The sequence below is a fragment of the Halobacillus sp. A1 genome (assembly GCF_024189295.1).
In the GTDB taxonomy this organism is placed as follows: domain Bacteria; phylum Bacillota; class Bacilli; order Bacillales; family Halobacillaceae; genus Halobacillus_A.
This window is the reverse complement of record NZ_JAIZEN010000004.1, coordinates 1-230,686: the sequence shown is the minus strand read 5'-3', so window position 1 is coordinate 230,686 and position 230,686 is coordinate 1. Positions and strand designations below refer to the sequence as shown.

202 protein-coding genes, 2 pseudogenes and 4 riboswitches (1 of these 208 cut by a window edge) are annotated in these 230,686 nt (G+C 42.1%); of the genes and pseudogenes, 76 read left to right on the top strand and 128 right to left on the bottom strand.

Going from position 1 to position 230,686, the window contains the following annotated elements:
- Positions 1–1,248, bottom strand: partial view of an EAL and HDOD domain-containing protein gene (locus tag LF817_RS20385; protein WP_253935009.1) — the 5' portion only. 3 nt of this gene lie to the left of the window's left edge; the window shows 1,248 of its 1,251 coding nt (coding positions 1–1,248); the start codon lies at positions 1,246–1,248; its stop codon lies off the left edge, out of view.
- Positions 1,249–2,214: 966 nt separating this feature from the next.
- On the opposite strand from LF817_RS20385, the gene LF817_RS06700 reads away from it, so the two are divergent.
- Together LF817_RS06700 and rarD are read left to right on the top strand one after the other, a co-directional pair.
- Positions 2,215–3,807, top strand: coding sequence for an FAD-dependent oxidoreductase (locus LF817_RS06700; protein ID WP_253935008.1), 1,593 nt, complete (start codon positions 2,215–2,217; stop codon positions 3,805–3,807).
- Between the two features lie 106 nt (positions 3,808–3,913).
- Positions 3,914–4,816 (top strand): EamA family transporter RarD, encoded by a 903-nt coding sequence (gene rarD, locus LF817_RS06695; protein WP_253935007.1) that lies wholly within the window; start codon positions 3,914–3,916, stop codon positions 4,814–4,816.
- A gap of 127 nt (positions 4,817–4,943) precedes the next feature.
- Here the strand turns inward: rarD and LF817_RS06690 are convergent, their stop codons facing one another.
- The gene (locus LF817_RS06690) at positions 4,944–5,888 is read right to left on the bottom strand and encodes an NAD(P)/FAD-dependent oxidoreductase (RefSeq protein ID WP_253935006.1); all 945 of its coding nucleotides are present in this window, start codon (positions 5,886–5,888) and stop codon (positions 4,944–4,946) included.
- A gap of 418 nt (positions 5,889–6,306) precedes the next feature.
- Between LF817_RS06690 and LF817_RS06685 the strand changes: the two genes are divergently transcribed.
- Positions 6,307–7,152: a TetR/AcrR family transcriptional regulator gene (locus LF817_RS06685; RefSeq protein ID WP_253935005.1), complete on the top strand. Its 846-nt coding sequence runs from the start codon at positions 6,307–6,309 to the stop codon at positions 7,150–7,152.
- Positions 7,153–8,085: 933 nt separating this feature from the next.
- Here LF817_RS06685 and LF817_RS06680 read toward each other — a convergent pair.
- The 3 genes from LF817_RS06680 to LF817_RS06670 form a co-directional block, all read right to left on the bottom strand.
- The gene (locus tag LF817_RS06680) at positions 8,086–8,544 is read right to left on the bottom strand and encodes a hypothetical protein (RefSeq protein WP_253935004.1); all 459 of its coding nucleotides are present in this window, start codon (positions 8,542–8,544) and stop codon (positions 8,086–8,088) included.
- Positions 8,545–8,559: 15 nt separating this feature from the next.
- The gene (locus LF817_RS06675; protein ID WP_253935003.1) at positions 8,560–9,777 is read right to left on the bottom strand and encodes an NAD(P)/FAD-dependent oxidoreductase; all 1,218 of its coding nucleotides are present in this window, start codon (positions 9,775–9,777) and stop codon (positions 8,560–8,562) included.
- 139 nt (positions 9,778–9,916) lie between these two features.
- The gene (locus LF817_RS06670) at positions 9,917–10,114 is read right to left on the bottom strand and encodes a DUF2188 domain-containing protein (RefSeq protein ID WP_253935002.1); all 198 of its coding nucleotides are present in this window, start codon (positions 10,112–10,114) and stop codon (positions 9,917–9,919) included.
- A 154-nt stretch (positions 10,115–10,268) separates the two neighbouring features.
- A riboswitch (SAM riboswitch) is annotated at positions 10,269–10,380 on the top strand.
- A gap of 99 nt (positions 10,381–10,479) precedes the next feature.
- Here LF817_RS06670 and metX point away from each other — a divergent pair.
- A complete protein-coding gene (gene metX, locus LF817_RS06665) occupies positions 10,480–11,553 on the top strand; it encodes a homoserine O-acetyltransferase MetX (RefSeq protein WP_253935001.1) in 1,074 nt (357 codons plus the stop codon).
- The gene (locus LF817_RS06660; RefSeq protein ID WP_256558207.1) at positions 11,543–12,517 is read left to right on the top strand and encodes a homoserine dehydrogenase; all 975 of its coding nucleotides are present in this window, start codon (positions 11,543–11,545) and stop codon (positions 12,515–12,517) included. The genes metX and LF817_RS06660 overlap by 11 nt, the downstream gene beginning before the upstream one ends.
- 48 nt (positions 12,518–12,565) lie before the next feature.
- On the opposite strand, the gene LF817_RS06655 is transcribed toward LF817_RS06660, so the two are convergent.
- The 11 genes from LF817_RS06655 to LF817_RS06605 form a co-directional block, all read right to left on the bottom strand.
- Entirely contained in the window at positions 12,566–13,276 is a 711-nt protein-coding gene (locus LF817_RS06655) for a hypothetical protein (protein WP_253935000.1), read from the bottom strand.
- A gap of 92 nt (positions 13,277–13,368) precedes the next feature.
- On the bottom strand, positions 13,369–14,205 hold the full coding sequence (kynA, locus tag LF817_RS06650; protein ID WP_256558206.1) for a tryptophan 2,3-dioxygenase: 837 nt from the start codon (positions 14,203–14,205) through the stop codon (positions 13,369–13,371).
- Between the two features lie 16 nt (positions 14,206–14,221).
- A complete protein-coding gene (locus LF817_RS06645; RefSeq protein WP_253934999.1) occupies positions 14,222–14,866 on the bottom strand; it encodes a DUF4166 domain-containing protein in 645 nt (214 codons plus the stop codon).
- A gap of 73 nt (positions 14,867–14,939) precedes the next feature.
- On the bottom strand, positions 14,940–16,466 hold the full coding sequence (locus LF817_RS06640) for an RQC-minor-2 family DNA-binding protein (protein WP_253934998.1): 1,527 nt from the start codon (positions 16,464–16,466) through the stop codon (positions 14,940–14,942).
- Between the two features lie 84 nt (positions 16,467–16,550).
- Positions 16,551–17,252 (bottom strand): ribose 5-phosphate isomerase A, encoded by a 702-nt coding sequence (gene rpiA / locus LF817_RS06635; protein ID WP_253934997.1) that lies wholly within the window; start codon positions 17,250–17,252, stop codon positions 16,551–16,553.
- A 221-nt stretch (positions 17,253–17,473) separates the two neighbouring features.
- Complete coding sequence (locus tag LF817_RS06630; RefSeq protein WP_253934996.1) at positions 17,474–18,106, bottom strand: response regulator transcription factor; 633 nt, start codon at positions 18,104–18,106, stop codon at positions 17,474–17,476.
- Positions 18,099–19,145 carry a sensor histidine kinase gene (locus tag LF817_RS06625; protein ID WP_253934995.1) on the bottom strand — a complete coding sequence of 349 codons (1,047 nt, stop codon included), beginning with the start codon at positions 19,143–19,145 and terminating at the stop codon, positions 18,099–18,101. Before LF817_RS06625 ends, LF817_RS06630 begins: the two co-directional genes overlap by 8 nt.
- Positions 19,142–19,858, bottom strand: coding sequence for a cell wall-active antibiotics response protein LiaF (gene liaF / locus LF817_RS06620; RefSeq protein ID WP_253934994.1), 717 nt, complete (start codon positions 19,856–19,858; stop codon positions 19,142–19,144). Before liaF ends, LF817_RS06625 begins: the two co-directional genes overlap by 4 nt.
- Before the next feature lie 199 nt (positions 19,859–20,057).
- Entirely contained in the window at positions 20,058–20,699 is a 642-nt protein-coding gene (locus tag LF817_RS06615) for a PspA/IM30 family protein (RefSeq protein ID WP_253934993.1), read from the bottom strand.
- 16 nt (positions 20,700–20,715) lie between these two features.
- Positions 20,716–21,063, bottom strand: a complete 348-nt coding sequence (locus tag LF817_RS06610; RefSeq protein WP_253934992.1) for a lmo0954 family membrane protein — start codon at positions 21,061–21,063, stop codon at positions 20,716–20,718.
- A gap of 184 nt (positions 21,064–21,247) precedes the next feature.
- Positions 21,248–22,348: a M24 family metallopeptidase gene (locus tag LF817_RS06605; RefSeq protein WP_253934991.1), complete on the bottom strand. Its 1,101-nt coding sequence runs from the start codon at positions 22,346–22,348 to the stop codon at positions 21,248–21,250.
- Positions 22,349–22,499: 151 nt separating this feature from the next.
- On the opposite strand from LF817_RS06605, the gene LF817_RS06600 reads away from it, so the two are divergent.
- Entirely contained in the window at positions 22,500–22,898 is a 399-nt protein-coding gene (locus LF817_RS06600) for a hypothetical protein (RefSeq protein WP_253934990.1), read from the top strand.
- A gap of 34 nt (positions 22,899–22,932) precedes the next feature.
- Here the strand turns inward: LF817_RS06600 and LF817_RS06595 are convergent, their stop codons facing one another.
- The 3 genes and pseudogenes from LF817_RS06595 to LF817_RS06585 form a co-directional block, all read right to left on the bottom strand.
- Complete coding sequence (locus LF817_RS06595; protein WP_253934989.1) at positions 22,933–23,973, bottom strand: PQQ-dependent sugar dehydrogenase; 1,041 nt, start codon at positions 23,971–23,973, stop codon at positions 22,933–22,935.
- 167 nt (positions 23,974–24,140) lie between these two features.
- Positions 24,141–25,396, bottom strand: a pseudogene (locus tag LF817_RS06590) (L-lactate MFS transporter).
- A 216-nt stretch (positions 25,397–25,612) separates the two neighbouring features.
- The gene (locus LF817_RS06585; RefSeq protein ID WP_253934988.1) at positions 25,613–27,886 is read right to left on the bottom strand and encodes an ATP-dependent DNA helicase; all 2,274 of its coding nucleotides are present in this window, start codon (positions 27,884–27,886) and stop codon (positions 25,613–25,615) included.
- 214 nt (positions 27,887–28,100) lie between these two features.
- On the opposite strand from LF817_RS06585, the gene LF817_RS06580 reads away from it, so the two are divergent.
- From LF817_RS06580 to cysK, 3 genes are all read left to right on the top strand, one after another.
- Positions 28,101–29,030, top strand: coding sequence for a GDSL-type esterase/lipase family protein (locus LF817_RS06580; RefSeq protein WP_253934987.1), 930 nt, complete (start codon positions 28,101–28,103; stop codon positions 29,028–29,030).
- 17 nt (positions 29,031–29,047) lie between these two features.
- A complete protein-coding gene (locus LF817_RS06575; RefSeq protein ID WP_253934986.1) occupies positions 29,048–29,704 on the top strand; it encodes a YpmS family protein in 657 nt (218 codons plus the stop codon).
- A gap of 212 nt (positions 29,705–29,916) precedes the next feature.
- Positions 29,917–30,846, top strand: a complete 930-nt coding sequence (cysK, locus tag LF817_RS06570; RefSeq protein ID WP_253934985.1) for a cysteine synthase A — start codon at positions 29,917–29,919, stop codon at positions 30,844–30,846.
- Positions 30,847–30,888: 42 nt separating this feature from the next.
- On the opposite strand, the gene LF817_RS06565 is transcribed toward cysK, so the two are convergent.
- Positions 30,889–31,500, bottom strand: coding sequence for a trimeric intracellular cation channel family protein (locus LF817_RS06565; protein ID WP_253934984.1), 612 nt, complete (start codon positions 31,498–31,500; stop codon positions 30,889–30,891).
- A gap of 275 nt (positions 31,501–31,775) precedes the next feature.
- Between LF817_RS06565 and LF817_RS06560 the strand changes: the two genes are divergently transcribed.
- From LF817_RS06560 to LF817_RS06550, 3 genes are all read left to right on the top strand, one after another.
- The gene (locus LF817_RS06560; protein WP_253934983.1) at positions 31,776–32,303 is read left to right on the top strand and encodes a helix-turn-helix domain-containing protein; all 528 of its coding nucleotides are present in this window, start codon (positions 31,776–31,778) and stop codon (positions 32,301–32,303) included.
- An 18-nt stretch (positions 32,304–32,321) separates the two neighbouring features.
- Positions 32,322–32,477, top strand: coding sequence for a sporulation histidine kinase inhibitor Sda (gene sda, locus LF817_RS06555; protein WP_253934982.1), 156 nt, complete (start codon positions 32,322–32,324; stop codon positions 32,475–32,477).
- Positions 32,478–32,583: 106 nt separating this feature from the next.
- Positions 32,584–33,531 (top strand): ring-cleaving dioxygenase, encoded by a 948-nt coding sequence (locus tag LF817_RS06550; RefSeq protein WP_253934981.1) that lies wholly within the window; start codon positions 32,584–32,586, stop codon positions 33,529–33,531.
- 50 nt (positions 33,532–33,581) lie between these two features.
- Here LF817_RS06550 and LF817_RS06545 read toward each other — a convergent pair whose 3' ends face one another.
- A complete protein-coding gene (locus tag LF817_RS06545) occupies positions 33,582–35,531 on the bottom strand; it encodes an aconitate hydratase (RefSeq protein WP_253934980.1) in 1,950 nt (649 codons plus the stop codon).
- 343 nt (positions 35,532–35,874) lie between these two features.
- Here LF817_RS06545 and LF817_RS06540 point away from each other — a divergent pair, with 343 nt between their 5' ends.
- Complete coding sequence (locus tag LF817_RS06540; protein WP_253934979.1) at positions 35,875–37,158, top strand: helix-turn-helix domain-containing protein; 1,284 nt, start codon at positions 35,875–35,877, stop codon at positions 37,156–37,158.
- Positions 37,159–37,576: 418 nt separating this feature from the next.
- Here LF817_RS06540 and LF817_RS06535 read toward each other — a convergent pair whose 3' ends face one another.
- From LF817_RS06535 to LF817_RS06510, 6 genes are all read right to left on the bottom strand, one after another.
- The gene (locus LF817_RS06535) at positions 37,577–38,974 is read right to left on the bottom strand and encodes an MBL fold metallo-hydrolase (protein ID WP_253934978.1); all 1,398 of its coding nucleotides are present in this window, start codon (positions 38,972–38,974) and stop codon (positions 37,577–37,579) included.
- 114 nt (positions 38,975–39,088) lie between these two features.
- The gene (locus tag LF817_RS06530; protein ID WP_253934977.1) at positions 39,089–39,592 is read right to left on the bottom strand and encodes a DUF6933 domain-containing protein; all 504 of its coding nucleotides are present in this window, start codon (positions 39,590–39,592) and stop codon (positions 39,089–39,091) included.
- A gap of 198 nt (positions 39,593–39,790) precedes the next feature.
- A complete protein-coding gene (gene treR / locus LF817_RS06525) occupies positions 39,791–40,504 on the bottom strand; it encodes a trehalose operon repressor (RefSeq protein WP_253934976.1) in 714 nt (237 codons plus the stop codon).
- Between the two features lie 24 nt (positions 40,505–40,528).
- Positions 40,529–42,214: an alpha,alpha-phosphotrehalase gene (treC, locus tag LF817_RS06520; RefSeq protein ID WP_253934975.1), complete on the bottom strand. Its 1,686-nt coding sequence runs from the start codon at positions 42,212–42,214 to the stop codon at positions 40,529–40,531.
- A gap of 33 nt (positions 42,215–42,247) precedes the next feature.
- On the bottom strand, positions 42,248–43,657 hold the full coding sequence (gene treP / locus LF817_RS06515) for a PTS system trehalose-specific EIIBC component (protein ID WP_253934974.1): 1,410 nt from the start codon (positions 43,655–43,657) through the stop codon (positions 42,248–42,250).
- Between the two features lie 19 nt (positions 43,658–43,676).
- Positions 43,677–44,165 (bottom strand): PTS sugar transporter subunit IIA, encoded by a 489-nt coding sequence (locus LF817_RS06510; protein WP_253934973.1) that lies wholly within the window; start codon positions 44,163–44,165, stop codon positions 43,677–43,679.
- A 213-nt stretch (positions 44,166–44,378) separates the two neighbouring features.
- Here LF817_RS06510 and LF817_RS06505 point away from each other — a divergent pair.
- From LF817_RS06505 to trhO, 3 genes and pseudogenes are all read left to right on the top strand, one after another.
- Positions 44,379–45,617, top strand: a pseudogene (locus tag LF817_RS06505) (MFS transporter); the annotation flags it as partial.
- 55 nt (positions 45,618–45,672) lie between these two features.
- Entirely contained in the window at positions 45,673–46,221 is a 549-nt protein-coding gene (locus LF817_RS06500) for a cysteine hydrolase family protein (RefSeq protein ID WP_253934972.1), read from the top strand.
- A gap of 670 nt (positions 46,222–46,891) precedes the next feature.
- Complete coding sequence (trhO, locus tag LF817_RS06495) at positions 46,892–47,833, top strand: oxygen-dependent tRNA uridine(34) hydroxylase TrhO (protein ID WP_253934971.1); 942 nt, start codon at positions 46,892–46,894, stop codon at positions 47,831–47,833.
- Between the two features lie 25 nt (positions 47,834–47,858).
- On the opposite strand, the gene LF817_RS06490 is transcribed toward trhO, so the two are convergent.
- From LF817_RS06490 to thiD (LF817_RS06480), 3 genes are read right to left on the bottom strand one after another with little or no spacing between them, the layout of a single operon-like run.
- Positions 47,859–48,314, bottom strand: coding sequence for a regulatory YrvL family protein (locus LF817_RS06490; RefSeq protein WP_253934970.1), 456 nt, complete (start codon positions 48,312–48,314; stop codon positions 47,859–47,861).
- A 28-nt stretch (positions 48,315–48,342) separates the two neighbouring features.
- Positions 48,343–48,993 (bottom strand): Type 1 glutamine amidotransferase-like domain-containing protein, encoded by a 651-nt coding sequence (locus LF817_RS06485; protein WP_253934969.1) that lies wholly within the window; start codon positions 48,991–48,993, stop codon positions 48,343–48,345.
- 2 nt (positions 48,994–48,995) lie between these two features.
- Complete coding sequence (gene thiD / locus LF817_RS06480; protein ID WP_253934968.1) at positions 48,996–49,808, bottom strand: bifunctional hydroxymethylpyrimidine kinase/phosphomethylpyrimidine kinase; 813 nt, start codon at positions 49,806–49,808, stop codon at positions 48,996–48,998.
- 89 nt (positions 49,809–49,897) lie between these two features.
- Here thiD (LF817_RS06480) and LF817_RS06475 point away from each other — a divergent pair, with 89 nt between their 5' ends.
- The 4 genes from LF817_RS06475 to LF817_RS06460 all read left to right on the top strand — a co-directional run bounded on the left by LF817_RS06475 (position 49,898) and on the right by LF817_RS06460 (position 53,286).
- Entirely contained in the window at positions 49,898–50,224 is a 327-nt protein-coding gene (locus LF817_RS06475) for an MGMT family protein (protein WP_253934967.1), read from the top strand.
- Positions 50,217–51,161 (top strand): PD-(D/E)XK nuclease family protein, encoded by a 945-nt coding sequence (locus LF817_RS06470; RefSeq protein WP_253934966.1) that lies wholly within the window; start codon positions 50,217–50,219, stop codon positions 51,159–51,161. Before LF817_RS06475 ends, LF817_RS06470 begins: the two co-directional genes overlap by 8 nt.
- A 70-nt stretch (positions 51,162–51,231) precedes the next feature.
- Positions 51,232–51,864 carry an SDR family oxidoreductase gene (locus LF817_RS06465; RefSeq protein WP_253934965.1) on the top strand — a complete coding sequence of 211 codons (633 nt, stop codon included), beginning with the start codon at positions 51,232–51,234 and terminating at the stop codon, positions 51,862–51,864.
- Positions 51,865–52,023: 159 nt separating this feature from the next.
- Positions 52,024–53,286: a helix-turn-helix domain-containing protein gene (locus tag LF817_RS06460; protein ID WP_253934964.1), complete on the top strand. Its 1,263-nt coding sequence runs from the start codon at positions 52,024–52,026 to the stop codon at positions 53,284–53,286.
- A gap of 807 nt (positions 53,287–54,093) precedes the next feature.
- On the opposite strand, the gene LF817_RS06455 is transcribed toward LF817_RS06460, so the two are convergent.
- The gene (locus LF817_RS06455; RefSeq protein WP_253934963.1) at positions 54,094–54,969 is read right to left on the bottom strand and encodes a 5'-3' exonuclease; all 876 of its coding nucleotides are present in this window, start codon (positions 54,967–54,969) and stop codon (positions 54,094–54,096) included.
- A gap of 234 nt (positions 54,970–55,203) precedes the next feature.
- Here LF817_RS06455 and exaC point away from each other — a divergent pair, with 234 nt between their 5' ends.
- Both exaC and LF817_RS06445 read left to right on the top strand, forming a co-directional pair.
- Positions 55,204–56,724: an acetaldehyde dehydrogenase ExaC gene (exaC, locus tag LF817_RS06450; RefSeq protein ID WP_253934962.1), complete on the top strand. Its 1,521-nt coding sequence runs from the start codon at positions 55,204–55,206 to the stop codon at positions 56,722–56,724.
- A 333-nt stretch (positions 56,725–57,057) separates the two neighbouring features.
- The gene (locus LF817_RS06445; RefSeq protein WP_253934961.1) at positions 57,058–57,429 is read left to right on the top strand and encodes a DUF779 domain-containing protein; all 372 of its coding nucleotides are present in this window, start codon (positions 57,058–57,060) and stop codon (positions 57,427–57,429) included.
- Between the two features lie 48 nt (positions 57,430–57,477).
- On the opposite strand, the gene LF817_RS06440 is transcribed toward LF817_RS06445, so the two are convergent.
- Positions 57,478–58,257, bottom strand: a complete 780-nt coding sequence (locus tag LF817_RS06440) for a DUF4037 domain-containing protein (protein WP_253934960.1) — start codon at positions 58,255–58,257, stop codon at positions 57,478–57,480.
- Between the two features lie 110 nt (positions 58,258–58,367).
- Complete coding sequence (locus LF817_RS06435; protein ID WP_253934959.1) at positions 58,368–59,072, bottom strand: GNAT family N-acetyltransferase; 705 nt, start codon at positions 59,070–59,072, stop codon at positions 58,368–58,370.
- 107 nt (positions 59,073–59,179) lie between these two features.
- Between LF817_RS06435 and LF817_RS06430 the strand changes: the two genes are divergently transcribed.
- A complete protein-coding gene (locus LF817_RS06430) occupies positions 59,180–60,181 on the top strand; it encodes an NADP-dependent oxidoreductase (protein ID WP_253934958.1) in 1,002 nt (333 codons plus the stop codon).
- A 568-nt stretch (positions 60,182–60,749) separates the two neighbouring features.
- Here LF817_RS06430 and LF817_RS06425 read toward each other — a convergent pair.
- The 4 genes from LF817_RS06425 to LF817_RS06410 all read right to left on the bottom strand — a co-directional run bounded on the left by LF817_RS06425 (position 60,750) and on the right by LF817_RS06410 (position 64,365).
- On the bottom strand, positions 60,750–61,586 hold the full coding sequence (locus LF817_RS06425; protein WP_253934957.1) for an STAS domain-containing protein: 837 nt from the start codon (positions 61,584–61,586) through the stop codon (positions 60,750–60,752).
- 69 nt (positions 61,587–61,655) lie between these two features.
- A complete protein-coding gene (locus LF817_RS06420) occupies positions 61,656–62,021 on the bottom strand; it encodes a thiol-disulfide oxidoreductase DCC family protein (RefSeq protein WP_253934956.1) in 366 nt (121 codons plus the stop codon).
- 14 nt (positions 62,022–62,035) lie between these two features.
- On the bottom strand, positions 62,036–63,763 hold the full coding sequence (gene pabB, locus LF817_RS06415; protein WP_253934955.1) for an aminodeoxychorismate synthase component I: 1,728 nt from the start codon (positions 63,761–63,763) through the stop codon (positions 62,036–62,038).
- Complete coding sequence (locus LF817_RS06410) at positions 63,760–64,365, bottom strand: anthranilate synthase component II (RefSeq protein WP_253934954.1); 606 nt, start codon at positions 64,363–64,365, stop codon at positions 63,760–63,762. Before LF817_RS06410 ends, pabB begins: the two co-directional genes overlap by 4 nt.
- A 242-nt stretch (positions 64,366–64,607) precedes the next feature.
- Here LF817_RS06410 and LF817_RS06405 point away from each other — a divergent pair, with 242 nt between their 5' ends.
- From LF817_RS06405 to LF817_RS06375, 7 genes are all read left to right on the top strand, one after another.
- Positions 64,608–66,344 (top strand): carbon starvation CstA family protein, encoded by a 1,737-nt coding sequence (locus LF817_RS06405; RefSeq protein ID WP_253934953.1) that lies wholly within the window; start codon positions 64,608–64,610, stop codon positions 66,342–66,344.
- 65 nt (positions 66,345–66,409) lie between these two features.
- Positions 66,410–66,781, top strand: a complete 372-nt coding sequence (locus LF817_RS06400; protein WP_253934952.1) for a hypothetical protein — start codon at positions 66,410–66,412, stop codon at positions 66,779–66,781.
- Between the two features lie 30 nt (positions 66,782–66,811).
- On the top strand, positions 66,812–67,078 hold the full coding sequence (locus LF817_RS06395) for a cory-CC-star protein (protein WP_253934951.1): 267 nt from the start codon (positions 66,812–66,814) through the stop codon (positions 67,076–67,078).
- A gap of 16 nt (positions 67,079–67,094) precedes the next feature.
- A complete protein-coding gene (locus tag LF817_RS06390) occupies positions 67,095–68,051 on the top strand; it encodes an ArsA family ATPase (RefSeq protein WP_253934950.1) in 957 nt (318 codons plus the stop codon).
- Positions 68,048–69,037 (top strand): zinc-binding dehydrogenase, encoded by a 990-nt coding sequence (locus LF817_RS06385; RefSeq protein WP_253934949.1) that lies wholly within the window; start codon positions 68,048–68,050, stop codon positions 69,035–69,037. The genes LF817_RS06390 and LF817_RS06385 overlap by 4 nt, the downstream gene beginning before the upstream one ends.
- Positions 69,038–69,209: 172 nt before the next feature.
- A complete protein-coding gene (locus LF817_RS06380; RefSeq protein WP_253934948.1) occupies positions 69,210–69,830 on the top strand; it encodes a response regulator in 621 nt (206 codons plus the stop codon).
- Positions 69,831–70,983: 1,153 nt separating this feature from the next.
- On the top strand, positions 70,984–71,742 hold the full coding sequence (locus tag LF817_RS06375; RefSeq protein ID WP_253934947.1) for a class I SAM-dependent methyltransferase: 759 nt from the start codon (positions 70,984–70,986) through the stop codon (positions 71,740–71,742).
- A gap of 182 nt (positions 71,743–71,924) precedes the next feature.
- Here LF817_RS06375 and LF817_RS06370 read toward each other — a convergent pair whose 3' ends face one another.
- The 5 genes from LF817_RS06370 to LF817_RS06350 form a co-directional block, all read right to left on the bottom strand.
- Complete coding sequence (locus LF817_RS06370) at positions 71,925–72,068, bottom strand: hypothetical protein (RefSeq protein ID WP_253934946.1); 144 nt, start codon at positions 72,066–72,068, stop codon at positions 71,925–71,927.
- 96 nt (positions 72,069–72,164) lie between these two features.
- Positions 72,165–73,571, bottom strand: coding sequence for an amidase (locus tag LF817_RS06365; RefSeq protein WP_253934945.1), 1,407 nt, complete (start codon positions 73,569–73,571; stop codon positions 72,165–72,167).
- Positions 73,572–73,599: 28 nt separating this feature from the next.
- Positions 73,600–74,568: a Gfo/Idh/MocA family protein gene (locus tag LF817_RS06360; protein ID WP_253934944.1), complete on the bottom strand. Its 969-nt coding sequence runs from the start codon at positions 74,566–74,568 to the stop codon at positions 73,600–73,602.
- 264 nt (positions 74,569–74,832) lie between these two features.
- A complete protein-coding gene (locus LF817_RS06355) occupies positions 74,833–75,885 on the bottom strand; it encodes a methyl-accepting chemotaxis protein (RefSeq protein WP_253934943.1) in 1,053 nt (350 codons plus the stop codon).
- The gene (locus tag LF817_RS06350; RefSeq protein WP_253934942.1) at positions 75,882–76,145 is read right to left on the bottom strand and encodes a hypothetical protein; all 264 of its coding nucleotides are present in this window, start codon (positions 76,143–76,145) and stop codon (positions 75,882–75,884) included. Before LF817_RS06350 ends, LF817_RS06355 begins: the two co-directional genes overlap by 4 nt.
- 881 nt (positions 76,146–77,026) lie before the next feature.
- Between LF817_RS06350 and LF817_RS06345 the strand changes: the two genes are divergently transcribed.
- A complete protein-coding gene (locus tag LF817_RS06345; RefSeq protein WP_253934941.1) occupies positions 77,027–77,641 on the top strand; it encodes a hypothetical protein in 615 nt (204 codons plus the stop codon).
- Between the two features lie 36 nt (positions 77,642–77,677).
- Here the strand turns inward: LF817_RS06345 and LF817_RS20380 are convergent, their stop codons facing one another.
- The 3 genes from LF817_RS20380 to LF817_RS06330 all read right to left on the bottom strand — a co-directional run bounded on the left by LF817_RS20380 (position 77,678) and on the right by LF817_RS06330 (position 81,188).
- A complete protein-coding gene (locus tag LF817_RS20380; RefSeq protein WP_371925005.1) occupies positions 77,678–78,481 on the bottom strand; it encodes a CAP domain-containing protein in 804 nt (267 codons plus the stop codon).
- A 179-nt stretch (positions 78,482–78,660) separates the two neighbouring features.
- Positions 78,661–79,800: a DEAD/DEAH box helicase gene (locus LF817_RS06335; protein ID WP_253934940.1), complete on the bottom strand. Its 1,140-nt coding sequence runs from the start codon at positions 79,798–79,800 to the stop codon at positions 78,661–78,663.
- A gap of 950 nt (positions 79,801–80,750) precedes the next feature.
- A complete protein-coding gene (locus LF817_RS06330) occupies positions 80,751–81,188 on the bottom strand; it encodes an SRPBCC family protein (protein WP_253934939.1) in 438 nt (145 codons plus the stop codon).
- 235 nt (positions 81,189–81,423) lie between these two features.
- Between LF817_RS06330 and LF817_RS06325 the strand changes: the two genes are divergently transcribed.
- On the top strand, positions 81,424–81,846 hold the full coding sequence (locus LF817_RS06325; protein WP_253934938.1) for a VOC family protein: 423 nt from the start codon (positions 81,424–81,426) through the stop codon (positions 81,844–81,846).
- 93 nt (positions 81,847–81,939) lie between these two features.
- On the top strand, positions 81,940–83,352 hold the full coding sequence (locus LF817_RS06320; protein WP_253934937.1) for a Na+/H+ antiporter NhaC family protein: 1,413 nt from the start codon (positions 81,940–81,942) through the stop codon (positions 83,350–83,352).
- 726 nt (positions 83,353–84,078) lie between these two features.
- Here the strand turns inward: LF817_RS06320 and argF are convergent.
- From argF to LF817_RS06275, 9 genes are all read right to left on the bottom strand, one after another.
- Positions 84,079–85,041, bottom strand: a complete 963-nt coding sequence (argF, locus tag LF817_RS06315; RefSeq protein ID WP_253934936.1) for an ornithine carbamoyltransferase — start codon at positions 85,039–85,041, stop codon at positions 84,079–84,081.
- A gap of 1 nt (position 85,042) precedes the next feature.
- Entirely contained in the window at positions 85,043–88,066 is a 3,024-nt protein-coding gene (gene carB / locus LF817_RS06310; RefSeq protein ID WP_253934935.1) for a carbamoyl-phosphate synthase (glutamine-hydrolyzing) large subunit, read from the bottom strand.
- A complete protein-coding gene (locus LF817_RS06305) occupies positions 88,059–89,123 on the bottom strand; it encodes a carbamoyl phosphate synthase small subunit (RefSeq protein WP_253934934.1) in 1,065 nt (354 codons plus the stop codon). Before LF817_RS06305 ends, carB begins: the two co-directional genes overlap by 8 nt.
- 106 nt (positions 89,124–89,229) lie before the next feature.
- Positions 89,230–90,387, bottom strand: a complete 1,158-nt coding sequence (locus tag LF817_RS06300; RefSeq protein ID WP_253934933.1) for an acetylornithine transaminase — start codon at positions 90,385–90,387, stop codon at positions 89,230–89,232.
- Positions 90,384–91,202, bottom strand: coding sequence for an acetylglutamate kinase (gene argB, locus LF817_RS06295; protein WP_253934932.1), 819 nt, complete (start codon positions 91,200–91,202; stop codon positions 90,384–90,386). The genes LF817_RS06300 and argB overlap by 4 nt, the downstream gene beginning before the upstream one ends.
- Positions 91,165–92,391 (bottom strand): bifunctional ornithine acetyltransferase/N-acetylglutamate synthase, encoded by a 1,227-nt coding sequence (gene argJ, locus LF817_RS06290; protein WP_253934931.1) that lies wholly within the window; start codon positions 92,389–92,391, stop codon positions 91,165–91,167. The genes argB and argJ overlap by 38 nt, the downstream gene beginning before the upstream one ends.
- A 22-nt stretch (positions 92,392–92,413) precedes the next feature.
- Entirely contained in the window at positions 92,414–93,448 is a 1,035-nt protein-coding gene (argC, locus tag LF817_RS06285) for an N-acetyl-gamma-glutamyl-phosphate reductase (RefSeq protein ID WP_253934930.1), read from the bottom strand.
- 326 nt (positions 93,449–93,774) lie between these two features.
- Positions 93,775–95,085 carry a lysine N(6)-hydroxylase/L-ornithine N(5)-oxygenase family protein gene (locus tag LF817_RS06280; RefSeq protein ID WP_253934929.1) on the bottom strand — a complete coding sequence of 437 codons (1,311 nt, stop codon included), beginning with the start codon at positions 95,083–95,085 and terminating at the stop codon, positions 93,775–93,777.
- A 1,016-nt stretch (positions 95,086–96,101) separates the two neighbouring features.
- Entirely contained in the window at positions 96,102–96,548 is a 447-nt protein-coding gene (locus tag LF817_RS06275) for a hypothetical protein (RefSeq protein WP_253934928.1), read from the bottom strand.
- A 144-nt stretch (positions 96,549–96,692) separates the two neighbouring features.
- A riboswitch (SAM riboswitch) is annotated at positions 96,693–96,797 on the top strand.
- Positions 96,798–96,899: 102 nt separating this feature from the next.
- On the opposite strand from LF817_RS06275, the gene LF817_RS20175 reads away from it, so the two are divergent.
- Both LF817_RS20175 and LF817_RS06265 read left to right on the top strand, forming a co-directional pair.
- Entirely contained in the window at positions 96,900–97,043 is a 144-nt protein-coding gene (locus tag LF817_RS20175; RefSeq protein ID WP_256558214.1) for a YezD family protein, read from the top strand.
- A 234-nt stretch (positions 97,044–97,277) separates the two neighbouring features.
- Positions 97,278–98,780: a sodium:solute symporter family protein gene (locus LF817_RS06265; RefSeq protein WP_253934926.1), complete on the top strand. Its 1,503-nt coding sequence runs from the start codon at positions 97,278–97,280 to the stop codon at positions 98,778–98,780.
- Positions 98,781–98,885: 105 nt separating this feature from the next.
- Here LF817_RS06265 and LF817_RS06260 read toward each other — a convergent pair whose 3' ends face one another.
- Positions 98,886–99,056, bottom strand: coding sequence for a hypothetical protein (locus tag LF817_RS06260; RefSeq protein ID WP_253934925.1), 171 nt, complete (start codon positions 99,054–99,056; stop codon positions 98,886–98,888).
- Positions 99,057–99,169: 113 nt separating this feature from the next.
- Between LF817_RS06260 and LF817_RS06255 the strand changes: the two genes are divergently transcribed.
- A complete protein-coding gene (locus LF817_RS06255) occupies positions 99,170–99,622 on the top strand; it encodes a GNAT family N-acetyltransferase (RefSeq protein WP_253934924.1) in 453 nt (150 codons plus the stop codon).
- Between the two features lie 14 nt (positions 99,623–99,636).
- On the top strand, positions 99,637–99,846 hold the full coding sequence (locus LF817_RS06250) for a PspC domain-containing protein (protein ID WP_371925004.1): 210 nt from the start codon (positions 99,637–99,639) through the stop codon (positions 99,844–99,846).
- A gap of 544 nt (positions 99,847–100,390) precedes the next feature.
- Here the strand turns inward: LF817_RS06250 and LF817_RS06245 are convergent.
- The 3 genes from LF817_RS06245 to LF817_RS06235 are packed head-to-tail and all read right to left on the bottom strand — an operon-like array spanning position 100,391 to position 103,932.
- On the bottom strand, positions 100,391–101,791 hold the full coding sequence (locus LF817_RS06245) for a PTS transporter subunit EIIC (RefSeq protein WP_253934923.1): 1,401 nt from the start codon (positions 101,789–101,791) through the stop codon (positions 100,391–100,393).
- A gap of 29 nt (positions 101,792–101,820) precedes the next feature.
- A complete protein-coding gene (gene chbG / locus LF817_RS06240) occupies positions 101,821–102,567 on the bottom strand; it encodes a chitin disaccharide deacetylase (RefSeq protein ID WP_253934922.1) in 747 nt (248 codons plus the stop codon).
- Between the two features lie 39 nt (positions 102,568–102,606).
- Positions 102,607–103,932, bottom strand: coding sequence for a 6-phospho-alpha-glucosidase (locus LF817_RS06235; RefSeq protein ID WP_253934921.1), 1,326 nt, complete (start codon positions 103,930–103,932; stop codon positions 102,607–102,609).
- Between the two features lie 236 nt (positions 103,933–104,168).
- Here LF817_RS06235 and LF817_RS06230 point away from each other — a divergent pair, with 236 nt between their 5' ends.
- A complete protein-coding gene (locus LF817_RS06230; protein ID WP_253934920.1) occupies positions 104,169–104,882 on the top strand; it encodes a GntR family transcriptional regulator in 714 nt (237 codons plus the stop codon).
- Between the two features lie 14 nt (positions 104,883–104,896).
- Entirely contained in the window at positions 104,897–105,628 is a 732-nt protein-coding gene (gene nagB / locus LF817_RS06225) for a glucosamine-6-phosphate deaminase (RefSeq protein WP_253934919.1), read from the top strand.
- A 272-nt stretch (positions 105,629–105,900) separates the two neighbouring features.
- Here the strand turns inward: nagB and LF817_RS06220 are convergent, their stop codons facing one another.
- Complete coding sequence (locus LF817_RS06220; RefSeq protein ID WP_253934918.1) at positions 105,901–106,611, bottom strand: GntR family transcriptional regulator; 711 nt, start codon at positions 106,609–106,611, stop codon at positions 105,901–105,903.
- Between the two features lie 147 nt (positions 106,612–106,758).
- On the opposite strand from LF817_RS06220, the gene LF817_RS06215 reads away from it, so the two are divergent.
- Both LF817_RS06215 and LF817_RS06210 read left to right on the top strand, forming a co-directional pair.
- A complete protein-coding gene (locus LF817_RS06215; protein ID WP_253934917.1) occupies positions 106,759–108,108 on the top strand; it encodes a 6-phospho-alpha-glucosidase in 1,350 nt (449 codons plus the stop codon).
- 84 nt (positions 108,109–108,192) lie between these two features.
- Entirely contained in the window at positions 108,193–109,749 is a 1,557-nt protein-coding gene (locus LF817_RS06210; RefSeq protein ID WP_253934916.1) for a PTS transporter subunit EIIC, read from the top strand.
- A 99-nt stretch (positions 109,750–109,848) separates the two neighbouring features.
- Here the strand turns inward: LF817_RS06210 and LF817_RS06205 are convergent, their stop codons facing one another.
- The 13 genes from LF817_RS06205 to LF817_RS06145 form a co-directional block, all read right to left on the bottom strand.
- Positions 109,849–110,307, bottom strand: coding sequence for a cupredoxin domain-containing protein (locus tag LF817_RS06205; protein ID WP_253934915.1), 459 nt, complete (start codon positions 110,305–110,307; stop codon positions 109,849–109,851).
- 85 nt (positions 110,308–110,392) lie between these two features.
- Positions 110,393–111,268 (bottom strand): RluA family pseudouridine synthase, encoded by an 876-nt coding sequence (locus tag LF817_RS06200; RefSeq protein ID WP_253934914.1) that lies wholly within the window; start codon positions 111,266–111,268, stop codon positions 110,393–110,395.
- A gap of 48 nt (positions 111,269–111,316) precedes the next feature.
- Positions 111,317–113,137: an ABC transporter ATP-binding protein gene (locus LF817_RS06195; protein WP_253934913.1), complete on the bottom strand. Its 1,821-nt coding sequence runs from the start codon at positions 113,135–113,137 to the stop codon at positions 111,317–111,319.
- Positions 113,137–114,843 (bottom strand): ABC transporter ATP-binding protein, encoded by a 1,707-nt coding sequence (locus LF817_RS06190; RefSeq protein WP_253934912.1) that lies wholly within the window; start codon positions 114,841–114,843, stop codon positions 113,137–113,139. Before LF817_RS06190 ends, LF817_RS06195 begins: the two co-directional genes overlap by 1 nt.
- A gap of 153 nt (positions 114,844–114,996) precedes the next feature.
- Positions 114,997–115,983 carry a Gfo/Idh/MocA family protein gene (locus LF817_RS06185; RefSeq protein WP_253934911.1) on the bottom strand — a complete coding sequence of 329 codons (987 nt, stop codon included), beginning with the start codon at positions 115,981–115,983 and terminating at the stop codon, positions 114,997–114,999.
- A gap of 91 nt (positions 115,984–116,074) precedes the next feature.
- Positions 116,075–116,782: a GDSL-type esterase/lipase family protein gene (locus tag LF817_RS06180; protein ID WP_253934910.1), complete on the bottom strand. Its 708-nt coding sequence runs from the start codon at positions 116,780–116,782 to the stop codon at positions 116,075–116,077.
- Between the two features lie 1,299 nt (positions 116,783–118,081).
- Positions 118,082–118,738 (bottom strand): CAP domain-containing protein, encoded by a 657-nt coding sequence (locus LF817_RS06175; RefSeq protein WP_253934909.1) that lies wholly within the window; start codon positions 118,736–118,738, stop codon positions 118,082–118,084.
- 127 nt (positions 118,739–118,865) lie between these two features.
- Positions 118,866–120,314, bottom strand: coding sequence for an aldehyde dehydrogenase family protein (locus tag LF817_RS06170; RefSeq protein ID WP_253935038.1), 1,449 nt, complete (start codon positions 120,312–120,314; stop codon positions 118,866–118,868).
- Positions 120,315–120,329: 15 nt separating this feature from the next.
- Entirely contained in the window at positions 120,330–121,382 is a 1,053-nt protein-coding gene (locus LF817_RS06165; protein WP_253934908.1) for a homoserine dehydrogenase, read from the bottom strand.
- Entirely contained in the window at positions 121,379–122,563 is a 1,185-nt protein-coding gene (locus LF817_RS06160) for a M20 metallopeptidase family protein (RefSeq protein WP_253934907.1), read from the bottom strand. The genes LF817_RS06165 and LF817_RS06160 overlap by 4 nt, the downstream gene beginning before the upstream one ends.
- A 15-nt stretch (positions 122,564–122,578) precedes the next feature.
- Complete coding sequence (locus tag LF817_RS06155; protein ID WP_253934906.1) at positions 122,579–123,778, bottom strand: cystathionine gamma-synthase family protein; 1,200 nt, start codon at positions 123,776–123,778, stop codon at positions 122,579–122,581.
- The gene (locus LF817_RS06150; protein ID WP_371925003.1) at positions 123,765–124,748 is read right to left on the bottom strand and encodes a cyclodeaminase; all 984 of its coding nucleotides are present in this window, start codon (positions 124,746–124,748) and stop codon (positions 123,765–123,767) included. Before LF817_RS06150 ends, LF817_RS06155 begins: the two co-directional genes overlap by 14 nt.
- A 3-nt stretch (positions 124,749–124,751) precedes the next feature.
- A complete protein-coding gene (locus tag LF817_RS06145) occupies positions 124,752–125,966 on the bottom strand; it encodes a M24 family metallopeptidase (protein WP_256558204.1) in 1,215 nt (404 codons plus the stop codon).
- A gap of 215 nt (positions 125,967–126,181) precedes the next feature.
- Between LF817_RS06145 and LF817_RS06140 the strand changes: the two genes are divergently transcribed.
- Both LF817_RS06140 and LF817_RS06135 read left to right on the top strand, forming a co-directional pair.
- Positions 126,182–127,084, top strand: coding sequence for an aldo/keto reductase (locus LF817_RS06140; RefSeq protein ID WP_253934905.1), 903 nt, complete (start codon positions 126,182–126,184; stop codon positions 127,082–127,084).
- A 161-nt stretch (positions 127,085–127,245) separates the two neighbouring features.
- Positions 127,246–128,955, top strand: coding sequence for an ABC transporter ATP-binding protein (locus tag LF817_RS06135; protein WP_253934904.1), 1,710 nt, complete (start codon positions 127,246–127,248; stop codon positions 128,953–128,955).
- Positions 128,956–129,123: 168 nt separating this feature from the next.
- Here the strand turns inward: LF817_RS06135 and LF817_RS06130 are convergent, their stop codons facing one another.
- Positions 129,124–130,281 (bottom strand): FtsW/RodA/SpoVE family cell cycle protein, encoded by a 1,158-nt coding sequence (locus LF817_RS06130; protein ID WP_253934903.1) that lies wholly within the window; start codon positions 130,279–130,281, stop codon positions 129,124–129,126.
- 204 nt (positions 130,282–130,485) lie between these two features.
- Between LF817_RS06130 and LF817_RS06125 the strand changes: the two genes are divergently transcribed.
- The 5 genes from LF817_RS06125 (at position 130,486) to LF817_RS06105 (ending at position 133,373) form a co-directional block, all read left to right on the top strand.
- The gene (locus LF817_RS06125) at positions 130,486–131,505 is read left to right on the top strand and encodes a DUF2332 domain-containing protein (protein WP_253934902.1); all 1,020 of its coding nucleotides are present in this window, start codon (positions 130,486–130,488) and stop codon (positions 131,503–131,505) included.
- Between the two features lie 135 nt (positions 131,506–131,640).
- A complete protein-coding gene (locus LF817_RS06120) occupies positions 131,641–132,099 on the top strand; it encodes a DinB family protein (RefSeq protein WP_253934901.1) in 459 nt (152 codons plus the stop codon).
- A gap of 78 nt (positions 132,100–132,177) precedes the next feature.
- Entirely contained in the window at positions 132,178–132,369 is a 192-nt protein-coding gene (locus tag LF817_RS06115; RefSeq protein ID WP_253934900.1) for a hypothetical protein, read from the top strand.
- Between the two features lie 453 nt (positions 132,370–132,822).
- Complete coding sequence (locus tag LF817_RS06110; protein WP_253934899.1) at positions 132,823–133,023, top strand: hypothetical protein; 201 nt, start codon at positions 132,823–132,825, stop codon at positions 133,021–133,023.
- Between the two features lie 26 nt (positions 133,024–133,049).
- A complete protein-coding gene (locus LF817_RS06105) occupies positions 133,050–133,373 on the top strand; it encodes a CHY zinc finger protein (RefSeq protein ID WP_253934898.1) in 324 nt (107 codons plus the stop codon).
- A 37-nt stretch (positions 133,374–133,410) separates the two neighbouring features.
- On the opposite strand, the gene thiE is transcribed toward LF817_RS06105, so the two are convergent.
- The 5 genes from thiE to thiW all read right to left on the bottom strand — a co-directional run bounded on the left by thiE (position 133,411) and on the right by thiW (position 137,335).
- The gene (gene thiE / locus LF817_RS06100; protein WP_253934897.1) at positions 133,411–134,028 is read right to left on the bottom strand and encodes a thiamine phosphate synthase; all 618 of its coding nucleotides are present in this window, start codon (positions 134,026–134,028) and stop codon (positions 133,411–133,413) included.
- Positions 134,029–134,034: 6 nt separating this feature from the next.
- Complete coding sequence (gene thiM, locus LF817_RS06095; RefSeq protein WP_253934896.1) at positions 134,035–134,802, bottom strand: hydroxyethylthiazole kinase; 768 nt, start codon at positions 134,800–134,802, stop codon at positions 134,035–134,037.
- Positions 134,793–135,605 (bottom strand): bifunctional hydroxymethylpyrimidine kinase/phosphomethylpyrimidine kinase, encoded by an 813-nt coding sequence (gene thiD / locus LF817_RS06090; RefSeq protein ID WP_253934895.1) that lies wholly within the window; start codon positions 135,603–135,605, stop codon positions 134,793–134,795. The genes thiM and thiD (LF817_RS06090) overlap by 10 nt, the downstream gene beginning before the upstream one ends.
- Positions 135,602–136,291 carry a thiaminase II gene (gene tenA / locus LF817_RS06085; RefSeq protein WP_253934894.1) on the bottom strand — a complete coding sequence of 230 codons (690 nt, stop codon included), beginning with the start codon at positions 136,289–136,291 and terminating at the stop codon, positions 135,602–135,604. The genes thiD (LF817_RS06090) and tenA overlap by 4 nt, the downstream gene beginning before the upstream one ends.
- Before the next feature lie 552 nt (positions 136,292–136,843).
- Complete coding sequence (gene thiW, locus LF817_RS06080) at positions 136,844–137,335, bottom strand: energy coupling factor transporter S component ThiW (RefSeq protein WP_253934893.1); 492 nt, start codon at positions 137,333–137,335, stop codon at positions 136,844–136,846.
- An 85-nt stretch (positions 137,336–137,420) separates the two neighbouring features.
- Positions 137,421–137,529, bottom strand: a riboswitch (TPP riboswitch).
- A 123-nt stretch (positions 137,530–137,652) separates the two neighbouring features.
- On the opposite strand from thiW, the gene LF817_RS06075 reads away from it, so the two are divergent.
- Positions 137,653–138,177, top strand: a complete 525-nt coding sequence (locus LF817_RS06075) for a DUF3221 domain-containing protein (RefSeq protein ID WP_253934892.1) — start codon at positions 137,653–137,655, stop codon at positions 138,175–138,177.
- Positions 138,178–138,271: 94 nt separating this feature from the next.
- On the opposite strand, the gene LF817_RS06070 is transcribed toward LF817_RS06075, so the two are convergent.
- The 5 genes from LF817_RS06070 to ku form a co-directional block, all read right to left on the bottom strand.
- Complete coding sequence (locus tag LF817_RS06070; RefSeq protein ID WP_253934891.1) at positions 138,272–139,957, bottom strand: PucR family transcriptional regulator; 1,686 nt, start codon at positions 139,955–139,957, stop codon at positions 138,272–138,274.
- 24 nt (positions 139,958–139,981) lie between these two features.
- Positions 139,982–140,941, bottom strand: coding sequence for a threonine/serine dehydratase (locus LF817_RS06065; protein WP_253934890.1), 960 nt, complete (start codon positions 140,939–140,941; stop codon positions 139,982–139,984).
- Between the two features lie 82 nt (positions 140,942–141,023).
- Positions 141,024–141,617: a Fic/DOC family protein gene (locus LF817_RS06060; protein WP_253934889.1), complete on the bottom strand. Its 594-nt coding sequence runs from the start codon at positions 141,615–141,617 to the stop codon at positions 141,024–141,026.
- The gene (locus LF817_RS06055) at positions 141,610–141,789 is read right to left on the bottom strand and encodes a hypothetical protein (RefSeq protein WP_253934888.1); all 180 of its coding nucleotides are present in this window, start codon (positions 141,787–141,789) and stop codon (positions 141,610–141,612) included. The genes LF817_RS06060 and LF817_RS06055 overlap by 8 nt, the downstream gene beginning before the upstream one ends.
- A gap of 98 nt (positions 141,790–141,887) precedes the next feature.
- Entirely contained in the window at positions 141,888–142,733 is an 846-nt protein-coding gene (gene ku, locus LF817_RS06050; protein ID WP_253934887.1) for a non-homologous end joining protein Ku, read from the bottom strand.
- A gap of 101 nt (positions 142,734–142,834) precedes the next feature.
- Between ku and ligD the strand changes: the two genes are divergently transcribed.
- Complete coding sequence (gene ligD, locus LF817_RS06045) at positions 142,835–144,601, top strand: DNA ligase D (RefSeq protein WP_253934886.1); 1,767 nt, start codon at positions 142,835–142,837, stop codon at positions 144,599–144,601.
- Between the two features lie 46 nt (positions 144,602–144,647).
- On the opposite strand, the gene LF817_RS06040 is transcribed toward ligD, so the two are convergent.
- From LF817_RS06040 to LF817_RS06020, 5 genes are all read right to left on the bottom strand, one after another.
- A complete protein-coding gene (locus LF817_RS06040) occupies positions 144,648–146,177 on the bottom strand; it encodes a fatty acid--CoA ligase (protein ID WP_256558212.1) in 1,530 nt (509 codons plus the stop codon).
- A 57-nt stretch (positions 146,178–146,234) separates the two neighbouring features.
- Complete coding sequence (locus tag LF817_RS06035) at positions 146,235–147,002, bottom strand: 3-hydroxyacyl-CoA dehydrogenase (protein WP_253934884.1); 768 nt, start codon at positions 147,000–147,002, stop codon at positions 146,235–146,237.
- Between the two features lie 3 nt (positions 147,003–147,005).
- On the bottom strand, positions 147,006–148,160 hold the full coding sequence (locus tag LF817_RS06030; RefSeq protein WP_253934883.1) for a thiolase family protein: 1,155 nt from the start codon (positions 148,158–148,160) through the stop codon (positions 147,006–147,008).
- 25 nt (positions 148,161–148,185) lie between these two features.
- Positions 148,186–149,334, bottom strand: coding sequence for an acyl-CoA dehydrogenase family protein (locus tag LF817_RS06025; RefSeq protein ID WP_253934882.1), 1,149 nt, complete (start codon positions 149,332–149,334; stop codon positions 148,186–148,188).
- Between the two features lie 246 nt (positions 149,335–149,580).
- On the bottom strand, positions 149,581–150,318 hold the full coding sequence (locus LF817_RS06020) for a Cof-type HAD-IIB family hydrolase (RefSeq protein ID WP_253934881.1): 738 nt from the start codon (positions 150,316–150,318) through the stop codon (positions 149,581–149,583).
- A 253-nt stretch (positions 150,319–150,571) separates the two neighbouring features.
- On the opposite strand from LF817_RS06020, the gene LF817_RS06015 reads away from it, so the two are divergent.
- Positions 150,572–150,955 carry a DUF302 domain-containing protein gene (locus LF817_RS06015; RefSeq protein WP_253934880.1) on the top strand — a complete coding sequence of 128 codons (384 nt, stop codon included), beginning with the start codon at positions 150,572–150,574 and terminating at the stop codon, positions 150,953–150,955.
- 45 nt (positions 150,956–151,000) lie between these two features.
- Here the strand turns inward: LF817_RS06015 and LF817_RS06010 are convergent, their stop codons facing one another.
- Entirely contained in the window at positions 151,001–151,723 is a 723-nt protein-coding gene (locus tag LF817_RS06010; protein ID WP_253934879.1) for a DUF421 domain-containing protein, read from the bottom strand.
- 134 nt (positions 151,724–151,857) lie between these two features.
- Between LF817_RS06010 and LF817_RS06005 the strand changes: the two genes are divergently transcribed.
- Genes LF817_RS06005 through LF817_RS05975 form a run of 7 tightly spaced genes read left to right on the top strand, consistent with a single transcriptional unit; the run spans position 151,858 to position 155,784 of the window.
- The gene (locus LF817_RS06005) at positions 151,858–152,115 is read left to right on the top strand and encodes a metal-sensitive transcriptional regulator (RefSeq protein WP_253934878.1); all 258 of its coding nucleotides are present in this window, start codon (positions 151,858–151,860) and stop codon (positions 152,113–152,115) included.
- Between the two features lie 55 nt (positions 152,116–152,170).
- Complete coding sequence (locus tag LF817_RS06000) at positions 152,171–152,650, top strand: DsrE/DsrF/DrsH-like family protein (RefSeq protein WP_253934877.1); 480 nt, start codon at positions 152,171–152,173, stop codon at positions 152,648–152,650.
- A gap of 15 nt (positions 152,651–152,665) precedes the next feature.
- On the top strand, positions 152,666–152,953 hold the full coding sequence (locus tag LF817_RS05995) for a rhodanese-like domain-containing protein (RefSeq protein ID WP_253934876.1): 288 nt from the start codon (positions 152,666–152,668) through the stop codon (positions 152,951–152,953).
- 16 nt (positions 152,954–152,969) lie between these two features.
- Positions 152,970–153,530 (top strand): sulfurtransferase TusA family protein, encoded by a 561-nt coding sequence (locus LF817_RS05990; RefSeq protein WP_253934875.1) that lies wholly within the window; start codon positions 152,970–152,972, stop codon positions 153,528–153,530.
- A gap of 41 nt (positions 153,531–153,571) precedes the next feature.
- Positions 153,572–154,699, top strand: coding sequence for an MBL fold metallo-hydrolase (locus tag LF817_RS05985; RefSeq protein ID WP_253934874.1), 1,128 nt, complete (start codon positions 153,572–153,574; stop codon positions 154,697–154,699).
- Positions 154,700–154,727: 28 nt separating this feature from the next.
- The gene (locus LF817_RS05980) at positions 154,728–154,955 is read left to right on the top strand and encodes a sulfurtransferase TusA family protein (RefSeq protein ID WP_253934873.1); all 228 of its coding nucleotides are present in this window, start codon (positions 154,728–154,730) and stop codon (positions 154,953–154,955) included.
- 52 nt (positions 154,956–155,007) lie between these two features.
- Positions 155,008–155,784: a sulfite exporter TauE/SafE family protein gene (locus LF817_RS05975; RefSeq protein ID WP_253934872.1), complete on the top strand. Its 777-nt coding sequence runs from the start codon at positions 155,008–155,010 to the stop codon at positions 155,782–155,784.
- 49 nt (positions 155,785–155,833) lie between these two features.
- Here the strand turns inward: LF817_RS05975 and LF817_RS05970 are convergent, their stop codons facing one another.
- Entirely contained in the window at positions 155,834–157,747 is a 1,914-nt protein-coding gene (locus tag LF817_RS05970; protein ID WP_253934871.1) for an LTA synthase family protein, read from the bottom strand.
- A 262-nt stretch (positions 157,748–158,009) separates the two neighbouring features.
- On the opposite strand from LF817_RS05970, the gene LF817_RS05965 reads away from it, so the two are divergent.
- The 4 genes from LF817_RS05965 to LF817_RS05950 all read left to right on the top strand — a co-directional run bounded on the left by LF817_RS05965 (position 158,010) and on the right by LF817_RS05950 (position 161,422).
- A complete protein-coding gene (locus LF817_RS05965) occupies positions 158,010–158,465 on the top strand; it encodes a DinB family protein (protein ID WP_253934870.1) in 456 nt (151 codons plus the stop codon).
- 148 nt (positions 158,466–158,613) lie between these two features.
- Positions 158,614–159,756, top strand: coding sequence for a CapA family protein (locus LF817_RS05960; protein WP_253934869.1), 1,143 nt, complete (start codon positions 158,614–158,616; stop codon positions 159,754–159,756).
- A gap of 931 nt (positions 159,757–160,687) precedes the next feature.
- A complete protein-coding gene (locus tag LF817_RS05955; protein ID WP_253934868.1) occupies positions 160,688–161,017 on the top strand; it encodes a winged helix-turn-helix transcriptional regulator in 330 nt (109 codons plus the stop codon).
- A gap of 207 nt (positions 161,018–161,224) precedes the next feature.
- A complete protein-coding gene (locus LF817_RS05950) occupies positions 161,225–161,422 on the top strand; it encodes a DNA alkylation repair protein (RefSeq protein ID WP_371925002.1) in 198 nt (65 codons plus the stop codon).
- A gap of 66 nt (positions 161,423–161,488) precedes the next feature.
- Here the strand turns inward: LF817_RS05950 and LF817_RS05945 are convergent, their stop codons facing one another.
- From LF817_RS05945 to LF817_RS05935, 3 genes are all read right to left on the bottom strand, one after another.
- Positions 161,489–162,076, bottom strand: coding sequence for a hypothetical protein (locus tag LF817_RS05945; protein WP_253934866.1), 588 nt, complete (start codon positions 162,074–162,076; stop codon positions 161,489–161,491).
- A 9-nt stretch (positions 162,077–162,085) separates the two neighbouring features.
- Positions 162,086–163,270: a ParM/StbA family protein gene (locus LF817_RS05940; RefSeq protein ID WP_253934865.1), complete on the bottom strand. Its 1,185-nt coding sequence runs from the start codon at positions 163,268–163,270 to the stop codon at positions 162,086–162,088.
- A 570-nt stretch (positions 163,271–163,840) separates the two neighbouring features.
- Positions 163,841–165,034: a class I SAM-dependent rRNA methyltransferase gene (locus LF817_RS05935; RefSeq protein WP_253934864.1), complete on the bottom strand. Its 1,194-nt coding sequence runs from the start codon at positions 165,032–165,034 to the stop codon at positions 163,841–163,843.
- 389 nt (positions 165,035–165,423) lie between these two features.
- Between LF817_RS05935 and LF817_RS05930 the strand changes: the two genes are divergently transcribed.
- Both LF817_RS05930 and LF817_RS05925 read left to right on the top strand, forming a co-directional pair.
- The gene (locus LF817_RS05930) at positions 165,424–166,437 is read left to right on the top strand and encodes an LLM class flavin-dependent oxidoreductase (RefSeq protein ID WP_253934863.1); all 1,014 of its coding nucleotides are present in this window, start codon (positions 165,424–165,426) and stop codon (positions 166,435–166,437) included.
- A 97-nt stretch (positions 166,438–166,534) separates the two neighbouring features.
- Positions 166,535–166,672 (top strand): hypothetical protein, encoded by a 138-nt coding sequence (locus LF817_RS05925; protein ID WP_253934862.1) that lies wholly within the window; start codon positions 166,535–166,537, stop codon positions 166,670–166,672.
- On the opposite strand, the gene LF817_RS05920 is transcribed toward LF817_RS05925, so the two are convergent.
- The 4 genes from LF817_RS05920 to gltB all read right to left on the bottom strand — a co-directional run bounded on the left by LF817_RS05920 (position 166,673) and on the right by gltB (position 176,470).
- Positions 166,673–168,022, bottom strand: coding sequence for a dipeptidase (locus LF817_RS05920; RefSeq protein WP_253934861.1), 1,350 nt, complete (start codon positions 168,020–168,022; stop codon positions 166,673–166,675). It abuts the gene before it with no gap.
- Positions 168,023–168,487: 465 nt separating this feature from the next.
- Positions 168,488–170,017 (bottom strand): BCCT family transporter, encoded by a 1,530-nt coding sequence (locus tag LF817_RS05915; protein WP_253934860.1) that lies wholly within the window; start codon positions 170,015–170,017, stop codon positions 168,488–168,490.
- Between the two features lie 357 nt (positions 170,018–170,374).
- Positions 170,375–171,862 (bottom strand): glutamate synthase subunit beta, encoded by a 1,488-nt coding sequence (locus LF817_RS05910; RefSeq protein WP_253934859.1) that lies wholly within the window; start codon positions 171,860–171,862, stop codon positions 170,375–170,377.
- A 24-nt stretch (positions 171,863–171,886) separates the two neighbouring features.
- Positions 171,887–176,470, bottom strand: coding sequence for a glutamate synthase large subunit (gene gltB / locus LF817_RS05905; protein ID WP_253934858.1), 4,584 nt, complete (start codon positions 176,468–176,470; stop codon positions 171,887–171,889).
- Between the two features lie 377 nt (positions 176,471–176,847).
- Between gltB and LF817_RS05900 the strand changes: the two genes are divergently transcribed.
- Positions 176,848–177,915 (top strand): DmpA family aminopeptidase, encoded by a 1,068-nt coding sequence (locus LF817_RS05900; protein ID WP_253934857.1) that lies wholly within the window; start codon positions 176,848–176,850, stop codon positions 177,913–177,915.
- 76 nt (positions 177,916–177,991) lie between these two features.
- Here the strand turns inward: LF817_RS05900 and LF817_RS05895 are convergent, their stop codons facing one another.
- Positions 177,992–179,542, bottom strand: coding sequence for a high affinity choline transporter 1 (locus tag LF817_RS05895; protein ID WP_253935035.1), 1,551 nt, complete (start codon positions 179,540–179,542; stop codon positions 177,992–177,994).
- 183 nt (positions 179,543–179,725) lie between these two features.
- A complete protein-coding gene (gene cudC, locus LF817_RS05890; RefSeq protein WP_253934856.1) occupies positions 179,726–180,286 on the bottom strand; it encodes a choline uptake/conversion transcriptional regulator CudC in 561 nt (186 codons plus the stop codon).
- 401 nt (positions 180,287–180,687) lie between these two features.
- On the opposite strand from cudC, the gene LF817_RS05885 reads away from it, so the two are divergent.
- Positions 180,688–180,888: a hypothetical protein gene (locus LF817_RS05885; protein ID WP_253934855.1), complete on the top strand. Its 201-nt coding sequence runs from the start codon at positions 180,688–180,690 to the stop codon at positions 180,886–180,888.
- Between the two features lie 798 nt (positions 180,889–181,686).
- Here LF817_RS05885 and LF817_RS05880 read toward each other — a convergent pair.
- From LF817_RS05880 to rpoN, 3 genes are all read right to left on the bottom strand, one after another.
- A complete protein-coding gene (locus LF817_RS05880) occupies positions 181,687–182,559 on the bottom strand; it encodes an EamA family transporter (RefSeq protein WP_253934854.1) in 873 nt (290 codons plus the stop codon).
- Positions 182,560–182,592: 33 nt separating this feature from the next.
- Complete coding sequence (purU, locus tag LF817_RS05875) at positions 182,593–183,492, bottom strand: formyltetrahydrofolate deformylase (protein WP_253934853.1); 900 nt, start codon at positions 183,490–183,492, stop codon at positions 182,593–182,595.
- 64 nt (positions 183,493–183,556) lie between these two features.
- Positions 183,557–184,819, bottom strand: a complete 1,263-nt coding sequence (gene rpoN, locus LF817_RS05870; RefSeq protein ID WP_253934852.1) for an RNA polymerase factor sigma-54 — start codon at positions 184,817–184,819, stop codon at positions 183,557–183,559.
- A gap of 245 nt (positions 184,820–185,064) precedes the next feature.
- On the opposite strand from rpoN, the gene LF817_RS05865 reads away from it, so the two are divergent.
- Positions 185,065–186,279, top strand: coding sequence for an NAD(P)/FAD-dependent oxidoreductase (locus LF817_RS05865; RefSeq protein ID WP_289215440.1), 1,215 nt, complete (start codon positions 185,065–185,067; stop codon positions 186,277–186,279).
- 996 nt (positions 186,280–187,275) lie between these two features.
- Here the strand turns inward: LF817_RS05865 and LF817_RS05860 are convergent.
- Complete coding sequence (locus LF817_RS05860; protein WP_253934851.1) at positions 187,276–189,285, bottom strand: sigma 54-interacting transcriptional regulator; 2,010 nt, start codon at positions 189,283–189,285, stop codon at positions 187,276–187,278.
- Between the two features lie 147 nt (positions 189,286–189,432).
- Between LF817_RS05860 and yfcC the strand changes: the two genes are divergently transcribed.
- Together yfcC and iadA are read left to right on the top strand one after the other, a co-directional pair.
- Positions 189,433–190,923 (top strand): putative basic amino acid antiporter YfcC, encoded by a 1,491-nt coding sequence (yfcC, locus tag LF817_RS05855; RefSeq protein WP_253934850.1) that lies wholly within the window; start codon positions 189,433–189,435, stop codon positions 190,921–190,923.
- A gap of 18 nt (positions 190,924–190,941) precedes the next feature.
- The gene (gene iadA / locus LF817_RS05850) at positions 190,942–192,114 is read left to right on the top strand and encodes a beta-aspartyl-peptidase (protein ID WP_253934849.1); all 1,173 of its coding nucleotides are present in this window, start codon (positions 190,942–190,944) and stop codon (positions 192,112–192,114) included.
- Positions 192,115–192,156: 42 nt separating this feature from the next.
- On the opposite strand, the gene LF817_RS05845 is transcribed toward iadA, so the two are convergent.
- From LF817_RS05845 to LF817_RS05775, 15 genes are all read right to left on the bottom strand, one after another.
- Positions 192,157–194,076 carry a glycoside hydrolase family 13 protein gene (locus LF817_RS05845; protein ID WP_253934848.1) on the bottom strand — a complete coding sequence of 640 codons (1,920 nt, stop codon included), beginning with the start codon at positions 194,074–194,076 and terminating at the stop codon, positions 192,157–192,159.
- 21 nt (positions 194,077–194,097) lie between these two features.
- Entirely contained in the window at positions 194,098–196,536 is a 2,439-nt protein-coding gene (locus tag LF817_RS05840; protein ID WP_253934847.1) for a glycogen/starch/alpha-glucan phosphorylase, read from the bottom strand.
- A 21-nt stretch (positions 196,537–196,557) separates the two neighbouring features.
- Positions 196,558–197,988, bottom strand: coding sequence for a glycogen synthase GlgA (gene glgA, locus LF817_RS05835; protein WP_253934846.1), 1,431 nt, complete (start codon positions 197,986–197,988; stop codon positions 196,558–196,560).
- A 224-nt stretch (positions 197,989–198,212) separates the two neighbouring features.
- Complete coding sequence (glgD, locus tag LF817_RS05830) at positions 198,213–199,319, bottom strand: glucose-1-phosphate adenylyltransferase subunit GlgD (protein ID WP_253934845.1); 1,107 nt, start codon at positions 199,317–199,319, stop codon at positions 198,213–198,215.
- An 11-nt stretch (positions 199,320–199,330) separates the two neighbouring features.
- A complete protein-coding gene (locus LF817_RS05825; protein WP_253934844.1) occupies positions 199,331–200,494 on the bottom strand; it encodes a glucose-1-phosphate adenylyltransferase in 1,164 nt (387 codons plus the stop codon).
- Positions 200,491–202,404, bottom strand: a complete 1,914-nt coding sequence (gene glgB, locus LF817_RS05820) for a 1,4-alpha-glucan branching protein GlgB (RefSeq protein WP_253934843.1) — start codon at positions 202,402–202,404, stop codon at positions 200,491–200,493. The genes LF817_RS05825 and glgB overlap by 4 nt, the downstream gene beginning before the upstream one ends.
- Positions 202,405–203,102: 698 nt before the next feature.
- Positions 203,103–203,951 carry a carbohydrate ABC transporter permease gene (locus tag LF817_RS05815; protein ID WP_253934842.1) on the bottom strand — a complete coding sequence of 283 codons (849 nt, stop codon included), beginning with the start codon at positions 203,949–203,951 and terminating at the stop codon, positions 203,103–203,105.
- A gap of 41 nt (positions 203,952–203,992) precedes the next feature.
- Positions 203,993–204,886, bottom strand: coding sequence for a carbohydrate ABC transporter permease (locus tag LF817_RS05810; protein WP_253934841.1), 894 nt, complete (start codon positions 204,884–204,886; stop codon positions 203,993–203,995).
- 192 nt (positions 204,887–205,078) lie between these two features.
- The gene (locus tag LF817_RS05805; protein WP_253935033.1) at positions 205,079–206,371 is read right to left on the bottom strand and encodes an ABC transporter substrate-binding protein; all 1,293 of its coding nucleotides are present in this window, start codon (positions 206,369–206,371) and stop codon (positions 205,079–205,081) included.
- A gap of 87 nt (positions 206,372–206,458) precedes the next feature.
- Complete coding sequence (gene murQ, locus LF817_RS05800) at positions 206,459–207,397, bottom strand: N-acetylmuramic acid 6-phosphate etherase (protein ID WP_253934840.1); 939 nt, start codon at positions 207,395–207,397, stop codon at positions 206,459–206,461.
- Between the two features lie 219 nt (positions 207,398–207,616).
- Positions 207,617–209,443: a gamma-glutamyltransferase family protein gene (locus LF817_RS05795; RefSeq protein ID WP_253934839.1), complete on the bottom strand. Its 1,827-nt coding sequence runs from the start codon at positions 209,441–209,443 to the stop codon at positions 207,617–207,619.
- Complete coding sequence (locus LF817_RS05790) at positions 209,440–210,693, bottom strand: CapA family protein (protein WP_253934838.1); 1,254 nt, start codon at positions 210,691–210,693, stop codon at positions 209,440–209,442. The genes LF817_RS05795 and LF817_RS05790 overlap by 4 nt, the downstream gene beginning before the upstream one ends.
- A 12-nt stretch (positions 210,694–210,705) precedes the next feature.
- On the bottom strand, positions 210,706–211,155 hold the full coding sequence (gene pgsC, locus LF817_RS05785) for a poly-gamma-glutamate biosynthesis protein PgsC (protein WP_253934837.1): 450 nt from the start codon (positions 211,153–211,155) through the stop codon (positions 210,706–210,708).
- A gap of 32 nt (positions 211,156–211,187) precedes the next feature.
- A complete protein-coding gene (gene pgsB / locus LF817_RS05780) occupies positions 211,188–212,477 on the bottom strand; it encodes a poly-gamma-glutamate synthase PgsB (RefSeq protein ID WP_253934836.1) in 1,290 nt (429 codons plus the stop codon).
- 660 nt (positions 212,478–213,137) lie between these two features.
- Entirely contained in the window at positions 213,138–213,632 is a 495-nt protein-coding gene (locus tag LF817_RS05775; protein ID WP_253934835.1) for a hypothetical protein, read from the bottom strand.
- 142 nt (positions 213,633–213,774) lie between these two features.
- Between LF817_RS05775 and LF817_RS05770 the strand changes: the two genes are divergently transcribed.
- Both LF817_RS05770 and LF817_RS05765 read left to right on the top strand, forming a co-directional pair.
- Positions 213,775–214,104: a hypothetical protein gene (locus LF817_RS05770; protein ID WP_253934834.1), complete on the top strand. Its 330-nt coding sequence runs from the start codon at positions 213,775–213,777 to the stop codon at positions 214,102–214,104.
- A gap of 53 nt (positions 214,105–214,157) precedes the next feature.
- A complete protein-coding gene (locus tag LF817_RS05765; RefSeq protein ID WP_253934833.1) occupies positions 214,158–214,694 on the top strand; it encodes a flavodoxin family protein in 537 nt (178 codons plus the stop codon).
- Positions 214,695–214,754: 60 nt separating this feature from the next.
- Here LF817_RS05765 and LF817_RS05760 read toward each other — a convergent pair whose 3' ends face one another.
- The 3 genes from LF817_RS05760 to LF817_RS05750 all read right to left on the bottom strand — a co-directional run bounded on the left by LF817_RS05760 (position 214,755) and on the right by LF817_RS05750 (position 218,238).
- Positions 214,755–215,759, bottom strand: a complete 1,005-nt coding sequence (locus tag LF817_RS05760; RefSeq protein ID WP_253934832.1) for a phosphotransferase enzyme family protein — start codon at positions 215,757–215,759, stop codon at positions 214,755–214,757.
- Between the two features lie 224 nt (positions 215,760–215,983).
- Complete coding sequence (locus tag LF817_RS05755) at positions 215,984–216,847, bottom strand: ribokinase (protein ID WP_253934831.1); 864 nt, start codon at positions 216,845–216,847, stop codon at positions 215,984–215,986.
- A 221-nt stretch (positions 216,848–217,068) separates the two neighbouring features.
- A complete protein-coding gene (locus LF817_RS05750; protein ID WP_253934830.1) occupies positions 217,069–218,238 on the bottom strand; it encodes a lactate 2-monooxygenase in 1,170 nt (389 codons plus the stop codon).
- A gap of 195 nt (positions 218,239–218,433) precedes the next feature.
- Between LF817_RS05750 and desA the strand changes: the two genes are divergently transcribed.
- The 3 genes from desA to LF817_RS05735 all read left to right on the top strand — a co-directional run bounded on the left by desA (position 218,434) and on the right by LF817_RS05735 (position 221,289).
- A complete protein-coding gene (gene desA / locus LF817_RS05745) occupies positions 218,434–219,456 on the top strand; it encodes a Delta(5) desaturase DesA (RefSeq protein WP_253934829.1) in 1,023 nt (340 codons plus the stop codon).
- A 100-nt stretch (positions 219,457–219,556) separates the two neighbouring features.
- The gene (locus tag LF817_RS05740) at positions 219,557–220,693 is read left to right on the top strand and encodes a sensor histidine kinase (protein WP_253934828.1); all 1,137 of its coding nucleotides are present in this window, start codon (positions 219,557–219,559) and stop codon (positions 220,691–220,693) included.
- Positions 220,690–221,289 (top strand): response regulator, encoded by a 600-nt coding sequence (locus LF817_RS05735; RefSeq protein ID WP_253934827.1) that lies wholly within the window; start codon positions 220,690–220,692, stop codon positions 221,287–221,289. Before LF817_RS05740 ends, LF817_RS05735 begins: the two co-directional genes overlap by 4 nt.
- 695 nt (positions 221,290–221,984) lie before the next feature.
- Here the strand turns inward: LF817_RS05735 and LF817_RS05730 are convergent.
- Both LF817_RS05730 and LF817_RS05725 read right to left on the bottom strand, forming a co-directional pair.
- Positions 221,985–223,235: a M48 family metallopeptidase gene (locus LF817_RS05730; RefSeq protein ID WP_253934826.1), complete on the bottom strand. Its 1,251-nt coding sequence runs from the start codon at positions 223,233–223,235 to the stop codon at positions 221,985–221,987.
- Between the two features lie 204 nt (positions 223,236–223,439).
- Entirely contained in the window at positions 223,440–224,276 is an 837-nt protein-coding gene (locus LF817_RS05725) for a YihY/virulence factor BrkB family protein (protein WP_253934825.1), read from the bottom strand.
- Between the two features lie 146 nt (positions 224,277–224,422).
- Between LF817_RS05725 and LF817_RS05720 the strand changes: the two genes are divergently transcribed.
- Positions 224,423–224,830 carry a DUF4395 domain-containing protein gene (locus LF817_RS05720; protein WP_253934824.1) on the top strand — a complete coding sequence of 136 codons (408 nt, stop codon included), beginning with the start codon at positions 224,423–224,425 and terminating at the stop codon, positions 224,828–224,830.
- 45 nt (positions 224,831–224,875) lie between these two features.
- Here the strand turns inward: LF817_RS05720 and LF817_RS05715 are convergent, their stop codons facing one another.
- From LF817_RS05715 to LF817_RS05705, 3 genes are all read right to left on the bottom strand, one after another.
- Entirely contained in the window at positions 224,876–225,139 is a 264-nt protein-coding gene (locus LF817_RS05715) for a DUF3006 domain-containing protein (protein ID WP_253934823.1), read from the bottom strand.
- Between the two features lie 3 nt (positions 225,140–225,142).
- On the bottom strand, positions 225,143–226,489 hold the full coding sequence (locus tag LF817_RS05710) for an MBL fold metallo-hydrolase (protein ID WP_253934822.1): 1,347 nt from the start codon (positions 226,487–226,489) through the stop codon (positions 225,143–225,145).
- A 492-nt stretch (positions 226,490–226,981) separates the two neighbouring features.
- Positions 226,982–228,031, bottom strand: a complete 1,050-nt coding sequence (locus LF817_RS05705; protein ID WP_253934821.1) for a homocysteine S-methyltransferase family protein — start codon at positions 228,029–228,031, stop codon at positions 226,982–226,984.
- Between the two features lie 151 nt (positions 228,032–228,182).
- A riboswitch (SAM riboswitch) is annotated at positions 228,183–228,294 on the bottom strand.
- A gap of 113 nt (positions 228,295–228,407) precedes the next feature.
- Between LF817_RS05705 and LF817_RS05700 the strand changes: the two genes are divergently transcribed.
- Complete coding sequence (locus LF817_RS05700; protein ID WP_253934820.1) at positions 228,408–228,791, top strand: DoxX family protein; 384 nt, start codon at positions 228,408–228,410, stop codon at positions 228,789–228,791.
- A 30-nt stretch (positions 228,792–228,821) separates the two neighbouring features.
- On the opposite strand, the gene LF817_RS05695 is transcribed toward LF817_RS05700, so the two are convergent.
- Both LF817_RS05695 and LF817_RS05690 read right to left on the bottom strand, forming a co-directional pair.
- Positions 228,822–229,994 (bottom strand): TraB/GumN family protein, encoded by a 1,173-nt coding sequence (locus LF817_RS05695; protein WP_253934819.1) that lies wholly within the window; start codon positions 229,992–229,994, stop codon positions 228,822–228,824.
- A 583-nt stretch (positions 229,995–230,577) separates the two neighbouring features.
- Positions 230,578–230,686 (bottom strand): IS3 family transposase (locus LF817_RS05690; protein ID WP_253935032.1); only part of this gene is annotated, 109 nt, incomplete at its 5' end.

Genomic DNA, 230,686 nt, shown 5'->3' with positions numbered 1-230,686 from the left:
GGAACTTAGCTCTTCTAACGTCAAATGATTGTTATACAATTGTTCTGTCCAGGCAATGGCTTGACCAAAAATTTCAAGCAGTTCACTCAGCGTAATCTCTATTCCTTGCAGTTTATGCTCTAATTCATCAAAATCAGCTTTCTCTATTGCAATGACAAGATCAAGAATAAAACGATGGCTGTTTTCCTCTCCGCTCAGTGCTTGTTTAATGTTTGAATCCAGCGGCAAATTGGAGATAACTTCTTCAGTCGGTCGTTTCACCATAGCATCTACAGCGGACATTAATCCTGTCAGGAAATATTCTTCTATCAGGTGACTCTTTCCGATACTGACTCCGATTTGTTCACACATTTTAGCGCGCTGCAGGCTTGACTTCATCATTTCCTTTGATGCAGGAGCTGGTCCGCCCTCTTCGACAGTAAAAACGTACAGCCATTTTTTTAACGGGTCCACACCTAAAATAGTGACCGCCTGCCTTATGGACTGAATAGGCTCTGATAATTCTGCTGAAAAATTAATGATCCTGAGCAGTTTATATGTAAGTGTCAGATCTCCTTCAAATATTTCAATTACTTTTTCTAAGTCAATCCCATCTTTGTCTGCCGACAGCTCTTTCAAAACTTGAAAGTAGGATGATCCATATAAAGGGAGATCCTCAGCAGATAAAACAACTGGCTTGCTGTAATAATAGCCCTGAAACAGATGGAAACCTTCCTTCACACATTGAAGATGCTCTTCCTTTGTTTCAACTTTCTCTGCTAACAAAGTGATTTTTGCTGCTTTCGCTGTCTGAACAAGCTTCACTCGCATCTCCGGGCACGTCTGCCTTATATCAACCTTAATGATATCTACATAAGATAAAAGCCCTTCGATATCTGTCTGAGCGATACTCATCACATCATCAAGCGCAATTGAAAAGCCTTTTCTCTTCAACTCCCGGCATACTTTAAGCAAATCGCCTGTCCATGACACATCCTCGAGTATTTCTACAACTAACGTACGGGGATCGAAGTATTCGGGGATTTTTTTCATTAAAAGATCCTCCGTAAAGTTGATGAAACAAGGGCGATTATGAGACAGCCTTTCAAGACCGATCGTAACGAAGCTGTTGATCAATACTTCTTTCGTTGCCTTATTTCCATCTGTGGGAGGGAAGTTATTTTCTTTACTGTTACGATAAAGCAGTTCAAAACCGTAGATTTGATCGTCTACATCCAAAATCGGCTGCCTTGCTACGAACACTTCCACTATCCTTTTCCCCTCCTCTTGCACTCTTTATGTAAGGCTTTATTAAAGTTCCGTGTTGATATTCATATAAGCTCCCTATTCTTGAAGACTCATTTTCGAGATACCGGACTATTTCCGTTATTATGGACAGCGTTTAGAGCTCTGGGAAATCACTCGCTTTCCGTGGGAGCGCGGTGAGTCTCCTCGAGCTAACGCTCTGCGGGGCCTCACCAAGCACTTTGTTCCCACAGGAGTCTCGCAATTTCCCAGAGCTCTTTGCGATCATTAGTAGAAACGGAAACTCTTATGACAGGACTTCAGCACCTAAGAACACTGAAAAAATTAATTATGTAGTTTTTCACTCAGAACATGGTTACTGGTAGTGAGACACATCACCTCCATCCATCTAGTGTGTCATAACCCAACGTAAGTGGTTTTTCTCTCCTTAATTAATCGATAGAGATGAGTACCACGCATGTTCCAATTGTTTACGGCAATGCCCCTTCAAGTAAAACGAAATTTGATAGTAGCATACTGATTGTCTTAATATAGGTCTCTTATTAATAAACTTGAGGCAGAATACAATATTTTCATTGGGCAGAAATAGGGAAGTCACACTTTTTTAACAAGAGGGTTCGTTTCTCACTTCTATCGTATGGGGTTGTTGGGAAGCTGCGAGACTCCCGTGGGAGAAGGATGTAGGCGAGATCCCACAGGGCTGTAAGCCCGAGGAAGCTCGCCACTTCCCCCACAGGAAAGCGAGTAGCTTCCCAACAACCCCTGACTCTCAATACGGCAACGAACCCAGCTTATCTCAAAATCAAGTCTCCGCAATCCTGCCATATTGCTGAATAACTCTCTATCAACAAACACCTTTAACATCGCCTTATGTAAAAGTATACTCCATACAATGTCATCAACAAATCCCTTACATGAATTTCCTTCTATTGGACAAACTGAAAAAAAGTGACCCTTAGGAGGTTGTTTATGGATAACAAATTAGATTGGACACACCCCGAACCACTCTGGAACAAAAATAGCAAACTGCCTTCTTTTGAGCCCTTAAGTCAATCCATCCGAACAGATGTCGTCGTTGTAGGGGCCGGAATTACAGGAATCACCACCGCCTATTTACTGGCAAAAGAAGGAAAGAACGTCACTTTAATTGAATCAAGTTCCATTCTAAATGGAACAACTGGTCATACCACGGCAAAAGTGACAGCGCAGCACGGACTGATTTACGACGAGCTCATCAACCACTTCGGAGAAGAACATGCCGCGCTGTACCTGCAGGCGCAAACTGATGCGATCTCTTCTATGGAAAAAGATATACAGGAGCTTAATATATCCTGCCAATGGGAAAGACAACCTTCAATATTGTATGCAACGACTGCAGAAGGAGCCCAGAAGCTAGAAAAAGAACGGGAAGCTTATAGAAGACTAGGAGTCGCAGAAGAATCTATTACTGACCTCTCATTTTCAGTTGATGAGACGGGTGTACTGCCGATGGGCAATCAGGCACAATTTCACCCTCTTCTCTATTTATCGTCTATTCTCGAAGAGTTCTTAAATTTGGGTGGCCAGGTGTATGAACAGACTACAGCTGTGAAAGTTATTGAAGGAGAGAACGTCCTTGTAAAAACCGACCAGGAAGCAGACGTAACGTGTGACCAACTCGTTATTTGTACGCACTTCCCTTTTCATGATGGTAAAGGATTCTACTTCAGCCGCATGCATGCTGACCGCTCCTATGTGATTGCTATTGAGCCTGAGAATGAGTGGAAAGGCGGTATGTACTTATCCGTTGATGAACCTAAGCGATCCATCCGCTCCATCGAATTTGAAGGGAAGACCGTTTTATTGATTGGCGGAGAAAGCCATCGGACGGGAGAGGGTGGAGACAACTCCTTCCACTACCGGGCACTGGAAGAATTCGCGAATCGTACCTTTGGGATTAAAACCAAACTTTTCCAATGGTCTTCGCAGGACTTGACGACATTGGACAAGATTCCATACATTGGGCCTATACGTAAAAACAACAAACAAGTGTACCTGGCAACCGGCTTCAGAAAATGGGGAATGACGAACAGCCGGGTCGCTGGTGAATTGCTCACTGACTATATTATGGGCAGGGAATCTCTCTATCACGGAGTATTTGCACCGTCCAGATTCAAAGCAGATCCGAGCATTAAAGAGTTCATGAAAAGCAATATAGATGTCGCTTCTCATCTAGTCGAAGGAAAGTTAGAGCTCGTCGGAACTAGACCCGAAGCTCTGCTTAAAGGTGAAGGAGCCGTTATTCAGTGGAAAGGCGAACGAGCGGGTGCCTATAAAGATGAGAACGGAGAACTTTATGTGCTGGACACTACCTGTACGCACATGGGGTGTGAAGTCGAGTGGAACAGTGCAGAACATAGCTGGGACTGCCCATGTCACGGTTCACGCTTTTCCTATGACGGTCATGTTATGGAAGGGCCTGCTAAGCAGCCGCTGAAGAAGATTGCTTACAGCGATACCAATGAAGTGCGGCACATTCCTGAGTCTGATGAAGTAAATGAAGAACAAACCGATCAACAGTAAAGACGCTGACTCCAGCGTCTTTTTTTCCATTCTAATACATAATCCTTTCCTTCACTTCTTTAGATGGCTAAACTAACATTAAGAAGTGAAGAAAGGATTTTGACTTATGCGAGATGAAAATAAACTGGGCGTTCTCTATACTACAGGGGCATATATCTTATGGGGATTCCTCCCTATTTACTGGAAACTGTTGCAGCACATTTCCCCTTTCGAAATTCTTGCCCACAGAATTGTTTGGTCGGCCGCATTTATGATGATCGTTATTCTTTTTTTAAATAAAAGACGCCATTTTATTGAAGAAGCGAAACAGGTCTGGCAGACGAAACGGAGTTTGATCGGAATCACTCTTGCTGCCATCATGATCAGTATCAACTGGCTGACGTACATATGGGGTGTCAATAATAATCATGTTATCGAAGCCAGCTTAGGCTATTATATTAATCCGCTCGTCAGTATTCTTCTCGGCATGCTTGTGCTGAAAGAAACATTTACACGCCCCCAATGGATCGCTTTTTTACTGGCAGGAAGCGGCGTGGTTTACATGACTGTACATTTCGGCTCTGTTCCATGGATTGCCTTATTGCTGGCGTTCAGTTTCGGCATGTACGGTCTACTGAAAAAGTTAGTACCTCTTAATGCTATGTTCGGTTTAATGATTGAAACTTTGATCGTCTCACCAATAGCGATCATATACTTGTTAGGTTTTAAAGAAGCCTATGAACAAGTGGAGTGGTTATCGTGGTCGACTCTCCTCGTTTTCGGGGCAGGTGTCGCTACTGCTATTCCTTTGCTGTTATTTGCTGCAGGAGCAAAGCGGATACCTTTATCAATGGTCGGATTTTTACAATATGTCGCACCTACGATCATGCTCGTCCTCGGTGTATTTTTGTATGATGAGCCGTTTACTGCCGTGCACGCCGTGTCATTTACTTTAATCTGGTCAGGGTTAGCGGTCTACACGTTCTCGCGCATGAAACGATTAAGGAAATATGAAGCAAGAGCGAGTTGATGGGTTTACATAAAAGGAGTGCATCTCAACCAGCTTGTTGAGATGCACTCCTTTTTTTCTTAGGCTATATTGAAGCTTACATTTGATGAATTAGAAAATTGATATTCTGGTTGTATTTTCAGTCTCCCTAAGAGCCAAGGAAAGCACCAGCTGAGTCCCACCCAGATAAATAAGCACTTTCAAATCGAGTACGCCCGGAAGTATCATCTTGTCTAAGAAAAGCATCTCCTGCAGTGAGCAGCCTTTCTCTTACGTGATGATACGAATGCGGAAAAGTCTGAGCAGCTTGAGCATAGCGCCACTTCTTCAATTGTTCAGAAACTAAATCTTCCATTTGAAAAAACCCGCCCGCCTGCTCTTTGATTTTATCCAACACTTCTTCCTCGCCATAGTGTTCGCTGGACCAAGCTGCCGTCATATATACACTGACAATGACTTCATCTGAAATCCCTTTTTTATAATGGTCTACTATTCTCTCCACACCTTCCGGGAGGTTTTTGTCTACATGTCCGGAAGAAGGCAGTATAGTAAAATTTCTAAACTGAAAGATCCCTACATAAGTAGGCTGGAAGTCGATACTCTGTAAGTCATCCAGAGAAAAGCCGCTTCTTTCCAACAGTTCTACGGTCTGCGGTACCGGAATTGTGATTAACACCCCTTCACATTCCCACTCCTCCTTATCTTCCGTAACTACTGTATATTTCGCCCCCTCATTCACAATGTGAGAGACCATGCTTTCGAGCTTTACATTCAGTCCTTGAGCAAGCTTTTTAGCCAGTCCATTCATTCCATTCACAGAGGTGTACCTCGGATAATCCTCCCCGAACCAATGCTTGATCCAGCCTTTATTCAGCCAATCGGCTGCTTCCTTTTTCAGTTCATTTGACCTCACAGTAAAAAATTGCGCTCCATGATCAGCTTTTCCTTTGGCTACACGCCTCGTAGCCAACCTTCCTCCCACGCTTTTACTTTTATCAACCATCAAAACGCGTTTGCCTTCTGATTCCAGTCTTCTTGCGGCAGTAATTCCTGTTAACCCCGCACCGATAATTATGATATCGTGACGTTCCATTAAATGGCCTCCCTTCCAACTCTTACAAAAGCTTTCCCTTTCCACAAAAAAAGAACACCTTATAAGATCAACGACAGATCGGCATTACATACAATTTGCTGACCTTGTTCCAATATATCATTCACCACTCCTACGGGTGCGGCTCCTTGAAATACAGCTGCAACACTTATGAAGGAGTTTCAATAACCCGAATTGTTTCTAGTTTCATATTTAATCCTGCGTATAAACCTGCTATGGTTATACTAATCGTGATTAACTATACAGTACTATTATTATTCATTGAAAAATTAATAACCTGCTTCATTTATTCGCCTTTCCGCGATTGACTATCCCATCACATCAACAAGACGCATAGGGCCAATCAGTCATTTATCGTGTTGGAAGATACAAGGTTATTATTATATAAGGAGCTTATAATATGGAAGATAAAGCCATACTCATCATCGAAAATGCTATCAAACTTTTTGCCAAGAAAGGGTACAGCACCACTTCTGTACAAGAAATCGCGAATGAATGCGATATTTCAAAAGGGGCTTTCTACTTACATTTCAAGTCTAAAGATGCCCTGCTGTTAGAGGTTTTCAATCATTATTCAAGACAAATCCAGCTAAAATCTGATGAAATACAAGCTACGGATTTAGATCCTCGCACGAAATTCGTCAAGCAACTAACAGTGACGTACCAGGAAATCATCAAGCACCGTGATTTCATCATCATGCAAATCCGTGAGCAAGCTATTCCCTTCAATAAAGATATTGAAGATTTTATGCAGCACATGCGTTTTAATTCGTATTTATTCTACAAAAGAAACCTGCTTGCAATTTATGGTAAAGAAATCGATCAGACCATATGGGAAGTGACATTATTAATGCAAGGGATGTTCAAAGCCTATCTCGATTTAATTATCATCGAAGGTGTGGAGCTGGATGTGGAACAATTATGTGAATCCATTTTAAGACGCGCTGACTACCTTGTGGAAGGATTCAATCGAACCGGTGACAAGCCAGTCATAAATGATGACATTATGAACCGTGTAATTCCAGATGATTATTATTACAACCAGCTCTACACGATTGTGGAAACCTTAAGAGAAATGAAAACAGATACTAATGAGGATATAGAAGTAACGATCAGCGTACTGCTTGAAGAGATCCAGAAGGAACAGCCGCGACTAGCAGTTATAAAAGGTATGCTTTCAAACCTTGAGGAAGAAGATAGGTTCAAAGGGGTAAGCGGACAGATTCGCACCTTTTTCCAAATTTAATAGCGTGCCTGCAAAGTATAATTCGTCAACATAAAATGTTTTATTAAATATCGGCATCAGAAAAGAGAGAACTTGTGTAATTGATATAGAGAGAGTTAAAAATATGGCAGGATATTAGAAGACTTGATTTCGAGATAATCGAGGGTCGTTGCGAGTTTGCGAGTCAGCGGATGTTGGGAAGCTACTCGCTTTCCTGTAGCATTTTTGTTTGCTGTTCAGTCATCGGGATGAGTGGAAGGTGGTTTTAGGAATGGACTCGCTTTCCGTGGGAGTGCAGTGAGCTTCCTCAGGCTGCCGCCTTCCGGGATCTCACCAGTCACTCTCTTCCCACAGGAGTCTCGCCCATTCCTAAAACCACCTCATTTAAAGTGAGTGACGGAACTAAGAAATGAGAAGAAAAAACTCTCTTGTACCAACGTTTCCCGCCGACCCTCACTACAGATATAGAAGTGCTTCTCTAAATCACCTGGATAAGAACTTTCTTACTAATAGTGAGGCATTAAACTCCAGTGTCTCGCTGGTTATCATTCAACAGTTATTTTTTTTCGAAGTACCGCTTAAGTTGTTTCCGTTATCCTCAAAAGAGAAAAAGGTCCGGGAAATGGCGAGTCTTGTGGGACACATGGTCTTATCTAATATTTTCAATCAGTAACTACTATTTTAAATTTGGTGTAGTTTTGACCACCTTTCAATCGGATGGTGGCTTTAGAAAACGGTGAGACTCCTGTGGGATGTACATGGTAGGTGAGATCCCGGAAGGCGAAGCCTGAGGAAGCTCACCACATGCCCACGGAAAGCGATCCGTTTTCTAAAGCCACCATATTCTCATACAAACATCTCGAAACTGAGTCTTCCACTATAGGTAGCTTTAGTTGAAAAACGTAAATAAACATTTAAAGGGCCCAGTCCGCTTTCGACTGAGCCTTTTTGTATTCATTCCTCTTCTTCATCTTCAACGATTTCATCCAAGATTGGATAAACTGCCTCTACCCCTTCTTGAGCAACAAGACAAGCTGCCCCTAAAGGCGTCGACCAAAAAGAGTCTGGGATATAAGGGTTTTTCAAGCCGGCGGGCTGGAATAGCGATCGGTATATTCTGTTCAAATGCCGTTCGGTTTCTTGGAGATCTAATTCTTTCTCCCCTCGAGCCAACAGGAAAACATAACGCATCGATTGAAATAAGTTATCGCCCGGCATAAAGGTATATTCCTTGAAAAATTTCAGCTGTTTTTCAGCTTCTTCCTTCAATCCTGTATTCACCGCTAAATCATCCAAATGTCCATGTAAGTGTCGATAAACTTGTTGAAAAATTCTGCGCTTCTCATCCTGCATCACTTTATCAGTATAAATGTCCTGCAGTTTTAAAAAGGCTGCTTCCTTTGTCCACTCCATATAACTCCCTCGCTTTCATGAATATTGAAATCCAAAGTTAACCGCTTCATGTTCCGCAGATCCATACAACTCGGGAATCCCTTTAGAATGCTCTTTCAGAAGCCCAGGCAAGTGGGGCACAACTTTGTTCCATACCATCGGATTAGCAGCCATCGCCTGAAAAAGAGCCTGTTCATTATTCGTCCACGCCCGGCGTGTCTGGATATAGTCCAAAGTCAGTCGATAACCTGGCCCCAATTTTTCATCACGTCTCTTTTGAAAAGCTTGCAGTGCCTCTTTCCAATCGGTCCCTTCCTCCCAGGATTGAATGGCGTCCGCTAATTGGAAAGCTTGCATGAGAGCATCATTAATACCTAATCCTGTGCTTGGGTCTTTGCTGTGGCCTGCGTCACCTACTAACGCCCACCCGTTGCCTCCAGTCTGCCTGAAGAAATTAGGTACGCCCGTAGTACCGATGATTTTCCCTTGAAGGACAGCCCCATCAAGTCTTTCTTTCATTCCATAAAACTGCTTGAATGTCTTCTCAAATAAGTGAGGGTTCTTAGCAAACTCCTGGAACTCATCAGGAAGGATCTCAAGCCCCAGACAATCCATTGCCGGCTCCATAGGAAAAAGGAATCCGATGCGCCCTTCATTTAAGAAAATTTCTGTTGTCGGTTCCATCAACGGCCTTACGTGTTGATAGTAACCGTAGAATACTGGTCTTACGGCTGAATGCTCCCCGTAGACTTCAGCTTCCGCCCACTTAGCTACCTGAGAATTTCTCCCATCCGCTCCGATTACAAGGGCAGTTCTCAGCTGATGTCTTTCCCCTTTTTCGTCTACAGCCTCTACGCCCGTTACTCTACCTTCATCTTTGAGCAACCCTACAGCCTGATATCCTTCTCTAAGTTCTACCCCGGGAAATGACGTTGCTTTCTGCAGGAGCACATGATCCAGGTGATCACGTCTAGGAATAAGTGTATAGGAATGCCGTGGTCCTTCAACAAAACTATCACCAATATATGTACGCATCCGTTTGATTTTTCTTAAGCCCGAAGCCTCCACTTCATCCAGTACGCCCAGCTGCTCTAAATAATGGACGTTTGATAAATGGTGTGTTGAAAGAGTATCACTCGGAAAAGAAGCTTTATCCAGAAGAAGGACCTGCTTTCCCATTCTCCCTAATAAAATCGCTAAACTTGATCCAGCTACTCTCGCACCTACGATAATGACATCAAATTGCTGCTTCATCCTGTGCCCACCCTTAAGATTGTTATGTTCAGATTAACGCTTTTCAAGTGAATTATCCAGAACTAAGGCTGCATCCCGCCAAATTTTCGGCCGAAAAAAAAACTCCCAACAATGGGAGTTTTTCTAAGCTGTTTCAATTTTAGTATTTGATCTCTTCTTCCACTTCGTGGTTCTGATCGAGAACTAAAATACGGCTTGGCTTGTTTTGCTCAGCCATTTCTTTAGCTTTTTCTAAGGCCGTATCTCTTTCATCGTACTCATCTGTTGGAGCGATATCCTCTATTTTTACGATCCAGCCTGTTACATCTTTATTTGGTGCTACACTATATTCCTTCATATAATCTCTCTCCTTTAACGTTGTCTTACTACGGTTACTTCCCACCAATCCACTCATTCAAACGTCCTGTTCACTTTCACAAATAGTTTGACAATATGTGCTTCTCATTCTATAATTCGAAGCATACCTTTTAAGACACGACCAAACTGAATAACTCTTATCTAGAGTGGCAGAGGGACTAGGCCCTGTGACGCCCGGCAACCTTCAAGCAACGGCTTGAAAAGGTGCTAATTCCTACAGATCTTTGTTGATCTGACAGATAAGAGGAGGAACCTAAATACCAGCCCTCTTCTTATTTAAGAAGAGGGCTTTTTATATGCCATCTTTTCAAATGACGAAATTAAAATAGAGGAGGGAGTCCGACTATGTCCATTAAAAATATTACAAACCAGCAAACTCCCACGAAAGTACCGATCGGGGCTTTCACCTTGGAAAATGGTGACACTCTTACCGATGTTGAGCTGGCTTATGAAAGGTTTGGCCCAGAAGGTGCACCTGTCATTCTCATTTGCCATGCACTGACGGGAAACCAATACGCTGTTGGCTCAAAAGAAAGCCCTGGGTGGTGGAAAGGGCTCATAGGGGACGATTGCCCAATTGACACTACATCCTTCCAAGTCATCACCTTTAATGTCCTGGGAGGGTGCCACGGGTCCACGGGTCCAGCGAGTTTGGACCCTTCGAAGAAAACACCTTACCGTCAGAACTTTCCTAAGGTGAGCATACGGGATATGGTACATGCGCAGCACAAGGCCCTGGACGTTCTTGGAATTAAAGAAGTGCACGCAGTGATCGGAGGATCTTTAGGAGGCATGCAGACACTGGAGTGGGGTCTTCTTTATCCATTCTTCATGAAACAGCTGTACGTCCTTGCTGCCACGCCCTACTTAAGTGATTATGGGATTGCCTTCAATCATATTGGAGCACGTGCCATAGAAGATGATCCAGCTTTCAATGGAGGTTTCTACGAAGACAATGCCCAGCTTCAAGGTTTTGAGATAGCCCGAATGGCAGGTATGGTCACTTATAGAAGCGGAACGCTTTTCCAAAAAAGGTTTGATCGCCATCAGAAAGACTCTCTTTACGACATTCAGTCTTACATGGATTATCAAGGGGAAAAAATCAAAGAGCGTTTTGATGCGAATAGCTATTTATATTTATTAGAAGCAATGAACCACCATGACATCAGCCGAGACCGCGGGTCTTTACAGGAAGCAGCAAAGCAGTTTAAAGCAAAGCTTTATACGATAAGCTTTCAGCACGACTTACTTTACCCAAGAGAGCTGATTGAAACATTCAGCGATCATGTCCCAGGCAGCGAGCACCACCATGTTCTGACTGATTATGGACATGATGGTTTTTTAGTGGAATTCAATCAGTGGGGATCATGGATGCAGGAGAAAATCAACGAAGGAGCAGTGAACCATCATGACAATTAAAGCAGCATTATTAGGATTCGGCACCGTCGGCCAAGGTGTTTATGAAATCCTGGAAGAAAAACAACAAGATTTACAACTTTTACTCGGGCGCCCGGTAGAGGTGGTCGGTATTCTTGTGAATGACATGAACAAAAGCCGCCCGGTCAGAACAGATACACTGGTCACAGACCGGTTCGAACAGATTCTTGAGCAGCAGCCTGACGTTATATTTGAAGCCACCATCGGTCAAGAGCCCGGTTATTCATACATTAAACAAGCATTAAATGAAAAAATTCATGTAGTGACCGCTAACAAAGTGATGTTTGCCGCGCACGGGGAAGATATATTGGAGGTCGCTGATTATCATGATGCCGGAATTGGATACGAAGCGACAACTGCTGCCGGTACACCAATCATCGGCACATTATCCCACCTCCTTCAAATCAACAAAATAACTAAAGTAGAAGCCATTCTTAACGGGACAAGCAACTATATCCTTACGGCGATGCAGCAAGACGGAAAAAGTTTTTCCGAGGCTTTACAGGAAGCAAAAGATAAAGGATACGCAGAGGCTGATCCGGCCAATGACATTGACGGACATGATGCTTTTTACAAGTTAATGATCCTCAGTCAATTGCTCCATAAAAAACAGCCAGTGTGGTCAGATGTTCCTCTTAAAGGCATTTCCCAAATCTCACCTGAAGATTTAACTGAAGCTGCACAAAAAGGGGAAAAAATACGTCATGTAGCCGCGCTGGAGCTGATTAATGGGGAATTGTCTGCTCAAGTGAAACCTGTGTCCCTCCCCGCTTCCCACGGGCTTCACTCCATAGATGGAGTAGATAATGCCATCACCGTTTCAGGCGATTTAGTAGGCTCAGTTACGCTTCGTGGACCTGGTGCGGGGAAACGGACCACCGCCAGTGCAATGGTGGAGGATTCTGTGCGTATTCTTCAATCAGCGCCTATTTATCAACTTCAATAAACGAAGCAAAAAAAATCCTGAGACGAAATTGTCTCAGGATTTTTTTTGTTATTTTTCTTTTAACCATGACTTCTGAACCTCTGCATATTTAGATCTCATCATATCTTCTAGATGTATCTTAGAGATTTTTATCAAATCCTCTTCAGCACCGGAGTCTGAAGGGAGGTGAATTTCAATACGATCACCTTTAAGAGCTACATTTGTGAAATTTTCGGCATCAACCGAAAGCTCCGCACGCCCGCTTAATTCTTCATTCACTAGTTCAGTCAAATGTTTTACGTGCTGCTCATCTTTTGTGAAAATGTCCTCTAATGCAAGCCGCTTCCCTTTCGACTTATCAAAATTCAATACAGAATCAAAATTCACAGGAGAGTTGTCACCTGTAAGAATTGACTGGTTGAATTTCACAACAAAAACATGTTCATCTTCGTAGAGAACATCATAAGACACACTAAATTCATGTGTGACCTCACTGTTTTGTTTTTCATGCGCTTTGTAACTGATTTTTTTGAATTTCTCTTTACTCTGGTTCACAAAGTCGATAATCGACTGATCGATTTGGTCGTTTGGAGTTTGCGGATAATCAATAGACACATGGTACTCTTCAATTCTTTCAGTTTCTTCTTTGGTTGTTATTTCATAAGGTTCTTTTTTTTGAGATGACGAGGCTTTTTGATCATTAGCATCCGCAATGATAAATGAGCAGGCCGTCAGCAGTACTACACTAAGAAGTGATAGATATATATTAAATGAATTCATTTTCTTCCCTCTTTAATCATGATCTTTTCAAATCATAGTGTAACACAAATGTAATAGGGAATTAATAAGTTTGTTATAAACAATCGAATTTTTTATATTTTCGTTCGAACATCCCATAGTTCTGGGAAAAAACGGTGGTCGAGTACTTTTTTCAAATACCCTACCCCCGAAGATCCTCCCGTACCGATTTTATGGCCAATAATTCTTTCTACTGTTTTCATGTGCCTGAATCTCCACTGCTGCAGAGAATCTTCAATATCTACAAGCTTTTCAGCTAATTGGTATAAGTTCCAATATTGATCTGTGTTTTTGTACACTTCTGCCCAAGCCCGTTCCACAGTAGGATCCGATTGATAAATTTCAGTATAATCCCTATTCGTAAGGGAAGGGTTGATTGGAAAACCTGCTTCGACGAGTTTTTCTATTGCTGCATCGTACAAACTCGGGGCTTCATAAGCTTGTTTTAATTCTTCATGTAGTTCACGATCTTTTTCATAAATTTTTATGACGTGCGGGGTTTTATAACCGAGAGCGAACTCGACCATCCGATATTGGTAGGATTGAAATCCAGATGCTTGACCGAGTTTATCCCGAAACTGGATATATTCTGCCGGGGTCAGTGTAGAAAGCACATCCCACGCGTGAATAATCTGAGTCTGAATCGTAGAGACTCGCGATAACATTTTGAAAGCTTCCTGCATTTCACCTTTTCGTATGGAAAGAACAGAGGCCTGTAATTCGTGCAGAATGAGTTTCATCCAGAGCTCACTAACCTGGTGAATGATGATAAAAAGCATTTCATCGTGATGATCAGATAACCGGTGCTGTGAAGAGAGAAGAGGGTCCAGTTTCAAATATTCTCCATAAGTCATCTTCTCTCGAAAATCCGTATGAACATGTTCGTTCCCTTTTGATCCATCTTCTTTCAATATGGTTCACCTCTTTTTAAGTCAGTATCCCCCGGTCAGGAATGTGGTTCGATGTGATCGGCAGGATTTCAGTGTGAACAAGCCCTTCATACATTAAGACCGTTCCGATCATTGGATGTTCAACATGGACGTGAACTCGAAAAGCCTGTTCCTTTTCATCATAGTGCTCATATAAAGAGGTTTGCGGCCCATTAATCGATAAAGAATCCAATATCTTAGTCTTACGAGAATGCATGAGCAGCCCTCCCTCTTTCGTCACATCTACATCCATGACGGTAGATAATAAAGAAGATTTACCTAAACAGTCTACTATGGCTTGTTCTTGTTCATCGTAATACATCGCTGCGTCAAACCCACGAATCGCATATGGGAAAAAGAAGCGGCGGATATAACTCAGCGCCTCCCGCCCGTGATCGTCTTCGTATGCATAATTTTCTAGAGTGAACGGCACCTCTTTCCCTCTTTCCCCAAATATGACGTGGTCTTTTGCGCCGATATTCAAGAAAGGGCGTAACATAAGAGGAGTACCCCTTATTTCTGTCATTCTCCCTTGGCCGAGGACCATAATATTTTGTTGACTTGTAATTCCGAATTTCTTTTGTAGTTCGGGGTGCAGCTGATGAAATTTTTCTTCGAGTGCTAAATGGAAAATCGATTTCATAAATTGTACCTCCCATACGTTCTATAGTGTCTTTATGTAGAAAGGGAGCTGTTGAAGACTCCCTTCCTTTTTGCTACATCACTTCTTCCGCGAATTGACTGATTGAATATCCTTTGCTTTGCTTCATCAGCCAGCCCTGGTTCTCCAGCTGCTTAAATAATCGCTGGATATATTTTTCCGGCCAGTCTGACAAAAGACCAAACCAGCGTGTTTCATGAAGATGAAGCCTGCGGAGTTTATTGGTCGATTTTCCCGCAAGAACTTGTACAAGCGTATGTGCGGGATAATCTGTGCCATAATAATGGATCAGATCAAGCATTTGCTGGACGGATGCATAATCAAGTGATCGATCTTTAATCGTGATGATAATATCATCTTCCTGATAAACGACTTGACTGAGCCTCTCATTTAGTTCTTGTAAAAGCTGGTCCAGTGCAAGATCCATATCTTCTGGTATATTGTCCACCCATTCTTCCACCTGCTTCACCATAGAGACGTCGGCCAGCTTAATATGAGCAAGCCAGATGAGATTGGACTCAAAAGACTCAATAGGCAGATTAGAATGGTTCAATTTTTCATACATATCCAGTATCGTATCACTCGTGACGAATGGCTCATCATGTTTATATCGTTTGATCAAGTGAGCAATCTGTAAAGCTTCGTCCAACTTGTTACGATAAGGAATGAGTTTTTCCTTTAAAAATGTTAATTGCCGCAGCTGATAAAGTAAATCAGTATTCTTATCGGCTATGTCGTTAAATTGTTGATGAATCGTCTTTATTCTTTTTCCAGCTTTTACAGGGTCGAATTCTTCTTCGAGCAGCACTTTATCATGATCAGTGAAGTAAAATAGTTGATAATCACATACCTCACAGTAACAACAAATTTTCTTTTGACCGGAGTGAAACTGCAAATCTTTTTGGTGAGGACAAGTTGTACTTCGACTATTCAGCCATTGATCAGGTAAAGCGCGGAAGGGACGCATGACAATCTCTACCCGGTGCCTCCAAAAGGATACATCCTCTGGATATTTAAGGACGGATAAAAGCGCCGATTGGTTCATGGTTTCTACAGCCTGAATGACGTTTTTCTTTTCGTGAGCAAGTAACACGATAGGATGAGCATGAAAGGAGTGGACGATCCTTGCGAGCCACTCTTCTCTTTCCTCTGAACTGATGTCCGCTATAAACATATAATCATCGATCACTTCACGAACGTGATATTCGAGCTGTTCAGACGATAGTCGCGTGAAGTCGGTTTCATATAGATATTCATCTTTCAAGGGCAGCCCATGTTCTTTAGAAACACTGTTCCAAAGAAAAAATTCAGGTCTGATGAAATAAGGATGAAGCGTCTCATCTTTAAGAAACGAAACTGGCAGCACAGTCTGCCCCTTTATATTCAAAAACAAGTGTAAATTCTTTAAATCCATCTTTTTTTCATTAACATACGTGCCGACTGCTTCATTCAATCTAGAAAGAACACCGCGTTCAAACTTATGTCCGATTGATCGAATCGATTTGTTCTTTTTTCCGATTGGAGTCAGAATGATATGAGGATATCGTTCATCTTCGTACGTTAAATTGACTGGAAGTCCCATAGTGATTCCCCTTTGTGATGGAAGGATATACTTCTATTATAGAAAAAGTATGAGAACATACCAATGATTATTGGATAAATGGGCTCATAAATATAAAATTTCCACGGAATAACCAATGAAGAGGCCCGTTTCTACAACTCCTGGAAAAGATTTTAGTTGTTTCTCCATAGTATGAGGAATGTCTGGGAGTCTTACATCCAAGATTACATTTCCCGCTTCTGTAATGACAGGGCCATCTTTAGCAGCGGCCTTGCGCAAATGTACATAAGCCGGTTCACAATGTTCGATCAATTGCTCTTCAACGAGATGGATCGCCCTCGGGTCCACTTCTATTGGAACTTCAGCTTTTTCTCCCAGTCTCGTAACAAATTTACTTTGATCAACAAGGATATACGTCTTAGGTGAGCTTGCTATGACAAGCTTTTCCATGAACATTGCGCCTCCGCGCCCCTTGATTAGTCTTTTATCACTGTCCACTTCATCAGCTCCATCAAACCCCCAATCAGGCTTGACTTCCGTCAATGAGGAAACAGGGATGCCATAATAGGTACATGTGAATGCAGCTTCTTTAGATGTCGGGACAGCTTTTACTTGCAGCTTTTCCCGGTTCACTTTTTCACCAATAGCCTTAATGGCCAGCATGGCTGTAGAACCGGATCCTACTCCAATGACATCTCCATCTTTCACTTTAGAGCTTACGGCCTCCGCTAATTTTTCTTTTTCAGATCTATTAGATATGTCCCCGAAGTCGAGCGGAGATTCAAATAAAGGATTTTTCCATTTCATTTCTCTCACCTCTTAGTTGTTGTTATTCCCCAAACTGAGCAAATCAAGCCGGACCATCATTGAACCCTTTGTTGAAGCATAGGATAGAATAAAACGTTAAAAAAGCAGGTGGTCCTGTGAAAAAAGCCTATAAAAAGCTGCTCATATTTTATCTAGTATTGATCCTTGCATTTATTTGGGTACTCATGAGCAAATAGCCTTTACCTGAGGCCAGGTAAAGGCTATTTTGTAAGATTATGTTTGAACGCATAAATGACAGCCTGCGTCCGATCATGCACAGTTAATTTCCCTAGAATGTTACTTATGTGCACTTTCACTGTTTTCAATGCAATGAAAAGTTCATCAGAAATCTCCTGATTCGTTTTCCCTTCCGTCATCAGCAATAAAATTTCCTTCTCGCGTGCAGTTAACTGGTCGTGAAGAGGCGCATCAGACCCTGTCCTCATTTTATTCATAATCTTTCCGGTAACTTCAGGCTCCAGAATCGACTGGCCATCATACGTCTGCCTGATCGCTCGGGCGATCTCTTCAGCTTTTGATGTTTTCAGCATATAGCTCGTGGCCCCTGCTTCCAGTGCCGGGTATACCTTTTCATCATCTAAAAAGCTTGTAACAATAATGATCTTAGCTTCTGGCCATCGCTCAATAATCTGTCTCGTCGCTTCGATCCCATCCATTTTCTTCATGACAAGATCCATCAGGATGATATCCGGCCGATACGACAAAGCCAAGTCCACAGCCTCTCCCCCATCATTTGCTTCAGCAATTACGTCAATATCATTTTGAGAAGATAAATAAGCGGATACCCCGATACGAACCATTTCATGATCATCAGCGAACAGTACTTTAATCATTATGCCCGCCCCCTTTCAATAAAATCGGAACTTTCACTTCAAGTCTCGTTCCTTCGCCTTCTAAACTTACTACTTTAAGCGTGCCTCCAATTTCGATGGCTCGTTCCTTCATATTTTGCATACCGTAAGAGCTGGCTTTCGCTTCTTCCACATCAAAACCGATTCCATCATCAACAATCCTTAGGATGATATACCCGTCTCTCCTGATCAGCATAACCTGGAGTGACTCGGCTTTGGCATGTCTTAATGTATTGGATACGGCCTCTTGTAAAATTCTGAACAGCTGATCTTCAATTCCTTTATCGAGGGTCAATGGCTCAACAGTCCAATCCACTTGCATCGGAACCTTCTGAGTTAGTTCTGCAAGTAATTCCTCAGATCCTTCTGATAAGGACTTCCCTTTCAGTGCTACAGGTCTCAAATGCAATAATAGAGCCCGCATTTCCAATTGGGATTGATGGATCATATTTTCAACCATAGCCAGTTGATGTTTCAAATCTCCATTCTCTTCTATAGACTTATTTTCATTAATAGCAGACATGAGCATTGAAGCTGCAAACAACTGTTGACTCACTGAATCATGTAATTCCCTGGCGAGACGGTTCCTCTCTTGAATAACTACCTCTTGAAGACTTTTTTCACGTTCTTTGGCTCTCTCGGTTGCAAGGCGCTGAGCGGTTTCAGCCTGCTCAGAAAATTTGTCTTCAATTTGCTTCATTTTCTCTTCAATGAGCGAAAATTCTTTTCTCGATTCGGTTTCGTTCAACACCGAATTTCCTTTCGTAATCGCATCCAGCTGATGTTCGATATAATGGAATTTCCGGGAATCAAACCACGCTTGACCCCCGCCCAGAATTACTCCCGCACTTACACTCATCACCAACACAAAAATGATATAGGGTAAATCAAGAACTTTAATCGTCCACAGATCTGACCAGTCCTGCAAAGGAAAAGCAAAGAACGTAACTGTAATCAAAAGTAAAGCAAGGACAATAATTAAAAGTACGTGGACTGCGATTTGCTTTTGCCACCTGCTCATATGCGCTTCACCTCAAGATCACCAGACAAAATGGAGGTGATGATTTTCACCCGCGGCTTTTTCACCGCGTAATCTGGAGTCTTGTAGTCGATGACTTGGTTCACCAGTTTTCTATTTCTGAACTGGAAAATGGCTGCACGGCCAAAGATAGCGCTATGTTGAATGGAAACCTCCACTTCGTAAGGAACATAGATATTGACGTCCCCAATGAAATGCCGGATTGAAATCACAGCTTCATCCTGTGGCAGTACAGTATTGCTCAAGTCGACTACCCGATCTCCAAATCCACCTTGGACATTGATATCCCGCCATTTATACGATCTTTCAGGAGTAGATTCATCACCGAAGAACTTCTGCTTTATAATAGGATCAAGCTCTGCCTCAGGAATATCTTCATAGAATACCGGCTCTATTCGTTCTGGTTCATTTTTTGAGCGATAATAATGCCGGAGCAGAAGCACAAGCACAGCGATGATAAGAAAGCGAACAGCCATCATGTTAATGACCGTAACAAATAAACTGACAGCCCCGATCCAGAATACAATTTTCCATATTAATTTTTTATAATTTTTCCACCCAAAGTAAAGGAGCACAGTGGAAAAAATTACGGAAAATATCAAACCACCATTAAAAAAAGCAACTTCCAGCACGAGGAGGGCAGCACCTATGAGTAAAATAATATTTACTGTATCTGTAGACATTCTCTTAAACATAAGATGCTCCCCCTTTCTAAGGTGCTTTCTCTCTTTTAGTGATACTAAGTGTATCATCTATATGTAAAAGCTATATTAAACGATTCTAATGATTCTCATTGATATAACAGCTATCCCCAACACTCTCATTTCTGTGATTTAACAGAAACTATGATAAAAAGCGCAGACTTCACTGCGCCTTTTATCATACCACTTTTTATTACGGGGTCGTAACCTTCTCTTCCTTCTTCATATCCTTCTCAAGCTGCGCCACTTTACTGTCGAACGTATTGCGGTAATATGAACTATTTACTTTGTATTCCAAGTCTTCAATATACCTATCGATCTCCGCAAATTTTGAATATGGCTTGTCCGCTGTATCTTCGATCACTTGATCCATACGGCGGTGGGCTCTTGCTATATTTTCTCGTCCCATTAACTCCATACGCTTCAGGTGCATATCCTTCAATTTATGCTTCATTTCTTCATATTTTCTTTCCAATGTTTCCAGCTGTTCGATAGATTCAAGGCGGGAAGCCTTCAACCTTTCAGCTCGTGACTCATATTCCTGCTGTTCTTTTACAGCGAATTCATACATTGAATCTTCACCCGCTTGCTGAGCTATCTCTGCTTGATGTCTGCGTTTTTCAGCCATGTCCTCAGATTTCTGATATTCACGGGCAAATTCATCTTTCAAGCGATATTGGCGTTCTACAAGCTTACGAACTTTATCTGTTTCTTTTTCACTTTCCCGCAAGTATTGATTCAGCATTGCTATCGGGTTTTTCTGTTCTTTTTGATCCAATGCTTCATGGAAATCCGCTGAAATTGAATCTTTTAATCGTGTAAATAAGTTAGCCATGTTAAACTCTCCTTTATTATTTGTTCAATTCTGCCCATTGTTTTTCAAAATTAGTGAACGGATCATTTGATTGCACTTGTGAATCTTCCGCTTTAGTACTTGTCCAGTTTTTATAGATCCAATAAATTGCGTAAGCTGCAGCCAGTCCGACAACGGCATAAATATTCGATACTGCCACGCTTAAGATAATCAAACCGAGGATGACCCATCCAATCTTTCCGGCAGTTGATTCGCTTTTAGTAAATTGTTTAAATACTACATAAAGCAGCCAGACGCTGACTCCAAGCAAAATCATCGGCCCTAAATTCGCTAGAAGAACTGCAAGGGCAATGAGAGCCGCTACAAAAAGCAAAAATTTCTTCATTTCATGTTTCCCTCCTTATCTATTTCCTGATTCCATCATATCGAGATTGTAGATTTTCCGTAATGAGCCTGAGATATATTTTAGAGTAGGTCTAGAGGCGTATAAGCATGTCCAACTTGTGAGGAACATGCTTTCAACAAAAAAAGGCCTGAAATCAGCCGTTCTGATTTCAGACCTTCCCTCCTTACTGGACGATGTTAAGTTTTGTAGGTGTTTTTGTGAGTGTTTCACAGCCGCTTTCTGTAACGAGCACGTCGTCTTCAATTCTGACCCCGCCGATATTCGGGTCATAAATGCCCGGTTCAATCGTATAAGTCATTCCTTCTTTTAACACTCCATCATTTAAATGACTCATTGATGGGAACTCGTGAACGTTGATTCCTAGACCATGACCAATTCGATGTGGAAATAAATGACCGTATCCTGCTTTTGTGATAACATCTCTGGCTGCTGAATCAAGGTCACCGATCCGTGTACCTGGCTTACTTATGGCTAAAGAAGCTTCCAGAGCCTGTTTGACCGTTTCATAAATAGCCTGCTGTTCATCAGTAATCGCCTGATAAGCAAACGTTCTAGTAATATCTGACGTGTACCCTTTCCAAACGACCCCTAAGTCAAAGAGGACAAAGTCTCCCTTCTTAAGTTTCCGGTCGCCAGGATTTCCGTGGGGATGGCCTGATTTTTCACCGAATAGAACCATTGTGGAAAAAGACATGGCGCTTACACCTTTTTTCTTAAGTTCATACTCAATGGAAGCCAGCACCTCCATTTCTGTAACTCCTTCTTTTAAAGCTTCTAACCCGGCTTGAACACCATAATCAGCTAATTGTGCAGCTCCACGAATATACTCTATTTCTTGCGGGTCTTTGACTACACGCATGTCGTTCAGCTGTGCTTCCAAGTCTGCCACTGATGCTCCTGAGAAGAGGTTTAAGAAAGATTCACTGCGGCCATAAGAAAGCACCTGCTTTTCAATTCCTGCTTTATGCACGTGTTTTATATTGATTTCATTTAATTTATCACCAATAAGAGTCCAGGGGTCTTCATGATCTGAGTAACCAATCACGTCATAGGACCATCCTGAATCCCTGAGCTGCTCCTCCTCCATTTTCGGAAGGACTGCAATGGGATGATGCTCCTGGAATACTAACAAACCTAACAGCCGCTCATGCGGGTCTGTCAAAAATCCGGTCAAGTAGAAAAAGTTCTCCGGAGAATTTAAAAAGGCAACCTCTATGTCCTGCTTTTTCAAGTATGTAGAAAGTATATTCAAACGTTGTTCCATAATATCTCTCCTATTCATTTAACCATGATTACCTTCATCATATAGGAAAATTCTATTCTTTCCAAAGGAATGTAAGCCGGTTCTTGTATTTCTTTTAAACCAATGTTTTTGTATAATAGCGGGAGATGAACTATATTTGGGGGTTATTTCTTTGGATCGAACGAGATTTTTTGTACGGGTATCAGCTATTTACGCATTAATCGGTTCATTTATGGGGTCCCACATGGCTGGGGGCGGAGGCTACCAGCTTAGTGCCGTGCACGCTCATATTCTAGTCGTCGGCTGGTTATCCCTTTTCGCTTTTGCGATTTTTTATAAAGTATTTTCTATTCCGAAAACATCTAAACTGGCCTCCTTTCATGTATGGAGCTCTTTTATCGGAGTCTTTGGGCTGACTACAGGAATGTGGCTTTATAATACACAACCTATCGAAGGCATCGAAACGCTCAATATAATCTTTTTTATTGTCGGCGGTACCATAATGCTCATCGCCTTCGTCTGTTTCGCAATTATGGCCTTCGTTCACGGCAAATTCATATCAGAAGAATAAACAAAAACGCCGGTCATCCTCCGGCGTTTTTGTATTATGGCTGGAACCTGATGAGCTGATCATCTTGCTCCTCTGGATTTCCACGACCATCCGTATTGTTCGTAATAAAATAAAGAGAACCACCCACTTCCACAACATCTCTAACACGCCCGAACCCTTCAGCTTCCGTTTCTGAATTTTGCCCATCCATATTAAGAGAATAAATAGCTCGACCCGTCAAAGCGGCTACAAATATGGAATCTTCATAAACAGTGATTCCTGAAGGTGCCCACGTGTTATTTCCAGTTTGAAAAATCGGCTGCTGCATCCCTTCTTTTGAGTCATCGCCAACAATGTCAGGCCAGCCATAATTTTGACCGGGCTCTATTAGGTTAATTTCATCGTGGTTGGTCGGTCCATGCTCAGAAGCGAACATCTCCCCTTCATTATTCCACGCGATCCCTTGAGGATTTCTATGACCGTAACTATAGACGTAGGATTCTTCCTCAGGATTGTCCTCAGGTATCCCGCCATCCTGCTCTAATCTTAAGATCTTCCCGGCTAAACTGTTTTGATCCTGAGCTAAACTTTCCTCCTGTGCATCCCCTGTCGTAAAATACAGCTTTTCATCCGGTCCAATGTCTATCCTACCTCCATTATGAAAATTACTGCCAGGTATCTCTTCCAGCACAGCCTCTTGCTCAATCCATCCGTCTCCTTCATATTTCAGAACTATGACTCGGTTCATTATCCTTCCGCCATCCTCATAAGTATGATAAGCATACGCCTGTTGATTCGACGAAAAATCAGGTTGAAGCTTCAGGCCAAGCAGCCCGCCTTCCCCAACCTGGGTAATTTCCCTTTCTGTCTCGACAGTTTGTCTTTCAACTTGCCCGTCTTTCACAAGCGCAATCGTCCCTTCACGCTCACTTATAAAAAAATTTTCTCCGTCCTGTTCAATATCCCAGGGAGACTCTAAGTCAACTGCCACCTCAGTGAAGTCTCGACTCTGATCCACCCCGTTATCTCGTTGTTCCTCTCCAGGCTGACAAGCGGCTGTCATAAAAACCAGCATTAAAAATCCAAATATTTTCAATATGGAAATCACCCACTTTTTTACAAGTTATTAATAGTTTATCAAGTTTTAAACCGCCTGCAAAAAGAAAGCTGCACCTTAAGGGAAGGAACAGCTTTCTTTTCGACCATACAGTCCAGTTGGTTCAGACCCGTTCTAGAGTCTAACAACTATTTATTCAACTTAAATCAACTGGCTTGTGCCTTTTTCATAGCTGATTGTTTTTTCCTAACATCCACTTTAGTCAGGATAGATACGACAAGAGCGATGGCAAACAAACCGGAAAAGTAAATGAGACTGCTTGAATAACTTCCGGTTACATCATTCATGATCGCGGCAAATTGAGGCCCGGCAAGCCCTGCAGCTGCCCAGGCCGTCAAAATATAACCGTGTATCGCACCAAGCTCCTTTGTACCGAATAAGTCCCCTATAAAAGCAGGAAGAGTAGCAAATCCTCCCCCATAACATGTGTAAATCACCCCGAAAAATATGACAAAAAGAGCGACTGAACTAGTCATAGGCAATAAAATGAATAAAGGAATCTGTAAAGCAAAAAAGATAATATACGTATTTGATCGCCCGATGTAATCGGAAGCAGAAGCCCACCCTATACGTCCGAGTCCATTGAATACTCCCATGATTCCTACAAGTGTCGCTGCAGCAGCCGTACTCATTCCTACACTATTCTCCGCAAGCGGCTTCGCTGCAGAAATTACGGCAATGCCGCACGTAATATTTATAAACAACATAATCCATAAGTAATAGAAACGCTTCGTTTTCACCGCTTCTTTAGCACGTAAATTTGCTAAATCTTGAGACTCTACGTCATTATTTCCTTCTGGGTTATACCCTTTTGGCGTCCAGCCTTCAGGGGGCCTCGATAAGTATAAAGAAGATAATATCATTATAGCGAAATAACTTGCACCTAGAATAAAGAAAGTCATAGCTATACCAGTTGAACTAATCAGCCAATCCATGACAGGACTAGCTATGGCCGCGGCAAAACCAAATCCCATAATGGCCATTCCCGTCGCAAGGCCCCTGCGGTCCGGGAACCACTTGACGAGTGTAGACACCGGAGCTATATAGCCTACTCCTAAGCCAATTCCTCCTAATACTCCATAAAAAAAGTATAACGCCCATAATGATTCCAATTGAATGGCAAAACCTGAGCCGAATACTCCTACACCGAAAAAGACAGCGGCAGTAATCCCTGCAACTCTAGGACCATACTTTTCTAAAACCAGCCTAAAAATGCAGCTGATAAACCTAAGAATAAAATGGCAATACTGAATGTTAGCTGAACTTGCTGAGATGACCAGCCAAACTCTTCTCCTAGAGGACCGGTGAAATTACTCCAAGCGTACACAGAACCAATCGAAATATGTATACCGACCGCCCCGAGCGCAATTAACCAGCGATTTTTCACTTTTCTCTCCGACATAGGCTAACCTCCTAATTCATTTTGATCATTTAGATCGTATGATTAAACATAACCCGAATCGTATGTGTTAAAACTTTCTAATATAGTAATTTTCCTTCAAAACAAAAGAAGCGCTCTCCTAAAATACTTAGGAACAGCGCTTCGAACAGTAGTATAAATACGACAAAATATTTTATTATTTCCCAGGAAATGATCTTTTTTAAGTGTATTTCCCTCCTAACGGGAAATACTGTAGTTTCTCCACTCTTCAGGCAATAATTTAAGGTATTTTGACTGAAGAAAGCGATCATCGATCAGTTGAATGATTCCATGATCTTCTTCTGACCGTATTAATCTTCCACCAGCCTGAAGCACTTTATTCATCCCCGGAAAAACATACGCATAATCATAACCAGGCTTCCCTATTTTTGTAAAATAAGATTTGATGAGTTCTTTTTCAAAACTTCTAGGCGCCAGCCCTATCCCTACAACGGCCACACCATTCAATCGATCTCCCCTTAAATCTACACCTTCTGAAAATACGCCACCAAGCACGGCAAACCCTGCCAGCCGGCCTCCTGTAATGAATTGCGCTAAGAAATCCTCTCTTCTTTCTTCTGTCATTCCAAACTCCTGCTGCACTGATTCAATATTTCCATAGTTTTGAAAATGATGGTAAACCATATTCATGTACTGATAAGAGGGGAAAAAGAACAGATGATTCCCTTTTTGCTTTTGTACTTGATGATACAAAAGCTGCGCGAGCTTTTCTGCAGTTTGTTCTCTGCTTTTATAACGAGTAGATAACGGAGCGATAATGACCTCCATTTGCTCAGATTGATAAGGGGAAGGAAGTTTCAAGATATAATCATTCTCTTCTCCTCCCAGCATGTCCTTATAGTAAGCGAATGGGGATAATGTAGCTGAAAAATAAACACTCGATCTGAACGTTTCCGTCACTTTCTGCAAAACTGACGAGGGATCGAGGCAATAGAGCTTCAGCATTCGATCCGAAGCACTTTTCGTAACAATGAATTCATAATGATCATCTACTATACTTAAAATCTTTATGAAATTCTGAGTTGAAAAGTAGCAATCGAGTAAATATTCCCCATTCTCACCTTCGTGCTCGTTCTTCAACTCTGCCTCTGCTCGCTCAATGAATTTTTCCAGATTCTCTTCCAAAGAACCAGGAATATCGGGGATCGTACTTTCAGCAGATTCAATGTTAATATCTTCTAAATCTTTCCTTACCGCTTTAGCGGAGTTCGCTAACTTCTCATTTACTTCAACCCAGTCCTCTTCCACACGCCAATAGGAGTTTTTCATAATAGTAGATGAATACATGTCCCTGGCTCTTTCCACGAGATTATGAGCTTCATCAATTAATAAAGAAGTTTTTTTCTTATGTTCAGGGAGAAGCCTTTTCAACGATACTCTCGGATCAAATATATAATTATAATCACCAATCACTACATCAACTACGTCCGTTAAATCCAAAGAGAACTCAAAAGGGCATATACGATGTTTTCTTGCATACTTCTCTATTACAGCCCTTGTTATTTGTGTATTGTTATGCATCACATCGACAATAGCACCGTTGATCCGGTCATAATACCCATCTGCGAATTCACAATAGTCCGGCTGACAAATCGTTTCTTCTTTGAAGCAAATCTTATCTTTAGCCGTTAAAGTTACAGAACGTAAAGACAAGCCGCTGCCTTCCATCAGTTTCAAACCTTCTTCCGCCGTTTGTCTCGTGACCGTCTTAGCTGTCAAGTAGAAGATACGCTCTTGCTCTCCACGTTCCATAGCTTTGATGGCAGGAAAAAGAGTAGAGATGGTTTTCCCTATTCCGGTAGGGGCTTGCGCATAGAGATTTCTTTTTTCTTGAATCGTTTGATACACAGCACCTGCAAGCTTACGCTGCCCTTTCCGGTAAGAGGAAAACGGAAAGGATAAGTCCGGTATCGATGCTTCCTTTTGTTCCCGTATGTGTAATAAGATTTTTGCGTATGATAAATATTCATTCACGGATTCTTTCATGAAAATATTTAATTCTTCTTTAGTGAACGTAAGTAAAAACCGTTTCTTTTCCTTAGACTGCTTCTGCACATACGTGAGCTGCACCTGGATTTCCTCCAGCTCCTGCTGCATAACAAAAATAAATGCATACCCCTTGGCTTGCGCCCAATAAACAGGAAAGCTTTCTTCAGAAATATCCTCCAGCATTAGAGAAGTCGATTTGATCTCATCTATGATGGGCCCCCTGGATGAATCTAACAGACCGTCACAGCGCCCATGAATCTTCAAAGTGATATCATCGAATTCATACTCCCATGCCAGATGGACTTCACGCTCGTCTTCTACACCATATTCCTTTTGTACTGCTTGATGAATGGCCGTTCCTTCCGTTAAGGACGTGCTGGATCGGAAACGGTTATCTATGCTTCCTCCTCTATGAACATATTCCATCAGCTCACGTACAGAAATACTCATTTTCTCAGCCATGACTGCACCTCCCTGCATTCTATTCGACCAGAACCGTCATCTCTTGAAGATTCGTTTCGAACGTCTATTTTATAGCTATAAGTGTTATAATATAGGTTAAACGATCTTTACTTACTGCCGGGTCTTAAACAGCACCTGGCAACTGTTTTTATTGCGTATTGTCAAAATTTCCATATACTATATCATAACTCATTAAACCACAGGTGTGATCTTATTGAATAAATTTAAATGGCTGTTACTCTTTCTTTTCTCCTTGATTTTTTTAACCTTAATTGTAGTGACCTTCATTTACGATCCTGTCACAGAACAGAACCCGAACGCTACTGTCGATACCGAAGAAATTAATGAACCAGTACAAGAAAATACCGAGGAAGACTCTCCCGACGATGTGCTTGAAGAAGAAAATTTGGAATTAGAAGAGGAAGGCTCAGTCAGTGAAGGTCTTCGAGAGGTTTTCTCCAGCGTTCTCGATAGTGCCCGCAACCTCTTTGTCAGAGAAGATTTACGGGTGGTATCTATAGGGGATTCTCTTACACAAGGTGTAGGAGATGGGACTGATAACGGAGGTTATGTAGGAATACTAGAAGATACAATCAACGAAAATGATGAGGCGGCTGACTTCACGATCGACAATTTCGGAAAACGTGGAGATCGTACCGATCAGCTGTTGGACCGTATGGAATCCGCTGAAATGTCTTCAGCCATCCGGGAAGCCGACCTCGTCCTCATTACGATCGGAGCCAACAATGTCGTCGAAGTTATAGAAAATAACTTCACGAGTTTAAGTTACGATCATTTCGCCCCAGCCCGCGAAGAGTATCGGGAAGAGCTTGAAGAAATTCTTTCAAATGTAGAAAGCTTAAATCCTAATGCTTCTATTTACTTAATAGGTCTATATAATCCTTTTAACCAGTATTTCGATAATATTCCTGCATTGACTCAGATTATGAACGAATGGAACTCTGTGAGTGAGAATGTTGTGCAAGAACATCCTAATGCCTCGTTCATACCGATTAATGATGTCTTTGAAGAAAATGAGGATGAACTATTATGGGAGGAAGACCACTTCCACCCCAATGAGAAAGGCTATAAACGAATGGCTGAACGCATATTAGAGAATATAAGAAATGAAATACAGCAATAATACAGGTGGAATGCTTAATGTTAAAACGGTTGTTTCTGAGAGATCGATGGCGGACGTCTTTTATCATATTGGCGTTCATTAATATTGTGATCATTGGTTGGATATTATCTCTTATTTTTTTACCTAGTTCCTATACCCTGGTCAATGTAGATCAACAGAAAAAGGATACTGAAGCAGAATTCACGGTCGTTTCAACAAAAGAAAACCTCGAACAGCTGGCGAATAAATACTTGAGTGAGATCTCGACGCAAACGATATTCGATTATTCGATTTCTATAGACAGGAACGTTACATTATCAGGTAATATCAGAGCTTTTGAACAAACCATTCCAATCAAAGTCGAGCTTCATCCAGTGGTCCAGGAAAATGGGGACCTTATCTTAGAACAAGAAAGAATTTCATTAGGTCAACTCCCCCTTCCTAATAAAAAGGTATTGGAGTTTGTCGCCGATAACTATGACTTCCCTGAATGGGTGAAGGTCAATGCAAATGATGAGAATATCTATGTGGCTGTCACCCAAATCGAAACGGACAGCAATATCGACATCGAAGTCGACCGGTTCAATTTGAACGCTAATCAGCTGGCTTTCAAAATTTCATTCCCAGAAAGAACCTTCAGCTTTGCTGAAGCCATTGTAGAAGATGAATTTCACATTGAAGACCCTCCAGACTGATTGAGCTACGTGGAAATGGTGAGATCCCTCAAGGCGTCAGCCCGTGGAAGCTCTCCGTACGCCCATGTAAAGCGAGTGATTTCCCGGACCTTCAATCTACCATTTCTACGGAACGGAAACTTATCTGAGCCTAGTTAAAAGCGCACTATTTCATATAAGAACGGCGGCTGTGATAAAATCAAATAAAGAATAAGGAAAAGGGAAGTGACTTCATGCGCGTCGTAAATAACATCGCTGATTTGATTGGAGATACTCCACTCGTTAAATTGAACCGACTTTCTCCAGAAAACGGAGCAGACATCTATATCAAGCTGGAAAAATACAACCCTAGCGGAAGTGTGAAGGACAGAGCCGCCTATAACATGATCGTTCAAGCTGAGAAGGATGGTCATTTAAAAGAAGGGGCTACCATCGTTGAACCTACAAGCGGAAACACCGGCATAGGAATTGCAATGAATGCGGCAGCACGAGGCTATAAAGCGATTTTGGTCATGCCGGATACGATGACTCAGGAACGAATCAATCTATTGAAAGCTTTCGGTGCAAAAATTGTATTGACTCCCGGTGACGAAAAAATGCCCGGAGCCATCGACAAAGCTAAGGAGCTTGTGGAAGAAATTGAGAATTCATTCATGCCTATGCAATTCGAAAATGCTGCCAATCCTGATGCCCACCGATCGACTACAGCTACGGAAATCATCGAGGCTATGGAAGAACTCGGAAAACCTTTATCCGCCCTTGTAGCAACTGCTGGGACAGGCGGTACAATAACTGGAACGGGCGAAGAACTCAAAAAACAATATGAAGATGTAACGATTCATGTAGCTGAGCCCGCAGGTTCTCCAGTGCTTTCAGGAGGCAAGCCCGGAAAACATAAACTAGTAGGTACAAGTCCAGGTTTCATCCCTTCGATTCTTAACCAGGACGTCTATGATGAAATTTTTCAAATAACAGATGAAGTTGCTTATGATATAACTAGACGGCTTGCTAGAGAAGAAGGTCTTTTATTAGGCACTTCTTGCGGTGCAGCCTGCTATGCCGGCATGGAAGTCGCCAAGAAGAAACAACCAGGAGAAGTAGTAGTCGTTATAGCTCCTGACACAGGAGAGCGCTATTTATCGGGAGATTTATTCAGGCAATAATGCAAAAAAGGCTTGTTTCCAACTTAAAGGAAACAAGCTTTTTTATATACGATACAAATCCCGAAACCGTAAATGCCACCCTAAATGATAAGACAATACTCGGCACATGATAATAAGCAAAAATAAAATGTAAGTCTGCACTATACTGTCTACAGAAACTAAGCCTGCCCCTACGATAAGACCTGCAGCCATAGCCCAGACTGCATAGATTTCCTGGTGTAGTACCATCGGTCTTCTTTGAGCGAGCACATCCCTCGTTACTCCCCCTCCGACACCTGTCAAAATTGCCGAGAAAATGATTCCACCTAGAGAGAAACCGTTGCTTATCGCAAAAGCTGCTCCTTGCAGTGCAAAAGCCGATAAGCCAATGGCATCCAAATAAATATTCCAGCGATCCCAGAACATTACCCAGTTTTTCGGAAATACGTAAACAACACTTATTGTTATGATGGCTACATAAAACAAATATCCTTGATCCCATACATGAACGACAGGTACATCCATTGCTATATTTCTAATGATGCCCCCGGCAAATGCCGTAGCAATACCTAATATGAAGGTACCGAAGATATCATACCTTTCGCTTAGAGCGACTATAGCCCCACTAAATGCGAAAGCACTTACTGCAATAACGTTTAACAACTCAAAACTCAATACCATATACCCACCTTCTCCAAGAGCAGAGTCTAAAATCAACCAACTTGAATCATCATATCAGTTATTCAAAAAATGAAAAGATGCTTCTCTATAAAATCGCGGACAAGCCTTGTGTTAAATACTGTAAAATCGAGGTTCAGGAAGGTATATTTTTATAAAGATAAGGGAATATAAAAAGACGGACTCGTATTGTTGCAAAGTGCCACAAGGATATTAGATGATCCATTAGAATTAGTAAAATAAGACATTTGACATAGTGGGTGTGATAATTGATGAGAAAATGGCTTGTTCAACTAAGAAAAGAAAAGAAACTCACCCAGCAGCAGGTAGCTGCGGGAGCTCATATTGATCGTGCCTATTATGCACAAATCGAAAGCGGAAGCCGGAATCCAAGTATGGCTGTAGCTTCACAAATAGCTAATTTCTTAAACGTCAACACTTCTATATTCTTCTCTGAACATATCAGTGAGCCTTTTATGATTGCCCTTACCAATTCCCCGATTGTTGTTGCACATTGTGATTTGAAACTGCGTTACACATGGATGTTTAATCCTCATCCTGATTTTAATACAGAGATATTGATCGGAAAAAGAGACGACGAGCTTGATTTGAACGAAGGAACAAGTGGTCTTATCGAATTGAAAAAAGCTGTGCTCCGGACAAAAGGACCTGTACGGAGAAAGATAAGCTTTCCATTATCAGACGGGCTTCTGACTTATGATGTTTTCGGGCAGCCAATCTACAATGAATCCAAAGATATAATTGGTGTAGCCACCGTATCTACTGAACTATTAACCTAAAGTAGAGGGGGAAATTCAATGAATTTAAATCACCTGTCTCTCCGCATCTTGCTAACTACTTATAGGAGAGCAGTTGAGCTGGACCTAGATGATGAATTCATTTTATGGATACGGAAAGAAATTGAAAAAAGAGAACAAGAAAAACAAGTGCGTGCCAAAAAAGCGAATCTTTGAGTTCGCTTTTTTCTCGTCATTGAAAAAATTGACAACCCCTCTAGTCTTCTGTAACATTTATCTTGAAATCGAGATTATCACAACAGATCCTTGAGGAGGAGACTATATGCATATCAAAGGAATTCACCACGTCTCTGCGATTACGGCTGACGCTAAAAAAAATTACGATTTTTATACCAATGTATTAGGCATGCGTCTTGTTAAAAAAACAGTAAACCAGGACGACACCTCCATGTATCACCTATTTTATGCTGATGAAAAAGGAAATCCAGGAACAGATTTGACTTTTTTTGAAATAAAACGGGCTGGAAATACGTATCCTGGCACGCATAGCATCTCAACAACCTCCCTGCGCGTTCAAAACGATGACTCCTTAACGTTTTGGCAGAAACGATTCGATGAATATAATGTAGACCACGACCCTATAACTGTACGTGCTGATCGAAATACTCTTTCCTTTCGGGACCCCGAAGGGCAAAGATTGATGCTCGTATCAGATGAGCAAAATCACGGGGTAGCTTCCGGAACTCCATGGAGCGGAAGTAAAGTTCCTGTCGACAAAGGAATCACCGGTCTTGGTCCTGTTCACCTCACTGTTTCTAATGCTTTACCGACTATCACAGTGCTGAAGGATATTCTCGGCTTTAAAGAAGTAGGAAAAGCTGAGAATCGGATTATATTAGAAACAGGTGAAGGAGGTACCGGTGCAGAGGTTCATATAGAAGAACGAACAGACCTTCCAAGAGAAAAGCCGGGAAGAGGCAGTGTCCACCACGTCGCATTCCGAGTGGAAAATGAAGAAGAGCTTGAACAGTGGAAGGATATCATCCAAAAAGCAGGATTTCCGAATTCTGGTCTTGTAGATCGGTACTATTTCAAATCGCTGTACTTCAGGGAGCCTAATCATATTCTTTTTGAACTTGCTACAGATGGACCCGGATTCGCAACTGATGAGGATATAGATCACTTAGGTGAAGAACTGGCCCTTCCCCCATTCTTAGAAAGTAAACGAAAAGAAATAGAAGCCAAACTCATCCCATTAGAAACTAAATAGTACGAAACTAAAAAAACTGCGATGAATGTATCATTCATCGCAGTTTCTAATTAGTCCTCCAAACGATCCTTCAGCCAATTGATTAATCCGCCTTTTTCCATCATCTCAGCCTGTCTCGGTGAAAGAGCATGTTGAACTTTCAACTTCGTATCTTTCCCTTTCACTTCTACTTCAAAATCATCATTATTAAGGATTTTTTCTTTTAGACCTTTAAAAATGAGGGTATCTCCCTGTTCAATCTTTTCATAATCTTTCTCATCTACAAAGACTAGAGGAAGGATTCCGAAGTTGACGAGGTTCTGCCAGTGAATACGCGCAAAGTCTTTTACAAGCGCTACACGTAATCCCATGTATCTAGGAGCAAGTGCAGCATGCTCACGGCTTGATCCTTGTCCATAGTTCGTTCCGCCAACAATAATGTGTCCTCCGTCATCTTTCTGTTTCATAGCACGATCGAAATAGGTGTCGTCCACTATTTCATATGTGAATTTACTGATTTCAGGCAAATTACTTCTATAAGGAAGCACACGGGCGCCTCCTGCTAGAATTTCATCCGTAGAAATGTCATCTCCAACTTTTAATAAGATCGGCAATTCCATCTCGTCAGGCAATTCATCCATTTGAGGAATAGAAGCGATGTTAGGTCCTTTTACCAATTCAACTTTCGCCGCTTCCTCGGCTGGTAAAGGACGGTCCAGTAAGTTTGTATCGATCGTCGGCTGTTCTAATTCCTGGACTTTCGGATAATCGAATCCAGCTTTTCTAGGGTCTGTAATCTTCCCAGTCAATGCAGAGACGGCAGCGGTTTCCGGGCTGCATAGAAAAACGCTGTCCTCTCTAGTACCTGAACGACCCGGAAAGTTACGCGGCGTCGTTCTCAAACTGTTTTTTCCTGAAGCAGGGGCCTGTCCCATTCCTATACAGCCATTACAGCCTGCCTGATGCAGACGCGCACCAGCTTGCAAAAAGTTGGCAATATGACCTTGCTGGGACAAGTCGACCAGCATTTGTCTAGAAGTCGGATTCAAGTCGAATGAGATGCCATCCGCTATGTGACGTCCTTCCACAATTTTAGAAGCGATTGCAAAATCACGGTATCCTGGGTTGGCTGAAGATCCGATGTAGGATTGATAAATCTCCTCTCCTTCCACTTCACTTACAGGCACCACATTACCAGGACTAGAAGGCTTCGCTATCATCGGTTCAAGTGAAGATAAATCCAGCTTGTCATGGCGATCATAAGTTGCGTCTTTATCTGCCTTAAGTTCTGTCCATTCGTCTTCACGCCCTTGCATCGCCATATATTTTTTAGTTTCTTCATCGGAAGGAAATACAGTGGCCGTTGCACCGAGTTCAGCCCCCATATTAGCAATCACGTGGCGATCCATTGCTGATAAGCTCTTTAAACCTTCTCCATAGTATTCAAAGATATGGTTTACTCCGCCTTTTACTCCATGACGGCGAAGCATTTCAAGAATGGCATCCTTTGCACTTACCCATTCCGGAAAGTCGCCTGTCACTTCAACGCCCCACACCTTAGGCATCTTCACGTAGAAGGGTTCACCAGCTATGGCCATAGCAACATCAATCCCGCCTGCGCCCATAGCAAGCATTCCCATACAGCCGTTGGCACACGTGTGACTGTCTGAGCCGAGAAGTGTCTGACCTGGCTTAGCAAGCCTCTGCATGTGTACAGGGTGACTGACCCCATTACCCGGACGACTGAAATACAAACCGAATCTCTTTGCTGCACTTTCCAGGAACAAATGGTCATCAGGGTTTTTACTATCTTCCTGAATAAGGTTATGATCGACATATTGGGCTGATGCTTCTGTTTTTGCCTGATCGATCCCCATCGCTTCGAGTTCAAGCATGACCATAGTACCTGTTGCATCCTGAGTCAATGTCTGATCAATCTTTAAGCCTATTTCCGACCCAGGCTTCATTTCACCTTTTACCAAGTGATCTTTGATTAATTTCTGTGTAACATTATGTCCCACTTCGTCTCCTCCTTCTTATGAAATAAAACTGTCTTAACTATTCACCTATACCATTTATACCCTTTTTTCACTTAACTTACTCATAGAGTTCGATGCACAATTTGGAAAAAAACGTCTATTCCTATGTCTTGTTATTCATTTTTTTATAATTCAAACCTGATTTACACTTTTTTAACCTGTGAAAGTTGGTCCTATTTAACCCCTCTTAAGCTATGAAAAAAGAACGACTTGGGAAACCTCTTAATATAGTTGAAAAAATTTAATCGAACGTGTATTCTGAATATAGATTTGAAAGAAAGAAATTTCTAACAAATCATTAGTTGATCAACTAGGTGTGTGTAAAATGGAATATGGTAAAGCGCTTCGATTTCATCGAGTGAAGCAAGGGTTGACACAAAACCAACTCGCTGATGGTATTATCTCGGCAGCCTATCTTTCTAAGATTGAGAACGATCAAACAGTTCCAGCCATTGAGGTGCTCGAATTGCTTTACGAACGGCTGGGCATCGACTTTAATGAGTCCGCCCTTGATCATCCATCCAAAGAAAAGTTGAAGGAATGGTATGAAGCCATCGTATTTAAGAGGAAAGATGAGGCTAAGCTTCTAAGAGATGAACTACTACAGCAAAAGAATTCTTTAGGCAGTCATCAGCTGTATATTTTCTATGAATTATTCAGCATTCGCTACTTACTTTTAGAAAATGAAGTGGAGGAGGCTTATGAAACATGGGGAAATTTACGGCAGCATAAAGATACTTTTGACGATGAGATGGAGTTCTATTACCACTTAATTACAGGCTTAGTTAAATACTATCAAGCCCATTTTAATGAAGCATTTCAAGAGTTAATGGAGGCAAAAAATTACAGTTCTTCAACAGAGTTAGAAGGATGGGAAGTAAGCGACCTATACTACCTACTCGCTTTAAGCACCAGCCAAGCTAATCACACATCAGCATCTGTATTTTATGCTGATCAGGCGTTAGAAATTTTTCAATCTCATTATGATTTAACTAAAAGTGCAGACTGCCATATAGTTCAAGGAATTAATTATAGCCGTCTTAAAAATTTTGCGAAGTCATTAGAGAATTTCCACTTAGCAAGAAAAATTGCATTACAAACTAATAATAATGTTCAGTTAAGATTAGTTTATCTTAATATTGGGACGCTTGAATCTGGACTGGAGAATCACCAATCTGCAATAAATAATTACAAAAATAGTCTAGAGTATAATAAAGAATCCACTTCCACTTTTGATCATATGGAATTATTAACCACAATTCATAGTTTGGTAATTGAGAACTACAAATTAGGTGATTATAGTGGTTGTTTAAAATGGATTGATATTGGTGAAGAAAAGCTTAGAAATTTTCCTGCTCAAGCTTACGAATATCATTTTATTTTCTATAGAAAAGTTATTAATCAGGAGAATGATTTAATAGAATTCGTAGAAGCAGATGTGATTCCATATTTCCAATCAAAAAAGGAACACATTTACATCATTCGCTATTCAATGTTTTTAGCAGATCAATTAGAAAAACAGCGAATGTATAAAAAGTCTTCATCTTATCTTAGGTTAGCAATTCAATTGTTAAATAAACATTCACAATTAGGAGGGATACTCTTATGAAAAAGTTAATTGCTGCACTCGTTCTAACAGCAGTTGTTGCATCAGCTGCAGCGCCAATAGTTTATGATAGTGCAGAAAATGCTTGGCCCAGGCCCTTAGTAATTCAAACTTAAGTTTTAAATTGTGTGTTTTAATTAACACCTCCCCTAATCCTATACCTATAAATTTTACCCTTGCCCTCCTATAGCAAGGGTCTTTTTTTGTTTAAATCTAACGTTAAACCTCGTTGTTGATTTTTCATAAGAGTTATTCAATGATACAACATGTATAGTTCTAGCTCTTTACTGCGAAAAGCAGTGCCTCAGATGTTTCCGTTACCTTCAAGCTCTATCCATAGAACCGGAAACTTCCTGCTAAAACTTAACAAAGTTTATCAAAAAAAGCATCGCTCGAAAATGACCGAGCAATGCTTTACTAATTATTGACTATATTCCTTCCAGGCTCCGAAACCACCTTTAAGATTCAAAGTATCTTTAAAGCCGTTTGCTTGTAAGACGCTTGTCGCTATTGCTGAACGGACTCCTGATTGACAATGAACGATGGGTGTCTTGTTATCCGGAATCTCATTTAAACGATCCGGGAGTGTTCCAAGCATGACGTGAATCGCTTCTTCCATGTGCTCCTCATCCCATTCGGATTGATTACGAACGTCGACGATGATGTAATCGTCCGCGTTCTTGAATTTTTTCTCAAGCTCTTCAGCTGTAATGCTTGTATACGTTTCAAGATTATCCTGGTTATTGACTTCTTCGCTGAGTACGTACCCGACTAATCGATCAAGACCGATCGATTGCAAGGCTTTTTGAATGTCACGCACTTGTTCTTCATCACTAATGATAACGATATCTTGATCATAATTGATCAGCCATCCAGCCCAATTGGCAAATCCTTTATTAAACGGGATATTTAATGTTCCTTTCAGATGCCCTTCGGCGAATGTTTCTTTACTTCGTGTATCAATTACAGCCGTTCCTTTAGCTGTTAATTGTTCCACGTCCTCCGCGGTTAATTGATCGATTGATTGATCTACGCTTAATAGGGCAGGCCCTTCTTTATTCAACTTCTTCATCATACCGAAGTATGTCGGCGGTTCTGGCTGTCCCTCCAGCAATTCATCAGAAAATTGCTGCTCATTCTCAGTCGTTAAGGCCCAGTTGTTAATTTTCTCATAACCTACTGTAGACGTTGGCACTGCGCCCAACGATTTTCCGCATGCGCTGCCAGCTCCATGTCCCGGCCAAAGCTGAACATAGTCAGGAAGTTCTTTGAATGTCTGGATAGATTTATACATTTGACGGGCGCCCTGACCGGCTGTGCCGGCTGCTCCTGCTGCTTTTTCCAAAAGGTCCGGACGACCGATGTCTCCAACGAAAACGAAATCTCCCGTAAAGATTCCCATCGGGACTTCAGAGCCTCCTCCTTCATCTGTCAGTAAAAAGGATAAACTCTCAGGGGTATGTCCCGGAGTATGAAGAACATCCAGTCTTACGTTACCCACATAGAATTGATCTCCACCTTTAAGCCACTGGTGAGAGTATTCTTCAGCAAAAGCGTATTTCCAATCATCCTCCCCTTCGTCTGAAAGGTAAAGCTTAGCTCCCGTTTGATGCGCCAGTTCTCTTGCACCAGATAAAAAATCTGCATGAATATGGGTTTCTGAAATACTCGTTATATCGAATCCCTCTTTACGGGATGTTTCTAAATAAGGAGTGATATCACGAGCTGGATCAATGACTAATGCCTCTCCAGTCTTTTGACAACCTACCATATATGACATTTGCGCTAAATTTTCGTCAAAAAATGATTTAAAAAACATTAATAATCCCTCCGCTATTTCATTACTTTCTACACATAATTATATACCCCTTAGGGTAATTTGTAAACGTGTGAATTTCAATTTAAAAAAAATCACACCCAAAAGGATGTGATTTTACTTATTGTAATATTCTCTCAGAGCTTCCACAGGCGGATTCCCTGTTGGAGAATACAGAAGTTCGGCGTTGCTCACATAATTGATTTCTGCAGCATCAATATCTTCATAGTTCAAACCATCAGTCGCTTCTTCCACTAATAATTTGACCTGATCCATCATTTCCAGCACTTCTTGATGATCGGCTTCGGTGTACACTAAAGGATCGGCTTCCTGCAGCAGCTGATCTATAATTTGGTCTTCTACTTTAATGAGCTGCAATAACTGTTTTAAAGAACCTTTAATTACATTATCCAAATTCTCAAACTGTTGTTTACGCAACCCAAATAAGACAAGGTTTATTCCTGTTTCATTGTTCATAATGATCAGGCATTTCCTTCTATTGATTGTGATCAGATTGGCCTGCCATTTATATATAGCAGGTACATCTTCATATTTCGTTACGGCTTCAGTCTTTTTATTTATTTCTTTATAAAGTTTCTCTGTTGTGCCAATGACAAACATACTGTTCCACCTCTTGTTCAATTCTTTTCCTTAGTGTAACAGTTTTCGCCAAATTCCCCTACTTAAAACATAACCTGACGTTGTTTTTTCTACGAAGCGGTTGAACGTTAAGTGCGTCTCCGTTCACCTTGTAGAATAAAGCTCGATCAACCGATTCTTGTTCTTTTCCACTTTGCTCTCACCGAGTGCCACGAGCGTTTATTTTGTTCTTCGCGCAAAATCCACAAATTGAAATTTATCGGGCCGGTGTCTTGATTCAGTGAACTGGAATAGTGTAGCATCTGCTAAATAGACAAAGCTTCGAATTACAACCATTTGCGTATGTCCTTCTAAGTCTAAGTACTTCTCATCTTCCTCGGTCACTGGTTCCACTATGATCTCTTTCTTTGCAAAGCTGATCTCCAGTCCCAGCTCGTTTTCTATATATTCATAGATGGAGTTCTCCGCGATAGATTTAGTAATACTAGGGACGACATCTTCACGTATAAAGTCTTTGTCTAAAATAATCCGTTCTCCATTGATTTCTCTCGAACGAGATACTTTCCAGATCTTCACTTCTTTAGAACAGTTTAACCTTTCTCTCAACTGGTTATTTGCTGATTCTACAAAAACTTCATGCACATGAGTCTTCGAGTCCTGACCAAGTTGATCTGAAAGCTCTTTGAAGCTCGTTAATCCCGATACCGGAAACTCGAATTTATTGTGATCTAATACAACGGAGCCTTTCCCTCGCACCTTCTGAATGTATCCATTTTGAGAGAGAAGATTTAACGCTTTTCGAATGGTCTCTCTTGATGTCGAGAATTGATTAGAGAGTTCATGCTCAGAAGGCAGGGTATCTCCTGACATGAACTCTCCTTGTTGAATCATTTGAACTAAGTCATTGTATATGACGATATATTTGTTTTTCATGCTTTCATCACCGCTATAATCCTATCATTTTGATGGGAAATGGTAAACGATGGACTCATAAGGACGAAGCGTTACCTCACGATAATCAGCTGTAGAATCATCATAGTTACTAAGGAGAATCTCTGGATCTTCTTTAAAATCAACGGTTTCTGGTAAGTTAAACGTCGTGTTCTCACCATAGAAGTTGTTTACAACTAGTAACGCTTCTTCATCATGCTGCCGAATATATGCGAATACCCGATCATCATTTTGATCGATCCACTGATAGCTGCCATGAGTGATGATGTCATGAGTTTTTCTAAGCTCGATCAGCTTCTGATAATGAGTGAAAATAGAATTCTCTTGATGCATCACTTTTTCAGCATTCACCTCAGGATAATTACTTGCAACAGGAATCCACGGCGTGGCATCAGTAAAGCCTGCTTGCTCGTCATTACTCCATTGGACTGGCGTCCGTGAATTGTCTCTTGATTTCTGTTTAAGAATCTCAAGTATTTCCTGCTTGTCCATTCCTTTATCTTTCATGATCTTATAAGCGTTAAGAGATTCAACATCACGATATTGATCGATGGATTCAAATTTAGGATTGGTCATCCCAAACTCTTCCCCTTGATAAATATAAGGTGTTCCTTGCATCATATGAATCGTCGTTGCCAGCATCTTCCCTGACTTATCGGGGTAACGCTCATCATCACCGAACCGGGATAAAACACGGGGCTGATCATGGTTACACCAGAAAAGGGCATTCCATCCTTGGCCTTTATACATATTTTCCTGCCATGTAGAAAGGATCTGCTTCAATTGTTGAAAATCGAAAGGTGCTTTCGTCCACTTCTCCCCGTTCGGGTAGTCGACTTTCAAATGGTGGAAATTAAACGTCATGCTAAGCTCTTTACGCTCTGGAGCCGTATAGCGGATGCAATGTTCAATTGTAGTAGAAGACATTTCTCCTACGGTCATCAAATCATAAGGTTCGAATACCTCACGATTCATCTCCTGCATATACTCATGGACTTTCGGACCGTCCGTGTAAAATTTCCTGCCGTCTCCTGGTGCTACACTACCGTCATCATTCGGGAAGTCTTGATCTTTAGAAATCAGGTTGATTACATCTAAACGGAAACCGTCTACGCCTTTTTCACCCCAGAAGCGCATCATCTCATAAAGCTTTTCTCTTACCTCTTCATTTTCCCAGTTAAGATCCGCCTGTGTGACGTCAAACAAATGCAAATAGTACTGACCGGTATTCTCGTCATATTCCCATGCATTCCCACCAAATTTGGACTGCCAGTTACTTGGCGGACCACCATCGACAGGATCCTTCCAAATATAATAATCGCGGTATGGATTATCCTTTGACTTCTTTGACTCCTGGAACCAGGCGTGCTCGGTAGACGTATGGTTGATCACAATATCCATGATCAGCTTCATGCCCCGCTTATGCGTTTCTTCAAGGAGCCTTTCAAAATCCTGCATCGTTCCATATTCATCATGGATATCATAATAGTCACTGATATCGTATCCATTATCATTTTGTGGAGACTTATACATCGGGGTCAGCCAAAGAACATCGACCCCGAGTGTATTTAAATAATCAAGTTTTTCAATAATTCCCTGGATATCGCCTACACCATTTCCAGTTGTATCGTTGAAGCTTTTCGGGTAAATCTGGTAGACGACAGCTTTTTTCCACCAAGGTTGTTCAGTCATGTAAGCTCCCTCCAAAGTTTCATTTTTATTTAATTAAACGTCGCGTTTGCGTTTGGCATAAAAGTAAGTTACGACCGTTGGAAGAACCATTACAATCACCATTCCAATAATGAAGTCAAGCCAATATTCGGTGACAATCGAGAAGATACCAGGCACGCCTCCAACTCCGATTGAATTGGCCAATACACCTTGAGAGGCAATGTACAAACCAGCTATCGCTGAAGATGAAATGGCAATGACAAATGGATATTTAAACCTTAAGTTTACACCGAATAGTGCAGGTTCTGTTACTCCTAACCAGGCAGAAATCCACGAAGATAAGCTCAGGCCTTTCAGCTTCTCATCTTTTGAAGCGAGCATGATGGCAAGCGCAGCTGAACCTTGAGCTATATTAGATAATGCAAGCATCGGCCATAAGAAGGTCGAGTCCGTACTACCGATCAGTTGAATATCAACAGCTAAGAATGTATGGTGCATACCTGTAATTACCATCACTCCATACAAACCACCATAAATCAAACCACCAAGGGCAGCAAATGTATCAAAAATACTAACTAATCCGTCTGTGATAAAGTTACCAATTGCAAATGTTACAGGGCCAATAAAGATAAACGTCAAAAATCCTGTCACTAGAAGCGCTACAGGAGCTACAACTAAAAGCTGAATGGCATCAGGAGTACGCTTTTGCATGAATAATTCTATTTTAGTCATTACCCAGGCTGCTACGAGAACTGGTAATACTTGTCCCTGATAACCTATCTTATCTATTTCCAAACCGAACAAATTCCAAACGGGCACCGATCCTTCTTCAACTGCATCTCCATAGGACCAGGCACTTAACAAATCCGGGTGCACAAGTGCCAGTCCTAATACGATACCAAGTAATGGGTTCCCTCCGAACCTCTTAACCGCTGACCATCCGATCAGTCCAGGTAAAAAGGCAAAGGCGGTGTTGGCTATGATGAAAATCATATTAGCTATACCTTCCCATTGTGGATACACATCGATTAATGACTCGCCGTCAAAGAAAATGTCAGGCCCAGTCAATATATTGTTGATTCCAAGCAAAAGACCTGCCGTAACAATTGCGGGTAAAATAGGTATAAAAATGTCAGCTAACGTCTTAATCCCTCGCTGCAAAGGATTCATCTTACTTTTGGTAGCTTCTTTCACCTCTTCTTTTGATGATTCGCCAATACCGGCTAAAGCTACCAACTCTTTATAAACTTTATCTACGGTGCCTTGCCCAATAACAACCTGGAACTGTCCGTTGGTTGAAAATGAGCCTTTAACCGCGTCAATCTGATTCAGCTTCTCGTCATCAACAATCCCTTCATCATTCAAAGCTAAACGAAGGCGCGTCACACAGTGTGTGGCTGCGTTTAAATTTTCTTTACCACCAATCGCCTCTAATATCTGTTCGGCTTGTTTTTTGTGGTCCATACTCTTCCCTCCATACGTATTATTCGTTGTGAACCGTCAACAATATTGTCGATCCACTTACGGCTTGCTGTTTATCTGATCCTTCGACGCTCAAATCATTGCTGTTCGTAATGATAATCGGTGTAATCGTACTTTTCGCTTTTTCTTCAACGAGTTTGAGATCAAACGTAACGAGAGGATCTCCGACTTTCACCTGATCTCCCTGCTGCACGTGAGCTTCAAAGCCTTCCCCTTCCATACTTACTGTTTCCAGCCCGATATGGATAAGAATTTCCGCTCCGCTTTTCGACTTTAATCCGATGGCATGCTTTGTAGGGAAAAGTTGAACGACTTCTCCATCTACAGGACTGACTACTTTGCCGTCGTGCGGCTTAACAGCTGTTCCTTCACCCATTATTTTCTTTGAAAAAACCGGATCAGGCACTTCACTCAAATCGACGACATCCCCATTGACAGGTGCAATCACCTCCACGGATTTCTCTTTATATCCAAAAAGTTTCTTAAACATGAACTTCCCCCTTAAACAAACGCTTACAAAATGTTCCTGCAACTTGTATATACATAATTCAGTTACGATTATAATTTGTATATACATGTTTTGCAAGCGTTTTATATATAAATCCCGATTCCCTCTACAGCCTGTTTTATTCCATATTCTTTAATAAAATATATAATTTTGCTATGATAATAATATTTAGCGTTACGAAATACTTTACGGAAGAAGTGGTCCGCCATCCTTAGTCAAGAGCAGCGAGTGAAGCAAAATGTATGGATTATGTGGTTCGCTAACTTTTTTATTGCGGGCAGTATTACGATGGTTTTGCCTTTTTTGTCTTTATATATAAGTGAGCTTGGAGATTATTCTGATTCTTACGTACAAACGTGGTCGGGACTTGTTTTCGGAGTCACTTTCGTCACAGCGTTTATCTTTTCGCCTATATGGGGGCGGATCGGGGATCGTTATGGCCGAAAAAACATTCTGATCATATCGGCTGCCGGCCTGGCTTTATCCGTACTGCTTATGGGTTTCGCCTCTTCGGTGTGGCAATTATTCATTTTGCGTTTATTCATGGGTATTTTCACTGGATTCATCCCTATGTCACAAGCTTTGATTTCAACCCAGACCCCTAAGCATATGGCCGGACAAGTGTTAGGCACTTTGCAGACGGGCAGTATAACAGGTACGTTGCTCGGACCGATGATCGGAGGCGTTATCGCAGATTCTATCGGTTACAGCACCACTTTCCAGTTTGTTTCCATATCTGTCTTCATTTCAGCAATTATTGTTTTTTTCGGGATTAAAGAGCAGAGAATGGAAACGGAGGAAGGTGAAAAAACAAGCTACACTTCTAAAGAAGTCATTCAGCATATTTTAAAACGTCCCGTGCTTTTGGTCGTATTGATCGTATCCCTTTTTATTCAGGTGGCCCATTTCAGTATCCAGCCAATTTTATCCCTTTATGTAGAAGATTTGCACGGTCCTGAAAACCTGGCTTTATTTTCAGGGATCGCTTTTTCAGCTGCAGGCCTCGGTAATTTAATGATGGCGAGACGCTGGGGAATGATCGGGGATAGAAAAGGTTATGTGAAAATTTTAATTTTCCTGCTCTTCATGGCCGGTATAGTGTATTTTCCGGCAGCTTTCGTTACAAACATATGGCAGCTCGTCATTCTCCGATTTCTCCTGGGCATGTCGATAGGAGGGCTTATTCCTGTTCGGACTGCTTATATAAGACAAGAAGCTCCTATCGCCATGCAGGGCGAGGTCCTTGGTTATAACACAAGCCTTCGTTTTTTAGGGAATATAATCGGTCCTGCGCTAGGCGGTATGCTGTCTGGTTTTTATGGTTTTTCAGCTGTGTTTTTTATAACTAGCGGATTGCTCATCTTATGTGGGGTGACCCTGCTTATTGCCGCACAAAAAGCCACAACACAGGTGAAAAGAGCTCCGTCTGTTTAACTAAAACCCCTTGTGTTAATATAAGTGTATATACATTACATAAGGAGATGAAAAGATGTCACGCGCCTTAATTGTTATTGATTATACGTATGATTTCGTGGCTAGTGATGGTGCCCTGACGTGCGGGGATCCTGGTCAAAGTATCGAAGGGAAAATCACGTCACTTGCAGAAGAATTCCTATCGAATGAAGAGTATGTTGTATTCGCTGTGGATGTTCACGATGAAAACGACGTGTTCCATCCGGAAACACGCTTGTTCCCGCCCCATAACATTCGCGGCACAAAAGGTCGTGACCTTTATGGGAAACTGAAAGGGCTGCACGAAGAGTATCAATCTGCATCACATGTAGAATATAAAGATAAAACAAGATACAGCGCATTTTGCGGCACAGATTTAGATGTGAAATTACGTGATCGGGGAATAACAGAACTCCATCTAGTCGGCGTATGCACTGATATTTGCGTTCTGCACACAGCCGTAGATGCGTATAATTCAGGTTACAAAATTGTGATTCCAAAAGACGCTGTGGCAAGCTTCAACCAAACAGGGCATGAATGGGCACTTGGACATTTTGAATCGGTTCTTGGAGCCACCGTGAATTGACCGACATAAAGCACCTTCTTTTATGACGAGGTGCTGTTTTTATTTTGGCTATGTTAAAGGTGTTTGTTGACGTTTATAAGAGGATTATTCACCAATATGGCAGGATTTTTATGGGTGAGTAGATCAGGGCGGCGGGGAATGACTCGCTTCCCACGGGAGCGCGGTGAGCTTCCTCAGGAATCCCGCTGGTTAGTACCTAACAGCAGTTATTTTATATGAAGCACCGAATTAGATGTTCGAGCGAGATTCCTTGGATAACAGTACTTGAATTTTTGTAACACCTCAAGCCCTAGTTTAATTAGGGGATCTTTCTGAACTTGATGATAGTTTCGAGCACCTCCCAATTTTATGGTGGCTTTAGAAAACGGTGAGACTCCTGTGGGATGTACATGAGAGGTGAGATCCCGGAATGCGAAGCCTGAGGAAGCTCACCACATGCCCACGGAAAGCGATCCGTTTTCTAAAGCCACCATATCCTCATACAAAAGTCTCGAAACTGAGTGTTCAAGAATAGGGAGTTTATATGAATATCAATTTAACAGCGCCATTCTTTTAAAAAAATGTTCAAAAATAAGCCATTTGATATTCTTGCAAAAATCGAATATGATGGTATATGGACATTTGTGAATTTTATTAAAAAAGCAGCAATATATAGTAGGAGGAATCATCCATGAGCTCACTAGATTACCGAGTTCTGTTGTATTACAAGTATGTAGATATGCCTGACTATGAAGAGTACTGTGCCAGCCATCTGAAATTCTGCAAAGACTTGGATTTGCGCGGTCGTATCATTGTTTCTCCTGAAGGAATCAATGGAACCGTTTCTGGTACTGTCGAACAGGTAGAACAATATATGGATTATGTTCGTTCAGATGACCGTTTTGCAGACATGCATTTTAAGATTGATGAGCACGAAGGCCACGCTTTTAAGAAGATGCATTGCCGCGTCAAACCTGAGCTTGTCAATTGGAGCATCGAGGACGACGATATCGATCCAAAAACGTTTGGCGGGAAACACTTGAAGCCAAAAGAATTTTACGAAATGCTCCAAGATGACGAGACGGTCGTCATCGATGGCCGTAACGAATATGAGTATCGTATCGGTCATTTCCGTAACGCTATCCAGCCCGGTGTCGATCACTCTCGTGAATTTCCGGAGTGGATCGCTGAAAATGCTGATCAATGGAAAGATAAGAAAGTCATCACGTACTGCACCGGCGGAATCCGCTGTGAAAAGCTTACAGGTATTCTTAAGCGTAATGGTGTAGATGACGTTTACCAGCTAGAAGGCGGAATTACAACGTACGGGAAAGATCCTGAGGTCAAAGGTCAATTGTTTGACGGCAAAATGTATGTGTTCGATGAGCGCATTTCCGTTCCTATCAATCAAGTAGATGAAAACATCGTAGCCGAATGCGAACACTGTGGTAAAAAAGAAGATCGAATGATCAATTGCAGCAACCCTGTGTGCAACAGGCAATATGTGTGCTGTAAAGAATGTGAGATTGAACAGCATGCTGCCTGCACTACTGAATGTAAAGAACATCCTGAAAACCGCTGGGATGCGGAACAGCAGAAGCAGATTGATAAATACGATCGTATTTCTGGTTAAACGCTCGCTTTAGAGAAAATATTCTCTAAGCGAGTTTTTTTTGTTTCAGTTTCCGATCATCAAATGCGTAATCCAGAGCTACGAGCAGCAAAGCGAATATCCATTGTGACCAAAAGTGCATGCTAACACTTGCCACAATTTCATCGACGATATAAACAGCGGTCCATGTAACTAACAGATCGACAGCTATTTTCACCCTTACTCTCTGGCTCCTAATGAACTGATACCGTAAACTTAATGAGATGAGGAGCTTACTCAACAATTCGAAAAAAGCCCCGATAACAAAAACCAATACTCCAAATAGAATGAGAGATCGGTTCGATTCATAAGTGACGCCTAACACTTGAAAAAGTCCGACCATTCCAAGGAAAAGCACACCTAAAACCAAAGCTATCCCTAATAAAATGATGAAAGATAAACTTGAGATGACAACAACTTTTGTCTTTGTTTCTAATTCATTAAACGGTTTTTTCTTCGACATGATGTTCATCCTTTTTTAACTTTCGGGATCAGCTGTAAGAACTTCTTTGAACATGCACATATCCTTCTGCTGTTTCAAGCTGTTCGTTACGAATATACACCCCGGATTGCTCTGCTATTCCATACCCTTCAGGTGCATCCAACATTTCTAACGATTGTTTTAAATGCTCTTCCTCTTGCCATTCTAAATAGTGTACAGACAGAACAAGGTTGGATAGCAGCCCTAACCCTTCTTTGAATAATACGACACGTTCTTCGTTGTCTGCAGCTGATATTACACACGTGTCTGGTACAATCAGCGCTCCAGCCGAGTGACCAGCCAAAGGAGTCCCTTGAGCATAGAGTCTCTTTAACACTTCCCCTACTTCGGTCTGCACAACGTACTGCTGATATTTGACCGAATTACCTCCGCCAATGATAACAGCACTTGCTTTGTATAAACATTCGATTTCTCCTTCAGAATACCTTTGTTTTAATTGTAAAAGGATAAACTCTTGTTTCGGCACATGTTTCACTATGGGCTCGGTATAGATTGAACTATACTCCTCAATACCCATATTATTCCTTTTTAAATACAATATAACGATAGGCCCCTCTTCCACCAACAATGAAAATTTATGGGCCAGCTGATCTGTCATTGGCGGGCCGCCGCCAAACAAAAATAAATGACGGTCCTTCATAATCACTCAGCCCCCTTCCCATGCTTCCGGTAGGCCGCATGATAGGTAGACCCTATCCCCCGTTCAAATGAGAGAGCGTGCTGAATAGCACTCGTCACAAAGTCTTTTGCTTTGAAAACTGCTTCCTCCATAGTTTTTCCTTTAGCCAATTCTGCAGTGATAGCTGCTGAATACGTGCATCCTGCTCCACTCGTATGAATGGTCTGGACTCGTTCGGACTGAAGAGTCGTCATTTCTTCCCCATCAAAAAGAATATCTATGGCTGGATGATCCTTCAGGGAACCGCCTTTTATGAGGACATATTCGGGACCTAAATTATGAAGCTCGCGGGCGGCCCTCTCCATTTGTTCCGGCGATTCTGGTACAGGCTGTCTCAGTATGCGGGCCGCTTCTTCCAAATTGGGTGTGATGATTGCTGCTGACGGCAGCAGCTGTTTGATCAGCGTTTCGATCGCCTCATCTTGGAGGAGCTGGGAACCCATTTTCCCGATCATGACGGGGTCGACTACTATATTTTTTACCTCGTAGAACTTTAAAAGTTCACTTGTACGTTTAATGATATCTTCGGTGAACAGCATACCAGTTTTCACGGCATCTGGACCGACATGTTCAAAAGAGGCGTGAATCTGGGCTTCCACTGCTTCTACCGGTTGAGTGAATATCCTTTGTTCAGTCGTTGAGTTGCCGGCGACGATCGCAGTGACGGCACTCATTCCATAGATGTCTAATTCCTGAAAGGTTTTTAAATCAGCTTGAATTCCCGCACTTCCCTGGGCTGCGGATCCCGCTATTGTTAAGGCTCGTGGTATACTCAATAGGTCATCTCCGTTCAAATTCGACTTAGCTGAATTGTACCAAAATTTGTTACACTAAGGCTGTTGATTTAATGTGAGGAGGGATCGTTTTGAAGCCTTTTACTCAACAAGTGATTCATGTGATTTCATCGATCCCCGCAGGGACTGTCATGACCTATGGACAGGTTGCCCGGGCAGCCGGCAGTCCCCGGGCCGCACGTCAAGTGGTCAGGGTATTACATACGATGAGCCGCAAATATAACCTTCCGTGGCATCGTGTGGTCAACGGGAAAGGTGAAATCGCGATAAAAGATGAAGAATCTGCTTTTGAGCAGCAGTCCGCTCTTGAAGCAGAAGGCGTCGTAGTCGTTAATAAAAAGATCGACTTACAGGAGTTTCAATATACTGGAGTAAAGCAAGGAGATCACTATGTTTGAGATTAGAAAATATCCGGAATTATCCTGGTCATTATCGAGGCATAAAACAATGCTTACCTGCTCGAGAAAGTATGCTTATGATTATTACCTTTCACATAACGGCTGGTTAAGCAACGCTGATTCACTGGCCAGACAAACGTACCGGCTGAAAAAAATCACGAATCTGGAAATGCACTTTGGAAGTGTTGTCCACGACTTAATCTACCAAATCATCCAGCGGGTGTTAAGCAATAAAGAGATACCTGATGAAGAAGCAGTCGTTGACGAGATCCGTCACCATTTAAACAGAAGCTTCATCGAATCTACAAAAAAAGAGCATTTATGGCAGCATCGTCCCAAACACTATACGATGCTGCACGAAATCTATTACAGTCAAACCAATACGCTGCCTGAAGGAAAAATCCAAAAAATCACGGATCGTCTGTCTACGACGGTTAAGAATTTTTTTGCCAGTCAATCTTTTGCTGACGTCTTGAACAAACAAGATATGCGATTTATGGAGTCTGAAAAATTCCGATACATGATGGTGGATGGAGTGAAAATTTTTGTAGTGATGGATTTGCTGTATCGTGATTTACAAAATGACAAATGGGTGATTGTAGACTGGAAAACGGGTAAATCATCGGATGAAGATCGTAACCAGCTGGCACTTTATGCTTTATATTTACAGCAAAAACACCATATAGAATCGCTTGAGGATATTGTTATCAGAAACGAATACTTACTGGACGGGACCCATGTTGACCATCAATTGACTGAGCATGACCTGGTGAATGTTCAACGGCTTTATGGTATCAGTATGGAACAGATGAAGACCTTTTTATCAGACCCGCAGCACAACGCCCCCTTGCCCTTAGATCATTTTCCGATGCAGGAGGATCCAAGGGTCTGCGCCCGCTGTAATTATCAGGAATTATGCTTCCCCTCTACTCCCTGATGTTTAACGCCTGTATGAATCGGCTAAACAATAGATGGATGCAGATATAATCGAAGGGAGTTTTTGAGTCATGAAAGTACTAGTAGCCGGAGCAAACGGCAATACAGGTCGTTTACTCATAAAATATCTAAAACAAGACGGACACGAACCTTATGGCATGGTTCGTAAAGAGGAACAGAAGAGCACGATCGAGAAACTTGGAGGTACTCCTGTACTTGCCGATTTAACGAAAGATGTCGGTCATGCTATCAAAGGTATGGACGCTGTAATTTTCGCTGCAGGATCTGGTTCAAGTACTGGTCCAGAGCAGACGGAAGCTGTTGATCGCGACGGTGCAATCAACTTAGTGAAGCATACTGAGAATCTGGGAATTAAAAAATTCGTCATGCTTAGTTCCATGTCTGCGGATGAGTCCAGTCAGGCTGAGGGCAATTTCAAGACCTACCTGGAAATGAAAGCGCAGGCTGATGAATATCTAAGAGGAACAGAGCTTGATTACACAATTGTCCGTCCAGGTGCTCTAACTGATAATGAAGGAACGAGCAAAATCAACGTTGGTGAAAAAGTAGAGCGCGGTGAAATCCCTCGTTCAGATGTAGCTAAAACGATGATCGCTGCTATTCAAGAGCCGAATGCTTACCATAAAACATTCGAGCTCATCTCAGGCGATACTCAAATCGAAGAAGCCTTAAAAAACTTATAAAATGATTCATTTTTAAAAGCTGCTAGTTAAATCTAGCAGCTTTTTTGTATAAATTCCCCTTTTAATACAATACTGCATGTCTATATACCTATTAAATATTATTAATTATATAGGGATTCTGATATAATATGCTTACTTACAGGGGAAGAGGTGTCCGTCATGAAGGGTCAATTGATTAAGCAGCACCGTAAGTTCAAGGACATGACATTAGAAGAGTTGGCTGATGGTATTTGCTCAGTTTCCTATTTAAGTAAAATAGAGAATAATACAATCAGCGCAAGCAAAGAAATGTACCGTCTTCTCGGTGAGAAATTAAACATTCATTTGGAAAATTTAAATGAAGAGTTTGATGATGAAATTTACGAAAAGCTCATAAAGTGGCACGAGTCGATTCAATTGAAAAATACTCCCCTCATGGAGAAACTGCACAAAGAATGCAAAGACCTTCTAAACTATAACCAGAATATTGAATTGTCTAATTTATTCAAAGTCATCCATTCAAGATTCCAGCTCACTACAAAGGAAGAGCCTCTCACAAAAAAAGTAACGAAAGAGCTTCACGACGTCATGTCCCAATCCTCTACCGAATACCGCTTTCTTTATTATAAGACACTCGGGCTCAATTACTTTTTTCAATTCCAATACGAAAGAGCTGTAAATAATTTTCAGTTTGCAGAAGAAATGATGAACAAACTACCGAATCAGGACTTTGAACTTTACTACCACCTTTCTCTCACATACTCTAGACTCCTGATGTTTATAGAATCCAATTATTACGCGGACATGGCTATTGAAGGCTATCAAAAGTCCCTCAATTACTCTAAAGTAACAGATTGTACTATGATATCAGCAATTAATTATAATTTTCTCGGAGCTCACAGAGTAGCCGAGCGGTTATTTTTGAACATGCTGCAAGGTGCAGGTCAGTATTTAGGAAAATTCGAAGAAAGCATAGTTCACCATAACTTAGGCTATATTTACATTTGTCTCGATAAATACGAGCAATCAATTGAACATTTACAGACGGCTTTAATATTGAAGGAAGAAAATAATATATCACCTGTAAGCACCCTGTACTTACTAGCTAAAGTTTATCATTGTAAGCAGGACAAAGGGCGGAGCTGGGATTTTATAAACCAGGGAAAAGCGAAAGCCGCAGAAGAAAAGGATATAAGATACATCCATAAATTTCACATTTTAAAAAGTGTTCTCGAAGGCACTACTAAAGAAGACACGTTTGTAAAAAAGCTTGAGAATGAAATTCTTCCGGAGTTTCTCTCGCTTAATGAATTCAGCGATTACAAAAAGTATTTAAAGTTTCTGGGGGACATTTATTACGAAAAAAGAATGTACAAAAAGTGTGCCCAATTGTTTAAAGAAGCAAATCGATATAGAAGATTTATGTTGGAAAAGTCTCCATAAAAATGCGTCCCTGCCAAACAAGAAGTCAATCCTTGTAATAATAGTCAGTTCTAATACTGCAAAAAATTTGAATAACAGTCAGCATTAAACTAAAGATCCCTTTAGTGGAAGACTCAGTTTCGAGATGTTCGGACTGTTTCCGTTATGTTTAACAGAGGTAAGAGCTCCGGGAAATCACTCCCTTTCCATGGGCGTACGGTGAGCTTCCTCGGGCTGACGCCCTCCGGGATCTCACCATGTACTGTTCTCCCATAGGAGTCTCGCAATTTCCCGGACCTTCTTGCTTTTGTGAGGAGAGCAGAAACAACTGATGCGGCTTCACTTAAAAAATAACTGCTCTTGAGTGATAACCCGCGAGACTGTGGTATGCAAGAATGTTTGGAACTACCTTAAAGTGCAGGTGTTATAACTAAAATGCTATAGCCATATCAATGGAGTGTAATGCTCTCCCTATTACTTAGAAGATTCTTTTTTAAACTATTTCGAGAAAGCACATCTATAGGGAGGGGCGGCGGGGAATGGGGAGACTCCTGTGGGAAGAGAGTGCTTGGTGAGATCCCGCAGGACGGGACGTCCGAGGAAGCTCACCGCGCTCCCACGGAAAGCGAGCCATTCCCCGCCGCCCTGACCCACTCACCCAATATCTCGAAACCAAGTCTTAAACTATCCTGCCATATAGTTTAAGAACAATCCGTAATAACCGCACATTTATTTTAATACAAAATTACAATTTCTTATTTGAACTATAAAAATTAACATACTAAATAGCAGACCAATTCATATGCGATTTGGTCTGCTGCTTTTTATTTATGAACCAATAATGTTTTTCTGCCAATTTTTGAATTCAAGCTCATTAAATTTATTGGCCATCCGGGTCTCATCAATGAAAAACAAAGCATCCTCTAAAGAACAATCTACATCAGCCTCACAGTTAATACGGGCGAGTTTTCTAGATAAATGAAGCATGTCTAGATCCTGTTGAATTTTAGCACGCTGTCCTTTAGTCAGTTGATCTATGTTTTCCAGAATACCTTCAATCGTTTCGTGCTGCATCAACAGCTTCAATGCCGTTTTCTCGCCGATGCCGCGAACACCTGGATAATTGTCACTGCTATCCCCCATCAATGCTTTTAAATCTACCATTTGCTGAGGAGTAATCCCTTTTTCTTCATAAAATGAACCCTCTTCGTATTGCGCATAATTTCCATATCCTTTTTTCAATAAGACAACAGAAATATTCGGTTCCAGCAGCTGAAGCATGTCCTGATCCCCTGTTAAAATGAATACCTGAGAATGTTCACTGTATGCACGGCTCAACGTTCCCATACAATCATCCGCTTCATAACCAACAGTTCCAACGTTCGGAATATCCAAAGATTCGACTACTTCTTTTGCCAAGTCGAATTGTGGGATAAGCTCCTCCGGAGGGGAACTGCGATTCGCTTTATAGTCAGGAAACAAGTCGTTTCTAAAAGTTTTGCTCCCCATATCCCAGCAGCAGATGACATGGGTAGGCTGGTACGTATCAATTGCTGTGAATAAGTGCTTTAACATTCCGTAAACACCATTGGTCGGCATCCCTTTGCTATTGATCATATAATAATTGCTCATGGCAGTGGCGTAGAAGGCACGGAACAATAACGCCATACCGTCTACCAGCATGATTCTATTCGTTGTCGTCATGATAAAGTTCTCCTTTTTAACGTAAATATGAATCTATTATAACAAAAATGACAAATAAGCGGGAGTTCAGTCATTCTTGATCGCTTATCTCTTTATTTCATATACTCTCCAATATTATCTAATAATTGACAAAATTCAGATACAGTGATACTTTCGAAATAAGTGCATTCCTTTTGATTACACTTTATTGAAAGCGCTTGCACAAATAGCGGATCAACGGGAGGAATTCAACAAATGGTATATGCATTTCCAAACACAGAAGGATCGATTGTACAATTTAAAGAACGCTACGACAATTTCATTGACGGTAAGTGGACAGCCCCTGTCAAAGGTCAATATTTCGATAACGTCTCACCTGTCACAGGGAAAAATTTCTGTCAGGTAGCGAGATCGACAGAAGAGGATATTGAGCTTGCGGTAGAAGCTGCACATGCCGCTAAGGATGCCTGGGGCAAGACTTCAGCTACCGAACGTTCGCTCATCCTAAACAGAATCGCTGATCGAATAGAAGAAAACTTAGAGCAGCTAGCTGTAGCTGAAACGTGGGAAAATGGAAAAGCAGTAAGAGAAACGTTAAATGCAGACATTCCACTTGCAGTAGACCACTTCCGCTACTTTGCATCAGTCATTCGTTCCGAAGAAGGTACGATCGGGCAGATTGATAACGATACAGTCGCTTACCATTTTAAAGAACCTCTTGGAGTGGTTGGCCAAATTATACCATGGAACTTCCCTATTCTTATGGCGACATGGAAAATCGCACCCGCATTAGCAGCTGGAAATGCAATCGTGTTAAAACCTGCTGAACAAACACCTGCCTCTATCTTATACTTACTAGAAATGATTGAAGATCTATTACCAGCCGGTGTACTGAATGTTGTAAATGGATTCGGCCTTGAAGCCGGAAAACCACTGGCCCAGCATCCTAGAATAAACAAAGTCGCGTTTACCGGTGAAACAACTACCGGACGCATGATCATGCAGTACGCTTCTCAAAACATCATACCAGTTACACTAGAGCTTGGAGGAAAATCTCCTAACATTTTCTTCGAAGACGTAATGAATGAAGATGATGACTTTTTAGATAAAACCATTGAAGGGATGGTCATGTTCGCTTTGAATCAGGGAGAAGTATGCACCTGTCCATCTCGAGCCCTCATCCACGAATCCATTTACGACAAATTTATGGAAAGAGTTATTGAACGGGTAAAAGCTATTAAGACCGGTAACCCGCTGGATCCGGAAGTGATGATGGGAGCTCAAGCCTCCTCGGAACAACTGGATAAGATTCTATCTTACTTGAATATCGGTAAAGAAGAAGGCGCAGAATGCCTCATAGGCGGAGAGCGCAATCAAATGGATGGAGACTTAGCGGAAGGATATTATGTCCAGCCTACAATGTTTAAGGGAAATAACCAGATGAGAGTGTTCCAGGAAGAAATTTTCGGACCTGTCCTATCTGTTACCACTTTCAAAGACCACGAAGAAGCAATGGAAATTGCCAATGATACATTATACGGACTAGGTGCCGGCGTATGGACAAGGGATATGAATACAGCCTACAGATTTGGACGCGGGATCCAAGCAGGCCGAGTATGGACGAACTGCTACCACTCCTATCCTGCTCATGCAGCTTTTGGTGGTTACAAGATGTCAGGCGTAGGCAGAGAAAATCACAAAATGATGCTTGATCACTACCAACAAACCAAAAACCTACTCGTCAGCTACAGCCCGCAGAAACTAGGTTTCTTTTAAAAAAGGCTCTGATAAATTTCGAGGTTGATATTCATGTAAACTCCTTTATCTTGACTATTCAGTTTCGAGACTTTTGTATGAGAAAATGGTGGCTTTTTGATCTTCCTTAGGAGTCTCACCATTTTCCCCCATATACCATACGATTGGAAGAGCTCCAGGCAGCTTCTAAGGCTAAATAAGCTACTGATTGAAGGCTTTAAAGAAAGTGATTTCGAGAAGCCCTATAGTAAGGGGAGGCGGGCAATGAGAGTACACGCCCGATTCACTCATTAAATGTCTTACTATCGGAGATTCATCAATCTAGATAAGGATTTCAAAGGGAGGCGAACAATTATGGTTGAACGAGTGACCGCTACCGATGCGGCCCTCGAATTAATTGCGACGCTGAAGGAAAAACATGGACCTCTCATGTTTCATCAATCAGGCGGCTGCTGTGATGGCAGCTCGCCTATGTGCTATGAAGAAGGTGATTTATTAGTAGGAAGTCAAGATGTGCTTTTAGGAGAAATTGGCGGGACACCTTTTTATATGAATAAAAAGCAGTATGATTATTGGAAACATACGCAGCTGATCATTGATGTAGTTGACGGTCGGGGTGGAATGTTTTCATTAGAGGGCGTCGAAGGCAAGCGCTTTTTATCTCGCTCTCGCGCTTTTACTGATGAAGAGTATAAAAAGTTGAACGCAGCAGATGCTCCTTCGTAATACACGACAATCCCCCTGTTCCTCAGTGGATCAGGGGGATTGTTATGGTTACGTATCTTTTCTTTCATCAACCAGTATCTGTAAGTCCTCAACAACAGACTCTAAATCTTTTAATCCCTTTGCTGGACTGGAAAGAAATACACTTTCCAACCGTTCCTTTAATTGATCGGGCTTTATATTCATCAGTTCCAGACTTTGTTTTTGCCACTTGTAAGCTGGATGGTGGACGTACATGCAGTTCAATCCAAATAAAAGCCCCATGACTTTTTCTTGAGTAGAAGCCATCAAAGAATAAAACATCAGCCAATCTTCTCTTTCCAGCAAAGTGTGACGATGCTTCCACCGGGGACCTAAATTAGAATGGGCTTCAATCATACTATGGCTCAACGCTTCGGGGTACACGAGTACTTTTGCCTTAAGTCCATCCAGTAATTCTTCGCCATATAGAGGGATGCCAAAGTGAACGGAAGCCGCGATGCATTGATCCTCAATATCCACTTGAAATTCCCTGGTTACTTTTTGAATTTTACGAACTACTGTTTGAGTCAGGAAATGGCTCATTTCTAGCTTTTTCTGTTCCATTTCATAGGTTTCTGACCACTCTTCATCTTCATACTCATAAAAGCTGATCATTTTCCCATTCAAACGTTCCACGGGAATTCTTCGATCATCTTCCGAAGGACCCTCTCCCCACAACACATGCAGTTCAATGTCCGAGTGTTCGTCTTCCCATTCTCTCGAAATAGATCCAGCAATATAGACTGCTTCAACTTTAGGATTGTCCTTATAGACTTCTGCTGCTTTAGCTGCTAACTCTTTTAGCGTCATTGGCTCTCTCCAAACTTTTAGGATATAAAGATTCCGTAATGGTTACCTTCACCTTACCAAATATTTACCAATATGGCTATCTACAAAAATACTTCTTTTTCCCACGGTCACTATATTTTTTTCTTATATACTCTTTTCCTTACGAGCTCTTTACAACCGTTATGAGTAAACGCCTTCAGCATAGGGATATTATTGTGACTCGTAGCTCCTATATAATGAGTCGCACTAAAGTCCTTTTCCAACGATTCCAAGGCGAGGGCATGCACGTATTTAGCCCTTCCATAACCGCGAAATCCGGGGAGAATTCCAATATAAAATAAGCGTCCTTCTCCCACTGTTCCAGGTTCAATATGCGGGATGACTGCACCTATGGGGGTGTCATTCTCAAAAGCTAGTAAACAACTGGTTTGATAGTCTTCTCCTATTTCTTTTTTCAAGCTGGCCATATGCCCTTCGACGCTCAATGAAGATGAAGAATTCAATGATCCTTCCATTACCTCTCCCCAAATCTTCACAAAGAGATCTTCTGAAAATTCTTTTAATGGTTTCAATGTTATAGACGATGATTGTCCAACCCGGTGGTCCGCGAGATTTTTATAAACAAAAACTGTAGTATCTACATATTCATAACCAAGTTTTTTAAAAGGTTCATCTAAAGAGACAGCTCGTTTTGGAGTGATCAACACTGAAATATACGTGGTCAACGAAGCTGAATGACACCTTAACATGTTGATAATCTCATTGTCAGAGAGCTTCTCTATATCTTCATAGATTAGGGAATTCTCCCCTTCTACTACTTTCACTCGCTCATCCATAATCCCCACTCCTTTATGTGTATTGTCTATTTCCAAGCCAATTATTTTAATATGAACGTTTAGCGATATACAATGAATAGGTAAGAAACTAAAAGGAGTCGATACTTATGAACCGCGAAATACAATTAGTTGAGAGACCAGAAGGAACCCCGAACCATGATCACTTGAAAGTTATGAATACAAATATACCTGAGCCACAACAAGGAGAGCTTTTACTTAAAACGCTCTATGTCTCTGTAGACCCTTATATGAGAGGCCGGATGAATGAAGGAAAGTCCTATATTCCACCATTTCAATTAAATGAAGCGATATCAGGCGGTGCAGTTGCGCAAGTGACAGAATCCAATTCTCCAGAATTCGAAAAAGGTGACATCGTAACTGGAAGCCTTGATTGGAAAGAGTACTCTACAGTTAAAGCGGAAAGCGTAAGAAAGGTCGATCCCTCACTTGGGCCCGTTACTACTTCATTAGGAATTCTTGGCATGCCCGGTCTTACTGCTTATTTTGGATTGACTGATATCGGTCAGCCTAAAGAAGGTGAAACTCTTGTTGTATCAGGAGCTGCCGGAGCTGTTGGTTCTGCGGTAGTACAAATTGGTAAGATTTACGGCTGTCGTGTTGTCGGTATTGCAGGAACGGATGAGAAAACCAGCTACTTGAAAGAAGAGCTAGGTGTAGATGTGGCGATCGATTATAAGAAAGAAAATGTGAAAGAAGCACTTGAAGCCGCTTGTCCTAACGGAGTAGATGTTTACTTTGACAATGTTGGTGGGTCGATCTCTGATGCTCTTTATCCTCTGCTAAATAAATTTGCGCGAATCATCCAGTGTGGAGCAATCTCTTCCTACAACACACCAAATGACCAGGGTCCTAGGATCCACATGCATTTAATCAAAGCGAGCGCACTCGTCAAAGGGTTTACTGTAGGAGATTACCAGGATCGTTTCAAAGAAGGTTTCGATCACCTTTCGAGTTGGGTGAAAGATGGTAAGCTGACATATGAAGAAACTATACAAGAAGGTTTCGAGCAAATTCCAGACGCTTTCTTCGGTCTATTCAAGGGTGAAAACTTAGGAAAACAATTAGTTAAAGTTGCGGATCCTGAATAATGATAATGTAATGAGGCTGCCCTAAAAGTCTAAGAAATGGACTTTTAGGGGCAGCCTTGTTTTTCTTAAGGAGCTTTTCTAATTCCCTTCCAAAAGAGAAGAGACCTTAAAAAATTACTCTATTTCCTTTTTTAGGGTTGGTTTCGAGATGTTTGAAGAGAGGATCGGTGAGGCGGGGAATGGCGCTCCACCATATAACTGCTTCTCGAAATCGCCTGGATAAGAACTTTCTTAATACTATTAGAAGCATTAAATTTCAGTACTTTAGTCCCCTGTACTTTAAGGTAGTTTCAAGCATCTTCTACCAGGTTATCACTCAAAAAAAGTTATTTTTTAAATGAAGCACCGCATAAGGTGTTTCCGTTATTCTCATAAAAGCAAGAAGGTCTGGGAAATTGCGAGACTCCTATGGGAAAACAGTACAGGGTGAGATCCCGGAGGGCTTTAGCCCGAGGAAGCTCACCGTACGCCCATGGAAAGCGAGTGATTTCCCAGACCTTCAAGCACTATTTCTTAGTAAAGGAAACAATCCGAACATCTCGAAACTAAGCCTTCAAGAATAGGGAGCTTATAAGCCCCCTATTCCTATTTCGCTTAGGGACTGCTTTAAATTAGCTCGTGTTTTCACTTTACTGAAATTAACGCCCATCGCGACGACCGAGCGGGCAATTTCCGGCCGAAGCCCTGTTAAAATTGTTTGAACCCCTACAAGTTCTAAGGACTGGACGATCTGCAGCAAATTATGTGCGACCCTTACGTCAATCTTCGGTACACCAGAAATATCGATAAGTAAATACTCTAATTGGTAATGGGAACTCTTCTGAAGAGACATTTCCATAATAAGCTGAGCCCGATCCTCGTCCACTTCACCGACCACTGGCAATACAGCCACACGTTCTGCTACAGGAACAACAGGCACAGACAACTCTGTCAGCTTATCCTGAGCTTTTTGATACTTGCGATTGTTATACCTGATATACAACTGGCTGAATTGAAAAATGACTTCATCAAGTAAAGGGTTAACTAGTTTATTTACATCTAATACTGTAATCGCAGCGAACCGGTTTTCCTGCAGTTCCCTATCAAATGTCTGCCACAGGATATTACGATATGCCCCCATTAAAGCAATAGTTTCATTCAAAGGGACATCGCTTTCTATAGCTTTTTCCCCAACTTCTTTCGTCCATGCAATCACCCTGTTTTTCACTGATTCATAGTCTTCAATCAGGGCTTCACCCATGAATATGAACATCTGGGCCCTCCAAGCCAGGACTTCCTCTCGTGAAAGAGATGAATTAGCAAGACTAAGAACATACTCATCCTTTTCAAAGTTTTCTACTTGCTCTGCCAGCGTCTTGGAATCTTCTATTATTTTATTTCCAATATAGTTCAGTTCTTCTTTCATAATGAGGGGGTCTCCTTCAATCATTTTACCTCTATAATATGTTTTCATTTTCCATTTGTAAATTGTGAATTAATACCTCGGTTCATCATATTGGCCAAACCATTGGTATCTTCTCTTTGAAAACCCTAGATATAGAGGCGAACCCAGGCGAGATATTCCCGGCAAATAAAAAATCATCCCAACCAGTGAAACTGGAGGAAGTTTAAGTAATAAAAGCCGAATGGCGGAAAATCCTTTTTTTAACTCACCTTGTTCTGTTAATAGATGAATTTCTTCGAGGATATTTTTCCCTTTTAAATAAGGATAACGTCCATTAATCTCTACTTCCTGTACCGAGACCCACTTCACCCGGTTCAGCCAATCCATAGGCTTGAGAAGTTTTTTCACCCGGTAGCAAAATGGACAAGTTGCGTCATAGAACACAATATTCTTCACCCTTGATCATCTCCTCACAATAGTTGCACTTTGACCCAGCCTCTGACTCCATTGACCATCCAAATCTCTTCAAATGAGGAAAGTTCCTTCACATGCAGCACTTTCACCTTCACTCTATCATTTTTTAATAGTTCTTCCCTGAAAGTGCCTGCCAGTAATCCTGATTCCACAGGAGGAGTGAAAAAATCCCCTTCGTATTTAACTACTAGATTGGCCATCGTGAATTCGGTGAGTTCCCCTCTCGTATTCCACAATAATGCAGCAAAAGCTCCTTCACGCTTATGGATATCGTAGATGGAGCGATGAGTGGTTTTATGGTACAAGAATGGATTACTTTCATCTACTGGCTCCTCAGCCAAACAGCAAGTCACTTCATTTATCTCTTCGTTTATTTCTATGGCTTCTAAGTCTGCCACCCCATGTTCGCTGAGGAGCAGCCTTACTTTATATGCTCCATCGTTGTGTTTGCTTACTAAATCATTCAGCTGGGTGATAACCTCATTCTTATCGAAAATGAAATTAAAATAGCTGGCTGAATCCTCTAGTCTATTAAGATGATTTTGCAGCAATGGAATCCTTCCATTTTCTAATTTCAGAGATTCAAGCAGCTTGAACTCAGGTCTTTTTTCAGTTAATAACTGTGCTTTTGTCTGCATTTCTTCATATTCACCTATAGGGGTGGAATCCCAGGTTACCCCTCCACCGGTTCCATATACGGCTTGATTCTCATCCAATATCACCGTTCTTATTGGGACATTAAATACGGCATCCCTCGAAGGAGTTATGTAGCCGATTGCCCCGCAGTATATTTCTCTAGGAGACGCTTCAAGATCAGCAATATAATCCATCGTCCTTATTTTAGGAGCACCTGTTATCGATCCGCAAGGAAAAAGGGCACGGAAAATTTCATAAAATGAGAGCTCTCGATTAACTTCAGCTTCTATGGTCGAGGTCATTTGGTGAACAGTGGGATAAGTTTCTACCTCAAACAAACTAGAGGTGCGAACGGTACCTGAAACAGCAAGCTTGCCGAGGTCATTTCTTAATAAATCAACGATCATCAGGTTCTCCGCCCTCTCTTTTTCCGATTCTTTAAGCGTTCTCACCTGCTCACGATCTGTTTCCAGTGTTACTCCCCGTCGCGCCGTACCTTTCATGGGCTTTGTTTTCACCTTAGCTTCCTGTTTTCTAAAAAACAGTTCAGGCGAAGCGGAAAGAACTCTGCGTCCTTCTCCCATATTCAAATAGGCGCTGTAGCGGGAACGTTGATTATTGACAAGCTGCTTATAAAAAGCAAAATCATCTCCATGAAATGATGCGTTAAGGCGTGTCGTGTAGTTTACCTGGTACGTATCACCCTTTTTTATTGCCGCTTTGATTTTTCTTAGTCCTTCAGAATAGTTATCAAAATCATCATCCATATTCCATTCAGAAACTTGATAAGGTTTATTCTCATGGTCTAGCTCTTCACATAAGGGACTCCTAAAAACACCGAACCATAGAAGTGGCCACTTTGTACCGCTTTTCACTCGACTTGCTCCATCAAACGCAGGGGCTGCTTCATATGATACATACCCTGCCACGTAATTGCCTATTGAAAGTTCACGTTCTATTTTACGGAAGGCAGCTTTAACTTCTTCCCCCCTATAAGCGGCTATGACATCAGAAGGACGGGTGAACTGCATTGGTTGTTTTTTGCCATTATCGTCTTCAAACTCAAAATACAGGTGGACCCCATTCATGAAGTCACCTCCTTTCTCCTGTCATTGCTGAACTTTTTAGCTTTGGTATAAAAATTCTCCAGCATTTCGAACCCCCACTCCGTCAATATGGATTCAGGATGAAACTGGATTCCCTCAACGGGGTAAGCATTATGGCGAACTGCCATGACTGAAGAATCCTGTGACATGGCGCTAATTTCCAAACAGATCGGCATCTGTTCTAATGAAGCTACCAGCGAATGATAACGTGTCACTTGAACGGGGTTAGGAATGTGTTCAAATACAGACTTTCCATCATGTATTATCTTAGAAACCTTCCCATGCATCGGTTTTTTCCCTTCAACAATCTGCCCGCCAAAATAGTGTACTATCAGCTGGTGCCCCAGACATATCCCCAATATAGGCACTGTTTCATAAAAAAACTCCAGCACTTCCCTGCATATCCCTGTTTCATTTGTATTTCCAGGCCCTGGTGACAAAACAATCATATCTGGATCAAAGGATCGCAAAGTTTCCAAAGTTAAATCATCGTTCCTGTATACCATTACTTGATGATCCATCTGTCTGAAATATTGGACCAAGTTATAAGTAAAAGAATCATAGTTATCAATTATTAAAATCATCTGAATAACACCTTCAATTATATATTCTCACGCTTCTATTATATCGATACTGAAAGAACTTTTCACTTTGGATCTATTTTCCTCTCTATCCTTTATATGATCGAAAATTAGTGATATAAGGTCAACTTTGCAATTAATCCCCTGAATTTATTGAAAGTTGTGAAAATATCGTAGTATAATTAACCATGTATGTAAGCGCATACAGAGATAAAAGAACTATAAAATCTTAAGGAGGGGTTAAAATGAGTGCCATATGGTTAGCCGTAGGTGGAATGATTATTTTCACTTTAGGTTATAAATACTATTCAAAATTCATTGCAGAAAAAATCTATCGTTTAGACCCGAATTTTAAAACGCCCGCCCATCAATATAAAGATGGTGTAGACTTCGTACCTACGAATAAATTCGTGTTATGGGGACATCACTTCACTTCCGTAGCGGGAGCTGCTCCTATTGTGGGACCAGCGATTGCCGTTTACTGGGGCTGGCTGCCCGCCATACTATGGGTGCTTCTCGGTACTGTTTTTGCTGCCGGGGTCCACGATTTTGGAACACTCGTCTTATCGGTCAGGAATAAAGGTCAATCGGTAGGTACACTTGCGGATAAATTGATCGGCCAGAGAGCTAAAGTTTTGTTCTTATTCATAATTTTATTACTTGTATTGATGGTAAACGCAGTATTTGCTTGGGTCATAGCAAACTTATTCATTTCATTCCCTGCCAGTGTTTTATCCGTATTCATTCAAATTCCTTTAGCTATATGGATAGGGTATAGTGTCTACAAACGAAAAGGAAATATGCTGCTGCCGTCAATCGTGGCCCTGGCGGTTATGTATCTTGCTGCCGTAGTGGCGAGCGGTGTTCCGGCCCTGCAAATTGACCTCGTCCGCTACTTCGGTGGCGAAGGGGCCAGTGTTTTATTTGGACTGGATGCTACGTCTATGGCATTCTTCGTCTGGATTATGGTGCTTATGATCTATGTGTATATCGCGTCTACTTTACCTGTATGGAAGCTTTTGCAGCCCCGCGATTATATTAATTCGCACCAGTTGCTTGTAGGGCTGGGGTTGCTTTATCTAGGTATGCTGTTTACGAACCCTGAAATTACTGCACCTGTCAGTAATTCTTCAGCTGATACGTCATGGTTCCCGCTCCTATTCATCACCATTGCTTGCGGTGCTATTTCTGGATTTCACGGCCTGGTAGCGTCTGGTACTTCTTCTAAACAATTAAATAAAGAAACAGACGCTCGCTTTGTCGGTTATTTAGGAGCTGTCGGCGAAGGCGCATTAGCACTTGTCGCTATCATCGCCGTTATCACCTTCTTCCCTAGCACTGCTGAGTTTAGTGCTACGTACAGTGGTTTTGCAGCAGCCAGCGGTGAAGGTCTAGGTGTATTCATCCAGGGAGCAGGTGTATTAGCTTCCGGACTGGGTATTCCTGCTTCTGTAGCCGCCACAATCGTCTCTGTTATCGTGGTCAGCTTCGCCGCAACAACTTTAGATTCCTCGGTTCGTCTGATGCGCTATATCATCGCAGAACTGGGAACAGAATATAATGTTAAACCACTTACGAAAACGCATGTTGCTACTACAGTGGCGGTTGTTTCCAGTGCTTGTCTTACTCTGATTCCTGAAGGTCCTAACGGATTTGGATCCGGCGGATATCTTCTTTGGCCGCTGTTCGGTACGTCCAACCAATTGTTAGCTGGCATAAGTTTACTTCTTATATCTATTTGGCTTAAACGACAAGGAAGGAATTACTGGCCTGCTTTTATACCGATGGCATTTTTGATGTTCATGACTCTATATGCCATGATTCTTCAAGTATTGACGCAGTGGGCCCCATGGGCAGAACAGAGTGATTGGCTCCTCTTTTCATTCGGAGCAATAGTTCTTGTATTTGCCTTATGGATTTTATTTACTGCATTCAGCGCAATATTCAACAGCGATAAAGACAGTATAGAAAAAAGTGCCTAAATACAAAGAAGGTCGCTCAATTCGTTGTGCGGCTTTCTCTATTTAATAAAAGGAGGATCTTTAAGATGGTTGAAATTATGATTCTTCGTGCTGAAAAGGAAGTCGGAATGGGCTGCTGTGGAGGAATATGCGGAGAAGGGCTTGTCGAGATGAAAGATGAGTTCAGCCACCACGATGAAGACCGCTTGAAATTAGGTGAATTGTATCAGGAGCTCAAAGAAAAACATGGAGATAAAGTAAATATCTCTTTCTTAGACCCTAGAAATATAATCGCTATTGGTTTTTATTTCCTAAAGCAGACAAAACAGAAGAATATCTCGATCTTAGAAGGAATGAACAATTTCATTTTCCAGATGAAATATAACGCCGTATTCATCAATGGGAAACATTCTGAACACGAACAGGATTATGATACACTGATTGAAGGTATGCTCTAACAAGTCTCATTATAGGTGAGGGTGTCATCGATGACAGACAAAAAATTTTCATTAAAGCGGTTATTCGAGTTTTATGATGAAGTATTAAGTCTCCCCCATAAAAACGAGGTAGCCCGGGAGTTGAGGGATGAAGACGATCTCTTCCTCCTTCTCGTCTATTCAGACTTACTCGGCATTCCTAACCCTGCCTTTTATTACACGCTGGAGTTGTATCCTTACATCATTGAGAAGTTTCACGACTGGCACCTTCGAATGGGTATGGAAAAATCTCCATTAGATGGGATCAGGTGCTGCTAGAAAGGAAGTGTCGCTTGTGAATCATTTACAGAGCAACAACATCATCTTCGTTGGAGGTAAAGGCGGTGTAGGTAAGTCTACTTCGTCTGCTGCCATAGCTGTCGCCTTTGCCAGAGCTGGGCATAAGACGTTAGTTGTTTCTACTGACCCCGCCCATAACTTAGGTGACATTTTCCATAAGAAGATTAAACACGATAAAACCAGACTCGAAGAAAACTTATGGGGAATTGAAGTCGACCCTGGACGAGAGTCCAAGCGATACATTGAAGGTGTCAAAGATAACCTGCAAGGATTGGTCAAGTCCCGTATGGTCGAAGAAGTGCATCGTCAAATCGATATGGCAAGCGCATCACCTGGAGCAGACGAAGCAGCTCTATTTGACCGTTTGATATCCATCATATTGGAGGAATCAGAGCATTTTGACAAAATCGTTTTTGATACGGCGCCCACTGGCCATACGATCCGTTTATTGACCCTTCCTGAACTTATGAGTGTCTGGATAGACGGGATGCTTGAACGCAGAAAGAAAATCACCGACAATTATACACAGTTGCTCAATGATGGAGAGCCTGTGGATGATCCCATTTATGAAATTTTGCAGAAAAGAAAAGAGAAGTTTGCAGCGGTCAGAGAAATTATCCTGGACAGCCGGCAAACGGGTTTCATTTTTGTATTAATCCCTGAACGCCTCCCTATTCTGGAAACCCAACAAGCGATCAAGCAGTTAGACCAGCATCACCTTCATATTAAAACGCTTATCGTTAATAAAGTACTTCCCGATTATGCAGATGGAGTATTTCTAGAAAAAAGGCGCCAGCAGGAGCGGAACTATTTAGGAGAAATCGACCGCACGTTTCCTAAACAGCGGAAGATTCAAGTTCCCCTCTTTGAAGAAGACGTTTCAGATATGGACAAGCTATCAACGTTTGCCGACCATTTAAACCAATTAATGAAGGAGGACACATCTAAATGAAAGCTGTAGTACATGAAGAAGTAGAAGGATTAGAGGGGTTGACCTACCGGGAAATGGACCTTCCTGAAGTTGAACCGACCACAGTAAGAGTAAAGCTTAAAACAGCAGGGTTAAACCGTAGAGATGTAGCCGTCACATCCAGACACAAACCTGAGCAGCCTCCTTTGATTTTAGGATCTGACGGTGCCGGTATCGTAGATGAAGTGGGTGAACATGTGCAGCACGTCAGCAAAGGTGATGAAGTGATTCTAAACCCAGGCATTGGGTGGAAAAATAACAGCGACGCTCCCCCTTCCGGTTTTGAAATCGTCGGACTTCCTGAGCACGGGACTTTTGCAGAGTATATCACTCTTCCCGCGGCTAATATAGAACGAAAGCCGGCGCACTTGAATTGGGAAGAAGCCGGAGTCCTTTCCCTGGCTGCCCTCACTGCTTATCGTGTCCTGTTCACCCGTGCAAAAATTAAGTCCGGCGATACCGTAATGCTTCCGGGAATCGGCAGCGGCGTATTAACCTTTGCATTAAAATTTGCCAAGGCCGCTGGTGCAAGAGTAATTGTCACCTCCCGTAGTGAAGACAAACTCGCTAAAGCTAAAGAATTGGGCGCTGATGTCGGCGTACTGACTGAATCAGATTGGAATGAAGAATTAAAAGAAGAACAAGTCGATGTCCTTGTAGAAAGCATTGGTGCCGCTACTTTTGATAAGTCTCTAGCCATTATCCGCAAAGGCGGTACAATTGTTACGTTCGGAGCCACCACTGATGATGAAGTGACCATCGACATTCGCAAATTTTTCTACGGTCAGTTCAACTTGTTAGGATCGACGATGGGCAGTGCGGAAGAATTCAAAGAACTGCTTGATTTTCTTGAAAAACATAAGATTAAGCCTGAAGTGGACCGCATGTTCCCTCTATCCGACTACAAAGAAGCCTTTGAATATTTACGCGACTCTAAAAACTTCGGAAAAATCGGCTTTACGATATAGAACCTTCCCCCCCTATGAGCTGCTGCATCATAGGGGGTTTCTTTCCCTGGAAATTAGCCATCGTTCTACTTTAATTTCTAAGCTTAAAGCATTGATAATCTCAGCTTAAAATTATAATATTAATAGTATTGACACTGTGACGCGGTAAAGAGCACGGAAAGGAAGTGCGACTATGAGGATATTAATAGTAGATGACGATGAATCCCTTCGTACCATGATGAAAACCTTATGCGAAAAAGATGGACTGAAAGCTGATACGGCAGTTGACGGACGCGATGGCCTCTATTTATTCAACAAGCACCATTACGACATACTTATTGTGGATTATCATATGCCGATTATGGACGGCTTAGAATTTGTTCGGCAAATCCGCTACGAGAACCAGCAAATCCCTATTTTAGTACTTACAGAAGACGACCGTCAGGAAACAGCTGACCGATTCATAAAAGAAGGAGCGACTGACTTTTCCTTGAAGCCGATCAAAGCTCTGGATATCATTTCCCGTATTCACCTTCACATTCAAATTGTCAACATGAGACAGCGTCTAAAAGTAGAAGAAGATGTATATACCGCAAAAGGAATCAGTAAAGGGACCCTCGATTCAATCGCTGCTTACCTTCAAGATCACCATACACCAAAATCAGTGGATGAAATCTCCTCGAGTGTCGGTCTTGCTTACCCGACGGTATACAGATATTTGATGCATCTGCTGGAAGAAGGAAAAGTGAAACAAGTCGTCCGACACCAGAAAATCGGCCGCCCAAAAAAATTATATGAATGGTACACCCACTAAAAATGAAAAGAAACGCCCCAGGTCGACTGGCGGCGTTTTTGTTTGTTCAATGAGACAGTCACTTATACAAGTCCACACTTATTTTGCCTCTTTAGACGGCTTGTCCGCCCCCATATTTCCCAATAACAATTCACACCTCCCCGTGGTAACATATACATAAGGAATCTTTCTTCTTTAGTCGAGGAAGGAAGATAAAACCGAATTTCTGATTTCGCTTCCCGTGTTGTTGTCAGTTGCGTTCAAGTTACTTATAACATGTCAGGAAACGAAACCGTTCCCACAGACGGCGATACCGCAGAGTCTGGCCGATGCTGAGGGAGCTGTTCACTATTTGACCCCCCTTTTTCCAATAGCCGGTAGCCTTCCAGGTTACCGGCCTTTTTTTTCCGTTTTGATATTCATATAAGCTCCCTATAGCGGAAGACTCAGTTTCGAGACGACCGTGCTATTTCCGCCACAAAAATAGTGCTTGAAGGTCCGGGAAATCACTCGCTTTCCATGGGCGTACGGTGAGCTTCCTCGGGCTAACGCCCTGTGGGATCTCACCATGTACTGTTCTCCCATAGGAGTCTCGCGATTTCCCGGACCTTCTTGCGTTTTTGTGAGGATAACGGAAACACCTTATGCGGTGCTTTACATAAATAATAACTGCTTTTGAGTAATAACCAGCGAGACTTCTGTATGCAAGAATATGTTTGGACCTACCTTAAAGTGTAGGTTTTATAACTAAAATGCTATAAGCATACCACTGGAGTTTAATACTCACATTATTACTAAAAAGCTTTATTAAAGCGACTTAGAGAAGCACATCTTTAATAAGGGCGGCGGGGAATGGGGAGACTCCTGTGGGAAGAGAGTGCTTGGTGAGATCCCGCAGGACGGGACGTCCGAGGAAGCTCACCGCGCTCCCACGGAAAGCGAGCCATTCCCCGCCGCCCTGACCCACTCACCCAATGTCTCTAATTCAAGACTTCCACTATCCTGCCTTATTGTTGAATAACTTACTTATCAATATCAACAACCACCTTTAACATAGCCTTTCTTTAAATAGAAAATAACCCCTCTATCCTGCCTCTCCCTTCTCATTTAAAAGGAATTGAACATGGGAATGTAGAATATTTGAATTACAACTAAAAAAAGAGAGGGATACCCCATGCTGAACTATTATAATCGATTATCCACTGAAATCTATGCTTTCGATAAACCAATTGGGCACTCATTTGGTGATGTTGAATATTACTCTCATCGGTTATCTAACATCGATGGTAAAATCCTGGAACCTGCTGTAGGAACTGGGAGAATTCTCATTCCTTTGCTGGAAAAGGGTTTAAACGTAGAAGGGTTTGATATATCTAGTGAAATGCTGGAGGTATGTCAACGCAATTGCGAAGATCGCCAGCTCTCTACACACTTGTTTAAGGCAACTATGGAATCCTTTCGATTAGATGAGCAATATGCCGCTATTATTATACCGACAGGGACATTTTTACTATTGGAGAAACGAGAAGACTCTCTGAATGCCCTGAAGAATTTCCATCAGCATTTAACTCCGGGAGGACGATTGATAGTGGACATCTTCATACCTAAAAAATTTCCTGTAGGCCAAGTGTTTACAAGAACTTGGGAATTACCTGCTGGAGAGGTCGTAACCCTTGAAGAAAAGCTGACTGATGTAGACTTCCTAAACCAAGTGACTGTTTCTCATAACCGTTATGAAAAGTGGAGAAATGGGACACTCATCCAAACAGAATTGGAACGCTTCCCTTTGAGGTGGTACGGAGTTGAAGAATTCAGATTGATTTTAGAAGCTTTAGGATTTGAAGATATAGTGGTATCGAGTAATTATGAATACAGTAAAGAACCTGGATCCGATACAGAAACGCTCACTTTCGAAGCGAAACGGAAGAAATAATATGGGCATTGTTTCATGATGTCGTTGAGTCTCTGCGGCTAGCTCCCGCAGAGTTACAGCTCAATAATGCTCCCCTGCATTTTACTTTCCATTCCTCGCTTTAAAAAGCAGTAATTCACAAGAAAGTTTTACAAAGCATAAAAAAGAAGCCAAGTCCATTGACTCAGCCCCTCTCATTAATTTTACTTACGGCGAAAAACCTCAAAGAAATCAATGAAAGCCTGCACCATCGCTATCGATTGAAAAGTGATCAAGCTTAACGCTGTTAATGAGAAAAACCCGATAAATAGAAACCTCGCAGCATGGAGTCCATGTAACCAAGCCATTTGATATTCCTCCTTATGGATAAACCCTCTTGTAGCGGATAAACTCATTCTACTCCTCTTTCAAATTTTTTCAAGGGGTTTCTTTGTCGAACGATTTTAATCATCGATTTGCTTGTACATTCCCCACCAGGGGCGCGCCCTTTCAAGCTGGCCCGCTAGTCTGAATAATAAAGCTTCTTCCCCAAAACGCCCCATAAAATGTGAGCCGATTGGTAAATTATTTTCTCCCCAATACAGCGGCACGCTCATCGCGGGCTGCCCCGTAACGTTAGCAACGGGAGTGAGGTGAGCATAATTAGAAGATACCTCAAGAATATCATCAACATGTTTTTTGCTCCCATTGTATTCTCCAAGCGGCAAAGGGGTTTTTGAATTTACCGGATGCAGCAGCACATCATAGGTTTCAAAGAATTGATGAACCTTTATACTTTCATCAAATAAAAACTGCCGCGCTTCTTCATATTCGAAAACCGTGAATCTTTCACTCTTCTCGATCATGGTATAAAGCAACCGTTCGACGTTTTTTGATGTGATTTCTTTGTTGTTCAACCTGGCCGCATTTTTCACTGCCAGAGCTCCCCCTACCACCCATACCGTCACATAGGCATTCATAAAACGATGAAGATCGAAATCAGGGTAAGCGATTTCTACGTGGTGACCGAGCTCCTCACAAAGCTCTGCCGTAGACTGGATGGCACGCTGCACTTCCGGGCCAATATCCATAAGGGAACCGAAATCAGCCATATACGCGATCTTCAATGGAGGGGGATCCTCCTCAGTATATCTTTGAAAAGGTGCTCCCTTTTCTGGTGTAGAAAACGAATCACCAAGCTGCGGACCTTCAAGGACATCCAATAAAGCAGCACTATCCCTTACCGATCTGGTCACCGCATGATGCACAGCTAAGCTGTTAATCCTCATAGACATCGGGGTGCGGCCGCGGGTCGGCTTTAAACCGAACAGGCCGCAGCAAGAGGCTGGAATTCGTATTGATCCCCCTCCATCACTGGCATGAGCAAATGGAATCATACCAGAAGCAACAGCTGCCGCGGCTCCTCCACTTGAACCTCCAGGAGAAAAATTAGAATTCCATGGGTTTTTAGTGAATCCGAGAAACTCAGACTCGGTAGCAGGTGTAAAACCAAACTCAGGGGTATTTGTTTTTCCGATGATGGATAGTCCAGCTTTTTTGTAGCGCCGTACAATTTCGTCGTCTGCACCGGCATGAAAACCTTCCATGATTTTCGATCCTAAGGACAGCGGCTCCCCTTTCACGGCATTAAGATCCTTTATGAGAAAAGGAAAACCTCCGTATGGTCCTTTAGATTCGTCCCATTCACCATTAAAATTATCGAACATCGTATGTACGACCGCTTGTAAATCAGGGTTCTTTTTTATTAGCTTTTCCTTATAATGCTCATTGACTTCTGATAGTTTCAATTGATTTTTTTTCAGGAGTTCAAGCTGTGCCACTCCATCTAATTGATTGAGGTCATGAATCATGAAACCCCTCCTCTCGTAAAGTGCAAGACTACTTATGCCTGGTCAATTCATATTGCAACTTTTCCATAACCTCTAAGTACTGGAGTGTAGCCCTATGGAAACCTTCAAATGATTCGTCCTGTTCAACTATTTTCATGAATGCTTCAACTTGCAGGCTGTATTGGTCACCAAATTCAGTAAAGCTCTGTTCCCCATTCTCATTAACTACTGTAATTCGGCCCTGGTGATTTTGCTTATCAGGACGGTATGCATCATGTACGGTGATGATCCCCTTCGTTCCGATCACTTGATATTCATTTCTAGCGGCCGCGTCAAACCCGCAGTCAATTTGAACCAGAACACCATTTCCTAATAAAAGCGTGGCTGCAGCTGATGTATCAATACCGAGTTCTGGATCGATTTTGCCGAGGATTGTTGTATTAAGCACTTCTTCATTCATTATATTCAGTGCGGAGTGAACGCCATAACAGCCTACATCCCAAAGAGATCCTCCACCTTTATCAGGGTCGAGACGAATATTATCATTTGATCTGTCGAAATGAAAAGAAAAACTTGCACGGATGAGGGAAACTTCCCCAACCCGCCCTTCTTCGATCAGTTGTTTTACTTTATTATGCTGAGGATGGAACTGATACATGAACGCTTCTAAAAAGTGCACGTCATTAGCTGCACAACATTCTATCATTTTCTCCGCATCTTTTCGTGTTAGCGCAGCCGGCTTTTCACATAGTACGTGTTTACCCGCCCGAGCAGCTTTTATCGTCCATTCCTTATGTAGATGGTTGGGTAAGGGAATATAAACGGCCTCAACGCCCGAGTCCTCCAGAAGTGCTTCGTAAGTATTATAGGCTTTAGGAATATTGAATTGGTCGGCAGCTTCTTCTTCTTTTCCACTTTGACTTGCAATGGCTGCTACCTCCGCACCTTCCGTCCGCTGGATGGCAGGGATCAATGTCTTTTTTGCTATATTTGCTGTGCTCATGATTCCCCATTTCATAAATACAATTCCTCCCTATTCATCTAGTTTGTCTAAGATTATACCACTTCTCCTCAACTTCACCGAAGTCCTGAACCACCTATTTTAATCACAATGGCGAGTATTCACCTTGCATAAAACCGGTAAGGTATTTTTCACCGGTTATGTCCCATTGACTGTTCTGCTATAAGCTGCTTTCTGAACAAGGTCATTCAATTGATCGGACATAACCTGCAGTGAATAGGCGTGTGTATTGATCTGCTCCATAGAATCTTTCTGCTGTTTTTAGGATGCGGCAATTTCACCATTTTGTGTTTCGGCGTCTCTGGCAAATGAGGCGAACTCTAAAAATGATCGAGCCGCCTGCTCAGAGCCAGCAAATAACTCTTCGGAGGCAGCACTGACTTCCTGGATTTGTCTCTCAACCTTTTCTGTGCTTTCTACAATTCTTTCAAATAAGCTCTGAGTGTCTTTTATAGTTTCATTCCCTTCTTCCATTTCCACCTTGCTTTGATCAGATGAGAAAACTGCGTTTGAAATTTGGGCCTGAATCTCCTCTACAATACTAGAAATGTTTGCTGCTGCTTTTTCAGACTGGGAAGCTAGTGTTCTTACTTCCTGGGCAACGACACTGAATCCTTTCCCAGCCTCGCCTGCTCTTGCCGCTTCAATTGCAGCATTTAATGCAAGAAGATTTGTCCTCTCTGTAATGCTTGTAATTTCAGCACTCATGCTGCCGATGTCTTTGGACCGTTCCTTTAAGCTGATTATTATATCAGATGTGTCATCCATTGTTTCCTGAATGAAACTCATTTCCCTGCTCGTCTGATCCAGTGAATCTTTTCCTTTTACAGCTAATCGTTTTGTTTCCGAAGCAGCTTCTGATACAGCAGCAGTACTCTGTGTCATTTGTTCAATTCCTTGCTGAATCTCTTTTATACTTAACATGCTCTCTTCCGCTTTTTGAGTATGACTCTGCGAATTCACATTCATCTTTTCAATAATTGAATTTACATGGGCAGAAGCATCTGAAGAATCATGGGATGAATGGTGCAGCACCTTCACCGTGTCCAGCACTTGGAGGGAGGCTTTCTCTACATTGCTCAACATCTGTGTCAATTGGGCTTCTATAGTCGATTGCTCAGCCTGGATTGCATCCACAAATACATTCTTTTTGTAAACCTGAAAGGAAGTTCCTGCTGAAGTAAGAACAAGGTAAAAGGCGTGCAAAGCGAACATCACCCACGAATAATCCGGAGAACCGTAAACAAATTCTGTACCAGCGAACATAGCTGTCAGATGCTGGACAGCAAATATACCGCTCATCAATGTAATCAATTTGACCTGATCGTAGTCAGCATAACCGTTATGAGCCAGGGAATACTCTTGTGTTCATTGTTATATCTGTACATGGCTAAAGTGCTGGCAAACAAAAGGATAGGAATCATTAAACCTATGTATAAAGCTCCGGAATATCCATCCATGCCAGCTTGGCTCCAATTCATCAGGTGCATTCTATGGAGCGCCTGAATTCCAATAGTAATTAAAATCCCTATCCCCGAAAATATCAGCATCACTTTATTTTTTTGTGCAATCATATACCCATTCCTTTCTTTGGAACTGCTTTATTATGTTTTAAGACTTTTGATTTAGGTAATTGTACACCCAACACGTATATAACCTTTGTATGATATTCATAAACCTTTTGTAAATCATTCTTCAGAAATTAGCTTTGATCAATATAAGAGCCAATAGGTTTAAGATATATTCGTTTATTAATTATCCAAACGGGAATCCTATAAATAATTTAAAACGCAGGATTTTCATAAGAGGGAATCAATGGTAAGTCAGTAACCGGGTAGACTTGAGTCAGAGGTTAGTTTGGGATTGGGAAAGGCTCGCTCTCGGGCTTTTGTACTCCGGGGTCTCACCCAACACTAATTCCGTCAGGCCCTTCCCAAACGTTCCTCACGATATAATTGTGTTGGCAATCACCCCTGTTCAATCCAATCTAACAAGGTGAAAACAGCGGCGAACAAACTACTATGAACAGTTCCATAATCTCTTTATGATCATGGAATCGTAACATCAGATTACGTAGGAGTTTTGGAAATGGCGGGACTTCTGCAAGAATGAATAAACTAGCTCCAGCCCGGAAAAATTTTCACCCTTTCTTCTCTTTCTGTTCGGTTTTCACCCCAAAAGAACTCTTTTTCACGTGAAACAATGCTTCAGATGTTCCGTCTTACAATACACCAGAAGTTCTAGGAAATGCGGCGAGGACCCTATGGGATGACAGTACATACTCAGACCTATCAGGGCATTACTTTCATGGTAATTCGACCTATGGCCATGGAAAACGACAGGCTTCAAACTTCACTCTCAGGAACGTAAATATGCAAATCCTGGCCTACAGATGCTTGTATGAAAAAATAAATACTTAAAGTTACCAGAGACACTTTAAAAGGAGATGAATAAAGTGCACACTCACCCGCTTCGCAATTCATTGCTCGCTGCAGCCTTCCTTTTTTTCAATAGCTTACCCTTCTTCTTTATGAATGGGATTGTTGTTGAGAATATAAGCCGAAGTGCTATTGCTTTTGTCTTCATCCCTTTGTGGATCATATTCGCCAATAAACATTCTCTTTGGTTCCATAAATCCCTGCGCTGGGTTGTTGCGATGAGTCATAAGCTCGCAGCAAGCATAGCTGTATTTACTATAGGTGTCCTTATCAGCTATGAGGCCTTGAACTTCATTCCTTCAAGAGCAGGGTTCATCTTCCACCTGGTCATCCTTAGTCTAAGCTCTCTTATTTATTGGGCCCCGCTACTATTAAGATGTACGTTTTACAAAGAAAGAGCTTTTTCTGATCGCGCTGTTTATTTCGCCATAACTACTGCCTTGTTTTTCATTTATCACCAAGCTGCTTTTTTATATTATAAGAGTTCTCCAACCTTTGTTTTCATGGCTGCCGGTCTGACCGTCATGACTTTCACACTCCTGCATCTATGCATTAAATGGCATCAATCAGAGAAAACGATAGATCGAAGCACCGTGGAAGGGTATATCCGTCCACTGGAAAAGAAATCATAAAAAAAGACAGGCCTTATGCCTGTCTAAAAAGGGTCATTATCTGGGTGTCATAAAGTGCTGCGTCCAATACGTGCCGTATCTGTCACCACTCTCTTCGACATACCCGACTCCGATATGTGTAAAATCTTCTTTCATAATATTCTCACGGTGACCTGGACTATTCATCCACCCTTCCACTACTTGTTCGGGACTACGCTGTCCAGCCGCAATGTTCTCTCCTGCAGACCAATAAGAAAAATCATATTGGTTCATCATGTCAAAAGGAGACCCATACGTAGGGGAAGTATGATCGAAATAATCATTGTCCGCCATGTCTTGTGATTTCAAACGAGCTAAGTCGCTTAATCGGTCGTACATTTCCAAAGGCTCAAGCCCTTCTTTAGCCCGTTCCTCGTTTACTAGCTCAACAACTTTCCCTTCAAATTCTGAAGGTTCTTGTGAATCTAAAGAATCAGGGGATGACTGCTCTTCCTCATTTACTAGCTCAACAACTTTCCCTTCAAATTCTGAAGGTTCTTGTGAATCTAAAGAATCAGGGGATGACTGCTCTTCCTCATTTACTTCTCTTTCATCTTTATCTAACTGCTCAAATTCCCGCTGCTCAGGTATATCTTCTTCTGGAGGAAGTTCTTCAGGATTGAACAATTTTTCTAAATTCGATTCAAACTCCTCCATCGTTATGTCTTGTTCAGACAACCATCCCTTTATATTGTTCGTCCATTTTTCAATCGTCGATGGGACATTATTTTCTGATTTCCACAGTTGATCAGCTAAGGCTGGAGTGGCAATAGATACCATAAACAAAACAGCGGCAAAGACAAACAGGTACTTCTTTATCATAAATGTCCACTCCTTGTTCTTATTACCTTAAGTATTTCATGACTACATCCCATCCACAAGTGGCTGGTGAAAGAAAACCTCCGTGTAATTGATGGTTCTCTCTCCAGCTATTTCTATATTACCCTTTTCTTCTTTAAACTAAAACAAGCCTCCCCTTACAGTGTATGTAAGGGGAAAGCTTAATGTATCTTAATATTTCCTTTGATGATGGAAGCTCGGTTCAATGAAAAGTCCAAATCGCGGGAGAATTTCTTCAGCCTTTTCTCTTCCACAGGATTGACGAGAGAAATGACGGTTCCAGACACAGCTCCGAGCCTTGCCGTACGGCCGGCACGATGGATATAACTCGCTCCGTCATTTGGAACATCCAAATTAACAATGTGCGTGATATCTTTAATATCGAGCCCCCGCGCTGCCACATCTGTGCCAAGCAGCAAATTGTACTCGCCATTTCTGAATCCACGTAGAGCCTTAGCTCGCTGTTCCTTATTTGCCTCACTATGAATCAATCCGAGATTCAAACCTTTGAATTTCAATTTTTCTTCATAAACACTCAAGCTGGCTATATCTCTCATAAAAGTAAGACCTTTAAAGTCTTCCATTCGTGCAAGCTTACGCAGTAACTCTATTTTTTCACGGTCTTCACACGGAATGTAAAGGTGCTGAACCTCCGGCTTCAATATTTCTTCCTCTACACGAATGACTTCGGGTTCCTTCATGAATTCTTGAGCCAGAACTTCAACCTCTTCCGGGAGAGTGGCCGAAAAAAGCAGAATTTGTCTTTCTTTCAACGTACTCTTTATAATATTTTTGACCGTTTGCAGGTGTTCAGGAACGAGCAGCTGATCGGCTTCATCAAATACTAATGTTTTAATTTCGTGAGCCTTCAATTTTTTCTTTTGAATCAGTTCGTAAACGCGTCCGGGAGTACCTACTACCAGCTGAGGCTTTTTCTTCAGTTTATCAATTTGCCGTTTCACATTGGCTCCTCCAATGAGGGATATACTGTTCACACCGCTTCCTTTGGACCAGAGCTGTACTTCCTGATGAATTTGCATAACCAATTCATGTGAAGAAGCTAAAATGAGAACTTGTGTATGTTTTTTCTCAACATCTATCTTTTGCAGCAGAGGGATAAGATACGCTAAAGTTTTGCCGCTTCCTGTGGGAGCCTCCGCGACGAGGTCCTCACCGTTTAGGATGAATGGGATACTCTCCGTCTGCACGGCAGTCGGCTGGGTGAACTGTGACTGCTCCCATACCTCTTTAGTTGTGGGCAGCATTTCCTGCAGCCATGTCGGTTGATTTGATTGAGTCATCGTAATAGATTCTCCTTTTCATTAAGGCTTTGTTAAAGTTCCGTGTTGATATTCATATAAGCTCCCTCGTAGTGGAAGACTCAGTTTCGAGACATAATGAGAATTTAGGGGCTCCGGGAAACGGATCGCTTTCCGGGGGGCGGGCGCTGAGCCTCCTCGAGCTTCGCTCTCCGGGGTCTCACCTGTCCCGCTCCTCCCCCAGGAGTCTCACCGTTTCCCTCCGCTCCTCTACCTTATAAGTATCTCGAAACCACTTCAAGAAAAATCAAACTGATTCTCATTGCTAGTGCTCATGTTGAAAAAACGTTGCTATAGAGCGCCATATTCTCAAAGGACCGAAATGAAAGACGCTTCTCCTGAATGAACGTGGTTCTTTTTCCCACTTAATTCGCATGGGGTGTTGGGAAACAGTGATACTCCATTTTAGAAACGATAGCGCTTCGTTCAAAATCGTATGAGCTGCCGGAAATGAAGGAAACACGAAGACCATAGTGATTCGATGTTAACTTACAAAACTCGTTAGTCACTAAGCGCTTTAGCTGGAATACTCAATGAGCGCAGAAGTCTTTTTAATCCAATGCCAAGAGGGTTCGTTTCTCACCTTCATCGATTGGGGGTGTGGTGAAGCTGCGAGACTCCCGTGGGAGAAGGATGTAGGCGAGATTCCACAGGGCTGCAAGCCCGGGGAATCTCGCCACCTCCCCCACAGGAAAGCGAGTAGCACAACAACCCCTGACTCTCAACACGGCAACGAACCCATACTATCTCGAAATCAAGTCTTCCGCTATCCTGCCATATTGTTGAATAACTCACTTATCAATATCAACAACCACCTCTAACATTGCCTTCATAAAAAACAGGCCTCCACATAATGCTATGGAGAGACCTCTTTACGCTCTTTATTCTTATTAATGATTATATCATAAAGGAGAACGAAACATTCAGATGAACTACTGTTTTTCGATAAAATCCTTCATTTTATCCAAGTGGTTTTGATCCTCTTTCTTAATGATCTTTTTGATCATCGGCTTAGCCAGCTTATTTCGTAATCCCTTAGTAAATAATTCACCTGTGAAACTGACCTTCGTCCCTTCCGTCGTTTCTAGAAAAGTATAATGATAATGGAGTTCAAGACCGTTTTGTTCGCTGCTCGCTGTATACGACTTGTTGGAATCAAAGTCAGTTATCTCTATAGTGGAGGCCGCCCTCCTGCCGCGTATCTCCCGAACTTCCTTAAATTGATACCCTTTTCTTACAGGTCCTTCTGTCAACGGTTCCACTTCAACGACAGCCTCCATGATTTGTGGGCTTATTTCGAAATTAGTGGCTGTTTGAAATACTTCTTCAAGAGGTTTTTTGATGATAACAGTACGTTCTAGAAAAGGCATAGTCTTCCCTCCGGTTACAATTGGTTGTTGTAATAATAATTCGTCATGGATCTTTCAAATCCTTTTCCTATGTATGAACTTTTCTTAGATTTCGTCATAAGGCCCAACAAAGCGAGCCATTTCTCCAAGTAAAACAACGAAAAAAGCTTATAAGATTTATTAATAAATCCAGATCGTTCCTGCCATTCGGCTTGCTATGTTAAAATAAGTGCATTCTATTATGAGGAGAGTCATCATGGAGAAAACATTAGATCATATCGGAGTAGCTGTCCGGCAATTAGATGAAACGATCAACTTTTATGAAAATATATTAGGCGCGACTATGATAGACCGTTACCGCAGTGAAGCCCCAGGTGTAGAAAGTGAAATAGCCATTATGGATATTCACGGGGACCGTACCGAATTACTATGCCCTACAAATAATACAACCTCTCCTATCGCACGCTTTATTAAGCAAAAAGGGAAAGGTGTCCATCATATCGCTTATCGGGTAGATGATCTTGAAGATGCATTGCAGGAGTTAAAAGATGAAGGAATTCGAGTTATGGAGGATACTCGTCGCACGAACAAGCACGGAAGGCGTTTAATTTATCTGAACCCCGCAGATACCGAGGGTACCATTATAGAATACTGTGATTATCCAAATGACCAGGAGTGATGACTACTTCTGGTTATTTTTTTATTACATGCATACAAAAGGTCCTCTTCACTCAAGCTAATGAAGTAAATGAGCAACGGAAGAGGTGGCCAAATGGACTGGTTGTCAGTAATCCCTTTTATAGTCGTTATCATAGCTGCAATCTGGACGAAACAGGTTATTCCCAGTTTGTTATTCGGGGTCGTAGTCGCTGGTTACTTAGTAGAACCGCACTGGCTGAGCGGGATGATCAAAACCTTACAATTTATCATGGAAGGGCTGTCCGATGAGAGTAATTTGAAAATCATCATCTTCCTGTACGCCTTCTCTGCTTTAATCGGCTTAATTCGTATGTCAGGCGGCATTAAAGGCTTTGTTAAAGCAGCGACGGAAAGGATCCAAAATAAAAAAGGCGCTTTTATACTCACCTGGATTTCATCCGTGGGTACATTTGCTGCACCAAGCTTTCGGATCGTCACGATCGGACCTGTTATGAAAGCGATGCGTAAAAAAATTCCGATGGCCAAGCAGGAGCTTGCATTTGTCATAGAAACGACAGCTACTCCTTTGGTCGTTATCATACCTGTGGCTACGGCCTTTGTCGGTTATATGACTTCCGTAATCGATCTTTCCTTGCATCAAGCTGATGCTTCTGGTGATGCCTATACCCTTTTCCTTCAAAGTATCCCCTTCAACTTTTTTGCATTCGCTATGCTGATCCTCGGATTTTATCTGAGCTTCTTTCATAGCAGTAAAAAAAGGGCGAATGATAAAGAAAAAACACCTGAAGAAAAGGAAGAAGAGGAAGATGATAAGTGGGAAGACTGCCACCCCGCAGTTATGAAGGATTTGCCCGCAAAACCTTGGAATTTAATTGCACCTCTGATCAGTGTCATTGCTTTGACTTTTCTTTTTATGTATTTCATTGGGGTGGATAACGGAAAATCAGGCTTTGGAGCGTTAATCAATGATGGAGTTCTTGATGCTATGGTTCTGGCTGTCGTCGTCACCATCGTTTGGTTTGTCGTCTTTTTAAAGTTCAAAAAAGAACATCTTAAACGTATGATGGATGGGTTGATTGACGGCGGAAACGATATGATGAACGTCATCATTCTTCTGGCTATGGTATGGGGGCTGAGTAAAGGAACGGAAGCTCTAGAGTTTGCTGAGACGATTTCAGAATCATTCAACTGGATTCCAGAAAATTATGTAGCTGTCGTAGTTTTCATCCTTGGATGCGGATTGTCTTATTTTATCGGGTCGGCGTGGGGTACCTGGGGGATTCTTATGCCTGTGGCCCTATCCATTGCGGTAACAGCCGGGACTTCCCTTCCCGTAGTTATAGGTGCGGTATTTGCCAGTGGCACGTTCGGTGCTTTTTCTTCTCCGCTTAGCGATGATACGAATACGTCTGCCGGTATTTTAAACTTGAATACTATTGAGTATGCTAAATTCAAGCTTAAGCCGGCTTTGATTGCAGCCGGAGTAGCGGCTGCCGGGTATCTAGGCTTATCCTTTTTTATGTAGCCTGACTAAGTACAACTCGTTTGTAGTACAAAAACATTACATCTAATTTTTCGTATGGGGTCCCTTATTTTGAGGGTTCAGTTTCGATATATTCGGACAGTTTCCGTTATGAAAGACAGCGTTTAGAGCTCCGGGAAATCACTCGCTTTCCGTGGGAGCGCGGTGAGCTTCCCACAGGAGTCTCGCAATTTCCCGGAGCTCTTTGCGATTGTTAGAATCACGGAAACATTTGAGATAGAGCTTTGAATGATGTGAAGCTCATTTTGAGTGGTAACGACAAGTCGCCCCGTTTCCACTACCCATTACAAGAAATTGACCTTTTTCACCTAATAGTTGATTGTCTGAAAGGCTAGGTCACTGACTTTTGTTCACTTTATTCCATACCGATTAAGATGGATTGTGATTATTTCCGAGAGAATTTATAGCGGATGGGGCTGAGGGAAACGGTTAGACAATCTCGCTATAGAAGATACGCTGATTAATTGAGAGCTTAAAAGTTTTTAATCCAATTCAAATGGGGTTCGTTTCTAACTTCTATCGAATGGGGTGCGAGTAGCTTCCCAACCACCCCTGACTCTTATTAAGGCACCGAACCCCAGGTTGCGAAACCAAGTCTTCCACGATCCTGCTATATTATTGAATAACTCTTTACCAAACATCAACAATAAAGCAGCATCAATTTTTATGTAAAAAATAAGACCCCCGCCGTCACAGCAGGGATCTTTTTTATGAACAACGATGGCCTGCCACCGATTGTAATATGGCTTTTTGAACGTGCAGGCGGTTTTCTGCCTGCTGGAACACCGCCGAATGAGGTCCGTCTATAACAGAAGCTGTCACTTCTTCCTCACGATGTGCGGGAAGACAATGTAAAAAGTGGACATCTTCCTTAGCGGCTTTCAGTAATTCGTCATTCACCTGATAATCCGCCAAATCCTTTAAACGCACTTCCGTTTCTTCTTCCTGTCCCATGCTCGTCCAAACATCGGTATAGATTACATCTGCACCCTGTACCGCAATCATAGGATCATGTTCTAATTTGACAGAACCTCTATTTTCTTTAGCTGCCTGGTTTGCTTTTTCTACGATTTCATCGTCTGGTTCATATCCCTTCGGTGAAGACACTACGACCTCCATCCCCATCATTGCAGAAAGAATCATAAGAGAGTGGGCTACGTTGTTGCCATCGCCTATATAAACGACTTTAACTCCCGATAATCTTCCTTTCAGCTCAAGGATAGTGAATACATCAGCTAAAGCCTGGCATGGGTGGTATATATCACATAGGCCATTAATAACTGGAATGGTGGCATGTTCCGCAAGTTCAGCTAATTTTTCATGAGATGTCGTACGATACATGATGGCATCTACATAACCTGATAATACTTTTGCAGTATCAGCGATCGTTTCACCACGTCCGATTTGAATGTCCCGACTGTTCAAATAGAGGGCGTGCCCCCCCATCTGAACCATACCTACTTCGAATGAAACTCTTGTACGTGTCGAAGATTTCTCGAAAATCATCCCTAATGTTTTTCCGCTCATCATGTTATTGTGCGGATTTTCTTTAAGGTCCTGGGTTTGTGCCAGAAGCTGAGACACATCCGTTTGTGTGAAATCAAGCCAGCTCAGTACGTTGCGTCCTTTTAATGTGTGGGTGTGAGTCATCATTTCGTCCATTAAGTTCATTCTAAACACACTCCTTTTTTGTATTCCCGGGCAGCGGGGTCGGCTGATATGGGTCGTATGCCAGTGAATCTATATATGCATTGAACGTTGTCGGTTCAGTGAATACGGTGACACCGCTTTTCAATGCCTGGATTCTTTTATATGAATCATCTTTCGAATTTCCATCATTCATATAAACTTTCGCTTCTTTCGTCTGGATCCAATGTGAAAAGCTCAAGGTGCTCGATTTTCCTTTTACAATCGAAGCCGCTTCTATCAAACATACATCCTCATCTTCGTAAGGATTAGGCAGGTGTTCGAACACTTTGGCCATAGCCTCTTCTACGGTATTTCCAAGGCACATTCCTTCTCCCGTGGAAAGCATATTGGCCCCCAGCTTGTGGTCAAGCTCAGGCATGGCATGGGAAGAAAATAAAGGATACTTGACCGCTGCCTTTTGAATGAGTGGCTGTTTCTCATTTCCCAAACTAAAATCAGGATCTTTCACGAGTACTTTTACCGCCAGCTCCACAAGAGATACATCTGAAACTTTACTGATAATCGGCACCGTACGGCTTGCCCTCGGATTGACCTCCAGCACATAAACCGTATCGCCTGACAGTAAAAATTGGATGTTCATCAGTCCATGATAATTTACTTTTTGGACAAGCTGTCGTGCATATTTCTTCATTGTTTCTTTGACCTCAGAAGATAAATTCGTTGATGGGAAGATCGCCATACTATCGCCTGAATGTACCCCTGCCGGTTCGATGTGTTCCATGATTTCAGGAATGAAAACATCGTGGCCATCTGCAACTAAATCAATCTCCGCCTCACTTCCCGTCATAAACTGATCGAGTACGATCGGATAATGACGAGCATCTGTATGTTCCAAAGCACTTTTCAATTCTTTTTCGTTCTCTACTTTGACCATCCCCATGCCTCCGATTACATACGAAGGACGGCAGAGCAGTGGGTACTCATAAGAACTTGCTGCTTCTAATGCTTCCTCCATCGTATGGCACATGGAGCCAGGGATATGAGGGATTTCTAAACGATTCAGTACATCATAAAATTGTTCTCGATCTTCAAGCTGAGCGATCGTATCGATGGGTACTCCAGCTAAAGGGAGGCCTGCTTCATCTAATTCATCCGCAATGTTGATCGCCGTCTGTCCGCCGAATTGGGTGAATATGAGATCGATGTCCTCATGTTCAACTATCGACTCGATTACTTCTTTATTAATCGGATCGAAGTACAAACGATCGGCTGTCGTATAGTCCGTACTCACCGTTTCGGGGTTATTGTTGATCATGACGGTCGTCCAGCCAAGGTTTCGCAGGCTTTGAATCGCTTTAACCGCACTATAGTCGAATTCCACCCCTTGTCCGATCCGTATAGGTCCCGATCCTATAATCAAGGCTTTCTTATTTGATGGCAAAGGTTCTATTTCATTGATTCCAGCATAAGTCGTATAAACATAGTTGGTAGCAGCTTCAAACTCGGCTGCACATGTGTCGACCATTTTATATCCAGGCTTTATGCCGTATTCGCTGCGAATTTTTTTAATTTGTGCAGGGGTCTTCTGCTGCAGTTCGGCTATTTTATTATCGGTAAACCCTTGCACTTTCGCTATTTGTAAAAGCTTTTTATCCAATAAAGCACTTTCAAGTTTTTCTTCCATTTTCACAAGGTTGTTCACGATATTTAAGAAAAACAGATCGATAGCTGTCTCTTTATGAATCGCCTCTACACTTTCCCCCTGCTGCAGTAATTGTACAATGGCGAAGTAGCGTAAATCTGTCGGCTGCTTCAAATGAACATAAAGCTCATCCTCCGGAATGAATGGAATCGATTGATCCATCGAAGATACTGCCTTTTGAAAAGCTCCTTCGAGTGTACGATCAATGGCCATTACTTCCCCAGTAGCCTTCATTTTTGTACCGAGCTTGCGATCAGCTCCGGTAAACTTATCAAAAGGCCAGCGCGGAAACTTGACGACAACATAGTCAAGAGCCGGTTCAAAGCTCGCGTAAGTTGTTCCTGTCAGCGGATTTTTCAGTTCATCCAATTGAAAGCCTAGTGCCAGCTTCGTCGCCATTTTAGCAATCGGGTAGCCGGTTGCCTTGGAGGCCAACGCGGAGGAGCGGCTGACACGCGGGTTTACTTCGATGACATAATAATCTTTACTGTAAGGGTCAAGAGCGAACTGAACATTACAGCCGCCGACAACGTCAAGTGCAGAAACGATGTTAAAAGCTGCTGTTCTGAGCATTTGGTATTCCTGATCCGTAAGCGTCTGGGACGGAGCAACTACGATAGAATCTCCTGTATGCACACCGACGGGATCGAAATTTTCCATATTACATACACTGATACATGTTCCGTTCACATCCCGCATGATCTCATACTCAACCTCTTTGAAACCTGCGATACTTTTTTCGATGATGACCTGGCCGATTGGACTGGCTTTTAGACCATTATGGATCAACTCTTTTAAATCTTCTTCATTGTCCGTAATTCCTCCTCCGCGTCCACCAAGTGTATAAGCGGGACGGCTGATTACCGGATAGCCGAATGTATCGGTGAATTGAAGAGCCTCTTCCACGCTTGCGATGACTTGACTCTCAGGTACCGGCTGATTCAATTCATCCATAAGCTCACGGAACAGCTCCCGGTCCTCCCCTTGCTGTATCGATTGAATACTCGTCCCCAGTAGAGTCAGGTTATATTTTTCAAAAAGATCGTGTTTATCCATTTCTACTGCAAGGTTAAGGGCCGTCTGGCCGCCAAGCCCTGCTAGAACTGCGTCAGGTGTTTCTTTTTTAATAATCGCTTCTATACTTGTGACCGTAAGGGGCTCGCAATATACGGTATCTGCAATTTCATTATCCGTCATTATAGTTGCCGGGTTATTATTGACGAGCACTACTTCATGACCTTCCTCTTTAAGAGCAAGACATCCTTGCGTGCCTGAATAATCAAATTCAGCTGCCTGGCCGATCACGATAGGACCAGACCCGATCACTAACACTTTTTCAGGCATAAACTTTCTCTCCTTTCTTACTTGGTATGTCCGTCAGGAATTCATCGATCAGCCAGAGAGCGTCTTCCGGACCGGGGTTGGCTTCTGGATGAAATTGTGCCGAAAGGATGGGTTTGGATGGATGCAATAGTCCTTCTACCGATCCATCATTCACATTACTGAAACTGACTTCCAGCACCGTATCGTTAAGGCTTTCTTCATCAACAACATAATTATGATTTTGAGAAGTAATGAAAATGCGCCCCGACTGGACGTCTTTCACCGGATGATTCGCGCCTCGATGCCCAAAACTCAGCTTTTTTGTGTCTGCGCCAAATGCCAGAGCAATAATTTGATGACCGAAACAGATTCCTAATGAAGGATAAGCTTCTAGAATTTCTTTTAATTCAGTAAGATACTTTGTCGCATCTTTTGGATCACCAGGTCCGTTAGAAAGTACGATGCCGTCAGGATTCAATTTATAAACGTCACTCAAATTCGTGAATGGAATGACGGTGACTTTCGCTTCTTTCTCAACTAATTGCTCCACAATTGAGCTCTTATATCCAAAATCGATGACTACGATATGTTTCTTACCTTCTCCATAACAAGTTGTATTTGGGTTATACGCTTGATAGATTTGACCCGTAAGCACCTTGTCGGACGGCAAGACAGATTCTTTGGCTAAGGCTCCCTGACAAGTGCCTTCACTTCTGATAGATTTAGTGATCTCTCTTGTATCCACGTCTGTTAAAAATGGAACATTCCATTTGTTCAAATAATCTTTCAATGAAATCGTAGCTTGATAATGAGATACTGTGGCAGCGCACTGAAGCATGACTACGCCGTTGACCTGAGGCTCTTCGCTCTCAAAGTCATCTTCATTGATTCCATAATTTCCGATCAACGGATACGTAAATACAACGATTTGGCCCTTATAAGAAGGATCAGTCAATACTTCTTGATAGCCTGTCATCCCTGTAAAAAATACTACCTCACCTTCAACCGGCTTCTGCCAATCAGAAGAAGCCTCGCCTTGATAGCTTTGTCCCTCTTGTAATGTTAAGAATCCTTGCATCATACTCCACCTCACTGCATTTTTATTAGTTTTTCAGTATTTTTATACATTTATGAAGTTAAAAAACTTCGTAGAAAGGAAGACCCCCTCCCACAAAGTTAAGTGATTATTTATGTGCCGCTTTTTCAAAAGCCAGCACGTTTTCCAAAATCGTAACAGCCTGATCAATCTCTTTATCTGTCACATTCAGTGGCGGCAGCAGGCGAATAACCTGTGGCCCGGCCAGTACAGCTAATAAACCTTTTTCTCTAAGCTTGTGAATGTAATCGATAGCCGGCTCATCAAGTTCTATGCCGATCATAAGTCCCCTGCCCCGGACTTCTTTTACACTCACTAGCGGCGAAAGCTTCCTTTCCAGCGTTTTTCGGAAATACTCAGCTTTACTTTGCACACCTTGCAAAAATTCTTCCGGAAAAATGGTTTGCAGTGTAGCTGTAACAGCCGCTGATGCTAAAGGGCTGCCACCGAAAGTCGATCCATGAGTACCCGCGGTGAATGTCTCTGCTAACTCAGCTTTCCCAAGCATAGCTCCGACTGGAAAACCGCTTCCTAACCCTTTTGCAGAAGTTACGATGTCCGGATCCAGATCAAAATGCTGATAAGCGAAAGGCTTCCCTGTTCTTCCGATACCGGTCTGTACTTCATCGATGATCAATAAAGCACCGATCTGCTGACATTTTTGCTCCACAGCCTTCAAAAACAACTCTGTCCCTTCAACGACGCCGCCTTCGCCTTGAATCACTTCAACCATAATGGCGGCCACTTCTCCGCGATCCGCCAGTTCAAATACAGCTTCTGCATCATTGTAAGGAAGATATTCAAAAGTCGGCAGCAACTGCCCATACCCTTCATGAATTTTAACCTGACCGGTGGCGCTCATCGTGGCGAACGTCCTGCCGTGAAAGGATTGTTTGAACGTTATGATCTTATCCTTTCCTGTATGCTTACGGGCCAGCTTGATGGCAGCTTCATTCGCTTCTGCCCCACTATTGCAAAAAAACGCATAATCCAAATCCGTCGGCCCCGTCAAAAGTTGAGCCGCTTCTCGTTGACCTGGAATTTCATACAAATTGGAAACGTGCCATACTTTTCCGAGCTGCTTTTGAATGGCTTTTTCCACAGCTGGCGGACGGTGTCCTAAATTACATACCGCAATTCCAGATACAAAGTCTAAATAATTCCTGCCTTTCTGGTCAGTCACTACTGTGCCTTCCCCTGATTCAATGGTAAGAGGAAAACGGTTGTAGGTTGGAAATACACTCATTTGACGACTCCTTCCTTTACTGTCTGATGGATCGTGGTTCCTTTAATCACGTCTCCTTGTACTAATGATTGTTCTCCACTTACGACCAGAACTTCATGCAAGTGCTCTGATAAGGCATTGACAGCTGATTTGACCTTCGGAATCATACCTCCATAGATGACACCTGCTGTAATCATGGATTCAATCTCTTCTGGTGTCGTTCGTTCAATAATTTCGCCTTCATTCATAATGCCCGGCACATCTGTTACAAACAATAATTTTTCTGCATTCAGAGCATTAGCTACAGCTGCTGCAGCGACATCAGCATTAACATTCACCATCTGGCCATCAGCTGTAGTTGCGAGCGGTGCAATGACAGGGATATAATCTTTCTCTAAAATCTGCTGGATCAATCCGCCATTCACACCCTCTATTTCTCCAACAAAACCTAGTTTCTCTTCATCGATCAAACGTGCTTGAAGCAAGCCGCCATCGGAGCCTTTAAGCCCTACGCAGGGAACCCCCTGTTTAGTAAATGCGGAAGTTACCTGGGCGCTGACCGTTCCGCCTAACGTCATCGTCACCACTTCAAGGGTTTCTGCCGTCGTTTTTCGAAGACCTTCGAAGAACTCTCCTTTGATATTCAAGTCCTCCAGCAGTGCTGTGATCGCCGGACCGCCGCCATGTACAACTACGCATTGGTACCTTTTTTTCAATTCGCAGAAGCTTTTATAAAAGCTTTCCGAAAGGTGGTTGATCATGCTCCCTCCCAGTTTAATAACGAGGACGGGCTTTTGTTTACGTTCGATAGCTTGCATTGATTTTGACATAGTCATATGTTAAATCACACCCCCAGGCAGTCCCTGATCCCGTTCCTTCTTGCAGTTCGATATTGATCGTCACTGTCTCCTTACTCATATCTTCTTCTGCCTGCTTTTCAGAAAAAGGGCAGGGAGTGCCATCACTGAATACAAGCTGGCTTTCGATGTATATGTTGCAATGTTCAGCGTCGACTTTGGCTTCACTATGACCAATCGCGCCTACGATTCTTCCCCAGTTTGCATCCACGCCGTAAACGGCCGTTTTCACTAAACTGGAGCCGACCACTTTTTTAGCAACAATACGAGCTTCCTCGTTTGTATGAGCTCCTGTGACGTTGACTTCTATCAATTTCGTGGCTCCTTCTCCGTCTTTAGCTATTTTTTTAGCCAAATCTTCGCAGACGAGCTGGAGCGTTTCTCGAAATGCACTCCACTGCGGATGTTCAGGAGAAAGCGGGTTGTTTTCTACTGTTCCATTTGCCATGGTCAGCACCATATCATTCGTCGATGTTTCGCCGTCCACAGTGATTTGGTTAAAGGTTTTTTCGATAGATTGGCTCAAAGCTGTCTGAAGATGGGGTGAATCTATTGCTGCATCCGTAGTGATAAAGCCCAGCATGGTAGCCATATTCGGATGGATCATCCCAGATCCTTTAGCTGCTCCAGCTACCGTAACCGTTTCTCCATCAATTTCGACTTGGTAACATGCTGATTTTTCACATGTATCCGTCGTTAAAATCGCTTGTTGAAAATCATGGGCATTTTCTTTACTCAGCTGAACATTTTGCGAGCCGTATTCGATCTTGTCCATTTCCAGCTGCTGACCGATGACACCTGTTGATGCAACAGCGACATGATCTGCAGGCAGCTCATAACGTTCTGCAATCAGTTCTCTCATTTTATACGCATTCTCAAGACCTTCTTTTCCTGTGCACGCATTGGCAATGGCACTATTTACGGCTATAGCTTGAATTTTGTTACAAGAAGCAATACTCTCTTGGGTAACCTTTAAAGGAGGAGCTTGAAAGTGACTTTGGGTGTAAACGGCCGCGACAGAGGCGGGCTGAACACTCATCAATAATCCATAATCTTTTTTGGCTCGTCGCAGGCCGCAATGCAGTCCTCCCGACATAAATCCTTTAGGCGATGTAAGAGTTCCATTCTCCACCTTTGAAATCTTGTGCGCGTCCGTTATTTGAATCAATCGCTCTCTCCCTTTCTATTCGTTATGGATATACAGGGACTTGCATCAGCCCTGTTGTTTCATCTATTCCTTGTGTCAGGTTCATGTTCTGGACAGCCTGGCTGGCAGCGCCTTTCATCAAGTTGTCAATGACAGCTACTATTGTCAGTCTCCCTGTACGTTCATCCAGTGCGAGCCCTATGTCACAATAGTTGGATGCATATACGTCTCTCGTACAAGGGAAATCTCCTGCTCTCCTTACTCTTACAAATGGATGATCTTTATAGGCCGTCTGATATAATCCGACCAATTCTTCTAAGCTGAGTACATTATTCAGCTCTACATACATCGTCGCCATAATTCCTCGAGTCATGGGAACCAAGTGGGTGGAAAATGTAATAGGTTCCGTTTCTTCATTCCAATTTCCGAGTTGCTGCTCAATTTCTGGTATATGTTGATGCTGATTTACTTTATATATTCGGAAGTTTTCCTGAGTATTCGCAAAGTGGGTCACGTGATTAGAGTTTTTACCCGCTCCTGACACTCCGGACTTAGCGTCGATGATGATTCGGGAAGGGTCTGCTAATCGTTCATGCACGATAGGTCCTAACCCAATTAACGCAGCTGTCGGGTAACATCCAGGATTGGCGACTATTTTTGCAGATTGGATCGCTTCCTTGTTCCACTCCGCAAGTCCATAAACCGACTGTTTTAGTACTTCCTCTGAAGCAGGGGATTTTTTATACCAGGCTGCATACTCTTCTGGACTGTTAAGACGAAGGTCGCCCGAGAGGTCGATGACAACTCCCTTGCCTCCTGCAAGCTGTGGCGTAAGTTCACTCGAAACTCCTGCGGGCGTAGCGAGAAAAATGACATCCAGCTGCTGCTTCATTACTTCCGTATCAAGGTCTTTTAAAACATATTCTTCATTGTTCAAATGGCTGTATATCTCTTGAATAGATTCTCCACTTTGTGAGGAAGAATATAGATTGATAGTTTTTACTTCTGGATGATTATATAAAAGCCTGAAGAGTTCTACTCCTCCATATCCTGTCGCTCCGATTATTCCGATATCCAAACTTCAGTCACCTCTTTTTCAATTATGTATAATTATTATATATACCGTATATTTATGACATTATTACCCCTGTGATAAAATCTGTCAACAGCTCGGGATTAAATTTTAATTTCAGGGATATAAAATACGTTAAACAATGTCAGTCACACGTTGTTGGTAAGCGCTTTCAACAAAAAATATATTTTTTTTGATCCTCTCTCGTTAATAGAGCCGTTATTTTTGAAATAGATAGAAATTTACATATACGAATATTCACTGAATATACGGAATAATGGTAAATGATTGCATAAAAAAAACCAGCATCATGATGCTGGTTTTTGCACTCACTAGATATCAAAAGATTGAAAAATACTTCTGTCTGGAAGTTTATACTCTTCTCTTCCTAATAGATGGTTGATAATAACTTTATTTCGGTGTACGGCTAGACCCAGGTTAGTTGAACCTACCCCGTGGGTATGAGAGATCCCGCTATGAACATAAATTTCGTTGTCGGTTTCTTCCGTTTTCTTTAAACGATAGTCCGCTTCAACCTTATAACGTCCTTTTTCATCCCATTCTAAAAAATCACTTAAATAATGAACGAAGTCCGGCACGTGAGGCTTATATCCTGTTGCGGTTATGACGACTTCACTATGATGTTTGAATGTCTCTTTTTTCTGCCAGTGATAGCAATCGAGAACATAACCAGAGCCGTCATCCTTCTCCTCGATTCCTCTCACTTCACTTAAGACTTGCATACCAACATTCAGTTGATCTTCCCCAATGGAGTATTCATACAGAAGATTGTAAATATCTTCGATGGTATGATTACTGATGCCTTTGTAATACAGTCCCTGATTCGCAAATATTTCATCTTTATCCTTTTGGGGAAGCTGATAGAAATATTTCACGTAATCTGGAGAAAAGTGCTCAAGACTCAGCTTCGACTCTTCCATGGATTCAAAGCTTGCCGAGCGTGTAATCCAGTCGAGACGAAAGCCGCAATCCCTTTGTTCCTTGAGTAATTCCCGGAAAGTTTCTGCTGCACTTTGGCCGGAACCTACAACGGTTACAGATTGAGCACTTCGGCAGCGATCCTGGTTCGGGACATAATCTGCAGTATGGAAAACATCTTCTTCAGGGAGCCCCTTAAACGATTTAGGCATAACGGGTACACTTCCCGTCCCCATGACGATATGCTTCGTTTTATAAACGTTCAATTGGTTTGTTTTTAAATCCTTTACCGTGACTTCAAAATAATCTTCATGTTCTTTCACATGACGAATGCTTGTTACTTCTTGTCCAAACTGACAGCTCGAAAGCCTGCGGGAGACCCACTGACAGTAGTCATTATACTCTCGACGCGGGATATCGAGTCTTTGGAGGAAGTAGAACTGATACATACGATCATTTTTACTTATATAGTTGAGGAAGCTATGCTTGTTCGTCGGATCTGCCATCGTCACAAGGTCTGCGAGGAAAGGGACTTGAAGCTTAGTGCCTTCGATCAACATGCCTGGATGCCAGTCGAATTGCTCTTTCTGCTCAAAAAAGACACTGTCAACATCGTCTATTTCATCTAATAAGGCGGCTAGGCTCAAATTAAAAGGGCCAACCCCCACCCCAATCAGGTCGTGCATTCTATCATGCTGTTTCATTACTCATTCACTACTCCTTTTTTCAAAAAAAGCCTGCGCGCTAAGAATCTTTCGCTTTTCTCATGGTATCATATTCCCTTTGAAATATATAAAACTTTCTGAGAATGAGTTTACAGAAAGAACTATTTCATTTGGCTCTGTTAAATTTCCGTATTGATATTCATAAAAGCTCCCTATTCTTGAAGAATCCGTTTCGAGACTTTTGTATGAGAAGATGGTGGCTTTAGAAAACGGATCGCTTTCCGTGGGCATGTGGTGAGCTTCCTCAGGCTTCGCCTTCCGGGATCTCACCGATCATGTACATCCCACAGGAGTCTCACCGTTTTCTAAAGCCACCATACGATGGGAAGGGGCTCGAAACTATACCAAGTTTAAAAATATTAGCCACTGATTGGAAATATTAGAAAACACCGTGTACTCCAAGAGTCTAGCCTTTTCTTGTGGCTTCTTGCCTTTGCGAGGATAACGAAAACATTTTTTTGAGGTGCTTCACTTAAAAAATAACTGCTCTTGAGTGATCACCAGCGATACTTTTGTATGCATGCAAATGCTTGGACCTACCTTAAAGTGCAGGAAGTTTATAAACTAAAATGCTATAAACAGAGCACTGGAGTTAATGATCCCACTATTATTGATAAGGTTCTTTTTAAGCTATTTCGAGAAGCACATTTATAGTGAGGGCGGCGGGGAATGGGGAGACTCCTGTGGGAAGAGAGTGCTTGGTGAGATCCCGCAGGACGGGACGTCCGAGGAAGCTCACCGCGCTCCCACGGAAAGCGAGTCATTCCCCGCCGCCCTGTTCCTCCCACCCAATGCCTCGAAATCAAGTCTTCCACAATGCTGCCATATATACCTTTTGGCTTCTCAAGAAATTTCTTTCTAAGTTTAGTTTTTACTATACTAGCCATTATTATTTTTTTGTAAAATATTCCATTGATGAAGAGTTTATCAATACTTCTGGGAAAAGATCCTGAAATTAAAAAAGCCACGAGAGTCTCCTCGTGGCTTTTTTACCGTTATCGCTCCATACGTAAAGCGTTTAATATGATTTGCTTGAAATGAGGTGTTGCCTCTTTCAAATCGTCTACGGTGTAAACTGCTGTATAGTATTGGATGACTAGACCATCTACAAATGCAACTAATATAGATGCGCCTAATGGAGAATGGACCATCGGATACTGATCATCTTCATCCAGGCTGGCCAGCTTCTTCTGTAAGTGATCCACCATTTTTTGGAAAGATCCTGAAAAAGTGTTCGCATGGATCTCGCCTCCTGAATATCGGCTCATGACTTTTTGGATGGATTCGATATTGCGGTCGTTGTAGTGCCAGGAGTCATAAAGGAACTGCTCAACAAACTCCTCTATGTTTGTCGAGTCATTTCCATCCAGTGCTCGAATGTAGTCATCCTCTAAATTCTTAAGAATGCCATCCATTTCTGCATGGGAAATATTTTGATTCATAGGATCACCCGCCCTCTAATGTTATATCAGAATAATACCCACGAGTACCCGATTTAAACATATAATTAATTTCCAAAGTTAGACACAGAGGACATTGACACTTTTGAGTAATTCATGTAAAATTCAAAAAAATAAGTTAAATAGCTCTTATCAAGAGCGGCTGAGGGACTGGCCCTGTGAAGCCCGGCAACCTGCAATCTGCAAGGTGCTAACTCCAGCAAAATGGAAATCCATTTTGAGAGATAAGGTACATATAGCGATGTACGTTTATTAGAAGTCTCTCAAATTTTTGAGGGGCTTTTTTTATTGTCGACTGTACCTTGAAACGTTCAGGGAAAGGAGTGGATCAAACTGCAGAATGAGGAAGAACACTTAAAAAAGGTCACGAATGAGATCGAATCGATGCTTTCGACTATGAAATTTGGTTCGATAAAACTCGTCGTCCAAGATGGAAAAGTCATTCAACTGGAAAAGAGTGAAAAAGTCAGAGTTTAAATAAATAGCGTTGCTGACTAGATAAACTAGAGGCAGCCATAAGCTTTCTCCTTTATAAAGGGGCATTCTGCTTATGGCTGCTTTTTTTGAAGGGTTTAAAATTATCCCCCCATTTAAAAGGAGTGTTCTACATATGTTGACTGTATATTTTATCGGAATAGTATTTTTCTGGATCAGTGGTATTGTATTATGGCAAAGAATTTATCCTAAAAAGAGAAAGGAGCAAGCTTAATTATGGAAGTATTATCAGGACCCGTCCTATGGATATCAGCCAGTTTATTTATAAGTTATATTTTCCTGCTTTCTTACATCGGAAATAAAGGTAAAAAATTCAGCCAATCCATGAAAGGATTCGCCACAGCCCAGGGAAAGGTGCCACCCTGGATTGTAGGAGCCAGTTTCTCCGCCACTTTTGCCAGCGCCAACCTTTACATAGGAGTCCCCGGCCTCGCTTATGCTCATGGATTATCAGTGCTCTGGTATGTACTTGGGGCATTCGGGGTAGCCTGGATCGCTTTACTGCTTCTTGCAAAAAAGTTCTGGAAAGTTCATCATCGTGCAGGGGGAGTCTCTACCCTGCCTGAGTGGCTCGGAAAAAGATACAATAGTAAATCCTTACAGACTATCGTATCCTTACTGCTGCTATTCAATATTTATTACATTGTAGGACAAAATGTCGGCATGGCCTCGATATTTGAGACGATCATGGGAATTCCTTATAGTGCAGGGATTGTAATAGGCGTGGTTATTACCGTTTTTTACATTAGGCTCGGAGGAATGTTCGCTCAGCTGATAACCGATGGTATACAAGGAATTTTGATGGGGATTACAGGGATCATCGTTTTTCTTTCCTTATTTTGGACAATTGGCGGTGGATTCTCTGTTTTTTCTGAATTAAAAAGTCAATTAGCTGCAGCAGATCCAGGCCTCGTGACTCCTTTTTCAGATGGCGGGCCTTATGATAATGCTCTCGCTGTAATAGCGATCCAATTTCTGATGATAGGGTTTGTCCTGACTCCACAACTCGCTAATAAGTTTCTATCCCTGGAAAAAGAAGAAGATTTACGGCCGTTTACGATGTCAGCAGGAATCAATTTATTTTTTATAAGCACTTTAATGGTATTCGGCGGCCTGGCTGCCCGAGTCATTGCACCTGGCATATCTAATATGGATCACGCTCTGCCAATGTACTTGATGGAGGCTTTCCCTCCGATTATCGTCGGTATTTTAGTCATCGGCCTGCTGTCTGCCATTCTTTCAAGTACTGATGGATTGTACGTAACAGTTACGTCCAGTATTGGGAATGATATCGTCAAACCATTGCTGGAACGATTTTCAAGCTTGTCCGCAGATGCAGTCGATAAGTGGGCGGTTACCGCGTCAAAATGGTCGTTGATTCTTGTCGGGGGCTTATCTTTATACCTGTCCATCCAACCGCCAGAATCACTCGCTTTATTGATTCAATTCAGTTTTTCTGCCATTATCAGTGGTACTTTCGGAGCCATCCTTTTAGGGTACTTCTGGGATGGAGGAAACCGTTATGGCGCAACCGCCTCTGTACTTGTCGGTTCAGGTACTTATATTTGGCTCACCAGCTTTGAAGTACTAGGAAATATATATGTGGCTTTATTCCTTTGTTCTGTTTTAAGCTTCATTACTATGTACGTAATCAGTTATGTAACATCTTACACTCGTTTGCGTCATGCCTCTGTATTGAACCTTTTAAATAAATCTTAGGAAACCTATAATAAAAGTGTGCTTTTCAGGCTCGATCATCTGGAGAGCACACTTTTTTTATGTTAAAATATTCCTGAAAGCCTTTTTTAACGAGCGTTGTTTAAGCTAATCTTGTTGATCTTTCATCTTCATAATACCGGAGAAAAGCAGGAGAATGGCACCTAAACCGATCAGTACAGAATCAGCCTCTTCGAAGCTTGCCTCAATATTCAATAACCACAGGCCTACCCCAACTAAAAACAACAGCCACCCGGCAACAGATAATTTTCGCTGCATCAGGATTCCTCCTCTATAATTAACTTATTAAGAATTGTACCATGAACGGACAAATTCTGTACTTTATAGAAAATATGACTGATACTACCTCACTCAATAAGGAGAAACTTACGATGATCGAACTGAAGCATGTAGTGAACCGAGAAGAATACCTCCCTTACCTCCTATTAGCAGATGAAGATGAAGAAAAGGTAATGGATTATATACAAGAAGGTGAATTATACGCTATCGTTGATGGCGATCAGGTCATTGGCGCTTGTTTATTCACCTTCCCTTCTCCAAAAGTTGTTGAGATAAAAAATATTGCCGTCATTTTCACAAAGCAAGGAAAAGGAATTGGAACGTCTGTTATTCAAAAGAGCTTTTCCATGTTTCAAGATAGAGGATTTAGTGAAATGATAGTAGGAACAGCGAATTCAAGTCTTGCGAATATCAGTTTTTATCAAAGATGCGGATTTCGTATGGATTCTATTAGAAAAGATTTCTTCTTAGACTACCCAGAACCCATTTATGAGAATGGAATCCTAGCAACCGATATGATTGTATTTTCCAGAGATCTTTCTTAAAGGAGAGGATTATAGTGAAGAAGAGGCTTTACAAATCAACGAGCAATAAAATGTTGTCTGGTGTATTAGGTGGAATCGGCGAGCAGTACGATATCGATACAAGCTTATTAAGAATATTGTATGCGGTCGGAATCTTTTTAAGCAGTGGTTTTCTTTTACTGGTTTACATTGTAGCTGCCCTGATCATACCTAAAGATGTTGAGGTCAATAAAGAAGTGGAATAGAGAAATGGAGCTGTCCCCATGTTATTTTGGGACAGCTCTTTTTTCTATACTAAGCTCTGTTTATGTCCTAGTTGAAATCCCCACCTATAAACTCCTTTATTTAAAATTCAGTTTGGGTAGTTGGGACTGTTTCCATCTCTTTAAATAGAGATTGAAGGTCCGGGAAATCACTCGCTTTCCATGGGCGTACGGTGAGCTTCCTCGGGCTAACGCCCTGTGGGATCTCACCATGTACTTCTTTCGTTTGGGTGGATAACAGAAACAATAAAGGTACTGCTTCACGTGGTAAAGATATAGAACCCTGCAGCAGGACGCTTTTTTTTATGCATCTTAACGAAGACCTCCCCTACCGATGCCAGGGGTTCGTTCATTCATATCATTGAATAACTTTCTTATTGAAATATCAAAACAGCCTTCGTTATTGTTCAATAGAAAAAATGCTCCAATCGTTATACTGTAAGCGACTAAGCCTAACATTAAACGATTGGAACGATTAATTAGAAGTGGTTTTCTTTTCTAAAAGGCTTTTGGGACAGCCTTTTCCTTATTCATCTAGAAACTTATCCATTTCCTTCTTCACAGTCGTCGCTTCTGAACCGATTATAATTTGAAGGTTGTGTTTATCAATCTTGACGACTCCATGAGCACCTGTCTGTTTGATTTTCTCTGTATCTACAATATCTGTATCTTTTAATTCCAGTCGCAATCTTGTCATACAGTGGTCGTTCGTCGTTACGTTTTCTTTTCCTCCGATATATTGAAGGATTTTCTTAGCCATATATTCATGGTTCGAGTGGGATAGCTTCAATTCTTTCTCCTCTTCCGTTGCCTCTTCTTCAAAATCATCCTCTATTTCTCTTCCGATTAAAGGAATGTCCTTTTTAATGATAATGAAGTAGAAGGTAAAGAAGTAAAGAGCAAAAAATACAAGCCCTACAGGAATGATAAGCAGTCCCCCATCAGATAAGTTTAAGTTGACAAAATAGTCAATTGCTCCCGCTCCCCAGGAGAATCCATGTCGAATGTGGAGGATATAGAGCACGGCCCCTGCCAAACCTGTGTAAACGGAATGGATGAAGTACAGTAATGGAGAAGTGAATAGGAATGTAAATTCAATAGGCTCTGTAATCCCTGTCACAACAGATGTAGCTGCTCCAGAACTCATCAATGTCTTCGTCTCTTGTTTCTTTCTTCTGGCCGCTTTAGTAATTGCTAAAGCGATAGCGGGAATTCCGAACATCATCGTAATGAAGAATCCGCCAATGAAGTATCCGGCTGTCGGGTCTCCGCTTAAGAAACGGGTGATTTCCCCTGCTACCACTTCACCATCGGCTGTTTCATACTCCCCTAGCCCAAAGTAAGCGTACGTATTAAGCACATGGTGCAAACCAAATGGAAGTAAGAACCGATTTAAGAACCCGAAAATGAATACTCCAAATGCCCCTAGATTGACTAACGTTTGACTAAATGCATTAATCCCTGATTCAGCAAAAGGCCAAATGAGTGACATGACTCCGGCAACCGGAATCATCGTGAAAATGATCATCGTGATCGGAAATTTTTCTCCGCTGAAAAACGCGAACATACTCGGCAGTTTAGCATCCTTGAACTTGTTATAGATGTAAGCTGCAATGAGTCCTGCCATTACCCCTCCGAAAACACTCATATCAAGATCCTCATTCATAATGCCAAGTCCTTCTTTAAGAACAATAATTGCTAAAAATCCTGTGAGTGCCGGAATCCCCTTATCCTTTGTATTGGCAAGTCCCATCGCAATACCTATAGCAATCAGTGCATCCATTTGAGTCAAAATGACTCCCGACGCTTGAAAGAGTGGAATATCCAGCATATCTTCTGCGGTCAAACGCAGCAGGAGACCAGCTATCGGCAAGGCGACAATTGGAATGAGTAACGATTTACCCAACTTTTGCATAAAGTTTTTCATCATTCGTTCCTCCTCATGGTTGTTAACCCTTAAAGATCTTTAAACGTAGCCAACTTAAAATCTTTTCTCGACTGGATAAGTTCCACTCTATCCTGATCCGTCAAAAACTCGACTTCATCCACCCTTGGATAAGTGAAGGATGAAGTGGACATCAGCTTCTTATCTAAATAAGCAGGATGGGCCATGACTTCGACTGTTTCTTGATTACCAAATAGATGATCCAGGGATTTTTCATCTTTTAAAGCGGTTTCAATCAAAATTGAAAATGCATCTGTTGTTTTGGTGCCTTCTTCCCGAAGCTTCTTCAAGATTGCTTCACCCATGTTATTGCGAACAGGTAAATCATATTCCTTGGCAAGAGTTAAGAAGACTTCCGGAATCTCTCCAAATGAATTGATATGATGATGGCTGTCTAAATGAGTAGGAACCAATCCATAGGAAAGGAATTTTTCAATCTGAGCTTTCCATTCTGCGTAAACCTCATCATAATCGATAGTAAAAGCTCCCTGGTAGAAATTAAGCCGCCGGAAATTCCCCTTCGTATCTACAATTGTCTGATGACCGTCTAATATAGGGCGCCCGCACGTCAGCACCAGGTGGATTCCCACACCCAGGGATGGATGCTCCCTGGCCAGCTCCGCAGCATGATCACGCCCTGGCATATTTGCCATAAAAGTTGTCGACGTTAACACACCCGTTGTATGAGAATCGATAATTCCATAATTGACCCCCCGCGAATATCCAAAGTCGTCTGCATTTATTATCAGCTTCTTCATCTCCACTCCACCTTTGTCCCCTGATTTACAGAGGAAATATTATTGAAAGTCAGGCCAATACCCTTTGTTTGCCTCAAGCAAATCTCCAACGATATTCTTCGCTTTATTAACATTGACTACTGTTCTGTTTAAAGTTAGTGCCTCGACAAGTTTTTGTTTATTATTCTCAAAATAAGCGTCGACTACCAGTTTTTCATAAGCACGCTGCCCTTCAATCAATCCTTTATTGAACGTTGGAATATCTCCAATGGCATAAGGTTTAGGACCCTGGCTCGTTAACGTACAAGGCACCTCGACCATAGTGTCAGATGGAAGGTTCGCGATGACTCCATTATTTTTTACAATGACTATAAACCGCTCGGCGGTATTGTAGGCAAGTGCCTCAGCTGCTTTGATCATGAATACTCCGTGAATATCTACGTGAAGATCAGAATTCTCGGCAGATCCTTCAGCTATGATTTGATCGCACGTATCATGGACACGCTTTTGCCTTCCTTCGATGACTTGTCTGGCTCTGGTACGATTCGGATCTTCTTTTGCCGCCAATTCGTCGGGATACAAATAATATTGTAAATACGTATTAGGTAAAAACTCTGGAAAATCAATCAGCATTTGCCTAGCTTGTTCAAAAGTTTTCTGCCAGGAGACGTCATTTGCAATCTCGGTATCCTCCGGTTTGAATCCTGTCTCAATAATCAATCGCTTTAATCGTTCTGTATGGTCATTTCCAGCTTTATCATAAATCTTTGTAAACCACCCAAAGTGATTAAGACCAAAATATTCAGGAACGAGATCCCAAACATCAATGTCAAGCAGTTTCGCGTAGCTTATCATAATAGCAATCGGCATATCACAAATATTCAGCAAGCGGGAGTCGTCAGGAAATTCACGACTTAAAGCATCCGCCACAATGGCTGCTGGATTTGTGTAGTTAAGAATCCACGCCTCAGACGAATAGGATCGAATGTCCTTTACGAGCTCGATCATGTCTTTGATAGACCTCAGCCCATAAGCCATACCCCCTGGCCCGCATGTTTCCTGACCCACCACCCCATGTTTAAGGGAGATCTGCTCATCCTGCTCCCTCATGGCAAGTCCGCCAGTGCGAATTTGGACAAAAACAAAATCAGCGTCTTTGAATGCCTCTTCCTTGTTAGTCGTATACGAAAATGAATTCAATTCTGGATAGCGTTCTTTGAAAAGTATCTCTGTTGCTTTAGCATTTCTCTCCTGTCGCTGTTCATCAGTGTCATAGAAAACAACATCTTGTAAAGGAAAGTTATCTTTTTCTTCGATTAAACTCATCATCATGCCCATAGTGTACGTACTGCCACTTCCGGCAACGACCAGCCGCTGTTTTTTCATAGCGCAGCTCCTCTCTGAATTATCTGATAACTTATTTATAACACTAATTTAATACAAGTACAACACCAAACATGAATTAAATTGGTATTTTTTTATTAGAAATATATGACATAAGCACAACTTTAGCCCCATTATAAAGAAAAAATCTATAAAATAATGTAAAAATATCAATTTTGGTTTATACTTGTATCATACATTAATACAAGTTATTTTTAGAAAGAGGAAGGTGACACTTTTTGAATACAGGCTCCCCTCTATACAAACAAGTAGCAAACCAAATAAAAAAAGACATCATTACAGCAAAATTAGATAAAGATGAAGCGATCCCTTCAGAAAACAAACTAGCTGTTAAATACCAGGTGAGCAGAGTAACCATTAGACAGGCTATACAACTCCTCGTCCAGGAAGATATTCTTTATAAGGTCCGCGGCAGTGGAACGTATGTAAAGAACTCTAAAATCGAGCATGATATTTACCGATTGCAAAGCTTTACAGAAGAAATGACACACCTTAATCAAAAGCCTACCAACCAAATATTGGATTTTAATATGCAAGCTCCAAGTGAAGAGATTAGAAAAACATTACAATTAGAAAGGAATGAGAAAGTATTTTTTATACGCAGGCTTCGCTGCGTGGAAGAAGAACCGATGATCTTAGAAGAAACCTATATGCCCGTATCCTTATTCCCTGATTTATCAGTCGAGGTCATGACACAATCCAAATACGAATATGTAGAAAAAAAAGGATATGTCATCAAGGAGCGCCAAGGAGAGATTCTGCCAATGTCTCCAAATGAAGAATTAAAAAAGACACTTCAACTGAAAAAGGACTCATCGATATTATCGATGAATCTTTGGGCTTACTTTGAGGATGATACAATCTTCGAATTCACGAAACTTTACTTTAGAAGCGAGAAATACACATTTAAATTTACATCAAAACGTTTTTAAAAAGGAGGATTGCGATGGATATCATAAAAGTGACTTCTTATGAAGAAATGAGTGCTGAGGCTGCAAAAATCATCATAGATAGAGTGAAAGAAACGCCTTCCATCACCTTAGGTTTAGCAACGGGAGGTACTCCGATAGGAACTTACAAAAAGCTGGTGGAAGACTACGGGAAATCGGCAGCAACATACCAGCACGTCTCCACTGTCAACCTGGATGAATATATCGGTTTATCAGGGGACCATCCCCAAAGTTACCGTATGTATATGGAAAATCATTTATTTAAACACATCGATATCCCTGCTCATCAAACATACCTCCCAGATGGTACGGCGGAAAACCTTATGAAAGAATGTCAGCGCTATGACCAGCTAATCGAGAACATGGGAGGAGTGGACCTGCAACTACTAGGTATCGGTCAAAATGGGCACATCGGCTTCAATGAACCAGGCACTCCCTTTAATAGTAGGACACACATCATCGATCTGATGGAATCTACAAGGAAAGCGAATTCCCGCTATTTTCCTACTTTAGAATCCGTCCCGGAACAGGCTATCACTATGGGTATTCAATCCATCTTTGAAAGTAAAGAAATTTTGCTGCTCGCTTCAGGACAGAAAAAAGCAGAAGCCATTTACAAGCTTCTTGAAGGAAAGATATCAGAAGACTTCCCAGCCTCTATTTTAAGAAATCACCTGAACGTCACCTTAATTGCTGATGCAGCAGCTTTATCTCATACGGATCTATAGGCGAAGATCATGCCCCAATTAAAGAACAACATGCGAAAACGTCCAGGATAGAGAGCCTGGACGTTTTTTTGTTGCTGATTTCTTAAAAGCTCTTTCATACTTTTTGGATGTACACGAAGCTTTAGCAGAGAAAAACTCTCCTTTCGCTCATTGAAAAAAAGTGGACTCCCTCCCTATTTCTTTAGAGTAACGTCCCCTTTATGTCACCAAAAAAATGAAAGAAACATCAAGATGCTTGGCACGACACAAAAAATGTATTTTTTAACATGTAACTAAGGTCTCTTAGCCCGAAGAGTAAATTTATATTCATCACTCTTAAAATGATTCTCACTGTATTCAAAAACCGTCCCATCTACTAAAACACTGTAGGACTGCATTTTCAATATTGGAGTTGACTCTTCTACCGTTAACGCTTGAGCGACATCCTCACTCGGCAAAACAGGAATCACTTCTTGAAAGCTTTCTTTTATTTTTTTGCCAACCTCTTTCTCTATATAATCATATTTGGATCTCTTCATAATCCCATAGGATAAATTCGGAAAGAGAGAGACAGGCAAATAAGTATCTTCTACCACGTACGGAACATCATCGACCAATCTCTGTCTCCGTATATAGAATACCTTTTCCCCTTCGGCAAGCTGAAGCATCTTCCTTACATGATCATCAGGGTCTATCAGTTGAAATTTCAGAATTTTGTTCACGGGTTCCTTACCAAGCCGCCTCATCTCTTCTGTAAAACTCAATAAGTCAAATATATTACGTTCTATTTTTTGTTCTTTTACATAAGTTCCGCTTCCTTGAATTCTTTCAAGTAATCCTTCTTCCACAAGGACCTTAATCGCCTGCCGGACCGTTACCCGAGAGGCTTGATATTGTTCAGACAGGTGAAGTTCGGTTGGTATCGCCTCCCCATCTTTCCAAATCCCTTCAGAAATATCTTCTTTAATTTTTTGTGCAATTCTTCTATATAAAGGCGCAGCCATACGAATTCCTCCTGTTCTTCACATTAGTCATTATACAGAAAAAGCATAAAAAATTCGATACAAATGTTGACGCTTTCACCAATATGTATTATATTCATGGTAATACTAATTAATACAAATATAATACCTATCAGGAGGGGAATCCCTATGAAAAAGCAAAACCTTGTTGTTGTAGGCGGTGGCAGTACGTATACCATCGGGATGATTATGAGTTTAGTAGCAGAGAAAGAACAATTCCCATTAAAGTCAATTACGTTTTATGATACGAATGCTGAGCGCCAGGAGAAAATAGCTAAAGCTTCCGAAATCATTTTGCGTGAGAAATATCCTGAACTCGAAAAGTTCTCTTATACGACGAACAAAGAAGAAGCATTAACAGATGCAGATTTTGTATTCGTTCAAATTCGAACCGGCGGCCTTGCAATGCGTGAACAAGATGAACAAATCCCCCTTCGTCATGGTGCGGTAGGTCAAGAAACGTGCGGACCTGGCGGTATGGCCTACGGTCTTCGTTCAATTGGAGATATGATCGATCTCGTGAACGATATTCGTCATTTTTCACCGAATGCCTGGATTCTAAATTACACCAATCCAGCCGCTATCGTGGCAGAGGCTCTTCGTCGTGAATTCCCTGACGATAAGAAGCTTCTGAACATTTGCGATATGCCAGCAGCTATTATGGTCAGCTACGCGGGGATTCTCGGCAAAGATGTATTCGACTTAGTGCCTGAATACTTCGGCCTTAACCACTTTGGCTGGTTCACCAGCATTTTGGACAAAGACGGTGTGGACCATACTGACACGATTAAACGAGCCATAACAGAAGATGGTTTTATTCCTGAAGATGCTGAGATTGCAAATGACCCTTCCTGGATTAAAACGTTTAAGCAAGTAGAACAAATGGTCACCGATTTCCCTGAATATTTACCGAATACGTACTTGCAGTATTATTTATACCCTTCCCAGATGGTTGAAAAAGAGGAGGCAGACAACACTCGCGCACGCCAGGTTATTAATGGACGCGAGAAAAGAGTGCATTCTCTAGCTGATCAAATCATTGCAGATGACACAACTGAAAATGTCGAATTAGAAGTCGATATTCACGGACGTTATATGATTCGAGTAGCTGCTTCTATGGCTTATAATAACGGAGATATTTTCATCGTGATGGTTGAAAATAATGGGACCATCGCGAACTTGCCAGATGATGCCATGGTTGAAGTTCCATCTGTCATTACGAACCGCGGGCCTAAACCGTTCGCTGTAGGCTATATTTCCACCTTCTACAAAGGATTAATTGAAGGTCAGCTCGCATATGAAAAGCTTGTCGTGGACGCCTATTACGAAAACAGCTACGAAAAAGCACTTCAAGCATTAACATTAAATCGCACAGTTATCGATGCACCAAGAGCCAGAAAGATTCTTGACGATATGATCGATGCAAATAAAAATTACTGGCCTGAACTACACGCGAACAAACAAGCCTTGACCATTTAATTGAAATAATAGACCCGCAATAACAAGTCGGGTCTATTATTCCCCTTACAAAGAAAGCGCTTGCCTAAAAGGAGGATGTAAAAAGTGAAAAAGTATTTCGGAAGTTTGCAGAAATTTGGTAAATCCCTCATGGTTCCTGTCGCCCTTCTGCCCGCTGCAGGTATACTACTTGGAATTGGTGCTGCTCTCACCGGTCCGCTGGCAGATACATTAACTTTTCTACAAAATGATATGATCCAATTCATCGGTACCGGGATGTCGGATATCGGTATCAGTATATTTGACAATTTAGCGATTATATTCGCAATTGGTGTAGCCATAGGGCTTACGAGCGGCTCTGGTATTGCAGCTTTGGCAGCCTTATTAGGTTATATTATTATGAACAAAACAATTTCTTTTGCCTTAGATATAACTCCTGAAATGGCAGAAGAAGGCGGAGAATATGGAATGGCGCTCGGTATCCCGACGTTAGAAACCGGGGTTCTCGGCGGTATAATCGTTGGATTACTAGCTGTTTGGATTTACAACAAATTTCATGAATTTGACCCGCCAGAAGTTCTAGGCTTTTTTGCCGGAGATCGCTCTGTAGGGATTGCGATGGTTTTTTCCTCTATTTTTCTAGCTATAGCTATGATGATTGTTTGGCCTCCTATCCAGGGCGGAATCAACGCGGTAGCAAACGTTATCGCCAATGGAGCAACTAACCCTCTTTACATTGGTTTATATGGTTTCCTTGAACGAGTTCTGATACCAACAGGTCTTCACCATATTTGGTACGCTCCGTTTCTATGGACTTCTCTAGGAGGAACCGTTGAAGTTGCCGGAAGTTCTGTATCTGGTGATCAATACATTTTCCTTGCTCAGGTTGCAGAAGGTGTAGAGGTAACAGCTGGCCGCTTTATGGCTGGTAAGTTTCCTGTTATCATGTTCGGACTTCTTGGAGCTGCTCTTGCTATGTATCGTCAAGCTGATAAAAATAATCGCCCTGTCGTCAAAGGGATGCTCATTGCCTCAGCAGGTACGGCGTTCCTGACAGGAATTACAGAACCTATTGAATTCACATTCTTATTTGTAGCACCGCTTCTATTTGTCTTTCACGCTTTCTTGGCCGGTGTTTCGTTTGCGGTCATGTACATGCTTAATGCCAATATTGGCTGGGCAGGCGGATCTGGGCTTATTGACTATGTTCTAGTAAACGCCATTCCAGGCACAAACAATTGGTGGTTAAATATAGTTGTAGGAGCCGTGTTCTTCGTTATATATTACTTTTCCTTCTCTTATGCTATTAAAAAGTGGGACCTTGCTACCCCGGGACGTGGCGGCCAGGAAAACAAACTTTATACACGAAAAGATTTTAATGAAAAGAAAAAGGGAGGAAAATCAGAACAGACAAGGGAGACTGCGGCATCCATTATGAACGCCTTAGGCGGTCAAGAGAATTTAAAACATGTAGATGCCTGCTTCACAAGGCTGCGAGTAGAAGTTAAAGAAATACAAAAAATTGACGAAGACGAGCTTAGATCACTTGGAGCTGCTGGAGTAGTGAAGGTCGATCACAACATTCAGGCCATTTTTGGAGGCCGTTCAGATCTTTATAAAAATGAAATCAACCGTATTATTGATGAATCTAATGCTTCTTAAATACAAAGAGTCGCTTTCCCTGCGGAAAGCGACTCTTTTTTGAAACAGTCATGTGCTTCTATCCATGTCAATATTGTATCCCCGTAATCTTATCTAACACTAATCTCCGACTACAATATGCGCGACCATCGGCCCTTCAGTATCTGTCGTCGTATGGGTGTTACAAATCACTCGATAAATCCCTTCTTCATCAAACTGAAGATCTAACACGGTTTCACTGCCTTGTTTTACGACCCCCTGCTTATCAGTGCCCTCAACCGTAAACGGGTGTTCATGACCATTGACTCCATAAATACTCAATTTGAAGAGTTCTCCTTTTTTCACAAAAATAGTGCCAGGATCAAAACGGTAGGTTTCAATCACCTGCCCGTCCTCCTTCTCTGCTTTGAATTCACCCGTGACAAGGTTAATCGTCCGCATCTGTCCGCTTTCCACCTGTGAGGAAGTGGGAGCCGTACTTCCAAAAAAGAGATTGATGATGAATACTGCACCGGCTAATACAAAAAATGCGCTGCATATGATGAGGATTTTTTTCCCCGAAACAACTAAAGCCTTCAAGTAGATTCCTCCCAAAAAGCCTGTTTGCTCATGTATATGCTTTTAGACCTTTGGAACTTGTCTACTTTCTTTCAGAAACTGAAAATCATTTCGATTTCTTGAAAAATGCTTCTGGAGTCTCTGCTTTAAAACGCATCAGCTTCTTAGTTGAGGGGTGTTGAAATGTAAGTAGTTTTGCATGGAGACCTAACCTGCCAATCCCCTTTTTTGCAGCTCCGTACTTTTTGTCTCCAGCGATGGGATGACCGATATCTTCCATATGAACACGGATTTGATTTTTCCTTCCGGTTTCTAATTGAACTTCCAATAAGGAAAAAGAGGAATTCCATTGGATCCGCTTGTAATGAGTCACGGCATATTGTCCATCATTCGGTTTTTGACTCGAATGCATTTTCATGCTTTTTGATTCTTTCAGCCATGATGAGATGGTGCCTTCAGACGTTTGAACTTCACCCTCAACTAATGCCATATACGTACGCTCTCTAACAATATTTTTCCAATTGTTTTGGAGCGCATGCTTTATTTTTTCATTTTTTGCGAACATCATGACTCCAGAAGTTTCCCGGTCCAACCTATGGACAATGAATATCCGCCCTTTAGGGTTATGATTTTGGACATGGTCCGTAAGCTGACGGTATGCTGTCGATTGTTTTTCCTTTGCCGTAGCCACTGATAACAGTCCTGAACTTTTATCGATGATGATTAAGTCTTCATCTTCATGCAGAATCTTGAGACCTTGCAGAGGGGTGCTTTTTTTGAAGCTGCGATTGTGACCGACTTCCACCATTTGGCCCTTCTGCAGCTTATAATTGAACGCCGTCTCCGGTTGGCCATCTACGGAAACCTGTCCTCGAGCCAGCAGCGTTTTTACAGAGTTTCTGCTTCGTTCGGATAGTATCGTGAATAGGTATTCAAGCAATTGGCTGGGTTCGTCCACGCAATACCGATTCGAATTTTTCATGCAATAGGACCTCCTTATCAGGTAAGAACACATTTTATTAACAACGTCTTAGACAGACGCCTGACTTTCGGCTTGCTGAGCGGCGACCATGTTGGCGTAAAAGCCACCTTGATCAACTAACTCACGGTGACTCCCTTTCTCAATGATCTCTCCGTGCTCGAGCACAAGAATTTGATCAGCCGATCGGATGGTATTTAAACGGTGAGCGATGACAAAGCTTGTTCTATTCTTCATCAGCTTTCCAAGGGCATCATTTATTTTCATTTCTGTCACGGTATCAATGCTGCTCGTGGCTTCATCTAAAATTAATAAGGCCGGGTCGGCAAGCATCGCACGAGCGATAGAAAGAAGCTGGCGCTGGCCATGACTTACTCCTTTTCCATCTGAATCAAGCACAGTATCATATCCGTCGCGCAATTGAGTAATAAAATCATGCGCGTGCGCTTCCTTTGCCGCCGTTTCAACTTCATCATCTGAAGCCTCCAGGCGGCCATACCGTATATTTTCACGTATCGTTGTATGGAACATGGTGGAATCCTGCAACACCACTCTCATTTGACTGCGCAGACTGTCTCTTGTAATTGTCTTGATATCTTTCCCATCAACTAATATTGATCCTCCATCTGTTTCATAAAAGCGGGAGAGCAGCGATATAATAGTTGTTTTTCCTGCACCTGTCGGACCGACTAAAGCCACCGTCTGACCTTTTGAAGCACGAAAGCTTATGTTTGATAATGTATCCTCATCTTCGTCATATGAAAAATAGACCGAGCGGAACTCGATATCTCCATGAATCGATTGAATAGCAGAAGCTTTTCCCTCGTCCTTCTTTTCTTCGGCTTCATCAATGATCTGGAAGACACGCTCTGCACCTGCGACGGCTGAAAGAATCATATTGTACTGGTTGGCAAGATCGTTGAGCGGCCTTGTGAATTGGCGTGAATACGTCGTAAACGTCACAATGATGCCGATCGAGATACTTCCATTTAAAGCAAGCAGCCCGCCAGCACCTACTATGATCGCGAAACTGACATTGTTCAACATATTCATCAGCTTAGGGATAAAGCCAGAGTACGTTTGCGCCCAGTAGCCAGAGGCCTTTAAAGCTTCATTTTTTGTTTCGAATTCTTTGATGACTCTATCTTCACGGGAGAACATAGAAATAATCATTTGTCCCGAAAACATTTCTTCAACGTATCCGTTAACTTCTCCAAGGTGCTTTTGCTGCTCTTTGAAGTAACGACCTGTGCGTTTTGTAATCCACTTCATGCCAAAATACATGACGGGAACGATCGTCAGCGTCATCAAGGTTAGGACTGGACTTAAGATCAGCATAATCACAACCGTCCCTAATATCGTAAGTATGCTAGTCACAAATTGGATGATCGCTGTGTTTAATGTACGACTGACATTTTCCATATCGTTTGTCAGCCGGCTCATCAATTCCCCTTGCTGCTTTTTCTGAAAAAATAAAAGAGGCAGACGCTGCAAGTGGGAAAATAAATGATTCCGCATACGATACACTGTATTTTGCGATATACCGATCATTAAATAGTTTTGCAGCCATAAGAAAGCTGAATGTAAAACATACACACCAAGCAGAAGGCTGAGCATAATAAGGAGCGTGTTCGTAGCAGGTTCGGCTATGACTCGATCTACAGCTACTCCCAGTAAATACGGTCCTAATAATGATAATACGGAACTCAATAAAATAATGGCTAGGACGGTATTAAACAGCTTCTTTTCACTTACCATATAACTCCAGATCCGTTTAAGGGTGGCTTTCATATCATCTACTTTCGGGGGTTTCGTGCCTATCCCATGATGGCGGTTGATCGGAGCACGGTTCGGCTTTTGTTTGTCCACCATTACATAACGACCTCCTGCTGGGATTGATACACTTCCCGGTAATAAGCGCTGTACTCAAGCAGCTCTTCGTGGTCACCTTCCGCGATAATTTCTCCTCGCTCCAGCAATAAAATCTTATGAGCTGCTTTTAGTGAGCTGATTTTCTGAGCCACCATGAATATCGTGCACTTCTGTTGTTTTAACGTTCTTAGCAGACGTGCTTCTGTGTGAGCATCCAGTGCGCTGGTACTATCATCTAATATAAGGATTTTAGGGTTCCTCACCAGTGCTCTTGCAATCGAAAGTCTTTGCTTCTGCCCTCCGGAGAAGGATACCCCTCTTTGACCTATCCGGCTTTCATATCCATTTGGAAGAGTACTTATAAAAGAATGGATTTCAGCATTCTTAGCCGCTTTCATAATTTCTTCATCTGTTGCGTTCTCTTTTCCCCATGCGATATTTTCTTTTACAGTACCAGAGAATAAATGAACCTCCTGGGGAACCAGACTGATTTGCCGGCGGATCGCATGCACGTCCAATTCTTCGATTTCCTGCTCATCCAACAAGATGCTGCCGCTGTCTTTTTCAAACAGCCTCGGGATGAGATGAAGAAGTGAGGTTTTCCCCGATCCGGTTTCACCAAGGATCCCAATCATTTCCCCTGACCGGGCACTAAAGCTGATGTCCGTTAACGTTTCTGCTTCGCCTCTTGAAAAGGTCACCCCTTCGAACTCTATATTCCCTTTCAAAAGAGTATCCCTTCCCCCTTGTCGGTTAAAATCAGGTGTTCTCTCATTCAAAACGTCACTGACCCGATTCGCTGAGGCATTTCCACGGGAAAAAACCATGATCAAAAAAGAAAAAATAGAAAAAGTGAACATGATTCTTGTAGCGTAGTTGATAATTGCGACGACTTCACCAGGCTGGGCTGTCCCTAAATTCAACTGGACAGCCCCGACCCAAAGCAGAATCAGAATAATGACGTTCATGCCTAGCATGACAACAGGCATAGCAAGTTCCATCAGCCAAAGTGCACGTTTATTTTTGTCCATTAATGAGTGATTGACTTCATGGAACCTTTCTTCCTCATATTCTCCACGATTGAACCCCTTCACGAGCCGGATACCGGTCAAATTCTCACGGATCACGGTGTTTACTCCATCCAGCTTTGTCTGTACTCGCTTGAATAACTTAATTCCTTTTAACAACACCCAGAATAAAAATGCGCCTAACACCGGGACAGCGATAAGAAGAATAAAGGCAAGCTGAACATTGACAGTAAAGGCCATGACGAGGGCGAATATAATAAATAGAGGCGCGCGCAGGGCGATACGCATAAGCATCAGCACAAGGTTCTGGATTTGAATCACGTCATTCGTCATGCGCGTGACAAGATTGGGCGTTGAATAAGATTGAAAATTTTCATTGGAAAACGACTGAACTTTTTTAAAAAGGTCGCGCCGAAGATCATATCCCACCCCTTGACTTACATTAGCGGCAAAAAAGGAATTGGTAATGCCGGCTGCAAAAGCTAATAAAGACAAGCCAACGAGCACCCCTCCCCATGTGGCAACGACAGTATAATCTTCCTGCATGATTCCATCATCGATGATCCGAGCCATTAGTAAAGGCTGGACAAGCTCCACCACTAATTCTATTAGCATCAACAAGATGGCGATAACGGCAGAGAATTTATATGTAACGGCATAAGCGAATATTTTCTTCATACGAGGTCCTCCGCATACGTGAAAAGTTCCTATCATTATACAGGATAAGGCAGTGATTTAGTACTAATTAGAACTTGAGGCTAGTCCGGTATTCAGGGTAGGTGATAAGAAAAAACACGGACTTGTTATTAGGAAGTCCGTGTTTTTGAATGATTATTTTTTATCTGCCGGGTAGCTGATTCCCATCTGTCTACGGGCACCTCGTATAATTTGCGATGTGATGAGAGAATTTTCAAGTGAATTGACCTCAGATTGCTTGTGGCCTTTTTGAAGCAGACCTATGAATTCCTTTATTTCATAATACATAGGTGGATATTCATCGGGTACACTCAAATTTTCTGTCGACCCATCGTTATATTGAATATAAACATCTCGCGGTTCTGAAATATTAGGAATGACAATGGTCCCTTCTTCTCCTTGTATTTCTGAAGGATTATAAGAATGGCTTATTTTTGAATGCATGACGACCGCTTCCATATCCTCATATTGAATGAGAAGGCTTCCCTCCCCGTCGACTCCTGATTCTAACGCCATACCGCTCGCTTGAACTTTCTCAGGACTGCCGAACAATACTACCATTGGATAAATTCCATATACCCCTAAGTCCATTAGAGAGCCATTGGAAAACTCAGGATTGAATGCATTTAGTACAGTGCCTTCTCTATAGGCATCATACCTCGAGGAATATTTACAGAAGTTCCCCACATACCTGCGTACCTTGCCAATTTTATGAAGGTTTTCTTTAATTGATAGAAACTCGGGCATAAGTGTTGATTTTACAGCTTCCATAAGAAGAACATTATGTTCCTTAGCCGCCTCTATCATACGTGCAGCTTCATGCTCGTTGGAAGCAAATGGTTTTTCACATAAGACATGTTTCCCATGCTTCATTGCTGTAATTGCGTGTTCAAAATGAAAAGAATTAGGACTTGCAATATAAATAGCATCCACTTCTTCACTTTTGACCAGGTCCTCAACCTTTGTATAAGTTGTAGGAATATTATGTTTCTCCGCAAATTCGTCCGCTCGTTCCTGAGTTCTGGAATAGACAGCTTGAAGCTTAAATTCTTCAAGGTGCTGTCCTGCTTCTATCATAAGATTTGTAATGAAATTAGTGCCGATTATACCGAAACGGATCATATGTATATCTCCTCATTATAAAAGATTTACTTTCATTATAACAGGATGGACAAGCCTGAGGAGCTTTAAGATGCCAGAAAATCATCCGGCATCATGATTCCTCCATTTTATTCAATCCGATTTCAGCAAGTGTAAATTGTCCTTCAGCCGTCGGGTGGACATCCCCTTTAATTATATATTCCGGGTGCCCTTTAAAGGCCTGGTAAGCATCCACTAATTTTACATTTGTGAAGTGACTCAACAATTCTACAAGCGAGTTGTATTGGATGTTTATATAGTGAAGAGGCTTCTCCAAGGAAGCTCCTTTTTCAGGATATGGATTATAAATGTTATATACGAGTATTTCTGCATCCGTCAATTCATCAATCTCCATGACGGTGGAATAGACATTAAACAGAAGGTTTCGCACCACAAGCGCGACCTCTTCCATTTCAATTCCTTGTAAATTTTTATGATCCTTTAAAATTTTTAATAAATCATTACCGCCAATATAAAGAACGATATAATCGCTATTCTTGATTGTTTCTCTGAACAGTTCATTTCCACGGGCTGCCTGCAGCAGTTCCTCTGACGTCAGTCCCGGAATACCCAAATTCGTCACTTCTAAATTTTTTTCTTCTCCCATCATAAAAGGAAATGCTCCTCCTGATGGATATTTATTTTCTTTAGTCAAATTATATCCATATGGAATGGAATCTCCAATAGCTGTCATTTGTCGGTTTTGTTCAGCGTAAGTGGAAGAAGGAAAATATACATTCATGAGCAGCAAACAGCATAGTAAAACCATTATTCTTTTCAATGGAAGACCTCCCTTTCCACATTAATCATCAGTTTTCTTCTTAGCATTCCAGATTGTTCAGGAATTCAATCGAAGTTAATTCTTCCATTTTAAAAACAAGACGCCTAAATTGCTTCATACTTTGGCGAAGATATTCCATTAAAACAGCTCGGTAAATTTTAAACCGAGCCATTCAAAAAGTCGACTGTTTCCGTTATGTTTAACAGAGGTAAGAGCTCCGGGAAATCACTCCCTTTCCGTGGGAGCGCAGTGAGCCTCCTCGAGCTTCGCTCTCCGGGGTCTCACCAAGCACTCTCTTCCCACAGGAGTCTCGCGATTTCCCGGAGCTCTTTGCGATGATTAGGGGGAACGGAAACACCGATTTCAGGATGTCAGATGCTGTTGCGCTACAGTTATGATAAAAGATCGATTATGAGCGGTTCTTCCCTATAAACAACCGCTTCATCAAAAAACAATTATGGATGTTAGTATGCTGATTGTTATAAACATGCTCCATGTTTAACACCTTGATGTGGAGCGCAATATTCTCACTGGACAGGGGTCAAGAAGACGCTCCTTCTTGCAAAAAGGGTTCCTTTCTAGCTTACTTTCATGGAAATGAAAAGCCTATTGGATAGTTAGTTTTTCTAAATCAACCGGTTGAACTATTCTTCAAACGTTGGTACAAGAGAGTTTCTGCTTCTTATTTCTTAGTTCCGTCCCGTAATATAAGTTAGGGGTTTTAGGAATGTGTGAGACTCCTACCTCTGAAAGCGGAAGCGCTTCGTTCAGCGACGTATGGACTGAACTGAGCTGGCGAAGATAAAAATAATTCAAAGAACGGTATAAGAGGGTTCATTCATCTCATATCGATTGGTGTGGTTGGGAAGCTGCGAGACTCCTTTTGTAAAAGCGGAAGCGCTTTGGTCAGCGGCGTATGGACTGGACTGAGCTGGCGGAGATAAAGGAAACACGAAGAACGGAGTGATTCGATGTTGACTTATCGGACAGAAGTGAAGGAAGTCTCAGTAGCCGCTAAGCGCTGGAGCTGGATAGGCCCCATATGGTTTATGGACTGATTCAAGCCCGAGGAAGCTCGCCACTTCCCCCACAGGAAAGCGAGTAGCTTCCCAACCACACCAGACTCTCTTTACAGCCACGAACCCTGGTTATCTTGAAACTAAGCCTTGGAATATACTGCCACTTTGTTTAACAATTATCAAAAAAAATGCCTAACAAATTAACATACAATTTGTTAAGCATTTCAGACTATATTTACTATGTTTGCGATAAGAATCAAATCGTTACGCTAAGGCGCATTTATTTACCAATAAACATCTGCGTCCAGTAATTTCCGTCTTCCTCAAATCCTACACCGATTTCTGTCATGTTTTCATTCATAATATTTTTACGGTGACCTTCACTGTTCAACCAGCCTTCTACGACTTCTTCAGGACTACGTTGACCAGAAGCGATGTTTTCAGCAGCTGCCCTGAAATCTACACCGTTGTCCTGAAGCATTTGTGATGGACTGCCATGCTCAGGTGAAGTGTGGGAGAAATAGTTGTTTTCTGACATATCTTCTGATTTCTCTTGAGCTACCTTAGTTACTTCTTTACTGAACTTTAACGGTTCAAGCCCCTGTTCCTCACGTGCCTCATTTGTTAATTGAACAACTTGTTCATGGATGTCTCCGTGAACTTCATCTACATCTTTTTCATCAGGCTGAGCAGTTAAATCACCCTGCTCTCCCATTCTATCTTCGGGTATCATTGGATATGTGCCCTGATATGGATGACGCAATTCGTTTCCGTTTAAATCAGTAATTCTTCGGTCTTCTTCTTGTCCCTGTCCTCCATATGTTACCTGGTTATAATCATACGCATCATCGGCTGCGCCATTATCATTCGCTCCTCCACATGCTGCGAGTGTAGTCGTAAGTAACAATGCCGATGTGGTCATTAGAATTTTTTTCATTTTCATTGTGCCTCCTCATGGATTTTCCTCTCCTTTACTATTTGCATGAGGGTTGAAATTATCCTGAATAGAAGACACAAAAAAACCGCTAAATTTTAGCGGTTTTTCCTTTTCATATCCTATTTCTTCATAATAAATTTTCCTGAAGTCTAAAGGAGACAACTTTAGGCTCTGTCATAGCTTCTATCGCATACTTAATGCCTTCCCGGCCAATCCCGGATCCTTTAGTCCCTCCAAAAGGCATGGCATCAATTCGATAATCACTGCTGTCATTGATCATGATGCCTCCTACGTTCATATGTTTAATGGCGTAAAAGGCATGATTGATATGACTAGTGAAAATTCCTGCCTGAAGTCCATAATTGACATTATTCGAACGTTCTACCGCTTCGTATAATGAATCTACAGAGTAAATAAGAACTACAGGTCCGAAAATTTCTTCTTTCGCAATTTTAGCTGTTTCCGGTACGTCAGTCAGAACGGTCGGGGTGAAAAATGCCCCTTCTCGTACACCCCCAAACTGAAGCACTGCACCCTGCTCCAAAGCTTCATTTACCCAACTCTCTACTCGCATCGCTTCTTTTTCATTGATCAACGGTCCCATATCCGTCAATTCATCCATTTTATCTCCGACATTCAGCTCTGCCGTACGATTGACGAAAGTATCAACAAATTTGGTGTATACGCTGTCCTGCACATAGATCCTCTGCACACCGATGCAATTTTGGCCGACCGCGGAAAACGCCCCAGAGACAGTCGCTTGCACAGCATCACGCAAATCTGCATCCTCTAAAACAATGACGGGAGAATTAGAGCCAAGCTCCATGCTTAATTTTTTCGTCCCTGCCTTTTGAGTTATTTTCTCTCCAGCCTCGGACCCGCCTGTAAAAGAAATCATTTGTACGGCAGGATGGGTGACGAGCGTATCTCCTATTTCCCTGCCTGAGCCTGTTATTACTGAAAGGAAACCTTCAGGAAGACCAGCTTTTACAAAGGCTTCTGCCAGTTTCAAAGCACTGAGTGGAGTGACAGAAGCTGGCTTTAATACAATCGCATTGCCCGAAGCGATGGCTGGACCAATTTTGTGTGCGACCATATTCAACGGATCATTGAATGGGGTGATCGCACCGATGACCCCAACCGGGAAGCGGTAATAGTAACCTACCCGATTTTCACTACCTTCGTTTTGATCGAAGTTGATCGTTTCGCCATTAATGCGTCTCGCTTCTTCAGCACTGATTTGAATTGTTTGGGCCGCCCGCTTCACTTCACCTCTAGCCTCGTTAATCGTTTTACTTCCTTCACTGGCAATCACTACCGCAAACTCTTCAGCATGCTCCCTCATGTAATTCGCTACTTTATTTAGAATTGCAATTCGTTCATGAGTCGGCCACACTTGTGTTGTACGGTAAGCACGATCCGCCGTTTCTATCGCTTCCAGCATTTGTTCTCTCGTAGCTAAAGGGACCCTTGCAATGGGCTCATTGCTTTGAGGGTTCACTACTTCAAAGGTTTCTTTACCGGCTACCCATTTACCGCCAATCAGCATGTTCATCGCTTTTACCTTTGTATGCATCATAACCACCACCCATTAAATTTTGGCTAGCTTCTTCTTTTTCTGATAATGAATCAAGTCAATTAATAAGGAAAATCCCGTTTCTTTCAACCCTGCTCCTGCGCCCGTCAGTAAAATAGGGCCCGATAAATCACATTCGTACAAAATGGCATTCGTCGCACCTGAAACACTGGCTAATGGATCATTGGATTCAATACATTCAGGCTTGACTGAAGCACTGACTTTCCCATTTTCCTGCTTAATGCTCGCCAGCAGCTTCCAACGCTTTCCTTCTTTGAGAGCGGATTGGACCTGGTTGAGAGTGATACCGGAAATCCCTTTACATTCGACATCAGTATGCGCAAGCGGGATGCCCATAATATAATTGGAAAGAATAGCCGCTTTGTAACGAGCATCATATCCTTCTACATCGCTTGTAGGATCTGCTTCTGCATACCCTAATTGCTGGGCTTTCTTTAAAGCCTCTTCATAGGACTGGCCTTTTTCCATCTCTGTTAAAATGTAATTTGTCGTCCCATTCAAAATTCCTCTTATTTCAGTGATGGTATTGCCGGCGAGGGTTTCCATCGGCATTCTCAAGGCTGGAGTTCCGCTCATTACCGTTCCTTCAAAGCCAAAATATACATCATTCTGATCAGCCATCTCAGCGAGCTCCCGGTAAGCCAATGCGACCGGTCCTTTATTTGTCGTCACCACGCTTTTTCCATGTTCGAAAGCGGTTCGGCAATGGGTGATCGCTGGTTCTCCTGTTTTCACATCCGTAAACGTCACTTCTACAATGACATCGGCATTACTTTGAATAATCGTATCGATACTGCTTAAACCTTTAGTAATTGAAGCTCCTCCATCGTATGCTTCCAGGCTTCCTTTTTCCCTGACACATGCAATGAGTTCTTTCACATCAAGCCCGTCTGGGTGATAGACAGATCCCTTCTTCATATCTGCCACTGCAACAATTTTTGTGTCCAGGCCGTATTGCTTCTGTAACGATTGTTCACGCTCCAATAATATTTCTGCGAGTGCCTGCCCTACACCGCCGAATCCTATAAACGCGATATTGGTTGTCATAATCGCCCTCCTTCACTTTCCAACAGACTCTCAATGCTTTTCAATAAAATCGTCACCCCGTCTACCATCGAATACTCATCGATATCAAATCGAGGATGATGCAGCCCACGCTCCTCTTCCAGTCCGCACCCTAGGAAAAACATAGATCCCGGGATTTCCCTCGTAATGTAACTGAAATCTTCGCTCCCCATGCCAAAAGGTTTTTCAATAATAGTCATTGATTCAGCTGCTTCTCTTAAAACTTGATTTATAGCCAAATTATTATAAAGTGCTGGTTCTCCCCGTTGAATCATTAATTCGTACTCTCCGCCCATCGGTTTGACAATCTCTGCCGCACGCCTCACTTCTTCAACTAATTGATCGCGAACACGTTCCTCATATGAACGGATGGTCCCCTTTATTTCCACTTGATCAGGTATGATATTATGGGCTTCTCCTCCTGCAATCTGCCCTATACTGAGCGCCCCAATCTGTAACGGATCAAGCTTTCTTCCACTGATGCTGTACAATGTCTGTAGTACGAAGGTCGACATCCAAAGCGGATCATTCGTATGCTGCGGGTATCCTCCATGCCCCCCGCGTCCTTTAATGATAAGATGAAATTCATCGTTATTCGCCATGCTCGGACCATCGTGCAGCTGAACGGTTCCTCTTCGCTGCCATGGACACATATGAAGTGCGAGAACTGCGCTCAAATCATCGATACAACCCGATTTGAGCACTTTAACAGCTCCGCTTTCTCCTTGTTCATCACAGCTTTCTTCTGCCGGTTGAAAAATCAATTTAATCGTACCTCTCCACAATCGATCTTTCACTTTTTCAGAAAGTAGTCGTGCAACACCTAACAAGATAGCGATATGCGCATCATGGCCGCACGCATGCATGACTCCCGGCACTGAAGAAGCATATTCCACATCCGCTTGTTCCAGGATAGGCAGCGCATCCATATCCGCTCTAAGACCGATCACCGGTCCATCACCTGTGGTAAGCGTGGCGATGACCCCATAACCTCCGACATTCGTTTCAATTTTAAATACCCCAAAGCTTTTTATCACTTCAATGATTTTTTCACTCGTCTGTTTCTCCTGGAAGCTTAGTTCAGGATGTTTATGAAAATAACGTCTCCACTCCTGCAGCTGTGGGAATATATCCTGGGCTGTAACGCTCTTTTTGGTTCGCAATGGGATCACCTCGTGTCAGCTTTGCAGCACCATATTTTCAGGCAGCGCATGAAAGGCCTGCTCTAAGTCGTGCTTTAAGTCTTCTATATCCTCTATGCCTGCGGAATAGCGGATCAACCCTTCTGGAATGCCCATAGCCGCTCGTTCTGCCGGTGTACATTCCACATGACTCGTCGTCCTCGCCGGTCCGACAATGGTTTCTACACTGCCGAGGTTTGCTGCTCGGTTAGCATATTTGAGCTTAGGCAATAAATGCCGCACCGTATCGACTCCGCCTTTTACAGAGAAGCTCAGCATGCCTCCGAACCCCTTCATCTGGGCTTTAGCGATATCATGACCTGGATGGCTTTCAAGACCCGGGTAGTAAACTCCTTCTACCATGTCGAACTGATTCAAATACTCAGCAATCTCTTTAGCGTTTTTATTTTGCTTTTCAACTCGCAGGTGTAATGTCTTCATTCCGCGTAGAAGCAAATATGCTGCCATTGGATCTAATGTCGCTCCATTGATTTCACGGTAGTGATACACTTTTTCCACCAATTCTTTGCTGCCACATACAGCTCCGCCTAAAGCATCGGCGTGACCGCCCAGGAATTTCGTAGCACTATGAATGACTAAATCAACTCCGAGCTCGATCGGGTTTTGGTTAACTGGAGTGGCGAACGTGTTGTCAACTACTACAGTAGCACCCACAGCTTTACCGGCTTGAGCCATTCTTTTAATATCCGTTATTTTAACCGTCGGGTTCGTCGGACTTTCTAAATAAAGTACTTTACAACCTTTAGCAATTTCTTGCTCGATGGCTTCATGGTCGCCTGTATCACAAAGCATTACATCGATGTTTTGCTGGGGAAGGAATTCTGTAAAGATTTTGTTCGTGCCCCCATACGTATCTTTAATGGAGACAATACGATCGCCAGGGCGAAGGAGCGTACCAAGCGTATTGCTGATGGCCGCCATTCCTGTTGAAAAACTTGTAGCTGCTTCAGCTCCCTCAAGAATTCGAATCTTTTCTTCAAAAGCTTCCACTGTTGGATTCGTGTTTCGTCCGTAAATATGACCCTTCTTATTCCCGATGGCCACTTCATACCAATCGTCCATATCGTCATATCCGAATGAAACACTGTGTACAACAGGAACTTGAGTAGCCCCAAACGCTAATTGATCTTTCTCTCCAGCCCAAATGGATTTTGTCGCAAATTTAGCTTCTCTCATGATCATCGTCCTCCCATTTTTCCAATAATTGATAAACATATCTTGCAATAGCCGTGTCTTGCACACCAGTTCCTGTTAAATCACATACGGTAATTTGTTGGTTATTCGCTCGTCCGCTTTTTTTCCCGCTCGTTATTTCCCCTAACTCTACTGCAAAATCCCGGGTGTCTTGATTTGCACAAGACCTAAGCTCCCCAAGCCTCAAAGATTGTTCTTTGACATCACATACAAACAAATCAGCCTGCTCTAGCACACCAGCTTCCAGCTCCTGCTTGTGCTCGGCGTCAGAACCCATTGCCGTAATATGAAGACCTTCATGCAGCCATTCAGATTTTATGATCGGTTCAGTCGAAGGAGTGGTTGTGATCACAATGTCACTGCTCCTCACAACTTCTTCGATAGAGTTCTTTATTTCTACTTTCAGGCCGAGGCGGCTTTCAATATCCCGCTGGTAGGCTGCGGCTTTTTCAGCCGATCTTCCATAGACATACACCATCTCAATCGAGCGTACATTCACAAGTGCTTCCAGCTGATAACGAGCCTGTGAACCTGTACCAATAACACCGGCGGTTCTGCTATTTTCACGACTTAGAGCCCGAGCGGCAACTGCGCCTGCCGCTGCTGTTCTCAAGTCTGTCAGCAGGCCATTATCTGCAAAAATCGTTTTAGGCTCTCCCGTAATGGAACTCAGAAGAATCATCATCCCGTTGGCGCTCGGAAGCCCTAAATCTGGATTGTTAAAAAATCCGGAAGACAATTTTATGGCAAAACTGTCTTTCCCTTCGATATAAGCGGATTTTATATCGACCTCTCCGTTATTTTCCGGAACGTCAATGCGCATAATCGGCGGCATCGTTACATTCTTTGTAGTTAAATCGGAGAAAGCCGTCTCTATTTCATGAATAACATGAGTATCGAGGCGAATGACTCTCTCAATTTCCTCTCTTTCGTATAAACGGATCTCCCCCACCTCCTAGCTGATTTGATCCCCACTGTTCAGAAAAATAGAAGACTCCTGTTTAACGATTAACTCTTGAGGATAATTAGAAAATCGCTCACACCCTGACTCAGTGACACGGAATGTTTCACTAATTTCAATCCCGTCATAATCGAACCATAGAGCAGGAATGAGGTGGAAAGTCATATTTTTCTGCAGTACAGTCTCATCGCCTTTTCGAATGCTTGCCGTATGCTCTCCCCAATCCGGCGGATAGTTAAGACCGACGGAATATCCGAGTCTCGACTCTTTTTCAAAGCCGTGCTGCTTAATACTCTTTGCCCAAACAGATTCAAGGTCACCGCACGTCACTCCTGGCTTCGCAGCTTGAAGAACATTTTGTATCCCTTCTAAAACTACTGGTGCTAAATGTTCAAGCTTCTTAGAAGGATTTCCAATAGACACCGTTCGAGCTAAAGGTACATGGTATCGTTTATAACAGCCGGCTAATTCCACAATCACCGGACTTCCATCTACAAAAGGACGGTCTGACCAGGTCAAATGCGGGATTGAGGTATGATCTCCTGTCGGGAGAAGCGGCACAATTGCCGGGTACTCACCGCCAAAATCTGACGTACCTTTGATCAACTGATGATAGATTTCTGCTGCGGTATCACATTCCCTTCGCCCTGCCCCGATACTGTCAACACCTCTTGCCATGGCTAAATCTGCAATAGTAGCAGCACGTTTCATATATTCAATTTCCTGATCTGATTTAATCATCCGTACGTGATTTACAAGTAAAGAGGAATCCTCGAACTGAGCATTAGGAAGCCCCTTTTTCAATCGTTCCAATGCCATCCCCGTAAAATAATAATGATCCATTTCCACTCCAATCCGACGGTTCGCTTGACCGATTTGAGTAAGAATCTCTGAAATGAAATCCATTGGGTGATGGGTCAGTGAATGCACGTAATAATCAGGGTAAGCAATTACATTTTCCTCATAGATCCAAGTTGTCGCTCGAGCACCATTCGCATCTTGAAGGCGTCCAATCCATATCGGCTGCGGCTCATCGATGACGATGACCAGCATTTGATGAACGTAAAAGGACCAAGCATCGTATCCGGATAAATAGTTCATGTTTGCTGGATCCGTAATGAGCAGGACTTCAATTCCTTTTTCCGCCATTCTTTCTTTCGTGCCTTGAAGCCTTTGATGATATTCTAGAATATCAAATGGAAGCAACAAGATTATCCCTCCCCTGTTATCTGAATATTTTAACTTCTATATTCTCATTGTATTCACTGTGATTTTTTAATGTAATGTATAAATTGTATGAAGTTTTATAGTTTATTTTTATACAAAAATTTTTTAGACAGAGCTCGACGTTATGAATTAATATTTGCACTATATAGGAACGCTCGGTAAAGTAACGGTATACTAATAGAAATGAGGGTACATAGATGGAAAGAGTTCAAATTGCTGAAGATCTATCATTTTCGAGAATCGTTCATGGATTATGGAGGTTGAATGAATGGGAGTATTCGAAAGAAGATACGCTGTCATTAATTGAACATAACTTGAGCCAGGGCATTACTACATTCGATCATGCTGATATCTATGGAAGCTATACATGTGAAGGGTTATTCGGAAATGCTTTAGAGCTGAAACCATCACTTCGTAATCAAATGGAAATCGTAACGAAATGCGGCATTGTTTTACCTTCAGAAAATCGTCCGGAACATCGTAGTCACCATTACAATACGAGCAAAGAACATATCTTAAAATCTGTCGAGACGTCTTTGCATAATTTAAAAACAGATTATATCGATTTATTGCTGATCCACCGGCCAGATCCATTCATGGATCCAAAACAAGTCTCCGAAGCATTTATAGAGCTAAAACAGGAGGGCAAAGTCCGTCATTTTGGAGTATCGAATTTTAAAGACCACCAGTGGGATTTACTTCAATCTCATCTGCCATTTTCTCTCGTAACCAATCAAATTGAACTTTCAGCCTACCACTTGGAGAATTTCGAAGACGGGACGTTGAACCGCTGCCAGCAGCACGGGATCCCGCCAATGGCCTGGTCTCCTCTAGCAGGCGGAAAAGTATTCAATGGGGAAGACGATAAATCCGTCCGATTAAGAGATACTCTCCATCAAATAAAAGAACAAACCGGCGCCCGCTCCATCGACCAAATCATGTACGCGTGGCTCCTCCAACACCCCTCAAAGATTATGCCAATCGTTGGCTCCGGGAAAAAAGAGCGTATTGATCGAGCTGTAGAATCGCTGGAACTTTCTTTAAGTCATGACCAATGGTTTGAAATTCTGCAAAGCTCGATGGGACATGATGTGCCTTAATTTGCTAAGAGTTGAGATGAACAAGGTTCTCTAAGACCTAGACGATTTGAATAAAAGGATCTCAGTGCCTGACTGAGATCCTTTTTTACGTTGCCATACGCAGTTTGAATGCTTATAATTGAAAATGGATTTCAATTAACATAACGAAGGAGCGCTCTACCTTGTTAGCTCGATTTTTTTCGTATTACAAGCCGTATAAATGGCTTTTCATATTAGATTTCGGCTGTGCCATACTTGTCGGACTATTGGAACTCGCTTTTCCATTAGCCGTCAATCAAGTCATTGACCGGCTTCTCCCTCAGGAAAATTGGTCGATTATCTTATGGGCTTGTGTCGGACTTTTGCTCATATATTTAATTAATACTGGCTTCCACTATATTGTTACATACTGGGGACATATGCTCGGCATAAACATCGAAACAGATATGCGCCGAAAGCTTTTTCAGCATATGCAGAAGCTTTCTTTCGGGTATTATGACAATAATAAAACAGGCCATTCTATTTCACGGCTTACAAAAGACCTGGAGGAAATCGGAGAAGTGGCCCACCACGGACCGGAAGACATTTTTGTTGCCATCATGACTTTAGTCGGCTCATTCATTCTTATGCTGACCATCAACTGGAAATTAGCTGTTCTTTCCTTTATCGTTATCCCTCTTCTGATCGTTTTAGCTATTCATTTCAACAAAAAAATGACAGGGACCTTCCGTAAAATGTTTGGCGATGTAGCTGAAATCAACTCACGAGTCGAAGACAGCATCGGCGGCATCCGTGTCGTCCAGGCTTTCGCTAACGAAAAGCACGAACAGGAAAAGTTTGCAGTGAACAATGATCGTTATCGTAATACAAAGCTATCCTCCTACAAAATCATGGCCCAGAATATAACTGCAAACTATGTATTGATGAGGCTCGTCACCTTGTTCACGTTATTATTCGGGACGTGGTTTGTCATTACAGGAGAGCTCACGAACGGGGAGTTTGTGGCATTCATCTTATTGGCCAACATCTTAATTGGACCCATACAAAAAATCAATGCCGTCATTGAAAGCTATCCTAAAGGCATTGCAGGGTTCAAACGCTACACCGAGGTCATCGATACAGAACCTGACATCAAGGATGCGCCACATGCTAGAGACATTGATTTAAATGGCGATATCCGATATGACAACGTCACATTCGGTTATGAAGGATTGGACCATGTCTTACAGGACATTAGTCTGAATGTCCATTCAGGAGAAACAGTTGCATTTGTCGGTCCATCCGGTGCCGGAAAAACGACACTCTGCAGTCTGCTTCCACGCTTTTATGAAATAGAATCCGGCCAAATCACTGTAGACGGAGTCGACATCCAGGATATGAAGCTCGACTCTTTAAGAAGCCAAATCGGCATCGTCCAGCAGGATGTTTTTCTATTTTCAGGAACCATTCGTGAGAATATCGCGTACGGAAATCTTAAAGCTACAGACGAAGAGATAATGGAAGCTTCCCGTAAAGCAAGACTTGCCGAATTCGTCCGAACACAACCTCAAGGACTGGACACCATTATTGGTGAACGTGGCGTGAAGCTCTCCGGCGGCCAGAAACAGCGCCTTGCGATTGCCCGCATGTTCCTGAAAAATCCGCCTATACTGATTTTAGATGAAGCTACGTCTGCACTGGATACAGAAACTGAAGTGGCTATTCAAAAGTCTCTAGCTGATCTGACAAAAGGGAGAACGACTCTTGTGATCGCTCACAGGCTGGCTACGATTAAAAATGCGGACCGAATCATGGTCGTTACCAAAGAAGGCATTGCTGAACAAGGCAGCCATAAAGAACTACTTGATTCTAAAGGAATATACAGCCGCCTTCACCAGGCGCAGTTCGGATAAAAACAGGGATAATGGCTAAGAAAGAGACTGAGGGATCCTGTTCCTAATCCGGTGAAACATCTTTTAACATTGCTTCATAAAAAAACGCTCTTATCGTTATAATGTAAGCGGCCAAGCTTAACATAAAAACGATAAGAGCGATTATTTTATGATTATATTTTCAACTGCTTAATTTTCGCCAAACATGAAATCCCTATGATGATAAGAAACCGAAAACGCAAGGCCTATTGCAAGTAGAAAAGCAAGCAACGAGCTGCCCCCATAGCTAATATACGGCAGGGGAATCCCTGTTATCGGCAGAAGTTGAATTGACATCCCTATGTTTTGAAAAACGTGGAACGCAATCATACAAATCAGCCCCACAATGACATACGTACTGAACTTATGATTGGCTCTTGAAGCTATCGTCGTCAGCCGATAAATGAAAAGAAAGAAAGCGAGCAGCACAACACAACTCCCAATAAAACCATATTCCTCACCGATGATACTGAAAATGAAATCAGAATGACTTTCCGGTAAGTAAACTTCTCTTTCTCCTATACCCTTACCATACATTTGACCAGATCCAATCGCCCGCATTGCGCGGATTAACTGGAACCCTTCTGATGAACTATATTGTTCGGGATTAAGCCAGGAATAAATCCTTCCCAGCTGGTACTGCTTCACTCCTAAATACTGATCTAATATTTGAGGAAACCGAATCGCTAGCCAGATGATGAAGGTACCCGCCGCAGCTAACGTTCCGAAGATTGGAAGGATTACCCGCCACCTGATGCCTGATATAACGATCATCCCTCCCATAATAGCTATGAACACTAACCCGGTTCCTAGATCAGGCTGCTGCATGATCAAGGCTAATGGAGCTAACGTCAGACCAACAATTTTACCCAGCAAAAGAAAATCACTTTTTAAATCTTTTACTCTAATCCTCTCGTGATGATTCGTCACCACATTCGCTAAAATGAGAATCGTAAATACCTTCATGAACTCTGATGGCTGAATAGACCCTAAACCCGGTAATACAAACCAGCTTTTCTGACCTTTAATAACTGGTGCAATCGTCGATGGAGCAATGACAAGCGCCAGCAATGCAATAAGCCCCGCTATGTATAAAGGCCAGCTGATTTTTTTATAAAAATCCGGTTCAAAATACAGCATGACCCCGATAATTCCTCCGCCTACCACGTACCAGACAAGCTGTTTCATCATAAAATTCTCATTATATTGAGCACTTTGCTGAGCGCTATACAGTGCCACACAACTGATAATCATAAATAAGATAAGAACAAAACCTAACTTCCAATCAAACCGTTCTTCAAACTTCACTTTAGATCTTCCCCTTTCAAAGGGACTTTCAACTACATCGGAATCCGACCCTAAACTATTATTATTTTACCACAGAAAGTTTATGAGTTGGCGCTTCCTTTATTTCCACAACTTATGAAAACCACCTATATTCTAGTAGTCACTAGTAAACCATCATGTTACGATAAGAGGTACATATTTCCAATAGAAAGAGGTGAAGTCACGTTGTCCCTTACTGATATTTTCGAAACGTTTTCTCAGGAAGCTCAGCAATTATCGAGCAGCCTATATGGTCATTTGTCCAACCATATTGCCCACGACAAAGAATTGCTCGAGCTGTGTTCATATGCCCGGAAAGGTCAGCCTGCACCAAATTTACTGTTCGGCAGCGTCCAATTCCTTTTAAAAGGGTCAGGACACCCTTTATCGAATTATTATTCCAATCTCACCGAAAACCCGCTGCCACCTTCTGATGCTTTCAATCATTTCAAAGATTTCTGCCAACTTCACCAAAAGGAAATCAAAGTACTATTGCAAAACAGACTCGTTCAAACTAATGAAGTAAGACGCTGCGCTTTCCTATACCCTTGTTTTAATTATGTGTACGATACAATACGCAAGCCCTTAGCTCTTATAGAAATCGGAACGAGTGCAGGTCTCCAGTTGTTGTGGGATAAATACAGCTATACTTACGATGAAGATTCCACCTATGGCAGCCATGAAACGAACGTACATATAACGTCAAAGATAAAATCCTCAAAAAAACCGAAAATCTCACAAAACCCATCACCTGTCAGCGATCGATTCGGGTTGGATTTGCACATCAATAGTGTCGAAAAAGTAGAAGACCTCCAGTGGCTCGAAGCTTTGATTTGGCCTGAACATCGCGAGCGACGCCAACTGTTCCAGCAGGCAGCAGCTGCGGTTCAAGCTACTCACCTTCACCTAATAGAGGGGGATGGCGTGGATCTCTTGCCACAAACTGCCGAAGGTATTTCCAAAGACTCAATTGTATGCGTTTTTCATACTCACGTAGCCAATCAGATGAACGACGCCACAAAACAAAAGTTGCTGAATTCCATAGACCATATAGGGAAAGAAAGAGATGTCGCCCATTTATATAACAACATAGAGGACCAAAAGCTTCATTTGGATACAATAATTCATGGTGAAAAAAACCGCAAAATCGTCGGTGATACCGACGGCCACGGCCGCTGGTTCACCTGGGAAATGAAAACGTTGTAAGTGGGATCATATTAATCACCCTTCTTCCAATCATTCAATTTAATCAGAGTGCTTTTTAAGAAGTAGGTAATGTCCATCTATGAACAGTGGTCTTAATGGTTTAATCACAAATTGTATAGGAGGTAGATTGATAGAATGCAAAATCGTCATGACAATTTGTTTGAACAGCTGGAACAATACAGAAGGGAACTTCTATCCTTAGTAGATGATGTAACTGAAAAGGAATCGAACTCCATTCCTAAAGGGTTCAATAATAACATACGTTGGAATCTCGGTCATGTCTATTTAGATCAATTTTCCTGGCTTCAATTCCTGACGAAAGAAAAATCACCTGTTCCGGAAAATTTTCAAAAATGGTTCGGGTTCGGAACAAATCCAAACGATTTTGATGAGCATACCCCCTCCTTAGAGGAGCTTAAACAATTATTATCGGTTCAACCTCAGCAAATTAAAAAAATGTACGGAGATCGCCTGGAAGTCGAATATTCCACCACCGAGATGAACATGCGCACAATCGAGCAAGTATTAATTCGGACGATTTTTCACGAGGGAATGCATTTTCAAGCTATCCTAGACATTAAGAAGTTCTTATAATTTTCCTTTTTTTGAAACGATCCCCTTTATAAACCGTATATAAAGTAACTCCATCAAACTTGAAAGGTGGAAAGTCCTATGAAATTTATATGCTTTTACTTCGGATTACTATTGACTGGAATTTTTGGAGGACAATTTCTGGTTCGTTTATTAAGAGATGGAGACTTTTTCGTTGCCGAATTCATCGGAGGTCTACTTGGAGTTGTACTTTTAATAACTTGTGCTGCCATAAAAGGCTCGTTCCGACCAATTGATTCTCCACAAGATTAAGGAGGAAGCTGCCCCTGTTAGGAAATACATCATCTTTTTTATAAGCTTTCCGCTCATCTATATCGTCTTGCAAATTACGTCAGGTTGGTTCCTAACCGTATTACATACGCCGGATTTCACATCATACTCTAGATCTGGTGAAGTGATGGCATCACCAGTATTATTCATCATTTTATCGATAATTCCAGCCATTTATTAATCATATAAATGGAAAACGGACTGACCCGTCTTGTTTCATACAGATAAAAGGAGTGGTACTATAAACAAAAATACAAAACCTTTTAACGATGGAACTGACCATAACCACAAACATGAGGGATCACCTGTGAACGAAGAATCGGGTGATTTACCGAAAGGGATTCGTTGGATTGGATACTTTCTCGTCGTCGGGATCCTGCTCATGCTGACCTTTGCGTTGCTCGGATCGTTATTATAATTTAGGGAGGTATGAAGATGAGCCTGAACAAAAAGGTTTTATTATCACTAATTGCTTTTTCTATAGTAGTTGCCATTTTTTTAATTGGCACCCACTCCTATTTCAACTATAAGATAATCAATTATGCCAGTGACCGCTGCTATGAAGAAGGTGGAGTGCCTGATGTGGAGCAAAGCTTTTTAGCATGGAATTATTCATTCAACTGTGACATCAGTTAGCCCCTGTACATAAAGGAGAATCCGCAATGAGTGAACACCAAGTAAAAGGAAGGAACGTTGATGCTTACACCCGCTGCGCCCATTACCACAGCGAAGTAGATATCATCGCCATAAAATTCTATTGCTGCAGCGAATACTATGCCTGCTACTACTGCCACAAAGAATGTGCCGGTCACCCCGCCGATAAATGGCCAAAGACAAAGCAGGATGAAACAGCGATATTATGCGGAAGCTGTAAGTATGAACTTTCCATTAATGAATATATCCATACTTCCTCATGTCCAAAATGCCATCATCCATTTAATGAAGGCTGTAGCAGCCACTTTCCTTTATATTTTGAGATGACATAAAAGAAGTCCCGCTTTGTAATATAGCGGGACTTCTTTTTCATAATTGTTGAACGGCTTCTATAACATTTTCAGCTGCAGTGACTGCCGAGATTACCGACACACCATCAGCTCCTGCCGCTATCACCTCGTGCGCATTATTAACCGAGATGCCGCCAATTCCTACAAGCGGAACGTCAGGATGAAGCTGTTTTACCCGCTCGATCCACTCCACCCCAACCGGTTCCTTCGCATCGATTTTCGTAGATGTCCCAAACACAGGACCTGCCCCTAGATAATCAACAGAAGCAACAGCACTTCCCTTTAATTCCTCTTCATTCGAAATCGATAGTCCAATGATTTTTTCCGGGAAAAGGGATCGCAGCTCCTCCACATCGACATCGTCCTGACCGACATGAATGCCATCCGCTTCAAGAGGATCCACCAAAACGCTGTCATCATTTACAATAAACAACACATTATGCGTCCGGCAAAGCTGGCGTAATTTTTCGCCTAGCGAAAGCTTCTCTTTCCCTTCTAGAGACCCCGGACCTTTTTCACGGAATTGAAAAGCTGTGATCCCGCCTTGAATCGCTTCAGTGAGCACGTCTACTGGATCACGCGTGCAATTTTGACTGCCCATAATTAAATATTTTCGTAATCGGTCCGCAAGTTCCAAGGTTCATCACCCCTCCAGCTTCGTTATATCCATTGCAAGCGCATCAATGAAACATGCAGCAAAAGTGCCTGGTCCATTAACATTAGTGTGTCTGGACGCTCTTTCAGCTGCCAGTCCATAAAAGCGTGCAGCAGCCAGGGTTTGCTCCAGCCGCGTACCAGAGGTAGATAGACATGCCGCTAAAATTGAGCCTAACAGACAGCCTGATCCCGTTACTTTACCCAGCCATTCATGTCCAGCCTGGTTAGTCATAATTTCTTGCCCGTCGCTGATGACATCAGTCTCCCCTGTCACCAAAGCAATCGTGTTGTACTTTTCCGCTACCTTCTTAGCAATCTCTTCACTATCGCCTTCACCGACTGAATCTACGCCTTTCGTTTCTAACGTGATGCCTACAAGATGAGCCATCTCGCCAGCATTTCCTTTAATGGCCGTCGGCTGAACTTCATCTATGATTCTCTGAAAGGCTTCTGTACGATAACTCGTCGCAGCAACTCCTACAGGGTCAATAACGACAGGAACGCCTTTTTGGTTCGCGGCTTTCCCTGCCAGAATCATCGCACGAAGGTGCGGTTCAGTGAGCGTTCCGATATTGATTAATACACCGTCAGAAAGCTGCGCGATATCCGCTGCGTCTTCCTCAGCCATTGCCATTATCGGAGAACCTCCAAAAGCGAGCAGTCCATTTGCACTGAAATTCATGACAACCTCATTCGTAAGGTTATGAATCAAAGGTTTCGTCTCACGCACTTCATTGACAAGCTTTATAGCCATTTATTAAAAACCTCCTCGCGAGTCGCGAAATGATTGGTCGGTCCACTTCCTTGTCCAAGATCAAGAGAATGACGGATTGCTTCCGTAACGAAGTACTTCGCTTCTTCCACTGCATCAGGTAACGCGTGCCCCTGACCAAGAAAAGCAGTAATTGCGGCTGCGTAAGTGCAGCCTGTGCCGTGAGTATTGTTTGTATCTATCCGTTCACTTGTGAATTCGTGTATTCTTTTTCCATCATATAGGAAATCGATCGCTTCCCCTTTCATATGACCGCCCTTAATCAAGGCAGCACCTGCCCCAAACCTGGTACATATCTGTTCAGCAGCCTTCTTCATATCATCATGAGATTCAATCTTGCACCCAAGGATATACTCAGCTTCAGGAATATTGGGCGTCACTAGTGAAGCTAAAGGCAATAAGTGATCACGTAAATAACCACGGGATTCTTCTTCAATCAAGGCGTCACCGCTCGTTGCTACCATAACAGGATCCATGACATAAGGGGCAGGAATAGATTCTATCCACTCTGCAATCACCTTCATCATTTCCACATTGGATATCATACCTGTCTTCAAAGCATGGACAGGCATATCTGATGAAATGGCCTCCAACTGACTTTTCAGGAACTCCGATGGAAGGTGGTAAACATCTTTAACTCCTGTTGTATTTTGAGATACGACTGAAGTGATGACGCTCATGCCATAGGATTTCAATTCTTGGAACGTTTTCAAATCGGCCTGGATGCCCGCACCTCCGCTTGGGTCTGTCCCGGCAATTGTAAGTGCTGTAGAGACATTTCTCATTTGGAATTCACCCCTTCCCATTGCGGCCATTCTTCACAAATATAAGCCATCTCCCAGAACTTCCATTCCAGTTGGCAGCTTTTGCGGAATGCATCTTTCATGCGCTGCCGCTCAGCTTCTGAAGCTTCGTCGGCCACTTCATCTAAACGATTACGCATCGCTTGTGAGAGCGTATCAAATTCCTCGTCAGCATAAAATTTAATCCATGGGTAAAACGTATCGTCAGGGTCAGGCTGATATTTTTTCATCAAATGTTGTCCGATTTCAAGGTACGTCCACGGGCAGGGGAGCATAGCTGCTAGAATTTCACCCAGCCCTCCCAACTGGGCGTGGTACATCATGTGTTTGACGTAGTGATCAGCTGTTGGCGGAAGCGGATAGCCTTGAAGTTCGTCATAACCGACTCCGATGACGTCACAAAAGTTCTGGTGGGGGTGGGTTTCACTGTTCAAAACGAAACCCACTTGTTCATTGAAGTATTCAATATCTTTGCGGTTAGTAGATTTTGAGATTCCTACGCCGTAAATGTGCATGAAAGCATTCAAGTATTCGTAGTCTGCTTTGATATAATGAGCGATAGCATCATGGGGTACATCCCCTTTCCCAATACCGTCTACGAATGGGTGGTTAAAAATAGCCTCGAATATATCATTGTTTTCCCTTCTCAACGTCTCTGTGAAACTCATACGTTTGGCCTCCTTATAATTTAACTATGTTAAACGTCGGTGTTGATTTTTCATAAAAGTTCTTCAACAATTTGCCAGGATTGATCAAGATTTCAGCCCGAGGTATCCAGGGTTCGTTGCTGTATTAACAGTCAGTGGTGGTTGGGAAGCTACTCTCGAAATGGAATGAACGAACCCTATTCTCAAGAAGGAACGGATTCTGTCTAACGTTAAAATGTTTTGAATTACAATCAATATTGAGTATTAAAAGGTAACTCTTAAAGTTCTGATGTCCCATAATAGGAGTTGCCGTTCCACTTAACCTTCGCAATGAGATCCGGGAAATTGCGAGACTCCTGTGGGAAGAGAGTGCTGTGTGAGACCCCGGAGAGCGCTAGCTCGAGGAGGATCACCGCGCTCCCACGGAAAGGGAGTAATTTTCCGGAGCTCTAACCGCTGTCAAACAAAACGGAAACATTACAACAGTACAAAAACCTCGAAAGTGAGTCTTCAAGATAAGGGAGCTTACATGAATAACAACTCCAAAAATTCACCTGACTCTATATTATATAATCAGTCTAGCTGAGGTACTAAATTGGTACGTCTCACTCTTGAAGCTACGAGCCATCCTAAAAGTGCTCCGCTGACGCTGCTTACGATGAAGGATGGCAAGAAAGCGACTGCGCCCACTGAGCTGCCCATCAACACATTAGCAAAAGGGACGGCAAACATCGCCCCAATTAAACCAGAACCTACCATCTCTCCTCCCGCAGCCGCAAAAGATTTCTGGGTCCATTTGTACATAAAGCCGGCAAATAAGGCTCCGATCATTCCCCCGGGGAACGCTAATAACGTTCCCAGACCGAGCAGGTTTCGCAATAAACCAATCACAAAAGCGATTACTACAGCCGGACCCGGTCCGAGGGTTATAGCTGCCATGACGTTAACTGCATGCTGGACAGGATAGGCTTTCGCAACCCCCGCAGGAAACCAGAGCAGTTGAGCACCTAATGTACCAATCGCTACAAATACGGCCATGGTGGTCAATAAACGTGTTCGATTCATGAGACTCCTCCCTTCTTCATTAGAGGACAAACACAAAAAAGCCAGATCCTGGGAAGGACCTGACTTGTATAGGTAGAGTAATAGACTGATCGTCTAACTACTTCCCTCCGCTGGTGTTAACCAGATCAGGTGCTTAAGAGTCGGAAAGCATTTGCTTTCCTCTCAGCCCGTAATGGGCCCCCCTAGTAGTTTCTGTAAATATTTGATTGGTTTTAAATATCATAACAAAGCATTTTTGATTTGTCATTGTAAAAGGTGTAACATTTTCCATAAAAGAACCGACTACCCACTGAAAATATAGAAGGGAAAGATCCGTTATGAAAAAATGGATGGTCATACTTGCACTGTCACTGACCGCTTGTGGAACGACAGACATCAATGAAGAACCGGATTCCTCTGAAGAAGTTAGTAATGACCCAGCAGAATCGTCCTCTTTTTCTGGATTTGTGATGGACCAGAATGAAGACAGCATCCTGGTAGTAGATTTAATTGAAAATAGAGGCGGGGCACCGATTTGGGTCTCAGGCGTTGAAAAAGACATGTGGCTTGGAAAAAAAGTCGAGGTTGAAATTGTCGGCCCTATCGCAGAGTCCACCCCCATGCAAGGTCAGGCAGGTGAAGTGACTGTCGTTGAGTCCAATCAGCCCAAAGGAGCTGATTTGAATGAGTCAGAAGCGCTGGCAAGTGCTCTCAGTGAAGTCGATCGCGGCAATGCCTTATCTGTAGAAACCATGGAATATAACGACGAGGAAGACCAATGGACAATTAAAATGCGTTCCACTGTAACAGAAAGCGGTACGGAGAGAGTAACTGTCGACGACGATGACTTTGAACAGGAATGATTGTATGAAAGCTTTCATACTATAATCACGTTTCTCTGTATTCATTAAAAATCTCCCCAGGCCGCCGATACTTTCTAACAGCCTGAGGAGAGCTTTATTCTTCTACTTTTTTCAGCATCCAGAGTCTTACACTGAGTTCAAGCAAAAACATGTCGTCCGCGTTCAATAAAGATAGTCCTGTCAATTGCTCAATATTACGCAATCTGTGGAGCAGCGATTGCCTGTGTAAATTCAAAGCCCGGGCTGTCTGGCTTACATTGCTGTTGTATTTATTATAAACAATGAACGTGTTAATCAAGTCAGTTTGTCGCTTTTGATCATATTCTATCAATTTATGGAGAGTGTTCTTAACGATTTGTTCAATTTCTTTTTCATGGGACAAAGCAATTAATAAACGGTTCATTCTCGTGTCGCTGAAGAAAGTGCGGTCGCCTATTTCATGCTGCTGACGCCCTATATTATAAGCTGTGACTGCTTCATTATAGCTTTTATGAAATACAAATATGCCATCCTTATGCATCGATATTCCCCAGGAAATATTAATTCCTGCTAATAATTCATTCAACCTTCGTTCCACAAGATCGAGAAATTGGTTCGTTGTTTCGACATAAGGTCGGTCATCAGCTTCTAAGAAAACAATCACTTCACCATCTTCAAAAGTCGCCATCGTTCTCCTTTTTAAAACATCTCCCGCATGTGCCACTTCCTTCTGAATGTAGTAATTACGGCTGTGCATGGAGGAAGACATAATGGCCTGCTCGGAACTTCCAATATGGTCATCTACTTTTTTCTTGAACCGAATTTCTCCAACGAGACATATATAAGGCTTTGTCAAATCGTAGCCGAGCAACTGAGCCTTGGACTGAAGCTGTTTATCCATTTCCATATCCGTTTTTGCGAGGTCGAGAAGGAAATTGTCCTTTAAACGGATTTCAGTCATTTCGATAGCATTCTCTTTGACAAAATATAAGGCACAAGCAGTCAAGGCGTGCTCCAGAATGTTGAGGTTGGACCATGTGAGTTCTGTGTCGCTTTCCGGTTTAAACAACAGGTAGCCTTGTTTTTTATAGTTTGATAAAATGGTCAGCTGATAGCAAGAATCTTCTCCAATCTTGTACTCTTCAATATAATGGTATAATGGATGATCCTTAAACGGCGTCTCCCTGGAGGTGATGAGCTCATAATCGCCTGCCGCTTCTCCATTCAGCACGTCGATCATATGGCCGTCAAAATAATAGTTCGCGCGAACGAGCTTATTATGGTCGCTGATTGCTACAGGGATCGTAGTATTTTCATAAACGATCTTCATAATTTCCTGAAGACCTTTTCCGTTCAACACACAATTGATAAGCTCCTGCCTTATTTCTTCTGTACGCTGCTGTTCCACCCTTTTCCTCTTGCTGATTTCCGATAAAACGTCATGAAGGACATCTCCGAATCTCACATCCCATGGAATCTCAAGAAGAACGAATTGGTGTTTAGACGCCAGGGTCGTAATCCGATCGGGAATTTTATAAATATGCCTTCCTGTAGCGAATGCCAGCGCTGACGCCCCTGAATCAATAACATCTTGCACATAGCCCTCAAGCGCTTCCGGATCGTCACTACACCCGATTCCTGTACTTAATACGAATTCATTTCTCCGAACAAAGTTTTCCACCGGTGTTTCGATGACTGAAATCCATTCAATTTCTCTTTCTTTCAGATGCTTTTCACCGGTCAATACTTTTGCAGGCTCCATCACAGGGATTTGCAAAACATCCTCAACATGTATTCCCATCCTACCACCCCATTACTATCTAATCTAAAGCAACTCACGAATGGTGTCATGATCGACATTATTCCCACTAACGACGATCACTATGTTTTCACCTGCCTCTTCACTTTTATGAAGCACCTTTCCGATACCAGCAGCGGCAGCCCCTTCTATGATCATTTTATGATGCTCCATCATAAAAAGGATTCCTTTTTTTATAGTTTCTTCTGAAACGAGCAAGCTTTCGTCCAAGTATTGCCTAGTCAATTGAAACGTATGTTCATTACTTGGACCTAATCCTCCCAATAAACTGTCTGCCAGTGTATCCGACTCTTTCATGGAAACTGGAACACCTCGCTTCAAGCTTTCATGCATGACCGCTGAATTCTCCATTGAAATTCCCTGGATATGAATATCAGGCATCATCGTTTTAAGGGTGAAAGCAATTCCTGAAAGCAGTCCTCCTCCAGACAAAGGAACAATGAGCTGATCGACTTCAGGAAGCTCATGAAGGATTTCCAGCCCAATCGTACCCTGTCCCGCTATTACTTGGATATCATCAAAAGGCTTAATGACGGTCAACCCCTGTAATTCTTCCAGCTCATAGCAAAAGGCTTCGGCATCATCCTGATTTTCACCCACTTTTTCCACATTTGCGCCCAGTCTCATCAACCTATTCACTTTTTCATTAGGAACCCGGTTGGATATACAAACGGTTGCGTTGATCCCCAACTGTTCAGCTACGTAAGCAACTGCTATGCCGTGGTTCCCAGTAGAAAAGGTAGCCACTCCTTTGCTTTGTTCTTCAGGTGTCAACGATAAGATTTTATTAGCTGCTCCTCGTAATTTAAAAGCACCCGTCGGCTGATAATTTTCTAATTTCAAGTAAATGTGACGGCCTGTATGCTTTGAGAGGGGCTCAGAATACAGGAGCGGGGTTTTGGCCACTATATTCCTTATACGCTTATTGGCTTGCCATACATCCCTTAACGACAACTTATTCTTCAAAATTCCCCCTCCTTTATAGATTCAGATTTTTCTGATAATATATCATAAAAATAAAGATCGTACTATATGTACGACCTCATTATTATTTTTCACGCAGTGATCGATGAATGACATCTTGTAAATGTTCACAACTATGAACAGATTCTATACTTGCGGCTAAAACCTCTTCATTCGGAACTGCTGCCCAGTCCAACACATACCCTGCTTCCAGAGCGATGCACCTTATAAATTCCCTTAGACTGCGTCCGTTACCTTCCCGAAAAGGGTGAAGCACATTAATTTCAGCCATATAATACGATAGACGTTCCGCTAATTCAGCCTTACTCATATGGTCCCAGTTCTCCGATAAAAGCTTTGCGAATAATTCGCCAGCCGCGTGGCGGATAAATTGGGATTGAGCGAACGTAAATCCATCTTTTGTGATATTTTCCGTTCTTATTTCTCCAGCGAACGGATATAAATCTTTAAAAATGGATTCATGAATCTTTTGCAGATGCCTCAAATCAAAATCTCCACTGACGGGGTGCTCTTGAAGCTCTGATAACCGCTGTGTTGCCAAAATCGTTTCCATCGTTTGAAGCTGACGATCATTCTTAATATCATAATGGTTGATAAGAATGGATGTTCCTGCATAACAATAGCGGGAGGATCCGCTGCCATACCTGGATTTAGGCATGGCGAGCCAATTCCAAAGCCCGCTTCAAAAATTCTTTATGTGTAATAGAGCCTGTCAATCGTTTCATGACGAGGCTTTCTTCCCGCTTACTCAAATTCATTCCTTCGATAGCCATGGAAGCTTTTGCAGATTCCATCATGCTCTCTGCCTGCTCATCCGTACGAACGCTCATCTAAACAACCCTCCGACCGAATTGATCTATTATTATTATACTACAAAACGGTGCAAAAATACAGAGATATAGTTCGACAAAACGCTACATAACAGCATTTATGAGGTTTTTTTCTTGCGGTTTGTTTTCTTGGCAGCCGTTTTTCGTTTTGGTGCAATTTTTTTCGATTCTTTTGTGCTTTCAAGGGATTTTTCTAAAGCTTCCATCAGATTGGTCACATTTTCAGGTGTAGTTTCCTGTTTCGCAGTCGTCACTTCTTCATTGTTTCGTTTCGCTTCAATCAATTCCATTAAAGCTGTACGATATTCATCGGTATATTTTTCAGGTTCAAATTCGGCCGTCAGCTGATCGATCAAAGTAATCGCTGTGCTCACCTCTTTTTTACTCAGGTCCGTCGTTTGCTCTGGCACATTCGGGACATCTGCCACATTACGAACCTCATCCGGAAAGTGAATCGTCTCCATAATAAGCGTGTTTTCATACACCCTGACAATGGCGAGCTGCTCTTTAGAACGAATGATGATCTTAGCAATTCCGATCTTTCCTGTATCGCTTAAAGCCTGGCGAAGGAGTCCATACGCTTTTGTGCCTCCTTCATTAGGCGACATAAAGTAACTGCGGTCGAAGTATATCGGATCGATCTCTTCTAATTTGACAAAATCCAATATTTCAACCGACTTATCCTGCTGTTCTTTCTTTAAGTTCTCCAAATCTTCCGCATCAAGAACGACAAATTTGTTTTTCGCGTATTCATAAGCTTTTACAATGTCTTCGTTCGATATTTCTTTATCACAAACAGGACACCTTTTCTTATACTCAATCGGAGATTTGCATTCTTCGTGCAGCTGTCTCAGCTTGATATCCTTATTTTCAGTGGCTGCATGGAGCTTGATCGGTATATTAACAAGTCCAAAGCTTATCGTTCCTTTCCACATCGTATGCATCGATCCACACTCCTTTTTATTTAGCATGTACTCGAACATTAAATTTATGATTAAATCCCTGCGTATCGCTTAAACTATGAGGAGAAAAGCAGGTGATATGTATGGACAAGCCAATGCTTCCGACTTTGTCATCTTCCCTCATGGAGGGGGAAGAATGGATGTACGAGGTGAAATATGACGGTTTCAGAGCGTTCCTTAGCTGGACAACAGGCGGAGTGGAGTTGAGGAGTAGAAATGGGAAAGATTTATCTCGGCAATTCCCTGAAATAATAAACGCTTTAGATAAGTGTACGTTAAATGAAGAACCTATCCTATTGGATGGGGAGATTGTTATTTTAAATAATGCCTATCAAGCAAACTTCCCCCTTTTGCAAACGAGAGGGCGTATGAAGAAACTAGAAAAAATCAAGCAACTTTCTTCCCGTCGTCCCGCTGTGTTTATGGCCTTTGACATGCTGAAACGGGAAAGTGACTTAACATCCCAGCCATATTTGGACAGGAAAAGACACCTTAAAGAGTTCATTGAACAGCTGAGCACACCTGCTCTGAACTATGTAGAGTCTTTTAAGGATAAGAAATCGGTCCAAAGGCTAGTCTTTGACCATTTAGGTGAAGGTATTGTAGCCAAAAGAACCGACAGCTCTTATGCGAATAATAAAAGAACGAGATTGTGGCTGAAAATAAAAGAGTGGCGGACAGTATCCGGCTTCCTGACTCAATACAATCCAGAAAATGATTATTATGAGGCAGAAATTTATGACGGAGAGAAAAGAACAGTACTCGGACGTTTTAAAAACGGGCTGAGTGATGAAGAATCCCAAACTTTACGCACTTTTTTTAGAGAGAAAGGGGATGGATGGAGATTACAGCCAAGCATTTGTGTGGATATCAATTGTTTAGAAGCCTCCAGGGGAGAGTTGAGAGAACCTCAGTTCAATAACTTCCGCTTTGACCTCAACCCAAACGAGTGCACGGCAGATAAGCTGAATTGGGACTTATCTCTCTTCCCTCAAGATGTCGAATACACCCATACCGACAAACAACTATGGCCTAATGGTATAACCAAGAAGGATTATCTTATTTATTTACGTCATGCGGCTGCTTATATGCTTCCATATTTTAAAGATAAGCACGTGACGGTGATACGCTACCCTGATGGAATGAAGAAACAATCTTTTTTTCAAAAGAATGCGCCTGATTATGCACCAGACCATGTGAAAGGGCAGTCGACGAGCGAAGGTGAAATGCGTCTGAGAGTCGAACAACTGTCTTCTCTATTATGGCTTGGCAATCAGGGGGCCCTTGAATTTCATCTTCCTTTCCAAAAGACTTTATCCGATCATCCCGACGAAATCATTTTTGATTTAGATCCTCCAGAGAAAGAAAGTTTTGGTACAGCCATATTAGCCGCCGGATTGTTAAAACATCTGTTGGACGAGCTAGGAGTCTACAGTTTTGTAAAAACATCAGGAAACAAGGGGCTGCAAATTCACCTTCCTATAGAGGAAGGCAGTATGACCTATAAAGAGACACGAAAATTCACTGAACAGCTGGCTTTGCTTCTCGTTAAAGAAAAACCCGAACTCTTCACCATTGAACGCTTGAAGAAAAATCGCAGAGGACGTCTCTACATTGACTACGTACAGCATGCAGAAGGAAAAACGATTATTGCTCCTTATTCTGCACGGGCTACGAAAGAAGCCAGTGTAGCTGCTCCACTATTCTGGCACGAACTAGATGAACCCCTGACACCTTCCATGTTTACCGTTAAGAACGTTATTGAACGGCTCCATAAGCTTGGGTGCCCTTTTCAAAATTATCAAGAAGTTAGAAAGGTTCAGCCGATCAACACGATTAAAAAGCTATAGAAAAAGGGCTCTACATATGAAGTAGAGCCCTGCGTTTCTATTTACTTTAGATATGCCGTTCAAATTGTTCTCTCAGTTTAAACTTTTGTAATTTACCACTGGCATTTCTCGGCAGTTCATCAACAAATTCGTATCTCCTCGGCCTTTTATACCGTGCAAGACTGCTGCTCGATATGCAATACTCTTCAAGCTCCTCAGCCGTTATGGGTTCCTTAGCAACAATATGGGCGACCACTCTTTCTCCCCACATTTCATCCGGTTCTCCGATCACGGCAGCATCTACAACAGAAGGGTGGGCGAACAAAGCATCCTCCACTTCTCTGGAATAGATATTCTCTCCTCCCGAAATGATCATATCTTTAACTCGATCGCTCACCCATAGATACCCTTCTTCGTCAAAGTGGCCTATATCACCAGAGTGATACCAACCTTTATACATCACTTCTTCTGTAGCTTCAGGCCGGTTATAATATCCCTTCATCGTGCTTGGTCCCCGCACCACGATCTCCCCTAATTCACCTGGAGCACAAACGTCATCGGGGTCAGAAGGTCCGTTTTCCTGTGTTCTGACAACCCGCACCTCATGGTTGATCAACGCTCTCCCTGCAGACCCCGCTTTGGATATTTGTTCATCCTCAAAGAGTGCTGTAATAGCAGGACCCATTTCAGTCATTCCATAAGCCTGCAGCAACTGAACGCCAAGCGCTTCATGTAATCGGGTGGTTAACGCAGGAGCCATAGGAGCCCCGCCATAAAGTCCTTGCCTTAACGTTGAGAAGTCTTCTTGAGAAAAGTCTTCCTGCAGCACCATGTTCCACATCGTCGGAGCAGCAAATAAAGTAGAGATTTGTTCTTCACGTACCGTTTCAATCATGGCAGGGGCGTCAAAATGATGAAGAATGACATTGGCTGCTCCAACCATCACTCTAGGGAAGAATGTACAATGGAGCTCAGCACAATGAAACATAGGAGCAACCGTTAAGCCGCGATCTTGCGGTGTCAGCCTCAAGGTAGCCGTTAACACTAGGGCTTGATCCACCATATCACGATGTGTATGAAGGACACCTTTAGGGGTACCGGTTGTACCCGAAGTGTACATGATAGCGTAAAGATCATCCTCTTCTATCAAACAGTCAGGACGCGACGTCTCCGATCCTTCAATCATTTGATAGTAGTGCCTTGCATAAGACAAATCAGGTTCATCAATCGACCAAAAATCGATATGAGGAGATTCTGACGCTACCCCTTCTAAGGAACCTGCCGTAGCTTTTTCGAAGATGACCACTTTAGGACTGGCATCTTTAATAATATAATCGATTTCTTGAGAGGTCAGTCGAAAGTTGATCGGATTGAAAACGGCACCGATTTTCATACATGCAAATAAAGTGGTGGCGAATTCAGCGGTGTTAAAAAGGACAGTAGAGACACGGTCCCCTTTATCCACCCCTTCAGCTAGAAGAGTGTTGGCCATTCTATTTACTTCGTCATTCCACTCCCGATATGTCCACCTTGTACCTAACCGTAAATCCACAAGACCTTCTTTATTTGGATACTTCGCTACTGTCTGCTCGAACATGCTCTTCAACGTTGGACCCACCCTGATCCACTCCCTTTTTTATATTGTCGTCCTGCCCTACCTTGGCTGTAACCTTATGGCTCCGTCGAGTCGAACCACCTCCCCGTTCATCATGGGATTTTCAACGATACTTAAAACTAACCTTCCATATTCATCCGGTTTTCCTAGACGCTTCGGAAATGGTGTCATCTGACTGAGTGCCTCTTTTGCAGAGTCAGGAAGAACTTCGAACATCGGAGTTTCAAATAGCCCTGGTGCAATCGTCATCACTCTAATGCCGTAACGCGCAAGCTCCCGCGAAATAGGAAGAGTCATCCCAGCTACGCCTCCTTTAGAAGCGCTGTAAGCAGCCTGGCCGATCTGACCTTCAAAAGCCGCAATGGATGCCGTATTAATAATGATGCCTCGTTCACCTTCTTCGTTAGGGACATTTTCCTGCATATGTTCAGTGATCAATCGAATCATGTTGAAGGTGCCGATTAGATTCACTTCAATCACCTTTTGAAAAGAACCCAGTTTATGGGCGCCTTCTTTGCCGGAAACCTTCTCTGCAATCACGATTCCCGCACAATTAACAAGACCGTTAATTGTTCCAAATTGTTGGACTGAGAAACTGATCATTTTCTTTACTTGTTCTTCTGACGTCACATCAACTTCACAGAAAACAGCAGAAGATCCCAATTCATCCGCTAGAGCTTGTCCTTTAGCAGCATTTTGATCTGCAATGATCGCTCTTCCTCCATGGGCAGCAATCCTTCGCACAGTTGCTTCTCCTAAACCTGAAGCTCCCCCTGTCACTACAGCGGTCAGCTCATTCACTTGCATCCCTTACTCCTCCAGTCTTTCTATGATCGTGGCATTTGCCATGCCCATCCCCTCACAGACCGCCTGCAGTCCATACCGGGCCTTGGAGCGTTCTAATTCATGGATCAGCGTCGTCAGTAATTTTGTACCTGTGGCACCTAATGGGTGGCCTAAAGCGATAGCTCCACCATTCACATTCAATTTATCAGGGTCCGCCCCTGTCTCTTTCAACCAGCACAAAGGCACTGGAGCAAATGCTTCATTCACTTCATACAAATCGATATCATCAATGCTTAGCCCGGCTTTTTGCAACACTTTTTGAGTGGCCGGGATCGGCCCTGTCAACATAAACGTCGGATCAGAACCTACAACTGCGCGGGAAACGATACGGAATCGAGGCTTAAGACCAAGAGCTTCCGCTTTCTGCCGCGACATTAATAATACGGCAGAAGCGCCATCACTTATTTGGCTGGCATTCCCTGCGGTTATGACCCCTTGTTCTTCGAAAACAGACTTTAATTCAGCGAGAGTTTCTACCGTAGAACCTTTCCTTGGACCTTCATCCACTTTCATCATGATAGGTAAACCTTGCTTGTCTTTCGCCTCAACGTGCATAATTTCCCGGTCAAATCGTTCCTCTTCTATCGCTCTCAACGCTTTTTCATGACTGGCGGCCGCATATTCATCCAACTCGCGCCTGCTTAATTTCCAGTGATCTGCCATCTTTTCTGCAGACAGACCTTGATTGATGATCTCAAAACGATCGGTTAGTCTATCACTATACTTTGTACCCTTCATATTCGAAAACATAGGAACCCTGGACATACTTTCCACACCGCAAGCAACCACAACATCCATATCACCGCTTGCAATAGCTTGAGACGCAAAGTGAACCGCCTGCTGGCTCGATCCACATTGACGATCTATAGTAACGCCTGGCACCTCTTTTGGATATCCTGCAATTAATGACGCAATACGAGCTACATCCCCGGCTTGTTCCCCCACTTGAGAAACACAGCCGGCTATAACATCCTCCACTTCCTTCGGGTCTAGGGAAATGCGGTCTACGACTTCCCTCAGTACCTTAGCGAGCAGCTCGTCTGGTCTGATTTCACTTAAAAGTCCGTTTCTTTTTCCGACAGGTGTTCGGACAGCTTCCACAATGACAACTTCATTCATAACATATACCTCCACATAAATTGACTTAATGCAGTCCCATTTTCTTAGCAATAATGGATTTCATAATTTCATTGGACCCTGCGTAAATGGCAGTTACAGGAGCATCACGATATCTTCTGGCAATCTCATACTCTTCCATATACCCGTACCCGCCATGCAAGTGCATGCAGGCAGCAGCTACCTTTTTCACAAGTTCGGTGATCCACCATTTAGCCATAGAAACCTCTTGGACGACGTCCTCCCCATTCATATGGGCTTCAATGGTCCTATCTAAAAATGTTCGTCCAATTTCCACTTCTGTCTGCAATTCTGCGAGAGTGAACTGGGTGTTTTGAAACGAAGCGATGGATTGGCCGAATGCTTTTCGCTGTTTCACGTAATTGACAGTGATCTCAAGCATACGTTCGCTGGCTGAAATACCCCCGATTGCGACAATCAAACACTCTTGCTGGAGTTGATCCATTAAATAATAGAAACCCTCCCCTGGTTTCCCAAGAAGATTGTCTCTTGGAACCTTTGCATCCTGAAATATCAGTTCGGCGGTATCCTGGCTATGTAAGCCTAATTTATTCAATTGTTTCCCCCGTGAAAATCCACCTGTGTCCCGTTCTACTACAAGCAGGCTTATTCCCCGGTAAGGAGGAGAAATTTTTGAGTCGGTCTTACATACAATTACAATCAAGTCAGCGTGGATCCCATTCGTAATGAACGTTTTTTCACCATTCACTAGATAATTATCATCGCTTAATTGGGCACTCGTTCGAATACTGGCCAAATCAGAACCTGCCCCGGGCTCTGTCATAGCAATGGCTGTAATAATGTCGCCGCTCGCGCATTTTGCCAGCCACTTATTTTTTTGCGCTTCTGTCCCATAGTGATAAAGGTAAGGGACAACTATATCGTTGTGAAGCCCTATTCCTATAAGTCCTGTTCCTACTTTTTCGAGCTCTTCATTGATGACTACCGAATACCCAAAATCCGCTTCATACCCGCCGTACTTTTCATCCAGCCATGGACACAGAAAGCCCTGCTCCCCCATCTTCTTCCAAAATGATCTCGGAATCATCTGCTTCTCTTCCCACTCCTGAAAGTAAGGGTACGCTTCTTTTTCTAAAAATCTCTTTATAGAATTCCTTAAAATATCGTGCTCTTCCTTAAGATAGGACGCCTTCATAAAATCCTCCCTTGTTTTACAGAAGCTTTCCGAAATAATGATTTTGAAAAATATGTCTCCTTTACTGTATTCGGTTTTAAATTTGAAAATCCTTCTCACGTAGTAAGCGTTTTCAAATTTTAACGCAAAAAAAACACGATCCCTTAGAAATAAGGAACCGTGCTTTTTGTATAGGAGGAGACTTTAGGTAGGGTGTTACTAATTTATGGTCAGGTCCCCACTTATATGCTACCTTTTCATTAAAAACTATAAAATACGCTCAATAGCTTCAGCGACTCCATCTTCATCATTTGTAGATGTTACCCATGCAGCCTCATTTTTAACATCTTCCTGAGCATTCCCCATGGCTACGCCTATACCTGCTTCCTTGATCATGGCCATATCATTTAAGCTGTCACCTACAGCCATCACGTTTTCCATTACAATGTCCAACCTTTCACATACTTTAAGGAGAGCAGCTGCTTTATTGACCCCTGCAGGGTTGACTTCAATATTAGTAGGACTCGAGTTGGAAATCTCCAACGCCTCATTGTTTTGTAATTCATCTAACACTACTTTCCTAATTTCATCATCTTGTATATCAAAACCGAATTTCAGCCAGTCATACTCGTTGATTTCTTTTTCAAAATTTTCCGAGCTGTTGAACTGCCCCTGCACTGTTGTTGACCAGTAGTGGACGTCATGTTGTTCCCTAAGCTCCCATAAACGTTCAACAAGAGAAGCATCGAGTACCGTTTGATCGACAAGCTCGAATTTATCATTATAAATCTCTCCCCCATTGATCGTTACAATGTAAGAAGAGCGGCCGAGAGATTCAGCGATCTCCTGACACCTTTCCAAAGAGCGTCCTGTACTTAGAACGACATGGATGCCTTGATCTTTTGCTTTTTTTATAGCTTTATAGTTAGCTTCTGAGACGGTCTCCCCAGAATTCAATAATGTACCGTCCATATCTAGTGCGATTAATTTAATATCTTTTTTCATGGATGTTCACGTCCTCTCTTTTGCTCCCCTTATTCTAATACAAATGAATGAAATGATACAGGTTAACGGTTTAACTTTTTACCTTTTCTACAAAAATCACTCCATTAAATGGACTTTTAAACTACAGGCAGGAGGCAGCCTTCCACTAAATTTCCCGTACTGATGTATTTACTGGTTAAATTTACAAAGTAATCAGATTAAACCAATACATAGCAGGGTATATTACAACTGAATAAAAAATAGGAGGCTAAGAATGTTTGATTACACCGTTTCCACAAATAAAAACGTCAACGAAGCAGTTGAAAGTTTGGAAGCTAGTTTAAAAGACCAACAGTTTGGCGTACTCTGGACATTCGATATTAAAGACAAACTCCAAGAAAAAGGGCTCGATTTCGAAAAAGAATATAAGGTGTTAGAAGTATGTAACCCAAAAGAAGCACAAAGGGTTTTAACTGAAAATCAGATGGCTGGATATTTTTTGCCATGTAAAATGGTTGTTTATGACGATGAAGGTACAACTAAAATAGGGATGCCGAGACCCACAGCCCTCATCAGCATGGTAAATGATGAAACCATTGAATCTCTTGCTGCAGATATCGAAAAACGTCTGATCAGTTGTATGGATCAAAGCGTATAGCTTAAAAGAAAGAGAAGCTTCCCGTTTTAAGGAATGCTTCTCTTTTTAATGTTCCATAGGAGGAATAGAAGTATCCCCTTCATTCTTTAATGAGTAAACAAATGTACCGGACGGGGTAAGTGCCCCATAAAACACTTCTTTCACATCGGTAATGTTATTTTTCAATAATTTCCCTTTTATCCATTCCTCATTTTTATTCAACCTTTGTAACATAGGGCGTTGCAGTTCTCCATCAAGAATCACTGGAACATCGTATTCCGCAGCACTTACTACAGCTCCTACATCTTCTTTCGCTGCCCATTCTTTTGCTCCTTTTAGTTTTACGGATAATCGCCCGTTCGCTTCTACTATAGCAATTTCTACATCTTGCACGGAGAACACGTTCTTCTCTCGAAGCATCTGCATAATGTTATCAATGGCATAATGAACTTTCTTCATATTTTTAACAAGGAATTTACCATCGTATATAACGACCGTAGGTTCAAAGGTGAGCAGCTTACCTAACCTTTTATTATTCAATTTGATAAATATAATGAATTGATGCAGAAGAGCGATGACAATCATGGCTACTACGGTGTGAATATGATCGATGTTTGGGTCAGCTATATCCGCTCCTACCACTGAACCTAAAACTAATACGACTAAAAAATCAAAAACAGGAAGTTCACCTATTGAACGCTTCCCCATATAAAGACCGACAACTAGCAGTAATGGCAGGATTGTAACAATTCTTCCTATCACTTTCACACTATCCATTACAATTTCCATTTAGCAACACCTCTTTTCTAGCCTTTCCAAAAATAAAATTTTAACTATTGACAATATACCTACCAGGGTATATTATTGGTCATGTACTATTTATAAATTATTAATTTCAAACTCCAATAAGGGAGGGTCTCGATATGGAATACAATAACTCTGTAAAAAACAGAGTGAAGCGTATGGAAGGGCAGCTGCGCGGAGTTTTAAAAATGATGGAAGAAGGTAAAGACTGCAAAGACGTCATTACACAACTTTCAGCAGCCCGCAGCGGACTGGACCGTACGATAGGCGTAGTTGTCAGTTCCAACCTCGTCGAATGCATTCAGGATGCACAAGATGAAGAATCTAAAGAAGAAACGATCAACGAAGCTGTTCAGTTATTAGTAAAAAGCAGATAAATTTTTTTACAACAAAATATACCCATAGGTGTATAAGTATATTAGGAGGGTGAATATGTCAGAAACAAAAAAGACAAACATTATTTTATTCAGCGGGGACTACGATAAGGCCATGGCGGCTTACATCATCGCAAATGGAGCAGCGGCCTACGACCATGAGGTAACAATTTTCCATACTTTCTGGGGATTAAACGCTCTTCGTAAAGATGGCCATGTGGCAATAAAGAAAAACTTCATGGAGAAAATGTTCGGAAAAATGATGCCTAGAGGGGCCGATAAAATGGGGCTTTCTAAAATGAACTATGCCGGTTTTGGCCCAAAAATGATTAAAGACGTTATGAAGAAGCACAACGCTATGCCTTTGCCAGAACTAATTGATATGGCGCAGGAACAAGAAGTGAATCTTGTGGCTTGTACAATGACTATGGACTTACTAGGACTAAGAAAAGAAGAATTGCTGGAAGAAATCGAATACGCAGGGGTTGCTGCTTATTTAGGTAATGCTGAAGACGGTAACGTTAACCTGTTTATTTAAAAAGGAGGAAAAATCATGAAAACGATGTCTGCAAAAGAAGTAGAAAAACAGTATGAAGATCTAAATATTATTGATGTTCGAGAAACGGATGAAGTAGCTGCCGGGAAAATACCTGGCGCCGTAAATATACCACTCGGACTCATTGAATTCCGCATGAATGAACTTGATAAATCTAAAGGTTACGTTATGGTTTGCCGCTCTGGCGGACGCAGTGGTCAAGCTGCTCAATTCCTTGAAGATCAAGGTTTTAATGTAACAAATATGCATGGCGGAATGATGAATTATGAAGGTGAAACTAAATAACTGAGGGGGATTATATATGAATATTAAAACAGATCAAACTCTTGATGCGAAAGGTCTTGCTTGCCCGATGCCTATAGTCAAAGCGAAGAAAGCGATAAAAGAATTAGCGTCTGGCCAAGTGATTAAAATTGAAGCAACGGATAAAGGCTCGACAGCCGACATGAAAGCTTGGGCTGAGAAGACTGGAAATCAATACCTCGGTACTACAGAAGATCATGATGTTTTGAGCCATTATATTCGCAAATCAAGCGATGAAGACACCCAGGAGAAGCAGCATCCGAATGTTGTGGATAACGAATCAATAGAATCTTTAGATGAAAATGCGGTTATTTTAGATGTACGCGAATCCGCAGAATATGCATTTGGTCATATTCCAGGCGCTATATCCATTCCATTAAGCGATTTAGATGAGCGTATGGGTGAAATCGATGATACGAAGAATATCTATGTAGTGTGCCGCACAGGCAACCGTAGTGACATGGCATCTCAAAAGTTAGCAGCTAGAGGTTTTGACCATGTCTACAATGTCGTTCCAGGTATGAGTGAATGGTCGGGAGAAACTAAAAAATCCAAGTAATTTTTTTAAAAAAATTAATACCTTAGGGGGTAATTATAGATATGACTGTTAATCCAATGACAGCTCAAGAAGTTACTGAAAAAATCTTAAACAATGATCAACTATTTATTTTGGACGTGCGAAATGAAGATGCCTTTCAAGATTGGAAAATTGAAGGGAAAGGCATCACATATCTTAATATTCCTTATTTCGACTTATTGGATGGAGTAGAAGAAATTTTAGACCAACTGCCTTCTGATCAAGACATCCTTGTGGTTTGTGCAAAAGAAGGGTCCTCAATTATGGTTGCTGACATGCTTTCCGAAGAAGGAAGAGATGTTTCTTATTTACAAGGTGGAATGAAAGCATGGAGTGAATATCTTCAACCTGTTAAAGTAGCAGACTTAAATGATGGCGGCGAACTTTATCAATTCGTACGCATCGGGAAAGGCTGCCTCTCCTACATGGTGATTTCTAATAGCGAAGCAGCTATTATCGATGCGACTCGAATGACGGACGCCTATGTAGCGTTTGCTGAAAATAAAGGTGCTAAGGTCGTTCATATATTCGATACTCACCTGCATGCTGATCACATTTCAGGAGGACGCAAACTTGCTGCACAAACAGGAGCTACGTATTGGCTCCCTCCAAAGGATGCTGATGAAGTTACATTTGATTACGCGCCACTAGAAGATCAAGAGATCGTAAAAGTTGGGGACACAAAGATTACGATCCATGCTCTTTACTCTCCAGGGCACACGATCGGCTCTACTTCATTTGTCATTGATGAACAGTACCTTCTGTCTGGAGATATTCTATTCATCGATTCGATTGGACGTCCAGACTTAGCTGGTAAAGCTGAAGACTGGGTACAGGATTTACGGGACACGCTTTATACGCGATATAAAGAGCTCTCTGACGAACTTATTGTCCTGCCTGCACACTTCATGACTATAGATGAATTAAATGACGACGGCACAGTTTCTGAAAGGCTGGACACCTTATTTAAAAACAACCATGGTCTTAACATTGAGAACGAAGAGGAATTTCGGAAGATGGTGACGGAAAACCTTCCGCCGCAACCTAATGCTTATCAAGAAATTCGTGAAATGAACATGGGTAAAATCAATCCTTCAGACGAGGATCAGCGAGAGATGGAAATTGGTCCAAATCGATGTGCAGTAAGATAAAAGACTAAAATTATTGGAGGAATTATAAATGAATTCAACTAAAGTATTAGATGCAAAGGGATTAGCTTGTCCAATGCCGATTGTGAAAACAAAAAAAGAAATGAAAGAACTTGAAACAGGAGACATTTTAGAAATCCACGCAACAGATAAAGGAGCGAAAAGTGACCTTGCCGCATGGGCGAAATCTGGAGGCCATGAGCTCTTAAAAGACGAGGAAGAAGATGATGTACTGAAATTTTGGTTACAAAAAGGGTGAAAATTTAAGGGAGCCTAGGAGGTTCCCTTTTTTAAGGAGTTGACTCAGAATTATGGAATTTGGACTAATTATTACTGTATTTCTTATTGGTTTTATAGGATCTTACGTTTCCGGAATGTTAGGGATCGGCGGATCAATCATTAAGTACCCTATGCTTCTTTACATCCCATCCCTAGTTGGTTTTACTGCATTTACTGCCCATGAAGTATCAGGTATAAGCGCCGTTCAAGTATTTTTCGCTACGATTGGTGGTGTTTGGGCATATCGCAAAGGTGGTTACCTGAATAAGAATTTGATCACTTACATGGGGGTCAGCATTTTAATAGGCAGTTTCATCGGTGGTTACGGCTCACGATTTATGCCGGAGGATGGTATCAATCTCGTCTATGGATTATTAGCTTTAACAGCAGCTGTGATGATGTTTGTGCCTAAAAAAGGGATTGACGATGTACCGTTTGATCAGGTCAGCTTCAACAAATGGCTCGCCGCTATCCTTGCCCTCATTGTTGGGATCGGAGCAGGAATTGTAGGAGCAGCCGGTGCATTCTTATTAGTTCCTATTATGCTTGTCGTGTTGAAAATACCAACCAGGATGACAATCGCTTCCTCATTAGCCATTACATTGATTTCCTCTATAGGAGCCACCATCGGTAAAGTCACTACAGGGCAAGTCGATTACATGGCAGCTGGTGTAATGATCGTCGCAAGTTTGATAGCAGCTCCACTCGGTGCTAAAACAGGAAAAGTTATGAATACTAAAGCACTTCAAACCATTCTAGCTGTCCTCATTTTAGCAACCACCATAAAAATTTGGCTGGATATCATTTAAGCAAATAAACTCAAAAAAGCCCTCCACCTGATAGGTGGAGGGCTTTCTACTAATCTTCTTGCTGTCCTGTTTCATCCATTTCTTCTTCAATCATTTCGGTTTCATCAAGGTATCTGAGCAGATCTCCATACACGATTGAGTCCGACAAACCTAATTCTTCTTCAGCTTGCTCAAACCCAGGTTCACAAGCACTGCCTTCTACCTCTTCACCAGTTTCCCGGTCAAAACAGCTGTCTTTGACACCTACATACTCTTCATTTGCAAAATCGCCATCACGTGTAATCATCATTTCACGGCGATCTTCACTGAATAAATCCTGACCAAATTGGATCGGGTTATCATCTTCTACTCCTAGAAGGTTCATAATCGTAGGCCTCAAATCAATCTGTCCTCCGACCGTGTCATTCTCCTGTGGTTCAATACCTTCACCAATCATGAGAAGAGGGACACGCTGAAGTTGAAACTGTTCATATTCATTGATATCTTTGTCCAAATACTCTCCCATAGCCTGCTGGTGGTTTTCGGAAATACCGAAGTGGTCACCATAGATGACTAGAACGGTATCGTCATAAAGGTCTGACTCTTTAAAGTCTTCTACAAACTCTTTCAACGCCTCATCCTGGTAGCGTATCGTCTGGAAGAAACGGTTTACCGTTCCGCTGGACGTATCGCCTTCTTCAATATATTTCTTGTCCTCAGGAAGCGTAAATGGGTGGTGGTTCGTCAGTGTAATCATCTTGTTGTAAAATGGCTGCTCCATCTCTTCCATCTTATCTAGAGAATCACTGAAGAAATACTCGTCTAAATAGCCCCATCCATAAGATTTCTCTTCGGTTACGTCATAATCTTCTTTTGAATAAAACTCATCGTATCCAAGCGAGTCATACATGACGTTCCTATTCCAGAAAGTTTTATCATTCGCATGCATGTTAGAAGACGTATAACCATTTTCGCCTAACACTTCAGGAGTGGCTTCGTACTCATTACCAGAGTGAGTAAAGAAGGCAGCTCCACGGTTCAGACCATACATGGAGTTGTCCAATATGAACTCTGAGTCTGAAGTACGTCCTTGTTTCACCTGATGGTAGAAGTTATTAAAGTAGGCTCCTTCTTCTTTCAAGTCGTTGAAATAAGGTGTAAGCTCTTCTCCATTCACTTCATTATCCACGACAAAGGTCTGGGTACTTTCAAGAGACAACGCAATTACGTTCTTCCCTTCAGCGACTCCTGTCATATCACTGTTAGGTTCGGTTTTATTTTCGTTCAAATAGTTTAAAGCAGGAACTAATTCATTACTGTCAGCAAATGTTTTTTTCATTTCTGTTTGACCCTGTAATACGATGTCATACACGTGATAGTTGATGACCCCGATGTATTTAACCAGCATATTACGGTCGAACGCACGTTCAAGCAGATCGGTACGCTCTGTCTCGGCCCAGGCCAAGTTTGCTAAAAACAGAGGAATCGCAATGACAGCCAGCACAAAACCCTCTCTCCGCTTCGGCATGAAACTTTGAAAACGAGTTGGCTTTAAATAGAATAGTAGAAAGATCGCAGCAAAAACATCCACGAAAAGAAAAACATCAGTGAGCGATAGGATGTTCGTAATACTGCCTCCTAAACCAGCAAGGTTTGCAACTTGTCCCAGCATAGGAATCGTAATGAAATCATTATATTCACGATAGAACAACACATTTACATACAATAAGACGGATCCAAAAATATACGTAGCTAGCAAGCCTTTCCGTCCAGCCAATAAAATGCCCAATCCAAACAGCAGGAAGATACTGCTTAACGGGTTGAAAGCCAGAATGGCAGCTTCATTGGCATTTTCTACGTCAAGTGTAAAAATGCTTCCTTGTATGAAGTACATCTTCAACCAGAATATAACAATCACCGCAGCATAAATGAGCCATTTGTTCAAGGGGTTATTGTTCTTTTTACTTTTAGTTTTTGTAAACATTGTAAAACCTCCGTTAATTTTGCACTCACTTATTTTACCTTATATCCCCTTAAATTTGAACTCAAAACTTAAGTATTTTATCAAAATGAAATATTTGTAATCAAATGTTCGATTTTTTGTCACTTAACATTAGTTATTTTTACCTACGCCCAGTAAAATGGACCTGTTCAGAATTTTCAGCACTGCAGTGCCTTCTATTTGACCAATTTGATAAAGGAATATACTTTTAGAAATGAAAGATATAATTAAAAGGAGGAGACGTATGAGTAAAAATGCGCATTTTATCGACCATTTCTTGTCTCACCGTGAAGTTACGAAAGAATTGATTTCTAAAATTGATTCTGATCATTACAGCTACAAACCTACTCCCACTTCAATGGAAGCTGAAAAATTAGTCAATCATATACTTGAATCTATGTATTCTTTTGCTCGTTTTGCTAATAAGCAGCAGCCTGAGAAATTATTTGGTGAAGGAGATACATCGGACCTCGTAAAACGGGCTGATATATATACTGAAGAAACAGTCAAGTTGATCAGTTCACTATCAGACGAGGATTTTGAACAGATGATTGACGTAAGTCAGATTTTCGGTAAAGAGGTGTCTGCGGGACAGCTTCTTACGATTGCAGTTGAGCACGAGATTCATCATAAAGGAAACTTATTCGTCTATGTTCGTGAAATGGGGCATACAGAGCTGCCTCTCTATATCAAAAGCTAACCTTCAAAATACACTGCTGACTTAGTCGGCAGTGTATTTATTTTTACGTTGTTCGTAATATAGAATTACTACCTTACTCCTGATATAATGAAAACTGAATTATAATAGAACACACCTTCAATTTGAGGTGAATTTTAATAAAGGAGTGATGAATTTCGTGAAATACTTATTCACTTTGATCCTTTTTATACTCATGAGTGCTTGTTCTCTCTCTCAGGAAAATCCTTCCGATGAAAAAGAAGTCTCCTATTCCCCGCAATCGAATGTATATCTCCATGAAAAAGGTGACATGCTTTCCACTATAAGTTTTTCTGCAATAGGAGATATTTTAATTCATGATCGCGTATATGAAGACGCGCAGACGAACGATGGCTATGATTTCATGCCGATGTTAAACAGTGTAAAACCATATTTATCAGATACTACTCTGTCTATAGCTAACCAGGAGACCATGATCGGTGGTGAGGAAATAGGTTTGTCAAGTTACCCTTCGTTCAACTCTCCGACAGAAATAGGTGATGCTTTAAAAGAATTAGGAATAGACGTGGTTACTCTTGCAAATAACCATACTTTAGACCGTGGAGAAAAAGCTGTTCTCAATGCTATAGAACATTGGAATAAAATTGATATGGTCTACACAGGAGCGTATGAAAGCAAAGAAGACCAACAACAATTGCGAACCATAGAAACCGACCAGGGGATTGACGTCTCTTTTTTAAGCTATACATATGGTACGAATGGCATCCCTGTTCCTGAAGGGAAATCGCATCTTGTAAATTTAATCGATATAAACCAGATGAAAAGTGATATTGAACAAGCTCATTCTCAAAGCGAAGCCATAATCATGAACCTTCACGCCGGGGATGAGTACGAGCCTCTTCCAAACGAAGAACAAAAAGATTTAATGCAATTCGCTGCAGATGCGGGCGTGGACGTAGTAATCGGCCATCATCCTCATGTCTTGCAGCCTATTGAATGGGTGGAAGGAAAAGATGGACACAGAATGCTTGCAGTTTATTCTTTGGGGAATTTTCTCTCAGGCCAGGAGGCTTTCGAAAAGCGTGTGGGCGGCATTATAAAATTTGATATGTCCAAAACCGAGGGAGAAGTTATAGTTGATTCCCCACGTTTCATGCTCACCTATGTCAGTTCAGAAGGACCACACGCTTACGAAGTCTTACCGATGCATGAACTGAATGAGAGTATATTACCTGATTACAAAGAAATCATAAAAGAGTATGAGCAACACCTCTCTCAATGGATGCCGGAGCTTGAGTTTATTTCAGAATAGCAGACCTTTTCTAAAAAATTTCTATATCATACTTTGGCAGGAGTATAAAATATTTGATTTCAAGATAACTGAGGATCGATGCCGTATGAAGAGTCAGGAGTGGTTGGGAAGCTACTCGCTTTCCTGAGGGGGAACTGGCGAGCTTCATAGGGCAAACTCCTGTTGGATCTCGCCTACCTCCTCCTCCCACCTCATACCCTCGTATAAATGCAGCACGTAAATTATTTCATAAAACTCGTAGGTTGCTATCCAGCTCCAGCGCTTAGCGTCTACTGAGACTTCCTTCAATTCTGTAAGATAAGTCAACATCGAATTACTCCGTTCTTCGTGTTTCATTTATCTCTGCCAGCTCAGTCCAGTTCATACGCCGCTGATAAAAGCGCTTCCGCTTTTAAAAAAGGAGTCTCCCATCATCCCAACCACCCCATTCGATAGAGATGAGAAACGAACCCTTTTATCTAGAAAGAGTGCTTTTCCATGCCTGCTCGGTGAGAAGATAGCTCTTTACGTGAAGGTTTTAACATAGGACACTTATTATGTAAATCAGCAAATATTTTCTTTTTCTTGAAGTGGTTTCGAGATACTTATTTGGCAGAGGGGCGCAAGGAAACGGTGAGACTCCTGTGGGATGAGCGGGACAGGTGAGACCTCGGAGAGTGAAGCTCCAGGAGGCTCAGCGCCCACCCCACGGAAAGCGAACTGTTTCCTGTAGTCCCTAAGCTCCCACTTTGTCTCGAAACTGAGTGTTCAAAAATAGGGTGTTTATATCAATAAGTAACGGGGAAATTCAAATGAGCCTACGCTATAAGAAGTGGGTTAAGTATAGTGGTGATTATTAGGTGCTATATACGATTTCTTTTTGTAAGTAAGTAATCTTAATTCATTTAATAACCTGTACAAATGTGGTATATTAAATGCAGGAGTGATTACTATGGATAAAACTGTATGTCCTCGCTTTGAAAAGGCAATAGGAATCCTAAGTCAACGTTGGACAGGTCTTATTATTCATAAACTGTTAGAAGGCAGCCAGCGTTTTAGAAGTATAGAATCATCTATAGGGATCAGTGGTAAAGTGTTGTCTGACCGTTTGAAAGAAATGGAAAAAGAAGGCTTAGTTAAACGCGAAGTCTTTCCTGAAACACCCGTCCGTATTGAGTATTCTTTAACCGAAAAAGGCGAGTCATTAAAAGCAGTTATGAGCAGTGTTGAGAAATGGTCTCATGATTGGGTGTCTTTAGAAGAAGATTCTAAAGTTCAATAGATCTATAAAAAGGCCCTTCTCGGGGCCTTTTTTGATATTTCCCGGGAAATACCGACATGGTATCATTAAAAAAATATTGGATTCAGCTCATAAATTCCTAATAATAGTTACATAATAGTAGATAACTAATTACTTTATGAAAAGGAAGCGAGTTTAATGAAACCCTATTTGTGTCCAAACTGTAAAACCAATCGATCGAGGTTCAATATGATTAAACAAGTGTCGAGGTCAATCAAAGTAGATCCGCGTTCAGGTGAAATGATTTCAGAATGCAGCTCTGATCAGCTTGCTGTTTATCACGTCGACTACAAGGGGCCTGAATATAAAGTACAATGTGGTGCTTGTGGATTGATTGAGGATGAAATCTCTTTTCAGCGCTTCGCTGAACACAACCCCTTAAGCTAGTCCGCATTTTTCTAAAACTAATCCCGTAATTTTGAACCCCCTGACCACAGCGGTCAGGGGGTTCACTTATTTATTCATACTAGAAAAGAAGTCTCCAAGAGGGTCGTCGTCTTCCTCTTGTTGTTGATCTTCTTCCGGAAAACTTCTCAAGTCATCTTGAAGACTGTCTAAATTCAAATCATCCAAATCGTTATCACTGCTGCTTACAACAGTACTCTGAGCAGCTTCCCTGCTCTCGTTTTCGTAAGAAGAATCTGCTTCCTCACTCGCTGCAGCTTCCTCCTGGAGATAGAGAGCCTCATCAATATTTACAGAATTACTGTTAAGTGATGCCAGTAAGGTCATCGCTCTAGTCGGGTCACTCATAAGCTGATAAATGATGCTTCCCATTAACGCTTCTGAGTGTTCATGCTTCATCCAACTCCGTTGTTCTTTTGTAAGTTGGCGGGGCAGAGGTATCGTAACCGTCTCCTTGTCTTTTGATAAGGAATTACTGACACCATCCATGACAAATTGAGCTATTCTGCTTGAGAAATTCCTTCGTTCCTTCTCTTTAAGTGCCGTTAATTGCTTTAATAAGTGATCTGGCGTATCAGAAGGGACACGAAATGTAATGGACTGCCCCCTCTCCACACCTTTCTTAGAATTGCTCATTTAATCACCTTATTTAGATTGAGCTTTTTCTTTTTCTTTCTTTTCTTCTCTTCTTTTGTTCGAATGTGATTTTCTCTCAAAATCTGAGATCAACTTGTAATAAGCATTGGCCATCATCCAAATACTTTCATTTTCATCTTCAAAGAAGTCTATGTTAAAGCCATCAAGCTTATTGTTCAATGTTTTAATATATTCTTTTAATACAGCGGAACCTCCGCCCACGAAATAGCAGATTTCTGCCTGAGAGTTCTTCTGCCATACATTTCTTAGGAAACGATACTCTTTTTTAGCTAGCTCAAGAAGGATTCGGTCCGTAATATCATGAACGCTCGTTCTGCTCCCTTTAACCATGATGTGGTGTCTGTCATTTTTCCTTGTAATGATATCTACTACATCACGGCGGCTATCCAATTGCACGCCATGTTTTGTAAGAATTTCATCGCGGATTTGTTCCAGTGATTCTGCAACTCCAAGGTTGAAACCTTGTGCTTTATCATCATCGACATTACGATTTCGGATTACTGCGATATCAGTTGAGAGACCGCCAATGTCCTGAATAAGGATTTGCTTATCAATAAGATCTTTATTAATCACATTCAGGTTGTTATCCATTACTAAGTTTACGTAAGCTGCGAAGCCCTCTGGGTAAACTTTTACTTCATCGAATTTAATATTTACTTTTTTACCTTGATACTGCGGAGTTACAAGGAATTCAACCTGGTGAACAGAACCTAGTAGTTGAGAACGGTAACCTACATCTTTACCTTCTTTCACTTCGCGAAGAGGCAGTCCTGTACCTAAAGTGTAATTAGCTTCAATTACATTGTTTCTTTCAACAGTTGAATCATTCCCTTGTACAGCATCCATTGCAAGAGAAGCAAACAGCATGACTAATGTTTGGTCTTCCTCCGATTTACTGCTTCCAGGATCCAGCTCCGTAGAATTATCGCTTTTAGTTGCTAAATTCCCTACACGATAAATAGCGTTATTCTCTTGAAGCGCTGGTGAGTGAAGACGAATATGCAAGTTATCTAAAGGATCTTTTTCATCCAGATCTTCTATTCCGATAACGGGACGATCCTCGACGTCCCTCGCCATTACGTTAGGTATATAAAGTTCAGATTCTAATTTTCCGAAGTTGGCTTTCACTGCATCGTTCCCTACATCTACAGCAGCAATTCTTGATTTTGTCATTTAATTAAATTCTCCTTTTAGAAAGAAATTTGCTAGATTACTAGCTTCCATATTAAACATATTAGATATGGTGAAAATAGTCAATGTGACTATTTTCGTATTCATTTACGTACACAATCCATTCTTTTTTGTTTACATGTGTCCATAATTGTATACTTGTTTTCTTTTATGTTTGCATGGCTCTAAATCAACATGTGTACAATTACGCACGCAAGTAAACATTTATGGATGCAAGTGTACGTAAATGTTTACAAAATAAATACTTTTTGTGTACTTGCAAACATTTTTGTATGCACATTGATAAAAGAGAAATTAATAAACAAACCGAGTATAAAATCAGTAGAAAGAATAAATTTAGATTAAATAGAGCTAATATAAAGAGAAGAATATAGGTTGCGAGGGACGTAGGATTAAAACAGTAGAAAAAGAGGGAGAGAGGCTCTAAAGAGGGTTAAATGAGGTTACAATGTAAAAAAGACCGTAAAATTACGGTCTTTTTTACATTTTTTTCAATTAATTCGATTGGTAAATGGTTTAAGACTACAACAATGGTCTTCACGATCATATGGATTATAAAAGCCTTATGAATAACACCTTTAAATAATTACCCTCTTCATATTCTGGGAGTGTTTTGTAATCTTGAGGCAGAGAGTACTCCCACTCAATTCTAAACTTTACATTCATATCCTTAAATGCAGTGTCCACGAATGATTTGAACTTTTTCATATTAAAAGTACTGCAATTTGTTGAAGCGACAATCGTTCCTCTTTTTTCCGTTATAGCAATCGTTTCTTTCAACAAATTAGTATAATCTTTTTCAGCTTTAAATAATGTTTTCTTTGACCTTGCAAAACTAGGAGGATCTAGAACGATAAGATCAAACAGCTTATTTTTGCGTTTGGCGTATTTGAAGTATTGAAAAACATCCTCCACTACAATGTCATGCGCCTCAAAATCAATCCCATTCAGACTAAAGTTTTCAATTGTTTTAGCATAACTCCGGTTCGCAAGGTCAACGCTTGTGGTGTGGCTGGCTCCACCTAAAGCAGCAAACACCGAGAAGGCGCCGGTATAGGAAAACATATTCAGAACACTCTGTCCCTCAGCGTATTCGTCACGAATTTTCTTTCGCACTTCTCGTTGATCAAGAAAAACACCGACCATCGCGCCTTCATTTAAGTAAACAGCAAAGTTTACACCATTCTCCTTCACAATAATCGGGAAGTCACCGCGTTCTCCTGCTACAAATTCATCTTCTTCTATATACTGTCCTTGCTTACCAAATCTTTTCTTCTCATAAATAGCTGTATATTCTACTAATTTTTGCAAAGACTCAAGGATTAACGACCTGAAAGTATAAATTCCCTCACTGTAAAAATTGATTAGGTAATACCCTGCAAAATAATCGATCGTAAAACCACCGATACCATCGCCTTCTCCATTGAACACTCTAAAAGCCGTAGTATCTGTATCTTTATAGAAGCCTTTGCGTCCATGTATTGCCTTTTTTAACCGCTTCTCAAAAAAGGATTGATCTATCTCGTCCTCTTGTCGATGGCTCAACACCCACCCAATTCCTTTATTTTGAGAACCGTAGTAGCCCTTTCCTATAAAATCTCCATTGTTATCGACGAGGTTCATAATCATTCCTTCATCCTTCAGCATATGGGTAGACTCTACAAAAGACTTTTGAACTAATGGATATCCACTCTTGAATTTCTTTATAACCTTGTTTCTTAAAGTCACTGTTACTTCATTTTTCATTTGAATCCCCTGTCTTTATCTTTTGTTATCATAGTAAGGTTATATATCCCGATACGCAAGGTCCCACTCTTTTAAATGAATGCTTTTTTAAGTCTCCCCTTTTATCGTTTCGTAAAAGTTTACTTCTCCTAAGACATAGCCTTAAGACGTATTCAATTCTGTGATTGAAGCTGGAGGGACGGCGAAGTTACTCGCCTTCCATAGACATAGGATGAACTTCCTGGAGGGACCTCACCAGTACTGTCACCCTTTAGGAGTTTTACAATTTCCTTGATCTTCTTGCGTTTGTAAGTCCTCAATAAACAGGAAACAAGCAGATTCCTTTGTGTCCCGAAATAAAATTGTTACGATAGATTTGAATTAAATGTTTAATAAAGGAAGATGTTCATATGTCAGACAAACAACTAAAAGATATAGATTATTCCGTATTAGATTTAGCTCCTGTAATAGAAGGCGGGAGCCCGGCAGAATCTTTTGCAAACAGTGTCGATTTAGCACAAAATGTCGAGAAGATGGGGTTCACCAGGTATTGGATGGCCGAACACCATAATATGCCGTTTATTGCCAGCTCTGCCACCTCTGTAGCGATCAGCCATATTGCACACCACACCTCAACTATCCGCGTAGGGGCAGGGGGGATTATGCTGCCGAACCATGCGCCTTTAGTGATTGCTGAGCAATTTGGTACTTTGGAAACATTATTTCCCGGCCGTATTGATTTAGGACTAGGCCGTGCACCAGGTACTGACCAGACCACAGCCTATGCTCTTCGTCGCAACAAGGACGGAGACGCTAATAACTTCCCAGCTCAATTGGATGAACTGAGAGGCTACTTCGACCCTACTCTCTCTACCGGAATCCGTAGTGTGCGTGCTGTTCCTGGTGAAGGGCTGAATGTTCCCATTTGGCTGTTAGGATCAAGTGGCTTCAGCGCTCAATTGGCTGGCCAGTTAGGATTGCCTTTCTCATTTGCAAGTCACTTTTCACCTAATAATACAATGGGTGCACTAGACTTATACCGCCGCAACTTTACAGCATCTTCTACTTTGAGTGAACCTCATGCCATGCTGGGCGTTAATGTAATTGCAGCCGATACTGACGAAGAAGCACAGCGTCTCGCTACTTCTTTATATCAACAGTTCCTTAACCTTGTACGCAATACAAACATGCTTCTGCAGCCTCCTGTAGAGAACATGGATGAAATTTGGATGGAGCACGAAAAGCATGCTCTTCAGCAACAGCTGGGATCCTCTATCATTGGCGGACCCGATAAAGTCAAAAAAGAACTAGAAACATTTGTTAGCGACACACAAGCAGATGAGATAATGGTTATCTCTCAAATTTATGATCATAGTGCTAGAGTACGTTCGTACGAAATAGTAGCCGATATCATGAATTCATAAAAATAAACCCAGCGATTGCCGCTGGGTTTATTTACAATTCAGAGACTCATTACAATATTTTAATAGCAGTGAACTTACTATACTGGAGGCGATCATAATGGAAGAACCGGTTGGTCCATGCGTATCTTGCGGAAAAACCGTCTATTGTAAGGATGGATTTTTAGACGGTGTCATTACTCATGACCGCTCTCTCTTATGCACGATATGTGCATACAAAGAAGAGAAAGAATCTTGATTATGAATTTTGTAAGAACTCACACACCGTTTCTATACCTTTAGTGAAGTTTTCGATATGAAAATGCTCATTTGGGGCATGCAGGTTCTCCGAATTCAAGCCAAATCCCATCAATACTACAGGCGCACCCAGTACGCGTGCAAAAACTTCAACAATTGGAATTGATCCCCCTTCTTTAGGGAATAGCGGACGAACCCCGTATACTTTCTCATAAGCATCAGCTGCTTTTTGCAAATCAGGATGGGTGGAATCAATGGAAACCGGACTTGCCTGGACAAGCTGGTTTAGGCTCACCCGGCTCCCAGCTGGGGTGTTCACTTCGATGTGCTTTTCAATTAAACGGTATATCTCCTGAGGGTCCTGATCACCTACCAGGCGGCAGCTAATCTTAGCTTCTGATTTACTAGGTACAATCGTTTTCAACCCTTCTCCCTGGAAGCCTCCTCCTATACCGTTGATTTCTAAAGTCGGCCGAATACCTGTACGTTCTTGAAAACTGAATCCTTCTTCCCCGTATAAAGCATCTAAGCCAAGCTCTCTCTTTGTTTTATCTTCATCAAAGGGAACATTCCCTACCTCTTCCCTAAGCTCATCAGTAAGCTCTGGGACGCCTTTATAGAAGTTTTCAACAGCTACTTCTCCTTTTTCATTGTGAAAGGAGTTCAATAAACGGACGAGAGAATGTACTGCATTCGGTACTCCCCCGCCATATGATCCAGAATGAAGGTCTGTGTTTGCAGTTTCCAGGTGTAATTCAAGAGCAAGAGCCCCTCGTAAAGAAGTACAAATGGCCGGCAGACCTTTTTCAATAAACGAAGTGTCAGAAATGAGGACAGTATCCGCCGCTAATTTTTCAGTTTGTTCATGAATGAACCGAGCAAGGTTCGGACTAGCGATCTCTTCTTCTCCCTCTACGCAGAATTTGATGTTCACAGGCAGATTACCGTGCTTCTTCATTAAAAGCTCTACAGCTTTTACATGAATAAATAATTGTCCTTTATCATCTGTGGCTCCTCGAGCAAAGATTTTCTCGTCTCGAATTACAGGGTCGAATGGAGAGGTGTCCCATAACTCCAGTGGATCAGCTGGCTGTACGTCATAATGTCCATAGACGAGAACCGTCGGCTTACCTTCTGCATGCAGCCAGTCAGCATACACAATGGGGTGACCATCCGTTTCGATTACTTCTGCGTTCTCCAATCCTGCTTTTATAAGTGATGCTTTTAACCACTCTGCTCCTCTATTCACTTCGTTCTTATATTCCGATAAAGCAGAAATACTAGGAATACGCAGAAACTCCATCAACTCTTCCAAAAATTCATTTTTATGTAGAGTAATTTCTTGTTTCATTAATAAACCCTCCTTACGTGCGGTTGTTTCTATTGTATCAGAGTTTTTAGGAGGCTCTTTAATCGACAAAAAAACTCTTTGAGCAAAGCCCAAAGAGTTACTTAACCTATTCTATATACAATCAGTTTTGCTGATTTACTTCTAGTACAGGTGTAACTTGGTGTGATGGCTGCGCCACTGTCTTTCGATTTTTACGAAATGACTGGATTTTATCTGTGGCTGCTAAAACTAAAAAAGTAAGAAGAATAGTTAAAGACAACACATAAAGAGATGTCAGCATAAGCCAAAGTCCCCTTTCTCGATCAAATTGTGCAATATTTCATTAAATCCTCTTATATAATACCAAATTTTCTACTAATGTAAATATATTTTTTATATTCTCTTATTTCCTATGGAATTCTCATATATACCTTACCTTTCAGCAAAATTAAAAAACTCACCAGCACCGGCTGATGAGTTTCCAAACTAATTAGATGTTTCTATATTTTGACGCTTGTTCTTTCTTGCTTTTCTTTCTGGTGCAGTTTCCTGCCGTGCAGCTTTAAAGAAAGAAGCCCCCATCAAGAGAACTACTACGGAAAAAGGTAATGCTGCAATGATCAATACATTTTGCAGGGCAGCAGTACCCCCGAAATAAACAACACTTGCAGCCATAGACGATAGTACGATTCCCCAGATGATTTTCACAGAATTGCGAGGCTCAATTGATCCATCTGTACTCAACATCCCTAACACAAATGTTGCGGAGTCTGCCGAAGTAATGAAAAATATGGCCACTACGAAAATTGTAATGATAGACATCAAGAAACCGAGTGAATAATGTTCAAGCATACCAAATGTTGCCGTTTCCATAGGAAATTCCGAAATGGCTGCAATTCCATTCTGTTCCAGATCCAAAGCAGACACGCCAAACACGGCAAAGAAGATAAAGCATACTATGGAAGGTACTAGCAGTACACCCAGCATGAATTCTTTAATCGTACGGCCTTTCGATATGCGAGCGATGAATATTCCGACAAATGGAGACCAGGAAATCCACCAAGCCCAGTAAAAAATCGTCCAGTTGTTAATCCAGGTGCGGTTCTCATCGTCTAGCGGTTCCAACTGGAAGCTCATATTGAAGAAGTCTGTCATATATCCGCCTAATGTTGTCGTAAACATGTTCAGGATGAGCATCGTAGGACCCACGATGAAGAGCATCAACATCAGCACGAAGGCCAGCCCCATATTTATATTACTTAAATACTTAATTCCTTTGCTGATACCAGTCCATGCAGAAAAAATAAATAGAACGGTAGCGGTGACTAATACAACCATCTGTAAGCTGAACGTATTGGGCCAATCAAATAAGAACACTAACCCTTCTTTAATTTGTGCAGACCCAAATCCTAAAGTAGACGCCACTCCTACTACAGTAGCAATGACAGCAAGAGAGTCAATTAACTTACCAGGTACCCCGTTCATACTTTTCTCGCCAAAAATAGGTATGAGCGTTGCGCTGATCAAACCTTTCGATCCCTTATGAAATTTAAAATAAGCTAAAGCTAAAGCGACTACTCCGTATACAGCCCAGGCATGAACACCCCAGTGGAAGAAAGAATATTGGAGAGCTTCCTTTATAGCAGTGTCTGACCCGGCTTCTGCTCCCGGAGTTGATAAAAAAGCGTGAGAAGCTGGTTCAGCTGTCGTCCAAAAAACAAGTCCCATCCCCATCCCTGCACTGAAAAGCATAGCGAACCAGGTCGGGAGACTGAATTCAGGGACATCATCAGCTTTCCCTAATTTAATTTTGCCTAATTTTGAAAAAATCAAATATGTACAAAATGCAAGCATAACCACTACAATCAATAAATAATACCACCCAAATTTATCAGAGAAAAAAGATGTGGTCTCTGCTGTTAAAGTCTGTAATTGCGAGGGCGCTGTACCTCCCCACACTACAACTAGTCCGCATACAATAAGTGATAGCCAAAATACCGCAGTTACGTTTTTCATTACTTCACCTCAACAAAAAATTTCCAATTCATTTTCACTTTCCCCAAATAACAATTTATAAACAAATTCGACAAAATTCTATTGTGAGAAATTAAAAAAACTCATCCTTCTTCAGGATGAGTTTCATAATATGAATTTTATTATAGCAGTGAAATAATAAAGCTGATAACTACGATAGCTCCAATAATCATAAGGATTGTTCTTAACATGAATGGACACCTCTCTTCACTTTGTTACTAATTACATACCTTATTTATCAGCTGTCGAAACAGGAAATATACTCAAAACTTCACTTTTCTAATATATTATTTAAAATCATTAAAAAGAACTAGACCTATAGGAGGTCTAGTTCTCATCTTATGGAAGTACAGTGGACCCCATTAAGTAACGGTCACATTCGCGAGCAGCTTCTCGTCCTTCATTAATTGCCCAGACGATCAAACTTTGTCCTCTTCGCATATCTCCTGCTGCAAATACACCATCAATATTGGTATCATACTTCCCATATTCAGCTTTTACATTGGATCGTTCTGTTGTTTCCACACCAAGCTTTTGAATTAAATCCTGGTCTGGACCGCTAAAACCGATGGCCAGCAATACGAGATCCGCCTTCCATACTTTCTCTGTTCCAGGAATCTCACGGCGTGACCGGTTTCCTTTTTCATCGAAAACTAATTCCACATTTACTGTATGCACCTCTTTGACACGTCCGTTCTCATCGCCGACGAAACGCTTTGTCATGACAGCATAAGCACGAGGGTCTCTACCAAGTTTGGCATCAGCTTCGTTATGGCCATACTCGACACGGTGAACGATAGGGTATTGCGGCCAAGGGTTCGTCAAATCATCACGTTCCTCGGCTTTCTTATCGTAAATATCGAACTGCGTAAGGCTCTTGCAATCATGTCTGACAGACGTAGCCAGACAATCAGTGCCTGTATCTCCACCACCGATTACGATGACATCTTTGTCTTTTGCAGAAATGTAGTTTCCGTCTTCATGGTTAGAGTCCAGTAAGCTTCTCGTATTCGAGTGAAGAAAGTCCATAGCATAGTGTATTCCTTTAAGACTTCTTCCTTCAGCTTCGATATTACGATGGACGGTTGCACCACCACATAGAATCACGGAGTCGAATTCTTCACGAAGTCTTGAAACTGGGTAATGACGGCCGACTTCAATGTTCGTGAAAAACTGAATTCCCTCTTGTTTCAAAATATCCACTCGACGCTGGACGACGGAGTACGGAAGTTTCATTTCCGGGATGCCGTAAGTAAGCAGTCCGCCGATTCGGTCGTTTCGCTCATACACTGTCACCCAGTGTCCAGCTTTGTTCAATTGGGCAGCTGTAGCAAGACCAGCTGGCCCAGATCCTACAACAGCCACTTTTTTACCTGTACGGGATTTAGGAGGCTCAGGCTTGACCCACCCATTCTCAAATCCTTTTTCAATAATGGAACGTTCTACCGTCCGAATCGCTACCGGAGGTTCATTGATCCCGAGAACACAAGCCCCTTCACATGGTGCTGGACATGCGAACCCTGTAAATTCAGGGAAATTGTTCATTTCATGTTCTTTTTTCAGTGCTTCTTTCCACTGACCTCGATAAACTAGATCATTCCACTCAGGAATTAAGTGATAGACCGGACACCCTGTGGTCGACCTATTCACTTCCATCCCCGTTTGGCAAGTTGGAACGCCACAGTCCATGCAGCGCGCCCCTTGCATCTGTACTTCCTCCTCAGATAGGGGGAGAGTATAATCATTCCAATCTTTTGTACGTTCGGCAGGATCACGTTCTTTTAGTGTTTGCCTGTTGTACTCCATAAAACCAGTCGGCTTTCCCATCAGATCCCCTCCTGTTGTAATTGATTAGGCTTTCACTGGTTCTTTCGTACTTTCATCAAACGCCGCCATTTCAGCGTCAAATTTATCTAATCCGCTCTCTTTAAGGACTTTGATTCTTTGCTGCATATCATAATAAGCTTCAGGAATGACACGCTTGAACATTGGCACGCTATTCTCCCAATCATCGAGAATACGCTTGCCTTTCGGGCTGTTCGTATAGTCGACATGTTGTTGAATCATTTGATAGAGCTCTGTTATTTCCTGATCATCTTCTAATGGATCTACAAGGACAAGCTCCTTGTTACATTTGCGGTCAAATTCATCGGCTTCATCCAGAACGTAAGCGACTCCGCCTGACATTCCTGCAGCAAAGTTACGGCCTGTAGCTCCTAACACCACAACTTTACCGCCAGTCATATATTCACACCCGTGGTCTCCTACTCCTTCGACAACTACTTCAGCTCCACTATTTCTTACGCAGAAACGTTCTCCTGCAAGGCCATTTACGAACGCTTTACCATCGGAAGCTCCGTAAAAGGAAACGTTACCTACAATCGTGTTGTCTTCCGGAATAAAGGTCGATTTCTTAGATGGATGAACTATAATTTTCCCTCCAGACAATCCTTTTCCTACATAGTCATTGGCATCTCCAATTAATCGGAGAGTCATTCCTTTAGGAATAAAAGCGCCGAAGCTCTGGCCAGCTGAGCCTTTGAACGTAAGACTGACCGTATCTTCATCCAATCCTTTTTCACCGTATCGGCGAGTGATTTCACTGCCCAAAATTGTACCTGTGACACGGTGGATGTTTCTAATTGAGCCTGTGGCTGTAACTTTCTCGCCTTTTTCCAGGGCATCTTTACAAAGAGGAATAAGCTCTTCTTTGTCGATTGTTTTATCTAACCCATGATTTTGTTCTTTCGTTGCGTAACGGCCGACATCTTCCGCCACTTCTGGTTTGTAAAGCAGGGCAGATAAATCTACACCTTTGGCTTTCCAGTGATCAACATTTTCATTGGCTTCAAGAATATCTGTACGGCCGATCATTTCATTTATCGTACGGAAACCTAACTCAGCCATAAGTTCACGCGCCTCTTGTGCAACAAACCTCATAAAATTGGCTACATGCTCAGGGTCTCCGGCATATTTTTTCCTAAGTTCAGGATCTTGAGTGGCTATTCCTACAGGACAAGTATTTAAATGGCACACTCGCATCATAACGCAGCCTAGTACGACTAATGGTGCGGTTGAGAATCCATATTCTTCAGCACCAAGCAATGTAGCTACGACTACATCGCGACCTGTCATCATTTTCCCATCTGTTTCAACGACGATACGATCACGAAGTCGATTCAAAAGCAGGGTTTGATGAGTTTCCGCTAAGCCTATTTCCCACGGAAGACCTGTATGTTTCAAACTTGTACGAGGTGCTGCACCTGTACCTCCATCATAGCCACTGATCAGAACAAGGTCAGCCCGTCCTTTTGCTACACCAGCGGCAATCGTACCTACACCGACAGCCGATACGAGCTTTACGCTCACTCGCGCTCTTGGGTTAGCATTTTTCAAGTTATGAATGAGCTCTGCCAAATCCTCGATCGAATAGATGTCATGGTGAGGAGGCGGGGAAATCAACTCTACACCGGTGGTCGATCCTCGAACTTCGGCAATCCAAGGATAAACTTTCTTCCCTGGGAGATGTCCGCCTTCCCCTGGCTTAGCTCCCTGCGCAATCTTGATTTGGATTTCATCGGCATTGACTAGATAATGGCTCGTTACTCCAAACCGGCCGGATGCCACCTGTTTTATAGAGCTGCGGCGGGAGTCTCCATTTTCGTCAGGAGTAAAACGGTCAGGGTCCTCTCCGCCTTCTCCTGTATTACTTCGCCCGCCTACACGGTTCATGGCTATAGCCAGTGCTTCATGAGACTCCTGACTGATAGAGCCGTAGGACATAGCCCCTGTCTTGAAACGTTGACAAATATCTTCGACAGATTCTACTTCATCCAGCGGGATCGAGTCACGCTTCTTAAAGGATATCAATCCACGCAATGACTGCAGGTTATTCGTTTCATCAGTCAGCAGTTTAGAATACTCCTGGAAGAGATCATAGTCATTTGTACGGCACGCATGCTGTAACGTATGAATCGTTTTCGGATTATACTGATGATCCTCGCCATTGGCACGATATTGGTAATCATCCCCTGGGTCCAGCGTTTTCACGCTCTTCCGTTCATCTCCATACGCGTTGTAGTGTCGCATGAGTACTTCTTTTTCAATGATATCAAGACCAATTCCACCTAACCGGGAAGCTGTACGAGTGAAATAGCGATCAATGACCTCAGGGTGGATACCGACCGCTTCAAAGATCTGCGCCCCTCGGTAACTCTGAATCGTAGAGATTCCCATTTTAGAAAGAACCTTGATAACTCCATCTGTTACAGCGTTAACAAATCGATTGACGGCTACATCAAGAGATTCAACTTCCAGATCACCTTTTTCAATCAAATCATTCAGTGACTCAAACGCTAAATACGGATTAATACCTTCAGCACCATATCCCAGCAGTGTAGCAAAATGGTGGACTTCGCGTGGTTCTGCTGATTCCAGAAGAATACTCACCTTCGTACGAGTTCCCTGACGGATTAAATGGTGGTGCAGCCCTGATACTGCTAACAAGGCAGGAATGGCAGCGTGGTCATGATCTACTCCACGATCAGAGAGAATGAGTAAAGTCGTTCCTTTCTCAACTTCTTCATCTGCTTTCTTGAACAATTCGTCGAGTGCCGCCTCCATTTTATTTGAGCCTTCTTCGGCCGCAAATAGAATCGATATCGTTTGAGACTGAAAACCCTCTACATTTTGCTGGCGCAGCGTTTCCAGTTGGTCATCTCTTAATACTGGGGTTTGCAAACGTATTTTGCGGCAGCTGGCGGGCTGAGGCTCCACAAGGTTCCCCTCCGAGCCAATCGTCGTTTCTACCATCGTGATGATCTTTTCACGGATAGCATCGATCGGCGGATTTGTAACCTGGGCGAAAAGCTGCTTGAAGTAGCTGTAAAGCAACTGCGGCTTTTTCGATAAAACGGCTAAAGGAGAGTCGTACCCCATAGAACCGACAGGATCCTTTCCGTCTGAAACAAGCGGCTTTAAAATTTTATTAAGTTCTTCTGTTGTATAACCGAATGCCAACTGTTGGTCGAGAAGGCTGTCTATTGTATGGGCTGGTTTTGATTTTGGTTTCGGTAAATCTTCTAAATCCATCTTATATTCTTTTAACCATTCACCATAAGGCTCCTGGTTGGCGATTTCTAGTTTAATCTCTTCATCAGGTATAATTTCACCTTTTTCCAGGTCGACTAACAGCATTTTACCTGGATGAAGTCGATCTTTATATAAAATGTCATCCGCAAAAATGTCCAGGGCCCCCACCTCAGAACCAAGGACGATCATGCCGTCTTTCGTCACATAATAACGTGCAGGACGCAGACCATTACGGTCCAGGCAAGCTCCAACCTGCTTACCATCTGTATAGGCAAGGGCAGCCGGGCCATCCCATGGCTCCATCAAACAGCTATGATACTCATAGAAGTCTCTTTTCTTAGGGTGAATGGAGTCATCGTTGGCCCATGGCTCCGGTACCATCATCATGGCTGAATGTGCAAGTGAACGTCCTGAAAGGTATAGGAATTCAAAAGCATTATCGAACATGGAAGAGTCACTGCCGTTCGAGTCGATAACAGGCAGAAGCTTTTGCAGGTCTTCATCACTGAAATGCTCTGATTCACACAACTCCTGCCTTGCTCTCATCCAGTTCACATTACCTCGTAGTGTATTGAACTCTCCGTTATGGATGGTAAAGCGGTTCGGGTGAGACCTTTTCCAGCTTGGAAAAGTGTTGGTACTAAAGCGAGAGTGGACGAGCGCTAACGCGGTCTTGAAATCCGGATGGTTCAAATCAATGTAAAAAGAGTCTAATTGTTCTGGAATGAGCATTCCTTTATATACAATCGTACTGGAGGAAAGACTGCTGAAATAAAAGTCGTCGTATCCTTCTACACCAGCGATTTCAATTTCGGCACGCTTACGAATAATATATAAACGTCGTTCAAGGTCCATCTTCGTTTTAACGCCTTCTGCTGGTGCTATAAACGCCTGACGGATGAAAGGTTTCGTTTTTTTCGCATCGTTTCCTACGAAAGAATCGTTAATAGGAACGGTACGCCAGCCTAAGAAATTCTGGCCTTCCTCCTTGACGATTTTTTCGAACAACTGTTTACAATGCATACGAGCTTCGTGATCTTCGGGCAGAAATACCATTCCGATGCCGTATTCGCCTTCTGGCGGAAGTTCGATATCTTCTTTCTCGCACTGTTTCTCAAAAAAGTAATGAGGAATCTGTGTTAAAATCCCTGCACCATCTCCTGTGCTGATATCAGCCGCCTGGCCGCCACGGTGTTCTAAATTACAAAGGATTGTAATAGCGTTCTCAACAATACTATGTGATTTTGTTCCATTAATATTTGCTAGCATTCCTATCCCACAAGCTTCATGCTCGTTGTCAGGGTGATACAACCCTTGAGGAATCGGATATCCGTTTTTTTGCATATTTGTTCCCCCTCATTTACTAATCATTGAAGTCTCTACGCAAAAGTGACAAAATTCTGTTTTTTTCAGTTTCATATAAGTATAGCATGAAGGAAGGTACATTTCACGCTCCAAACCCTCTAATAGAGCGTTTTTGAGCTAATAATCTGACAATTCTGACATTTATATATATTGTTTGAATCCCTGTAATGAATGGAGTTATCTAAATAGACACCAAAAATGAAAGCGCAACCAAATTAATTTCAAAAAAATTTCATTTGATAGATTTTCTCACAATCCAGTTCAATTTTTTTCCATTTTATACACTAAAATCATCGTTTTTGCATATAGTTACACAGTTATGCAAAAATTAGATCTAATAGGACGAGGTGAGCAAAATGAAGAAACTTAAAAGAATCAAAGATTACGGAGTAGATATTGGTCACCTTCGTGCAGGGAAAAATAACTTGATTACCGATGTCCCTGGGGTGACAGTTGGCCAAGTGACACTAAGCGATAAGCAGATGCAGACAGGTGTCACGGCCATCCTTCCGCATCAAGGTGACCTTTTTCATGAAAAAGTGATCAGCTCCACCTATGTTAACAATGGTTTCGGTAAGACAATGGGCTTGGTCCAAGTTGAAGAAATGGGAACCATAGAAACTCCCATTGTGCTGACCAATACATTAAATATAGGGACAGCAGCTGATGCCGTTATAGACTATATGTTATCCAGAACCCCTGAAATTGGACGAACAACGGGTACTATAAATCCGATTGTCGGTGAATGCAATGATATGTTTTTAAACGACATAAGAGAGCGTTACGTTACGAAGGAACATGTAACTGCTGCCATTAATCAAGCCTCTGACGTCTTTAAAGAAGGAACAGAAGGTGCTGGAACCGGTATGCTTTGCTACTCTCTAAAAGGGGGAGTTGGATCATCCTCCAGATTAATAGAATTGCGGGATGAGACGTACACGCTTGGCGTTTATGTGGTCACCAATTTCTCAGCATTACATGATTTAATGATTGGAGGACGCCCGATAGGAAAGGATTTACATAATAAGCTAAAGACTTCTGAAGATGAAAAAGATAAAGGTTCGGTTATGATCATTGCCGCCACCGACCTGCCTGTAACTGAAAGGCAGTTAAACAGGATATTGAAAAGAAGCGTTACAGGACTATCAAGAACGGGAAGCATCATTGCAAATGGAAGTGGTGAAATTGTTATAGGTTTCTCTACAGCTACTAAAATCCCTCATAATAAAACGGACGGATTACAAAACATTCTTTCCATTCATGAAGAAGACCTTGATATAGCGTTTCGCGCAATCGGAGAAGCTACAGAAGAAGCAGTTCTCAATTCGTTAATTACTGCCCGTCATGTAGTGGGCAGAAATGGGAATGAAAAACCTGCACTACGCGATTTATTGCATAAGTTCTCCATCGAATTAAATAAATAATTAAGACCGTTTAATCACAATCAGCCAGCCCTTCTAAAAAGGACTGGCTGATTTTTTTGTTTTATGAAGTTGATTCTCAATCGGCTTGTTTTTCAGAAGGCAGCAGCAAAGGCTGAGGCTTACATTTCTTCTTCGTCAATTCAGAAACGATAAAAATGAAGATGAATGCAGCGATACAAGCGACAGTTCTAAATGGAAATAGAACGATGCCATCAGCATCAATCATCGGATATGGTAAAAATGCAGGAAGGCCAAGTGCTGGTTCCCCTCCTCCCAACCGAAGGAATACGGCTACTGAGAATCCAGCAATCGATCCATAAAGGTTCGCATTTTTATAAAACAATGCCATTGTCAATTGAGGAAACAGGACAGTATACACTAAATCGGAAGCTAAATACCAAAGAGTATAAACACTTTGAACGTTTAAGGCGATGATCATTGCGCCTACTCCTACAATGATGATCATCCGTTTAATGATTTTTTTCAGCTTGTCCTGGCTGGCTTTCGGGTTGATTAATGGACGATAAATGTTCCAGGATGCCATCGATGATGCTGACAAAATAGAAGAGTCCATGGATGACATAACTGCTGCTGCAAGGGCTCCTAACCCGATAGCAGATATGATTTCAGGTGTTAAGTAACGCAATACATGCGGCAATACAACAGATGCGTTTTCAGGAGTCGGGAGACCCATCCCTGCCCAATCGATGTTATATCCTACGACTCCGATGATTACTGCTGGAATGGCAGCAAGGATACAAATAACGCCCGCCGTAATAGACAGCCACATCGCCGTTTTTTCATTTTTTGCTGAAAGAACACGCTGGAAATATACTTGCCACGCGATACCACCAAAAATAAGCAGCAAGGCGTAATCAATCCAATTCCAGTAATAATCTCCCCAGTCCGGATGATTCCATCCATCTAAAGGAGGAAACAAGTTAGAGTACGTCCCCATTTCCGAGGAGTAATTCCCCCAGGCCGATTCTAAACCACCTACATGACCTAAGGTAAAAGGAATCACCAATATTAAACCTACCAGTAAAACTGCCATTTGGAAAACATCTGTATAAGCGACGGCCCACATTCCGCCTGCTACGGTATAAGCGATGGCTATAACGCCTGATAAAATAATGGAAGTCGTAAAATCAATATTTAAAATCGTACCGAAAGTAGTGCCGAGCGCCGTAAGGATAGCAGCACTCCAGAACATTTCTCCTAGTAATGCCGGGATGTATAAAATCCCCGCCATCCGTTTACCGAACCTTTGGTGCAGAGGGTCAAGAATTGTCATAAATTCATAACGGCGCATTTTTCTTGCGTAGAAAATACCGCCAATAATTAAACTTAGTGCATAACCCCAGGGAGCTTGAGCCCAAACAAGGCCATCACTGTAAGTGAATTCTGCGGTTCCATTTATATAACCGCCGCCTACCCATGTAGCGGCCATCGTGAACATTGCGATTCCAAGGGGGATGCTGCGCTTGGCAACCATCATATCTGAGAGGGAATTAGATTTTTTTGAAGCAAAAATTGCACCAATGTAATAGACAAGTGCATAAAACACGATCATCGTAATGAATCCACCCCAATGGATGTCATCATTCGTAAGGAAAATATAAAACATAAATATAACGACTGAGATTCCTAGTATCAACGCTGCAGCATTCTTTCTTAAGAATGACTGATTTTCATTTGACTGTTCTGTCATCGGCTTCACTCCTAATTGTTTTTTGAATATTCTGCAAGTTATAAAAGGCGGACGTTTTCTTGAATTAACGTATCCGCTATTTTACAAAGACGCGTCTGCTTATTGGTCCTTATTTTCATCTACGGGAATGGCATCGAATAATTTGCCGCTTTCAATCGAAGCAACTAATTTTTGAAGCCAATAATAATAAGGCTTAGAATCCTCCATCTGCCTATAAGTCAACAGAGCTTCTTCGCGTAAATTTCCATCTACAGATTCATCTTCAATAAGTTGATCAAGCTCTTGCTGAGCCTTATGGATAGCGTCTAAATTAATCCTCACTTCTCGCAGCCACTTTTTCGTAAAAAAGTTTGTGAAGAATTGAAAGAAGTCTTTTTCCGCCACGAAAGTTTGTCTTCTCGTTCCTTTACGGAAAGTCTGCTTCACTATGTTATAGTCCTGAAGCTTCTTTACACCCGTACTCATGCTTGGCTTACTCATTCCCAGCTTTTCACGCATTTCGTCCAGGGTCATATCATTTCCGAAGTACATAGTTCCATACAAGTTGCCTGCACTCCTGGTGACGCCATACAAATCCATTGTTTCTGCAATTGAATCTATGACTAGCGCTTTTGCTTGTTCAAAAGAAGCACGCGCATTGTCTCCTTGTTGGTTCGACATTTACAACCTCCTCCAGACCAAACAAATAAACTTTATTAAATTTTTTCTTAACAAACTTATCTTAACGAATATTCTCATCTTGTCAAAACGTTAATCTTTTTATTCCTTGGTTCTAGTCTATCAGGCCATACGATCAGGACAATTTAAATTTTTTATTCGCTTTGACAAAAAAAATTAAAGCTGATATCGTAAACATTATTAAATATGTTAAATGATTACTTAATAAAATGAGTAATTAACAAGAAAAAAGTAACGTATACCTCGAAAAAAGCGCAAAACACTGTAGTATTCTATGTTGTTCAAGTTTGTTCGGCAGAATCACGATTATTTAAAGCAGAATAAAATGTTCGCGATGACACTCGTTAAACGTGTAAGCCGAATTAAGCATAGAAACGGTTTTGATGAAGAAACCAATAATTGCACGTTTCCTAACGATTGAGAAGTTGTCTTTCAAAGAGGAGGCTGTATCCCTTGCTAACGATACTATCTATGATCTGGCTGACGCTGTTTGGCCAACGGACATCCAAAAGTACGAATTCGCAGTTTTTAAATTACGATTAAGTTACCGTGCAGATCAACGATTTCCACCCACTCTATACTGAAGAAGTAAAGGGCAGATAAAAGCAGCCAGGAATCGGTCGTGAGTAAGGCCGTCCAAGTTTAGAAGAATATACATAAATGAAACGCTATGTAATAAATACCCTGAACCGATCCACTAGGTTTAAATAAATTCATTTGTGACAAAATCGGATGTTTTCTAATACAGGTATAACGACTCCAGTTGTCCATTTACTTCACTGCAAGAGGCTGGTGTAAAAGTTTTCATTTTATTAGAGTCGATCCTAACACACCAGTAGGTTCAGTAACGGAAGCTCTTTATAGAGATAAAATATAGTACTTCGATAAAACAGTGTTTGTAACATTCTTAGTGAAGTACTTTCAGCCAAAAGGGTCTCCTACAGTATGTTAATCATTCACCGTTTCTTTAGAGAATTGCTGAGTTTTATCACTCGCCACACCAATGCAAAGCTTTTGCTAGTTCTTCTATAGGCACCTGAAAAGTATCTATACATAATACTTTTCAGGTAATCATTAAAAGATGGTTTCGTTTAGTTCCTCACACCATGGAAATGGGGAGACTCCCGCGGGAATGGATAGACTGGCTAGACCCCGGAGAGCATTAGCTAGAGGATACTTGCCGCCTTATCAGCGGAAAGCGAGTCATTTCCCAGACCTCATTCTCCAAACAAACATAATGAAACCGATCTTCGAAATTAGGCAGCTTATATGTATATCAACACAGAAATTAAACATAGTTTAAAATAAAAAATCCGCCAATTCTTCCTCTAGAAGAATTGGCGGATTTTATTATTTTTCCTGTCGATATTTCCCGGGAAATTTCAGGCAGCCTGGACCCTTGATTTTTCAGGTGAAGAAATTGATAACACCCACAACCCACATAAAATAAGAGCCATCCCTATCCAGGACACTAAGGAGAAGACTTCTCCTACGACAAATACACCTAACAATGCAGCCGTCAAAGGTTCTGCAAGCGACAAAGTTACCGCTGTAGAACCAGGCATCTTTATTAATCCTTTAGAAAATAATACGTAAGCAACGCCTGTAGCCAATATTCCTAAATGGAGACTGACTAAAACACCATTTACGCTCGCCATCCATGATGAATCGAATACGAATAGGAACGGCGATAATATGATTGCGCTTAAGATGAAAACTACAGCTACCACTGTGATAGGCGAATGGTTTTTCACAAGCTTTTCACTAATCAACGTATACGCCGCAAATGATAACCCGGCTCCAAGCGCAAGTAAAATACCTAAAGGGTCCACGGTAATTTCTTCACTATTTAGAAAGAGCATGCCGCAGCCGATAATCGATAGACTTGTGGCCATCCACCACCTTCTTGATTTTCTGCGTTTCATAAACAACCAATCGATTAAACCAGCCATAACTGGGGCACTTCCTATTCCTACTACTGTGCCGACTGCTACTCCCGTTAAACTGACGGCTGAAAAGAAAAATGGCTGATAACAGGCCATACTTATCGCTGCGCCCAAGACATATTTCGTATGCAAACCCCTGAAACGCAACTTATTCATAGCAAGTGCTGCCACAAATAAAAAGATACCGCCAACAGCTAAACGGACCGCACCGACCGATATAGGATGGCTGGCTGGAATAAAGGTTTGAGCTGTTCCAGTAGTCCCCCACAATACGGCGGCGAACATGACCATGAAATATGGAGCTTTCATTAAGACCTGACACCGCCTATAGCACCATGTATTTTAAAATACGATAGTTTTATTTTCATGAACAATCAAGCGATCTTCTAAATGCCATTTCACACCACGAGCAAGAACGCTTCGTTCAATCGTGCGTCCCATCTTTTTCAAGTCATCAATGCTGTCACGATGATCAACACGCATAATATCCTGTTCAATAATCGGTCCTTCGTCGAGATCATTTGTAACGTAATGGGATGTTGCTCCAATCAGCTTCACACCGCGTTCGTAAGCCCGCTTATGAGGATTGGCTCCAATAAAGGCCGGTAAAAACGAATGGTGGATATTAATGATCTTAAACGGATGCGCAGCAACGAATTCCGGAGTCAATATTTGCATATAGCGCGCAAGTACAATCAGATCGATCTCATATTCCTTTAATAAAGCAAGTTGTTTCTCTTCCACCTGTTTGCGAATATCCTTATTCGATGGAATGTGGTAGAAGGGCAAATTGAATGATTCAACAAGTTCCCGGCAATCTTCGTGATTACTTACCACCAAGCCAATGTCCGTAATAAGGTCTCCGCTTTGCCATTCCAGTAAAAGTTCCCGCAGACAATGGAGTTCCTTTGAGCAGAAAATGGCTGTTTTCTTCACATCATAAGCACCTTTTAACGTCCATGTCATATCGAATTGTTCGGCAATCGAGTGAAAATCCTTACGCAGTTCCTCTTCCTTCTCCGGCAGGCGTGGTGAATCAAATTCGATGCGCATGAAAAACTTTCCGTCTTGAGGATCTGTCGTATATTGATTGGATTCAATGATATTGGCTTCATTTTTATGAAGGAACTGTGTGACTGAAGACACGATGCCCGGCTGGTCAGGACAATTTATGAGTAAACGTCCACTATTTTTATGTTTTTCCTTATAATTCTGCACTTGTTCTTGTATATATGATTTCATAACCTATAGTTCTCCTTTTGTTTTAATCTATCATTACTATTGCCGCTCAAGAGGGTTATTAATCTTATTGAACAGCTTTTCGTTTAGAAGAAGAGAGGATATTCAGTTCTTCTCTATATTTAGTTACAGTCCTGCGGGAAATCGTGATGGTATGCTCCCTATTTAAAACATCTGCTATCTTCTGGTCAGAGAGAGGCTTTTGCCGACTCTCATTTCTTACCAGTTCGCGTATGAGATCTTTCACGTATTTTGATGATACAGAACCGCCCTGATGCAGCTGTAATTTCGAAGTGAAAAACATCCTTAGCGGTACCGTTCCAAAAGGGGTCTGAATATATTTATGCGCGACTGTGCGGCTGACAGTAGATTCGTGTCTATCAATTTCTTCCGCTATATCTTTCAGCTGCAATGGTGCAAAAGCTCCCTTTCCTCCATCATTCAGAAAATCTGTTTGTCGATCGACAATCGATTGGGCCACTTTAAGCATTGTTGTATGTCGTTTTTCAATACTGCGAATCAGCCATGAAGCCTTATTATAGCAAGTTTTCACATACTCACCAGCGGTACCTTCGATATTTTTATAGTGGGTGTTCATGTAAATGCGCGGCTCACCATATTTATTCAGAGAAACCTCATACCTTCCCCCTACTTTCTCTACGTAAAAATCAGGTGCAATGTATTCTGCTTGTTTAGTAGAAGGCAGCATAGGACGTGGGCTCAAACTTTTTATTAGATTTGCGATGGTCATAACCTTCTGCCTTGTAATCGATAATTGCTCCGCTATATAGGCCCAGTTCTCATCGGCAAGTTCTGGTAAGTGATTCTTGATCACCAGACGGATAAGAGAAAAGTCAGCATAGTCCTTAACTTGAAAAAGTAAATACTCTCTAAAACCGTAACAGCCGAGCCCGCTTGGCTGAAGCTGCTTTAAAATGGACAACCCACTTTCCACATCCTTCTCTTCCACACCTATCTCTGTAGCCACTTCTGCCTGCGTGTAAGGTAAAAATCCATTGTCATCAAGGTTCAAAATTAGTTGGCTGACGACCTTCTTATCCATTCCACTCAATGTAAGCAAACGTTGTTCTTCAAGAAGTGCCTGCCGCCAATCTCCTTGTTTCTCTGCATAGTCTTCTACTGTAAGATCTGGAGACGAGAAATTTGTCGGAGGAGGCTCTTCAATTTCTATCAATGGATTCTCCATCGCTTGTTCCTTTATGAAATCAACTAATTCCACCTGCGTGTATTGTAAAAGAGAGATAGCTTGACGGAGCTCCTTCGTCATTTTCAAGCGGGGCGATTGATTTTGAGTTAATTCGAGCTTCACGTCCTACCTCCTCCCTATAAGAGTTATACCTATTTTCGTTGATATGAAGACATTTTTCAAGGTAATTCATAAACAATCATGAGACACTCACTCTCCTTTTTTTACAATAAACGACGTAAATGAATAGATATGATTACAACAACTCTATCGTCCTTGTTATAATGAATTGGTAGAGATTGTATCCACGGATTTAAGGAAGATTCGTGTGCTTGGTAAACGTAAACCAAGAGGAAGGTGGAGATCTAGTGAGTAAAAGTAAACCGAAAATTTTAGTATTAGGTGCAGGGTATGCAGGGATGATGACGGCGAAGAGACTCTCTCAGCAACTCAAGCCTGAGGAAGCAGAAATCGCTTTAGTCAACAAACACAATTATCACTACCTGACGACTTGGCTTCACGAAGTTGCAGCAGGAACGGAAGAACCTAACAAATCCAGGGTTATGATCAGCGACGTCCTAAATACGAAACGCGTCCAATTGCATTACGATACAGTTGTTGAAATCAAAAAGGATGAACAGCGTGTCGTTCTAGAAAACGGGGAGTTAAGCTATGACTATCTCGTCGTTGCTCTTGGATTTGAAACAGCAACTTTCGGTATACCCGGAATTAAAGAGCACGCTCTTAAGATTGAGAACATCAACAGCAGCCGCTATATCCGTGACCATATAGAGTACCAGTTTGCTCGTTACAGCAGCGGAGTTGATAGAAATGAAGATTCATTGAACATTTTAGTTGGCGGAGCCGGATTTACTGGTATCGAATTCGTCGGCGAATTAGCTAAGCGTGTACCGGAATTATGCAAGGAGTACAACATCGACCGTGAGAAAGTCCGCATCATCAATGTAGAGGCAGCTCCTACTGTACTCCCTGGCTTTTCGGAGGATCTTGTAGAGTATGCGAAAAAATCTCTTGAAGATCGAGGAGTAGAATTCAGAATCGGCACTAAAATTCAAGAATGCACAGAAAAAGGATTTATTGTAGGAGACGACCGTGAAGAAATCAATGCCGGAACTGTCGTTTGGACTGGTGGAGTACAGGCGAATTCCATCGTAGGCGAATCCGGGTTTGAAATTTTCAAAGGAAAAGTGAACGTCAATGAAGACTTACGTGCACCAGGCTATGAAAATATCTTTGTAATCGGCGACTGCTCATGGGTTATGGACAAAGAAAGCGATAAGCCTTTCGCAGTAAACGCTCAGAGCGCAATTCAAGAAGCAGACACTTGCGCTTCCAACCTTACAGCTCTGCTGCGTAAAGAGCCTTTACAAAGCTTCCAGTTTGATTATAAAGGTACGGTAGCCTCTCTTGGCGGAAGTGATGCGATGGGAACAGTGCTGGATGATAAGAAGCTTTATGGTATGAGCGCAAAAGCAATGAAGAATGTAATAGATGACCGTTATTTATTCTTAGTCGGCGGGCCTAAGCTTGTCCTTAAAAAAGGGAAAGTACGCTTCTTTTAATTTTTCTTAAGGGGGAACGATATCATGAAAAATTTCTTATGGTTACTGACAGCTCTCACTGTTGGAGCTACTGTTCTTTATACGGCAGTCAGCCGAGTGGCGGAAGCTAATAGAGATTTTAGATAAACGGAAGAAGCCAGCCCCTTAAAATAGGGAGCTGGCTTCTTTTTTGCTTTGTTGAATTTCAAGGTTGATATTGTATAAGCTCCCTTTTGTGGAAGGCTCAATTTCGAGACGCCGGGGCTGTTTCCGTTATGTTTGACAGTATGTAGAGCTCCGGGAAATCACTCGCTTTCCGTGGGAGCGCGGTGAGCCTCCTCGAGCTAACGCTCTCCGGGGTCTCCCCAAGCACTCTTTTCCCACAGGAGTCTCGTAATTTCCCGGAGCTCTTTGCGATCATGAGTAGAACGGAAACTCTTTTGACAGAACTTTAGCACCTAAGAACTTTGAGAACATTAATATGAATTTTTTACTCAGAATATGAATATCTGTAGTGACATACACCACCTCCATCCATGTAGTAAGTCTTACCTGAATGGAAGCCGTTTCTCTCCTTAATTAATAAATCAAAACGCTGGAATTGAGTGCCACGCATGTTCCAATTGTTTACGACACTACTTGTTCAAAAAATGAGAACATTAATGGCAGCATATTGATTGGCTGAACATAGGTCTTTTGTTAATAATATTGAGGTAGAATGCAATGTTTTGATTAGGGAGGAATCGGGAATTCGCGATTTTTTGATGGAAGGGTTCGTTTTTCACTTCTATCGAATGGTGTGGTTTGGAAGTTGCGAGACTCCCTTTGTAATAGCGGAAGCGCTTCGTTCAGCGGCGTATGTACTGGACTGAGCTGGAGGAGATACAGGAAAGCGAGTAGCTCCCCAACCACCCCTGACTGTCAACCTGGCAACGAACCCTGGTTACCAAGAAATCAAACCTTCCTCAATCCCTCCATATTGTTGAATAACTATCTTATGAAAATCAACAACGGCATTTAACATTTTAGAAAAGATCTGCCTTGCTCCGTTATTTCCGTACCACCTCTTCCCCGCTTCACCCTTACATACCCGCGCTCTTCGAGATCTTTTAATATCTTTCTGATTTGCTGAACAGAGAGCGGAAAATCAGACTTCTGACTTCGTTCACTTATTTTACTGCGGCTGGCACTAACATAGGACTCATTAAGCTCAAGGATGATAGCTAATACGTGAATGAATTTCTGCCGATCTAGCATACTTGGTTGTGCGTCTGCCTCATATGACAAATTACTTTGAAAAAATCCGTCGTTCGGTAAATCTCTTTCCGTAATTACTGTGCCTTCTCCTACAGTAATCAAATAGGAGATCGTATTCTTCAACTCTCGTATATTTCCGTACCATTCACAGTCTTTCAATGTGTTCATTAAGGAGGGACTTATCTTATGGTCAGGACAGCCGTTTTCAATGAGAAACTGGTGAACAAGCCTCGGAACGTCTGCCTTTCTTTTTCTTAATGAAGGAATTTGCAGAAATAAGACTTTAAGACGATGATATAAATCTTCGCGGAACTTCCCTTCTTCAATGAGGCGGAGAAGGTCTTTGTTTGTAGCTGCGATCACGCGCACTTGAATCGGAATGTTCTTATTGCCGCCGATTTTTCTGATTTCCATTTCTTGAATGACTCGGAGTAAACGTGCCTGCAGCTTGAGACTGATATCTCCAATTTCATCCAGAAAGATTGTACCTCCATCAGCCTGCTCAAAGATTCCCTTTTTTCCGCCTCGCTTCGCTCCGGTAAATGATCCCTCTTCGTAACCAAATAGTTCGCTTTCCAGCAGTTCTTCAGGGAGAGCACTGCAATTGACAGCTAAAAACGGATCAAGTTGTTGACCAGAATGGTTATGAATGGCGCTTGCAAACAATTCCTTTCCCGTGCCGCTTTCTCCCTGAATGAGGACAGGTAGTTCAGAGCGGGCCAACTTCTTGGCAATTTCTTTTGTTTTTTCAAGCGCCTCACTTTCCCCAATAATATCTTGAAAGTGGTACTTGGCGATATACCCGGTTTTCGTGAGCTGTTTCCTCGCCGCCCTCTCCATCGTAATCGTCTCGTCGGTGTTTTTGAAAATAAGCAGTACACTGTCACTACCTTCCCAATCAAAACGGTATACCATAACGTTATACGTATTAATGGTAAAGTAGCGCCCTTCCTCTTGAGGCTGCGACAAAAACTGCAGCAGATCATGCTGTTTGAATAGCTGCGGAAGAGTCTTTCCTATAGCATGAGAAGCAGATAGTCCCGTATATTCTTCCATGAATGGATTGAACACCGTAACCTTCCCTTCTATGTCTATCGCCATAATTCCATCATTGACGCCATCCACCACTTGCTTTAGGTGTTCGTTCAACGTTTGCGTCTGTTGGTTCATTTCAGAAATTTTCTTACTTAACTCAATGATCTTACTTGTATAACGGCTTGAAATGATGCCGCCCAGTTTACGCTTCAATTGAAAATGATCCAGTATCTCGATTAAGGTGGTAATATCGATCAGTCTGACTCCGATATCGACAACCTTTTCAATTCTCTTAGGGATGAACGGTACTTCGCCGGGTGTAATGGCGGTATCGATTTCTTCACTGAATGAGCGGCCGTTATAGGGCTTATAATCCAAGTGGTTCATCCCGATTTTTTCCAATGTATCTATCGTCTCTATTGTCATTTCAGGGGTATCATTGACACAGAGTACCGTGGTGTTATCACGAAGCTCGAACAATCGATCAATATGTTGATAGTTGATGGTTCTGCGGGCAGTAATCGACGTGCAGCGTTCACCAATGACATGAGCTGCTTCCTGCTCTATTAAATGGGAGGAGAAAATGATCAAATCTTTTTCTATTAGATCCGGTAGAGATTCATCTACCGAATAACTATCAATCTTAATAAACTCACCAAAAATTTCGTCCAGCTGCTGATGCAGTGTAGCTCTTGTTTCTGGAGTTCCTGCTAATAGAGTCAAATGATTATCCATAAAGACACCCTTTCTGGTTTCTATTATACCACCCTAATAAAACCAATAATAACCCGTAAACCCATTAAAACTTGAAATATTCAGAAAATATTGTTGGCATGGTTTTTGCATGTGTAATAGTGAGGAGAAAAATAAGGAGGAAAATACATGAAGAAGAAGAAAAAAGCCATTCAAATGCCACATACGTATGTCATCATTTTTTGCGTTGTCTTATTTGCTGCACTGCTTACGTATTTAGTTCCAGCAGGGGTGTTTGAAACAGAAGATGTCACTTACGACAACTCTGGATCAGAAGAAACCCGCACCGTACTTGTTCCCGAAAGTTACTCGACTGAAGAAGGAGAAAGCAGCGGCACCACCTTGTTCGAAGGAGGCGGCGGAGCCGGACTGCTCAACTACGTGTTTGAAGGGTTAGTGAGCGGTGATAAATGGGGTTCTGCCGTCGGAGTTGTGGCTTTCATTATAATCATCGGCGGAGCTTTTGGTATCATTATGAGAACAAGAGCGATTGAAGAAGGAATTCTATCCGTTATAGATCGGACAAAAGGAAAAGAAGTGCTCATAATCCCCATAATGTTCTTCCTGTTCTCTTTAGGCGGGGCTGTCTTCGGAATGGGCGAAGAAGCGATTGCTTTTGCTATGATTCTTGTGCCACTCGTCATTGCCCTTGGTTACGACGCCATAACAGGCATCATGATCACTTATGTTGCGACACAGATCGGTTTTGCCACATCATGGATGAACCCTTTCGGTGTAGCGATCGCTCAGGGAGTCGCTGACGTTCCAGTGCTTTCCGGTTCACCTTTCCGTATGGTCATGTGGCTTGTGTTCACAGCTGTTGGAACTTTTTATACGTGGAAATATGCCAGTCGTGTTCGAAAAGATCCGACACGTTCACTAGCTTATGATTCAGACCAGTATTTCCGCGATGATTTTGAACAAAAAGATATTAAAGTGAATTTCACCACAGGACACCTGCTGGTCATTCTTACCGTAGCAGCCGGAGTAGCTTGGATTATCTGGGGTGTTATTGAAAATGCCTATTTCATTCCGGAAATCGCCAGCCAATTTTTCACAATCGGTTTGGTAGCAGGTATCATCGGTGTCATTTTTAAATTGAATAATATGAGAGTGAATGATATTGCAGAAGGTTTCGCAGATGGGGCCAAGGACCTCCTTCCAGCCGCATTAGTCGTAGGTATGGCGCAGGGGATCATCATTATTCTTGGAGGTGACGATCCAGCATCAGCTTCCGTATTGAATACGATCTTGCACTCAGCGGGTCAATTGTTTGAAGGTGTACCTGAAGTCATTGCCGCATGGTTCATGTTCTTATTCCAATCGGTCTTCAACTTCTTTGTAGTTTCAGGATCTGGACAGGCTGCACTGACGATGCCTCTTATGGCGCCACTAGCCGATATTGCAGGGGTCAGCCGTCAAGTAGCCGTACTGGCCTTTCAACTAGGAGATGGACTGACGAACATTATTGTACCGACATCTGCCGCACTGATGGGTACACTTGGCGCAGCACGTTTAGATTGGGGATTATGGTTCAAGTTTATCATTAAATTCCAACTGATCTTATTCGGCTTAGCTTCCTTTTTCATCATTCTGGCTGCGCTCATTAATTTCAACTAACGATAGGAGGCAGCGATCATGCTGACATTGATTAAAAACACTACAGTATACAATCCACATTATTCAGGCGTGAAGGATGTACTCCTGGCTGATCAGCGGATTGCCAAAATCAGCGACCAAATAGAACTCCCAAGTGATTGGGATTGGATAAAAGTCATCGATGGAAGAGGGAAAATCATGACACCCGGCTTTATCGATGGACATGTGCATATAACAGGAGGCGGCGGTGAGGGAAGTTATCGGACCCGTACCCCTGAGCTCACACTAACGGACGCGACTCGCAGCGGGGTTACGACTATTGTCGGTGTCATTGGTACCGATGGAACGACCCGCACAATGACGAACCTGATTGCTAAAGCCCGTGCACTTAGAGAAGAAGGCATCTCCTGTTATGCTCACACAGGCTCATACCAAATTCCGGTACACACATTAACAGGTAAAATTGAAGACGATCTCATGCTCATCGACCTTATTATTGGTGCTGGTGAAATAGCGATCGCCGACCACCGTTCTTCCCAGCCTACAGTTGAGGAACTTGCCCGTCTTGCCTCACAGGCACGAATAGGAGGGATGTTGTCTGGCAAAAAAGGGGTCGTCAACATTCATTTAGGAGATAGTCCTGAGCACCTTTCTCTCATTGAAAAAGTGGTGGAAAGTACGGACATACCGATCAGCCAATTTTATCCCACTCATGTAAACCGAAGCCGCAGTCTTTTTGAAGCCGGCATTCGTTATGCAAAAAACGGTGGATACGTTGATTTTACGACGAGTACCATTCCTAAGTTTTTGGAAGATGGAGAAGTAAAAAGCAGCCAAGCATTAAGAGAAATGCTGGATGCAGGCGTCCCCGTTGAGCAAATCACTTTCACTTCAGATGCCCAGGGCAGCTTACCTGATTTCAACGAAAGAGGAGAGCTCATCGGATTAAAAGTGGGACGAGTCCTCTCCCTGTACGAAGCGTTCAAGGATGCGGTTCAAGAGCAAAATGTGCCGTTAGACAAGGCTTTGCAAGTCGTAACAGAAAACCCGGCGCGTATCTTAGGACTCTCGTCGAAAGGAACACTCAAAGAAAAACAGGATGCCGATGCCATCCTGTTCGATGAGAAGACATTAGCCATTGATACAGTCATCGCTTTGGGCCAAGTCATGGTGGAGAAAGGCGAAGTCGTAGTTAAAGGAACATTCGAATAAAAAAAGGTCAGCTCCTACTTTCTGGAGCTGACCTTTTTTGTCCTAATGCATATGCCTTAACAGCATGCATTCAGAAGGATTTATTTTAATATTGAGTTCTTCATTTTGAGCTTTAAAAATCCGTCTCTTATTATCGATGTGCTGCCACTTTCCTTTACGTACAGGGATAGTCACTTCAATTGCTTCTTGGATGTTACGGTTCATAAGAAAAATCAAGTTCTCATCGTTGGCCTCATCACCAAAATGATCAAGCCCATTCTCTGTCCAGCGTTCAAAAGCAAACACATCACCATGTAACGCATGAGGCATCCAGGTTCCCGTACGAAGCGCCTGGTGTTCATTACGCCACGTTCCAATCGACTGATACCAGGAAAGGAGATCTTCCTCTTCCCTTCCCCAAGGATAGGGTTTGCGGTTATCAGGATCGTCACCACCGGTCAGTCCAGCCTCATCTCCATAATAGAGAGAAGGAACCCCCGGAAAGGCATACATCCATAAACTTAGTGCTTTAACCTGAGCCTGAACGATACCATCGAGCTGCTCGCGAGAAAGGTGATCTGGCAAAAACTCTTCCAACATCGTTTTAATCCTCTCGACATCATGACTCGAAAGCATATTCATCAACGCAAAAAAGTAAGGGTTAGGATAATGTTCATTCAGCGTCAGCAGGCGACGGTTGAGATAAACGGCATCCACCTCTCCTTTTATAAAGCTTAGCATCAGATCCCGAAGAGGATAATTCATAACGGAGTCAAGAACGCCCCCTAGAAAATAATCCCGGCGTTGACCGTAAGCCGACTTATTTGAAGCGTCTTCCCAAACTTCTCCCAGCAGGACACTTGATTTATCTTCTTTTTTCAGTTGTTGATAAATTTGTTTAATCAAGTCATCTGTCAGTTCATCCGCCACATCAAGACGCCAATGCTTCAACCCTGACTTCTGCCAGGTTTTGATGACACTATCTTCATCATGGATGAGGAAATGCTGATAGCTTTTATTTTCTTTATTTAACGTAGGCAGCGTCCCAACGCCCCACCAAGCATCATATTCGTCTGGGAATTTATGAAACTTATACCAGGGATAATAAAACGAATCCTTAGATTGGTAAGCTCCAAGCGTGTTGTATTCATTTCTCTGATTGAAATATTTACTATTACTTCCCGTGTGACTGAATACTCCGTCGAGCATAATTTCCATTCCACGCTTTTCCGCTTCCTTAATCAACTCTTCAAAATCTTCTTTTGTACCCAGCAGCTGATCGATTTTATGGTAATCTCCCGTGTCATAACGGTGATTGCTTTCCGCTTCAAATATAGGGTTCAAATAAATTACAGTAATACCGAGTTTCTTAATATAATCTAATTTTTTAATGATCCCTTGCAAATTTCCGCCGAAAAAATCCCACCTTACAACGCCGCCTTCTTCATTGCGGATGTAGTACGGATCGTTTTCCCAATGGGAATGCATCAAACTCGTTTTAGGAGCTTTACTAGGGTCGATCTCTCCATCTGCATAAAAACGGTCAGGAAAAATTTGATACATAGTCGCATGTTTCCACCATTTCGGGGTATCGTAGCTCGGATCATATACGGTGATTTGCCAGGAAGGAGGAACTTGATTATACACGACCCCTTCTCCACTTTCCTCAATATTGATCCGGCCATAAAAGAGGGTTTCACTTTCTGTGATCACTTCGAAATAATACCAGACCAACTGAGGCTTCTCAGGCATTTCAAGCGTAGTTTCAAATGAATTGTAATGATGCTCTTCACTATATAAATCCATATCTAACGTAAACTTTTCATCTGACTTATCATGAATGTAATGAAGAACGACGCGTGACACATTATGGCGGTTGTGTACATCGATCGTTAATGTAACGTTGGAACCTTTTGGAGCTGCTCCAAAAGGTTCTCTATATTTCAATTCAAAGCTGTTATGAAAAATATCCTGTTGTCTCACAAGAAGTCCTCCTTCGACCAATTATTTCAGTATGCCAGATGGTTCGATCTTCCATATTTCAGAGGCATATTCTTGGATCGTGCGATCACTTGAAAATTTCCCTGAACGTGCGATATTGACTAGACTTTTCTCATTCCAAAGCCTCGTATCCAAATAATCTTCACTGATTTTAGCTTGTGTATCGATATAGCTGGCGAAATCTTTCAATACAAAAAATTCATCGTTGTAAGTAATCAAATTATCGTAGATGTCCTGGAACTCAGTCTCCCCCTTAGAGAAAGGACTGTAGTGGATCAGCTGATCGAGCGTATGACGCACACGGTCATCTTCGTCATAAACTTTTCTCGAAGAATAGAAGCCATTCTTGTAGTACTCCAGAACTTCGTCTGAGCTTAAGCCGAACGTGTAAATGTGATCATCTCCGACTAAGTCATGGATTTCTACATTGGCCCCATCCATCGTTCCTAGTGTTATGGCCCCATTCATCATAAACTTCATATTTCCCGTACCCGATGCTTCTTTACTCGCAGTCGAGATTTGCTCACTTATGTTCGTAGCAGGAATGATGCGTTCCGCCATAGAAACAGAATAATTTTCTAAAAAAACTACTTTCATTCTGTTCCTTACAGCTGGATCATTATTGACTACAGATGCAATGGTATGAATGAGCTTTATCACCTTTTTAGCAAAATGATAGCTAGGTGCTGCTTTCGCCCCGAATATAAACGTGCGAGGGGTCATATTAAAATTTGGATTCGCTTTTAAATTATTGTATAAGTGCATGATATGGAGAGCATTAAGCAGTTGACGCTTATACCCATGAAGTCTTTTAATTTGAACATCAAATATAGAGGACGGATCGATGGTAATGTTTGAGTAGTCCTTAATGAACGCAGTTAATTCTTCTTTCTTCTCTTGCTTTATATCATTCAATTGATTCAGAAACGAGGTATCTTCTTTGTACTTCAGTAAATCCTGTAATCGATCAGGCTGGCGGACCCATTGATCACCGATAGATTCTGTGATTAATGCAGAAAGCGGCTCATTTGCATGCATAAGCCATCGCCTGTGGGTAATTCCATTGGTTTTATTATTAAAACGCTCCGGGAATGTATCGTAGAAAATTTTCATTTCACGCTTTTTCAAAATATCGGTATGCAGTTTTGCCACCCCGTTGACGCTGTGGCTTCCTACAATCGATAAATGGGCCATTTTCACATGCCCGTCAGCTATAATGGCCAGGCTTGCGATCCGGTCAAAGTCACCTGGATATCTCTCCCAAAGAGTCTGGCAGAAGCGCTCATTGATTTCATCAATAATCATGAAAATGCGCGGCAGAAGCGAGCGGACCATGCCGACCGGCCACGTTTCCAATGCCTCACTCAATGTCGTATGGTTCGTGTAGGACACAGAAGCCTGCGTGATGTCCCAAGCTTCTTCCCAGCCTAGTCCCCGTTCATCCATTAATATACGCATCAATTCAGGGATGAGAAGCGCTGGATGGGTGTCATTAATATGCAATGCCGCATGATCCGGGAAAGTAGTCAAAGGCAGGTTCAGCTTCTCGAAATTATCCAGCGCATTTTGTACACCTGACGAAACGAGAAAGTATTCCTGCTTTAGTCGCAGCCGCTTCCCCTCTTCATGAGAATCATCTGGATAAAGGAACTCGGAAATCTCTTCCAAAGAACGTTTATGCTCCAGGAAATTATCAAAGTCGGATTGTTTGGAAGCTTTTTTCAAAGTATCATCCTCTGACGCTTCCGCCGACCAGAGACGGAGTGTATTCACAGTTTCATTGTCGAAACCGACTACCGGAACATCATAAGGTACGGCTCGGACTTGCTCATAATTCGTATGTTTGCACGTAAGCGCTCCGGACTTTTCTTCTACCATTTCCACTTCTCCGCCGAACCTGACTTCAATTGCTTCTTCAGGACGGCGCACTTCCCATACATATTCTTTTGAGAGCCAGCGATCGGGCAGTTCCACCTGGTAGCCATCGATGATCCTTTGATCGAACATTCCGTATTTATAGCGAATGCCATACCCATGACCCGCATATCCAAGAGAGGCTAATGAATCGAGAAAACAAGCAGCAAGTCTTCCAAGTCCGCCATTTCCAAGTCCAGCATCACTTTCTTTTTCTTCTAATTCTGTCAGTGAAAACCCTAACTCATCTAATCCATTTCTCACGGTATTCAATAATTGCATGTTCAATAGATTATTCCCTAGTAATCTTCCAATAAGAAATTCCATAGAAAAGTAATATACTTGCTTTTCCTTGCTTTCTTGGTAATGCTTATTCGTTTTCAGCCAATTCTTATTGATTTCATCGGTAAGCAGCGACCCTAAGGCCCGGTAAGCATCAGTTTCTGTGGCTGACTCGACTTTTTTGCCTAACATCGTCTCGAGCTTCTCGGAAAACGACTGCTTGAAATCTTCTTTATCGCTGAACATAGGGTATCCTCCCATTCGCGCCTACTCTACTGTTGTCTCATACAATTCACTATAGCGACTGGCAGAAAATTTCCAAGGGTATTGACTCTTCAACATATTTTTCACAAGCTGTTTCCAGCAAGGAGGGTCCTGGTAAAATTCTATTGCTCTGCGAATTGTGAACAGCATGTCGTGGGCGTTATAATTGGTAAACGTAAATCCATTACCTTCCCCTGTCACTTCATCGAATGATTGTACAGTATCCGCTAAACCTCCAGTCTCACGAACAATTGGTGCAGACAAATAGCGAAGAGCTATGAGCTGGCCAATTCCACATGGTTCAAAACGTGAAGGCATCAAGAATAAATCACTTGCAGCGTAGATCTGACGAGAGAGGGCTTCACTGAACATGATATTCGCGGACAGCTTCTCAGGATACTTCGATTGGGCCCATTGAAGCATGTGCTCATACTCTGCTTCCCCGGTACCAAGAACGACTACCTGTACGTCTTCTTCTTCAAGAAGTTCATCAATGATTCTTCCAATCAAATCAAAACCTTTTTGCTCCACCAGCCGGGAAACGATTCCAATCATCGGTACTTCGTTTCTGACCGGCAAACCTAGCTCTTCTTGAAGCCACGTTTTATTTTGAACTTTTTTCGACAGAGAGCTTCGGAAAGGAACAGGAACAGCATCATCCTTCATTGGGTTATAAGAAAGGCTGTCGATCCCGTTTACAATACCCGACAATTTCTCTGATCGTTCCCTAAGCACTCCGTCTAGGTTTTCCCCATAATAGGGGGTTTGAATCTCTTTTGCGTAAGTTTCACTGACCGTTGTAATGTGATCTGCAAAATTAAGAGCGCCTTTCATAAAGTTTATGTTACCAAAGAACTCTAAACCACCAGTTGTCATCATATTTCCATCAAGCCCGAGCAAGTCATATAAAACCGAATCTGGATAAATCCCCTGGTATTTGAGGTTATGGATCGTAAAGACAGTTTTCATATCCTGAAAAAGAGGATCACTTCCATAATGGGTATGCAATAACACTGGAATCAGCCCTGCCTGCCAATCATGACAATGCAGCACATCAGGTTTCCAGTCTAAGTTTCGGATCATTTCCATGACTGCCTTATTAAAGAATACGAACCTTTCCCCTTCATCATCATAGCCATATAAATTAGAACGCTTAAAATAATATTCGTTATCAATAAAGTAAACATGAATTCCATTATGCTCGATGTACTGGATGCCGGCATATTGGTCTCGCCAGCCCAGCTGTACATCAAATGTATGAATCGTTTCTAATTGCATTTTCCACTCATCGCTCATATTTTCGTATTTAGGAAGAACGACCCTCACGTCATGGCCGTCCTCTTTCAGCGCCTGAGGAAGAGAGCCCAACACATCAGCCAACCCGCCTGTTTTGATAAACGGTGCGCACTCTGAACCTATCATTAATACATTCATTTTTCCCTCTCCTTACATGTATTGAAAGCAAAATAGAATAAGTCCTTATTAACCAGCTCTGTTGACATGTGGGACAACGGCTAAGTCAGTACTCCGCAGCTTGTCCTTCTGTAGAGCGAACTCTTTAACCAGCCTTATCCATAGCAACATCATCATGTAACAGAGCGATAGATAAAGAAAAAAGCCGTCAGAATCCAGCGTTCCGACAGCTCCTTTCATCTAATTTACATCGTCTTCCGTTTTGCAACGACAAAAGGTTTCTCAGGAGCCCCTATTAACGTACGGCCAGACGAGATCGAACAATCCTTATCTAATATCACATTTTCCAGTACGGCATTCTCTTCGATCTCACATCTCTGCATGATAATGGAATTCTTTATCACCGCTCCTTTTCCGACCTTCACCCCTCGGAATAGGATACTGTCTTCAACGTGGCCTTCAAGGGTACAGCCGTTAGCGACGAGTGTATTATTAATATTGGATGAAAAGGCGTAATGAGAAGGGGCCTCATTTTTCACCTTCGTGAAAACAGGAGATTCTTCATTGAAAAGCTCGTCATGTTCGGACTCATTCAACAGCTTACGACTGTTCCGATAATAGCTTTCAACTGAATTGATCAATGCGTGACTTCCTTCATGTTCATAAGCATTGATATGGATATCAGGAAGTCTCCCTTTGATTCCATCTAAAAACAGGTGAGAGCATCCATGAGCAATGCAATTCTCAACTAAATAATTAAGGTAATCCCTTTCAATGATATACATATCCATATAAACATTTTTGCTTTGCTGATCATTATGAATAGCCATTACCTGCCCGCTGTCATCAATCGTCAGCTTGTGCGCCAGATTGTGCTCAGGCTGAAGCTCTTCGACTTTCTTATAAACCACTGTAACGTCTGCACCAGATTCCTTATGGGATTCCAATACGTCACGGTAATCGATGCTGCAAATATTTTGCGAGCCAGAAACCACAATATAATCAGCTAACGTACGCCTGATAAAATCAATGTTGTTATGAAAATGCTGCAGATCTCCGCGAGAAAGGTCTGTAGGATCATTCCAGTCAGGGGGTAATATGAACAACCCTCCCCGTTGACGATCTAAATCCCATGATTTTCCCTGCTCCATATGGTCCATAAGGGAACGGTATTTTCTGCGGGCGAAAACTGCGACCGATTCTATACGGGAGTTTGTCATGTTAGAGATAGTGAAATCAATCATACGGTAACGTCCCGCAAAAGGCACGGCGGCACCGCATCTAAAGTAAGTCAATTCCTCTAGTAAATCTTGTTCATGATCCAGGTTGATAATCCCAGCGATCAAATCCATATAATCACCCCTTATTTGATAATAGTGGCATAGCTTGAAGCCATTACACTGCCCTCTTCTGCTACTAGTGTAATTTGGCTGTCAGGGCTCGAATCCCCTACTACAGAGTTATCTTCAATAACGCTTCCTTCTGATATGATGGCACGATGAATTTTTACATTTTTACCTATTTTAACGTTGGGCATGATAACGGAATCTTTAATGACAGATCCCTGAGCAACTTGGACGCCATAAAAGATGACTGAGGTGTCTACCGTTCCATAAATGCGGCAGCCTTCATTGATGAGCGCGTTCCTTACCGTAGCACTGGATGCAATATATTGAGCAGGCTGGTTCGGATTCTTAGAGTAGATGCGCCACTTGTTATCACTTAAATTAAGTCCGGGCTCTTCCTTCAACAAATCCATATTAGCTTCCCACAAACTGTCAACCGTTCCTACATCTTTCCAATAGCCATCAAATGTGTAAGCGTTCAATTTTTTATTGTCGTTAAGAAGAGCAGGAATGATATCCTTACCAAAATCATGAGAAGAATCTTCTTTCTCTTCGTCCTCCATCAAGTATCTTTTTAATACGTCCCACTTGAAGATGTAAACACCCATAGAAGCAAGATTACTTAGTGGAAATTCAGGCTTTTCATCGAATTCCGTGATGCGGCCTTCATCATTCGTATTCATGATGCCGAAACGGCTTGCTTCGCTCCACGGCACTTCGAGGACCGATATGGTAGCATCCGCTTCTGCAGCAATATGGTATTCAAGCATATGGTTGTAATCCATCTTGTAAATGTGGTCGCCTGATAAAATCAGTACATGTTCAGGGTTGTATTGATCTAAGAATTCCATATTTCTATAAATTGCATTAGCCGTTCCTGAATACCAGCCGCCGCCGTCTGCTTGCATATAAGGGGGAAGGACAGATACTCCTCCAAAGCTGCGATCCAAGTCCCACGATGAACCGATTCCGATATAATTATTTAAGATAAGCGGCTCATATTGTGTAAGTACGCCTACCGTATCAATACCGGAGTTGGTACAGTTACTGAGCGGAAAATCGATAATACGATATTTCCCTCCGAAATAGACAGCGGGTTTTGCAATTTTTTTCGTAAGTGATTTTAACCTTGTACCTTGTCCTCCTGCTAGAAGCATCGCTACACATTCTTTGTTCTTCATTCTATCTCCTCCTTTGGTGAAGAAGTTCTTTTTAAGAAACTTACAGCTAACGGTGGTATAGTCATTTCAATATGCTGGTTTTGTCCTTGCCATGGGTCTGCTTTTGTTTCCAAATAAAGTCCATTCGTTTGACCTGAACCTCCAAAATGAGTGGAATCACTTGTAAAAACTTCCTTGTAGGAGCCCTCATGCGGAACGCCCACCTTGTAATTGTGATAAACCTCCGGAGTAAAGTTGCAAACAACAATCAATTGGTCATTTTTGTTCCGGCTGTTTCTGGCAAAAGATACGATGCTCTGCTCATAATTGTTAGGGTCAATCCAGGAAAAACCTTCTTCGCTGTGATCGAGTTCCCATAGGGCAGGCATATCGTTGTAAAGCTGGTGAAGCTCTTTAACATACTCAAGTGTAGAAGCATGAGATTCATAATCAAGCAGTTCCCAATCCAAATCTTCAAGATCTTTCCACTCATCAAACTGGCCGAATTCCGTTCCCATCATCAACAGCTTTTTACCTGGGTGAGCATACATAAAAGCTAAAAACGCTCGTAAATTTGCGAACTTTTTCCAATAATCACCCGGCATTTTATTCAGTAATGATTTTTTCCCATGTACGATTTCATCATGAGAAATCGGGAGTACGAAATTTTCATTGAAGGCGTAATAAAGAGAAAAAGTAATTAGATTATGATGATGCTTACGGTGGATCGGATCCATCTCGATATACTTCAGCATGTCATTCATCCAACCCATATTCCATTTATAATTAAAGCCCAGACCGCCAATATAGGTAGGTGCACTTACCAGCGGCCAAGACGTGGACTCCTCTGCCATCATCAATACGTTCGGGACTTCCTCAAAAATGGCTTCATTCATTTTTTTGATGAATTCAACAGCTTCAAGGTTTTCCCGGCCTCCGTATTCATTGAGCTGCCATTGCCCCTCTTCTTTACCGAAATCCAAATAGAGCATACTTGCGACAGCATCGACTCTCAGTCCATCTAAGTGGAACTCTTTGAGCCAATAAATAGCGTTTGATATGAGGAAGCTTTGCACTTCATTCCTGCCGAAATCAAACGTGAGCGTACCCCATTGAGGCTTTTCGGCTTTGATCGGATCCTGGTACTCATACAAGGCTTCTCCATCAAACCTGCGCAGACCATGTTCATCTTTGCAAAAGTGGGCAGGGACCCAGTCCAGTATCACCCCAATGCCATTCTGATGGCATTGGTCTACAAAATACCGGAAGTCGTCCGGGGTTCCGTACCGCGAAGTAGCAGCATAGTACCCTGTGGTCTGATAGCCCCATGAACGATCGAAAGGGTGCTCCGTTATCGGCAGCAACTCAATATGGGAATACCCCAATTCTTTGACGTATGGGATGACCATATCAGCATATTCACGATAGTTGTAGTAGACTTCTGTTTCAATGTTCTTCCAAGACCCCAAATGGAGTTCATAGATTGAGGTTGGTGATTCATAGATATTGATCTTCTCACGCCGCTTCATCCACTGTTGATCATTCCATGAATACTTATTAAGAGGATAAGTCACAGAGGCAGTATTCGGGCGTAACTCACTTGAAAACCCATAAGGGTCAGCTTTTAATCTCAAGTGCCCGTGCGGTGTCAAAATTTCGTACTTGTAAATCGTTCCTTCTTCCAAGTCAGGAATGAATCCGTACCATATTCCATTGTCATTCAACTTTTTCAACGGATGCTTACTTCCATTCCAGTTGTTAAAGTCACCGACTACGCTGACCTGTTTCGCATTCGGTGCCCATAGAGCAAATCGATAACCCTCTTCACCGTCTTCCGTGTGCGGATGCGCTCCGAAGAGCTGATAGCTGTAACGAAGATTGCCTTGATGAAATAAATAAATATCATGCTCGACTGATGCTTGATTTAACACGCCATCACCCCCTTGATTCATTGCTTACTATTAAGCATAAAATGTTACGGAACCGATTACAATCAGTTTCTAACAAAAAGTTCTGAAAATTATGCACTTATTTGTCTGATTTTGTATGATTACGCTTTCAATAAAAATAAAAAATTAATTTTCGATAAAATACAACAAAAACTACTCCACCCTTTCGTTGATTGAATGTTCGTTCAGTGAATGAAATGTGTAAGCTCATGAAGATTTTTTAACAACCTTAAAATATTCATAAAGAATTTAGAAGTTTTCGTTTCTAAGAACAAAGCTTGAAGGTGCGAGAAATCACCCACTTTCCATGAAAGTGTGAAAAGCTTCATCGGGCTAACACCCTACGGCGCAATAAACTTATCCCATAGGAGTCTCCCAATTTCACGCACCTTCTTAAGTCTGTGAGAATAACGAAACATTTACTGCTCTAGGTGAAAAAGAATTCCTTTTTTGAAATCGGAAGCACTTCGGTTAGAGTCACCATGATACGGAATTTAATTCCTGAGAGACACCACATAACTCTATCTCGAGGGCCTTGCCGTATTCATGTGGGGCATCGATACATTTTCAATACCCTATTTTCCCAATATTAACACCGAATTCCAGAATCAATTAATCAACAGAGAGATTAACAGAGAAAAAAAATAAAGCCAAATTTCTTTGGCTTTACATAAAGCACATCATCCTTTTATCGCTCCTTCTGTCATACCTTTAGCAATCCGCTGTTGGAAGATGGCATATAAAATAATTACGGGAACGATCGCTATGGTCAAACTGGCAAACAAAGTCCCCCAGGCATTGGTATACTCCGCTTCACTGCTAATGTAATCGATCGCAAGAGCCAACGTGTAGTTACCTTCTGTCTGAAGAAAAATGAGAGCCATAAAGTATTCATTCCAGAACTGGATAGTATTCATAATGGTCACCGTAATAATTCCAGACATAGACAGAGGAGTAATGATTTTAAGCAGCACCCCATAAGGAGACAAGCCATCCATAGAAGCCGATTCCTCCAGCGACTTCGGTATCGTACTCATAAAGCTTGTTAAAACAAATATCGTAAACGGCAGCTGACTGACAGCATACACCATAGCCAGACCATAGATATTATCGAGAAGATTAAATTGCTGGAGTAAAAAGAATAAGGGGATCCAGCCGAGCACCATCGGAATCATCATCGCTGCAATGTATACGGTGAATAACAGATGACTCCCTCTGAACCTCAGTCTTTCAATTGCGTAAGCCGTCGGGATCGCAAGCACCAAAGTCAACAAAGCGCCTAAGACTGTCACAATCAAACTATTGAACACACTTGTATCTATACTATAATCCGTCCAAGCCTGTACGAAATTATCGAAGTTGAATTGATCAGGCATCCCCCATGGATTTGCGTATATTTCCCCATTCGACTTAAATGAACCGATAAACATCCAAATGATAGGGTACAGGACAGCGATTGTCCAAAGGATCAGCGGAATCCGAATCCCTGCCCTGCCCATGATTTGCCCGACACTTCTTTTTCGCCGCATGCTGTATCCCTCCTTCGTTGTAAGGTGTAACCATCTAGAATCTAATACTCTACACGTTCACGCCTCATCAGAAATTGTAAAATCATCACTGTAATTAATGAGAGGATAAGGATCATGACGCCTATCGTCGCTCCATAACCAAAGTTATATTGCTGGAAGGCTTGCTGGTATAAATAAGATCCCATCACATGTGTAGAGTTATTTGGACCTCCGCCAGTCATGACCTGGACAATGATAAATGATCCATTCAGTGTCGTAATAACGATGTATAAAATGGAAATTTTGATTTGCGGCCATACGAGCGGTAAAGTTACTTTCCAAAATTGCTGCCACTCATTGGCTCCATCAATTTCTGCTGCTTCATAATAGCTTTTCGAAACATTCGCTATCCCGCCCATCAGCATAAGCATAAACAACCCGATCCCCGCCCAAACAGAAGGCAGTATCAAGCTTGGCAGAGCCCAGTCTTCATTACCGAGCCACGCCCTCGTCCAACTCTCCAGCCCTATGGCTTCCAATCCCGAATTGACAAGTCCCATACTCGGGTTATAAATGAATGCCCATAGAATACCGATGACTACAACAGACATGATATTCGGGAAAAAGAAAACAATTCGGTAAAAAGGTGCCTCTTTGATCTTCAACTGTGTTAAAGCTACTGCAAAAAACAAAGCGAGAACCATGATCCCCACAACTTTAGCAGCCACTAGAAAATAGTCATGATAGATTGTCTGCGGAATAATATCATCGTTAAACAGCTCTATGTAATTATCAAAACCAATAAACGTTTTGTCCTGTGAAGAGCCTGACCATTCAAAAAAAGAATAGTATAGCCCGCTGAACAAAGGATAAAGGGTGAATATAGAAAACATAATAAATGTCGGAATCAAACAAAAGGCTAAGAAGGTATATTTTTGTTTTTTAGACTGTACCACCCCATCACCTCTTCCTTTAAGTAATGCGAACCTTTTCCTGCAGCCCAGAAACTCCGACTGTCTCGAAACAAAGTTTTCAATAGCTAGGTACCTTATATGATATCAATACAGAAATTTAACAGAGCCTGGAAATAAAGAGGGAGGAATATAAAGACGTTACAAAGTCTCTATATTCCATATCATTCACACAATTTATTCGTTGCTTTCACGGTAATCAGCCGCTGCTGCCTCTGCCTCTTCCACGAACTCTTCTGCCGTAATATTTCCGAGCATGAGTGAAGTAAGTGAATTCCCAATAGGTTCTTCTAGATCAGAGCTCATCGGGTGTGGTTTATTGTTGATTTGCACTTGATCCGGGTCGTTGATCATTTCATTGGCTTCCGTCAAGTAATCCGGAACTTCTTCACTTTCTGACAAATCCACACCATTCAAGTTCATTATGGCTCCTGTATGTTCAGAGAAAAGCTGAGCGTACTCTTTTTTGAAAACAAACTCGACAAAGGCTTGAGCTGCTTCAGGGTTCTCTGCTTCTTCCGCGATAGCCAGCGGTCGCAAGTCAGGAACTATGGAGTACGGGTCTCCAGCGTCCTGCATCGGAGAAGGTACAAAACCGAAGTCAAAATCATCCGGCACATCATTAGCCATTTCGTTCGGCAGCCAGAACCCTACCGGAATAAATGCATTGTCTCCAAGCAAAAAGTCCATTTGTGATTGAGTATGGTTCAATGCTCCGAACCCTTCATCAATGTAGCCTTCCTGCTGCATTTGTTCTACTTTTTTCATGACTTCTAACACAGGCTCACTAGTCCAGGCGCCCTCTGCTCCTGTGATGACATCATTTAACAGCTCGTCACCGCCGGCAGCTCCAAATGCAGGGTAAAGCATTCCACGCAGGAAGTAGTAAGGGTGTTGACCTGTCGTTACAAATGGAGCGATATCTTCTCCTTCAGAAATTTCACCCATTGTATTCATAAAGCCGTCAAAGTCTGCTGGAACTTCGTAGCCTTTATCTTCAAACATAGCTTCGTTATACCAGGTGCCCCACGTGTCAAAGACTAAAGGCAGGGAGTAAATATCCCCGTCATAAGTGGCAGGGTCTACGATGAAGCTTTCCATTAGCGGCTCTCCATCCACTTCCACATCTTCAGCCCAATCAGACAGATTCATAAGCTGACCGTCCTCTACCATTTGGGTCTCACTGGATCCTGCTCCATCAATATATACGACATCAGGCGGATCTCCAGATACCCAGCGTGATCTCATCTCTTCGTTTATGTTCGGACCCGCATGCTCCACTACTGTAATATCCGGATACTCTTCTTCAAAATCAGCAATCACTTCTTTCCACCATGAATCACCGTATCCACCAACAAAGTATTGAAGTTCAAGCTCACCAGAATCGCCTGATCCGCTTCCGCCACCGTCAGAAGATGACTCCTCGTCGGACGAACACCCTGCGACTAACACCAGTGAAAGCAGCCCCATCCAAAGCAATGAAACTGGACCTGTGAATAGCTTCTTCAAATTACTTCCCCCTTTGAGTTTGTTAAGTATATGAAACGCATGAACAGCTTAACGGCTATCCATGTTGTTTCTTAGTTCAGGTGAATTCTTGCGAATATGAGCAATAGCTTCCCTCACATATCCATTACTTTGTTTGATCGCTTCTTCTGCCTCATTGTAGGTAGCGCCTGTATCTATCATGACTACTGCCGGTTTAACTTTATGGTTGGTCTTCTTCAGCACCTCTTCTGCTTCTTCATATGTAACCTTCGTAATTTCCATAATGGTCTTCTTGGCGCGCTCAATTAATTTATAATTACTTGCATGGACATCCACCATAAGGTTCTCATGCACTTTTCCTAACTTAATCATTGTAGTCGTACTCATCATATTCAACACCATCTTATGGGCCGTGGCTGCTTTGAGCCTTGTCGACCCTGTGAGAACTTCCGGTCCCACCACGACTTCTATATCACAATCAGCAAACTGACTAATTTCTGATCGTTCATTGCATGATAATGATACGGTGTAAGCCCCCACCGAACGAGCATACTTTAAAGCCCCGATAGGATAAGGTGTACGGCCGCTTGCCGTAATACCGACAACCACATCAGCTGCTGTCAGCTGTTTCTTTTTTAAATCTTCTGCCCCTTGCTCTTCATTATCTTCTGAACCTTCTACAGCACTGAAGAAGGCATCCTCGCCTCCCGCCATCAAAGCTTGTACCATATGTGGAGGAGTCATGAAGGTCGGGGGGCATTCGGAAGCGTCAATCACGCCAAGTCTCCCGCTCGTACCGGCCCCTACATAAAATAAACGTCCTCCCCGGGATAAAGAAACGTACATCTTCTCTATGGACGTTTCCACTTTAGGCAAGACCGACTCTACAGCTTCCGCCACCTTTTTATCTTCTTTATTCATCGTATGTAATGCTTCCAGAATCGACATCTTGTCTAAGTTCAGGCTGTTCTTATTCCTTTGTTCGGTAGTCAGGTTCGATAACTCCATCCGCGTATCGTCTCCTTTATGGTCATTTCCTGCATAGACTTTAAGAACTGGTTATGTAAAATAGTTAGATTTTATAATATTGTGACAATTATGTGACTGACTTCATCTTACGTCAAATTGAACTATTTTGTCAATTGAATGTTTTATAACCAGAAATTTTATTTCACTTTAAATAAAAATAGCAGCCTGTTTATACAACAGGCTGCTGATTTCAAATGTTTATTCTGTTTGCTCTTCTTCCACTAATCCATCTTGATCGGCAATTTGCCAAGTTCCTAAACGTCTTGGGTCTCCGCCGCCATACATTTCACGGACATCATCGTTCGTCCGGATACCAAGGCCTTGAATCCCGCCATAGAACAACGGTGAATCATGAGTGATTACCGAATAATCCATTTCATTTCGCAGGATTTCCACTGAGTCTTCTGACACCATGCTTTCTAAGTGAACAACGTTATCTTCGGTATAGAAACGAGATCTCCTGATCGCTTGTTGAAGATTAAGCGATTCATTATCATCTGTCAAACCATACTCATACTGCAGGATCGTCTGGAAAAGCATAGCTGGAATTCTTGATCCACCTGGCGAACCAAGACCAAGAGAAGCTCTTCCATCTTCCTCAAAGATCATAGGAGAAACGAAGGAACGAGGACGCTTTCCAGGCTCATATTCGTTCATAGAATCATCTACAGTGTTGAAGTTATTCAGCTGGTTATTCCAGAAAAACCCGTGAGAATATAATCCTGATCCAAAGAACTCACCTAACGAGTTGGTGGCAGAAGCCATCATTCCATCTTTATCGACAACTACGAAATGGGTAGTATTTCTTGAATCATTGTAATCTCCAGGACTGTCAAACCACTCGGCAGAGCTTGATAGTTGATTTGTCGAAAACTCTTCTTCGAACAAATCAGTCGTGTACGCTTCAGAAGTCAGTTCCTCCTGGTTAACCTCTTCAAACTGCGGGTCCCCTAATGTACTGACACGATCACTGTAAACAGCATCCGATATTTTATTGATCAAATGGATATAGACAGCTTCCCACTCTTCATTGTTCATTACCTCTTCCATATCCTCTGGAAATCCATCCGCTAAGAAGGAAGGCAGTTCTCCGTTTTCATCTTCGAACTCATTTCGCAGAACCTCTTCGAAATTCTCTTCCATGTGTTCAATCATTTGCAGAGCCTGGATGACAATTATTCCAGAAGTCGGGGAAGATCCGGCATAAACAGTTTGTCCTTTAAATGTTCCAGAAGGAGCTTCACGTTTAGCAACTTCATATGAAGACAGGTCTCCCTGTGCCAAACCAAGTTCTTCGGTCAACTCCTGACCGAGCTCTCCTTCATAAAATCCATCTGCGCCCTCTTCCTGAATGATTTTCAACGTATTAGCCAGATCCTCTTGAACAAGCGTTTCGTTCATAGCAATCGCTTGGCCTTCAGGATAATACATATTGGAAACATCATCTGGCAGAACAAGATACCGATCGGATTTTTGGATTTGTTCATTGAAAATCCGGCCAACCTCAAAGCCTTCTTCGCCGTGTTCAACAGCTCGATCCAGTAAACTGGCCCATTCCGTATTTTCTCCATAGTCCTCATAAAGAGCTTCCATGCCTTTTACAAAGCCAGGCACGGCCACTCCTCTATCCGGCCACGTTCCGCTAGCAGGTGCAGCTTCACGATAATCGTATGTCATGGCGCCTTCCCCTGGCTCATGGACGATCATTTGACCACCTCCACCAATACCAGACCCGAAAGGCTCTACTACGTTTAAGGTGAACGATACAGCGATTGCAGCTTCTGCAGCATTACCGCCGTTATTCAATACTTCCATTCCTGCATCTACTGCAAGAGGGTGCAAGGCACTTGCACCATATATCATAGAATTTTCATCATTTGCATCTACCTGAACAGTTTCCGTACGATCTTCTTCTCTATATGGTTCACGAAACGCGTCGAATTCATCTTCAAAATAGTAATTCCACGCCACTAAGCCAATAAAAACAAGAAGCGCCACAATATTCGTTAATCTTAAATAATTCATGACGCAGAACCTCCGTCGTTATCAAGCACGCCAGCTTCTTTAATATCGATTTTCAAGCGATCATCTTCTACACGCCAGAGGTCTCTATCGATTTCTTTCCGAAGCGTCCGAAAAATCCGATAATCTCTATAAGGCTTCATGATCCCCTTCGTTTCCCTAGGCTTCGTATCTGTTATCTGCATAGGTATAAAAGACAATTCAATATTGTCATCCTCTAAGAAATCAAGCTGAGCAAGAGTGGATTCTTTCGTCCTGGACCATCCTTGATCAAATACAAAGTTTCCTAAACTGTTCATGACAATCGACGTGTTATTGCTAGTTTCTACAATAGAAACCGGCTCCAATACGTGAGAATGGTGACCAATAATGACATCGGCACCAATATCCGTCATCAGCCAGGCTAAGTTTTCCTGTTCCTGATTGGATCCCACCTGATACTCGTCGCCCCAGTGGGAGTGAACAATCACCATATCAGCCTGTTCATTAGCTTCCTGGATTCGGCTTTGAAGCACACTTAAACCATCGTTGGTCAATACGCCCCCGACGTAGTCCCCGGCACTATAACCTTGCACATACACATCGGTGAAACCTACAATCGCTGCTGTGAAGTCTTCATTCACATCAAAGTAAGAGATTTCTCCAGCATCCTTAAGATCTTCTTCCCCTTCCACCGGTTCCACTTCACCTGAGGCAAGTACTTCTCCCATTCCCAGGGTATCAACGTCAACATCGCTCATATGTTTCAACGTTTCCGTCAAAGACAGGTTACCGTAATCCATAGTATGATTGTTTGCTAGATTGACAGAATCGAAACCGGCATTTTCAATAGCCTGCTCAGCTCCAGGCTCAGCGTACAAATGGATATCCTTATTATGTAGCTCGAATTCTTCCATTTGACTTTCGATTTCTGGATCTTCCGCATCAATAATCGGGGTCTCAAAGTTACCTGTAGAATAATCAGACTCCTGGAAATATGGTGTGACATATTCAAATACACGGTCAAGCGGTTCTCCGCTTCTGGCAGCTGCGTCACGCACATGCCGCCCCAGCATCATATCGCCTACCATAGATACACGATAATCGACGTTTTCAGCTCGAGTGTCTTCAGGTACTGGAGCTTCATCGAGTTTCCCATGGGCAAAAAACGGAATCGCCAACAGACATGCTAAGATAAGGGAATGCGGAAGCGCTTTTTCACGATTCCTTTTCACCCAGACTTGCATAAATGACTTTAATTTTGATTCTTTCATTGATAAAACTCCTTAAAACAAGTGATAAGCTGAAATAATGACGAACGTGAAAAACGCAATGACAAAGGTAGCACTGAATGTTGGAAGAACGCCTTGCTTTTGGATGGAGTTTGCTATCAGCCCCGGTACGATAACTCCAATACCTCTTAGTTCCATCACGGGGAACGGGGTGAGAGGATATAAGTAATCCATCGACATCTTCATTAAAACACCTACCGTCAGCATCGCAGCAAATTTCCTACGCCCATATAGTAAGGTGAATCTTGATAATACTTGAGTGACTACTAAATACGTCAATAAACTTATAAGACCGACAACTAATACGTACATCACTTGATCAAAAATCAAAGCGATGTAGCCAGGGACGACTAGACCAGCCGGAACAATCCCTGTCTTTTCTGCGTAGAGCAAACTTAACAAAACCCCGATAACAATTGCTATATATAAATCTGTACCAAACACTGAAATTCCAACCCCTTTTTCTTAAATGCTGACTATCTATTGTTCGTTGTTTGAAGGCTTCTAGCCGAATACTTCTTTTTATACCTTGATTCTTTTTTATACTTTCCAGCTGTTTCGATCATTTCATAATCTTCTAAATGCTCAGGATAAATCTCTTGTTCTTGAACCGCTTCAACAAGCTCTGCTCCACCCTGATTAATGTTTCCAACAGCATAAATAACAGACTGATCCGGTAAACCGTTCAGGTAGTCTATCACCTTATTGGTAGGTTCTTTTTCCAGATTTACTATACGTTCGGCTGGGATTGTACCTTCTTCATGCTTTTCAAGAATAGGCTGAACATTTCTTCCGAACAACACAAGCTGATCCATCTTAATATATGGAAACACTTGATTTGCAAATTCTATTGTTCGCTCTACTCTATCATCACGGCAATTCATAATGATAGTGACGTTATCGGAAGGATATCCAAGCTCCTGAATCCTTTTCCAAATGTTCAACGTGGAAGTCACATCGTTGGCAGCAAAACCATTGAAGAAATACTTAGGTCTTTGCGGACTGCCGAACCTGTGTACTTTCATAGCTCCCGGATCTACCGGCGCTTTTAACATCCCTGCTAATGCGACATCACGGTCGATTTCCATGATATCAGCAACCGCAAGGGCTAAAGCCGCGTTTTGAGGAAAAATCATAAACGGGAATTTTTTCAAATATTCTTCATCGATAAGACTTTCATCCGCTACTATAACTTCTGAATTTCGTTCAGCCGCTTTTCTTCTGAAAATCCGCTCGTAAGGCATCTCAGGAATAACAACATAACCATTATAAGGAATCGTTTCGCTGAATGCTTTAGCCATATCCCGTAGTGTCGGACCCATGACGTCCATGTGATCTTCGAGTACATTCGTTATAATGGTTATATTAGCTTTGGCAAGCTTGGCTTGAAAAACCTTCTGGTATTCAGGGTGGACAGCCATACATTCACTGACAAAAGCATCAGCTCTTTTATCTACTACTTTCTTTGCCATAGTCTTCTGCTCACTGATGTTTGGTCCTTGCAGTCCTCGGACTATCGGCTCCTCTTCTTCCTGATCCCAATAAAACATACGGGCACTTGTACCCGTCGTCTTCCCTACGACTTTTCTCTTATCCTCTTTAAGTATGCCCATGACCAACCTTGTTACGGTCGACTTCCCCCTGATTCCATTTACTAAAATCCGATCAGGAATTTTTTCTAAACTGCGGTCAAGTGATTTGTGTTCTTTTATACCGAACCCTATGACGATAAAGAAAAAAATCAACAAGTATATTAGCTCATTCACTGCATTTCCTCCCAATTAATTTTTACTTCCAAAAACATACACACAACGACAAATATATCCAATAAATAAAGTAGATTTCTACAAATTTCAGACCATTCTTATAGTAACATAGTTTACACTCGACTTATACACTTAATAAAATTTGGTAAATTAATCAATAGAGAGTACTAAAAGTTTAAAGAAAAATCGAACGGACACATTCTAATACCCCATGAAACATTAGTTAGAATGAGTGAAGAGAAAAAAGAAGAAAACATTCGACGGTATTATTTGAGTGGATTCGAAGGATGTTCACTCGACCTTTTACCCTCTGTTTCAGAGCGTTGAACGACGAAATGGGCGTTTCCCCTCGGAAATAGTAATTATAAGCACTATAATACCCTCAGCTGCGAGTGGGAAATACAAACACGCCCCAATAAATACATATCCTGTCAATCGTAACATTTCCTGGTGCTTAAACCCTTTTCCCTGGAGGTCATTCATGCGTTCTATCAATCTGCTTTTCAAATCCAGGGTACTCCAACCTATTACCCCAATCAATTGGAATATAACCCCCAAATAAAATCCATTTAAAACTAGGACGGTTAGGAAGAAAATCAAGAACAGTACGGCCATCCCGCTTAAAGCCCAACTATAAAACGTATCCCGCCATCCTTTTTCTTATATAGGCAAAACACCGAGCAGCGGCTGTTCTTTAAATTGATCACCAAACAAACTGGACGCCATTTCTATATAAACAAACAAGCCAATAGGAACGGATACATAGAGAATCCATTCGGATTGAAAAGGAAGGACTCCAATGATTACACCACAGACGGCTAACGTTTTCCACACATAGGTGAACTGGTGGTGAAGATAATGACGCCATAAACGATGATAGAGCTGGTGAATATTTTTAAAACGTTGCTTGGAGCGTTTACTCCTCATATAGGTTCGCAATAACCCATACCCTTTAGGGGGCTTTATGTCTACTTTTGTCAAATGACCGATAAACTTCACATTCCACACTCTTGCATCATTCACTTCTACTACTCGATCCCAGTCGACATTCTGCATCATACGAGGAATTAAATAAACATTCAATCCAAAAAAAACAGACCCGAGGATAAGAGAAGAAATCCGGCCGATCCGAAAACAGCGAGTAACTTCCACCATCTATTCAAAGAGTACAGCCTCCATTGGACATTGATGGATAAGATGAAAAATAAACTAAGGGTTTCACCTGATATCTGACGTAACTGTATTAATTTATTTTGCGATTTTTGGCTTGTTATTTTTATTCATTCTGGCTGATTGGATGGAAGCTTTCACGCCTGTAGTGGAAAACTGGCAGGGCGATATGGAAGAGTGGATGTGGATCCTGCCTTTTGTTGTTCTGATCCGTGCGTGTTTCCAGTCTTTTGTGTATTCTGGTATTCCTTTTACGACTTCTGAGTTAAAATTAACCATGCTTCCTCACGAGAGAAGTCATCTGCTTTCACACCTCGCTATGGATCGCGCGGTCCGGCAGACGACAGCTATCTTTGCATTTGCTTTATTGATCGGCGGAGTCACTCCTCTGTCTTATTCTTTTCTTTTTAAAGCTTCTCTCCTTTATCAAGGGATCCTAAGGCAGTATGGAAGATAATTCACAATTACTCATGTATGCTGTTGGTAGATTATAAGTAAGGAGGGGTTCCTTTGAAGACGATTGTCATTCACGGATCGACTAGAAAAAATGGAAACACTGAATATTTAACTCATCGAGCGGTACCCGCTGAGAATGTAAGCCATGTCTATTTAAGGGATCACAACATTCAGATGATCACGGATGAAAGACATTCGGATCAGGGATTCCAAGCGATCGAAGACGACTACCACCACATCATAGATCAGATGATTGAACATGATGTCGTTATATTTTCCACGCCTATCTACTGGTATAGCATGTCCGGCTTGATGAAGGTGTTCATCGATCGATTCTCTCAACTTGTAAGAGAAAAAGGATATGAAACATTTAAAGAAGACTTCAAAAAGAAAACCGTTTACCTCATTGCGGTCGGAGGGGACAACCCTTCGTTAAAAGGACTGCCGCTCATCCAACAGTTTGAATATATTTTACAGTTTTTCGACAGCTCATTAGAAGGATATATTCTTGGACAGGCAAATAAACCAGGGGAGATCCAATCCGATAGAAGAGCGCTGGCACAGGCACACCAACTGAAGGAGCAGCTGTAAGGGGAAGCATGCGACTTGCAGAACAAAAAAACGGGCCTTATCGAAGAGGCCCGTATTCTTTTAAATTTTCCGCCAAATCTTTTCATAGGAAACATCAACAATCGGCTGCTCGGCGAGTAAACGCTCACGAATTTGTGCCAGCAGCGACTGCTGACTTTCGTTTAGCGAGCGAGAACCCCATTTCTTATGAAGCACAGCATACAACGTGTGATCCCTAAACCTTAAGAATAAAGGGATAAGCTCCAATATCTCTTTAGACAGTTCATTCTCCTCTATATAACCCTTCATAAAAAACGTCAGGAACTCTTCGGCAAACGAGGATGATGACCCTTGAAAACCTCTCGCCCAGACCGCGTAATACAGAGGGATGGCTATATCACTTACATAGTAAAAATAACAGCTGTCGTCGAAATCAAAGACGTTCACTCTGCCATTATCCATAAAAAAATTTCCATGGTGAAGGTCGGAATGGATCAAACCGAACCGTTCTTTGCTTTCTTGAAGAGACTGAATTCTTTTTTTAAGTTTTTCACCCTTTTCAATAACCTGGGAATCTTCGATGCTATCCAAATACAGCGGAAAATCGAGCAGGTCGTCTTCATCCCACCTTTTACGACGTCCGCGTGTCGGCTGGAAACCTTTTGTCACATTGTGCATTTTTCCTACGGTTTTACCCCACGAGAAAAACAACTCTTGATCAAAGCTCTTATCGGTTATCTTCACCGGACTGCCGGGAGCTTTTTCAAATAAACTTATGAAAAAGGAAGAACCATCTGCCTTCACTTCCTCCACTCGGCGGTGCCGGGCTGACGCAAGAGCAGAAGCTGCCGGGATTCCAGCAGAGCATAGAAAATTCACCCACTCAAGCTCTGCCTCTATCTCTTCTTTCGTTCGGTGGGAAGAGTGAGTGATACGCAGAATACACGGGGTTCCTTTTCGATACACTTGATAGATATAATTCTCAAAATCTCCTAGTTTTTCGGGCTCTCTTTGATCAAGTTCAAAATGCTCCATCGATTCCCGTCTAACACTTTCAGTTAATAACCTCTCGATCCATTGCTCCATAATTCTCACCTGCCTCGTTGTAATAAAGTTTATTCTGTTTTTTATTAGCTATGTTACGTTTCATTATCATACGTTTCCGAGTTATGAGTGAGGGTTAGGGGCTCCTTGAAAAAGTGGAGGCCGCTGAAAAGGGTCTTGCTGAGAATCCATTCTGACATTCCGCGAGCTTTTTTTAACATTTGCGAGTGTTTTTCTTTCATTTTGGAAGGTTACTCTAACATTATTCAAACATTCTCAAGGTAGCGTTGTTCTACCTCTTCTGCCTTAGGCATTCCTTCCTGCGCGCCTAACTTTTCAATAGCGAATGACGACGCCGTATTAGCATAGGCAATTGCTTTTTCAATCGGAAATCCTGCTCCGGTATAATAAGCCAGTGCGCCATTAAACGTATCCCCCGCTCCAGTAGTATCCGCTACTTTTACTGAAATTGCCGGAATCACCTTCCCTTGATAGCCTGCTCCCTCTGGTCCGAGAGTTGTAATTAATTTGTCAGCATAGGAATCTTTTGAAAAAAGCAGCTTAGCCTCTTCCTCATTTGGGGTTATATACGAACAATTTCTCCAAATTTGTTCTGACATCTTCACGGCGGGAGCCGGATTTAAAATGAACGATACCCCGTGCGCCGTACAAAATTCGGCACACCATGCGGCTGTTTCTGGAGGTATTTCCAGCTGAGCCAGAACGATATCGCTATTTTTCAGACGCTCTTGAAATGTTTGCACGTACTCAACAGTCACTTCTTCATTTGCTCCACGGACGACCATAATCCGGTTGTCCTTCTCATTCAGCAAAATATTGGCGATTCCCGTTGACCGATTTGCTGTAAATCCAATGGCGTCGGTATTTATTTGCTGTTGTTTTAAGTGAGTGACAAGTTCCTCCCCCATAGCATCCGCTCCGACTTTCCCTACCAAAGAGACGTCTCCGCCTAAACGAGCAGCAGCGATCGCCTGATTGGCACCTTTTCCACCTGGTTTCATCGTGAAAGAGTCGCCGAAATTGGTTTCACCCTGGTTGGGGATTCGTGAGATGGTGGTCATAAGATCCATATTAATGCTGCCCACTACTGTTATTTTGGGTTGCTTCATACGTTCACCTTCTATCTGATGATTGCACGTAATTCATGCCAAAGCCTCTTGCTGGCTCTACCACGACATTTAACATTACTCCCCTCCATTTTAACAAAAGAGATAAAAATAAATATCCTCCAGTTCATACTTTTTTAGATTTCGTGAAATTCATAGAAATGAATCGTTAACCTAAAAAGAAGCGCTCTGCAGTCATGGTGCAGAGCGCTTCGCCCATCCCTTTATCGTTTCATGTCGGAAAGTACCGAGCGATCCAGCTCACGAATCGATTTCGCTCCAGAAAGCGCCAGGGTGAGATCCATGTCAGCCATCATATTCTGCAAAACCTCCCTCACTCCCCGCTCTCCCGCAACGGCTAAACCGTACATGCAAGGCCTTCCTACAAGTACAGCTTCCGCTCCGAGAGCCAGAGCCTTAACGATATCCGCTCCACGCCGGATGCCACTGTCCATAAGTACAGGAACCCGCCTATCTACGGCTTCACATATTTGCGGAAGTGCTTCTAAAGCTCCGATCGCTCCATCCACCTGCCGCCCCCCATGGTTGGATACAATGATGCCATCGACTTCATGTTCGATAGCAAGCTTAGCGTCTTCAGGATGAAGGATACCCTTCAGCAAAATCGGGAGATTCGTATGTTTTCTTAAAAAAGAAAGATCCTCCCATGTCAGTGTTGGGTTACCAAACGTTTTTGTCCAGTGCATAATCGCTTCTGTCGGATCTTCTTTTGGTGATTTTGAGAGCTTTGAACAAAAAGCAGGATCGGTTAAGTAATTTCCAACGCCTTCTCCAACTAAAAACGGCAAATACACGTTTTTCAAATCATATTCGCGCCACGCCATCATAGGAGTATCAAGTGTCACTACAATCGCTGAATATCCTGAAGCTTCCGCTCTCTTTAGAAAGCTCGCGGTGACATCAGGGTCACGATTCCAATACAGCTGGAACCAGCGGGGCGCGTCTCCCATCTCGTCGGCGATTTGCTCCATAGGCGCTGAAGACGCAGAACTCGCTATAAAAGGTACACCTAATGCTGCCGAAGCCTTAGCTGAAGCAAGATCTCCTTGCGGATGGATAATAGACTGAACCCCTATCGGAGCCATCATCACAGGTGAATTGTATGTTTTTCCGAAGAGCTCAATCGTCAGATCTCGTGTTTCTACATTCCTCAGCATGCGCGGGATGATTTTCCACCGGTCAAAAGCAGTTAAATTCGCCTTCATCGTGTGCTCTCCCCCAGCACCTCCAGCCACGTAATAATAAGGCCCTTCCTCTAATACTTCACGAGCCAGCTCCTCCCACTCCTCATAAACTATAGGCAGACGGTCGGGATCGGGGCTGGGCATCGTTTGATAAACATTGAACTGCACCTGGTTTCCGAAGTTCGTCATACGCACTCTCCTTCTTTTTTAATTAATAACCATACATTTCCATATTAACACAGGTGATGACAACGCTTTCATTAAATAAATATGTGAAAACCATGACAAATGTCATATAGGCCACCTGACGTTTATGTCTTACATGAATAACGTCTATCTTCTATGATTAAGCTACGATAATAAGAACGATTAAGGAGTAATTCTATGAGCCAACATAAACAAAAAGAGTTGAAAAAGAATGTAGCATCTTTTGCGAAACCTGATAATTCAGTCGGGATCCGTCAATTAGTAAATACACTTGGACCATTTTTCTTACTGTGGTTCCTCTCCTATCAGAGTCTTGCGGTTTCTCCCTGGCTCGCCATTCCGGTAGCCATGATTGCCGGTGGATTCGTCATTCGAATCTTCATCATTTTCCATGACTGTACACATATGTCCTTTTTCCAAAATAAAAAAGCGAACCGCGTGATTGGGACAATCACCGGGATCATTACCTTGTTTCCTTTTGAAAAATGGAAAAGAGATCATTCCATTCACCATGCTACCAGCAGTAACTTAGATAAACGCGGCACAGGAGATGTATGGGTCATGACGGTCGATGAATACCTTGAGGCTTCTTTCTGGAAGCGATTAGGCTACCGTCTCTACCGTAACCCTATCGTAATGTTCGGATTAGGCCCAATATACCTGTTCTGCATTTCGAACCGCTTCAATCGTAAAGGTGCAAAACGCAAGGAACGTCTGAACACTCATTTGACGAATGCTTCCATCGCCGTCATTTATGGTTTATTGATTTGGGCTATTGGCTGGCAGGCCTTCCTTATCATTCAACTGCCGATCCTTTACGTATCCGGCGTACTTGGAATATGGTTGTTCTATGTGCAGCACCAATTCGAGGACTCCTATTTTGAAGACGAGTCCGAATGGGACTTTGTAAAAGCGGCTGTTGATGGCAGCTCCTATTACAAGTTACCTAAGATACTTCAATGGGTATCAGGAAGCATCGGTTACCACCATGTGCATCACTTAAGCCCGAGGGTTCCGAACTATAAGCTGGAAGAGGCTCATGAATCGACTCCTCCATTGCAAAAAGCTACGACGATTACATTGTGGTCCAGCTTGAAGTCCATTCGTTTCCGTCTATATGATACGGCAAATAAGACGTTCGTCAGCTTCAGAGAAATTAAGCCGCTGCTTCAAGAATCGAAGCTCCAGACGGATAAGTAAAATTAATAATTGAATACAGCGAAACCCTATTCTTGTTGTATTGAATAGGGTTTCTTTTGTTAATATAAGAATAACGCATCTAAAAAAAGGAGCAGCCTTTATGCAGAATTGGTATCAAATCATCCCTAAAAATACAGGGTTAAGCTCATACATATGGATCATCTTTTGCTTACTTCCTTTCTTTTTTATTTTCAGGTCGTCATCGATCACTGAAATATTCTTCGGAATTTTTATGATTCTGCTATTTTTCCTATCTTACCGGCTGTCGTTCATTTCAAACAGCGGCATGGTGTACGTATGGGTCAGCATAGAAATGGCGATCAGCATAATGATGACGCTCCTCTTCGGCTACATTTATTTTGCTTTATTCCTGGCATTCTTCATAGGGAATATTCAAAGACTGTCTGGTTTTCTCACCTTGTATATCGTTCATGTCGTAACGACAATCGGCTCCATTGCTCTTGTGTTTTTCATACAAAACGAAGCCCTTTTCCCACAGCTTCCATTCGTCATCATCTGTTTGATTGGTGTGGTACTCCTGCCATTCACGATGTATTACCGCATCAAACGCGAAAAGCTAGAAGGCCAGCTTGAAGATGCGAACGAAAAGATATCAGAGCTTATGGTCATAGAGGAAAGAGAAAGAATTGCCCGTGACCTTCATGACACACTCGGTCAAAAACTATCATTAATTGGATTAAAAAGTGATTTAGCTGGGAAATTAATGGATAGAAACCCTGCCGCAGCTCAAAATGAAATTCAGGATATCCGCCAAACGGCCAGGACGGCATTAAAAGAAGTACGGGAAATGGTTTCGAATATGAGAGGCGCTAAGTTGGAGGAAGAACTCCAGCACATCAGACAAATCTTAGAAGCGGCAGAAATCGAGTTTACTATAGAGGGAGACCCAGCTCTTTCGAACACTCCCCTACTCGTAGAAAATGTTCTAAGCATGTGTTTGAAGGAAGCTGTCACGAATGTGGTGAAGCACAGTCAGGCTTCTACGTGCCATATCGGCATTGAACAACTGCCTAATGAGGTGCTCCTCTCCATCAAAGATGACGGTGTCGGAATCTCCGAAAAGGCCGATACTTATAAAAGTCATGGACTCCAAGGGATGCGGGAGCGTCTCGAATTTGTGAACGGAAGTTTGGACATCTACAGTGACGGCGGAACGACATTGAATATTCACGTACCTAATGTAATCCAACAAACGAAACAGGAGGGGTCGATGTGATACGGATCGTCATTGCAGAGGATCAGCGAATGCTGCTTGGGGCTTTAGGCTCGCTGTTAGATTTAGAAGAAGATATGGAAGTGGTCGGAACTGCAAATAATGGTGAAGAAGCCATCGACCTCGTAAAACAGCTCGATCCTGATATCTGTATCATGGACATTGAAATGCCCATGAAAAACGGACTCGATGCTGCTGAAGAATTAAAATCACACTCTTGCAAAATCATTATACTGACAACATTCGCACGTGCAGGTTACTTTGAACGGGCTCAAAAAGCGCGGGTGAGCGGTTATTTATTAAAAGATAGTCCCAGCGAAGACTTGGCCAACTCCATCCGAACGATTATGGAAGGTCAGCGAATCTTCGCCCCTGAATTAGTGGATATGGCATTCGGGAACGAAAATCCTTTGACCGAACGGGAAAAACAAGTCGTCCAGCTTATGGCTGATGGGAAAAACACGAAAGAAATCTCTTCTCAGCTCTACATCACTACGGGCACGGTACGGAACTACATCTCAGTCATCCTCGATAAGCTCGAAGTAAGCAACCGAATTGAAGCCATTTCCCGAATGAAGGAAAAAGGATGGTTCAAATGAAAAGCAGCCGATGACCGTTGGCTGCTTTTTTTCCGTGTGATTCATATATTTTGAAAACTTAGTTTCGAGACATAGTGAGAGTTTAGGGGCGGAAGGAAACGATTCGCTTTCCGTGGGGCGGTTGCTGAGCCTCCTCGAGCTTCGCTCTCCGGGGTCTCACCTGTCCTGCTCATCCCACAGGAGTCTCACCGTTTCCTTCCGCCCCTCTGCCTAATAAGTTTCTCGAAACTGCTTCAAGATTAAAGAAACATAGATGTAAATATGGTGGTTCTCCTATTAATAACCATTGTTATGGAGCTTTATATTACAGGACAGGGGTATGGTAGAGGTAGACGCCTAATTTCGGTAAAGGGATTCGCGACTCTACTCCATCAATAATTTAAGCTGTGGATTAATATGGGTTAAAGAGGCTGGGTAAGAAGCTGTTTGCTATTTTTATGTTATAAGAGTTCATATCTAAAAGGCTCTTTCACAGGTTTTTGATTGCTTTGCCCTTTCCTTGGTAAGATTAATCGTTACCCGTCCGAAACAATCTATAGCACAAGGAACGGCGGGTAATGGGGGCCTCACGGCGCTCCCATTACCCGCCTCCCTGACCCACTCTCTCAATGTCTCCAAATCAAGTCTTCCATAATCCTGCCCTAGAGTTTAATAACTCTCTTGTGTAAATCAACATTACCTTCCACACAGCTTTTTTATTCATTCTCGTACTGTTCGAGCATAATGATTCGTTCCATCATCGTCGGATGGCCATACCTTAAGTATTTAACTAGTAATGGAGGGTTCACTTCACTTCTTCCATTGATCGTAAGCTGCTGGAATGAACCGATGGCTGCTTCTTTATCGGGCATCATCTCGATGGCATAGTTATCTGCGGCTTTTTCCGCTTGACGTGAAACCGCCAATTCTACAGGCGTCGAAACAAACGTCAAAACAGTTAGCAATAAGAACAAAATGGGGAGGGAAGTGATATCCTCCACACGCTGCACTCCGAATGCTCCTCCCCACCTGCGGACGACGATATGGATCAGGCGGTACGTCAAATATAGTCCGACAAAACTTGAAAGAATCACCCCTGCCAGGTTCATGTACAAATGATTCATTACGTAATGGCCGATTTCATGCGCCATGATGAAGAGGGTTTCATTATCGTCAAGCCGATTTAACGTCGTATCCCATAAGACAATCCGCAAATTAGACCCTATACCATTTACATAAGCGTTCATCGCATTCGTTTTCTCTGACATATCAACTTCATATACACGATCCGCCGGAATTTCAGCTTCATCTGCCAGGGCGAGAATCTTCTCCTCAAGCTCTGGATTCTTTAACTCGGTAAATTCATTGTACAGGGGATCAATGAGCACAGGCTGGATGTACATCATAAAGGCAAAGAACGGGATGAGTAACAGCCAGGCATAGAGCCACCAACGTTTGGGGGCTTTTTTTATAAGAAAATAAAGGACTGAAATAAGGATAGCCATAATTAAGAACCCGACCCAGAAGCTGATCAGCTCATCTTTCATCCAGCTGGAAAAGGTTTGGGTGGAAATTCCGTAACGACCTGATAATTGGTAACCCAAGTAATCGAGGGGAAAACTGATCAGCCAAACGACCGTCGACAATAACAATACATACAGCGGCACTGTAATAAATTTAACCCGCTCACTGAAATTCTTGAACATAGCTGACCACCCAAAAATCAGAATCCCTAAATAAATAAGGGCTTCTACCGGAATACCTATGAAGAAGAGAAGGTTTCGATATTTCGAATACTCTTCGCTCAGAGCCATTTCCGATTCGGTCATGAACGTTGAAGGATCTGCCGCCGTCCCCTCGAAGGCCTCAGGGACGCCAGGAGTCGTCCAATGAAACAAATATAAGTACACAAGGAGCGTATAAATCGGAAATCCAATGACAGTGCCCCAAATAAATCGCTTTTTCATAATGTCCTCCCCCATTTTGTCCTCTCTTTTACTTGTACGAGCTATCCTCTTATTTATACCATTTTTTCGAAATATATGAGTGGACGAAACACGGGAGGGGTATGGTTACTTTGCAATTAAATTTGAAATCACACATAAAGAAAACTCAGAGCCATAAAGATACTCTGAGTTGGTTCCGGTTGTATTTTAAATTTTCTCGAGTGACTAAGCTACCTGCCTTGCTCTTTCTTTTTTCTTTCGGTGACGCACAACATTGAGTTCTGCGCCGACCATCAAAATGATTCCTGTGATAAAGAACCATAACATGAGGATAATGATACCCCCTAAACTTCCATACGTTGCTGAATAATTTGCAAAATTGCTGACGTAAAAAGAGAACGCCAGGGATATGAGCTGCCATAAGATCGCTGTAATAATAGCGCCCGGAAGAATTTCTTTAAAAGGGAACGACTTATTTGGCGCAAAGTGATAGAGAGCCATTAACGTGAGCGACATGACAAAGATACTGATTACCCAGCGGAGCACCTGGAACAGACCGATCGTTTGAGCGGGCAGATTCAGAAAGTCACTGAGCATAGAGATGATGACGTCACCAAAGATTGGTAAGGCTAAAGCTACTGCAATAGCTATGATCATACCGATTGTAAGAAAAATAGACATCAAACGGACTTTGATGAATGAACGGGTTTCTTCGACATTATAAGCGATATTTGAAGCCTGAATGAAGGCGTTCACACCATTTGAAGCCGACCATAGTGTACCAAGGATACCGACCGTCAATAAACCGCCATTGGGTGTCTCAACGAGGTTCACTATATTTTCCTGGAAAATGTCAGCTGCTCCGCCCGGAAGAATATTCTGCATGAAATTCATGGCCTCTTCAGCACTAATATTCAAATAAGGTAATATGGATAATAGCAGAATGACTAATGGGAATATAGCTAATAAATAATAGTAAGCTTGCGCTGCACCTAATAAAGGAACGTTATCCTTCTGGAATTCAGCGAAAACCTCTTTTGCGTAATTGATGAGCTTCTTCATGAAAAAGGGTGCCTCCTCTAACCGATTGTATTGGTCTATCCCCTTTTCCACTGCATTTATAACCTAAAATTGTAAAGGAAATATCGTACAGTTTATTCCGAGTAATATACTGTGTATAATAAGTTTTATAAAGAAAGGGTGCCTGTATGCGTATTCCAAAACCACTTGTACAACTGAATCAGCTGTTTATTGTCACAACTGTTCTACTCGGGCTGATTTTTCAGCCGAACCTCTTAATGATCCCTTTTTTAATAGGTGCATATACCTTGGCCACTAAAGAAAATCCTCTCATGGCTGCCGGGAAAAGATTTCTGAAGAAACCTAGTGATCAATATATGCCTGAGGACCGAGACCAGCAATTATTCAATCAGTGGATCGCCACCATCTGTTTAGGTGCTGCTCTCCTTTCTTTCAATGCGGGGTGGGCAGCAGCAGGATATGTCTTCAGCTTACTTGTTGTGGCTGCGGCAGGTTTAGCTTTGGGCGGTTTTTGTATCGGCTGTACCATTCGTTACCGCTATATGATGTGGAAGCATAAGCGAGCTCATTCTTAATAAAAGCCTCAACTGTCCAATCGACTGTTGAGGCTTGTTTGTGCATTATTCTCTTTTAAACTTGCTTCCCTGACTTCTTTTTTTAAGTCGGTTCCGTTTACTTTTCACTTTCTGCTCTTGTGCAACTGCAGATTCAGGGTCTGCTTTAAGGGAAGTGATCTTATCATTTTCGATCGTCACTTCGAACCAGTCATGTGGCTTGCTGCCTTCAGGAAGCTCATTTTTATTTAAAATAAACTCCTGAGTGTTTTCTTCAACTAATAAGACAGCATATTGATTTTCTTCGATTCGATCCAATACAGCCTTCATTGATTACCCTCCTGTACATGCGACACCCTGCGCTTTGATTTCATCGATCCGCGCAGGACCAATGCCGCTGATTTTTGTTAAATCATCGATAGAATGATAAGGTCTCAGCTCTATTAAATCTTCCGCTCGGGCTGGTCCAATTTGCGTAATCTCCTGCAATTCTTCAACGGATGCATGATTAATGTCGACGCACCCCTCGATTTCAGGTTCGGACTCCGTCACTGGTTCTTCTTCGGTCTCGTCTTCACTTTCTGATCTGGAATCATCCGGGGGCGTCACGGTACCGTCTTCTTTTGTTGCCAGGTGATAACTTTCCCCATCAGTAGTCACTTCAACCGTTCCATGGACATCCGTGCCATAAAGATCAATTCCTGCGTCCTCCACCCTGTTAATGACCTCCGCGTTTGGATGACCATACTGATTATCAGCTCCCGCGCTGTAAATAGCTACCTCAGGACTTACCGCTTGTAAAAAAGAGGAGCTTGTAGAGGTAGAAGATCCATGGTGCCCCAGCTGTAAGATGTCTGCTTCAACATTAGAAGACCCACTCAACATGGCCGCTTCATCATCGACTTCCGCGTCCCCTGTAAATACAAATCCGGTATCACCATAAGACATTTTTAAAGAGATTGATTCTTTATTGGTGTTACCTGTCAGGCTCTCTGGATAAAGCACATCCACTTCTAATGGACCGATGTCAAAAGCGTCTCCCGCCTGCGGTTCCTCGTATTCAGCTCCGGAAGTTTCTATCGCATCAAGGACGCGGTCGTAAGTATCAGACGTACTTTCATTCCCCGACATCCACACCTCTTCGACATCAAATTGTTCAATCACTTGATCGAGTTGTCCAATGTGGTCAGCATCCGGATGGGTAGCGATCGCTATATCTATTCGATCGACCTGGCGGCTATGTAAATAGTTGACCACGTTATCACTATTCCAGTTTCCGGCGTCAATCAATATATGGACTTGCTCGCCATCGTCTTCAAATTCAAACAGTGTAGCGTCTGCTTGTCCGACATCAATATAATGAGCCGTTAATTCAGAAGTCACTTCTATTGCGTCAGTCTCTTCTTCCTCTGTGCTGGCTTCCCGAGCTTCATCTTCCTCTGCCGTGTTCGGTTCAGATCCCTCTTCAGCTTCTCTTTCTTTCTCGTTTTCACCCGCTGTTTCGTTGTCGTTCGCTTCCTCATTTTCTTTAGGAGGTTCATCTTCGTTTTCCGCTTCTTCGGAGTAGGTCTCTTCCTCGGAGTCTGGTTCATTTGTTGTGCTCGTAGACTCCTGGCCGCATCCTCCTGCTAAGAAGATGATGAATACACTAAAGACTATAAAAATTACATTTCTGCCCATCCCGCACCTCCTATTTCATCTATTTTACCATAGGAAAAGTTGATATTTTCCAACTACAGAGAGATGGACTTTTCAAAAACCAGCTTCGTTTATTGAAATTGGCGCCGAATTTAATATGAAAGCTATGTTAAAGGTGGTTGTTGATGTTCAAAAAGAATGATTCAACAACATGGCAGGACTGTTGAATCATTGGTTTCGAGACATTTAGTAAGTGGATCAGGGCGGCGGGGAATGACTCGCTTTCCGTGGGAGCGCGGTGAGCTTCCACGGAAAGCGATCCGTTTTCTAAAGCCACCATATTCTCATACAAAAGTCTCGAAACTGAGTCTTCAAAAATAGGGAGCTATATGAATATCAACATGGAAATTCAGCAGAATCTTTCATGCTAAATTTTTCGCACTATAACATATGACAAAATAAAAGGCTGGAATGAATTAAAGCAAGATTATAAAAAAGCTGCCTTCTCCGAATTGAGAAGGCAGCTATGCATGATTAAGCTTTTGTTTTATAAGCCGTGTTGTGTGACTGCAGACTATCGTCTGTTCCAAATAAGAAGTGCTTTTCCATATCCGGAGAATACGTGGAGTTCACAGCCGTACGGCCAACCGTTTCGGCCACTTCACGCAGCATGCTAGGGGAAGCTCCACAGCAAAGTCCCAGATAATTCACCCCAATATCGTGCGCTTCCTTCGCCCACTCGGCAAGTTCATATCGGTTGCAATACAGTGGGTCAAGGGACGTCGGGAACGTCGTCGCCGTTGGTATGCTGCAGGAGCATCCGCCATCAGGCAGATTGAAGAAAGTCGGGTGCTCTTCTGTTGTGCGGTAAGGAATAGGAAGTGCTCCGACATAACCGTCCACTTCAGCACGAATTTTTTCAATAAAAGGCTGCATAGTTGCCGGCCCGCGGAAGCAGTTCATTCCGACAACCAGGGCTCCCTGCTCCTTCAGCAAACGGGATGCTTCTTCCACGGAATAACCGTCGCGAAGGACATTTTCTCCCATTAGACCAAACGTAATGACGGCAGGTAGTCCTTGTTTTTGGATTTCCTCTAAAGCGATTTTCGCTTCTTCATAATAGTAGAACGTTTCACCATTTACGAAGTCAACATCCTCTTCTTTACACCACTTCACCATTTCCGCGAACATCGTCCGTACACTTTGCACCGCTTCAGGATCATCCGGATTAAATAAGTTCGTATTAGAAATATTACCGGCCACGAGCGCTTCCTCTTCAGGATGCTCTTTAGCCACTTCTTTCGCCAAGCGGATGGCCTGACGATTCAAAGGTTCCAATAAATCTTCTTTACCTATAATACGCATTTTTTCTCTATGGGCATTGTAAGTGAATGCCAGTACAACATCAGAACCCGCAAGCATGTAATCCCGGTAGGTTTGTTTCAGAGCTTCCGGGTTATCGAGAGCCACTTCAGGTACAAACGATCCTGCCTGCAAATACCCTCGACGCTCTAATTCAAATAAGTAGCCTTCTCCACAAATAACGGGTCCATCCTGTAATCTTTGTTCTAAGCTTCTTTTCATAGTAAAACACCCTTTCTCATTTTTGATGAAGCATAGCTGAACATCCATTGCCTGACTTCCACCTTGTTCAACTGCAGAAACTTTCTTATAAAATTACATATAAAAAATCCCACTTCATAAGAAGAGGGATTATCGTTTAAAAATATGCCCCCTCTTATCTTTCAGATTTTAAAAATCTGTAGGAATTGGCACCTTTTTCAAGCATTGCTTGAAAGGTTGCCGGGCATCAACGGGCCTATTCCCTCCGCCACTCTCAATAAGAGATCTCATATGTAATTATTCCCATATTATAAAGACATTCCACTATCCAAGTCAACACATTTTTTGAATATTTCTGAAATTGTTCAACATACACTAATACAAAGGAGGACGACCTATGGATCGATCAATATCTATCTTGAAATTTCTGAAGTATACAATTGCATTTGTCTTTTTAACGTCTGGCCTAATGAAGCTTGTTCACACTGAATTGGCTGATTACTTTATGAACTTAGGCATTCCTTTTCCACTAGAAGTCATGTATATTGTCGCCTGGATTGAAATCGGCTGCGGTGCATTATTGCTCCTTAATAAATATACGAAGCTTGCGACGATTGCACTTATGGCGGTAATGATCGGTGCTATTATTCTGACCAAACTTCCTGTTCTGAACAGCGGAGTGATTCATGCTTTGTTTAATGCTCGTCTTGACATCGTCATGCTTATTCTGCTCGCGGTCCTTTATAGAAATCGTGTAATCATCATTAAAAAAACACCATAAGAGTCCCGACTCCTATGGTGTCCTGTAAATTTAAATGTTTTCCAAAAAGACTCGGATGACATCAGCGCCGCCAATGAATGTTCCTAGAGAGCTTCCTATATTGGCTAAGACAATGATAAGAAGAATTCTAGTTACTTTATTGTCCCAGAACCCCTTAACGCTGGATACGTCGTCAGATAACGTCTCAAAATCTTTTACATTAGGTCTGCGGAAATAGGCCTGCACAATTCCAGCGAACCAGCCGGCAGCGATCAATGGATTTAATGATGTAATCGGCGCCATAATGAACGCTGTCAATACAGCCAGCGGATGGCCTAAAGCGACGGCTGCCCCGATAGCTGAAAATGAACCATTCCATAAAATCCAGCTGATGGTCTGCTGGGTTCCTGCAGCCGGGTTTGCATAAAAGGTATAGGCGATAATAGATAAAATGATAACTGGAATAGTCCAGCCTATTATTTTAGGTGCCTTTGACTTGGGAGGCTGTTCCCTCAACTTATTCAAGTCGTGCTCCTTATGAATTTGTTCTTTGATTCCTGGTACGTGAGCAGCACCTAATACGGCAACGATTTTCTGCCCGGGTGCCTCTTTGATTTTCTGGGATAAGTATTGATCCCTTTCATCGATGAGCGGCTTCTTTAATTTAGGGAAATTATCCGTAAAGTCCTGCAGCATTGCATCGAGCATGTCTTTTGACTTTAATTTTTCCAATTCTTCTTCTGAAATCTTATCATTGCTGAATATACTCAGCATGATCTGCATCAGGAGTTTAACTTTTCCCATCGTCCCAAGGTTTCCCCAGATTCTGGCGAAAGTGATTTGAATGTTCCGATCTGCTAATACAAGAGTTGCTCCTGTCTCTTCAGCTGATTCGATTCCCTGGATCATTTCTTGTCCTGGCTTGATTCCCATTTGTTTAGCCATCCGTTTTTGGAAAGAAGAGATGACCATATTCATCAATAGCAGAGTCGCTTTTTTCTGTTTAATGACTTTAAAAATATCGGTATCCTGCCACTTATTTCCGTCTTTTATGGATTGGTATCTCTGTTCGTCCAATTCTACGCAGACGGAATCGGGCTGTTCATAATCAATGACTTCCTTTACCTGCTCTGCACTTTTCCGTGATACGTGAGCCGTACCAATGAGAATGAGTTCTTTGTTATCCAGATAGATTCTCGTTATATTTTCTTCATTTATAGACATTACGGACCTTCCTTTACAAATGACTCTGTTAAATATCAGTGTTGATTTTATATAAGGTTTCTTCTAAAAGAGTAGTAATTCAATAACTTGGAAAACTTCTGCTATTCCGTCTCCGTTATAGGTGGAAAGTGGTTTTAGGAATGAACTCGCTTTCCGTGGGAGTGCAGTGAGCTTCCTCAGGCTGCCGCCTTCCGGGATCTCACCAATCACTCTCTTCCCACAGGAGTCTCATCCATTCCTAAAACCACCTCTCTATAATTTATATGACGGAACGATTTGAAGTTCTCAAATCATTTACTTACCAAAGTTTACACAAAATTCATATGATTAATCAGAATGTAAATTTAATCTTTTCCATATGTGAATATCATGCAAGAAGCACTAATTCTCCCCTTTGGAAAACACTCTAAATGCATTAGCAGTGCTTTTGTCATAACCTTTTCATTTTGATTTAGCAATAGTGGTTTCGTTCTTCACATCATGGTAATGGGGTCTTGGAAATGGGGAGACTCCTGCGGGAATGGATAGACTGGCAAGACCCCGGAGAGCTTTAGCTCGAGCAGGCTGGATTGTCAACACAAAACTAGACAATTTCATTAAGGTGTTTCTTCTTGAATTCTATAGGACTAAGGTAGTTGAGAGTGCCATGAATTCGAATATAATTGTACCAGTGGACATAATCAAATAAAGCC

Bases quoted from the DNA above. Each gene is read 5' to 3' on its own strand.
- LF817_RS06700 (WP_253935008.1), top strand. From the start codon at position 2,215: ATGGATAACAAATTAGATTGGACACACCCCGAACCACTCTGGAACAAA.
- rarD (WP_253935007.1), top strand. From the start codon at position 3,914: ATGCGAGATGAAAATAAACTGGGCGTTCTCTATACTACAGGGGCATAT.
- LF817_RS06690 (WP_253935006.1), bottom strand. From the start codon at position 5,888: ATGGAACGTCACGATATCATAATTATCGGTGCGGGGTTAACAGGAATT.
- LF817_RS06685 (WP_253935005.1), top strand. From the start codon at position 6,307: ATGGAAGATAAAGCCATACTCATCATCGAAAATGCTATCAAACTTTTT.
- LF817_RS06680 (WP_253935004.1), bottom strand. From the start codon at position 8,544: ATGGAGTGGACAAAGGAAGCAGCCTTTTTAAAACTGCAGGACATTTAT.
- LF817_RS06675 (WP_253935003.1), bottom strand. From the start codon at position 9,777: ATGAAGCAGCAATTTGATGTCATTATCGTAGGTGCGAGAGTAGCTGGA.
- LF817_RS06670 (WP_253935002.1), bottom strand. From the start codon at position 10,114: ATGAAGGAATATAGTGTAGCACCAAATAAAGATGTAACAGGCTGGATC.
- metX (WP_253935001.1), top strand. From the start codon at position 10,480: ATGTCCATTAAAAATATTACAAACCAGCAAACTCCCACGAAAGTACCG.
- LF817_RS06660 (WP_256558207.1), top strand. From the start codon at position 11,543: ATGACAATTAAAGCAGCATTATTAGGATTCGGCACCGTCGGCCAAGGT.
- LF817_RS06655 (WP_253935000.1), bottom strand. From the start codon at position 13,276: ATGAATTCATTTAATATATATCTATCACTTCTTAGTGTAGTACTGCTG.
- LF817_RS06645 (WP_253934999.1), bottom strand. From the start codon at position 14,866: ATGAAATCGATTTTCCATTTAGCACTCGAAGAAAAATTTCATCAGCTG.
- LF817_RS06640 (WP_253934998.1), bottom strand. From the start codon at position 16,466: ATGGGACTTCCAGTCAATTTAACGTACGAAGATGAACGATATCCTCAT.
- rpiA (WP_253934997.1), bottom strand. From the start codon at position 17,252: ATGAAATGGAAAAATCCTTTATTTGAATCTCCGCTCGACTTCGGGGAC.
- LF817_RS06630 (WP_253934996.1), bottom strand. From the start codon at position 18,106: ATGATTAAAGTACTGTTCGCTGATGATCATGAAATGGTTCGTATCGGG.
- LF817_RS06625 (WP_253934995.1), bottom strand. From the start codon at position 19,145: ATGAGCAGGTGGCAAAAGCAAATCGCAGTCCACGTACTTTTAATTATT.
- liaF (WP_253934994.1), bottom strand. From the start codon at position 19,858: ATGTTTAAGAGAATGTCTACAGATACAGTAAATATTATTTTACTCATA.
- LF817_RS06615 (WP_253934993.1), bottom strand. From the start codon at position 20,699: ATGGCTAACTTATTTACACGATTAAAAGATTCAATTTCAGCGGATTTC.
- LF817_RS06610 (WP_253934992.1), bottom strand. From the start codon at position 21,063: ATGAAGAAATTTTTGCTTTTTGTAGCGGCTCTCATTGCCCTTGCAGTT.
- LF817_RS06605 (WP_253934991.1), bottom strand. From the start codon at position 22,348: ATGGAACAACGTTTGAATATACTTTCTACATACTTGAAAAAGCAGGAC.
- LF817_RS06585 (WP_253934988.1), bottom strand. From the start codon at position 27,886: ATGGCTGAGAAAATGAGTATTTCTGTACGTGAGCTGATGGAATATGTT.
- LF817_RS06575 (WP_253934986.1), top strand. From the start codon at position 29,048: ATGTTAAAACGGTTGTTTCTGAGAGATCGATGGCGGACGTCTTTTATC.
- cysK (WP_253934985.1), top strand. From the start codon at position 29,917: ATGCGCGTCGTAAATAACATCGCTGATTTGATTGGAGATACTCCACTC.
- LF817_RS06560 (WP_253934983.1), top strand. From the start codon at position 31,776: ATGAGAAAATGGCTTGTTCAACTAAGAAAAGAAAAGAAACTCACCCAG.
- sda (WP_253934982.1), top strand. From the start codon at position 32,322: ATGAATTTAAATCACCTGTCTCTCCGCATCTTGCTAACTACTTATAGG.
- LF817_RS06550 (WP_253934981.1), top strand. From the start codon at position 32,584: ATGCATATCAAAGGAATTCACCACGTCTCTGCGATTACGGCTGACGCT.
- LF817_RS06540 (WP_253934979.1), top strand. From the start codon at position 35,875: ATGGAATATGGTAAAGCGCTTCGATTTCATCGAGTGAAGCAAGGGTTG.
- LF817_RS06535 (WP_253934978.1), bottom strand. From the start codon at position 38,974: ATGTTTTTTAAATCATTTTTTGACGAAAATTTAGCGCAAATGTCATAT.
- LF817_RS06530 (WP_253934977.1), bottom strand. From the start codon at position 39,592: ATGTTTGTCATTGGCACAACAGAGAAACTTTATAAAGAAATAAATAAA.
- treR (WP_253934976.1), bottom strand. From the start codon at position 40,504: ATGAAAAACAAATATATCGTCATATACAATGACTTAGTTCAAATGATT.
- treC (WP_253934975.1), bottom strand. From the start codon at position 42,214: ATGACTGAACAACCTTGGTGGAAAAAAGCTGTCGTCTACCAGATTTAC.
- treP (WP_253934974.1), bottom strand. From the start codon at position 43,657: ATGGACCACAAAAAACAAGCCGAACAGATATTAGAGGCGATTGGTGGT.
- LF817_RS06510 (WP_253934973.1), bottom strand. From the start codon at position 44,165: ATGTTTAAGAAACTTTTTGGATATAAAGAGAAATCCGTGGAGGTGATT.
- LF817_RS06500 (WP_253934972.1), top strand. From the start codon at position 45,673: ATGTCACGCGCCTTAATTGTTATTGATTATACGTATGATTTCGTGGCT.
- trhO (WP_253934971.1), top strand. From the start codon at position 46,892: ATGAGCTCACTAGATTACCGAGTTCTGTTGTATTACAAGTATGTAGAT.
- LF817_RS06490 (WP_253934970.1), bottom strand. From the start codon at position 48,314: ATGTCGAAGAAAAAACCGTTTAATGAATTAGAAACAAAGACAAAAGTT.
- LF817_RS06485 (WP_253934969.1), bottom strand. From the start codon at position 48,993: ATGAAGGACCGTCATTTATTTTTGTTTGGCGGCGGCCCGCCAATGACA.
- LF817_RS06470 (WP_253934966.1), top strand. From the start codon at position 50,217: ATGTTTGAGATTAGAAAATATCCGGAATTATCCTGGTCATTATCGAGG.
- LF817_RS06465 (WP_253934965.1), top strand. From the start codon at position 51,232: ATGAAAGTACTAGTAGCCGGAGCAAACGGCAATACAGGTCGTTTACTC.
- LF817_RS06460 (WP_253934964.1), top strand. From the start codon at position 52,024: ATGAAGGGTCAATTGATTAAGCAGCACCGTAAGTTCAAGGACATGACA.
- LF817_RS06455 (WP_253934963.1), bottom strand. From the start codon at position 54,969: ATGACGACAACGAATAGAATCATGCTGGTAGACGGTATGGCGTTATTG.
- exaC (WP_253934962.1), top strand. From the start codon at position 55,204: ATGGTATATGCATTTCCAAACACAGAAGGATCGATTGTACAATTTAAA.
- LF817_RS06445 (WP_253934961.1), top strand. From the start codon at position 57,058: ATGGTTGAACGAGTGACCGCTACCGATGCGGCCCTCGAATTAATTGCG.
- LF817_RS06440 (WP_253934960.1), bottom strand. From the start codon at position 58,257: ATGACGCTAAAAGAGTTAGCAGCTAAAGCAGCAGAAGTCTATAAGGAC.
- LF817_RS06435 (WP_253934959.1), bottom strand. From the start codon at position 59,072: ATGGATGAGCGAGTGAAAGTAGTAGAAGGGGAGAATTCCCTAATCTAT.
- LF817_RS06430 (WP_253934958.1), top strand. From the start codon at position 59,180: ATGAACCGCGAAATACAATTAGTTGAGAGACCAGAAGGAACCCCGAAC.
- LF817_RS06425 (WP_253934957.1), bottom strand. From the start codon at position 61,586: ATGAAAGAAGAACTGAACTATATTGGAAATAAAATAATAGAAGATTCC.
- pabB (WP_253934955.1), bottom strand. From the start codon at position 63,763: ATGAATGGGGTCCACCTGTATTTTGAGTTTGAAGACGATAATGGCAAA.
- LF817_RS06410 (WP_253934954.1), bottom strand. From the start codon at position 64,365: ATGATTTTAATAATTGATAACTATGATTCTTTTACTTATAACTTGGTC.
- LF817_RS06405 (WP_253934953.1), top strand. From the start codon at position 64,608: ATGAGTGCCATATGGTTAGCCGTAGGTGGAATGATTATTTTCACTTTA.
- LF817_RS06400 (WP_253934952.1), top strand. From the start codon at position 66,410: ATGGTTGAAATTATGATTCTTCGTGCTGAAAAGGAAGTCGGAATGGGC.
- LF817_RS06395 (WP_253934951.1), top strand. From the start codon at position 66,812: ATGACAGACAAAAAATTTTCATTAAAGCGGTTATTCGAGTTTTATGAT.
- LF817_RS06385 (WP_253934949.1), top strand. From the start codon at position 68,048: ATGAAAGCTGTAGTACATGAAGAAGTAGAAGGATTAGAGGGGTTGACC.
- LF817_RS06380 (WP_253934948.1), top strand. From the start codon at position 69,210: ATGAGGATATTAATAGTAGATGACGATGAATCCCTTCGTACCATGATG.
- LF817_RS06375 (WP_253934947.1), top strand. From the start codon at position 70,984: ATGCTGAACTATTATAATCGATTATCCACTGAAATCTATGCTTTCGAT.
- LF817_RS06370 (WP_253934946.1), bottom strand. From the start codon at position 72,068: ATGGCTTGGTTACATGGACTCCATGCTGCGAGGTTTCTATTTATCGGG.
- LF817_RS06365 (WP_253934945.1), bottom strand. From the start codon at position 73,571: ATGATTCATGACCTCAATCAATTAGATGGAGTGGCACAGCTTGAACTC.
- LF817_RS06360 (WP_253934944.1), bottom strand. From the start codon at position 74,568: ATGAAATGGGGAATCATGAGCACAGCAAATATAGCAAAAAAGACATTG.
- LF817_RS06350 (WP_253934942.1), bottom strand. From the start codon at position 76,145: ATGATTGCACAAAAAAATAAAGTGATGCTGATATTTTCGGGGATAGGG.
- LF817_RS20380 (WP_371925005.1), bottom strand. From the start codon at position 78,481: ATGATAAAGAAGTACCTGTTTGTCTTTGCCGCTGTTTTGTTTATGGTA.
- LF817_RS06335 (WP_253934940.1), bottom strand. From the start codon at position 79,800: ATGACTCAATCAAATCAACCGACATGGCTGCAGGAAATGCTGCCCACA.
- LF817_RS06330 (WP_253934939.1), bottom strand. From the start codon at position 81,188: ATGCCTTTTCTAGAACGTACTGTTATCATCAAAAAACCTCTTGAAGAA.
- LF817_RS06325 (WP_253934938.1), top strand. From the start codon at position 81,424: ATGGAGAAAACATTAGATCATATCGGAGTAGCTGTCCGGCAATTAGAT.
- LF817_RS06320 (WP_253934937.1), top strand. From the start codon at position 81,940: ATGGACTGGTTGTCAGTAATCCCTTTTATAGTCGTTATCATAGCTGCA.
- argF (WP_253934936.1), bottom strand. From the start codon at position 85,041: ATGAACTTAATGGACGAAATGATGACTCACACCCACACATTAAAAGGA.
- carB (WP_253934935.1), bottom strand. From the start codon at position 88,066: ATGCCTGAAAAAGTGTTAGTGATCGGGTCTGGTCCTATCGTGATCGGC.
- LF817_RS06305 (WP_253934934.1), bottom strand. From the start codon at position 89,123: ATGCAAGGATTCTTAACATTACAAGAGGGACAAAGCTATCAAGGCGAG.
- LF817_RS06300 (WP_253934933.1), bottom strand. From the start codon at position 90,387: ATGAGTGTATTTCCAACCTACAACCGTTTTCCTCTTACCATTGAATCA.
- argB (WP_253934932.1), bottom strand. From the start codon at position 91,202: ATGACTATGTCAAAATCAATGCAAGCTATCGAACGTAAACAAAAGCCC.
- LF817_RS06280 (WP_253934929.1), bottom strand. From the start codon at position 95,085: ATGAAACAGCATGATAGAATGCACGACCTGATTGGGGTGGGGGTTGGC.
- LF817_RS06275 (WP_253934928.1), bottom strand. From the start codon at position 96,548: ATGAATCAAAATATTTCCCATGCAGAAATGGATGGCATTCTTAAGAAT.
- LF817_RS06265 (WP_253934926.1), top strand. From the start codon at position 97,278: ATGGAAGTATTATCAGGACCCGTCCTATGGATATCAGCCAGTTTATTT.
- LF817_RS06260 (WP_253934925.1), bottom strand. From the start codon at position 99,056: ATGCAGCGAAAATTATCTGTTGCCGGGTGGCTGTTGTTTTTAGTTGGG.
- LF817_RS06255 (WP_253934924.1), top strand. From the start codon at position 99,170: ATGATCGAACTGAAGCATGTAGTGAACCGAGAAGAATACCTCCCTTAC.
- LF817_RS06245 (WP_253934923.1), bottom strand. From the start codon at position 101,791: ATGAAAAACTTTATGCAAAAGTTGGGTAAATCGTTACTCATTCCAATT.
- chbG (WP_253934922.1), bottom strand. From the start codon at position 102,567: ATGAAGAAGCTGATAATAAATGCAGACGACTTTGGATATTCGCGGGGG.
- LF817_RS06235 (WP_253934921.1), bottom strand. From the start codon at position 103,932: ATGAAAAAACAGCGGCTGGTCGTTGCCGGAAGTGGCAGTACGTACACT.
- nagB (WP_253934919.1), top strand. From the start codon at position 104,897: ATGGATATCATAAAAGTGACTTCTTATGAAGAAATGAGTGCTGAGGCT.
- LF817_RS06220 (WP_253934918.1), bottom strand. From the start codon at position 106,611: ATGGCTGCGCCTTTATATAGAAGAATTGCACAAAAAATTAAAGAAGAT.
- LF817_RS06215 (WP_253934917.1), top strand. From the start codon at position 106,759: ATGAAAAAGCAAAACCTTGTTGTTGTAGGCGGTGGCAGTACGTATACC.
- LF817_RS06200 (WP_253934914.1), bottom strand. From the start codon at position 111,268: ATGAAAAATTCGAATCGGTATTGCGTGGACGAACCCAGCCAATTGCTT.
- LF817_RS06195 (WP_253934913.1), bottom strand. From the start codon at position 113,137: ATGGTGGACAAACAAAAGCCGAACCGTGCTCCGATCAACCGCCATCAT.
- LF817_RS06190 (WP_253934912.1), bottom strand. From the start codon at position 114,843: ATGAAGAAAATATTCGCTTATGCCGTTACATATAAATTCTCTGCCGTT.
- LF817_RS06185 (WP_253934911.1), bottom strand. From the start codon at position 115,983: ATGATCCGTTTCGGTATAATCGGCACTAATTTCATTACAAATCTTATG.
- LF817_RS06175 (WP_253934909.1), bottom strand. From the start codon at position 118,738: ATGAAAAAAATTCTAATGACCACATCGGCATTGTTACTTACGACTACA.
- LF817_RS06170 (WP_253935038.1), bottom strand. From the start codon at position 120,314: ATGCATACAAAGGTAAAAGCGATGAACATGCTGATTGGCGGTAAATGG.
- LF817_RS06165 (WP_253934908.1), bottom strand. From the start codon at position 121,382: ATGACAACCAATATCGCGTTTATAGGATTCGGCGGTGTAGGGCAGGCA.
- LF817_RS06155 (WP_253934906.1), bottom strand. From the start codon at position 123,778: ATGAGAGAAGCTAAATTTGCGACAAAATCCATTTGGGCTGGAGAGAAA.
- LF817_RS06140 (WP_253934905.1), top strand. From the start codon at position 126,182: ATGGAAAGAGTTCAAATTGCTGAAGATCTATCATTTTCGAGAATCGTT.
- LF817_RS06120 (WP_253934901.1), top strand. From the start codon at position 131,641: ATGCAAAATCGTCATGACAATTTGTTTGAACAGCTGGAACAATACAGA.
- LF817_RS06115 (WP_253934900.1), top strand. From the start codon at position 132,178: ATGAAATTTATATGCTTTTACTTCGGATTACTATTGACTGGAATTTTT.
- LF817_RS06110 (WP_253934899.1), top strand. From the start codon at position 132,823: ATGAGCCTGAACAAAAAGGTTTTATTATCACTAATTGCTTTTTCTATA.
- LF817_RS06105 (WP_253934898.1), top strand. From the start codon at position 133,050: ATGAGTGAACACCAAGTAAAAGGAAGGAACGTTGATGCTTACACCCGC.
- thiM (WP_253934896.1), bottom strand. From the start codon at position 134,802: ATGGCTATAAAGCTTGTCAATGAAGTGCGTGAGACGAAACCTTTGATT.
- thiD (WP_253934895.1), bottom strand. From the start codon at position 135,605: ATGAGAAATGTCTCTACAGCACTTACAATTGCCGGGACAGACCCAAGC.
- tenA (WP_253934894.1), bottom strand. From the start codon at position 136,291: ATGAGTTTCACAGAGACGTTGAGAAGGGAAAACAATGATATATTCGAG.
- thiW (WP_253934893.1), bottom strand. From the start codon at position 137,335: ATGAATCGAACACGTTTATTGACCACCATGGCCGTATTTGTAGCGATT.
- LF817_RS06075 (WP_253934892.1), top strand. From the start codon at position 137,653: ATGAAAAAATGGATGGTCATACTTGCACTGTCACTGACCGCTTGTGGA.
- LF817_RS06070 (WP_253934891.1), bottom strand. From the start codon at position 139,957: ATGGGAATACATGTTGAGGATGTTTTGCAAATCCCTGTGATGGAGCCT.
- LF817_RS06060 (WP_253934889.1), bottom strand. From the start codon at position 141,617: ATGCCTAAATCCAGGTATGGCAGCGGATCCTCCCGCTATTGTTATGCA.
- LF817_RS06055 (WP_253934888.1), bottom strand. From the start codon at position 141,789: ATGAGCGTTCGTACGGATGAGCAGGCAGAGAGCATGATGGAATCTGCA.
- ku (WP_253934887.1), bottom strand. From the start codon at position 142,733: ATGCATACGATGTGGAAAGGAACGATAAGCTTTGGACTTGTTAATATA.
- ligD (WP_253934886.1), top strand. From the start codon at position 142,835: ATGGACAAGCCAATGCTTCCGACTTTGTCATCTTCCCTCATGGAGGGG.
- LF817_RS06040 (WP_256558212.1), bottom strand. From the start codon at position 146,177: ATGTTCGAGCAGACAGTAGCGAAGTATCCAAATAAAGAAGGTCTTGTG.
- LF817_RS06035 (WP_253934884.1), bottom strand. From the start codon at position 147,002: ATGCAAGTGAATGAGCTGACCGCTGTAGTGACAGGGGGAGCTTCAGGT.
- LF817_RS06030 (WP_253934883.1), bottom strand. From the start codon at position 148,160: ATGAATGAAGTTGTCATTGTGGAAGCTGTCCGAACACCTGTCGGAAAA.
- LF817_RS06025 (WP_253934882.1), bottom strand. From the start codon at position 149,334: ATGAAGGCGTCCTATCTTAAGGAAGAGCACGATATTTTAAGGAATTCT.
- LF817_RS06020 (WP_253934881.1), bottom strand. From the start codon at position 150,318: ATGAAAAAAGATATTAAATTAATCGCACTAGATATGGACGGTACATTA.
- LF817_RS06015 (WP_253934880.1), top strand. From the start codon at position 150,572: ATGTTTGATTACACCGTTTCCACAAATAAAAACGTCAACGAAGCAGTT.
- LF817_RS06010 (WP_253934879.1), bottom strand. From the start codon at position 151,723: ATGGAAATTGTAATGGATAGTGTGAAAGTGATAGGAAGAATTGTTACA.
- LF817_RS06005 (WP_253934878.1), top strand. From the start codon at position 151,858: ATGGAATACAATAACTCTGTAAAAAACAGAGTGAAGCGTATGGAAGGG.
- LF817_RS06000 (WP_253934877.1), top strand. From the start codon at position 152,171: ATGTCAGAAACAAAAAAGACAAACATTATTTTATTCAGCGGGGACTAC.
- LF817_RS05995 (WP_253934876.1), top strand. From the start codon at position 152,666: ATGAAAACGATGTCTGCAAAAGAAGTAGAAAAACAGTATGAAGATCTA.
- LF817_RS05990 (WP_253934875.1), top strand. From the start codon at position 152,970: ATGAATATTAAAACAGATCAAACTCTTGATGCGAAAGGTCTTGCTTGC.
- LF817_RS05985 (WP_253934874.1), top strand. From the start codon at position 153,572: ATGACTGTTAATCCAATGACAGCTCAAGAAGTTACTGAAAAAATCTTA.
- LF817_RS05980 (WP_253934873.1), top strand. From the start codon at position 154,728: ATGAATTCAACTAAAGTATTAGATGCAAAGGGATTAGCTTGTCCAATG.
- LF817_RS05975 (WP_253934872.1), top strand. From the start codon at position 155,008: ATGGAATTTGGACTAATTATTACTGTATTTCTTATTGGTTTTATAGGA.
- LF817_RS05970 (WP_253934871.1), bottom strand. From the start codon at position 157,747: ATGTTTACAAAAACTAAAAGTAAAAAGAACAATAACCCCTTGAACAAA.
- LF817_RS05965 (WP_253934870.1), top strand. From the start codon at position 158,010: ATGAGTAAAAATGCGCATTTTATCGACCATTTCTTGTCTCACCGTGAA.
- LF817_RS05960 (WP_253934869.1), top strand. From the start codon at position 158,614: ATGAATTTCGTGAAATACTTATTCACTTTGATCCTTTTTATACTCATG.
- LF817_RS05955 (WP_253934868.1), top strand. From the start codon at position 160,688: ATGGATAAAACTGTATGTCCTCGCTTTGAAAAGGCAATAGGAATCCTA.
- LF817_RS05950 (WP_371925002.1), top strand. From the start codon at position 161,225: ATGATTAAACAAGTGTCGAGGTCAATCAAAGTAGATCCGCGTTCAGGT.
- LF817_RS05945 (WP_253934866.1), bottom strand. From the start codon at position 162,076: ATGAGCAATTCTAAGAAAGGTGTGGAGAGGGGGCAGTCCATTACATTT.
- LF817_RS05940 (WP_253934865.1), bottom strand. From the start codon at position 163,270: ATGACAAAATCAAGAATTGCTGCTGTAGATGTAGGGAACGATGCAGTG.
- LF817_RS05935 (WP_253934864.1), bottom strand. From the start codon at position 165,034: ATGAAAAATGAAGTAACAGTGACTTTAAGAAACAAGGTTATAAAGAAA.
- LF817_RS05930 (WP_253934863.1), top strand. From the start codon at position 165,424: ATGTCAGACAAACAACTAAAAGATATAGATTATTCCGTATTAGATTTA.
- LF817_RS05925 (WP_253934862.1), top strand. From the start codon at position 166,535: ATGGAAGAACCGGTTGGTCCATGCGTATCTTGCGGAAAAACCGTCTAT.
- LF817_RS05920 (WP_253934861.1), bottom strand. From the start codon at position 168,022: ATGAAACAAGAAATTACTCTACATAAAAATGAATTTTTGGAAGAGTTG.
- LF817_RS05915 (WP_253934860.1), bottom strand. From the start codon at position 170,017: ATGAAAAACGTAACTGCGGTATTTTGGCTATCACTTATTGTATGCGGA.
- LF817_RS05910 (WP_253934859.1), bottom strand. From the start codon at position 171,862: ATGGGAAAGCCGACTGGTTTTATGGAGTACAACAGGCAAACACTAAAA.
- gltB (WP_253934858.1), bottom strand. From the start codon at position 176,470: ATGCAAAAAAACGGATATCCGATTCCTCAAGGGTTGTATCACCCTGAC.
- LF817_RS05900 (WP_253934857.1), top strand. From the start codon at position 176,848: ATGAAGAAACTTAAAAGAATCAAAGATTACGGAGTAGATATTGGTCAC.
- LF817_RS05895 (WP_253935035.1), bottom strand. From the start codon at position 179,542: ATGTTTTATATTTTCCTTACGAATGATGACATCCATTGGGGTGGATTC.
- cudC (WP_253934856.1), bottom strand. From the start codon at position 180,286: ATGTCGAACCAACAAGGAGACAATGCGCGTGCTTCTTTTGAACAAGCA.
- LF817_RS05885 (WP_253934855.1), top strand. From the start codon at position 180,688: ATGAAGAAACCAATAATTGCACGTTTCCTAACGATTGAGAAGTTGTCT.
- LF817_RS05880 (WP_253934854.1), bottom strand. From the start codon at position 182,559: ATGAAAGCTCCATATTTCATGGTCATGTTCGCCGCCGTATTGTGGGGG.
- purU (WP_253934853.1), bottom strand. From the start codon at position 183,492: ATGAAATCATATATACAAGAACAAGTGCAGAATTATAAGGAAAAACAT.
- LF817_RS05860 (WP_253934851.1), bottom strand. From the start codon at position 189,285: ATGGATAATCATTTGACTCTATTAGCAGGAACTCCAGAAACAAGAGCT.
- yfcC (WP_253934850.1), top strand. From the start codon at position 189,433: ATGAAGAAGAAGAAAAAAGCCATTCAAATGCCACATACGTATGTCATC.
- iadA (WP_253934849.1), top strand. From the start codon at position 190,942: ATGCTGACATTGATTAAAAACACTACAGTATACAATCCACATTATTCA.
- LF817_RS05840 (WP_253934847.1), bottom strand. From the start codon at position 196,536: ATGTTCAGCGATAAAGAAGATTTCAAGCAGTCGTTTTCCGAGAAGCTC.
- glgA (WP_253934846.1), bottom strand. From the start codon at position 197,988: ATGAATGTATTAATGATAGGTTCAGAGTGCGCACCGTTTATCAAAACA.
- glgD (WP_253934845.1), bottom strand. From the start codon at position 199,319: ATGGATTTGATCGCTGGGATTATCAACCTGGATCATGAACAAGATTTA.
- LF817_RS05825 (WP_253934844.1), bottom strand. From the start codon at position 200,494: ATGAAGAACAAAGAATGTGTAGCGATGCTTCTAGCAGGAGGACAAGGT.
- LF817_RS05815 (WP_253934842.1), bottom strand. From the start codon at position 203,951: ATGCGGCGAAAAAGAAGTGTCGGGCAAATCATGGGCAGGGCAGGGATT.
- LF817_RS05805 (WP_253935033.1), bottom strand. From the start codon at position 206,371: ATGGGGCTGCTTTCACTGGTGTTAGTCGCAGGGTGTTCGTCCGACGAG.
- murQ (WP_253934840.1), bottom strand. From the start codon at position 207,397: ATGGAGTTATCGAACCTGACTACCGAACAAAGGAATAAGAACAGCCTG.
- LF817_RS05795 (WP_253934839.1), bottom strand. From the start codon at position 209,443: ATGAATTATTTAAGATTAACGAATATTGTGGCGCTTCTTGTTTTTATT.
- LF817_RS05790 (WP_253934838.1), bottom strand. From the start codon at position 210,693: ATGAAAGAATCAAAATTAAAGTCATTTATGCAAGTCTGGGTGAAAAGG.
- LF817_RS05775 (WP_253934835.1), bottom strand. From the start codon at position 213,632: ATGGTGGAAGTTACTCGCTGTTTTCGGATCGGCCGGATTTCTTCTCTT.
- LF817_RS05770 (WP_253934834.1), top strand. From the start codon at position 213,775: ATGGAAGCTTTCACGCCTGTAGTGGAAAACTGGCAGGGCGATATGGAA.
- LF817_RS05760 (WP_253934832.1), bottom strand. From the start codon at position 215,759: ATGGAGCAATGGATCGAGAGGTTATTAACTGAAAGTGTTAGACGGGAA.
- LF817_RS05755 (WP_253934831.1), bottom strand. From the start codon at position 216,847: ATGAAGCAACCCAAAATAACAGTAGTGGGCAGCATTAATATGGATCTT.
- LF817_RS05750 (WP_253934830.1), bottom strand. From the start codon at position 218,238: ATGACGAACTTCGGAAACCAGGTGCAGTTCAATGTTTATCAAACGATG.
- desA (WP_253934829.1), top strand. From the start codon at position 218,434: ATGAGCCAACATAAACAAAAAGAGTTGAAAAAGAATGTAGCATCTTTT.
- LF817_RS05740 (WP_253934828.1), top strand. From the start codon at position 219,557: ATGCAGAATTGGTATCAAATCATCCCTAAAAATACAGGGTTAAGCTCA.
- LF817_RS05730 (WP_253934826.1), bottom strand. From the start codon at position 223,235: ATGAAAAAGCGATTTATTTGGGGCACTGTCATTGGATTTCCGATTTAT.
- LF817_RS05725 (WP_253934825.1), bottom strand. From the start codon at position 224,276: ATGAAGAAGCTCATCAATTACGCAAAAGAGGTTTTCGCTGAATTCCAG.
- LF817_RS05720 (WP_253934824.1), top strand. From the start codon at position 224,423: ATGCGTATTCCAAAACCACTTGTACAACTGAATCAGCTGTTTATTGTC.
- LF817_RS05715 (WP_253934823.1), bottom strand. From the start codon at position 225,139: ATGAAGGCTGTATTGGATCGAATCGAAGAAAATCAATATGCTGTCTTA.
- LF817_RS05710 (WP_253934822.1), bottom strand. From the start codon at position 226,489: ATGGGCAGAAATGTAATTTTTATAGTCTTTAGTGTATTCATCATCTTC.
- LF817_RS05705 (WP_253934821.1), bottom strand. From the start codon at position 228,031: ATGAAAAGAAGCTTAGAACAAAGATTACAGGATGGACCCGTTATTTGT.
- LF817_RS05700 (WP_253934820.1), top strand. From the start codon at position 228,408: ATGGATCGATCAATATCTATCTTGAAATTTCTGAAGTATACAATTGCA.
- LF817_RS05695 (WP_253934819.1), bottom strand. From the start codon at position 229,994: ATGTCTATAAATGAAGAAAATATAACGAGAATCTATCTGGATAACAAA.